The organism is Streptomyces sp. SCSIO 30461, from assembly GCF_037023745.1.
Classification (GTDB): domain Bacteria; phylum Actinomycetota; class Actinomycetes; order Streptomycetales; family Streptomycetaceae; genus Streptomyces.
In genome coordinates this window covers 288,358-519,043 of sequence record NZ_CP146101.1, presented here as the reverse complement: position 1 = coordinate 519,043, position 230,686 = coordinate 288,358, and the positions used below count along the sequence as shown (strand labels likewise).

General features: G+C 69.3%; 201 protein-coding genes, 13 tRNA genes, 1 other RNA gene, 12 pseudogenes and 1 riboswitch (2 of these 228 running past the window's edge). Of the genes and pseudogenes, 107 read left to right on the top strand and 120 right to left on the bottom strand.

What is annotated here, in order from left to right; genetic code table 11:
- Positions 1–126, bottom strand: partial view of a hypothetical protein gene (locus tag V1460_RS02465; protein WP_338671837.1) — the beginning only. 150 nt of this gene lie to the left of the window's left edge; 126 of the gene's 276 nt are visible here — the first part of the coding sequence; the start codon lies at positions 124–126; the stop codon falls past the left edge of the window.
- The gene (locus V1460_RS02460; protein WP_338671835.1) at positions 123–413 is read right to left on the bottom strand and encodes a hypothetical protein; all 291 of its coding nucleotides are present in this window, start codon (positions 411–413) and stop codon (positions 123–125) included. Before V1460_RS02460 ends, V1460_RS02465 begins: the two co-directional genes overlap by 4 nt.
- Before the next feature lie 90 nt (positions 414–503).
- Between V1460_RS02460 and V1460_RS02455 the strand changes: the two genes are divergently transcribed.
- Both V1460_RS02455 and V1460_RS02450 read left to right on the top strand, forming a co-directional pair.
- A complete protein-coding gene (locus V1460_RS02455) occupies positions 504–1,334 on the top strand; it encodes a helix-turn-helix transcriptional regulator (protein ID WP_338671833.1) in 831 nt (276 codons plus the stop codon).
- Positions 1,331–1,552 carry a DUF397 domain-containing protein gene (locus V1460_RS02450; RefSeq protein ID WP_338671832.1) on the top strand — a complete coding sequence of 74 codons (222 nt, stop codon included), beginning with the start codon at positions 1,331–1,333 and terminating at the stop codon, positions 1,550–1,552. Before V1460_RS02455 ends, V1460_RS02450 begins: the two co-directional genes overlap by 4 nt.
- 184 nt (positions 1,553–1,736) lie before the next feature.
- Here V1460_RS02450 and V1460_RS02445 read toward each other — a convergent pair whose 3' ends face one another.
- Positions 1,737–5,018 (bottom strand): BTAD domain-containing putative transcriptional regulator, encoded by a 3,282-nt coding sequence (locus V1460_RS02445; RefSeq protein ID WP_338671831.1) that lies wholly within the window; start codon positions 5,016–5,018, stop codon positions 1,737–1,739.
- A gap of 146 nt (positions 5,019–5,164) precedes the next feature.
- Positions 5,165–7,366 (bottom strand): asparagine synthase-related protein, encoded by a 2,202-nt coding sequence (locus tag V1460_RS02440; RefSeq protein WP_338671830.1) that lies wholly within the window; start codon positions 7,364–7,366, stop codon positions 5,165–5,167.
- A 784-nt stretch (positions 7,367–8,150) separates the two neighbouring features.
- Between V1460_RS02440 and V1460_RS02435 the strand changes: the two genes are divergently transcribed.
- The 4 genes from V1460_RS02435 (at position 8,151) to V1460_RS02420 (ending at position 13,501) form a co-directional block, all read left to right on the top strand.
- Positions 8,151–9,674, top strand: a complete 1,524-nt coding sequence (locus V1460_RS02435; RefSeq protein WP_338671829.1) for an MFS transporter — start codon at positions 8,151–8,153, stop codon at positions 9,672–9,674.
- Between the two features lie 99 nt (positions 9,675–9,773).
- Positions 9,774–10,991 carry an L-2-hydroxyglutarate oxidase gene (gene lhgO / locus V1460_RS02430; protein ID WP_338671828.1) on the top strand — a complete coding sequence of 406 codons (1,218 nt, stop codon included), beginning with the start codon at positions 9,774–9,776 and terminating at the stop codon, positions 10,989–10,991.
- 240 nt (positions 10,992–11,231) lie between these two features.
- On the top strand, positions 11,232–12,002 hold the full coding sequence (gene trmB, locus V1460_RS02425; RefSeq protein WP_338671827.1) for a tRNA (guanosine(46)-N7)-methyltransferase TrmB: 771 nt from the start codon (positions 11,232–11,234) through the stop codon (positions 12,000–12,002).
- A 167-nt stretch (positions 12,003–12,169) separates the two neighbouring features.
- Positions 12,170–13,501 carry a PrsW family intramembrane metalloprotease gene (locus V1460_RS02420; protein ID WP_338671825.1) on the top strand — a complete coding sequence of 444 codons (1,332 nt, stop codon included), beginning with the start codon at positions 12,170–12,172 and terminating at the stop codon, positions 13,499–13,501.
- A gap of 97 nt (positions 13,502–13,598) precedes the next feature.
- Here V1460_RS02420 and V1460_RS02415 read toward each other — a convergent pair whose 3' ends face one another.
- The 5 genes from V1460_RS02415 to V1460_RS02395 form a co-directional block, all read right to left on the bottom strand.
- A complete protein-coding gene (locus V1460_RS02415) occupies positions 13,599–14,693 on the bottom strand; it encodes a M23 family metallopeptidase (protein ID WP_407077383.1) in 1,095 nt (364 codons plus the stop codon).
- Positions 14,694–14,704: 11 nt separating this feature from the next.
- A riboswitch (cyclic di-AMP (ydaO/yuaA leader) is annotated at positions 14,705–14,840 on the bottom strand.
- A 283-nt stretch (positions 14,841–15,123) separates the two neighbouring features.
- Complete coding sequence (locus V1460_RS02410; RefSeq protein ID WP_338671823.1) at positions 15,124–16,269, bottom strand: PP2C family protein-serine/threonine phosphatase; 1,146 nt, start codon at positions 16,267–16,269, stop codon at positions 15,124–15,126.
- A 208-nt stretch (positions 16,270–16,477) separates the two neighbouring features.
- A tRNA-Met gene (locus V1460_RS02405) sits at positions 16,478–16,551 on the bottom strand.
- Between the two features lie 159 nt (positions 16,552–16,710).
- Complete coding sequence (locus tag V1460_RS02400) at positions 16,711–16,911, bottom strand: DUF5988 family protein (protein WP_338671822.1); 201 nt, start codon at positions 16,909–16,911, stop codon at positions 16,711–16,713.
- Between the two features lie 48 nt (positions 16,912–16,959).
- Positions 16,960–17,454, bottom strand: coding sequence for an FBP domain-containing protein (locus V1460_RS02395; RefSeq protein WP_338671821.1), 495 nt, complete (start codon positions 17,452–17,454; stop codon positions 16,960–16,962).
- Between the two features lie 99 nt (positions 17,455–17,553).
- On the opposite strand from V1460_RS02395, the gene V1460_RS02390 reads away from it, so the two are divergent.
- On the top strand, positions 17,554–18,141 hold the full coding sequence (locus V1460_RS02390) for a WHG domain-containing protein (protein ID WP_338671820.1): 588 nt from the start codon (positions 17,554–17,556) through the stop codon (positions 18,139–18,141).
- Between the two features lie 147 nt (positions 18,142–18,288).
- Here V1460_RS02390 and V1460_RS02385 read toward each other — a convergent pair whose 3' ends face one another.
- Together V1460_RS02385 and V1460_RS02380 are read right to left on the bottom strand one after the other, a co-directional pair.
- Positions 18,289–18,873 (bottom strand): HD domain-containing protein, encoded by a 585-nt coding sequence (locus tag V1460_RS02385; protein ID WP_338671819.1) that lies wholly within the window; start codon positions 18,871–18,873, stop codon positions 18,289–18,291.
- A 13-nt stretch (positions 18,874–18,886) separates the two neighbouring features.
- Entirely contained in the window at positions 18,887–19,996 is a 1,110-nt protein-coding gene (locus V1460_RS02380) for a helix-turn-helix transcriptional regulator (protein ID WP_338671818.1), read from the bottom strand.
- A 220-nt stretch (positions 19,997–20,216) separates the two neighbouring features.
- Between V1460_RS02380 and V1460_RS02375 the strand changes: the two genes are divergently transcribed.
- The gene (locus tag V1460_RS02375) at positions 20,217–20,531 is read left to right on the top strand and encodes a DUF6415 family natural product biosynthesis protein (protein WP_338671816.1); all 315 of its coding nucleotides are present in this window, start codon (positions 20,217–20,219) and stop codon (positions 20,529–20,531) included.
- Between the two features lie 371 nt (positions 20,532–20,902).
- A complete protein-coding gene (locus tag V1460_RS02370) occupies positions 20,903–21,349 on the top strand; it encodes a hypothetical protein (protein WP_338671815.1) in 447 nt (148 codons plus the stop codon).
- A 684-nt stretch (positions 21,350–22,033) separates the two neighbouring features.
- Here the strand turns inward: V1460_RS02370 and V1460_RS02365 are convergent.
- Together V1460_RS02365 and V1460_RS02360 are read right to left on the bottom strand one after the other, a co-directional pair.
- Positions 22,034–22,492 carry an NUDIX domain-containing protein gene (locus V1460_RS02365; protein ID WP_338671814.1) on the bottom strand — a complete coding sequence of 153 codons (459 nt, stop codon included), beginning with the start codon at positions 22,490–22,492 and terminating at the stop codon, positions 22,034–22,036.
- A gap of 193 nt (positions 22,493–22,685) precedes the next feature.
- Entirely contained in the window at positions 22,686–22,847 is a 162-nt protein-coding gene (locus V1460_RS02360; protein WP_338671813.1) for a hypothetical protein, read from the bottom strand.
- Positions 22,848–23,036: 189 nt separating this feature from the next.
- On the opposite strand from V1460_RS02360, the gene V1460_RS02355 reads away from it, so the two are divergent.
- From V1460_RS02355 to V1460_RS02345, 3 genes are all read left to right on the top strand, one after another.
- A complete protein-coding gene (locus tag V1460_RS02355; protein ID WP_338671812.1) occupies positions 23,037–24,284 on the top strand; it encodes a hypothetical protein in 1,248 nt (415 codons plus the stop codon).
- 12 nt (positions 24,285–24,296) lie between these two features.
- Positions 24,297–24,851: a GNAT family N-acetyltransferase gene (locus V1460_RS02350; RefSeq protein WP_338671811.1), complete on the top strand. Its 555-nt coding sequence runs from the start codon at positions 24,297–24,299 to the stop codon at positions 24,849–24,851.
- A 552-nt stretch (positions 24,852–25,403) separates the two neighbouring features.
- The gene (locus V1460_RS02345) at positions 25,404–25,538 is read left to right on the top strand and encodes a hypothetical protein (RefSeq protein WP_385002222.1); all 135 of its coding nucleotides are present in this window, start codon (positions 25,404–25,406) and stop codon (positions 25,536–25,538) included.
- A gap of 44 nt (positions 25,539–25,582) precedes the next feature.
- Here V1460_RS02345 and V1460_RS02340 read toward each other — a convergent pair whose 3' ends face one another.
- Both V1460_RS02340 and V1460_RS02335 read right to left on the bottom strand, forming a co-directional pair.
- Positions 25,583–26,131: a DUF4262 domain-containing protein gene (locus tag V1460_RS02340; RefSeq protein WP_338671810.1), complete on the bottom strand. Its 549-nt coding sequence runs from the start codon at positions 26,129–26,131 to the stop codon at positions 25,583–25,585.
- A gap of 181 nt (positions 26,132–26,312) precedes the next feature.
- Positions 26,313–26,783: pseudogene (locus V1460_RS02335) on the bottom strand (hypothetical protein); the annotation flags it as partial.
- Between the two features lie 139 nt (positions 26,784–26,922).
- Here V1460_RS02335 and V1460_RS02330 point away from each other — a divergent pair.
- On the top strand, positions 26,923–27,390 hold the full coding sequence (locus tag V1460_RS02330; RefSeq protein ID WP_338671809.1) for an NUDIX domain-containing protein: 468 nt from the start codon (positions 26,923–26,925) through the stop codon (positions 27,388–27,390).
- A 4-nt stretch (positions 27,391–27,394) separates the two neighbouring features.
- On the opposite strand, the gene V1460_RS02325 is transcribed toward V1460_RS02330, so the two are convergent.
- The 4 genes from V1460_RS02325 to V1460_RS02310 all read right to left on the bottom strand — a co-directional run bounded on the left by V1460_RS02325 (position 27,395) and on the right by V1460_RS02310 (position 31,003).
- Positions 27,395–27,676 carry a hypothetical protein gene (locus V1460_RS02325; protein WP_338671808.1) on the bottom strand — a complete coding sequence of 94 codons (282 nt, stop codon included), beginning with the start codon at positions 27,674–27,676 and terminating at the stop codon, positions 27,395–27,397.
- On the bottom strand, positions 27,666–28,901 hold the full coding sequence (locus V1460_RS02320) for an IS701 family transposase (protein ID WP_338671806.1): 1,236 nt from the start codon (positions 28,899–28,901) through the stop codon (positions 27,666–27,668). Before V1460_RS02320 ends, V1460_RS02325 begins: the two co-directional genes overlap by 11 nt.
- Positions 28,902–28,997: 96 nt before the next feature.
- Positions 28,998–30,236 carry an IS701 family transposase gene (locus V1460_RS02315; RefSeq protein WP_338671805.1) on the bottom strand — a complete coding sequence of 413 codons (1,239 nt, stop codon included), beginning with the start codon at positions 30,234–30,236 and terminating at the stop codon, positions 28,998–29,000.
- Between the two features lie 188 nt (positions 30,237–30,424).
- Positions 30,425–31,003, bottom strand: a complete 579-nt coding sequence (locus V1460_RS02310; protein WP_338671804.1) for an SMI1/KNR4 family protein — start codon at positions 31,001–31,003, stop codon at positions 30,425–30,427.
- A 436-nt stretch (positions 31,004–31,439) separates the two neighbouring features.
- On the opposite strand from V1460_RS02310, the pseudogene V1460_RS02305 reads away from it, so the two are divergent.
- Positions 31,440–32,342 (top strand): annotated as a pseudogene (locus tag V1460_RS02305) (site-specific integrase); the annotation flags it as partial.
- 87 nt (positions 32,343–32,429) lie between these two features.
- Here the strand turns inward: V1460_RS02305 and V1460_RS02300 are convergent.
- Positions 32,430–32,840, bottom strand: a complete 411-nt coding sequence (locus V1460_RS02300; RefSeq protein ID WP_338671803.1) for a hypothetical protein — start codon at positions 32,838–32,840, stop codon at positions 32,430–32,432.
- 330 nt (positions 32,841–33,170) lie between these two features.
- Between V1460_RS02300 and V1460_RS02295 the strand changes: the two genes are divergently transcribed.
- The 3 genes from V1460_RS02295 (at position 33,171) to V1460_RS02285 (ending at position 35,211) form a co-directional block, all read left to right on the top strand.
- Positions 33,171–33,791 carry a DUF433 domain-containing protein gene (locus V1460_RS02295; protein ID WP_338671802.1) on the top strand — a complete coding sequence of 207 codons (621 nt, stop codon included), beginning with the start codon at positions 33,171–33,173 and terminating at the stop codon, positions 33,789–33,791.
- The gene (locus tag V1460_RS02290) at positions 33,791–34,231 is read left to right on the top strand and encodes a DUF5615 family PIN-like protein (RefSeq protein WP_109294897.1); all 441 of its coding nucleotides are present in this window, start codon (positions 33,791–33,793) and stop codon (positions 34,229–34,231) included. The genes V1460_RS02295 and V1460_RS02290 overlap by 1 nt, the downstream gene beginning before the upstream one ends.
- A gap of 500 nt (positions 34,232–34,731) precedes the next feature.
- Positions 34,732–35,211, top strand: coding sequence for a diadenosine tetraphosphate hydrolase (locus V1460_RS02285; protein ID WP_338671801.1), 480 nt, complete (start codon positions 34,732–34,734; stop codon positions 35,209–35,211).
- Positions 35,212–35,274: 63 nt separating this feature from the next.
- Here the strand turns inward: V1460_RS02285 and V1460_RS02280 are convergent, their stop codons facing one another.
- From V1460_RS02280 to V1460_RS02270, 3 genes are read right to left on the bottom strand one after another with little or no spacing between them, the layout of a single operon-like run.
- On the bottom strand, positions 35,275–35,772 hold the full coding sequence (locus tag V1460_RS02280) for a hypothetical protein (RefSeq protein WP_338671800.1): 498 nt from the start codon (positions 35,770–35,772) through the stop codon (positions 35,275–35,277).
- A complete protein-coding gene (gene istB, locus V1460_RS02275) occupies positions 35,762–36,571 on the bottom strand; it encodes an IS21-like element helper ATPase IstB (protein ID WP_338671799.1) in 810 nt (269 codons plus the stop codon). The genes V1460_RS02280 and istB overlap by 11 nt, the downstream gene beginning before the upstream one ends.
- The gene (locus tag V1460_RS02270) at positions 36,568–37,908 is read right to left on the bottom strand and encodes a Mu transposase domain-containing protein (protein ID WP_338671798.1); all 1,341 of its coding nucleotides are present in this window, start codon (positions 37,906–37,908) and stop codon (positions 36,568–36,570) included. The genes istB and V1460_RS02270 overlap by 4 nt, the downstream gene beginning before the upstream one ends.
- Positions 37,909–38,148: 240 nt before the next feature.
- Here V1460_RS02270 and V1460_RS02265 point away from each other — a divergent pair, with 240 nt between their 5' ends.
- The gene (locus tag V1460_RS02265; protein ID WP_338671528.1) at positions 38,149–39,498 is read left to right on the top strand and encodes an ISL3 family transposase; all 1,350 of its coding nucleotides are present in this window, start codon (positions 38,149–38,151) and stop codon (positions 39,496–39,498) included.
- Between the two features lie 104 nt (positions 39,499–39,602).
- Here V1460_RS02265 and V1460_RS02260 read toward each other — a convergent pair whose 3' ends face one another.
- Positions 39,603–43,055, bottom strand: a complete 3,453-nt coding sequence (locus V1460_RS02260; RefSeq protein ID WP_338671797.1) for a hypothetical protein — start codon at positions 43,053–43,055, stop codon at positions 39,603–39,605.
- A 114-nt stretch (positions 43,056–43,169) separates the two neighbouring features.
- Positions 43,170–48,227, bottom strand: a complete 5,058-nt coding sequence (locus V1460_RS02255; protein ID WP_407077382.1) for a DUF3320 domain-containing protein — start codon at positions 48,225–48,227, stop codon at positions 43,170–43,172.
- A 528-nt stretch (positions 48,228–48,755) separates the two neighbouring features.
- Between V1460_RS02255 and V1460_RS02250 the strand changes: the two genes are divergently transcribed.
- On the top strand, positions 48,756–49,319 hold the full coding sequence (locus V1460_RS02250) for an HD domain-containing protein (RefSeq protein WP_338671795.1): 564 nt from the start codon (positions 48,756–48,758) through the stop codon (positions 49,317–49,319).
- Here the strand turns inward: V1460_RS02250 and V1460_RS02245 are convergent.
- A complete protein-coding gene (locus tag V1460_RS02245; protein ID WP_338671794.1) occupies positions 49,307–49,774 on the bottom strand; it encodes an NUDIX domain-containing protein in 468 nt (155 codons plus the stop codon). The genes V1460_RS02250 and V1460_RS02245 overlap by 13 nt on opposite strands.
- Entirely contained in the window at positions 49,761–50,534 is a 774-nt protein-coding gene (locus V1460_RS02240) for an XRE family transcriptional regulator (RefSeq protein ID WP_338671792.1), read from the bottom strand. The genes V1460_RS02245 and V1460_RS02240 overlap by 14 nt, the downstream gene beginning before the upstream one ends.
- A gap of 95 nt (positions 50,535–50,629) precedes the next feature.
- Here V1460_RS02240 and V1460_RS02235 point away from each other — a divergent pair, with 95 nt between their 5' ends.
- From V1460_RS02235 to V1460_RS02210, 6 genes are all read left to right on the top strand, one after another.
- Positions 50,630–51,322, top strand: a complete 693-nt coding sequence (locus V1460_RS02235) for a haloacid dehalogenase-like hydrolase (RefSeq protein ID WP_338671791.1) — start codon at positions 50,630–50,632, stop codon at positions 51,320–51,322.
- A 105-nt stretch (positions 51,323–51,427) separates the two neighbouring features.
- Positions 51,428–52,330 (top strand): radical SAM protein, encoded by a 903-nt coding sequence (locus V1460_RS02230; RefSeq protein WP_338671790.1) that lies wholly within the window; start codon positions 51,428–51,430, stop codon positions 52,328–52,330.
- On the top strand, positions 52,323–52,964 hold the full coding sequence (locus V1460_RS02225; RefSeq protein ID WP_338671788.1) for a hypothetical protein: 642 nt from the start codon (positions 52,323–52,325) through the stop codon (positions 52,962–52,964). Before V1460_RS02230 ends, V1460_RS02225 begins: the two co-directional genes overlap by 8 nt.
- Entirely contained in the window at positions 52,882–53,544 is a 663-nt protein-coding gene (locus V1460_RS02220) for a class I SAM-dependent methyltransferase (RefSeq protein WP_338671786.1), read from the top strand. Before V1460_RS02225 ends, V1460_RS02220 begins: the two co-directional genes overlap by 83 nt.
- 11 nt (positions 53,545–53,555) lie before the next feature.
- Positions 53,556–54,143: a class IV adenylate cyclase gene (locus tag V1460_RS02215; RefSeq protein ID WP_109294905.1), complete on the top strand. Its 588-nt coding sequence runs from the start codon at positions 53,556–53,558 to the stop codon at positions 54,141–54,143.
- 19 nt (positions 54,144–54,162) lie between these two features.
- The gene (locus tag V1460_RS02210; protein WP_338671785.1) at positions 54,163–54,534 is read left to right on the top strand and encodes a hypothetical protein; all 372 of its coding nucleotides are present in this window, start codon (positions 54,163–54,165) and stop codon (positions 54,532–54,534) included.
- 303 nt (positions 54,535–54,837) lie between these two features.
- On the opposite strand, the gene V1460_RS02205 is transcribed toward V1460_RS02210, so the two are convergent.
- From V1460_RS02205 to V1460_RS02185, 5 genes are all read right to left on the bottom strand, one after another.
- Complete coding sequence (locus V1460_RS02205; RefSeq protein ID WP_338671783.1) at positions 54,838–56,007, bottom strand: XRE family transcriptional regulator; 1,170 nt, start codon at positions 56,005–56,007, stop codon at positions 54,838–54,840.
- Positions 55,994–56,800 (bottom strand): hypothetical protein, encoded by an 807-nt coding sequence (locus V1460_RS02200; protein WP_338671781.1) that lies wholly within the window; start codon positions 56,798–56,800, stop codon positions 55,994–55,996. The genes V1460_RS02205 and V1460_RS02200 overlap by 14 nt, the downstream gene beginning before the upstream one ends.
- Before the next feature lie 205 nt (positions 56,801–57,005).
- Entirely contained in the window at positions 57,006–58,718 is a 1,713-nt protein-coding gene (locus V1460_RS02195; protein WP_338671780.1) for a relaxase/mobilization nuclease domain-containing protein, read from the bottom strand.
- Positions 58,715–59,254: a MobC family plasmid mobilization relaxosome protein gene (locus V1460_RS02190; RefSeq protein WP_338671779.1), complete on the bottom strand. Its 540-nt coding sequence runs from the start codon at positions 59,252–59,254 to the stop codon at positions 58,715–58,717. Before V1460_RS02190 ends, V1460_RS02195 begins: the two co-directional genes overlap by 4 nt.
- A gap of 323 nt (positions 59,255–59,577) precedes the next feature.
- Positions 59,578–60,432 carry a DUF2637 domain-containing protein gene (locus tag V1460_RS02185; protein WP_338671777.1) on the bottom strand — a complete coding sequence of 285 codons (855 nt, stop codon included), beginning with the start codon at positions 60,430–60,432 and terminating at the stop codon, positions 59,578–59,580.
- A gap of 305 nt (positions 60,433–60,737) precedes the next feature.
- On the opposite strand from V1460_RS02185, the gene V1460_RS02180 reads away from it, so the two are divergent.
- Positions 60,738–62,087: an IS110 family transposase gene (locus tag V1460_RS02180; RefSeq protein WP_338671540.1), complete on the top strand. Its 1,350-nt coding sequence runs from the start codon at positions 60,738–60,740 to the stop codon at positions 62,085–62,087.
- 440 nt (positions 62,088–62,527) lie between these two features.
- Here V1460_RS02180 and V1460_RS02175 read toward each other — a convergent pair whose 3' ends face one another.
- On the bottom strand, positions 62,528–63,832 hold the full coding sequence (locus V1460_RS02175; protein WP_338671776.1) for a DUF3631 domain-containing protein: 1,305 nt from the start codon (positions 63,830–63,832) through the stop codon (positions 62,528–62,530).
- Between the two features lie 233 nt (positions 63,833–64,065).
- Positions 64,066–64,281 carry a hypothetical protein gene (locus V1460_RS02170; protein ID WP_407077586.1) on the bottom strand — a complete coding sequence of 72 codons (216 nt, stop codon included), beginning with the start codon at positions 64,279–64,281 and terminating at the stop codon, positions 64,066–64,068.
- Positions 64,282–64,390: 109 nt separating this feature from the next.
- On the opposite strand from V1460_RS02170, the gene V1460_RS02165 reads away from it, so the two are divergent.
- Genes V1460_RS02165 through V1460_RS02155 form a run of 3 tightly spaced genes read left to right on the top strand, consistent with a single transcriptional unit; the run spans position 64,391 to position 68,000 of the window.
- Complete coding sequence (locus tag V1460_RS02165) at positions 64,391–65,074, top strand: helix-turn-helix transcriptional regulator (protein WP_338671772.1); 684 nt, start codon at positions 64,391–64,393, stop codon at positions 65,072–65,074.
- Complete coding sequence (gene xerC, locus V1460_RS02160) at positions 65,071–66,600, top strand: tyrosine-type recombinase/integrase (RefSeq protein ID WP_338671770.1); 1,530 nt, start codon at positions 65,071–65,073, stop codon at positions 66,598–66,600. Before V1460_RS02165 ends, xerC begins: the two co-directional genes overlap by 4 nt.
- 44 nt (positions 66,601–66,644) lie before the next feature.
- On the top strand, positions 66,645–68,000 hold the full coding sequence (locus tag V1460_RS02155) for a hypothetical protein (protein WP_338671769.1): 1,356 nt from the start codon (positions 66,645–66,647) through the stop codon (positions 67,998–68,000).
- A gap of 142 nt (positions 68,001–68,142) precedes the next feature.
- Here the strand turns inward: V1460_RS02155 and V1460_RS02150 are convergent.
- The 6 genes from V1460_RS02150 to V1460_RS02125 form a co-directional block, all read right to left on the bottom strand.
- Positions 68,143–68,215, bottom strand: a tRNA-Lys gene (locus V1460_RS02150).
- Between the two features lie 245 nt (positions 68,216–68,460).
- Positions 68,461–70,599 (bottom strand): DEAD/DEAH box helicase, encoded by a 2,139-nt coding sequence (locus V1460_RS02145; protein ID WP_338671768.1) that lies wholly within the window; start codon positions 70,597–70,599, stop codon positions 68,461–68,463.
- 236 nt (positions 70,600–70,835) lie between these two features.
- Positions 70,836–71,486 carry a hypothetical protein gene (locus V1460_RS02140; RefSeq protein WP_338671766.1) on the bottom strand — a complete coding sequence of 217 codons (651 nt, stop codon included), beginning with the start codon at positions 71,484–71,486 and terminating at the stop codon, positions 70,836–70,838.
- Between the two features lie 116 nt (positions 71,487–71,602).
- Positions 71,603–71,977: a fluoride efflux transporter CrcB gene (gene crcB, locus V1460_RS02135; protein ID WP_338671764.1), complete on the bottom strand. Its 375-nt coding sequence runs from the start codon at positions 71,975–71,977 to the stop codon at positions 71,603–71,605.
- Positions 71,974–72,486 carry a CrcB family protein gene (locus V1460_RS02130; RefSeq protein ID WP_338671763.1) on the bottom strand — a complete coding sequence of 171 codons (513 nt, stop codon included), beginning with the start codon at positions 72,484–72,486 and terminating at the stop codon, positions 71,974–71,976. The genes crcB and V1460_RS02130 overlap by 4 nt, the downstream gene beginning before the upstream one ends.
- Positions 72,483–72,578: a metallopeptidase family protein gene (locus V1460_RS02125; RefSeq protein WP_407077381.1), complete on the bottom strand. Its 96-nt coding sequence runs from the start codon at positions 72,576–72,578 to the stop codon at positions 72,483–72,485. Before V1460_RS02125 ends, V1460_RS02130 begins: the two co-directional genes overlap by 4 nt.
- Before the next feature lie 41 nt (positions 72,579–72,619).
- Here V1460_RS02125 and V1460_RS02120 point away from each other — a divergent pair, with 41 nt between their 5' ends.
- A complete protein-coding gene (locus V1460_RS02120) occupies positions 72,620–72,793 on the top strand; it encodes a hypothetical protein (RefSeq protein ID WP_338671762.1) in 174 nt (57 codons plus the stop codon).
- Between the two features lie 11 nt (positions 72,794–72,804).
- Positions 72,805–73,155, top strand: coding sequence for a metallopeptidase family protein (locus V1460_RS02115; protein ID WP_338671761.1), 351 nt, complete (start codon positions 72,805–72,807; stop codon positions 73,153–73,155).
- 13 nt (positions 73,156–73,168) lie between these two features.
- On the opposite strand, the pseudogene V1460_RS02110 reads toward V1460_RS02115, so the two are convergent.
- Positions 73,169–73,508, bottom strand: a pseudogene (locus tag V1460_RS02110) (metallopeptidase family protein).
- Between the two features lie 66 nt (positions 73,509–73,574).
- Here V1460_RS02110 and V1460_RS02105 point away from each other — a divergent pair.
- From V1460_RS02105 to V1460_RS02090, 4 genes are all read left to right on the top strand, one after another.
- Positions 73,575–75,176: a metallophosphoesterase gene (locus tag V1460_RS02105; RefSeq protein WP_338671760.1), complete on the top strand. Its 1,602-nt coding sequence runs from the start codon at positions 73,575–73,577 to the stop codon at positions 75,174–75,176.
- Between the two features lie 81 nt (positions 75,177–75,257).
- A tRNA-Glu gene (locus tag V1460_RS02100) sits at positions 75,258–75,330 on the top strand.
- 46 nt (positions 75,331–75,376) lie between these two features.
- Positions 75,377–75,451, top strand: a tRNA-Asp gene (locus V1460_RS02095).
- Between the two features lie 22 nt (positions 75,452–75,473).
- Positions 75,474–75,547, top strand: a tRNA-Phe gene (locus V1460_RS02090).
- Between the two features lie 237 nt (positions 75,548–75,784).
- Here the strand turns inward: V1460_RS02090 and V1460_RS02085 are convergent.
- The 3 genes and pseudogenes from V1460_RS02085 to V1460_RS02075 all read right to left on the bottom strand — a co-directional run.
- Positions 75,785–76,123 (bottom strand): annotated as a pseudogene (locus tag V1460_RS02085) (hypothetical protein); the annotation flags it as partial.
- Between the two features lie 678 nt (positions 76,124–76,801).
- Positions 76,802–77,656 carry a cytochrome c biogenesis CcdA family protein gene (locus V1460_RS02080; RefSeq protein ID WP_338671758.1) on the bottom strand — a complete coding sequence of 285 codons (855 nt, stop codon included), beginning with the start codon at positions 77,654–77,656 and terminating at the stop codon, positions 76,802–76,804.
- On the bottom strand, positions 77,653–78,486 hold the full coding sequence (locus tag V1460_RS02075; protein WP_338671756.1) for a DsbA family protein: 834 nt from the start codon (positions 78,484–78,486) through the stop codon (positions 77,653–77,655). The genes V1460_RS02080 and V1460_RS02075 overlap by 4 nt, the downstream gene beginning before the upstream one ends.
- 191 nt (positions 78,487–78,677) lie before the next feature.
- On the opposite strand from V1460_RS02075, the gene hrpA reads away from it, so the two are divergent.
- The 3 genes from hrpA (at position 78,678) to V1460_RS02060 (ending at position 83,575) form a co-directional block, all read left to right on the top strand.
- The gene (gene hrpA / locus V1460_RS02070; protein WP_338671755.1) at positions 78,678–82,676 is read left to right on the top strand and encodes an ATP-dependent RNA helicase HrpA; all 3,999 of its coding nucleotides are present in this window, start codon (positions 78,678–78,680) and stop codon (positions 82,674–82,676) included.
- 90 nt (positions 82,677–82,766) lie between these two features.
- Positions 82,767–82,841: transfer RNA gene (locus V1460_RS02065), tRNA-Asp, on the top strand.
- Positions 82,842–83,188: 347 nt separating this feature from the next.
- A complete protein-coding gene (locus tag V1460_RS02060) occupies positions 83,189–83,575 on the top strand; it encodes a DUF6274 family protein (protein ID WP_338671754.1) in 387 nt (128 codons plus the stop codon).
- Positions 83,576–83,815: 240 nt separating this feature from the next.
- Here V1460_RS02060 and bldC read toward each other — a convergent pair whose 3' ends face one another.
- Together bldC and V1460_RS02050 are read right to left on the bottom strand one after the other, a co-directional pair.
- On the bottom strand, positions 83,816–84,022 hold the full coding sequence (bldC, locus tag V1460_RS02055; RefSeq protein ID WP_003949541.1) for a developmental transcriptional regulator BldC: 207 nt from the start codon (positions 84,020–84,022) through the stop codon (positions 83,816–83,818).
- A gap of 533 nt (positions 84,023–84,555) precedes the next feature.
- Positions 84,556–85,401 (bottom strand): hypothetical protein, encoded by an 846-nt coding sequence (locus V1460_RS02050; RefSeq protein WP_338671753.1) that lies wholly within the window; start codon positions 85,399–85,401, stop codon positions 84,556–84,558.
- 206 nt (positions 85,402–85,607) lie between these two features.
- Here V1460_RS02050 and V1460_RS02045 point away from each other — a divergent pair, with 206 nt between their 5' ends.
- Both V1460_RS02045 and V1460_RS02040 read left to right on the top strand, forming a co-directional pair.
- Positions 85,608–86,699, top strand: coding sequence for a Glu/Leu/Phe/Val dehydrogenase dimerization domain-containing protein (locus V1460_RS02045; RefSeq protein WP_338671752.1), 1,092 nt, complete (start codon positions 85,608–85,610; stop codon positions 86,697–86,699).
- A gap of 402 nt (positions 86,700–87,101) precedes the next feature.
- Positions 87,102–87,368, top strand: a complete 267-nt coding sequence (locus V1460_RS02040) for a DUF3073 domain-containing protein (protein ID WP_338671750.1) — start codon at positions 87,102–87,104, stop codon at positions 87,366–87,368.
- 141 nt (positions 87,369–87,509) lie between these two features.
- Here the strand turns inward: V1460_RS02040 and purM are convergent, their stop codons facing one another.
- The 8 genes from purM to purS all read right to left on the bottom strand — a co-directional run bounded on the left by purM (position 87,510) and on the right by purS (position 96,376).
- Positions 87,510–88,574 (bottom strand): phosphoribosylformylglycinamidine cyclo-ligase, encoded by a 1,065-nt coding sequence (purM, locus tag V1460_RS02035; RefSeq protein WP_338671749.1) that lies wholly within the window; start codon positions 88,572–88,574, stop codon positions 87,510–87,512.
- A 133-nt stretch (positions 88,575–88,707) separates the two neighbouring features.
- Positions 88,708–90,225 (bottom strand): amidophosphoribosyltransferase, encoded by a 1,518-nt coding sequence (purF, locus tag V1460_RS02030; RefSeq protein ID WP_338671747.1) that lies wholly within the window; start codon positions 90,223–90,225, stop codon positions 88,708–88,710.
- A gap of 283 nt (positions 90,226–90,508) precedes the next feature.
- Positions 90,509–91,354 (bottom strand): META domain-containing protein, encoded by an 846-nt coding sequence (locus V1460_RS02025; protein WP_338671746.1) that lies wholly within the window; start codon positions 91,352–91,354, stop codon positions 90,509–90,511.
- A 35-nt stretch (positions 91,355–91,389) separates the two neighbouring features.
- Entirely contained in the window at positions 91,390–92,193 is an 804-nt protein-coding gene (locus V1460_RS02020; protein ID WP_338671745.1) for a sterol carrier family protein, read from the bottom strand.
- A gap of 209 nt (positions 92,194–92,402) precedes the next feature.
- Complete coding sequence (locus V1460_RS02015) at positions 92,403–92,972, bottom strand: GNAT family N-acetyltransferase (protein ID WP_338671744.1); 570 nt, start codon at positions 92,970–92,972, stop codon at positions 92,403–92,405.
- Positions 92,973–93,207: 235 nt separating this feature from the next.
- On the bottom strand, positions 93,208–95,457 hold the full coding sequence (purL, locus tag V1460_RS02010) for a phosphoribosylformylglycinamidine synthase subunit PurL (RefSeq protein WP_338671742.1): 2,250 nt from the start codon (positions 95,455–95,457) through the stop codon (positions 93,208–93,210).
- Entirely contained in the window at positions 95,454–96,134 is a 681-nt protein-coding gene (purQ, locus tag V1460_RS02005; RefSeq protein ID WP_338671741.1) for a phosphoribosylformylglycinamidine synthase subunit PurQ, read from the bottom strand. Before purQ ends, purL begins: the two co-directional genes overlap by 4 nt.
- A complete protein-coding gene (purS, locus tag V1460_RS02000) occupies positions 96,131–96,376 on the bottom strand; it encodes a phosphoribosylformylglycinamidine synthase subunit PurS (protein ID WP_338671740.1) in 246 nt (81 codons plus the stop codon). Before purS ends, purQ begins: the two co-directional genes overlap by 4 nt.
- A 514-nt stretch (positions 96,377–96,890) precedes the next feature.
- Here purS and V1460_RS01995 point away from each other — a divergent pair.
- From V1460_RS01995 to V1460_RS01970, 6 genes and pseudogenes are all read left to right on the top strand, one after another.
- On the top strand, positions 96,891–97,220 hold the full coding sequence (locus tag V1460_RS01995; protein WP_338671738.1) for an Lsr2 family protein: 330 nt from the start codon (positions 96,891–96,893) through the stop codon (positions 97,218–97,220).
- Between the two features lie 173 nt (positions 97,221–97,393).
- Positions 97,394–97,465 (top strand) — tRNA-Gly (locus V1460_RS01990).
- Between the two features lie 80 nt (positions 97,466–97,545).
- Positions 97,546–97,618 (top strand) — tRNA-Gly (locus V1460_RS01985).
- A 194-nt stretch (positions 97,619–97,812) separates the two neighbouring features.
- Positions 97,813–98,387, top strand: a pseudogene (locus tag V1460_RS01980) (ATP-binding cassette domain-containing protein); the annotation flags it as partial.
- Positions 98,388–98,907 (top strand): annotated as a pseudogene (locus V1460_RS01975) (DNA-binding response regulator); the annotation flags it as partial.
- A gap of 22 nt (positions 98,908–98,929) precedes the next feature.
- Positions 98,930–99,002, top strand: a tRNA-Gly gene (locus V1460_RS01970).
- 62 nt (positions 99,003–99,064) lie between these two features.
- On the opposite strand, the gene V1460_RS01965 is transcribed toward V1460_RS01970, so the two are convergent.
- From V1460_RS01965 to ffs, 6 genes are all read right to left on the bottom strand, one after another.
- Positions 99,065–99,982: a phosphoribosylaminoimidazolesuccinocarboxamide synthase gene (locus V1460_RS01965; RefSeq protein WP_338671736.1), complete on the bottom strand. Its 918-nt coding sequence runs from the start codon at positions 99,980–99,982 to the stop codon at positions 99,065–99,067.
- Positions 99,983–100,271: 289 nt separating this feature from the next.
- Positions 100,272–101,738 carry a N,N-dimethylformamidase beta subunit family domain-containing protein gene (locus V1460_RS01960; protein ID WP_338671735.1) on the bottom strand — a complete coding sequence of 489 codons (1,467 nt, stop codon included), beginning with the start codon at positions 101,736–101,738 and terminating at the stop codon, positions 100,272–100,274.
- A 211-nt stretch (positions 101,739–101,949) separates the two neighbouring features.
- Positions 101,950–103,821 (bottom strand): hypothetical protein, encoded by a 1,872-nt coding sequence (locus tag V1460_RS01955; RefSeq protein ID WP_338671733.1) that lies wholly within the window; start codon positions 103,819–103,821, stop codon positions 101,950–101,952.
- 263 nt (positions 103,822–104,084) lie between these two features.
- A complete protein-coding gene (gene purD / locus V1460_RS01950) occupies positions 104,085–105,335 on the bottom strand; it encodes a phosphoribosylamine--glycine ligase (protein ID WP_338671731.1) in 1,251 nt (416 codons plus the stop codon).
- Positions 105,336–105,396: 61 nt separating this feature from the next.
- Complete coding sequence (locus V1460_RS01945; protein ID WP_338671730.1) at positions 105,397–107,736, bottom strand: DNA polymerase III subunit gamma and tau; 2,340 nt, start codon at positions 107,734–107,736, stop codon at positions 105,397–105,399.
- 81 nt (positions 107,737–107,817) lie between these two features.
- Positions 107,818–107,912, bottom strand: an RNA gene (ffs, locus tag V1460_RS01940) — signal recognition particle sRNA small type.
- A gap of 73 nt (positions 107,913–107,985) precedes the next feature.
- Between ffs and V1460_RS01935 the strand changes: the two genes are divergently transcribed.
- Positions 107,986–108,073 (top strand) — tRNA-Ser (locus V1460_RS01935).
- Between the two features lie 88 nt (positions 108,074–108,161).
- Here the strand turns inward: V1460_RS01935 and V1460_RS01930 are convergent.
- Both V1460_RS01930 and V1460_RS01925 read right to left on the bottom strand, forming a co-directional pair.
- A complete protein-coding gene (locus V1460_RS01930) occupies positions 108,162–109,424 on the bottom strand; it encodes a hypothetical protein (protein WP_338671729.1) in 1,263 nt (420 codons plus the stop codon).
- 159 nt (positions 109,425–109,583) lie between these two features.
- On the bottom strand, positions 109,584–111,572 hold the full coding sequence (locus tag V1460_RS01925) for a SpoIIE family protein phosphatase (protein WP_338671728.1): 1,989 nt from the start codon (positions 111,570–111,572) through the stop codon (positions 109,584–109,586).
- A gap of 381 nt (positions 111,573–111,953) precedes the next feature.
- Between V1460_RS01925 and V1460_RS01920 the strand changes: the two genes are divergently transcribed.
- Entirely contained in the window at positions 111,954–112,157 is a 204-nt protein-coding gene (locus V1460_RS01920; RefSeq protein WP_338671726.1) for a hypothetical protein, read from the top strand.
- An 82-nt stretch (positions 112,158–112,239) separates the two neighbouring features.
- On the opposite strand, the gene V1460_RS01915 is transcribed toward V1460_RS01920, so the two are convergent.
- The 3 genes from V1460_RS01915 to V1460_RS01905 all read right to left on the bottom strand — a co-directional run bounded on the left by V1460_RS01915 (position 112,240) and on the right by V1460_RS01905 (position 115,005).
- Positions 112,240–114,006, bottom strand: a complete 1,767-nt coding sequence (locus V1460_RS01915) for a site-specific integrase (RefSeq protein ID WP_338671725.1) — start codon at positions 114,004–114,006, stop codon at positions 112,240–112,242.
- Positions 114,003–114,299 (bottom strand): helix-turn-helix domain-containing protein, encoded by a 297-nt coding sequence (locus V1460_RS01910; RefSeq protein WP_338671724.1) that lies wholly within the window; start codon positions 114,297–114,299, stop codon positions 114,003–114,005. The genes V1460_RS01915 and V1460_RS01910 overlap by 4 nt, the downstream gene beginning before the upstream one ends.
- Positions 114,300–114,465: 166 nt before the next feature.
- On the bottom strand, positions 114,466–115,005 hold the full coding sequence (locus tag V1460_RS01905) for a helix-turn-helix transcriptional regulator (RefSeq protein ID WP_338671722.1): 540 nt from the start codon (positions 115,003–115,005) through the stop codon (positions 114,466–114,468).
- A gap of 278 nt (positions 115,006–115,283) precedes the next feature.
- Between V1460_RS01905 and V1460_RS01900 the strand changes: the two genes are divergently transcribed.
- The 5 genes from V1460_RS01900 to V1460_RS01880 all read left to right on the top strand — a co-directional run bounded on the left by V1460_RS01900 (position 115,284) and on the right by V1460_RS01880 (position 121,287).
- Positions 115,284–116,804 (top strand): DnaB-like helicase N-terminal domain-containing protein, encoded by a 1,521-nt coding sequence (locus V1460_RS01900; protein ID WP_338671720.1) that lies wholly within the window; start codon positions 115,284–115,286, stop codon positions 116,802–116,804.
- A gap of 251 nt (positions 116,805–117,055) precedes the next feature.
- Entirely contained in the window at positions 117,056–118,387 is a 1,332-nt protein-coding gene (locus V1460_RS01895; protein WP_338677861.1) for a hypothetical protein, read from the top strand.
- A 328-nt stretch (positions 118,388–118,715) separates the two neighbouring features.
- Positions 118,716–119,057 carry a plasmid mobilization relaxosome protein MobC gene (locus tag V1460_RS01890; RefSeq protein WP_338671719.1) on the top strand — a complete coding sequence of 114 codons (342 nt, stop codon included), beginning with the start codon at positions 118,716–118,718 and terminating at the stop codon, positions 119,055–119,057.
- A complete protein-coding gene (locus V1460_RS01885) occupies positions 119,054–120,793 on the top strand; it encodes a relaxase/mobilization nuclease domain-containing protein (protein ID WP_338671718.1) in 1,740 nt (579 codons plus the stop codon). Before V1460_RS01890 ends, V1460_RS01885 begins: the two co-directional genes overlap by 4 nt.
- A gap of 107 nt (positions 120,794–120,900) precedes the next feature.
- Positions 120,901–121,287 carry a hypothetical protein gene (locus tag V1460_RS01880; RefSeq protein ID WP_338671717.1) on the top strand — a complete coding sequence of 129 codons (387 nt, stop codon included), beginning with the start codon at positions 120,901–120,903 and terminating at the stop codon, positions 121,285–121,287.
- Between the two features lie 250 nt (positions 121,288–121,537).
- Here V1460_RS01880 and V1460_RS01875 read toward each other — a convergent pair whose 3' ends face one another.
- Complete coding sequence (locus V1460_RS01875; RefSeq protein ID WP_338677860.1) at positions 121,538–122,359, bottom strand: DUF317 domain-containing protein; 822 nt, start codon at positions 122,357–122,359, stop codon at positions 121,538–121,540.
- A 141-nt stretch (positions 122,360–122,500) separates the two neighbouring features.
- Positions 122,501–122,846 (bottom strand): annotated as a pseudogene (locus V1460_RS01870) (DUF317 domain-containing protein).
- Positions 122,847–123,143: 297 nt separating this feature from the next.
- Between V1460_RS01870 and V1460_RS01865 the strand changes: the two are divergent.
- Positions 123,144–124,004 (top strand): abortive infection family protein, encoded by an 861-nt coding sequence (locus V1460_RS01865; protein ID WP_338671716.1) that lies wholly within the window; start codon positions 123,144–123,146, stop codon positions 124,002–124,004.
- A 329-nt stretch (positions 124,005–124,333) separates the two neighbouring features.
- Here V1460_RS01865 and V1460_RS01860 read toward each other — a convergent pair.
- The 3 genes and pseudogenes from V1460_RS01860 to V1460_RS01850 all read right to left on the bottom strand — a co-directional run bounded on the left by V1460_RS01860 (position 124,334) and on the right by V1460_RS01850 (position 127,213).
- Positions 124,334–124,743, bottom strand: a pseudogene (locus tag V1460_RS01860) (NUDIX hydrolase).
- 58 nt (positions 124,744–124,801) lie between these two features.
- Positions 124,802–125,758, bottom strand: a complete 957-nt coding sequence (locus V1460_RS01855; RefSeq protein ID WP_338671714.1) for an FAD-dependent oxidoreductase — start codon at positions 125,756–125,758, stop codon at positions 124,802–124,804.
- A 9-nt stretch (positions 125,759–125,767) separates the two neighbouring features.
- Positions 125,768–127,213: a carph-isopro domain-containing protein gene (locus tag V1460_RS01850; RefSeq protein ID WP_338677859.1), complete on the bottom strand. Its 1,446-nt coding sequence runs from the start codon at positions 127,211–127,213 to the stop codon at positions 125,768–125,770.
- Positions 127,214–127,418: 205 nt separating this feature from the next.
- On the opposite strand from V1460_RS01850, the gene V1460_RS01845 reads away from it, so the two are divergent.
- Genes V1460_RS01845 through V1460_RS01805 form a run of 9 tightly spaced genes read left to right on the top strand, consistent with a single transcriptional unit; the run spans position 127,419 to position 136,674 of the window.
- Positions 127,419–127,961 carry an ATP-binding protein gene (locus V1460_RS01845; protein WP_338671713.1) on the top strand — a complete coding sequence of 181 codons (543 nt, stop codon included), beginning with the start codon at positions 127,419–127,421 and terminating at the stop codon, positions 127,959–127,961.
- Between the two features lie 26 nt (positions 127,962–127,987).
- On the top strand, positions 127,988–129,298 hold the full coding sequence (locus V1460_RS01840) for a glycosyltransferase family 4 protein (protein WP_338671712.1): 1,311 nt from the start codon (positions 127,988–127,990) through the stop codon (positions 129,296–129,298).
- On the top strand, positions 129,295–130,293 hold the full coding sequence (locus V1460_RS01835; RefSeq protein ID WP_338671711.1) for a D-2-hydroxyacid dehydrogenase: 999 nt from the start codon (positions 129,295–129,297) through the stop codon (positions 130,291–130,293). Before V1460_RS01840 ends, V1460_RS01835 begins: the two co-directional genes overlap by 4 nt.
- 3 nt (positions 130,294–130,296) lie before the next feature.
- The gene (locus V1460_RS01830; protein ID WP_338671710.1) at positions 130,297–131,406 is read left to right on the top strand and encodes a GTP 3',8-cyclase MoaA; all 1,110 of its coding nucleotides are present in this window, start codon (positions 130,297–130,299) and stop codon (positions 131,404–131,406) included.
- Entirely contained in the window at positions 131,406–132,524 is a 1,119-nt protein-coding gene (locus V1460_RS01825) for a hypothetical protein (protein WP_338671709.1), read from the top strand. The genes V1460_RS01830 and V1460_RS01825 overlap by 1 nt, the downstream gene beginning before the upstream one ends.
- Before the next feature lie 16 nt (positions 132,525–132,540).
- The gene (locus V1460_RS01820) at positions 132,541–133,338 is read left to right on the top strand and encodes a radical SAM protein (protein ID WP_338671707.1); all 798 of its coding nucleotides are present in this window, start codon (positions 132,541–132,543) and stop codon (positions 133,336–133,338) included.
- Between the two features lie 23 nt (positions 133,339–133,361).
- Entirely contained in the window at positions 133,362–135,071 is a 1,710-nt protein-coding gene (locus V1460_RS01815; RefSeq protein ID WP_338671705.1) for a carbamoyltransferase C-terminal domain-containing protein, read from the top strand.
- Positions 135,072–135,076: 5 nt separating this feature from the next.
- Positions 135,077–135,691, top strand: a complete 615-nt coding sequence (locus V1460_RS01810) for an HD domain-containing protein (RefSeq protein ID WP_338671704.1) — start codon at positions 135,077–135,079, stop codon at positions 135,689–135,691.
- A complete protein-coding gene (locus V1460_RS01805) occupies positions 135,688–136,674 on the top strand; it encodes a glycosyltransferase (RefSeq protein ID WP_338671703.1) in 987 nt (328 codons plus the stop codon). The genes V1460_RS01810 and V1460_RS01805 overlap by 4 nt, the downstream gene beginning before the upstream one ends.
- Positions 136,675–136,681: 7 nt before the next feature.
- On the opposite strand, the gene gltX is transcribed toward V1460_RS01805, so the two are convergent.
- Both gltX and V1460_RS01795 read right to left on the bottom strand, forming a co-directional pair.
- Entirely contained in the window at positions 136,682–138,058 is a 1,377-nt protein-coding gene (gene gltX / locus V1460_RS01800; protein WP_338677858.1) for a glutamate--tRNA ligase, read from the bottom strand.
- 133 nt (positions 138,059–138,191) lie between these two features.
- Positions 138,192–138,896, bottom strand: a complete 705-nt coding sequence (locus tag V1460_RS01795) for a restriction endonuclease (RefSeq protein WP_338671702.1) — start codon at positions 138,894–138,896, stop codon at positions 138,192–138,194.
- Between the two features lie 256 nt (positions 138,897–139,152).
- Here V1460_RS01795 and V1460_RS01790 point away from each other — a divergent pair, with 256 nt between their 5' ends.
- Entirely contained in the window at positions 139,153–140,517 is a 1,365-nt protein-coding gene (locus V1460_RS01790; RefSeq protein WP_338671701.1) for a Shedu anti-phage system protein SduA domain-containing protein, read from the top strand.
- Positions 140,518–140,929: 412 nt separating this feature from the next.
- Positions 140,930–141,889 (top strand): phosphorothioated DNA-binding restriction endonuclease, encoded by a 960-nt coding sequence (locus V1460_RS01785; protein ID WP_338671700.1) that lies wholly within the window; start codon positions 140,930–140,932, stop codon positions 141,887–141,889.
- Here V1460_RS01785 and V1460_RS01780 read toward each other — a convergent pair.
- From V1460_RS01780 to V1460_RS01770, 3 genes are all read right to left on the bottom strand, one after another.
- Positions 141,864–142,292: a type II toxin-antitoxin system VapC family toxin gene (locus tag V1460_RS01780; protein ID WP_338671699.1), complete on the bottom strand. Its 429-nt coding sequence runs from the start codon at positions 142,290–142,292 to the stop codon at positions 141,864–141,866. The two genes, V1460_RS01785 and V1460_RS01780, sit on opposite strands and share 26 nt — an antisense overlap.
- Positions 142,289–142,564, bottom strand: a complete 276-nt coding sequence (locus tag V1460_RS01775; RefSeq protein WP_338671698.1) for a hypothetical protein — start codon at positions 142,562–142,564, stop codon at positions 142,289–142,291. Before V1460_RS01775 ends, V1460_RS01780 begins: the two co-directional genes overlap by 4 nt.
- Positions 142,565–143,061: 497 nt before the next feature.
- Complete coding sequence (locus tag V1460_RS01770; protein ID WP_338671697.1) at positions 143,062–144,321, bottom strand: hypothetical protein; 1,260 nt, start codon at positions 144,319–144,321, stop codon at positions 143,062–143,064.
- Between the two features lie 275 nt (positions 144,322–144,596).
- Between V1460_RS01770 and V1460_RS01765 the strand changes: the two genes are divergently transcribed.
- Complete coding sequence (locus V1460_RS01765) at positions 144,597–145,946, top strand: IS110 family transposase (RefSeq protein WP_338671540.1); 1,350 nt, start codon at positions 144,597–144,599, stop codon at positions 145,944–145,946.
- 629 nt (positions 145,947–146,575) lie between these two features.
- On the opposite strand, the pseudogene V1460_RS01760 reads toward V1460_RS01765, so the two are convergent.
- Positions 146,576–147,181 (bottom strand): annotated as a pseudogene (locus V1460_RS01760) (2OG-Fe(II) oxygenase); the annotation flags it as partial.
- Positions 147,182–147,410: 229 nt separating this feature from the next.
- Here V1460_RS01760 and V1460_RS01755 point away from each other — a divergent pair.
- The 3 genes from V1460_RS01755 (at position 147,411) to V1460_RS36205 (ending at position 149,771) form a co-directional block, all read left to right on the top strand.
- A complete protein-coding gene (locus V1460_RS01755; protein WP_338671696.1) occupies positions 147,411–148,139 on the top strand; it encodes a hypothetical protein in 729 nt (242 codons plus the stop codon).
- Positions 148,136–149,452, top strand: coding sequence for a helicase-associated domain-containing protein (locus V1460_RS01750; RefSeq protein WP_338671695.1), 1,317 nt, complete (start codon positions 148,136–148,138; stop codon positions 149,450–149,452). Before V1460_RS01755 ends, V1460_RS01750 begins: the two co-directional genes overlap by 4 nt.
- A gap of 115 nt (positions 149,453–149,567) precedes the next feature.
- Positions 149,568–149,771, top strand: coding sequence for a hypothetical protein (locus V1460_RS36205; protein ID WP_407077380.1), 204 nt, complete (start codon positions 149,568–149,570; stop codon positions 149,769–149,771).
- Between the two features lie 14 nt (positions 149,772–149,785).
- Here V1460_RS36205 and V1460_RS01740 read toward each other — a convergent pair whose 3' ends face one another.
- Both V1460_RS01740 and V1460_RS01735 read right to left on the bottom strand, forming a co-directional pair.
- Positions 149,786–150,190, bottom strand: coding sequence for a type II toxin-antitoxin system VapC family toxin (locus tag V1460_RS01740; protein ID WP_407077379.1), 405 nt, complete (start codon positions 150,188–150,190; stop codon positions 149,786–149,788).
- Complete coding sequence (locus V1460_RS01735) at positions 150,187–150,465, bottom strand: PhdYeFM domain-containing protein (RefSeq protein ID WP_338671694.1); 279 nt, start codon at positions 150,463–150,465, stop codon at positions 150,187–150,189. The genes V1460_RS01740 and V1460_RS01735 overlap by 4 nt, the downstream gene beginning before the upstream one ends.
- Before the next feature lie 339 nt (positions 150,466–150,804).
- Between V1460_RS01735 and V1460_RS01730 the strand changes: the two genes are divergently transcribed.
- Both V1460_RS01730 and V1460_RS01725 read left to right on the top strand, forming a co-directional pair.
- Positions 150,805–152,277 (top strand): ATP-binding protein, encoded by a 1,473-nt coding sequence (locus tag V1460_RS01730; RefSeq protein WP_338671693.1) that lies wholly within the window; start codon positions 150,805–150,807, stop codon positions 152,275–152,277.
- Positions 152,278–152,413: 136 nt separating this feature from the next.
- Positions 152,414–152,698 (top strand): annotated as a pseudogene (locus tag V1460_RS01725) (hypothetical protein); the annotation flags it as partial.
- A 21-nt stretch (positions 152,699–152,719) separates the two neighbouring features.
- Here V1460_RS01725 and V1460_RS01720 read toward each other — a convergent pair.
- The 9 genes from V1460_RS01720 to V1460_RS01680 all read right to left on the bottom strand — a co-directional run bounded on the left by V1460_RS01720 (position 152,720) and on the right by V1460_RS01680 (position 161,411).
- The gene (locus tag V1460_RS01720) at positions 152,720–152,944 is read right to left on the bottom strand and encodes a hypothetical protein (RefSeq protein ID WP_338678374.1); all 225 of its coding nucleotides are present in this window, start codon (positions 152,942–152,944) and stop codon (positions 152,720–152,722) included.
- A 124-nt stretch (positions 152,945–153,068) separates the two neighbouring features.
- The gene (locus tag V1460_RS01715; RefSeq protein WP_338671691.1) at positions 153,069–153,791 is read right to left on the bottom strand and encodes a hypothetical protein; all 723 of its coding nucleotides are present in this window, start codon (positions 153,789–153,791) and stop codon (positions 153,069–153,071) included.
- Between the two features lie 634 nt (positions 153,792–154,425).
- Positions 154,426–156,828 (bottom strand): excinuclease ABC subunit UvrA, encoded by a 2,403-nt coding sequence (locus V1460_RS01710; RefSeq protein WP_338671689.1) that lies wholly within the window; start codon positions 156,826–156,828, stop codon positions 154,426–154,428.
- A gap of 76 nt (positions 156,829–156,904) precedes the next feature.
- A complete protein-coding gene (locus V1460_RS01705; protein WP_338671688.1) occupies positions 156,905–157,315 on the bottom strand; it encodes a VOC family protein in 411 nt (136 codons plus the stop codon).
- A 10-nt stretch (positions 157,316–157,325) separates the two neighbouring features.
- Positions 157,326–157,847: a helix-turn-helix transcriptional regulator gene (locus V1460_RS01700; protein WP_338671687.1), complete on the bottom strand. Its 522-nt coding sequence runs from the start codon at positions 157,845–157,847 to the stop codon at positions 157,326–157,328.
- 80 nt (positions 157,848–157,927) lie between these two features.
- Complete coding sequence (locus V1460_RS01695) at positions 157,928–159,139, bottom strand: DUF6777 domain-containing protein (RefSeq protein WP_338671686.1); 1,212 nt, start codon at positions 159,137–159,139, stop codon at positions 157,928–157,930.
- Between the two features lie 642 nt (positions 159,140–159,781).
- Positions 159,782–160,759 (bottom strand): NAD(P)-dependent alcohol dehydrogenase, encoded by a 978-nt coding sequence (locus tag V1460_RS01690; protein WP_338671685.1) that lies wholly within the window; start codon positions 160,757–160,759, stop codon positions 159,782–159,784.
- Positions 160,756–160,959, bottom strand: a complete 204-nt coding sequence (locus V1460_RS01685) for a helix-turn-helix transcriptional regulator (RefSeq protein WP_338677855.1) — start codon at positions 160,957–160,959, stop codon at positions 160,756–160,758. The genes V1460_RS01690 and V1460_RS01685 overlap by 4 nt, the downstream gene beginning before the upstream one ends.
- 23 nt (positions 160,960–160,982) lie before the next feature.
- On the bottom strand, positions 160,983–161,411 hold the full coding sequence (locus V1460_RS01680; RefSeq protein ID WP_338671684.1) for a hypothetical protein: 429 nt from the start codon (positions 161,409–161,411) through the stop codon (positions 160,983–160,985).
- 617 nt (positions 161,412–162,028) lie between these two features.
- Here V1460_RS01680 and V1460_RS01675 point away from each other — a divergent pair.
- Positions 162,029–162,838 carry a CAP domain-containing protein gene (locus tag V1460_RS01675; RefSeq protein WP_338671683.1) on the top strand — a complete coding sequence of 270 codons (810 nt, stop codon included), beginning with the start codon at positions 162,029–162,031 and terminating at the stop codon, positions 162,836–162,838.
- Positions 162,839–162,905: 67 nt separating this feature from the next.
- On the opposite strand, the gene meaB is transcribed toward V1460_RS01675, so the two are convergent.
- Genes meaB through V1460_RS01660 form a run of 3 tightly spaced genes read right to left on the bottom strand, consistent with a single transcriptional unit; the run spans position 162,906 to position 168,047 of the window.
- Complete coding sequence (meaB, locus tag V1460_RS01670) at positions 162,906–163,910, bottom strand: methylmalonyl Co-A mutase-associated GTPase MeaB (protein ID WP_338671682.1); 1,005 nt, start codon at positions 163,908–163,910, stop codon at positions 162,906–162,908.
- Between the two features lie 13 nt (positions 163,911–163,923).
- The gene (gene scpA / locus V1460_RS01665; RefSeq protein WP_338671681.1) at positions 163,924–166,131 is read right to left on the bottom strand and encodes a methylmalonyl-CoA mutase; all 2,208 of its coding nucleotides are present in this window, start codon (positions 166,129–166,131) and stop codon (positions 163,924–163,926) included.
- A complete protein-coding gene (locus tag V1460_RS01660; protein WP_338671680.1) occupies positions 166,131–168,047 on the bottom strand; it encodes a methylmalonyl-CoA mutase subunit beta in 1,917 nt (638 codons plus the stop codon). The genes scpA and V1460_RS01660 overlap by 1 nt, the downstream gene beginning before the upstream one ends.
- Positions 168,048–168,352: 305 nt before the next feature.
- Here V1460_RS01660 and V1460_RS01655 point away from each other — a divergent pair, with 305 nt between their 5' ends.
- On the top strand, positions 168,353–169,204 hold the full coding sequence (locus V1460_RS01655) for a nitroreductase/quinone reductase family protein (RefSeq protein ID WP_338671679.1): 852 nt from the start codon (positions 168,353–168,355) through the stop codon (positions 169,202–169,204).
- A 22-nt stretch (positions 169,205–169,226) separates the two neighbouring features.
- Here the strand turns inward: V1460_RS01655 and V1460_RS01650 are convergent, their stop codons facing one another.
- Positions 169,227–169,634, bottom strand: coding sequence for a helix-turn-helix transcriptional regulator (locus tag V1460_RS01650; protein WP_338671678.1), 408 nt, complete (start codon positions 169,632–169,634; stop codon positions 169,227–169,229).
- Between the two features lie 71 nt (positions 169,635–169,705).
- Here V1460_RS01650 and V1460_RS01645 point away from each other — a divergent pair, with 71 nt between their 5' ends.
- The 5 genes from V1460_RS01645 to V1460_RS01625 all read left to right on the top strand — a co-directional run bounded on the left by V1460_RS01645 (position 169,706) and on the right by V1460_RS01625 (position 174,737).
- Positions 169,706–171,013 (top strand): YncE family protein, encoded by a 1,308-nt coding sequence (locus V1460_RS01645; protein ID WP_338671676.1) that lies wholly within the window; start codon positions 169,706–169,708, stop codon positions 171,011–171,013.
- Between the two features lie 110 nt (positions 171,014–171,123).
- Complete coding sequence (locus V1460_RS01640; protein ID WP_338671675.1) at positions 171,124–171,732, top strand: HhH-GPD-type base excision DNA repair protein; 609 nt, start codon at positions 171,124–171,126, stop codon at positions 171,730–171,732.
- Positions 171,733–171,892: 160 nt separating this feature from the next.
- Positions 171,893–173,428, top strand: a complete 1,536-nt coding sequence (locus V1460_RS01635) for a M28 family metallopeptidase (RefSeq protein WP_338677854.1) — start codon at positions 171,893–171,895, stop codon at positions 173,426–173,428.
- 224 nt (positions 173,429–173,652) lie between these two features.
- Positions 173,653–173,949 carry a type II toxin-antitoxin system VapB family antitoxin gene (locus tag V1460_RS01630; RefSeq protein ID WP_003999914.1) on the top strand — a complete coding sequence of 99 codons (297 nt, stop codon included), beginning with the start codon at positions 173,653–173,655 and terminating at the stop codon, positions 173,947–173,949.
- Positions 173,950–174,116: 167 nt separating this feature from the next.
- Positions 174,117–174,737: a LytR C-terminal domain-containing protein gene (locus V1460_RS01625; protein WP_338671674.1), complete on the top strand. Its 621-nt coding sequence runs from the start codon at positions 174,117–174,119 to the stop codon at positions 174,735–174,737.
- A gap of 164 nt (positions 174,738–174,901) precedes the next feature.
- Here the strand turns inward: V1460_RS01625 and upp are convergent, their stop codons facing one another.
- Positions 174,902–175,537: a uracil phosphoribosyltransferase gene (upp, locus tag V1460_RS01620; protein ID WP_338671673.1), complete on the bottom strand. Its 636-nt coding sequence runs from the start codon at positions 175,535–175,537 to the stop codon at positions 174,902–174,904.
- A gap of 97 nt (positions 175,538–175,634) precedes the next feature.
- Between upp and V1460_RS01615 the strand changes: the two genes are divergently transcribed.
- The 9 genes from V1460_RS01615 (at position 175,635) to V1460_RS01575 (ending at position 181,514) form a co-directional block, all read left to right on the top strand.
- Positions 175,635–175,898 carry a hypothetical protein gene (locus V1460_RS01615; protein ID WP_338671671.1) on the top strand — a complete coding sequence of 88 codons (264 nt, stop codon included), beginning with the start codon at positions 175,635–175,637 and terminating at the stop codon, positions 175,896–175,898.
- Positions 175,899–176,076: 178 nt separating this feature from the next.
- Entirely contained in the window at positions 176,077–176,610 is a 534-nt protein-coding gene (locus tag V1460_RS01610) for a hypothetical protein (protein ID WP_338671669.1), read from the top strand.
- A gap of 131 nt (positions 176,611–176,741) precedes the next feature.
- Complete coding sequence (tadA, locus tag V1460_RS01605) at positions 176,742–177,191, top strand: tRNA adenosine(34) deaminase TadA (RefSeq protein ID WP_338677853.1); 450 nt, start codon at positions 176,742–176,744, stop codon at positions 177,189–177,191.
- Between the two features lie 48 nt (positions 177,192–177,239).
- Positions 177,240–177,324: transfer RNA gene (locus tag V1460_RS01600), tRNA-Ser, on the top strand.
- Between the two features lie 405 nt (positions 177,325–177,729).
- The gene (locus V1460_RS01595; RefSeq protein WP_338671667.1) at positions 177,730–177,894 is read left to right on the top strand and encodes a hypothetical protein; all 165 of its coding nucleotides are present in this window, start codon (positions 177,730–177,732) and stop codon (positions 177,892–177,894) included.
- 23 nt (positions 177,895–177,917) lie between these two features.
- Positions 177,918–178,211, top strand: a complete 294-nt coding sequence (locus tag V1460_RS01590; protein WP_338671666.1) for a Dabb family protein — start codon at positions 177,918–177,920, stop codon at positions 178,209–178,211.
- Between the two features lie 277 nt (positions 178,212–178,488).
- The gene (locus tag V1460_RS01585) at positions 178,489–179,418 is read left to right on the top strand and encodes an RNA polymerase sigma factor SigF (protein WP_338671665.1); all 930 of its coding nucleotides are present in this window, start codon (positions 178,489–178,491) and stop codon (positions 179,416–179,418) included.
- Positions 179,419–179,653: 235 nt separating this feature from the next.
- Positions 179,654–180,646 (top strand): RNA polymerase sigma factor SigF, encoded by a 993-nt coding sequence (locus V1460_RS01580; RefSeq protein WP_338671664.1) that lies wholly within the window; start codon positions 179,654–179,656, stop codon positions 180,644–180,646.
- Between the two features lie 82 nt (positions 180,647–180,728).
- On the top strand, positions 180,729–181,514 hold the full coding sequence (locus V1460_RS01575) for a hypothetical protein (RefSeq protein ID WP_338671663.1): 786 nt from the start codon (positions 180,729–180,731) through the stop codon (positions 181,512–181,514).
- 36 nt (positions 181,515–181,550) lie between these two features.
- Here V1460_RS01575 and V1460_RS01570 read toward each other — a convergent pair whose 3' ends face one another.
- The gene (locus V1460_RS01570) at positions 181,551–181,778 is read right to left on the bottom strand and encodes a hypothetical protein (protein WP_338671662.1); all 228 of its coding nucleotides are present in this window, start codon (positions 181,776–181,778) and stop codon (positions 181,551–181,553) included.
- A gap of 203 nt (positions 181,779–181,981) precedes the next feature.
- On the opposite strand from V1460_RS01570, the gene V1460_RS01565 reads away from it, so the two are divergent.
- Positions 181,982–182,431: a MarR family winged helix-turn-helix transcriptional regulator gene (locus V1460_RS01565; protein ID WP_338671661.1), complete on the top strand. Its 450-nt coding sequence runs from the start codon at positions 181,982–181,984 to the stop codon at positions 182,429–182,431.
- Positions 182,432–182,541: 110 nt separating this feature from the next.
- Positions 182,542–185,049, top strand: coding sequence for an MFS transporter (locus V1460_RS01560; RefSeq protein WP_338671659.1), 2,508 nt, complete (start codon positions 182,542–182,544; stop codon positions 185,047–185,049).
- A 152-nt stretch (positions 185,050–185,201) separates the two neighbouring features.
- On the opposite strand, the gene V1460_RS01555 is transcribed toward V1460_RS01560, so the two are convergent.
- The 9 genes from V1460_RS01555 to V1460_RS01515 all read right to left on the bottom strand — a co-directional run bounded on the left by V1460_RS01555 (position 185,202) and on the right by V1460_RS01515 (position 196,523).
- Entirely contained in the window at positions 185,202–186,116 is a 915-nt protein-coding gene (locus tag V1460_RS01555) for a TetR/AcrR family transcriptional regulator (RefSeq protein WP_338671658.1), read from the bottom strand.
- 58 nt (positions 186,117–186,174) lie between these two features.
- On the bottom strand, positions 186,175–187,734 hold the full coding sequence (locus tag V1460_RS01550) for an MFS transporter (RefSeq protein WP_338671657.1): 1,560 nt from the start codon (positions 187,732–187,734) through the stop codon (positions 186,175–186,177).
- 71 nt (positions 187,735–187,805) lie between these two features.
- Entirely contained in the window at positions 187,806–190,097 is a 2,292-nt protein-coding gene (locus V1460_RS01545; protein ID WP_338671656.1) for a glycosyltransferase family 39 protein, read from the bottom strand.
- Complete coding sequence (locus V1460_RS01540; protein ID WP_338671655.1) at positions 190,094–191,632, bottom strand: bifunctional glycosyltransferase family 2/GtrA family protein; 1,539 nt, start codon at positions 191,630–191,632, stop codon at positions 190,094–190,096. The genes V1460_RS01545 and V1460_RS01540 overlap by 4 nt, the downstream gene beginning before the upstream one ends.
- A 190-nt stretch (positions 191,633–191,822) precedes the next feature.
- The gene (locus V1460_RS01535; RefSeq protein WP_407077585.1) at positions 191,823–193,328 is read right to left on the bottom strand and encodes an ATP-binding protein; all 1,506 of its coding nucleotides are present in this window, start codon (positions 193,326–193,328) and stop codon (positions 191,823–191,825) included.
- Positions 193,329–193,392: 64 nt separating this feature from the next.
- A complete protein-coding gene (locus V1460_RS01530) occupies positions 193,393–194,127 on the bottom strand; it encodes a response regulator transcription factor (RefSeq protein ID WP_338671653.1) in 735 nt (244 codons plus the stop codon).
- A 78-nt stretch (positions 194,128–194,205) separates the two neighbouring features.
- Positions 194,206–195,147, bottom strand: coding sequence for an amidohydrolase family protein (locus tag V1460_RS01525; protein WP_338671652.1), 942 nt, complete (start codon positions 195,145–195,147; stop codon positions 194,206–194,208).
- Positions 195,131–195,475 carry an antibiotic biosynthesis monooxygenase gene (locus V1460_RS01520; RefSeq protein WP_338671651.1) on the bottom strand — a complete coding sequence of 115 codons (345 nt, stop codon included), beginning with the start codon at positions 195,473–195,475 and terminating at the stop codon, positions 195,131–195,133. The genes V1460_RS01525 and V1460_RS01520 overlap by 17 nt, the downstream gene beginning before the upstream one ends.
- Positions 195,476–195,620: 145 nt before the next feature.
- On the bottom strand, positions 195,621–196,523 hold the full coding sequence (locus V1460_RS01515; RefSeq protein WP_407077378.1) for a DUF2797 domain-containing protein: 903 nt from the start codon (positions 196,521–196,523) through the stop codon (positions 195,621–195,623).
- 41 nt (positions 196,524–196,564) lie between these two features.
- On the opposite strand from V1460_RS01515, the gene V1460_RS01510 reads away from it, so the two are divergent.
- From V1460_RS01510 to V1460_RS01500, 3 genes are all read left to right on the top strand, one after another.
- Entirely contained in the window at positions 196,565–197,425 is an 861-nt protein-coding gene (locus V1460_RS01510) for a hypothetical protein (RefSeq protein ID WP_338671650.1), read from the top strand.
- Positions 197,426–198,672: 1,247 nt separating this feature from the next.
- Positions 198,673–198,972, top strand: a complete 300-nt coding sequence (locus V1460_RS01505) for a hypothetical protein (RefSeq protein WP_123975809.1) — start codon at positions 198,673–198,675, stop codon at positions 198,970–198,972.
- A 508-nt stretch (positions 198,973–199,480) separates the two neighbouring features.
- The gene (locus tag V1460_RS01500) at positions 199,481–199,975 is read left to right on the top strand and encodes a hypothetical protein (RefSeq protein ID WP_338671649.1); all 495 of its coding nucleotides are present in this window, start codon (positions 199,481–199,483) and stop codon (positions 199,973–199,975) included.
- An 83-nt stretch (positions 199,976–200,058) separates the two neighbouring features.
- On the opposite strand, the gene V1460_RS01495 is transcribed toward V1460_RS01500, so the two are convergent.
- Complete coding sequence (locus V1460_RS01495) at positions 200,059–200,439, bottom strand: hypothetical protein (protein WP_338671648.1); 381 nt, start codon at positions 200,437–200,439, stop codon at positions 200,059–200,061.
- Positions 200,440–200,729: 290 nt separating this feature from the next.
- Here V1460_RS01495 and V1460_RS01490 point away from each other — a divergent pair, with 290 nt between their 5' ends.
- Positions 200,730–200,873 (top strand): hypothetical protein, encoded by a 144-nt coding sequence (locus V1460_RS01490; protein WP_338671647.1) that lies wholly within the window; start codon positions 200,730–200,732, stop codon positions 200,871–200,873.
- 210 nt (positions 200,874–201,083) lie between these two features.
- Here the strand turns inward: V1460_RS01490 and V1460_RS01485 are convergent, their stop codons facing one another.
- Positions 201,084–202,379: an ISAs1 family transposase gene (locus V1460_RS01485; RefSeq protein ID WP_338671646.1), complete on the bottom strand. Its 1,296-nt coding sequence runs from the start codon at positions 202,377–202,379 to the stop codon at positions 201,084–201,086.
- 1,613 nt (positions 202,380–203,992) lie between these two features.
- Between V1460_RS01485 and V1460_RS01480 the strand changes: the two genes are divergently transcribed.
- On the top strand, positions 203,993–205,342 hold the full coding sequence (locus V1460_RS01480) for an ISL3 family transposase (RefSeq protein ID WP_338671528.1): 1,350 nt from the start codon (positions 203,993–203,995) through the stop codon (positions 205,340–205,342).
- A 475-nt stretch (positions 205,343–205,817) separates the two neighbouring features.
- Here V1460_RS01480 and V1460_RS01475 read toward each other — a convergent pair whose 3' ends face one another.
- From V1460_RS01475 to V1460_RS01460, 4 genes and pseudogenes are all read right to left on the bottom strand, one after another.
- A complete protein-coding gene (locus V1460_RS01475) occupies positions 205,818–206,450 on the bottom strand; it encodes an NAD(P)-binding domain-containing protein (RefSeq protein WP_338671644.1) in 633 nt (210 codons plus the stop codon).
- Positions 206,447–206,587 (bottom strand): hypothetical protein, encoded by a 141-nt coding sequence (locus tag V1460_RS01470; RefSeq protein WP_338671643.1) that lies wholly within the window; start codon positions 206,585–206,587, stop codon positions 206,447–206,449. The genes V1460_RS01475 and V1460_RS01470 overlap by 4 nt, the downstream gene beginning before the upstream one ends.
- A gap of 9 nt (positions 206,588–206,596) precedes the next feature.
- A complete protein-coding gene (locus V1460_RS01465) occupies positions 206,597–207,034 on the bottom strand; it encodes a guanylate kinase (protein ID WP_338671641.1) in 438 nt (145 codons plus the stop codon).
- Positions 207,035–207,349: 315 nt separating this feature from the next.
- Positions 207,350–207,763 (bottom strand): annotated as a pseudogene (locus tag V1460_RS01460) (hypothetical protein); the annotation flags it as partial.
- On the opposite strand from V1460_RS01460, the gene V1460_RS01455 reads away from it, so the two are divergent.
- On the top strand, positions 207,731–208,105 hold the full coding sequence (locus V1460_RS01455; RefSeq protein ID WP_338671638.1) for a tyrosine-type recombinase/integrase: 375 nt from the start codon (positions 207,731–207,733) through the stop codon (positions 208,103–208,105). The pseudogene V1460_RS01460 and the gene V1460_RS01455 sit on opposite strands and share 33 nt — an antisense overlap.
- 80 nt (positions 208,106–208,185) lie before the next feature.
- On the opposite strand, the gene V1460_RS01450 is transcribed toward V1460_RS01455, so the two are convergent.
- Positions 208,186–208,258 (bottom strand) — tRNA-Arg (locus V1460_RS01450).
- 219 nt (positions 208,259–208,477) lie between these two features.
- A tRNA-Ser gene (locus V1460_RS01445) sits at positions 208,478–208,568 on the bottom strand.
- A gap of 333 nt (positions 208,569–208,901) precedes the next feature.
- On the opposite strand from V1460_RS01445, the gene V1460_RS01440 reads away from it, so the two are divergent.
- Both V1460_RS01440 and V1460_RS01435 read left to right on the top strand, forming a co-directional pair.
- Positions 208,902–209,408, top strand: coding sequence for an SSI family serine proteinase inhibitor (locus tag V1460_RS01440; RefSeq protein WP_338671637.1), 507 nt, complete (start codon positions 208,902–208,904; stop codon positions 209,406–209,408).
- A gap of 218 nt (positions 209,409–209,626) precedes the next feature.
- Complete coding sequence (locus V1460_RS01435) at positions 209,627–213,313, top strand: PAS domain-containing protein (RefSeq protein ID WP_338671635.1); 3,687 nt, start codon at positions 209,627–209,629, stop codon at positions 213,311–213,313.
- 216 nt (positions 213,314–213,529) lie between these two features.
- Here the strand turns inward: V1460_RS01435 and V1460_RS01430 are convergent, their stop codons facing one another.
- From V1460_RS01430 to V1460_RS01395, 8 genes are all read right to left on the bottom strand, one after another.
- A complete protein-coding gene (locus V1460_RS01430) occupies positions 213,530–215,182 on the bottom strand; it encodes a long-chain fatty acid--CoA ligase (protein ID WP_338671634.1) in 1,653 nt (550 codons plus the stop codon).
- A 282-nt stretch (positions 215,183–215,464) separates the two neighbouring features.
- Complete coding sequence (locus V1460_RS01425) at positions 215,465–215,998, bottom strand: SigE family RNA polymerase sigma factor (protein ID WP_338671633.1); 534 nt, start codon at positions 215,996–215,998, stop codon at positions 215,465–215,467.
- Positions 215,999–216,199: 201 nt separating this feature from the next.
- The gene (locus V1460_RS01420) at positions 216,200–217,366 is read right to left on the bottom strand and encodes a lipid-transfer protein (protein WP_338671632.1); all 1,167 of its coding nucleotides are present in this window, start codon (positions 217,364–217,366) and stop codon (positions 216,200–216,202) included.
- Positions 217,363–217,836, bottom strand: coding sequence for a MaoC family dehydratase (locus tag V1460_RS01415; RefSeq protein WP_338671631.1), 474 nt, complete (start codon positions 217,834–217,836; stop codon positions 217,363–217,365). The genes V1460_RS01420 and V1460_RS01415 overlap by 4 nt, the downstream gene beginning before the upstream one ends.
- Positions 217,833–218,891, bottom strand: a complete 1,059-nt coding sequence (locus V1460_RS01410; protein WP_338671629.1) for an acyl-CoA dehydrogenase family protein — start codon at positions 218,889–218,891, stop codon at positions 217,833–217,835. The genes V1460_RS01415 and V1460_RS01410 overlap by 4 nt, the downstream gene beginning before the upstream one ends.
- Position 218,892: 1 nt before the next feature.
- Positions 218,893–219,870: an OB-fold domain-containing protein gene (locus V1460_RS01405; RefSeq protein WP_338677851.1), complete on the bottom strand. Its 978-nt coding sequence runs from the start codon at positions 219,868–219,870 to the stop codon at positions 218,893–218,895.
- 11 nt (positions 219,871–219,881) lie between these two features.
- Positions 219,882–221,126 (bottom strand): acyl-CoA dehydrogenase family protein, encoded by a 1,245-nt coding sequence (locus V1460_RS01400; protein WP_338671628.1) that lies wholly within the window; start codon positions 221,124–221,126, stop codon positions 219,882–219,884.
- 347 nt (positions 221,127–221,473) lie between these two features.
- Positions 221,474–221,785 carry a hypothetical protein gene (locus V1460_RS01395; protein ID WP_338671627.1) on the bottom strand — a complete coding sequence of 104 codons (312 nt, stop codon included), beginning with the start codon at positions 221,783–221,785 and terminating at the stop codon, positions 221,474–221,476.
- A 312-nt stretch (positions 221,786–222,097) separates the two neighbouring features.
- Here V1460_RS01395 and V1460_RS01390 point away from each other — a divergent pair, with 312 nt between their 5' ends.
- Positions 222,098–223,021 carry a bifunctional DNA primase/polymerase gene (locus V1460_RS01390; RefSeq protein WP_338671626.1) on the top strand — a complete coding sequence of 308 codons (924 nt, stop codon included), beginning with the start codon at positions 222,098–222,100 and terminating at the stop codon, positions 223,019–223,021.
- A gap of 201 nt (positions 223,022–223,222) precedes the next feature.
- Here the strand turns inward: V1460_RS01390 and V1460_RS01385 are convergent, their stop codons facing one another.
- The gene (locus tag V1460_RS01385; RefSeq protein WP_338671625.1) at positions 223,223–223,789 is read right to left on the bottom strand and encodes a lamin tail domain-containing protein; all 567 of its coding nucleotides are present in this window, start codon (positions 223,787–223,789) and stop codon (positions 223,223–223,225) included.
- Between the two features lie 716 nt (positions 223,790–224,505).
- Between V1460_RS01385 and V1460_RS01380 the strand changes: the two genes are divergently transcribed.
- From V1460_RS01380 to V1460_RS01370, 3 genes are all read left to right on the top strand, one after another.
- A complete protein-coding gene (locus V1460_RS01380; protein WP_338671624.1) occupies positions 224,506–224,889 on the top strand; it encodes a hypothetical protein in 384 nt (127 codons plus the stop codon).
- A 132-nt stretch (positions 224,890–225,021) separates the two neighbouring features.
- A complete protein-coding gene (locus tag V1460_RS01375; RefSeq protein WP_338671623.1) occupies positions 225,022–225,510 on the top strand; it encodes a hypothetical protein in 489 nt (162 codons plus the stop codon).
- Positions 225,511–225,553: 43 nt separating this feature from the next.
- Entirely contained in the window at positions 225,554–225,796 is a 243-nt protein-coding gene (locus V1460_RS01370) for a hypothetical protein (RefSeq protein ID WP_338671622.1), read from the top strand.
- Between the two features lie 186 nt (positions 225,797–225,982).
- On the opposite strand, the gene V1460_RS01365 is transcribed toward V1460_RS01370, so the two are convergent.
- Positions 225,983–226,591, bottom strand: coding sequence for a helix-turn-helix transcriptional regulator (locus V1460_RS01365; RefSeq protein ID WP_338671621.1), 609 nt, complete (start codon positions 226,589–226,591; stop codon positions 225,983–225,985).
- Between the two features lie 436 nt (positions 226,592–227,027).
- On the opposite strand from V1460_RS01365, the gene V1460_RS01360 reads away from it, so the two are divergent.
- The 6 genes and pseudogenes from V1460_RS01360 to V1460_RS01335 all read left to right on the top strand — a co-directional run.
- Complete coding sequence (locus tag V1460_RS01360; protein ID WP_338671620.1) at positions 227,028–227,270, top strand: hypothetical protein; 243 nt, start codon at positions 227,028–227,030, stop codon at positions 227,268–227,270.
- The gene (locus V1460_RS01355) at positions 227,267–227,476 is read left to right on the top strand and encodes a hypothetical protein (protein WP_338677850.1); all 210 of its coding nucleotides are present in this window, start codon (positions 227,267–227,269) and stop codon (positions 227,474–227,476) included. The genes V1460_RS01360 and V1460_RS01355 overlap by 4 nt, the downstream gene beginning before the upstream one ends.
- A pseudogene (locus V1460_RS01350) lies at positions 227,473–228,596 on the top strand (radical SAM protein). Before V1460_RS01355 ends, V1460_RS01350 begins: the two are co-directional and overlap by 4 nt.
- Positions 228,593–228,757 carry a hypothetical protein gene (locus tag V1460_RS01345; protein WP_338671619.1) on the top strand — a complete coding sequence of 55 codons (165 nt, stop codon included), beginning with the start codon at positions 228,593–228,595 and terminating at the stop codon, positions 228,755–228,757. Before V1460_RS01350 ends, V1460_RS01345 begins: the two are co-directional and overlap by 4 nt.
- Positions 228,758–228,844: 87 nt before the next feature.
- The gene (locus V1460_RS01340; protein ID WP_338671618.1) at positions 228,845–229,708 is read left to right on the top strand and encodes a GNAT family N-acetyltransferase; all 864 of its coding nucleotides are present in this window, start codon (positions 228,845–228,847) and stop codon (positions 229,706–229,708) included.
- Positions 229,709–230,388: 680 nt separating this feature from the next.
- Positions 230,389–230,686: the 5' portion of a GntR family transcriptional regulator gene (locus V1460_RS01335; protein ID WP_338671617.1), read on the top strand. The gene runs 170 nt beyond the window's last position; 298 of the gene's 468 nt are visible here — the first part of the coding sequence; its start codon is at positions 230,389–230,391; its stop codon lies off the right edge, out of view.

Below are 230,686 nucleotides of genomic sequence, written 5' to 3'. Positions count from 1 at the left end.
GTGCGTGCCAGAGTCGGCCCCGCACTCGGTTTCGTCGCCGGACACGCAGCGCGCTTCGTACTCCGGCTCTGCCGTCGCGTCCTGCTCGATGGTGAACGGGACGTAGCGGAACACGCGTCGGGTCATCGCGCCGCCCCCTGCCGGGGCTGGAGAGCGGCGGCGAGCGCGCGGGCGGTGGCCACGTTGCAGCGCCCCAAGTCGATCAACGCGAGCGGGGCAGGCCCGACGCACGAAGCGGCGTCGAGCCCGAGGGACGGCAACGTCACTCCCGCCGCCTTGAGCGCGTCGCGCAGTTCGTCGCGCGCCCGTTCGGCGTCTCTGACCTTGTCCGTGCCCGCCTGCTGCCTGCCTGCCTGCCGTTGCCATGCGTTCCACTCCGTACGTTCGCCCTGTCGCCCGCGGTGGGGATCCACTACGTTGCGTGTCTCAAGCGTTGCCCTGCATGACGAAGATCGACAGGTGTTCATGTCCCCAGTTGCCTTTGGGGAGATGGGAGAGAGACAGTGCCGGCACGTCCACGCGAACTGACACCCGATCGAAGCGCCCGACATCTGTTCGGGGCGAAGATGCGCGCCCACAGAGAGCGGGCGGGAATGAGCCTTGAGGGACTGTCAAACGTCGTGAGGATCAGCCGTAGTCACCTGTCCCGCATCGAGACGGCCGAAGCCATGCCGCCCCCGTCACTGCCGGCGATGCTGGACGCGGCCTTTGGAACAGACGGAATCTTTGAGGAGCTGTACCGGCTTGCAAGCAAGGAAATCCACCCGGACCAGTTCCAACGCCGGATGGAGCTTGAGGCACGGGCCGTGCTCATCGAGGAGTACAGCCCGCAGATCGTGCCTGGCCTCGTACAGACGGAGGACTACGCCCGTGCTCAGTTCGTCGTATCCAATCCCAAGGCGACACGGGACGAGATCGAGGAACTGGTCACGGCTCGCATGATCCGGCACGCCCGGTTGGAGGCTGACCCTCCGCCGGACCTCTCCTTGATCCTCGATGAGGCAGTGCTACGGCGCGCCTTCGGCGGACCGTCGGTCATGCACGCACAACTCGTCCGCCTCGCTGAGATGGCGCTCACACCAACGACCGTGATTCAGGTTCTCCCGTTCACACACGGGGGACATCCTTTGGTAGGGGGTTCCCTGACGCTGATGACCTTGGACGATGGCGCGCGGGTGGCCTACGAAGAGAGCATCACGACCGGGACGTTACTGGAAGACCTGAGCATCGTCGCGGAGCGTCAGCGGGCCTACGATCTGCTCAGGGCATGCGCCCTGTCGCCGGGTGACTCGGCGGCGTTCATCCGGTCCTTAATGGAGGCACTACCGACATGAGCACCACCCCTGATCTCTCCCGCGCGGAGTGGGTCAAGTCGAGCTACAGCGGTAACGGAGGCGGCAACTGTGTTGAGTGGGCACCGGCTTACATCAACTCAGGCATCATCCCCGTCCGTGACAGCAAGGACTCACACGGCCCGGCGCTCACTTTCGAGCCGTCGGCGTGGTCGTCGTTCGTCGATGCCGTCCAGCGTGACGAGTTCCGCACTGTGTGACCTTGACCCGACTCTGATTCACCGGCCCTCGCCACACGGCGGGGGCCGTTGCCGTGTCGGCACACGGCGCGGGCCGCGCGCCTACCCGGCTGACCTGCGATGCCTCACGCTCCGCAACGTTGGTCCTGACGAAACTTGACAGAGCCGCTTTCTGTGGGCCACTGCCCTCAAGCAGGAGCTCGGGTCAGGAGGGAACAGCGGCGTCCAGCGCCTCGATGGCCTCGGTGAGGCTGAGCTCGGCACCGGCGGTCTGCTCGGCAGCGAACTCCTCGTCACCGAGGCCCGCCCGTACCCGGGACTCGACCTCATCCGCCATCCGCAACTCGGCAACCGTCCTCGGGCACTCGCCCCGCCAGGCGCCTGCCGCCGCGACGAGCCGCACCGCGAGCCGGTCCTCCCCGAGCAGCGGCAGCACCGTCGCGGCGCTCTCCGCGATATGGGCCACGACGAGCTCCGAGCACTGGGCGTCCCTGCCCTTGCGCAGCGAGGCGGCGACCAACCGCGCGGCAATGGCCACGGCGTCCGCCCGGCCCTCCCGGACGATGACGCGCGACTCAAGCGCGTCGAGTACGGCCGCGAACTGCGAGGGCGGTGTGCCCCTTCCGCACGCGCCCTGGGCCGCGTCCACGTACTCCCGGGCACGCTCGATCGCACCGCGGTCCAGGGCGATGGCCGCGCGCAGGAAGTCGATGAAGCCCAGGGCGTCCTGGACGTTGTGGAGCACGGCCTCGTCCGCGGCCGCCGCCAGTCCCTTCTCCGCCGCGTCCGTGTCACCCTGCCGCATGTCGAGGTCAGCGAGCCTCGCGACCATGAACGGCGCCTTGGCGTGGGCGCCGACCTCACGCGCCAGCTGGAGCGCCTCGGTGAAGGCGGCCCGCGCGTCATCGAACCTGCCGCGCACCAAGCTCGCCTCCGCCACGGCACTCGCCACATGGGCTCGGATCCAGCGGTCCCCGACCCTTCGGCTGATCGCCTGCAGTTCGGCGAGGTCGGCGTCGACGGATGTGAAGCCTCCGCGCTGATCGATGGCCAGATGGGTACGGAACATCAGGACGACGGCGGTCTCCCACTCCCCACCGTGACGCCGACAGTTGAGGACGGCCGCGTCGAGCGCGGGCAGGGTCCCACCGGGGCCGGCGGTGAGGTAATCCAGGAACGGCCACATCAGACCGGGGAGGCGAGCGGCCGCGGGTCCGCCGTCGGCGAAAGCGGATCGTAGCCGACGCAGGATGCGCTGGGTTTCCGCGTCATCGCCGAGATCACTCTGCGAGCGCTCTTCGATGCCCAGGTAGAGCTGCTGCATGCGCAGTTCCATACGGGGCCAGTAGCGGGGGTCGTCGGGATCGTCGGGATCGCCGTCCGGGCCGGGCGCGAGGGCGACCACCCGGTCGACCCAGGCAAGCCCTTCGGAGCGGTAGTTGCGCAGCCACCAGAACCAGCCCATCGCCAGGGCGAGCCGGATCGCGTACGACTCGGCTCCGGAACCGGTGGCACGGTGCAGTGCGGCACGGATGTTGTCGAGGTCCGCCTCCAGTCGGCGGATCCACGGCAGCTGCTGTGCCGACCGCAGTTCCGGCTCGGCCCGCTCGGCGAGCGCCGTGAAGTGGACGGTATGGGCGCGCTCGGCGGCTGCGCGCAGCTCAGGTGTCTCGGCGGCGCGTTCGGCGGCGTACTCATGGATGGTCTCCAGCAGCCGAAAGCGCATCTCGCCGCTGCCGTCGGGAGTCACCGTGACCAGAGACTTGTCCACGAGTGCGCCGAGCAGCGCAGGGGCGTCCGGGGTTTCCGTGACCGCCTCGGCAGCGGCCAGGTCCCAACCGCCCGCGAACACGGAGACCTGCCGAAGCACCGCTCGCTCGCTCTCGTCCATCAACTCCCAGGACCAGTCGACCACGGCACGCAGGGTCTGCTGGCGGGGCATCACGGTCCGGCTGCCACTGGTCAGCAGCCGGAAGCGGTCGTCGAGGCGATCGGCGATCTGCCGTGGGGTGAGCAGCCGCAGCCGGGCGGCGGCCAGTTCGACAGCCAGCGGCAATCCGTCGAGACGGCGGCAGATCTCGCTCGCCGCCGCGGGGTCGTCCACCAACCGGAAGCGGGGGTTGGCGGCGGTGCCGCGGTCGGCGAGCAGACGCAGCGCCGATTCGTGGGACAGCGACTCCACAGGGCGTACGGCCTCGCCCGGAACGCCCAGCGGCTCTCGACTGGTGGCCAGGATACGCAGCCCTGGGCAGTGGGTGAGCAGGGTCTCGGCGAGCGCCGCGGCGGCGTCGATCACATGCTCGCAGTTGTCCAGGATGAGCAGCAGGCCGCGGTGTGCGAGGTGTTCGACCAACTGCGCGGTGGGGTCATCCTGGGGCGCCTGCCCCTCCCAGGTGATCAGGTGGGTCTCGCGCAGGCCCAAGGCGGAGAGCACGGCTCCGGGGACGGCGTCGGGGTGGTCGAGCGGGGCCAGTTCGGCGAGCCAGGCCGGGGGCTTCACGACCTCCGCCGCAGAGACGCTCATGGCTTCTGACGGGGCGGCGGCTTCCTCCGCGAGCCGGGTCTTGCCCGCACCGCCCGGACCGACGAGGGTGACGAGTCGCGAGCGGGTCAGTTCGGCACGGATCGCTTCGAGTTCGGCCTCACGGCCGACGAAGGAGGTGAGCCGGGGACGGAGGTTCCCTCCGGACTCGGGCCCCGGGGTCCCGGAGCGGCGGCCGGAGGGTGCCGGTGCTGTCGGCATCGCGGTCATCGGGGCGGTGCCTTCGAGCAGCTGTTCGTAGAGCTGGAGCAGCTCCGGTCCCGGGTCCGTGCCGAGGTCGTCGGACAGGGTGCGGCGGGCGTCCTCGTACGCGGTCAGGGCGTCGGCATGCCGTCCTTCGGCGCGCAGGGCGCGAAGGAGCTGGACACGGAACGGCTCATCGTACGGATGTGCCGACACCAGCTCCTCCAGCTCGGGTGACAGGCCTCGGGTGTCCCCACACCGCAACTCGGCCTCGACGCGTTGTCGTACGGCGGCGAGCCGCTGGGCCTCGGGGCGTACGCCCGCCCCCTTCCCCGGCAGGTCCGCCAGTGCGGGGCCCCGCCAGAGGGCGAGTGCCTCGCCGAGCGTGGCCGCCGCGGCTCCGGGCTCTCCCGCGTCGAGCTGCGCGGTGCCGGCGCGGACGAGGCGCTCGAAGACGTACAGGTCGATATCGCCTGGTTCCGCCGCCAGGCGGTAGCCGCCCGGGGTGGACTGCACTGCCTCCTTGCCGATGGCCCGTCTCAGCCGCCCGACGAGCGCTTGCAGCGCGGCTGGGGCGTCGTGAGGCGGCTCGCCGCGTCCGTCACCGTCCCATACGTCCCCGACGAGGTCCCCCACGGAAGCGGCCCGCCCACCCCGCAGGGCGAGCGCAGCGAGCAGCGCGCGAAGCTTCGGGCCGCCGAGGGTGAGAGTGCGACCGTCGGGACCGCGGGCTTCGGTGACGCCGAGAATGAGATACCGCACGCGGCCATTGTCCTGGAGGGTGCGCGGGGAGACCTCTTCCTTTTCGCTCGGCGGCCGCGTCGCCCGGTCACCCCCACGTCGCGCATCACGGGGTGCATGCCGCGGGGTGTACGCCGGCCGGGCACAGGCCTCACCGGGCACGGGCCTCACCGGGTGCGGGCACCACGGGTGACCTGCCCGCCCCGTGTACCGGAGGCGCCCAGGGCGTGGCCGCCCCGGGAGACGCCGCCGCCCACGGCCCGCCGGCGCGGGCCCTCCGTGTCCGTCCAGCAGGTGCCGCGCCGCGCCAGCAGACGGCGCAGCCACAGCTCGGTGGAGACCAGGTCGGCGAGACCGTCCAGGGGCACCGGCTCGCCTTCCGACGCCGCGCGCAGTGCCTTGCGGACCACCCGCGCCTCGACCAGGCCCGCGTCGGCGAGCAGCGGTGTGTCGAAAAGGGCCAGCAGTTCGGGCAGCGCGAGCCGCAGGCCGCTGCGGGTGGCGGTGTTCGCCGCCTCCGGGGAAGGAGCGCCCCAGCCGGGAGGAAGGTCGTGGACGCCCGCGCCGGCGAGGACGGACCGGAGCACCGCGGCCCGAGCTCCGGGCTGGACCCTCATCGCCTCGGGGAGGTCGCGGGCGGCCCGTACGACCTGGTTGTCCAGGAACGGGGCGTGCAGCCGCTGGCTGCGCACCTCCGCTGCCTGCTCCAGCACACGGTGGTCGATCGCGTGTCGGGCCAACGCGGCACGTGCCCGTGCCTCGCCGGGCCGCTGCACCGCCGTCGCGCGGGTCGCCGCCGTCTGGAGGCGAACCGATACTTCGGCGAGTGCCTCCCCGGTGAGCCAGCGCGCCGCCGGTCCCGGCCGGGACCAGGAGAGAGCGGCCAGAGAGGCTCCGAGCGGACCGTTCACCGAGGGTGCAGCGGCCCGGTTCGCCTGCGACAGGTGCGCCGCCGCAGACTCGAGACCGGCGCGGTAGGACGTACGGGCCAGCCGTCTGGCCGCCCGGTACACGGTGAGCGGAACGAGCAGCGCTCCGCCCGGTGTGCCCTGGGCCCGGGCCAGTGCCGATACGGGCTTGAGCAGGGGTCTGCGTCGGCGGTCCATCAGGAGGTCGGCGAGCCGGGCCGGATGGGCGTCCAGGACCTGGCGTGCGCCGAAGCCGGTGAACTGGTCGGCGCTGCCCGCCGCGAGTCGGCGTCGGTGCCGTTCCGCCAGTACGAGTGACGGTCCCGGTTCGTCGGTGAGCGGACCGGACTCCAGGTCGGCGTAGGGCAGCGCCTCCTCACCCGCGGCGACGACCACATGGTGCAGCCGGGGGTTCTCGGCGAGCAGCCGGGCCCGTTCGAGCTCGGCCTCCTGACCCGCCCCGGCGGCCAGGTCGTTGAACGTGACGGCGAGCAGCCGCTCGCCCGCGCCGGTGCCGTGGCCCAGTACCGTGCCCGGCGCTCCGGGCAGTCCCGCCGCGAGCAGCGCGAGGGTCGCGGATGCGCTGCCGCCCGACAGGTCCGCTCCGATCCCGGGTGCGGGTGCCCCGCGAGCCGCCCGCCGTTCTGCGGGGCCCATGCCGGGCACCGGCCCGGGGTCGGGCGGCAGGGTCATCGGCGCGTGCCGGGGAGCGGTGAGCCGGGCGCGCACGGCCTGCACAAGCGCGTCCCGCATCGCGTCCATGGCACGGCCGGCCTCCAGTTGGGGTGCGGCGATGGCGAGCGAGGCGACCCGTTCGTATCCGGTGATCTCGCGTGAACCCTCCCGAAGGATCAGCGCGTGTCCCGGCGGGACCCGTTTCACACCGACGTACGGCGTGGAGTCGCGAAGTGCCTCGGGAGTCTCGGGACAGGCGAGCAGCGCGGCGAGGTATCCGATGTCGAGCTGGGCCTCGATCAGGTCGGCGAGGGGCAGCCCCGCGGTGGCGTATGCGGTGCCGCCGGCCCAGGGGGTGTGGAACACGGGCCGCGCACCGGCCAGATCACTCGCAAGGGTGATGCGCCGACCGACCTGTGCCACCGCGGTGTAACTGCCGGGCCAGGAGGTGAGGTGTCTCAGCGCCCCGCCACGTGCCGCGAGCAGCCCCACCCGGAGCTCCTCGTCGCTGGCGCCGCAACAGCCGAACACGGCGAGGCGGTTGCCGTCGGCGGTGATCACACGCACCTCGTCGGGCCGCCAGTCGCCGACGGCCCAGAGGGGATCGGGGTCGCCCCACAGCAGCTGTGCGCCCACGGGGTGGACGGTGCGTTGCCCGTCGCCGTGGTGTCCGCCCGGGCCTGTTCCGCGGGCCGCACCGACTGCGTCGGCCGTACCGGGTGCGCCTGCCGTACCCGCCGTACCGAAGCTCGCGGCGATACTGCTCCACCCCACCAGCCACCGCATCGCGCCTCCACAGCCTGTGGGCCACCATCACGATCGGCATACGCCGAAACACAGCGACGTACGTCGACAGACGACGAAAGACATCGACAGACGCCGACAGACGCCGACAGACGACAGACGACAGACGACGACGTAGACATGCTGCCACGACAGACGGCGCGCAGGAGGTGCTGCGGGTCGCATACGCAGAAAGTGAACGCGCCCCCGGCATAGGCATCGTGGATGACACGCCGGAGGCAGGGCCGCAGGCGCTGCGGAGCGGCTGAGTAGGGGCGGCATTCGGCCAATCTCCGAAGATCCGGAAACCGAACGCCAGTACGGGGGTATGGGACCGGTACGCACGGTCCGGGAGACGTCCTCCGCCTCCCGGACCGGTCCGCCGCCTGCGGGGAATTGAGGCGACGGTGTCCCCCAGCCCACTGGATCCCTGTGCCAGTGGGCCGACCCACGCAGGACTCATCGAAGCGCCGCGGCCACTCCCGGACGAGAGCGCACGGACGGGCGCACGGCCACACGGCGGGAGCACGGTGCGGCGGACCGGCATGGCCGCGCCCGGCTCCGGAACTGAACCGCGCCTGAACCCGAACCCACAATAATCTCGCCATACGGAACACCACCCCTTAACGGTCAGGATTCGGCGAACTACGCTGTGTGGCACCGCTGTTCTCCGCAGGGGTGCATATTCCAGCGGTGGATGCCGCACCTCCCGGGGAGCACGCGGTACGAATGCCGTGCGCGCCCGGCCGGGCGCCCCGGCGGCCGTCTGTGTGTCGAGGGGTGGCGCATGTCCAGAGAGCAACGCGGGCCGAACGACAAACTCGGCACCGTTCTCGCCCTCGCGGGAATCAGCAACGCCGGCCTCGCCCGGCGCGTCAACGACCTCGGAGCCCAGCGCGGTCTGACCCTGCGCTACGACAAGACGTCGGTGGCCAGGTGGGTCTCCAAGGGCATGGTTCCCCAGGGCGCCGCGCCCCATCTCATCGCGGCGGCCATCGGGCAGAAACTCGGTCGGCCGGTTCCCCTGCACGAGATCGGCCTCGCCGACGCCGACCCGGCGCCCGAGGTCGGGCTCGCCTTCCCGCGTGACATCGGCGAGGCGGTGAAGGCGGCCACCGAGCTCTACCGGCTCGACCTGGCCGGACGGCGAGCCGGGGGCGGCGGGATCTGGCAGTCGCTGGCCGGCTCGTTCGCGGTGAGCGCGTACGCCACGCCCGCCTCCCGCTGGCTGATCACCCCGGCCGACCCGTCGGTGGAGCGGGAGGTGGGAGGCAGCCGGGCCGGGGAGCGGAGCGAGGAGCGCCTCGCGGACGGCGGGCCGGAAGGCATGCCCCCGGGGGCCTCTGGCGCGGCCGACGACAACCACGACGCCCGCGACGGCCAGGACGGGCACGTACGGGTGGGCCACGCCGATGTCGCCAAGCTGCGCGAGGCCGCGGAGGACGCACGCCGCTGGGACTCCAAGTACGGCGGGGGGGATTGGCGTTCCTCCATGGTGCCCGAGTGTCTGCGGGTCGACGCCGCGCCGCTGCTGCTGGGCTCGTACTCGGACGAGGTGGGCCGCGCCCTGTTCGGCGCGACCGCCGAGCTGACCCGGCTGGCCGGCTGGATGGCTTTCGACACGGGCCAGCAGGAGGCGGCACAGCGCTACTACATCCAGGCGCTGCGCCTGGCCAGAGCCGCAGCCGACGTCCCGCTCGGCGGATACGTGCTGGCGTCGATGTCCCTCCAGGCGACCTACCGGGGCTTCGCCGACGAGGGCGTCGACCTGGCCCAGGCCGCGGCGGAGCGCAACCGCGGCCTCGCCACCGCGCGGACGATGAGCTTCTTCCGCCTGGTGGAGGCCAGGGCGCACGCCAAGGCGAGCGACTCGACGGCTGCCGGTGCCGCGCTGAGGGCCGCGGAGAGCTGGCTGGAGCGTGCCCGTCCCGGTGATGGGGACCCGTCATGGCTCGGCTTCTATTCATACGACCGCTTCGCGGCCGACGCCGCCGAGTGCTACCGGGACCTGAAGGCGCCCCGCCAGGTGCGCCGCTTCACCGAGCAGGCGCTGTCCCGGCCGACGGACGAGTTCGTACGGTCGCACGGGCTGCGGCTGGTGGTGAGCGCCGTCGCGGAACTGGAGTCGGGCAATCTGGACGCGGCATGCGCGGCCGGCACGCGGGCGGTGGAGGTCGCGGGCCGCATCTCGTCGGCGCGGACGACCGAGTACGTGAGGGATCTGCTGCACCGGCTCGAGCCGTACGGAGACGAGCCGCGCGTCGCGGAGCTGAGGGAGCGGGCCCGGCCGCTGCTGGCGGCACCGGCGTGAGCACCGGGTCCGAGTGATCAACAGCACCTCGGGGAACCGCGCGACCTGGTTTGACCGCGCTGTCAGTGGGCCAGGGCATCATCTGGGTGGAGGTGTGGGATGACAGCGGCGAGTGAGCGTGGCCACGACTGCGATGTGCTGGTCGTCGGGGGTGGGATCGTCGGCCTGTCGACGGCGTATGCCCTGACGCGCTCGGCGCCCGGCACCTCGGTGGTCGTGCTGGAGAAGGAGACCGGCCCCGCCCGACACCAGACGGGGCGCAACAGTGGGGTGATCCACAGCGGAATCTACTACCGGCCCGGATCGCTGAAGGCACGTTTCGCCGTACGGGGCGCCGCGGAGATGGTGAAGTTCTGTGCTGAGCACGGGATCCCGCACGACGTCACCGGGAAGCTGATCGTCGCCGCGGACCGCGATGAGCTGCCCCGGCTGCACGCCCTGGTCCAGCGCGGCAGGGAGAACGGGATCCCGGTGCGCGAGCTGGGCCCCGCGCAGATGGCGGAGTACGAGCCACAGGTGCGCGGAGTCGCGGCGATCCATGTCGGCACGACGGGTGTGTGCGACTTCAGGGCGGTCGCGACGCGACTCGCGGAGCTGGCGGGCGACTCGGGCACGCGTATCCACTACGGAGAAGAGGTCCAGGCCGTCGACCGGCGGTCCTGGGGGGTGGCCGTGCGCACCTCGACCGGACGGATCGTCCGGGCAAAGGCGCTGGTGAACACGGCGGGGCTGCACTGCGACCAGGTGGCCCGGCTGACAGGCGACGATCCCGGGATGCGGATCGTGCCCTTCCGGGGCGAGTACTACGAGCTGACCCGTCCCGAGCTGGTGCGCGGACTGGTGTACCCGGTGCCGGACCCGGCGTTCCCGTTCCTCGGGGTCCACCTCACCCGGGGAATCGACGGCGGCGTGCATGTCGGGCCGAACGCGGTACCGGCTCTCGCCCGCGAGGGATACGACTGGGCCACCGTCCACCCTCGGGAGCTCGCCGGCACACTCGGCTGGCCCGGTTCCTGGCGGATAGCGCGCCGGCATTGGCGCTACGGCGCGGGCGAGCTGCACCGCTCGCTGTCGAAGCGCGCCTTCGCGGACGCGGTCGCCCGACTGCTTCCCGCGGTCACCCAGGACGATCTGCGGCCCGTCGCCGCGGGAGTGCGGGCGCAGGCGGTGCTGAGGGACGGCACTCTGGTGGACGACTTCCTCATCCGGCAGGCCCCGCGCACGGTGCACATCCTGAATGCCCCGTCGCCGGCGGCGACCGCGTCGCTGCCGATCGGCCTCGAGGTGGCACGCCGGGCACTGGCACTGCTGCCCTGAGGCGACATATGCCACATCAAGCCCAGACCACCGCACTCCGGGCAGCCGTACAATCGGGGCATTGTGTCTGAGCTCGAGAACGTCACCATGCAGAGTGCCCCCATGCGGAGCGTCCCCGCGCCAAGCACCCCTGCGCCAAGCACCCCCCTGCAAGGCACCCCCGCGCACAGTGGCTCCGCGCCGGATGGCGCCGACGGGTCCGATCGGGAGGACCAGGAGCAGCGGGCGGAGCGGGCCGATATGGCACGAATCGCCGCGTCCGCGACCGCGCCCCGCGCCAAGGGGGAGCCGCGGTTTCCGGGCGGTCCGGCCGCCGACCCTGCCGGATCGCACCACGAGCGGCGGATCCGCAGTTTCCAGCCTCGTCGCAGCCGGGTGACCGCGGGACAGGGCGACGCTCTGATGCGGCTCTGGCCCACCTGGGGTCTGGACATCGACGGCCTCCGGACCCTCGACCTCGGCGAGTTGTTCGACGGCCTGCCGGTGGTCCTGGAGATCGGCTTCGGGATGGGCGAGGCGACCGCCCGGATGGCGGCGGCCGACCCCGCCACCGGCATCCTCGGCGTCGACGTGCACACCCCGGGGCAGGGCAACCTGCTCGGTCTCGCCGAGCGCATGGGCCTGAGCAATGTCCGGGTGGCCAACGGCGACGCGATCATCCTGCTGCGCGAAATGCTCGCTCCCGGCGCGCTCGACGGGCTGCGGGTGTACTTCCCCGACCCCTGGCCCAAGAAGCGCCACCACAAGCGGCGGCTGATCCAGCCGGACTTCCTCACCCTCGCCGCGACCCGGATGAGGCCCGGTGCGGTGCTGCACTGCGCCACCGACTGGGAGCCGTACGCAGAGCAGATGCTCGAGGTGCTCTCGGCTCATCCGGAATTCGAGAACACCCAGGACGACGGCGGCTACGCGCCCCGGCCCTCCTTCCGTCCGCTGACCCGGTTCGAAGGCCAGGGCCTTGAGAAGGGGCATGTGGTGCACGACCTTCTGTTCCGCCGCAAGGCCGGGTGACCGACCCCCGGCACCAGGCACCACGCCCGCACCATGCACACGGCAGCGGCCCCACCCGCCCGCACCAGGCGCGCGGCGCCCGGCCGGGCCCGAACGTGCGCGGTAACACATCCGGAATTGCCGGATAACGCATCGCGGCTGTCGGTGGCGGTCGTTAGGGTCGTCAGGTGTCCGACCGGATCAGGCAGCCGTATCCCACGGCGCCCCACCCCGCCATCCCGGCGTGTGACGAGCAGCTGCTCTTCGACGCCGTGCCGGAGCCTGCGCGCTGGCGCTACAAACCGCGCCGGGCACTCTGGCGCAGCGCGGCGGTGCGCGCCTGGACCGTGATCACCCTGCTCGCCCTGTGCGGTCTGGTCATCCTGGCGCTGGTGCGCGAGCAGACCGGCACCGAGGGGTTCGCAGTGGGTCTCGCTCTCGCCCTGCTGCCGGTCCCGCTGCTGATGGCGGCGTTCCGGTGGCTGGACCGCGTGGAACCGGGGCCATGGCGGAATCTGCTCTTCGCCTTCGCCTGGGGGGCCTGCGCCGCCGCGCTCATCGCGATCATCGCCAACTCCTTCGCCACCCAGTGGATAGCGACCGCGACCGCCGATCCGAGATCGGCCGACACGATCGGTGCCACGATCATCGCGCCGGTGGTGGAGGAGAGCGCGAAGGCCGCGGCCGTGCTGCTCATCTTCCTGTTGCGCAGGAAGGACTTCACCGGGATCGTGGACGGGGTCGTGGTGGCCGGGTTCACCGCGACCGGCTTCGCGTTCACCGAGAACATCCTCTATCTCGGCAACGCCTTCCTGGAGGACCAGGAGTTCGGCCGCTCGGGCTTCGCTTCCGGGACAGCGGCGACGTTCGTCGTACGCATCCTGATGTCGCCGTTCGCCCATCCCCTGTTCACCGTGCTGACCGGCATCGGCTTCGGTGCCGCCGCACTCACCGCCCGCCGCCGGAGACTGCGCCGGACCGTGCTGCCGCTGCTCGGCCTGACCCTGGCGATAGGCGTGCACGCCCTGTGGAACGGCTCGGCGGTCTTCGGCCCCTGGGGCTTCTTCGCGGTGTACGGGCTCTTCATGGTCCCGGCCTTCGCACTGCTCACATGGCTCGCGGTCTGGAGCAGGCAGCGCGAACTGCACACGGTCGCGACCCAGCTTCCCCCGTACGCGGCGGCGGGCTGGATCTCCCCCGCCGAGCCGCTCGCCCTGTCCTCGATGCGGGCGCGCACGCTGGCCCGGGACGCGGCGGCGCGTGTTCATGGGAGCGCGGCGGCCCGTGCCGTGTCCGAGTACGAGGGGTTCGCCACCTCGCTGGCGTTCCTGCGCCACCGAGCGCACCAGGGCACGGCAGGACCGGACTTCACCGCACGCGAGCAGGAGCTGCTGCATCACCTGTGGCAGCGCAAGCATGTCGCGTCACCGGCCCTAACCTACGCGGCGCGAGCGACGGGGCGCGTCCGGATTCCTCCGCCGCACCGGGACTACGAGGGCTACAACCCCTATCGCGGGTGAATGGGCGAGGAAGCGGACGAAGCGCGTGCAGCACCGCACCCGTGGCGCCTGAGCCGCCGTCGGGCCAGGCACCCCGGGTGCGGTGCTGCACGGTGCTTCAGATGCTGAGGCCCTTGTCCCGCAGCCAGGCGGCCGGGTCCACGCCGGCACCGGACGGGGTGTGCACCTCAAGGTGCAGATGCGGCCCGGTGACATTGCCGGTCGCGCCGACGCGTCCGACGGTGTCGCCCGTCCCGACCTTCTGGCCCGCGCTGACACTCATCGACGACAGGTGGGCGTACCAGATCTCGGTGCCGTCCTCGAGCTCCAGCACCACGCGGTAGCCGTACGACCCGGACCAGCCCGCCGACTTGACCGTGCCGCCGTGCACGGCCTTCGCGGGGGTGCCGGTGGGCGCCGCGAAGTCGAGGCCGGTGTGCTGGCCGGACGACCACATGGAGCCGGACTCACCGTAGGTGGAGGTGATGGTGTACGAGGACGTCGGCAGCGCGTAGCGCCCGGCCAGCTCGGCGAGTCGGGCGGCCTCCGCAGCCGCTGCGGCCTCCGCAGCCTCCTCTTCCGCCTTGCGCTTGGCCTCGGCGGCTGCGGCCTCCGCGGCGGACTGCTGCCTCGTCGCCTCGGCAGCGGCCTGTTCGGCGGCGGCGTTCTCGGCTGCCGCCCTCGCTTCGGCCTCCACCCCGGCCTGCTGCTGCTCGGCCTGCTGGAGGATACGGGCGCGCAGCGCCTCGCCCGCGGTGGTCTGCTGGGCCCCGGTCTGCTCGGCTGTACCGGCGGTGGTGGCGACGGACATCGCCGAGAGCGGTGCGTCGGCCGCCCCGCCCGCGCCCTGCTCGTCGGAGTCGTCGGAGTCGTCGGAGGACTCCGACATCAGGGAGGCCACGCCCGGCAGCGACTGGGCGTCCGGAAGGTTGTCCTTGATGCTGTCGGGCAGGGATATGGAGACGGCCGGCTTGTCCTGCGCGGTGGCTATGCCGCCCGCGCCGACAGCGGCGATCACGCCCACACCGAGCACGGTGGAGCTCCGGGCGAGACCGCCGCCTCGCTGTTTGACGACACGGTGCCTGCCGCGGACCGGGCGGAGGGACTCCTCCGTCGGATTCCACTCCTCCGTCCCGTCGGAAGGAATCCACTCGGCGGCCGGGGCCCACTCGGTGGTGGGAATCCCCTGGAGGGCAGGCTCGTTGGACGCCACGGAGGCGTGCTCCTTTCCTTCCTTCTCGCCTACCGGGTTAGCTGACGGGTTCGGAGCAGGAAGGTCTCCTACAGGCACCCTGAAGTACCCGATTCACCCCAAATGGTGGTTCCCCGGTTCCCTTGCGGGATTCGGCGCATGCGCACGGTGCCGCCTCTTGCGACGACTGGGACGACCGTGCTGCGTTATCGAACGTTAATAGACGCCGACGCTCCATTCCAAGCCGTCCCCCTTGATCATTAACTATTTTCGGCCTGGACTTAACGCCCATCAGGTGAGCAAATAGGGCAAGTTGACCGCCCCTCACGACACATTGTTCACCGTTGAATATCTGATGATTCATCAAGCTCAGACGTTGGGAGCCGACTGACCAGGGCGGACCGGCCGGACCAACCGGAGCGACAAGGCGCCTCTGGGCCACCCACAGGCCTCAGGACGCAACCGGCACCGACCTGTTCCCTACCGGCTGATGCACACCCGGCCTGGCGACCGCCAGCAATGCCATGTCGTCCGCCAGGCCGCCACCCGTGTGCCGCCGCACATCGGCCACCACCGCGTCCAGCAGCTCGTCGGGCCCCGGGAAGACCAGACCCCCGAGCCGCGCCCGCGGATCATAGAAGGTGCCGTGCCGGTCGCGGGCCTCGGACAGCCCGTCCGTGTACAGGAGCAGCGTCGCTCCGGCCGGAAACGGCGCCTCGTCCACGTGGTCCGGCCAGTGGGCGAGATCCCCCATTCCGAGCGGCAGCGCGTTCTGGCTCGGCTCCAGCATGTAGAGCGCGCCGTCCGCGTACATGACGATCGGAGGCGGATGGCCCCGGTTGACCACCCGGACGCGACTCCCGTCGCGCGGGATCTCGGCCAGCACCGCCGTGGTGAACCCCTCCACCCGGTCGAGTCCGTGCGGGCGGCTGTCCCCCCGTGCCAGCGCCCGCTCCAGGCGCTGGGCGATCCCTTCCAAGGAGGGCTCCTCATCGGCCACCTCGCGGAACGCTCCGAGCAGCACCGCCACCGCCTCGACCGCGTCCAGCCCCTTTCCCCTGACGTCGCCGACGATCAGACGGACACCGAACGCGGTGTTCTGGACGGCGTACAGGTCACCGCCGATGAACGCGTCCGCCTGCGCCGCCTCGTACCGTGCGGCCACATTCAGCCCACCGATACGCTCGGCCGGTTCGGGCAGCACGGCGCGCTGGGCCGCCTCCGCGATGACACGGGCGGAGGCGAGCCGCTCACCACTGCGGCGGAGTACCCGGTTGATGTAGAGGGCGACGATCGACACCGTGAGCACGGTGAAAACCTCAGTCGCCGGCGGCACCTGGCCCAAGGTGCCGTTGTAGACGTTCAGCCCCAGCACGGTCAGCACACCGGCAGCCGTCGTCACCAGGGTGCCGCGCCATGTGTAGAACGGGGCGGCGAGCAGCGGGGCGGCGGCGAAGAACGGTGATGCGCGGTACGTCTCCGGGGTGAACAGGTCGAAGACCAAACCGGCGATGATCGTCAGCCAGGGCAGCAGCAGCACGAGGACACGGCCGCCGCTTCTCGGCCGGGGTCCCTCGCCGCCGTCGTACTGTGCCAAGACTGCTCTCCCGCCGATCCGCCCACGGCCGCGGACGGATCCGCGCACCACCAAGGCTGGCCTCAGCCGCGCCGCGGGGCGAGTCACCGTCGGCCAACCGGGCTAAGCGGCCGACCCTCACCAGCGGCCAAGCCGCCACAAGGCCCGACAACACACAGACAGAGGGCCCGGATCCAGCATGCTGCTGGATCCGGGCCCTCTGCTTCAGTAGCGGGGACAGGATTTGAACCTGCGACCTCTGGGTTATGAGCCCAGCGAGCTACCGAGCTGCTCCACCCCGCGTCGGTGAACACAACCTTACGCCATGCGGAGCAAGATCCACACCACTTTTCCGTGCGACCCGCGAGAAGGCCCCTCTCGTACCCCGTACGGCGCAGATCGCCTCCCGTACCAGCGCGGCGGGCTGTCCCACCGACCCGGCGGATCCGCACCCTCCGGCGACTACTCGGCGACTTCTGTCCGCTCCCACCACTCGTACACGGTCAGCCGCCCCTCGGCGCTGTCCTCGTGTCGCGTGGTGGCCTTGAAGTGCTCATAGCCGCCACGGTGCGGAATCTTCAGTTCGCGTCCTGGCGGCGTGATCGGCACGACCTTCCCCTGCAGGTCGTCCGGTCCGCCTTCCAGGCGTGCCTTGGTAGCCATACCTCCAGTCTTGCCACCACGACGGCGGGCCGCACGTCCGGGCGAAACTCACCCGCCGAGCGCGTCCAGGAAGCCGAAGAGATTGCTCCGAGTACGCTCGACCTGCTGCTCCACCGTGAGGGACTCCTTCATCCGGCCACCGGGCGCCGGGGCCTTGATCCCCCGCGAGTAGAGGGAACAGGCGAGGTCGGTGCACATGTACACCCCGACCGAGTTCCCTTCCCGGCCTTCGGGACCGGCCTTGCGGGCCGTCATCAGGGAGACGCCGTCCCCGGGGTGGGTGGTCAGGCAGAGAGAGCACATGCTGCGGTGCAGATAGCCGCGCTGCCGCGACGGGAAGCGCAGGGACACCCCGATGATCCGGCCGTCCCGCTCTGTGACGAGACAGCAGCGGTCGGGTGCCGCGGGATCTCGCCAGCCAAGGAAGTCCAGGTCGTCCCAGGGACGCTCGTAGAGGTCACGCGGCACGGCCAGACGTCTGGCCTCACCCTTCGAACAATTGACGAACGACGCCCTGATCTCCTGCTCGGTGAGTGCCTTCATGCCCACGACGCTAGGTTTTCCTAGAGGTATTAGGCAAACGATTAAGCTCTCTAGGTACCTGTGCTCGCGCCGTGGCGCGTACCGGAAGGAGGACAGCGCATGCCCCGTGCCGGACTCAACGCCGAGCGCGTCGTCGAGGCAGCAGCGGACCTCGCGGACGAGACCGGCCTCGACCGCCTCACCGTCTCCGCGCTGGCACGCCGCCTCGGTGTGAAGGACGCCAGCCTGTACTCCCATGTGACGAGTGCGGCAGACCTGCGCACCCGTGTCGCGCTGCTCGCCGCCCGTGAGTTCGGCGACCGCGTCACGACGGCCGTCGCGGGCCGCGCAGGCAGGGACGCCCTGACCGCCTTCGCCGCCGCGTACCGATCCTTCGCGCTGGACCATCCCGGCCGTTACGCGGCCGCCCAGATCCCGCTCACCCCCGAGGTCACCACCGGTTCCCTCGGGCACCTGCGGATGAGCCAAGCCACATACGCCATGTTGCGCGCGTACCACCTGACCGAACCCGATCTCACCGACGCCGTAAGGCTGTTGCGCGGTGCTTTCCACGGTTACTGCAGCATCGAGGCAGGCGGCGGCTTCCAGGACACCCGCGACGTCCAGGCGTCCTGGGAACGCAATATCGACGCGCTGCACTTCCTACTGGAGCGCTGGCCCTCGTCAGCCGCGGACGCCATCGGCTGAAGCCGACTGGCGCCCCGGACGGTGAAACCCGATCGGGTTGCGGAACCCGCCGTACGCACCGCATGGCGCAGGCAGTTCATCGCCGGCCGCTGAGCATGCGCCCCCTGTCTGGTCCTACGGGACCGGGCAGGGGGCGTTCTTCGCGTTTCAGGCCGAAGGCTGCTCACCCAACGCGGCGCGCAACCAGTCCAACGGCCCCCGCGTCAGGAGTTCGTCTGCCAGCCGCTGGCCCGTCTCCGTGACGATGCGACCACGGCTGTTGTCGATCCACCGCTGTGCGCTCTCGTAGCCCTGCGACCGGTACTCCAGGCCTTGGAGCATGCATTCAAGCTTGTCCGCGTCGCGCGCGCAGATGGCTTCGCGGGACTCCTTGGCTTCGTACTCCGCGACGAGATCGCGCACCATGACGGCCAGCTGCTCCGGCATGTCGGCCACCTGGTCCGCAGTCACAGCCTGTGGGTCAACCTCAGTCGAGTACTTCTTGCCGAGATAGTTCACGTCGCCGGTACGTGTCTCCTGCGAGTCGTGCCACACGGCGAGGAATGCCGCGCGGGCAGGATCGGCGCCTTCAAGCTGCGCGATGATCGAGGCGATCAGCGAGGTGCGCCAGGAGTGTTCAGCCACGGTCTCGGGGTCGCGTACCCCGGCCATCCACCAGCCTGTGCGGCGCGTCTGCTTGAGCGTGCCGGCCTCGTACAGGAAGTGCGCCACCCCGGCCAGGTCGTCAGCCACAGCTGGTCTCCTCTCACGCCTCGGAGAGGCGGATCGCGTACCGAATGTTCTCAAGCTCGCGGCGGGCTCTCGCCGACAGCACGCGGCTATCCAACATCACGGGGAGTCGATCACGTAAGGCGCGGCTTGCCCCGCTGGCGCGGAGGAGGCTCGGGCGAGCGGCGAGGAGCGCCCACAGGGTGTGGATGTTGAGATCAACGAATCCATGGTCGGGGTTGAGTCCGCGGACGAGGTGGCGCAGCAGCTTCTGTCCGGGCCAGATGCCCGGGTCTTCGGTGGCGATGAAGTCGTCCGACAGCTGCACGTGCGGGGACTCGCCCACCCAATACGCCCAGTAGTTGAGGTTCGCAGCCTCACTCGCGGCGTCTCCATCGAGTGTGTCGATGAAGTAGGCCATGCGGTCGCGGTCGCCTTGCCGGGCCGCGACGGCTGCAACGGAGCGGCCGTTGAGCCACCGGGTCAGCCAGTCGTCGGGGCGCTCTGTGCGTTGCTGGTGGGCAAGCCATTCTCCGGTGTCCGGAGCGGAGTCGTACCCGGCCAGGTAGAGGGCTTGTCGGCGGAGCAGGAAGTGTTCGGCTCTGCGCGCGCACTCGGCAGTGCGCCGCACTCGTGAGAAGAACTGCTTTCGGTCTGCCGCCGCGAGCTCAGGTCCCTTGGGCACGGGGCCTCGGCGCGGTCGGGCTGGCGCAGGCAAGTCTCGGAGCGGAGTGGGCGCCACGCCGTTCAGAGGCCAGGTGAGCACCTCCACGAGATCACGTTGCATGACCCATGCACCGAGCGGGTCTTGCTCCGCCGGGGTGTCGCCGCCCAGCGTGCTCGACAGCAGCACATCGGCCTCCATTGCCCGTTCGAGGGCGAGGAGGAGCGGAGGAGCGGCCCCGAGTTGGAGAAGTCGGTGCCGGTGGATGAGCATTTGTCCGACCGGTACGGCGGTGAGGGGGCGGCGACCGGACTCCCATCCGGCGATGGTGTCGGCGGCTACGCGCAGGCGTTCTGCCAGGGTCTCTTGGATGTAGCCGAGTTGCTCGCGTACCAGTCGTAGTACGTAGCCGGAGACGATGCCGCCTTGGCGTGCGGCCGTTCCCTGACCGTTGGTCGGGGTTGACCGGTTGCTACTGCCCATGGCTGCCCCTCTTGGCCTTCAGCAGCGGTGGAAACCCGTACTCGTTGTCACTACTTCCGCAGCGCACCGCTTCCTACGCTCGCCTCAGTGACAGTGAGCAACTCAGCGTAGTTGAGGGAGCCCTATCGTGAAGGCCAATGTGCGGAGTTCGACGCCAGCGATGCCTCCACTGCCGGCGACACCGCAAGGAACACCATCAGCTCCGCCCGACATCACCACCATGCGGGATGTCGCCCGCCAGGTGATGGCCGACGAGGAGACCACGTCTGCGGACCTCGTCCCCGCGATGTGCGGCTTCGTGTACCTGATGGTCCCCGAGATCCAAGAGCTGATCCGCCGTGCCCCGCTCGGCGACGTGCCCGCGCAGGTGGCGCAGGTCGCCGTGGACGGGGCGTGCCGGCGGGTGACCACACCGCCCGGGATCGGGCCCGCGGCTGTGCGCCGGCACGCGCGGAAGGTCGCCATGGCGGTGCTGGCGCTGTGCGACCACTACGAGAGCCTCAGCTCAGCCGCAGACGGCGCCAACACCCCTTGATCTCCCGCCTGTCGCCCACCGACGGCGGACGCGGCGACAGGCGGGCCATAGACCTCCGCCCCGGCCGGAATTCCCTGGCAGGACCACGGCCGAGACGGAGCCGGGCCCAACCCAACGAGCGGGCCCGCAGCAGGTGCACGACGACGAGGAGACGGACTCCTCGTTGACAGCACACCCGGAGGTCACCATGAGGTATCGCCTCGATGTGGTCAAGCTCGGCGGCGGCGAGGACGACGGCAAGGGCGGCAACCCGCCCACCGGCGACTCCGACGACGGCCGCCAGTACTGACCGGCTGATGCTCACCGCGTGACGCACCACCGGCCCGGCACCCTGTGGTGCCGGGCCACTCACAGAACGAGGGGACCAAAGCGTGGCAAGAACCATCGAGGGCACCGGCAGGGTGACCGTCCTTCCGCTGCTGCACCTCTGGCCCGACGGGTACTGCGTGCTCGCCTACACGGCCACCGGCGCCCTCGGGGACACCGCCGTCGTCGGCTATGTACCCGTCCCGGGAATCCCCGACGTGTCCCTGATGGACGTGGCCGCCCGACACGAGCCGCAGCGCCTGTACGGCTCGTCGAACGGTTCCGACTTCGCCGAGGCGCGCTGGCTCATCTGCACGGGCTGGTCCGGCCGCGGTATGCCCAAGCCGGGCACGCTCGAGTTGAAGGCCGCAGCCTGGCAGCTGGACGTCGACCGCACAGTCGAGCTCGGCAAGACCATGTACGGCTACGACCGGCTCCACGTCGGCCGGCTCACCCTCGACGACGCCGAGCAGCTGCACCAGGCGCAGGACCTCCTCGCCGCCCGCGCGTAGCCCCCCGACCGCCCCGGTCAGCCCTCCCCGTCCCAACGAAGGCTGGTCGGGGCTTCTTCATGCCTGCCATCAGACGCATGATCACTAACACTTCGGCTGAGCATTGGCTGAGCAGGAGCCCGATGTGCCCTACTTCAACGAGAGCAGCACCCGGCCGGGTGGTCCCTGACCAGGTGCTGAGCGAGTAGGCCGTGTGGGACTCGAACCCACAACCAACGGATTAAAAGTCGAGGAGCCCGAGTGATGTCGGCTGGGGCTCCGTTCCTGTCCATGCCGTTCCGGCTGGTCAGGCTGGGTGCCCCAGCCACCCGACCACCGACCCGTGATGCCCCGTCCGCAGGCGTCCGGGCTCACAGCGGGCTCACCCCACGCGTCGTTTCACCTGCGCTTATGGACTCTGAGCGGGCACCCTTGGACTAGGCCGGGGTGCGGCCGAGGTTCCTTCATGCGTCATGGCATAGGTCGTCTCGCAGCCACGTAGCCGGGGTTCAGACGGACGGGCATCCAGCCCCGCCGCGCCCCATTCGGTCAGGACGCGGGGAAGCGGCTGGAATGTCACTTGAGGGTGCTGACTGGCGAGGCCGTCTGCACTGTCTCGCAACTCGGCCAGTTTGGCGGCGAGCGTCACGGCGTCAGCGTCGCCGGACAGGTGCTCATTGGGGGCAAGCAACCGGGGGATGCCGGTCAGGCGGCGGGCATCTGTCCCAGGATCAGCGCCCGATGTGATTCTTGAATGCCGTCTGGCAGGTCGTCCGGGGAGAACCATCGTGCCTCCAGGATCTCGAACGAGTCGATCTTGAGATCACCGCCGGTCAATGCCGCTTCGTATGCGACTTCGATCCGCAGTTTGTAACCGCTCTTGAGGTGGACGAGCGGGCCGGCCTTCACGTCGAGGCCGGTTTCCTCGCGCACCTCGCGGACGACGGTTGAGCCGAATTCCTCGCCCTTGATGGCGTATCCGGTCGGCAGCCCCCATTGGCGGCCCTCCGGCCACATGCGATGGCGCAGGAGCAGGACTCGGCCTGCGTCGTCGCGGACGACGCCGGTCACGCCGACCATGAACTTCGCGTGAGCGATCCACAGGACCCGCCATTGCATCGGGCCTCGGATGATGCGCCACAGCCGTGCGATCAGTCGTTTCATGGTGTGTCTCTCTCGGGTGAATTGGGCCACGGGCACGGCCCGGGGCGGCCACTCTTTCGGCCGGTCCTGGGGACTGTCCAACGCCGCTGATCGGGCCTGTGACACGGCTACGGGCCGGGGGCGCCGACGACTGCGAGGGGGACGACCACGGCGACGCACAGGCAGACCCACAGCAGCACCGCTAACCGTTGTCTCACTGGCTGTCCGCCTTCTCACGGCAGCGGGGGCATCCGCACGGAGGATAGGCACTGGTCAGTAGGGGCTCGTCCTGATCGCCGAGCGGGACGGCCAGGCGGCCCCGCTCCCGTACGACTTGGCCGGTCTTTCTGTCGACGTCGTAGACACGAATCGTCATACCCACAGCACGGGTCCTTTCCGCAGCTCAGTACGGGCGTCGCATCGGTGCTGAACCAGTGCACAGTTTCGGAGCGCTCGACGGGCAAAGAGGGACCGGACGTTTGGGCGGACGTTTTCGCCTTCCGCCACGCGGCCAAATCACTACGGTGGGAACCAAAAGACAGCCGCACGGATGGCAGGCAGGGTCGTGAGCAGACTGGCGCAGTTACGGCGCGCGGCCGGATATACGCAAGAGTCGTTCGTGAAAGCCTTCGCCCAGGAGGCAGGGCGTTTGGGCGTCGCCGCGTCAGTCAGCGTGCGGCAGGCCCGACGGTGGGAGAGCGAGACGCCCCCACCCTTGCCCCATCCGAGTCAGCAGACCGTATTGGAAGCGCTGTTCGGCGTGCCCCTCGTCGAGATGGGGTTCGAGGTTCCGCAGCATCGCGTGACGGTCGCAGCGCCCATCAGCGACGCTGGAGAGGTGAAGAGGAGAACGTTCGTCGCTGACGCGGGCGCCCTCGCTGCCGCGACCCTGCTGCCTGCCGCGCCGGGGCCTCGCATCGGCACGGCCGATCTCGGGCGGCTGAGAGAGCGGCTCGACGGGCTCTACGAGACGGACCACACCGCGGGCAGTGTGCCGGCGAGCACGCAGGCCGAGTGCATCGAAGCGGAGATCACGCGCGCCCTGGGCAGCAGCTCGTACACCTCCCGTGTCGGCCGGGAGTTACAGACAATGCTCGCCGAGCTGCACGGACACCGGGCCTGGTACGGCTACGACGGCGGACGCATCGCGGAGGGCCGTGCCGCCTGTATGGAAGCGCTGACCACGGCGCAGCTCGTCGATGACGCACTGCTACAGGTCTCCGTGCTGGAGACCCTCGTACTCCTCGCGGTGAAGGCCGGCCGGTCATGGGAGGCCGCGAGCGCCGTGGAGAACGCCTACCGCCTCGCGACCCGGGCAGGGGCGGGTGCGACCGTTCACCTCGTGATCGCGCTCCGCGATGCCAACGTTGCCACGCACGCCGGAGACCTGTCGGGCGCCCGCCGCGCCCTGACTCGCGCAGTCAGCTACCAGGGGCGCGCGGACTCCGACGCGGACGTGCCCAACTGGGCAAAGTTCGTCGGTCCGTTCGAGGTCGACTACGCCACGGCGGACATGTACGTACGGGCAGATCAGCCCAAGCGCGCCGTGCCGTTTCTCCGCGCGGCCGTGCGCGGAATCGGCGGCGGGCTCGCCCGTAACAGCGCCTCGTACCGCGTCAAGCTCGCCGGTGTTCTCCTCGCCGCGGGGGAGGTCGACGAGGCGTGTGCCGAGGTGGGCCGCGTGCTGGATACCTGGGGCGGCATCGCGTCGCCCCGCCTGCTGGGCAAGGTGCACGATTTCCAGCGGGCGGCCGGGGAAGTCGATAGCCCAACCGCCCGCGAATGCGTGGCACGTATCCGCGAAACCGTGTGAGAGGGGCGCCGGATGAGTCCGCCAGCACAGGTCAGCATCGAGCAGTTCGACGGGCTGGCCGCCGCCAAGGCTGAGGGAGCGTTCCGTCTGGTCTACGCCGAGGCGTTCGCCGAGCCTCCCTACGACGAGACCGAGACCGACGTCGCTGCCGCGTTCCGTCGCTTCCGCTCGCAGACCCGCAAGGCCGCATTCCTCGGCGCCCTGGCAAGCACCTCGGACGGTGAGGCTGTCGGTATGGCCTACGGCTACCCCCTCGGGCCTCAGACGGGCTGGTGGGACCAACTGACCGTGCCCGTGTCCAACGAGATGCGCCACGAGGACGGCCGGCGGACGTTCGGCCTGATGGAACTCGCCGTACGCGCCGGATGGCGCAGGCAGGGCATCGCCCGCCGCCTGCACGATGCTCTGCTCGACGGCACCGAGGCGGAGCGGGTGCTGCTCAACGTCCACCCGGACAGCAAGGCGGCCATGGCTGCCTACCGAGCATGGGGGTATCGGAAGGTCGGCGATACACGGCCCTGGGCCGGCGCCGACCTGCACAGCGTGATGCTGCTGGACCTGCGCTGAATAGCCTCCCGCGCGCGGGAAAGGCATCGACCGGTCGTGAGCCCGAACCGGCAGCCTTTGCGCGCAATGGGACAGGTATCCGGTTAAGCACCCAGGTTCGAGCCGCTGTCAGTGCCTTGCGGTACTCGCGCGCGCCCGCGCACAAGGTGCGACCGGTCGCGATGCGAATGTGTCCGTGCCTCTGGGAGACGACGGGGACGCGGGGGACGCTGTTGCCGCTCTCCCCTCTCCTCCTCCCCTCTTCCTCTAAGTGAGACAGAGGAGTGAGGGTGTGGAGTCGTCCCCCACGTCCCCCGCACGGTCGGACGCAGCGTGCTCGACCGCGAAGTAAGGGGGACGACTGGCCGGGGGTCATGCGTCCCCGTCGTCCCCGGTGCGTCCCCTGCGGCTGCCCCGGGGCTAGGCACTGTTCTGGCGGTCTTCGGCGTCAGTAGGCTTGCGGTAGACGCCGAACCTGACGCCCCAGGTCGGCGAACGACGGGGAGGGCCAGCGCCAGCCAGCTGCCCGGGCTCACCGGCTTCGCACTCCACCTGCTCCGAGACCTCGACGCTGTGACCGCCGGCCTCACCCTGGACTGGAGCTCGGGCAGCATCAAGGGCGCCGTGAACCGCATCAAGAAGATCAAGAGACAGCTCTACGGACGAGCCGGATTCGAACTCCTACGCAAGATGATCTTGCTTCAGTAGCGCGTCGCCCTGGTGCCGACTCGCCGCTTCCCGGCCCCTTGAGATCAGAGTTCGGCCGTCCAGATCCCGACAGGATGGTCACTCGGAGGCAGCCACAACTGAGGCTGTGACTCGCGATGCCTCTCGTCAGCCTGCTCATCCCAGTGGAAACGGCCCTCGGCGTCAGGCCACGCGACTTGCAACACGGGGAGAGGCGGCCGCCGGTAGAAGCCGATGGCCTGTCCGAAGAAGGTCCGGTACCAGCCGCGATCAACCTGCCTGAGCGCGATTTGATACCCGTCGACAACATCAGGATGGCTCTGGCCGTCCGCCAGTACCTTGCCCGCTGCAGACTTCTCTCCGAGCGTGTTGAGCATTCGATGCATGGCATGGACTTCGAGCCCGAACATGGCGAGCTCAGGCCCGCCGTACGTGTGCGCAAGGCCGATCGTGTAGGCGAATCCAGGACCGATCTCGTCTTCGGGAACCATCACGACGTGCCATCCGTGCTGCTGCACATGCTCGATGACCGTCAGATCCATGCGGTCCGCCTCGTCCCGGTCGCCGTAGTCATGGCAGAGGACACAGCGGCACTGGAACGGATCGTCAGCCATGTGCGGAGAGTACGAGGTGAGCATTCACGTCGAGCAACCGGGGTTGCCCCCCTCTCAGTCGAACAGCGCCAATCACCTTCCGCGACGGCTCCCCAAGATCTGGGCCAGAACCGAGAGTGCACAGCAGATGTCGACCACTTTGGGAGGCACGAGAGTCTGGCGCTGTTCGATTGCCAGACGGCTAGAAGAGGCTGGCCGAGGTGCCCCGAGTGAGGTTCTCGAGAATCGTGCGCAGCCACGGGCTACGCACGGCTGGTAGCCGGACCAAGGTGTGCTGGAACGTATCCCGGTCGGCTCGGAACAGGTAGGTGGGGAGCAGCGGGAGCGGGTCGTCGCGGAGGACGTCTTGGGGTATGCGGCCTGATGCGGGGACCGGCAAGTAGGGCTGGGGGGAGGCCAGCCACAGCCATACCCCCAGCGGTAGGGGTACCAGGTATGCGGACGCAGTCGGGCTGGCGGGGGTCCAGGTCTGACCTGTCTGGGGATGGACCGGTACGAGGAGAATGTCGACCCCTGCGTCCGGGGAGGGCTGTCCCGGTCCAGCCAGGATGGCGCGCCGCTTCGGGGGGCATGCGGGCAGCAGGGCGTCGAGCGCGCGTTGGAACATGTCCGCGGTCAGACCGCCCGGGACCTTCACCGGCTGCCCTTGGGAGGTGTTTGTAAGCACTTCTTTGGGCTCCACCGCACGGACGGAATGTGGCTCCACGGCGTAAGAAGTTGATCTGGCTCCACTCTCCGGACGATGCTCGATTCTTTGGGCGTTGCACGGGGTCCGAGTGAGAGGTGCGCACATGAGTTTCCGGTTGGCGGCGTATGCCGTGTGCATCGAGGACGGACGGGTGCTGCTCGCCCGATACGTGCCACCGACTGGCGAGAGCGTCTGGACTCTGCCGGGCGGCAGGGTCGAGCACGGCGAAGATCCGTTTGATGCGGTGATCCGGGAGGTCGCCGAGGAGACGGGCTGCGTCGCGGTGGTCGATCGCCTGCTGGGCGTGGACTCACGGGTCATCCCTGCGGCCGAAGCCCGTGCGGGAGTTGAGCATCAGAATGTTGGCGTCTTCTACCGCGCCGACATCACCGGCGGTCGGCTCCGGCCGGAGCCGACCGGCGAGATCACCGAATCGGTCTGGACGGACCTCTCCGACGTCTCCGGCCTGCGCCGGTCATCGCTGGTCGACGTCGGCCTCTCCCTGGCCCAGGTACTTCCAGCGACAGGCCACGTCGCCCCTGTCCCGGTCGGCGGCCTCATCCAGCACTAGCCATTCAGTCGTAGATCGGGGTGCTCGCTGTAGTTCGGGGTGGGATTGGTGGTGGCCGGGCCGCCGTACTCTCGCTTGCCCGGGCTTGGTTGCGGCGCCGGTGGCAGGCCCGGGCGAGGGCCTGGTGGCAGCGTCGCCACCATGACCAGTGCAGGCCGCGCCGGATCCGCTCCGCCTCCGGAATCCGAGGAGTCATCAGCGCCACGAGGCGGGCGATCTCGAAGGCCGTCAGCGTGATCGGGACGATGCCCGCGAAGCCGACGGGGCTGGTGAGGTCAGCCCGCACCCCCTGTGTGGGCCTCGTCGGCTTCCTCGCCCTGGTCACCTCGTTGCTGGTCGGCGGCCTGCACCGCCAGGAACGCGGCGGCCAGCTGGGCCAGGCTCACATGCCGGTACCACCCGTGGAAGTGGCGTACCTCGTAGTCGGCCATGCCCGCCGCGGACTTCGCCAGTTTGATCGCATCCTCCACCCGCCAGCGGGCGCCGGGGACCAGCACCAGCTCCTCCACCGGTACCTCCTCCGGCCCCCAGCCCAGGTAGTAGTCCTTCTCCTGGGGACTCTCGGGGCGGCGCCGGGCCAGCAGCCAGCGAGCGAGGCCGCTTCCGGGCTCGGCGTCCGGGGCGGGGATCCTGCGCACCCACCACTGCCAGGTCCGCGACTCCAGCTGGGAGGGGCCGGCGGGCAGGTCGACCCACTCATCCTCGACTGCGTACCGCTCCACGAGTCGGGCCAGATGGCGCCAACCGGGGCGGGGCAGCACGCTCTGGTTGGCCTGGACATTGACCACGTACGGCAGTCCGTGCTCTTCAAGGGTGCGGCGGAAGGTGCCGTCGCGTCCGTAGACCTCGTCCGCGGCCACCCACACCCGCCCGGCCGGCAGGTCCGGCAGGATCCGGGCGATCATCCGCTCGGCCAGGCGTGGCTTGACCGCGAAGCCGACCTCGTCGGGAATTTTGGCCACGCGGCAGCGGGGCCGGTCCTCCGTCCACTCCCGCGGGAGGTACAGCTCCCGATCGATCAACGCCTGCCCCGCGCCGGTGGCCCACGCTGCCATCACCCCGATCTGACAGGGGAAGACCCCGCCCAGCGCACCGGAGTACTGCCTCGCCACCCCGGCCGAGGCCCGGCCCCGCTTGGCGAACCCGGTCTCGTCGACCACCAGCACCCCTGCCCCACCCGGACCGGCCCCGACCCCGCCGTCCTCCAGCCCCGCTACCACATAGCGGCGGGTGAAGTCCCGCAGCTGGTCCGCATCCCACACGGCACGGTCCAGCAGGTGCTGCTGTCCCCAGGGGGAGGGTTCACCGATGTACTCGGAGATCTGCCAGCCGTTCTTGCGCGACAGCGGGGCCAGCAGGCCACGGACGCACGCGGCGGCCCGGCCCCACAAATCCACGCGCGGGAAGATCCCGTTGACCTCTAGCAACAGGTCCTCAAGCCGATCGGCGACGCCTTCGGCGCACTCCCGGTCCGTGACGACCGGCGGGATGTCCAGTAACTCCGCCTTCATAAAGGGCAGTTACCCGCCACAGGGGATCGACGAACTACAGCGAGCACCCCGATCTACGACTGAATGGACTAGTACTCCAGCTGTAGATCGTGATCTTCATGTCTGGGATGCGGCTTGCCGCCGGTAGTGACTGGTGCGTGATCGTGCCTGGTGGCGGCGGCGCCAGTCGGACCAGGCAAGCCGGTGGGCCGCGTCGAGGACGGGCCGGACGACGAGCGCGATGAACAGGCGGCAGATCTCGTTGCAGGACAGCGGGATCAGGTCGTCCGGCGTGGGTCGGTGTGCGTGTTCGTCGGCGCGGACGACGGCGAGGAAGGCGTGGGCCAGCATCGCGAGGGTGACCCAGCGGGCCCACGAGGGGTAGCGGCGGACCTGGTGCTCATCCAGCCCGGCCAGTCCCTTCTCTGTTTGGAAGGTCTCCTCCACCCGCCATCTGGAACCTGCGACCTTGACCAGGGTGGCCAGGGATGCCGGCGTGGTGGAGTGACAGCGGTAGTAGGCGAGTTCACCGGTGCTGCGGTTGCGGCGGATCAGCAGCTGGTGGTGGCCCGGGGCTGCCTCGGCGAGGTCGATGACGGCCCAGTCGTAGAATCGCTGCCCCTTCGCGCCGTGTCCGGCCGAGAGCTTCTGCCAGGCCCGCTTCGGCACCTTCGCCGCCAGGGCATCGGCGCGGAACTTGCCTGCGCCGGTGGGCACTTCGGCCGAGCAGGCCACCGCGAGGACATAGCCGATGCCGCGTTCCTCCAGAGCCGTACGGAGTCTTGGGTTGCCGCCGTAGACCTCGTCCCCGGTGACCCAGCCGACGTGGTGTCCGGCGTCCAGGAACCGTTCGATCATCGTGCGGGCCAGTTCCGGCTTGGTCGCGAAGACGGTGTCCTGGCCGAGTCCGGCTGCCCGGCAGCGGTCCGGGTCGCACGTCCAGGAGCGCGGGATGTACAGCTCCCGGTCGACCGCCGCGTGCCCGCGCATCCCGGCGTAGACGAGGTAGACCGCAACCTGGGAGTTCTCGATCCGTCCAGCCGTTCCGGTGTACTGGCGCTGGACCCCAACCGTGTGGGTGCCCTTCTTCACGTCGCCGGTCTCGTCGACAACCAGGACCGCGGCCTCGTCATAGAGGTGCTCGACGACGTATTCGCGCACGTCGTCACGGATGCCGTCGGCATCCCAAACGGCTCGGCACAGCAGATGCTGCATGCCGTGCGGGCTGGCCTCCCCGGCCCACTCCGCGATCGTCCAGCAGTTCTTGCGCGGCAGGTCCGCCAGCAGGCCCAGCACCAACCGCCCGGCCCGCATCCGTGGTTCGACCCGGACGAACCGGCCCGCGATCCGGCCCATGGCCACCTCGAACGCATCCCGCCAACGGACGGGATCTATGCTGTGACCTGCGGCCACCGTCTCATCGTTACTCCACACAAGTCACGATGATCAACGGTGGCCGCACCCGTCTCCACACCGGCCCACCTTGGCTGAGGGCCCTGCTTAGCCCGTTTCACCGTAACGCTCAACAGCACAGGCCGATGGGCCTACGGTGCCGACAGGGCTGTGCGCTCGGCTTTCTCCAGCCAGTCGGTGTACCAGCGGGCGAACGTCACCGGCGTACCGTCGTCGTCGAGCAGCGGGGCGAGGTCGACGTCGTCCACCCGGCAATCGGACCAGATCGTGCCACGGTGGCTGCCGTTGATGATCAGCCATTCTCTCTGGGCGCAGCCCAGGTGGGAGATCACGATGGCGCCGGCGGTGCGCTCCGGGGCGAACATGATGGCCTCCCACCGCTCGTCCCAAGCCTCGATGGCGTCGTCGAAGTCCTCGATGTCGTCGAAGTCCTCTTCCTCGGGGCGTTGGGCAAGAAGGTCGTCGAGCAGTTTCGGGTCCGGGCCCTGGTCGGGAAACGGCGCGGCAAGTCTCGTCAGGTCGGCCAGGTCCGCGCCGTCGCCTTCCCAACGCCAGCGGCCTTGCACGCGCCGAACTGGGAACAGGCCGTACGCGGGGCCGGCGCCACCCGCACCGACGTGGAGCAGGAATGTCCGGTACTCCTCCGGCAGCCGCACGCCCGTCTGCGCCTCGAGTTCGGCAAGCTCACCCTGGGTAAGCGGGTCCTCCACGATCCACCTGTGCCCCAATGCCCCAAACACCTTGCTGCCGGAAGGCCCTGCACCCGCCGCCTCGAGCCGCTGACGCACGCCCACCACTGATCAGTCATGCGCAGACCGTACGTGCAGCCACCGACACCTGGGGCGCGGGCCCACTGCTACGGTCCCGACGGGCTCAAGACTGGCCCAACGCCCCAGACCCCTCAGCACAACACGCACATCGGCCAGCTGAGGCTCTCGATCACGCCCCCAGCAAGATCACGATCTACAGCTGGAGTACTAGGCAGCACGGGAGGGGCCACCCGAATCACTCGATCGAAGCGGGGCCAAATCACCTTGCTACAAGGGCGTGAATCACACCGCCTCACGCCCCCTCCAGCCAAGCCATGGAGCCAAAACACTTCCGTCGACTGGAGCCCAAAAACGTCCTTAGAAACAGGAGACCGGGAAGCGACCCAAGGCGCTCGTATGGACCGCCGAACGAATCGCCCAGTGGCGGCGAACGGGGGACAAGCCGTCGCCCGTCATGGTCTGGACTCCCGAGCAGACAGGCGCCTTCCTCGACCGCGCGTCGAAGCACCGCCTCTATGCCCTGTTTCACCTGATCGCGTTCCGCGGCCTGCGCCGTGGCGAGGCATGCGGACAGCAGTGGTCGGACACCGACCTCGGGGCCGGGCATCTCACGATCACCAAGCAGCTCGTACAGCGCGGCTGGAAGGTCGAGGAGTCCGCGCCCAAGACGGACAGCGGCGAGCGCGTCGTCGCCCTCGACTCCGAGACCGTGAAGGTGCTCAAGAAGCACCGCAAGCGCCAGATGCAGGAGCGCCTCACGTGGGGCGAGGCATACGTCGACACCGGTCGCGTGTTCGCGCAGGAGAACGGCGAGTGGCTCCACCCAGCGTGGGTGACAGACCAGTTCCGGCGGCTGGCCGCTGAGGCGGGCCTTCCTCCGATCCGGCTGCACGACCTGCGCCACGGCGCGGCGACGCTCGCGCTGGCGGCCGGCGCCGAGATGAAGGTCGTGCAGGAGATGCTCGGCCACTCCTCCATCACGATCACTTCGGACACGTACACCAGCGTCCTTCCCGAGGTGGCGCGAAAGGCCGCCGAGGCAGCCGTGAGGCTGGTGCCGAGGCAGGCCGCTCGTACCGCCGGGCTCACCTCGGGCTCACATCAGGCCAACGACCGCCCCCGGCACAGCAAAGTGCCCCACCCGAAGCACTCGGATGGGGCACTAAAGCGCAGGTCAGGGGATAGTTCCCGGTCCCCGCATGCGGTAGGCCGTGTGGGACTCGAACCCACAACCAACGGATTAAAAGTCCCGGCAGGTTCCTGCCGGGACTTCCGCTGACTACCCCTCTCGTCCAGAAGGGCCTGGTCAGAGAGACGCACTGTGGTGTCCCATCCAGATCCGGTGGCGTTATCCCAGTACGTCCGCTCACGCATCGCTCACGCATTCAGCCGCTGCGACCTCCACGTGACGGGCGGCCCGGAGGGTTGCGTCCGGGGCCCCCTCCCACGGCGCTCCCGACCACCACATCTCCCGATACGGATTCCGCGCAGCCTTACGAGGTTGACGTGCCCCCTGCCCCTTGGCGAGCCTTCGCGTCCCGTCGAACGCCCGAAGCTCTGCGTGCCACGCCTCCCTGCTGGCCTCCAGCACAGCCAACGCGCGAAGCAAGGCACGTTCATCTGTGCTGTAGGGACCCGCCTTGGCTTCGAGAAAGCTCAGCGACGCATGAAAGCCGATCGGCCGATACAACTGCACGCAAGATCGGAGCTGCGCCACACGGAGACCGTGAGGAAACGCCGCATCGCGGACCTTCCGCGCAATGTTGTTGAAGCTCACCTGGCGAGGGTAGCCAGACCTCTCGGCTTGCCTACGGAATTTTCGATCAGCTGCAGGTCGTCAGACAGCGCATCTAGACGTGGCCCCGCGTTATGAAGCTTCGATGATCACCAGACGGCCTTGAGTGATCCGCGTAGGCTGCTCCACGCGTCCTGCGGTACCCGGCCAGCGCTGCCATGGGCAGGCGACGGGGTCACCCATGAGGGCGTACCGAGCGCCTGATCCGACCGCTGGGTAGCGACGCCGAAGGCGAAGCTGGGATGCTTGTGCGGGAAAGCAGAGGATTCAGGAACCGGAGGGAGGCGTACCCCCATGGCCTACTCAACGCGCATGGCTGCCGCCCTGTCCGGTGCGACCATGGGTCAACTTCGGTCTTGGCGCCAAGACCGTGGCCATGGGCCGATCCTCCGCCCGGAGCTGGCAGCCAAGCCAGCCCTCTACTCATTCCGTGACGTGCTGGCTCTCCGCGCCTTCGCTCACCTCCGCCAGGACGTGTCACTCCAGAAGATCCGCAAAGCCCTGGTCACGCTGAAGAAGTTCGGCGAAGTCGAGCACCTGTCGAGTTACTCCCTTGTGGCCGACGGCGACTCGATCGTCCTTGTCGGCCATGAACACGAACACGCGACAGACCTGGTCAAGCATCCTGGCCAGCGAGTGATCGCCACCATGGCCGACATTCTCCAGGAGTTCGCCCCCCGACCTGGTGTGGTGGTCCCGCACCTCCTGCAGCCCAAACTGAACGTCAGCGTCGACCCCGAGACGCAGGGCGGGCAGCCGGTCATCACTGGAACCCGGGTCCCTTTCGATGCCGTAGCAGAACTGGTGGAGGACGGCGTCCTTCCCGAAAAGATCCGCGATTACTACCCAGGCGTGACACCAGACGCAGCCCGCGACGCCGTGTCGTTTGCCCTCTACGTTGACAGCTACAGCCTCGGACCACGCGCTGCCTGATGCGAATTCTCATCGACGAGAACGTCCCGGTGCAGATGCTCGAAATGCTCAGGCGGCTCCTCCCTGAGCACGAGGTTCGTCACGTCAGCGAAATCAAGTGGGCCGGCAAGAAGGACCTCGCGCTGCTCCCTGACGCCGCGCGCAGGGGGTTTCAAGCCTTCCTCACTAAGGACGGACGCCAGCTGGAGATCCCGTCGGAATCCGCTGCGATCAAGAAGTCTGGAATGCATCACATCAGGTTCAGCCACGGCCACAAGGGCATGGCAGGGCTGGGCCTGGCCATGGGGGCAGTGATCGCCGCCATGCCACTGATAGTCCGCGAGCTGGAGGAAACAGATGAGCAGCGGCTGGTGCACATCAAGGGCCTGAATCCAGCAACCAAGCATCGTTTCGACCTGGTTGACCCGGCAAAGTCGCCACCAAGTTATTGGCCCCGGTAAAGGTTGCGAAGCCCCATCGCTCCCCTGCGCATTACGAGGGCCTGCAAGATCGTGACGAATGGTGATCCGCGATCATGCTTAATCCGGTTTTCCCTGGTCAGAGGCTTGCCGGACTCGCCAGCGTGATGCTCGATCCATCTGGTGCTGAGCCGTCCGCTCACGCTGGACACTGCGCTGACCAGCCCCGAACCACCCATGGTGAACATCGCGCCCACGTTGCCCCGTGGAGATCGCCCTCCCCGCAGAGGGGACTACCCGTTCGCTCAGTCTCCCCGCACCCGCTCGGCCCGCTCTTTCTGCATCGCCTCCCCCAGCAACGACTCCTGCTGAGCGCGGCCGGCGGCCGCCACAGCGGTGAGAGCGGGCACACGGGTCGAGATGATGGGGATCTTTGAAAACGGCCGGGGCCGCTCCTCGCCCCACTTGCTTGGTCTTTGAACTGTGTGAGGAGAATGGGGATCGAAGAGCGGTCCTTGATCACCAGAATGTAGGTTTTGGCTATGACTGGTGACTGGCGGATGGACCGGATCGGGACTGCGCTGAGGGGCGAGAACCCGACCGTGATGCGACGGCTGACGTCAGGGTTCGCGGTGATCGGGGACGTTCAGTTCCTGCCCGGCTACTCGGTCCTGCTTGTGGACGAGCCGGATGTGCAGCGGCTGTCGGACCTGCCGAGGGCGAAGCGGCTGTCGTTCCTGTCTGACATGGACCAGCTCGGCGAAGCGGTCGAGCGTGCTTGTCGGCGGCTGGATCCGGCATTCCGCCGGGTGAACCTGGAGATCCTGGGGAACACGGACCCGTTCCTGCATGCGCATGTCTGGCCGCGGTTCGAGTGGGAGCCAGCCGATGTGGTGGGTGCTCCGGTGTGGCTCTATCCGCGTGAGCGGTGGAGCGACGAGCCGTTCAGGCTCGGTCCGCAGCATGACGTGCTGCGGGAGGCGATCGGCAGTGAGCTGGACCAACTGCGCTCGGTGGCCTGAGTGTTGTGGGCCCGCCGACCGTCAGGTCGGCGGGCCCGGTGATCGGTGACGGTCAGCCGTGGCTCACTGGAGGCGTCTGAGCGGGACGATGTCGGTGACGCGGTTGGTGATCGTGGGGCGGGCGGCTTCCTGAGTGGCGAGCAGGGCGACGATCGTGACGGGCTGGTCGCAGTGCGGGCAGTTCCGGACTGCTGTCGGGGCCAGTGGGTCAATGGGGCCGGGGGCTGCCGGCTGCGGGCCGGGCGGAAGGGGTCGGGGATGTTCGCCGAGGCGTCGTGCTCGTTCTTCGTCGCGGGTCCGGTTGCGTTGCCTTTCCGACTCGCGACGGCATTCGGGCGAGCAGTAGACCTGCCGGAGTCGGGGGTTGGCAGTGAAGACGCCGTCGCAGACCGGGCAGGTGTGTGCCGCCAGGCCGGCGGGAGCGCGTCGGTGGGCGGCGCTCTTGCAGCGGGGAGAGCAGTAGATCTGCCTCGGGCTCGGCATGAACTCGGCCTCGCAGACAGGGCAGTTGGCGGTTCTGGGGGTGAGCTGTTCGTCGTTGTGAGTGAGGTCAGGAGACACGGGCGTTGACTCCCTTGCGCATGGCGTCGGCCTGGTTCTGGTGGCCTCGGAGCCGGTAGGAGGGTCCGTCGATGCCGGCGACGGCAGCCCGGTGCAGGAGCCGGTCGAGCATGGCGGCAGCGACGGTGGCGTCGCCGAAGGCTCTGGCCCAGTCGGCGATTCCGACGTTGGTCGTCAGGATCGTGCTGGACTTGAGATACCTCTGGTTGATCACCTGGAACAGGGCCGAGGCGCCGTCCTCGGGCAGCGGCAGGTAGCCGAGCTCGTCGATGATCAAAAGCCTCGGACCTGCGAAGAAGCGCATGCAGGTCTTCCAGCGGCCTTCAAGGGCGGCCTTGTGGCACTTGGCGGCGAGTTCCGCGGCGGTGGTGAAGTAGACGCGGTGGCCGGCGTCGACGGCTGCTCGTCCGAGGGCGACCGACAGCATGGTCTTGCCCACTCCGGGAGGGCCGACGAACAGCACGTTGGAGGCGTCGTCGAGGAAGCGCAAGGTGGCCAGGTCGCGGATCAGCTTCTCGTCGACGCCGGGCTGGGCGGCGAAGTCGAAGTCGGCCAGGGTCCAGGGCTCGGGCAGGCAGGCGAACCGTTCCCGGGCGGCGAGCTTGCGGGCTTCGGTGGCCTCGACCTCGATCTCCAGGAGCCGTTCCAGGGCTGCGGTCAGTGACATCCGCTCGGTGCGGGCCTGGTCCAGGACCCTGTTCAACGCCTCAGCTGCGTCGTTGAGTTTGAGGTAGGACAGGTGGCCTCTGAGCTGCTGGAATCGGCGGGCTTCGCTCACCTGCATCGGTGACGTACTCACTCCGGGCTCTCCTCCTGCTTCGGTGAGGGGACACTCCGCAGCCGGTCGGCCACGGCGGCATAGTGGGTCAGGTCGATCACGACCCGTTCGGCTGAACTGCCGGCGGTCGGCCCTTCGCGCAGACGCTCGGCTTCGGCCAGGGCTGCGGCTGACGGCGGTTTGCGGACCTTGGTCTTGCAGGGAGCCCGGTCGGAGAAGGAGGACAGCACCGCCCTCTCCAGGGCGATGACATGTCCGTCGTCCCGGACGATCTGCCCGGCGCCTCGCGGGGCCCGGCGGTGGCAGGCCACGACGGCCCGGCCAGCGGTGACGATCCGCAGGTCGTCCTCGCCGAGCCGGTGCAGGACTTTGACCGTGACGCCGGGCAGGCCGGGCGGAACGGAGTAGAAGTTGCCGTCGAAGGCGACCAGGCTCTGCGGACTGACGGTCCGCTCGGCCTCCAGCTCGGCCGGGAACGGCCGCACCGGGATGTCGAGCAGGGGCTCGGCCGCGGCGAGCTCGCCGACGGTGGTGACCGCTCCGTCGATCCGCCGGCGACGGTCGTCCATCCGAATCGAGAGCTTGTCGACCCCGGACTGGGCCTGCACGACCGTGAGCCCGTCGGGAACCGTGCGCCACCAGCGCTGCGCGGCCGAGTGGTTGGCCTTCTCCACCACTCCCTTGCGGTTGCCGCGACGGGGCGGGCAGATGTCCACCCCAACCCCGTAGTACTTGGCGACGGCGGCGAACGCCGCGGTGACCTGGCCGCTGGAGGGATAGCAGACGGTGGCCATCCGGTCGAAGCGCCACCGGCGGGCAGTCCCGCCCAGCTTGCGCACGACATCGTCCAGGGCCTGGACCAGATGGGGGAAGTCCTCCGACTCCGCCAGCACCGCCCTCCACCGGCCCGAATGCGCGAGAGCCCCGACCAGCAGATGCGCATGCCCACCCACCCCCCACCCTTCGGGCGGATCGGGCAACTCCAGCCAGTCGAACTGGATCTCTTCACCCGGTGGATGCTCGATCAACGCGACGTTGCGGCCGGTCGAGGCATGACAGGGCTCGCAGTGCGGCCGGGCCCGATAGCGGCGAAGGGCGCGGGTGAACGTCGAGTACGCACCCTCATAGCCGAGCCCCACCACCTCGTCGAACAGCGTGGACGCCCACAGGTGCGGGTCGTCAGCGAGGCGCTGGCGGCAGTACGGAAGGAACGGCACGAACGCGTCAGGCGCCTGACGCCGCTGGCCGGCGGTCCGCTCACCGTTCAGATAGGCCCGGATCGTCTTGCGGTCCCGGCCCAGATGCCGGGCGATCGCTGAGATCGTCCATCCCTGCCGACGCAGTGCATGAGCATCCACGTCTTCCTCCCGCGTCAGCATCCAGGCCCCCGGACAGGCCGAACTTGCGCACGCAGGCTTTCCGGACTAACCGCCATATACGGGGTCTTCGAATTTAGTGGGGGGTGCGGCGGTGACGGGCGCGCTCGCCGGTCACGCTGTGTGAGGTGGTTGGGGTGCGGGCGCCCTGGACGCAAGGAGCCCGCGGGCCTTCGTGATCATGGTTGTTGTCTAGGCAACCGATCATGAAACCCCACGGGCTTGAACAGCGACGATACCGGCATCAACGAAGCGGCAACGCGACTTCTGGGGCTGGAGGGGGTGAGTGTGACGCAGGTCAAGGACGACGGGGCGGGCGGTTCGACGGTGTACGTGGTCACGAGCGAGGACTCCGCCCGGGCCTGCCCCTCGTGCGGGGTCTTCGCCACCCGGCTGAAGGACTACCGCACCACCCGGCCCCGGCACCTGCCCTGCGGTGGACGCCCTGTGAGTATCCGGTGGCGCAAGGCACGCTGGTACTGCGCCGAACCCGCGTGCGAGCGCGGCTCGTTCACCGAGGCGATCCACGCGGTGCCCGCCGGGATGCGCACCACCACCGCCCTGCGCCGGGCGGCGGGGGCCGCGGTCTGCGACGGATCCCGCACCGTCGTGCAGGCCGGCCGCGACCTGTCCTTGAGCTGGCCCATCGTGCAGCGATGCTTCGAGGACTACGCCGCGACGGTCCTGCCCGAGACGCCGCCCGCGACCGAGGCGGTCGGGATCGACGAGACCCGGCGGGGCAAGCCGGTCTGGGCCCAGAACCCGGCCACGCAGAAGTGGGAACTGGTCGCGGACGCCTGGCACATCGGCTTCGTCGACGTGATCGGCGGGCAAGGACTGTTCGGGCAGGTCGAAGGCCGCAACGCCACCTCGGTCGCCGACTGGCTCAGCTCCCAGCCCGCATCCTGGCGGGCACAGGTGCGCTACGTCGCCATCGACCTGTGTTCCACCTTCCGCGCCGCCGTCCACCGTGCCCTGCCGCACGCGACCGTGGTCGTCGACTGCTTCCACATCGTGCAACTCGCCCAGCGCCACCTCGCCGACCTGCGCCGACGCCTCACCTGGCGGCAGCACGGCCGCCGGGCCCGCAAGGGCGACGGCATCTACACCGTCCGCAAACTCCTGCGCCGCAACAAAGAAGACCTCACCGAAGACCAACGCCTCCTCCTGAAGACCGAGTTGGAGTACATGGGCACCTACGGCCGGCAGATCCACGCGGCCTGGCAGGCCAAGGAACTCCTGCGCGACCTCCTCGGCCTGGCCGTCAGCCGCACCCACCACGCCCCCGACCGCTCCGCGATCTCCGCCGCCCGCCACCGCTTCTTCACCCACGTCGCCGACCACGCCCACCTGCACGAACTCCTCACCCTCGCCGAGACCATCGAGCAGTGGTGGGACGGCATCGAGACCTACCTGACCACCGGCATCACCAACGCCGCCTCCGAAGGCAACAACCGCCTCATCAAGCTCGAAGCGCGTAACGCCTTCGGCTTCCGCAACCGCGCCAACCAGCGCCTACGCTCACGCTGTGCGACCACCCGCCGGAGCCGACGGCAGGCGCACCCCCACTAAATTCGAAGACCCCATATACGACGACACGCCGGGCAAGATCACACAATGGGTGGGGAGATCAACAGAGCAGGTTTGCCCCACCCCTTAGCAGCAAGTGGGGAGATTCAAGAAGCGCCATCAGAGAGGGTGGTGAAGTAGTCGATGAGTTCTTGGTGCCTCGCAGAAGCAGGGCCCCACCAAGTGTCGTACCACGCAGCTGTGGCGGCAATGTGAGCAGCAGGAACGCCGTGGTCAAGCAGCAGAGGGCCGAGGCTCTCCAGGATTTCGTTGCGCTGGCCGGAGAGGGCTTCGAGAAGCTGGTCGGCGGTGACTTCACCTTCGTGAAGCAATCGTTCAGCCAGGTCTCGGTCAGGGCCAACCAACTGGATGAGAGGGCTGGGCCCGATTCGGGGGAGGCCAGCACAACGGATGGCGAGCCGATATCGGTGTGTTTGGGAAAGAGTTGCCAGGTGAGCCTCGCAGCCACGGGGTTCGAGCGGAGTGAAGAAGCCCCGGTCGGTCATCTCGTCGAGCCGTTCGGTGAACCACGCCTCGAAGAGATCGGGATCGCTCTCGGCTAGGTGCCCGAGCAACTGACCGGCCCGCCATTGGCTGTGCTGGGGCAGGTCCTCCACCCTCATGTGCTGTACGGCCTCTCGCCAGGCCGGTCGCCATGCCTCGGGCAGCGAGGGGCCATGACGCTGGCCTATGGCGAAGCTAACGGCGGCGCTACTGGCGATCGCGGCGATCGGATGCAGCAGCAGCCGCTGCAGCACCTCTTCCGGCTCATCGTGTAGGAACAACGAGTCGAGTAGGCCGACGTCCTCCTTCCTCATCGCTGCGATCACGAACTCGGCGGACTCATCGATCTCCGCACGTCCGAGCACAACGCTGATAACACCGGAACGAAAGTCCGGATTATCCAGACACCTGGCGAGGATGTCCCTCGGGACCGTAGTCGGATCGGTCTTGAGCCACTGTCCCAGTGCGCTGCGAAGCAGGAGCGGGTTCCCGGCCGCCGCAGCGGCCTCATACCAGGCACTTGGGTCGCTCAGGAGTGGTGTCATCTGCTCAGCAACCCAGATCCCACCAGTCTGGTCACCGGCCAGCGCCGATTGCTCGGCCAGCTCACCGAATCGCGCCACTCCGTCGTACGGTCCTAGCTCTGCGATCTTCTGTGCGAGGGCCTCCACAGAGAGGGGCTGGTCCGGCTCAGCGGCGTCGGCAGCGTCGAGGTGACTCCACCACCCCCGACCTGCGAAGGCTTCCAGGTCCGGATCAACATTGAACGATGGAAGTTCACGCCCGGTGCCGTCGCGCTCGCGCAGTGAGTCGAGCATGCGTTGAGCTCGTAGAACCAAGCCGGGAGAGGCTTGGAGCAGGGGATACAGCGTGGCAAGGATGCGGCTGCCTCCTTCAACCCCCAAGCGCTTCTGCTCATCTGAGGGTCCCGCATGGCCAGTTGCGTGCCCCTCGCCGAGCCGCAGCCAGGTGAGCGCGAGGTCGAGCAGCGGAACAAGCGCGCTCGGAGGGCATCCGTAGGGGCTCTCCCACTCGTCCGCTGCGTCGAGAACTGCCGCAACCTGCTCCCACAAGGAAATGAGCTGGGCCAGATTCTCCGCCCTGTCGATGCCCCGGCTCATGGTAACGGTGTTCGGTGCGCCGGGATCAGTCCAGTTTCCCGACACTTCCACGGTAAAGATGCTCGCCAACATCTCGGTCGCCACGGCCCAATGCGACGCTTCGCGATGAGTACGCAGCCAGTCCAGTGCAGACCGCAGAAGGAGCCTGCGAATCTCGATCTCGGTGCCGAAGTCAGGGTCGATGATGCCGGCCAAGTCACTCAACACGCGCAACGGGTGCTGCGGAGTGGAGTGACGCGGACGGTGGTCACCCACAGCAAGGTCGAGAAGCCCGGCGACAGCCTCGGGCAGCAGAAACTGTTCTGCAGATTGGATCAGTTGTCGAACCGCAGCGTCACCAGCAAGGTCAACGGAAACTCCAGATAGCTGATGAACATCGCGCGGCCCGTCAAGAACGGCGTGGGCGGCCGCGACGGCAAATTCAGCTGCCCGTCGGTCCAGGTGGGCGAATTCCGACACCACGGCGAAAATATCGGTATCCCAATCAGTCGGCGCGGGCAGCGCACGGACCCAGGCTTCCGCCGCCGCGCGAGCAGCGGGGGAGTCAGAGACCCGAGCAGCAGACATCACCGCCAACGCGAGGTCTGAAGCCCGTTCGGGAAAGGCATCACAAACGGTGGACCATGGCCTGCCGGCAGGAGTGGTGAAGAACCACCGAGCTACGAGTGGCGCGCGCAGTGCTGGCTGCAAGCTCCAGACATCGCCAACGGTTTCCACGAGGCCGTTGCGCGCGAGGCGCTCCATCAGCCCGGACATGCTGGCTGGCGGCTCGCCGACGAGGGGCGCCAGTGCGTACAGCGTCTCAGTGGACGCACCTCCAAGGGCCGCTACGCAAGCCAGGGTGTCCACAGCCGTCTCAGACTCAGTGACGCGCCGGAGATGTCGTTCCACGTTCGCCAGGTGCGCCCTACCAGTTACAACCCTGTCGCCCTCCCCCGTGGCAAGCAACTCACAGAGCGTAAGGGCCCAGCCCGGTCTGCCGTCCGCTTGAGCGAGAACCACAGCACGTGCCCGGTGGCCGGTCACACCGACTGAGGTGACCAACCTGTTCATGTCGGCCCGCTCCAGCAAGTCGACGTCGACGCGGACGGCCCCCGGAAGAGCTGACATCACCTCGTCGGCCCTGTCAGGCCAGGTCGGCGCGACGATAACGAATGAGAGGTCTGCCTGACGGCGGGCCCGCCGGAGAACGCGGATGTCGTCGAGGCGAACATGGGCTTCGTCCACCACGACGGCATCAGGCCGGGCCTGCAACAGTTCGTCGATGAGTCGGTCGAGTTGCGTCTGCTCAAGGTAGACAACGCGGCGATCCAGCTCAGCGGTGAGCCGTGTCTTACCCACACCGGGGACACCGACCACAACAGTGTCGCGACCGGCATCAACCTCACTGTCGAGCATTGCAATGGTGCTCTCCCGGCCCACGAGCGGGGTCTGGTCTGTCACGTGGTCCGGTGCCTCGAGCGGACGGTCAAGCAGGGCACCCAAGTCCGCCGCGATGCGCAGAAGGTTCCATCGCCAAGCCGGCTCACGCACGAGGTGGTCAACGAACCATTCCTGGGCGTAGATATGCGCTGCTGGGAGGCTGCGCCTCTCACACAACCGGTCCATGGCCGCGCGTGTATTCGCGTCGACGGCTCGCGAGCAGGCCATCACAATCAGGTCGGCTCGCACACCCTCCTCGCGCATTCTTCGCAGACCCGTGCGCAGGTTTGCCACAGGGTCGCCAGTGGTGACGAGTAGGCGCCCTCGGGCGTCCACGTCGTCGGTGCCGAGGGGAAAGTAGATGTCGGCATCACGGCCGAAGTCATGGCCGCCCTCCACTGCAGCCAGTCCCGGGTACTGCGATTGCAGGAGAGCGCACGCACACCGCTCGAACTCCGTCGGGTGAATGACCTGTTCTCTGAGTGCCTGACGCACCCGCGCCACGAGATCCACGAATGTTTATACTACGCGCGGCTTTGCAGTAGTGTGCGTGATGATGTCCTTCTGCTGACACCAGTGCGCCTTGTTCACTTACGATCCGCCGCGATCCGGTCCGCGGCGGTTCCATCACCCGACCGCCGTGATATGACCGTCCGCCTCCCTCAACCTGCCTCGGCGGTGCAGCTCATCGACGTCGGAGTCCAGGAAGCTGCGGATGTCCCGACCCATACGACGCCAGCCAAAGAACTCGCCTGCGTGCCGGACCAGTTCGTCCCGTGACATGCCTGGGCACTCCGCGGCAAGTTCGTACAGCGCCAGCTGCCGCTCGGCCGGGGCGATGTGCGCGGCCTTGCGAGGGGTGTCGCCCTCTCCCGGAACGCGAGCGTCCAAGTCCTCTCGGCCGGCCACGTCCAGGAACTGCCCGTCGACGGTGACCTTCCCCGAACGGACGAGGCCGCGCACTACTTCCCGCACGTTGTCGCGGATCCTGTTGCCCGCCCGGGCAACGCCCCACGCCTCCCTGGCGCGCTGTACCAAGAGTTCCTCGTGAATGGGTCCCTCGATCCCGATGACCCTGGTCAGGACGTTGCGCAGCGCGGGCCGGGCTTCCGGGGTGTGCAGTTCGTACGGTGAGGACACGGTCATCTCGCACGTCTCGTACATGCAGCTCCACGGCCGGTCGGGCTCGGTGTCGACAGGAACGCGCTCATGGTCCGGGGGCGCCAGGGTCGTAGGCGTCGCTCCGTCCCCCGGTCCCGGAGCATCAGGCCAGTCCGAAGCGCCAGAGAACGGAGCGGTCGGCCTCGTGCGCGAGGTCTCCTCCGCCTCATCCTCGGCGGCCACCGTCGGATCTACCGAGGTGGAGTCGGAGTCCGACATCGGTCCCCGCTCGACCGCCAGCTCGACCGCCTCACGCAATCTCAGCTCGGCGGCAGCCCGGCCGCGATACCAGTCGGTGCCCCAGATGCGGTGCAGCCGCCAGCCCAGCCCGGCGAGCACTTCCTCCCGCAGCCGGTCGCGATCCCGAGCCGTCCTGGACGAGTGGTACATCGCACCGTCGCACTCGATACCGAGTGCGTAGGCACCGGGGAACTGCGGATGGCGCACGCCGATGTCGATGCGGTATCCGGCCACGCCAACCTGCGGCTGCACGCGGTAGCCCCAGTCGCGTAGCACCTGCAGGACCGACTCCTCGAAAGGGCTGTCCGGTTCGGCGTCAGCCTGTGTCACGGCCTGCGCGAGGACTGCCGGTCCGTTCTCGGCGTACTCCAGATACCGCTTCAGGTGCTGAACGCTCTCGTTGGCGCTGTCGGTCAGGCCGCTGCCCCGGAACGAGGCGACGACCTCCATGCGGAAGCGTGCCCGGGTCACGGCGACATTCAGGCGCCGCCAGCCGCCGCCCTTGTTGATGGGCCCGAAGTTCGTGCCGAATTTGCCGTGCTCGTCGGGTCCGTACCCGATCGACATGATCATGACGTCGCGCTCGTCGCCCTGGACGGACTCGAGGTTCTTGACGAAGAACCCGTCGAGCCGGTCCTCGGTGAAGCAGTGGTCCAGGTCGGGGCGGAGCAGCCGGGCCTGCTGGACAGCCTGGTCGATGGCCGCCGCCTGCGCCTGAGAGAGGGCGACAACACCCAGAGTGCGGCCAGGGCGGGTGTCGAAGTGATGGATCACCCGCCGGGCGACGAACTCCGCTTCCACGCGGTTGTCGCGTCGGCCGCCACGGTCGTACACACCCTGTGTGTGGAAGAAGTCGACGCCGATGTCGTTGCCGTGGTCCAGCGCTCCGGGGAAGGTCACCATGGAGTTGCCGTAGAAGGACCTGTTGCTGAACGTGATCAGTTCCTCGTGACGGCTGCGGTAGTGCCAGCGCAGGGACAGCTCGCGCAGGGCGCCCGCCTTGCATGCGTGCAGCAGCGACTCGAAGCTGTCCGGAACGTCCTCGTCGTACTGGTCGGAGTCGTCCTCGACGGCCGAGTCGAAGAAGGATGTGGGCGGCAGCTGCTTTTCGTCGCCGGCCACGATCAGAGAGTCTGCCCGGTATACGCAGTTGATCGCGTCGGCCGGGCGAACCTGTGATGCCTCGTCGAAGATCACCACGTCGAAGTGATAATCCGCGGGCAGGAACTGGCTTACCGTCAGAGGGCTCATCATGAAGCACGGCTTGATCAGCCGGACGACTTCGCGGGTCCGGCCGAGTAGTTCCCGCACTGGCATGTGGCGTCGCTTCAGCTCCGCTTGCTTCTTGATCACCAAGGCCGCCCCGCCGCTGAATCGGCGCGGCCGACGCTTGTTGCACGCTTCGATCACGGCACCGCTCGCGGCGGCGACCAGTCGGCGGTCGGCCTCCCGGAAGTCGGCCACCCGGGCGTCCAGGTCCGCGGAGCGGGTGGTGGCGAGACGGGTGTCCGTGGCCAGGAGGTCGTCGGCCCAGCACTTCAGCACGGCCTGCTCCAACACCGCAGGCAACTGTTCGGGCAGGACGCCTCGTTCGACGGCACGGGGGACGAGGTCATCGATACCGTGACGCGCCAGGACGTCGACTCCAGAGCGGTATGCCTGCCATTCCTCCGAGCCACGCGGGTCGGCCCGGAGTTCGTCGACGGCCAGCTGGGCCTGGTCGAAGGTACCGAACAGGGCGAAGGACAACTGAGCCTGGCGGGGCTCCTCGAAGAGATCGTGTAGCGCGGTCGATGACTCCGACCAGCGAGCGGCACGGCGCGCCACCGTGTCGCACCAGCTGGTCAGCGCGCTACGAATGCCACGGGCCAACAACCCCGGCAGCGGGTCGGGCTCGGTGCCGTCGGCCAGGCGGGCAGTGAGCGGGTCCCGGTGAGCCGTCCCGCGGGTGAGTTCCGCGATGCGGTCCGCAGCAGCCAGCGCTGCGTCCATGGCGGGCAGTTCGCTTTCGTCGCGGGGGACGTAGCCGCCCAGCGCCTCCTTGTGACGTGCCACCGACCGAGCGAACTCAGCCGCAGTGTTCTGCCAGGCCAGGGCGTCGTTGAGGCGGTGGGGCAGTGTCTTGTCCCAGGCACCGTCGCGCGTGAGCGCGGCCACCGCCGCGCGATCCTCCCGATACTGGCCAGCCAGACGCGCGAACACACCCCGATGCTGTTCAGTAAACCTCTCGGCCAGGGCGGGCAACTCTTCAGCTTCAAGCACCTGCTCACCAAAGACATCTCCCGCTGCAGCGCGGGCTGCCGCGCGGGCTGCAAGCGCGTCCCGCACCTCCTGAGCCGCTCGATGTGCCTCGCGCAGACCTTCCTCGTCGAACCATCGCGCAGGTGGCCGTTTCACCACGGAGGCCAGATCGGCGAGTTCCAGTAGGCCGAACGCTTCCTGGGAGGTTTCCGGCTTAGGCAGTCCGAACAGCTCGGCCAGCTGGGCGAGGCTTCCGGAGAAGTCGTCCGACAGTCCGCCGCCGACCGTGCCGACCGTGGCTGGGTCCCGGTCTGGCAGGCACGCTTCCAGGGTCCGTACGGTCTGCCGTACGTCGTGCACAGTACGCGGTTCGGGAGTCGTGACCGCAAACGGTCGACGCTCGGCAGCCGCGCGCAGGTCCGCGAGCGCGTCGGTGGCCTCCGCGAGGACTGTGGTGGGGACGGAGCTCCCCTTCAGCTTCAGCCAACGCCAGACGAACGCTTCGCCCTCCGCTGCCGGGCGCCAGGCCCGGCTGACGGTGCCGGCCGCTTCCATGAGCGCCTGCAGCTCCCCGGCGCCAAGCCGCCGGACCGTGGCGGTGCTCCTTGCGCCGAGGGTGAGCTGCGGGGTGTCGGCCTGCTCCAGGAGGACCAGGCGGCCCAGGACGTCGTGGAGGGTACGGCCGAGCGGTTCGCGGGTCTGGTTCATGGCCGCCGCGTAGGCCGACAGTTCCTCCCGCAGCCGGCGTGCCCTGTCCAGTTCGTGCTCAGCCGCTCCGGTGATCCGCACTTCGGTGGTCAGCACCCGCTCGAGCTCCGTCGCCACAGCCTTCTTGCTGGTGTCGCCGCTGTGCAGGGCCATCACGAAGTCGCCGAGGCCGACGCCTCGCAGCCTGTTGCGGACCACGTCGAGCGCTGCGGCCTTCTCACTGACGAAGAGGACGGACCGGCCGGCGTGCATGAGGGCGGCGATCATGTTGGTGATCGTCTGGCTCTTGCCCGTACCGGGCGGGCCGCTCATCACGAAGGGGCCGCCGTCCAACGCGGCCGCGATGCACTGCCGCTGTGAGGAATCCGCGTCCAGCACGAGTGGGGTTCGCTCAGGCAGCTGGATCTCGTCGATGCGGTCCAGCTCGGGCGGCTCGAAGCCGATCAGATCGTCGGGCAGCCCCGCGTCGGGTCCGAGGCCGACGGCCCGGACCAGCGGATGAGCGAGGATGCGCTCCTCGTTCTGCTGGAGGTCCTGGTACATGGCCTCCTTGTGCGAGGCGAAGAGGCCGAGTACCACCCGCTCGTCAACCGACCAGCCGTCCTGCGCACGCGCGACATCCCGGGCGGCGGCGAGAACCGCGCTCGGATCGGCCACGTCGCAGTCGGCGACGGAGCTCCAGTCGACTCCGAGCCGTTCCAGCTTGACCGCGAGCGCAGGGTTGTGGATCCGGTCCTGGTCCTCCGCCAGGTGCAGACGCGTCTGCCGTCGCCCGTCTCGGCGAAGCTCGACAGGTACAAGCAGCAGCGGAGCGGAACTCGTCTCCTCGGCACCCTCCTCCCGCCAGTCCAGCATGCCGACGCCGAGCCAGAGCACCCACAGACCGTAGTCGTTGTACATCTGGCCTGACTTCTGCCGCAGTTGGTAGAGCGACGCGTCCAGCCCCGCCTGCGTGCTCTTCTGTGTCACCAGGCCCGAGGCGGCACCGGGTCGGCCAGCCGCGGAGGGCGAGTCGTAGAACGCCAAGGTGCCCGGAGCCTCCGCCTCCCCCACCTCGCCGGCCGCGTTCCCCTCGGTTTCACCGCCCGAGATGGGGGCGAAGAACCAACCGCGGGCGAGCCCGGACAGCACAGTGAAGGGGTCGGGCGCCGTGATTTCAAGGGTTGCGGTCCGCGTATGCCTGAAGTTCAGCAGCCGGTTGCGCCCGCCGAGGTCGAGCAAGGAGCTGCGCCAGTCGCCCAGAACAGCCTTCAACCGATCGAGCGCAGGGTCACTGCCGCTTGCACTGCCACTGCTGCCCCAGTGCGCGGCTCGGGTCGTTCCTGAACTGGGCATGCAGACGTACCTCCGGCATGAACGCGCAGGAGGCAACGCACCTCGAAACCCCCCGAGTGCGACAATTATTCAGGCAGACAGGCCGACACACCAGTCTCAGCACCCCGCTCAGCGCTCACTCTCGTCGCTGCTCCGGCTGGGCACAGAAATCCCTTTGTCGGCCGAAGGCACGGTGAGCGTCGGCCCCCCGGGCACGGATCGTTCAAGCCGTGCCCTCAGGAGGCGAGCTCGTCATGTGGCTAGGCGTTCGTGCCGGTAAAGAGCAGCACCATGCGGCTGTCGCTTGTCAATGACATGCCCCTTCGGAAGTTCGCTGTCTGAGGTACCTACCGGATGCATGCTCCTGAGCGGTGCCGCGGTGCCGCGGTGCCGCGGTGCGGTTGGTGCTCCAGTCGGCGATGTGGGCGATCAGGTTCCGCGCCAGGGCGGTCGCGTCGAGTCCGTAGCCGGCGGCGCCGAGCCGTTTCGGACGTTCGAGATCCGAGGTGCTTGGAGAGTGACTGTCGGGCCACTGGGCATTACCAGGCCATGGATGAAGCTATGGTCGGCTGGGCGATTCAAGTAGCAGAAGCCGAACTCAGCACTGCGCTTCCACGTCGGTGGGCGCACACACAAGGAGTGGCTGAACGTGCGGCCGAGGTCGGGCCGGCCCTCGGCAAGAACACTGGCCTGCTCGTCGCTTCCGCCACACTGCACGACGTCGGGTACGCACCTCGACTGGCCGTGACCGGGTTCCACCCGCTGGACGGGGCTAGGTTTCTTCGTGACGAGCACGGGGCCGACGAGCGGCTCGTGCGGCTGGTCGCGAACCACTCTTTTGCCCTGTTGGAGGCCAAGGAGCGCGGGCTGCGGGATGAATTGGCGTCAGAGTTCCCGCTGCTGGACGACCCGCTGCTGGTGGACGCCCTCGTGTATTGCGACATGACGACGACACCCGATGGCGACCGGACTACCGCACAAAACCGGGTCACGGAGATCGTCGGCCGCTACGGAGACAACAGCGTGGTCGGGCGGTTCATCCGGCGGGCGGCGCCGGAGATCTTCTCCTCGGTCGAGAGGATCGAGGCCGCCTTAGCGGCTCAGCCAAGGTAGGGGTAGGTGCCGGCGAGGTAGTCGCCGATCTGCTGGCGCATGCTGGGGTGGATGTCGTACCGGTCCAGGGCAGTGGGCTGGACGAAGCGGACGCCGTCGGCCTCGTCGTTGACCGTGGGTGCTCCGCCGACGGGGCGGCCGATGTAGGTGTTCTCGTACTGCTGGCGGATCTCGCCGTCGGTGTAGGCGACGATGTGGTTCGGGTTGGTGTAGACGCCGAGAAAGCCTGTGATCTCCGCGATGATCCCGGTCTCCTCCAAGCACTCGCGGACGGCGCACTCGGCCGCGGTCTCGCCGATGTCCTGGGCCCCGCCGGGGAGCGCCCATTGGCCGGTGTCGCGGCGGCGCTGGAGGAGGATGGCGCCGGTCTCGTCAACGACGAGCAGGTTGCTGGCCGGAATGAGGGTGTTCGCCTTCGGGGCGGTGGGGTCGTTGTAGTACTCAGTCCTGCCCATGGTCGGCGGTCCTCTCCTGGTCGGGTGCCCATGGCCGCGCGGCGGCCCAGACGGCGTCGAAGCTCTGAGCGTAATTGTCGAACCACCCTGTGCCGTCCGTCCTCTTGAGGTGGAGGAGGGGGTTGGCGCTGGCCGGTTGTCCCCAGATGTGGGGGTTGACGAGCAGGTTGTCGTCGTAGCGGAACATGGACGTGTAGAGGGTGGTGTCATGGAGCCGTACGGCGCACCCGGCCTCGCCCAGCAGGGGCCGGTAGTACGTCAGCGAGGCGCGGATCTTGGCGGCGAGGGTGTCGCCGATTCCCTCCTCGCGGCCCCGGATGGCGACTGCCTGCCCGTCCGGGTCGCCGAAGCACAGGCGCACCCGCACTCCATCGGCGGCACGTTCGGAGAGCATCTTGGCGACGTGGGGATTGGACTGGGCGAAGAAGGTACCGGAGAAGACGAGGACGCCGATCTCGTGGCGAGCCTCTCGCAGCAGCGCGAGCCAGACGTCCCGGGGCACGCTGGCCCTGTTCTGGTAGGTGCCGACCAGCTCGGTGCCTAACCCGTCCTGCGGCCGGCCGGGGCGCTTGGACGGCTCGGGCCAGAGGAAGGTCTCTTCCACGCGCAGGTGTCGCGCGACGCGGAAGCGGTGCCGGGCATGGGGAACTCGCCCGCCTAGCCACCGGCTCACCGTTTTGGGATCTACTTCGCAGATTTCGGCCAGCGAGTCGGGCGAGACGCCGCGTTGGCCGAGCACGGTGCGCAGTCGGTCGTTCACAGCAGATATCGAATCGGCGCACCGCGTGATCGCGCAAGGACGTTTTGGGACGCGGTGGCTGAAGCGCAGCCCCGCCGACTGCCTACTCTGGCGGCATGGAGCTCTTCGTCCTGTGGGACATCGACCACACTCTCATCGAGAACGCGGGGGTGAGCAAGGAGATCTACGCCGCTGCCTTCTCAGAGCTCTCGGGACGCGAGCCCACGGAGGCGGCGCGTACTGAGGGGCGTACCGATCGACTGATCATGCGCGACATGTTCGTCCGCGAAGGGCTGCCCGTACCTGCCTGGCACTTCATCGAGACCGCGCTCGCCCAGGCGGGGGAAGCGCGCCTGGAGGAGCTGCGCAGGCGCGGGACTGCCCTGCCCGGTGTCCATGAGGCGCTGAAGGCCGCCTCCGCTCAGAGCGGTTGGGTCTCCTCCGTCCTCACCGGCAACATCGCCGCCAACGCCCGTGTGAAACTGTCGGCGTTCGGCCTCGAATCGCTGCTGGACCTGACAGTGGGCGCCTACGGAGCGGACGCCGAGCTCCGTCCCCATCTGGTCGCTGTCGCCCGCGAGCGCGCGCAGCGACTTCGCGGTGTTTCGGCCGACGTCCCCACCGTCCTTGTGGGGGACACCCCGCGCGACGTCGAAGCAGCTCTGACCACGGGCTCCGGGATCCTCGCCGTCGCCTCTGGCATCCACACGCCGGAGGAACTGACCGCGGCCGGCGCTGCTGACGTCCTGCCCGACCTGTCGGACACGAAGCGCGTCCTCAGCATGGTGGAGTCCTTCGCAGGTCACTGAAAACGTCCCAGGACGTCCTGGGACCGTCCCTGAACGCGGTGACGAGGTCCCCGGGCAGAAGGCCACGATCGGGCTCCCAACAGGCAGTCAGCCGAAGGAGCCGATGTGATCGGGGAAGTCACCGGGATCAGGAAGATCCGAATGCTGTACCTGCAGCTGCTCTACCGCTGCAACTTCACATGCCTGCACTGCTTCCACGGCGAGCGGCTCCAGTACGCGGACGCGTTCACCGCCGAGGAAGCCGCGAGCCTCCTCACTCTGATGCGGGACGAGTACGGCACGGAGGCCGTGACCCTGCTCGGCGGAGAGCCGTTCGTCCACCGGGACCTCGCGCAGGTCGTCCGCCACGCCAAGGAGGAGCTGGGCCAGCGCGTCGAGATCTGCACCAACGGGTACCGGATCGAGCGCCGCCTGACCGAGATCGCTCCGCACCTGGACCTGCTCAGGGTCTCGCTGGAGGGCGTCGGATCGACCAACGACGGCATCCGCAGGCAGGGCAGTTACCAAAGCGCCCTCGACTCGCTCACTCTGGCGCGGGACCTCGGCGTTTCGACGGGCGCGACCATGACCGTCACCTCGCGGAACATCGACGAGGTCATCCCTCTCGCAAGAGTCTTGGCGCAGCTAGGGGTCCGGCAACTCAAGCTCCACCACCTGCGGCCGGTCGGCAACGCCGCCGACCACCCTGAACTGCTGGTCACCGCCCCCTCCGCCTACGGCCGGCTACGCGAAGAGCTCGCGTCGGCCGACCTGCCCTTGGAGGTGATCGTCGACGAGGACCTCTCCGAGCACGGCGCCCCGCAGGTGTGCGCACCGTCCGACGGTCCTCGCGAGATCGACCGCATCGAGGCCGACCCGCGCGGTGCGCTGACCATGTCCTGCAAGGCCGTGGGCAAGGACTCGCACGCCTTCTGGTACGAGAAGGCGGCAGGACGCATCGTCCACAAGCCCTCGTCCGCCGACGAGCTCACTCTCGCGGTGCCGGACGTGGTGTACGGCCGTGCCTGATCACCCGCGTTTCGAGAGCCTGGAGGGATTACGCGGCACCGGTAAGTCCACCCTGGCGCCGATGCTCGCCGCCGCCCGACAAGCCGTCCTTGTCGCCACAGTCCCGTCCCTCTACCAGCCGCTCAGACATGCGGTGGACGGGCGGACGAGCGTCGAGGCGCGGATGTGCCTCTACCTTTCCGCTCTGTTCACCGCGGCCGAGGAGATCCAGCACCATCTCGACGCCGGCGTCCCGGTCGTCGTCGAGAGCTACTTCGCCCGGTGCCTCGCTACCCACCGGGCCCTGGGCTCCCGGCTCGGTATCACCCTACCGAGCTGGCTGCCGACACCCGTCACGTACCACCTCGTCTGCGACGACGACGAACGACAGCGTCGGCTCGCTGGACGGAACAAGCCGGCATCGCGATGGGACGCACTGATCGAGACCGTTACGGACCGGGTGACGGACGCCTACGCCTCGTTCCCGATGCATCGCGTCGACACCACGGGGCGCAGCCCCGCCGAGGTCCTCCGCGTGATCACGGACCCCGATACGTTAGGAGCGCACTCCCATGCAGACACAGAGCCTGTGGGAGCACACCCTCACCTTCTTCCCGCAGTTCCTCGCCACGTTGCGGGAACGTGTCGCCCCTGACTCCACCGTCGCGGTTGTCGGCGCGAGCGACGGCAAGTTCGTCTTGCCCCTCGCCGCCGCCGGCTACCACGTCGTCGCCGTCGAACGCGACGCGGTCGCCCTCCACGGGGGCGACGTCCACCTCCCGGGTGACAGCCAGGCACACGCGTTGGGCCTGATCGATCGACTGAAGCTCGAAGAACTCCACGAACGCGTACAGGTCGTTGAGGACGACTTCCTCGACGGCGAACCCCTGGGCCTGCAGTGCGAGGCGGTCTGGACGAGCTGCTCGTGGCACTACAGTGCCAACCACCACCGCCCGCTCGCCGAGTTCGTCGACCGCATGCAGCGCCTGGTCCGCCCGGGCGGTGTGTTCGGCGCGGAGTTCATGATGCCCGTCGAGAGACGCCACCACATGATCGAGCACTACACCTCTCCTGAGCGCCTTCGCCACCACTTCCTCGGCGACTGGGAGGTCCTGCTCACCCTGCGCACGACCGAGTTCACCGAGCGGCCCCACGTCGGCCAGCTGCACGACCACACCCACCGCATGGGCCTGCTCATTGCGGCCCGGACGTCCACCCTCACCGACCACTTCTGAGAGAAGGACCCATGAAGCACGAGTACGAGGCGAAGTTCCTGGCCGTCGACGCCGCCGGCCTCCAGGCCAAGCTGACTGCCCTCGGCGCCGTTCAGGCGTTCCCCCGCACGCTCCTCACCCGCAAGATCTTCGAGAACGACTCCCTGGATGGCGGGGCCTGGATTCGGCTGCGTGACGAGGGCACCCGTTCGACGCTCACGCTCAAGCAGGTCACCGACGCCACGACGATCGACGGCACCAAGGAGATCGAGACCGAGGTCACCGACCTGCACGCCATGGCCGACATCCTGCGCCGGGTCGGCCTCACCGAGGTGCGCTACCAGGAGAACTACCGGGAGGAGTGGCGCCTGGGCGAGGTCGCCTTCGACTTCGACACCTGGCCCGACCTCCCCACCTTCCTGGAGATCGAGGGACCCGACGAGGCGTCGGTGCGGCAAGCCGCCGCGCTGCTTGACCTCGACTACTCCGAAGCCCGCTTCGGCAGCGTCGATGAGATCTACAAGAGCGAGGCTGGCCGCGACATCCTCGCCGAACCCACCCTCCTGTTCTCCGACGCCGAGAAGCAGGAGGACGCTGCTACGACGGCCCAGACCCGTTAATCGCGGAGGCGGACGAGCAATGCTGACGGAAGTCGCCTTACAGCACAGGGTGATCCCCGGGATCGCCGAGTTCGCCCGCGGAGGACTGCCCACACCGGCGGCCACCGACGACGGCAACGAATGGGTCGACGGATTCTGCTGGCTCTACTGCGGGCAGCGATGGACGCGCGTCCTGTGGATCGGCCCCGCCAGAGTCGCCGGCGCCCAGGCACCCATGTACGCATGCGGCCCCTGCATCCGCGAGCTTCAGGAACGGGTCTGGCAGTCCATCCTCAGCAAGGACGAACCGGCTCTGCCTCATCGGTCGAGCGAGACCGCCGAAATGGAACCATCCCCCGCCCGGCGTACCGGCAGGCACCGAGGACAGAGCAGGTTCCTACGCCGAAGTTAAGCCCCCGCCCTGGCCACGGAAGTGCCTGCCGTCCCCCGCGGCATGAGCCCTGCGGCCAGGGCGGGCTTCACTCTGTACGAGTAGTCGGCAGGCGCTATCAATGTCGACGCCAGGGACGGTGCCCCCATTCCTCCCGTCGATACGGGCCTTGCCACCCGTCCTGGCCGTCCAGGAGCAGGCGTGACGCAGGAGAAAGATTTCCTGCTGGCGAGGTCGAGACGGGTAAGGCGCGCGAAGACGCCGCCGTGCGGGACTCCCACTGACATGGATATGCAGGGCCTCAACCCGCGGTGCATGGCTCAGCTACTGGACCAGGCGCAGCACGGGGCGCTGCTCCTGGACTCCGAGGAGTTCTCGCACACGCTTGGTAGTCCAGGCAAGTTCATGCGCCAATCGGGCAACGGACAGATCCGCTTCCTGGGAAGCCAGCTCGAACGCTTGCCGTAGAAGCGAGGGCTGTTCACCGGAGAAGTTGGACACGGACTCCGCCGCGAATCCGGGCTGGCCTTCCAGTGCGCGGAGGCGCTGGTACGTCCGACTGGTGGTGGCGTCTGAAGTCAGTCCCAGTTCGCGGCAGCGGTAGACGAGGGAGTGGATGGAAACCCCCCAGATCTGCCTGAGTTCTGCGAGCCGTGCAAAGTCCATTCGCTTGGGCAGCAAGGGCAAGATGCTGGCCCGGGGGGTCAGGAACTCCGCAGCGAAGGCATCAGCTTCCTTCTCCTGCCGACTGTCGCCGGTGGCGTCGCCGTGAAGAACGAGGTGACCGAGTTCGTGGGCTGCTGTGAACCGATGCCGGTAGACGTCATCCGCGCGGTTAGCGGTGAGGATAACGAGCGGCCGGGCAGCGCGGGTCGAGAATGCGTCCACGGTGGCGGCTGAGGGATCGCTCGCGGGGGGCATCACTACGACGATGCCGTGAGCTTCCATACGCCTCACCAGATGGGTCACGGGTCCGTCTCCCAACCCCCAGCGCCGCCGAAGCTCACGCGCGGCGGCGGCTGGGTCAGTGGGCAGCTCCGCCCCTGGGTGAACTTCTCCGCCGGCGAAGCCCGGCAGGTCCACGAGTGGCAGCTGGATCCGCTGCTCAAGGGCGTACGTGAGTTCCCAGACCTGCTCGGCGAAGGCCAGTGCCCGCTCCCGCTGAGACTTTGGCGTACTGCGCAAGCTCCGGAAGTGGGCCATCGAGGCGTCGAGCCGGTTGACCGGACGTCCGAGTAGGAAGAAGGTCGCGGGTACTCCGAGGGTCTCGGCGAGCCGGGGGATCAGGTCAGGGCGCGGCCGCGAAACCCCCGTCTCGTACTGGCCCACGGCGGCCGGAGTCACTCCGAGGCTCGCTGCCACGTCCTTCTTCGTCATCTCCGCCAGTCGCCGCGCTTGCGTCAACCGAGCGGGGTCGAAGCCGTCGGAGATGGCACGGGGCGTCGTTCCCCGCTCTTCCAGGCCCGGAATAAAGTCTTGCTTAGTGGGTCGCATCGTCTTCGCTGGTCTGGTCCTCGACTGGTTGTGCTTCGGTCTGCGGCGGGACGTCTCGCGCTCGGTCCGAGGTCGCACGCGAGGACAGCGTAAGCGTGGGCTCGCTTCCTTCGGCGAAGCTGGTGTGCTTCCGTTCTGATGCCGCAGTCTGCTCGGGGACGCTGGCCAACCGCGTGCCGTATGAGGTGACGGTTTGGGGCAAGGCAAGGGGCTCGGGAACGGTCGCCCACTCCAGACGACGGCTCTCCCCGAGTGCTGCGATGCCCCAGTGCGCCTCCAGGAGTTCGGAGGCGTTACAGGCGAAGGGCACCAGAATCAGACGGGTACCTTGAGGGAGGGCCGCCAGGCCACCTCGCGGTTCCACGGCGAGGGCGGTTCCTCCGAAGCCGAAGTCGAACGTGTCCTGCACGTGCTTCGGCTCAGGGGCGAAGGTGAAGAGTTCCTTCACCAGCTGGGACTCGCTGGGGATGCGCGCCTTGCGCACGTCCGCCTTGGTCTTCGAGTAGAGGAACGGATAGATCAGGCCGCGGCCGACGAGCATGAGCTCGAACGGGAACCCGAACGGCTTCACGGGAGTGGCTCCCGGGAGCTCCTTCAGCTCGTCTTGGACACGCTCGAACTGGTTCTGCCAGCGAGACGTCCCGTACGTGTGGTTGGTACGGGAGTTGGTCTGCTCATGCGCTGCCTGAGCGTTGGCCTGCATGTTCCGAAGCGCCTGTCCAAGGAACATGCGGACTGCCGGCGCCTGCTCGCCGAACACATCGGTCGCCCAAGGCGAAAGAGACACACTCATGCGGGCGACTCCTGGTGTCGGACTTCGCATCGGAGCATTCCATTACGCCGAGCACTTTAGTTGATGTCGAAGTTTTTGCACAACCGCTACTGCGTGTCCTGCGATTCGCACACAGACCCTCGTGGTCCTGGAACGGAGCAGACTCGGAGGTGGCCATGGCCGGACGTTCGAGATCCGGTCCCGAACGGTCCGGCCATGGGCAAGGTCAGCGCCGACGTGGGCCTTGTTGGCCAGTCGGCGTGGCTGGTGACGGGCTGTGCGAGGGATGCCTCGGCTGAGCGAACGGCGGCGTACCCGTGGTGGAGCGTCGGCGGGCGGCTTCGGCGCGGCGGTTGGGTGCGGGGTTGCGGCTGGTGTGCTGGATGCGGGTGATCAGGACGCGGGCGGGTTGGCGGGCGGTGGTCAGTTCGCGTTGGGCGGCGGCTTCCTTGAGGAGTTGGTGGGGTTTGTGGCCGCGGGCTTCGGCGTCGGCGAGGACGGTGGCGAGGGCCGGCCAGCTGGAGTCGGCGAGGATGCGGGTGGCGTGGTCGGGGACGGCGGCGCGTACGTCGTTGGCGAGGACGAGGCGGGTCTGCGCCCTGGGCTGGCGGTGTTCGAGTTCGGTGAGCGCGGGGGCGAGGGCGTCGTCGGCGGCGGCCTGGAGGTGTTGGACGGCTTGCCGGGCGGCGTCGGTTTGGTGGGCGTGGTTTTTCGCTTCGTGCCAGCGGGTGGCGATGATCGCGGCCCATACGAGGGCTGCGAGCAGGGCGGCGAGGGTACCGCCGTCGGGACCGGTTGCGGTGTGGGCGATGTCGCGGGCGGCCTTGCGCAGGGTCTGGGCGGCTCGGTCTTCGGCCCGGATCTGGGAGCGCTGGGCGCGCGCGAACGCCGTCGCAGCTCCTTGGAGTTCGGCGCGCAGGTTGTCTGGGGCTTTCTGGGCTGTGGCTTCGAGTAGTTCGCCAAGGGCGGTGATGTGCGCTTGGGCATGAGTGTCGTTGCCGAGGCCGGTGTGGAGCGTGTCGAGGGCGTCAGTGGCCTGGTCCCAGGGGGTAGCCGACCGGTTGCGGCGGGCCGTGGGGTGTTCCTCAGGGACGCTGTTTTCGAGGCGGGCTTTCAGTTTGGGCAGGGACAGGTCGGGGGCGATCTTCCCGCCGGGGTGGTAGATCTGCTCGCCGTCGTTGTTCAGGTCGCCAGGGCGGCCGACTGCGTAGCCGAGGAGATCCCCGGATGGCCCCCGGCGTGGCTTGACCAGGATGTCGCCTGCTTCGAGGTATGCGATGAGTTCCTCGGCGCTGGTGGCGTGCGGAATGGCAGCGCGGATGCGGTCCTGGAGCCACTCGCGGCTGGTCTGCTCCCAGCCGAGGCGATCGGCCTTGTGCATCTCGGCCTGGGTGGGTCGGCGGGTGCCGGTACGGTCGCCCTTCTTCAGCTGTCGAAGACCGTATTCCTTCTCGATCTCGCGGCAGGCGTCGCCGACGCGGACGCCGCTGTCGTGGAGCTTGGGGCGGCGTCCGTCCTCACGAACAGTGGTGGCGAGGATGTGGATGTGGTCGTCGGCATGGCGTACGGCGATCCAGCGGCACGCCAGGTCGTCGCCGTCGGGGGCAATGCCGGCGGCCTGGACGATGCGTTGGGCGATCTCGCCCCACTCGGCGTCGGAGAGCTGGCGGTCCTCTGGTGCGGCGCGGACGGGGCAGTGCCAGACGTGGTTGGTGACCTTCTTGCCGAACTCGCTGTTCCGCAGCCGGACCGGCTCGTCGAGGTGTCGGGCGAGGTCGGTAAGAGTGGCGTTCTCGTCGCGGCCGGGGTCGGGCATGCCGAGCATGGCGAAACCGGCAACAATGTGCGGGTCGAGGTGCTCGTCGTGCCGGCCCGGGCCGTAGAGGTAGGCGAGCAGGCCGCGAGTGTTGGATCCATTCGGCTTGATAGCGGCGATCATGCGGACATGTCCTTCGTGGTGTCGGCAGGTTCGCGCAGGGCCTCGGCGATCAGTTCCAGCAGGTGGTGGAGCTCGGCGAGATTCCGGCGGATGTCCGGTGGGGTGAGGTCGCTGTTGAGAGCGCGGGCGATCTGGTTGATGTTGACGCCGATGCGGTTGAGCTGGCGCAGTACTTGTGAGCGGAACTCGTGGAGGCGGCGGCGATCCTCGGACAGCGGGAGATTCGCAGTGAACCGCCCGTTCATGAAGGCCAGGACGACGTCCGCGGCGAAGCCGGATTCGCCCTTGTATCCGTGTTCGGCGGCGGCCTTCTGGAGGCGGGCGCGCTCGTCGCCGAGGAACCGCAGAGGACCGACGCGTTCCATGCGCTTGTCGCCGGTGAAACGGCGGATCGTGGGTTGAGCACGCGGGACGTCGTCTGAGGGAGCGGGATGCAGGACGGCTTGCTGCATGGCGTGGAGTTCGTCCGGCTCGGGACTGTCCTCGGCCCCGAGCTCCTGGTCCGGCGCCCCCTGGCGCTGGGCCGTCTCCGCCACCCCCGGGGCGGAGATCCCCGAAGACCGGCCGTGAGTCGGACTCGGGGTACTACTGGCTCCGCCAGGGGCAGTCCGTCCGAACGCCCGCCGCAGACGCCCCAGCAGCGTAGGGGACTGCGGCGAGACAGGTGGCTCAGCGGGGGTGTCGTCAGGCAGGTGCTGGCTTTGCTGCAAGGAAGATGCTCCAGGTACGACTCTGCGAACAGGGCTACGGCGTCTACGCGGTGCGGCCATCACGTTGTCCACAGGTGTGCAAATCTGCTGGGCGGTTGGCGGGTGCGCGGGTGACCGGAAGGGTTCCGGTCACCCGAACGGGTCCGGCGTCAGCGCTTGGAGACCTCGACGCCTGCGGCTTCGAGTTCCGGCCGAAGCAGCTCCATGACCTCGGTCTGCCGCTCACTGCCGATCGTCAGGTCTCGGTCCTTGACGGCCGCTCGGAGAAGGCCACGCGTGAGTTTGCCGTGCTGGTGACCGGTGGCCCGGCCGATGTCCGCCAGCTCCGCGATGGTCGCCTTGGGCGGACGGCCACCGGTCGGTTTGGCTTCTGGCACCTGGGACGTAGGTTCCGTCCGCTCGTCACCGAAGGCTTGCGGACCGTCAGCAGCGGCGTCCGGCTGACGGCTGACGCTGAAGTCATCGACCGGCTGTTTCCGCGCGTGTACGGAATCGGTGTCCGAGGGGTCGGCGGCTGGTGCGACGAGCTGGTGAATCTGTCGCATCAGGACGCCGAAGGCGACCATCGCGGCGGCTGGAGGAACGGCCGCGACCACGTAGTCGAGGAGCGGGACGCTGCGCGCGTTGTCCGTGCCGCTGACCCCGGCGACGTTCAACGCGATGGAGCCGACCGATCCGGCAGCGGTCACGGCGATCGCCCAGAGGTCGGTTGTGCGGCGCAGCGCTGCGCGCAGCATGAGTAGTTCGCCCGCGACGATGAACGCGTCCAGGGTGGCGGGCCAAGCCCACCGGCGGATCGGGGATGCGCCGAGCCCATGCTGGCCGGCGACGTCGGCGAGGTGCGCGTAGGAAAGCCAGAACGCTCCAGCTGTCAGGGCGACGATGACGATGCCGGCCGCGCCAAGCGCGAGCTGCTCGGCGTCAGCACGCTTCTTCGGCTGCCCTTCGCTACGGGCGTCGTCTCGTGGCTGCGGTGCTTGCGCGGCGAGGTGCGGGGCGGTCAAGCGGGAAGCTCCTGGGGGTAGTGGTGTGGGGCGTCTTTGCCGTCTCGGCCGTTGCACGTGCAGGTCAGCCCTTCTGGTCCCTGTCGGGGAACGCCTTGCCGGCGTGAAAACATGATCGCGGCGCCCGCTCGCCGACTCCGGTTGCTCGTTGGGACACCAAGCCCGTAGGTCAGTCTGGTGCAGGGGCCGCTGCGGGGCCTTGCCTTGTTGCCGTAGAGCACGCCGGTCAGATTTCGTCTTCCCCGTGGCCCCTTGGGGCGGGCGCCGCCTGTACGAACGGAACGAGGGGGAAGGGGCACGCGCCCGTGGCGGAGACGGATGCCGAGGAGAGCGAGCAGGGACCGGAGCTGGTGGAGCGGGTCGCGGCGATCGATATCGCCAAGGCATCCGGGATGGTGTGCACCCGGGTGCCGCACGAGGACAAGCCCGGCCGGAGAGTACAGCGTGTGTGGCACGTGGCCGCGACCAGCGGCGCCATCCTGGATCTCGCGGACCACCTGATATGCCAGGGCGTCACCCGGGTGGTCATGGAAGCGACCTCGACGTACTGGAAGCCGTTCTTCTTTCTCCTGGAGGCGCGGGGGCTTGAATGCTGGCTGGTCAACGCGCGTGACGTGAAGAACGTGCCTGGCCGCCCGAAGACCGACAGGCTCGATGCGGTGTGGCTGGCCAAGCTCGCCGAACGCGGCATGCTCAGAGCCTCGTTCGTGCCGCCAAAGCCGGTGCGGGAGCTGCGGGACCTGACCCGTTCCCGCGCGGTCCTCACCCACGAGCGCACCCGGCACAAGCAGCGCGCGGAGAAGCTCCTGGAGGACGCGCAGATCAAGCTGTCCTCGGTGATCTCCGACATCTTCGGCGTCTCCGGCCGCGCGATGCTCGAGGCGCTGATCGCGGGCGAACGCAGCCCCAGGGCCCTGGCCGACCTGGCACACGGCACCATCAAAGCCAGCCCCCAGGCCCTTCAAGAGGCACTGGCGGGCGGGTTCGAGGAACACCACGCGTTCATGCTGCGGATGCTGCTGGACACCGTCGACTACCTCACCATGCAGATCGACAAGCTCACCGCCCGCATCACCACCCGTCTCACCGAGCTGTCCACGACCCACGACGACAGGGACGGTGACAGGGACGACGACCGGCCCGGTCAGGGCATGCTGATGCCGCTGACCGACGTCGAGCGCCTGGACGAGATCCCCGGGGTGGGACCGGCCACCGCCCAGGTCATCCTCGCCGAGATCGGCACCGACATGAGCGTGTTCCCCACCGCCGACCACCTGGCCTCCTGGGCCCGCCTATCCCCACGCACCTTCCAGTCCGGCCCGAAGAACACCTCCGGACCCGCCGGCAAAGGCAACCCCTGGCTGCGCGGAGCACTCGGCGAAGCCGCCATCTCCGCCGCCCGCACCGACACCTTCCTCGGCGCCCGCTACCGCCGCATCGTCAAACGCCGAGGCCACCTCAAAGCACTGGTCGCCGTCGCCCGCTCCATCCTGGTCACGGTCTGGCACCTCCTGAACGACCCCACCGCCCGCTACCGCGACCTCGGCCCCGACTGGCACACCAAGAACCTCGATCCCGCCCGCAAGACCCGCGACCTCGTCCGCCAGCTCACCGCCCTCGGCCACGACGTCACCCTCACCCCGGCAGGCGCCTGACACACCACCGCACCGCCCCTCAACCCCGTCGGCACAGCCCCAGGGGCCACATCGCCATGCCCGTCGAACCCCCGAGTTTTCCGGTCAGCGCGGGACGGCAGCGATCCGAACGTGCCGTCTCGGCGGGCAGCGCCAGCGTCTTGTCCCGACTCGGGACAAGTAGTGGCAGCTCCCGGTCCGGGCTCTGTCCGGGGGCGGCTTGCCCCTGCCGGGACGGCTGCGTTACGGAAGCCGTCCCGGCGAGCAGGACTGTGACCTGCGGCGATACGGCGAGGACGCCTGGGACGGGGCAAGACGGATCTGGACGCTGTCTTTGGCTGGCTACACGTGCGGAGACGTTTGCGTTGCCGTCTTGCCCTCGGCTGCCGTCTTGCCGGTGTGTGCTCTGACCTGCGAGATCACGGCAGGGACGGCAAGTACGGCAAACCTGGGAGGTGGGGTCAGACTTCGCCGCGAGGAGCGTCGACCGGGTGGACGGTGGGGCAGTACCGCCGCCACGCGTCGAGGAACTTGTTGCGCGTGTAGCCCTTGCGCTGCGTCCGGTCGGCCATGCGCACGTTGCCGGGCCGGATGTCGTAGTCGCGCAGCATCGCGCTGAGTTCCCGGGATGTCAGGCCGTAGCGCCCTCGCTCTCCCCACGGGGCTTCGGCGTCGGCGTTCAGGTAGTGCAGGAGGTCCTCGGTGGAGAGGCTGTCCGCCTCCCGCTGGGCGAAGAAGACCCGCCGGATGTCGGCGAGGATGCGCGCCCCGCTGGGGTGGTCCTCCTCGGCCGCCACTTCGGCGGCGACCATCCGCGCGCACGCGATCCGCGCGATCCGTGGCCAGCGACCGCCGGCCAGGTCGGCGACGATCACCAGAGGCTCCCAGGTGTCGGCAGCCCGGTCCTCGACCGGCATCTCCGGCTCCAGGCTCGCGGCGTCCTCCAGCAGCGGGAGGGCCCAGGTACGGATGCGGTCGCGCAGCTCGCGCAGGGCCGGGATGTCCCGGCGGGAGCGGAAGGGCTTGACCTTCTCGCCCTCGGCCCGGCGCCGCATGCGGATCACCACCGACCGGTCCATGATCGTGTCCGGCAGATCCCCGATGCCCGCGATGGCCGCCATGGCGAAGGTGGCGAACTTGTGCGGGGTGTGGTCGTTGCCGACGACCCGTGTGACGTACCGGCCGCGCTGATGACCGGCGTTGAGAAGCCCGCGCGTCTCCTCGTTCTTCTCCGCGACCTTGGGGCCGAAGATGGTGTCGGCCTCGTCCACCAGCAGCGTCGGCGGCTCCTCCTCTTTGATCGAGCGGAAGATGGCCGCTGGTGTGGTGTTGATGGTGAGCATCGGCTCATGGACCGTCTCGGTCAGCACGTCCAGCAGCCGCGACTTCCCGCACCGCTTCGCCGGCCCCACCACCGCCAGCCGTGGGGCGTGCTGCCACGCGGGCTGGAGCTGCGTCGCCGCCACCCACAGGGTGATCGCGTCCAGCGCCTCGGATGAGGGCGGGATCACGAACTGGGCCATCTGAGAGCGCAGTTCGTCCAGCAGCTCCGAGCCCGGTGTCGGCTCCGCGTCGGGGATGGGCTCCAGGCCCCTCGCCGGATACGCCGCGCCGGCGCTGCCATCGGACGTACCGTCGATCAGGTCCGCTGCGGCACCGTCGGCCTGCGCGGGGCACAGGTGGGCCCCGGGCTGGCCGGGGACGGCTGTGGCGGGCCAGGCCGCCCGGGCAGAGGCGGAATAGGACTCGGGATTCTCGGGTTGCACTGGGCGGCTCCTCGTCTGGCGGTGTCGGGCTTGCACGCCCCTGCCGCCGGGTCGGTTCTCATGGGATTGCTGGGGAGTCTCAGGGCCTCCGGCGTTGCACCGCCGGAGGCTCTCCCCTTTCTCGCGGGAGTGTTGGCACCGCGAGCGACCACGGACAGTACGTCCACGCCGTGCCACAGTCCAGCGCTTCTGTGTCAGCCCAGCGCAGAACCGCCTGCTACCTTGCTTCGCCCTCACGCTGCCAGCCCCAACAGGTTCAGCAGATCCGCGGTCACCACGCGGTACGCCTTGCCCAGGCGCAGCACCTTGCACGGATACTCGCCCCGCTTGGCCAGCTCGTAGCCCTTGCTCCGCCCCAGACCCAGCGCGCGGTTGCCTGTGTCCAGGTCAACTGCGACAGGAAGGGCCAACAGCTCCTCGCGGCTCATCCCCTTCGACTCGTCGGCCATCGCGTCATCGCGCACGCAGCGCTCCTCTCGTCACAGCCCTCGGCGAACATGCGCATCACGTCCGGCTCCAGGCGTCTAGTAACCATCATGGGCGAGCTACTGTGTCTGCATGACACAACGCGGTTTGGATGATGAAGAGGACGACGACTTCCCGGAGTGGGTGGACCGGATCAAGGCCAACGTGGCCGGCGAAGTCCGGCGACGGAGGAAGGAGATGGGGTGGAGCGCACAGGAGCTGGCGGACCAGTGCGAGAGGCTCGGGCACCCGATCCCGCGCAACGTGATCGCCAACATGGAGTCCGGACGCCGGGCCAGCCTTCCGCTGGTGGACATCATGGTCCTCGCCGCCGCCCTGGAGACGTACCCGGTCTGCCTGATCTTCCCGGTCGGATACGTCGATCAGACCCAGGAACTCCCGTTCCAACGCCTCGTGCCCACCTGGGACGCCCTACGGCGCTTCACCGGCGAGCAGGAGGTGCCCGAATACGACGCGGGCTTGGTACCCGACTTCGAGCTTCACGCAAGCCTCGTGCGCACCGCGCTCGTCGCGCTCGAAGAGGAAGAACGGGCACGGTTCACCGCCAAGACGGCCACCAGCCGCGCCCAGCAGGAAGAAGCCGAGCGCAGGCGGACCGAATACGGCGACCAGGCCATCTCCGCCAAGTACAACCTCCGCCATCTCCGCCGGGACATCCGCGACGAGGGAGCCACCCCACCCGACCTGCCACCCGTACTGGGCGACGTCGACCCGCCCGCACCTGATACCGACACCACCCCGGAGGAACGCCTTTGAAGGGCTCCACCCACCGCCGCTGCTACTGCCGCGACCCCAGGACCGGCAAACCGCTCGGCAAGTCCTGCCCCAAGCTCACCAACCGTAAGCACGGCTCGTACTCCATACGCCAGGAACTCCCGCCCCGCGAGGACGGCACCCGCCGCTCCTTCAGCCGGGCTGGCTACGAAAGCCTCAAGGATGCGCAAGCCGACCTCGACCACGTCCGCGCGCTGATGAATCTCCCGGACGCCGAGGATCCGGACGACGTGGCACGACTCGTGTCCTTGCTTGAACAGGTCGCTGACGAGAAGACTCCCCTCCCCGACGTCGAGGAGACCCGCCGCCGCCTCAGGGCCGGTCTGGACCTCACAGGACGCCGGACCGTGGGCGAATGGCTTGACCAGTGGCTAGCGTCCAAGAAAACGCGCAAAACGACGACCAACGGCTACGCCTCCCATATCCGCGTCCATCTCAAGCCGCGCATCGGCCACATACGCCTCGACCGGCTCACCGTCGGCCACCTGGTGGAGATGTTCGACGCCATCGCCGACGCGAATGAGGTGGTCGAGGCCGAGAACCGTGCCCGTCTCGAACAGATCGCGCGGTGCAAGCCCAGCAAGCCAGGGCGCCCAGTCGCAGCCGAGCGGGCGCGGCTGGCCGTCGAGCGGGCGAAGCTCGCCGAGATGAAGCCGTTCCGGAAGCCGACAGGGCCGGCCACCCGGCAAAGCATCCGGCGGACGCTACGAGCGGCGCTGAACGCAGCGATCAGCCAGCAGCTCATCACGTTCAACCCGGCATCCCACGTCGAATTGGAGTCCGGCAAGCGGCCAAAGCCGCTGCTGTGGACCGAGCAGCGCGTCGCGCGATGGCGTGCCACCGGGGAGAAGCCCTCCGCCGTCATGGTGTGGACGCCGGAGCAGTTCGGCGCCTTCCTCGACGCGGCCGAGAGTGAGCGACTGTATGCGTTCTTCCATCTGTCGGGCACCCGCGGCCTTCGGCGGGGAGAAGCGGTCGGCCAGGACTGGGCCGACGTCGACCTGGACGCCGGGTTGATCACCCCAGCCAAGGAGATCGTGGTCGACGGCTGGGACCCCTACGAGTCCGCACCCAAGACCGACGGAAGCGCCACCACCATCGCCCTCGACAGCCTGAACGTGGCTGTCCTCCGCGAGCACCGCGAACGCCAGCTCAAGGAGAGGAAGAAATGGGGCACGGCGTGGAAGGACACCGGAAAGGTGTTCACCCAGGAGGACGGTTCCTGGCTCCACCCCGAAACCGTCTCGGAGACCTTCCGCCGCATCCTCGCGCGCACCGGCCTGCCGCCCATCACTCTTCGGGACCTGCGGCACGTCTCCGCGACCCTCACCCACGGCGGCGGGGGTGACCTCCACACGATCAAGGAGACGCTGCGCCACTCCACGATCACGTTGACCTCGGACACGTATACGAGCCTGCTCCCCGAGGTCGATAAAGCCGCAGCAGAAGCCGCGGCCAAGCTGGTACCTCGTGCCCGCAGGGCCGCCTCCGTAGGCCCTGCGACGTAGTAGCACCCGATGTGATCACGTTGACCTCGGACACGCACACGAGCATGCTCCCCGAGGTCGACCAGGCAGCCGCCGAAGCGGCGGCCCAGCTGGCGCCCCGCGCCCGCCAGGAGAAGACCGAGGAAACAACCAGGTTTCACCCTGCCGAAAAGCACCGCAAGATTGCTGTCGTGGAAAACGAGAGCAGGCTGTCCATAACGCTGATCACGATGGACCGCGCGGCGTCGTGCACGGTCTTCACCCGCTCGGATGGGAAGGAGGCCCGGCTTCCGCTGGACCCCTCCCCGTTCGAGGACACGAGCGTCGTGGCCAGACTGGACTTCAGCCCGGCTTTCGGGGCCCTCCTCGCTACCACCCTGACGGGCGACCAGATTCTCTTCGAGATGCCGCTGGAAGGGGCCGGTGATCAGCTGGCAGGACGGCTCGTCGTGTACCTCGACCAGAACCAGTGGAGCACGCTGAGCAACGCCTGCCACGACGAGCAGAAGAGCAGCGGGGAGAACCAGGCTGCTGGCCGAAAGCTCATGGAATGGGTTGAGCAACGCCGGATTGTCCTGCCTGCTTCTGCCGGCCACTACTACGAGACCGGCAAGCGGTTCAGCACGGACAAGCGCTACGACCTTGGGCTCACGGTCTTGCAGTACAGCCGGGGATGGCAGATGCGCGACCCCTTGCAGGTCCGGCGGAACGAGCTTCACGATGCCTTCTGCCACCGACTAGACCGACCCCGCAACGTACGCTCCGCTCCGGTCTTCACCCTCGACCCGGACGCCCTCTATTCGCCCACCCGGTGGACTGGCTCCGAGCTGCCGCGGACGTTGCCGAGCCAGTTGGCATTCCAGACCAAGGCATTGATCGCTGCCGCCTCTTCCATCGACACCATGCTCGACACCGAGCGGGTCGAGGAGGGGCCGGGCACCGGCTGGACGGCGGCGAGCCAACGGTTCAGTGACTGGCTGGACAAGCTGGATCAGGACTCGCAGCAGAAGCGGAGGGCCATCGACATCCACATCGTGAAGGATCTGCAGCAGGACCTTGCTGAGGAGGCGGCTGCGGCGGGGGTTTCGACAGAGCTGTTCCGGCAATGGGGCTTCAAGGGACTGGTGCGCGCCATCGGCGGGTCCCCGGCCGTCGGCCTCTTCCGGGAGATGCTCCACAGTCGGCACCTCAACAAGGGCACGACGTGGCGACCTAATGACCTGACGGACATGATCTACCTGTCCTGCGCAGCCGGGTACGCGGACTTCGTCGTCTGTGAGAAGCACATGCGCGATCCGTTGCAGCACGGCCTGAAGCGCATGGGGCGTTCGGCACAGGTCTACCGCCGGCTTGCCGACGCTGTAGCGGCCATCGAGGAGACTCTGGAAGCACCTTCCGTGCCCGTCGGCCCCGCGCAGTAGCGCTGGATGGGGCTCTGTCTCGGACCGTCCGCTCACGCATCGCTCACGCACGAGGCCGGGAACGACGGAGCGCCCCGACCGGCTGAGACCGATCGGGGCGCTCCGTAGCAGGTCAGAGAGGGTATCCCCTCCCTGCCAGCGGTAGGCCGTGTGGGACTCGAACCCACAACCAACGGATTAAAAGTCCGCTGCTCTGCCAATTGAGCTAACGGCCCTCGACGCGTCATCCATGAGCATAGCCGGACCGCGGCAAAGATCCGATCGGGTATCCGCTCCCGGGAGTCGCCGCAGGTGCCGGGGCGGGGGGAACAGCGGCCGGGTGGCTGAGAGCTCGTGCCGGTGACCCCTCGTCAGGGCCGCGTCCGCGCAACGCACGGACAAGGGTGCGAAACTACGGCGAAGGGCCCGGCGGCACCGTGTTCACGGTGCCGCCGGGCCCTCAGGCACATGGCCGCAGTTGTCAGCCGTTGCGCTTCCAGCGCGGCTTGTCCTCGCGGCGCCCGCCGCCGAACGAGCCGGAGCCGGAGCCGGAGCCGGAACCACGGTGGTGGTCGCGGTGGTCGTCACGGCGGCCGTACGGGCGGTCGTGGCCGGACGAGCGGAAGCCGCCGCCCGCGGGACGGTCGTCACGACGGTCGCGGTTGAACGGACGGTCGCCGCCCCGGTGGTCACGACGCTCGAAGGAGCGGCCGCCGCGGTCGTCACGGCGGAAGCCGCCGCCCGCGGGACGGTCGTCACGACGGTCGCGGTTGAACGGACGGTCGTTGTCCCGACGCTCGAACCGGTCGTTGTCACGGCGGAATCCACCGCGGTCGCCGTCACGGCGGTCGTCACGACGGTCACGGTTGAACGGACGGTCGTTGTCACGGCGGAATCCACCGCGGTCACCGTCACGACGGTCGTCACGACGGTCGCGGTTGAACGGACGGTCACCGTCACGGCGGTCACGGCGCTCGAAGTTGCCTCGGTCGTCGCGACGCTCACGGCGCTCGTAGGAGGGACGCTCGTCACGCGACTCGCGGAAGTCACGGGACTGGCGGGGCTCGCGCTCCTCGCGCTGCTCAGGCACCGAGGCCTGCGCGACCTCCGCCACGACCTCGGCCTGCGCCGCCTCCGTGACCTCGGCGACCGCCGCCTCCGGGTCCTCGCCACGCTCGCGTGCGGCTCGGGCCACCAGACGGTCGGCTTCCTCACGCAGCTCGCCCGCCCGCCGCTGGACGCGCTCCAGCTCCTTGGTGAGCCGGACGACCTCACGCTCAGCCTGCTTGGCGGAGTTGTTGGCGGAGTCCGCCTGGACCTCGGTCAGCGAGCGTGCGCCGGTGATCTCGGCGACCTCCGGGTCGAACGCACCGGCACCGCCGACGATGTGGCGCGAGGCGTCCACACCCGCGTCCTCCATCAGCCGGAAGATCTGCCGGCGCTGGTGCGGCAGCGCCAGCGAGACGACCGTGCCGGACTGACCGGCGCGGGCGGTACGGCCGGAGCGGTGCAGATAGTCCTTGTGGTCACCGGCCGGGTCCACGTTCAGCACCAGGTCGATGCCGTCGACGTGGATACCGCGGGCGGCGACATCGGTCGCGACCAGGACGTTGACGTAACCGTCCTTGAAGTCGGCCAGGGTGCGGGTACGCGCGCCCTGGGTCATGCCGCCGTGCAGAGCGTCGGCGCGCACGCCCGCCTCGACCAGCTGCTCGGCGACCCGGTCGGCACCGAGCTGGGTGCGGACGAAGATGATGGTGCGGCCCTTGCGGGCGGCGATCGCGGCGGTGACCGGCGCCTTGTCCTTCGGCTTCACGACGAGGACGTGGTGCGTCATGGTCGTGACGGCGCCCTGGGCGGCGTCGACCTCGTGGCTGACCGGGTCGACCAGGTAGCGGTCCACCAGGGTGCCGATCTCGTCCTCGAGCGTCGCGGAGAACAGCATCCGCTGGCCGCCGGTCGGGACCTGGTCGAGCAGCTCGGTCACCTCGGGCAAGAAGCCCAGGTCGGCCATCTGGTCGGCCTCGTCGAGCACGGCGACCTGGACCTGCTCCAGCGAGCACGCGCCGCGGTTGATGACATCCCGCAGCCGGCCCGGAGTGGCGACGAGGATGTCCACGCCGCGCTCGAGAGCGTAGATCTGGTTGCCCATGGACGTACCGCCGCAGACGACCTTCATCTTCAGGCCGAGAACGTCGCCGTACGGCTGGAGCGCGTCGGCGACCTGCATGGCGAGCTCACGGGTCGGTGTGAGGATGACGCCGCGGGGCTTCTTCTTGTCGGTGTGGCCGCCCGCCAGGGTGGCCAGCAGCGGCAGGCCGAAGGAGAGGGTCTTTCCGGAGCCGGTACGGCCACGGCCCAGGATGTCCTTGCCGGCCAGGGCGTCCGGGATGGTCGCGGCCTGAATCGGGAACGGGACGGTCACACCGTTCTGAGCGAGCTTGCGGACCACGCCGTCAGGCAGGCCCAGGTCGCCGAAGGTCACCTCGGGAGCATCGGCCTCGGCGTCTGCAGCCGCGTTGTCGGCGGCAGCGTCGCTCTCGTCCTGGTTCTCGATTGCCAGGTCGAGCTCAAGCTCGTTCTCGGGCAGGACGGCGCGGTCAGAACTGGAAATGGACATGCGAAATGCGAAACCTTCCGGAGTCTCGGCACGCGCCCAAACTCCGTGATTCGCAATTCGACCGCCTCAATGCGGTCAGCCACGGCAAGGGAGAGTACGCGCCACACGCGGCGCGCTTCTGTGGTGGCGCCGGGCAAATGGGATCAAACGATCTACCACCATACGCACCTCCCCCCTCCCAAGGCAAACCAGCAGGATGCGGCGCTCATCACACCCGCTGTCGCGGCTACCCCGCATCACTCGGCCGCGCCGCTCCCTCCCTCCGGATCCGCGTACGGATCCGCATAAGGCCCGTCCGACCAGGCGTCGGACGATTCACGCAGCTTGCCCAGCTGCGTCTCGGACGCCGGCGTCTCGGTCGGCGGTTCCGTCGGTGGCTGCTCCGTCGGGTCGGGGTCCGTATCGGGCGGAGTCGGTTCCGCGGGCGGAGTCGGCTCTCCCGCCGAGGGCGTCGGATCCGCCGGTGGGTCCGGCCGGACGGATGGCGCGCCGGTGGGCCCCTGCGGACCGGTCGGCCGGGACGGGACCGCACCGCTCCCGCTGCCGTCCCTGCCTCCGCCCGCAACGGGCGGACGCGTGGCAGGCGCCGTCGCTGACGCGCTCGGGCCCTCGTCAGCGACGGCGCCCGCCACGTCCCTGCTCTCGTGCCGGTGGCCCGCGCTCTCGGAGTGCGCGGTGCCGCCGCCCATGCCCGTACGGGAACGTCCGCCACCGGATCCGGCGCCCCCGCCGTCCGGTTCGGCATCGGCACCACGCGGCTGGGGCCCGTCCGACGGCGCGGCCGCTCCACCGCCATCACCCACGCTGACGCACCCCGCGGTGGTGGCCGCGGCGAGAGCGGTGACGAGCCATACGGCACAACGGCCAGGAGCGGACAACCGGCGCATGGGCGGCACCTCCGGGACATGAGAGCGCAGTCGCCCTGCCCAACTCCCTCCGCCCCATGGGAGACACGCCCCCCCACCGGGCCCGCCCCGCGCACCCGCCGCCCGACGCCCGCGGCCTACCGCCCCAGCCCACCTACCAAGCCCGCCCCCAGCGCCACCGCCCCCAGCCCGACCAGCAGCGACACACCCGCGTTCGCCGCCGCCCAGCGCGCTCGTCCGTGCTCGACCAGCCGGAGCGTCTCGTACGAGAAGGTCGAATACGTCGTCAGCACCCCGCAGAACCCGGTACCGAGCATCGCGTACAGACCGGACGAGCGCCCCTCGCCGGCCGACACCCCGGCCACCAGGCCCAGCACCAGGCTCCCGGCGATGTTCACCGCCAGCGTCCCCCAGGGGAACTCCGAGCCATACCACGCCTGCAGCGCACGATCCGTCAGATAGCGCAGTGGCGCCCCGAAGGCAGCGCCGACCACCACCAGCAGCCAGTTCACGGCGCCTCCGCCGCGATCCGCGCCCCCAGCGCCTTGCGCGTCAGCACGGCCGCCAGCCACACCGCGCCCAGCGCCCCGACCAGGGTGGCGAAGGTGTATCCGGCGGCCATGGCGAATTTCTGACGGTCCGCCAGTGTCGCGATGTCCAGGGCATAACTGGAGAACGTGGTGTAGCCGCCGAGCACCCCGACCCCCAGGAACGGCCTCGCCAGCGACCAGGTGATCACCTTGTGCTCGCTGACAAGCACCATCACTACGCCGATGAGCGCGCACCCCGACACATTCACGGTGAGCGTCGCCCAGGGGGACGCCCACGCGAGCGACACGCCGTAGCGGACGCACGCCCCGATGACCCCGCCCGCCGAAACGGCCGCAAGAACCTTCCATTTCCTCGCGCCGGCCGTCTCGGCACGCTGCTCAGGCCAGTGCAGATCGATATCGGGGTCGACCGGCTCGTCGGGCCCGGGATCGCGGCGCGGACCGGATCCGGGATCAGGTCCGGGGCTCATCCGTACCCCAGCGCGTGCAGCCGTTCGTCGTCGATACCGAAATGGTGGGCGGTCTCATGCACGCAGGAACACCCGTCAGACACCTCCACCATCAAGAGATGGGGGTCGGTCTGCGGGGATAGGGGAAGTCTGCATGTCACCACGGGAGCCATTCTCGCGCGCGATCTCTCCGCTGCGCGCGATCCCGTACCTGCGGATCTCGGACCTCACCGACACGTCCACGTCCGTCCCTCGCCAGGAGAAGGCCGGCCGCACCAAGGCGGAAGACCTGGGCCAGTGCCGCCCCGTGAATCGCCGCCGTCCGTGACAATGGGCCCTGTGCTGGAGATGTCGCGGGAAACATTCGAAGAACTGGTGAGCCAGGCCCTGGACACGATCCCCCCGGAGCTGACGCGGGTCATGGACAACGTGGCCGTGTTCGTGGAGGACGAACCCGACCCGTCCGACCCGGAGCTACTGGGGCTGTACGAGGGAACACCCCTCACAGAACGCGGGGAGTGGTACGCGGGCGTGCTCCCCGACCGCATTTCCATCTACATGGGCCCGACACTCCGCTACTGCGAGACCCCGGACGATGTCGTGCACGAAGTTGCCGTGACGGTCGTCCATGAGGTTGCCCATCACTTCGGCATCGATGACGAGCGGCTCCACGAGCTGGGCTGGGGCTAGGAACACGCTTCGGTCAGCAGAGCGGGTGAACCTGCTCCCGAAGAGGTGTACGGCGTACATCGTGCGCCACGGTGATCTCGGTCTCGGCCACCTCGTCCTCCCGCGACTCGCACATCCGCAGGGTCGGCCCCCGGTAGATGGAAATCCGGTCGGGGAGCACGCCCGCGTACCACTCGCCGCGAGTCGGTCAACGGGGTGCCCTCGTAGAGCCCGAGCAGCTCCGGGTCATCGGCGGGCGGTTCGTACCCGACGAACACCGCGACGTTGTCCATGAGCCGCGTCAGCTCCGGCGGAATCCGGTCCAGGGCCTGGCTCACCAGTTCTTCGAATGTTTCCCGCGTCATCTCCAGCACCCGGCCGCAGCCGGTGCGTGCGCGGCGCGCGGCATACCCGGCCCGGCACCTGGGCATACGGGACCAATGGCTCGCGCTAGTGAACGGCTCCGCGCCTTCCTCACCGGCATTCCGCGCCCGTACCCGCTCAGGAAGCACGGCGGGAAGCACCGCGGGACCCACCAGGGGAAGCGCCTCCGCACCGATCCACCCGGCCTCCTCGCCGCCGAGGCTGCGTCCCACTCGCATCGCCACCCCTGTGCCCGCGCCGTCGGCCTGATCGCGCTGGTCCTCGTCGGTGCCTGGCTGGGACTGCTGATCGTCGGGTCGGTCCGGACGCCCGTGGGCCCGATGGACACGACCATGACCCTGCGTCCGTCCCTGTCCGGCGGCACGAAGATCAACGTCTCACCGTTGGGGGCTCTGGAGTTGGACTCCCACTCGGCGCCCATCCGCCTCGATGTCGACGTGGACCGGCTGGACCCGGTGCGGTCCCAGGCCCTGGTCAAACACCCCGAGCGACTGTCGGGCCTCCAGCAGGAGGTCTCCCAGGACGTCAGGGACGGCACCCGTGAGCTGGCGTGGCGCTCCTGTGTCGCCGTCGTGTCCGGCGCCACCGCCCTCGGCCTGGCCGTGTACCGCCGCCCGCGCCGCGCGCTCGCGGCGGGCGGTCTCGCGCTGGCGCTGCTCGCGGCCTCCGGAATCGGCACGTACGCCACGTGGAATCCGAATTCGGTTCTCGAGCCGAAGTTCTCCGGGCTGCTGAGCAGCGCGCCGTCCGTGGTCGGCAACGCACGGTCGATCGTGACCGAGTTCGACGTCTACCAGAAGGAGTTGGCCCGGCTGGTCACCAACGTGACCAAGCTGTACGACGCGACCTCCACGCTGCCTGTCTACCAGCCGGACCCCGCCACGGTCCGGGTGCTGCATGTCTCCGACATCCACCTCAACCCCGCGGCCTGGCACATCATCGGTTCACTGGTGGAGCAGTACCGGATCGATGTGATCATCGACTCCGGCGACACGATGGACCACGGAAGCACCGCCGAGAACAGCTTCCTGGACGCGATTCCCGATCTCGGGGCGCCCTACGTCTGGGTACGCGGCAACCACGACTCGCCCGCCACCCAGCGCTATCTCCAAGGCCTGGAGAACGTGCATGTGCTCGACGAGGGCCGCGCGGTCACCGTCGGCGGGCTGCGCGTGGCCGGGACGGGCGACCCCCAGTTCACCCCGGACCGTACGACGGTGCCGGGCGGCGACCCCGCCGAGCGCATGGCCGGCATCCGCCTCGCATCCGCGCTGCGCGATCAGCGGCGGGCGGGCACACCCGTCGACATCGCGGTCGCCCACAACCCGGTCGCTGCACGCGAGACCGACGGCGTGGTGCCGCTCGCGCTAGCCGGCCACGTCCACCACCGCGAGAACGAACGGCTCCCCCTCGGCACCCGGCTCAAGATCGAGGGCTCCACGGGCGGTGGGGGTCTGCGCGCGGTCCAGAACGACGAGCCTGAGAAGGTGCGCGCATCCGTCCTCTACCTCGACCGCGCCACTCGCGGCCTCCAGGCCTGGGACGAGATCACTCTGGGCGGTCTCGGCCTGACGACAGCCGAGGTCAGCCGCCATCTGGCGACCACCGCACCCCCGGGATCCGGGCCCTCGGCACCCCCGAGCGCACCTGCACCGTAAACCGTTTTGGCGATAGCTCCCCGCATCCCATATGCTTCTCACGTCCCCGACACGCTGCGAAGCGCACACGGCGGGCCTTTAGCCCTCATCGTCTAGTGGCCCAGGACGCCGCCCTTTCAAGGCGGTAGCACGGGTTCGAATCCCGTTGGGGGCACGCACAACCGTGTGCGAGACTGGTTCTCGCACAATGCATGACCTCTGGTCCTGTGGAGCAGTTTGGAGTGCTCGCCACCCTGTCAAGGTGGAGGCCGCGGGTTCAAATCCCGTCAGGACCGCTGCGACTCGTCAGAGTCGCGTGGCTGGGTAGCTCAGTTGGTACGAGCGTCCGCCTGAAAAGCGGAAGGTCGCCGGTTCGACCCCGGCCCCAGCCACCGCAGCCCTCCACTGGGCAGACAGTCCCACCGAAGATCATTCGGTGGGGCTGTTCTCGTGTTGGTCTGCCGGAGGATGTGCGGTGGCACTCCGAGATCGAGCAGCAGCGAGACAGCCGAGCGCCGAAGGCCACGAAACCGGGCCTCCAAGCCGACCCGCTTCCACAGCGGGTACCAACTCCCCTGGGGTTGTCCGGCACCGGGCTCCTGTGGGGCACTGGATGATCTTCGCCGAGTTCACCGCCATGGAATGACGACGCAGCTTAAGGGCTTGCAGATCATTAAATACGTTGTCTTGATCTTGCCTTCGGGATCGCTGTTCTGGGCGAGGATCCGGGCCTGGAGGGGTCCGAGGGCAGCGGGTGGGGTGGTCGCCGTCGGGATGACGATGCCGTGCGCTTCGAGCAGTTTCCTGATCTTCAGCAGGGTGCGGTGCATGGCGGTGCGGCTGCTGTCGAAGAGTACGGCGAGGGGTTCCGCGGCCAGGGCGAGGTGGAGGTGGAGGTGGAGGTGGAGCACGGTGGCCAGGACCTGATCGGGGAAGGAGAGCCGGGGCGGGCGGCCACGCCGGTCGTCCTCGCACCGCTTCACTCGACGGGCCGCCCAGGAACACATGGGCCCCAGAAGCATCGCGACCACGGCATAAATAATGGCCTTGGACTGGCCAAGCGCCTGCCAGACCGACACGCCTACGGCGACAGCCGCAATCACACCTCCGACGCCCGCCGCATCGCTCGACCTCTTCCAGCCCGAACCTCTCCGCGGTGCCTTCACTGTGCGCACCCCCTGTCGCTGATGGCGCAATAGGTGCAGGCCCTTGGGCGATGGCCACTTTCTACAGCGAAACGCGAATCTCCCAGGATCGGAACCGAAAGAGATCTCTGGCATATGTCGCGAGCCTGACTGCCCGTAACTACCCAGCACCGCAACGCTGGTAAACCGGAAGGTTCACAGCGGATCGGGAGCGCGCCCCGTCCTGGTACCTGCGAGCGCACTGCCGGCCACCACCGCTCACCGCGGTCCGCGTCTCGCCGGAGAAAGCCTGCACGCGGTCAACTGGGCGTCGTCGAACCGGTCGACGACGGCAGCTGCCTTCTGTACCTGGCGGCGCCGAGACCCCCGTGACCTCGCATGGATGATCACCTCGGTCGACGCCGATCTCAGCCTCGCCGACGCACCGCCCGGACTCGCCGACGCCTTGCGGGCCCACGCCGCCCGCTGCCTCGACGCCGTACCCGACTCATGATCACGGCCTCAGGCACTCGGCCTGGTGGGTCGTGCGGCGGCTCGGCCGCGCCGCCAGGTCCGCATGGCGGGGACGGCCCCGGCGGCCATGGCCGCGACGGACACCAGGGCCCAGTCGGGGACCGCCCGCCCGACACCGACCACCCGATGCTCCAGCGCGTACGACATGTCGACCGGCAGCGGCCCGGACAGCGCGGTGGTCCCATCGAATACGAGGAAGAGGACACCCAAGGTGATGAAGAAAAGCCCGGACAGCACGGATGCAGTGTGCAACTCGAAGCGGCCGGCGGCGAGACGGACCACACGGCCACGCAGCCAGCCGCGCTTGCCGAGGCGGCAGCGCTCCCACAGCAGCGCGAGCACGAACAGGGGTACGGCCATGCCGAGGGCGTAGACGGCGAGCAGAAAGCCCCCGTAGGCGGGGCTGCCGGTCAGCGCGGCCACCGTCAGGACGCTCCCGAGGATCGGGCCCGCACAGAAGCCCGCGAGTCCGTAGACCAGGCCGAGCGCGTAGACGGACACGGCGGTCGTGGGTCGGATACGGCCGCCGGCCTCGGCGAGTCGGCGCGGCGCGAAGCCCCGGCCCAGGACCTGGGCCACGCCGAGCGCGATGATCAGCCAACCCCCGGTCGCGACCAGCAGGTCGCGGTGCCCGTAGAAGAGCCGCCCGGCGAACGAACCCGCGGCACCGAGCGGCACCAGTGTGGTCGCCAGCCCCGCGTAGAAGACGCCGGTACGGGCGACGAGCCGGGTCGTGGAGTCGATCGAGTACGCGAAGAACGCGGGAAGCAGGAGGGCGCTGCACGGACTGAGCAGCGCGAGCAGACCGCCGGCGAAGGCGGCGAGATAGCCGATGCCGGTCATCGAGCGGAGTCCTGCCGTGCGGCCCCCGGCGTCGTGGTCGGGCCCGGAGAGGCTGAGCGCGCCGCGAACGGGCTCGTGGCGGCAGGGCCGGGGCCGTCCGGGCCCGCCGCCATCCCTGGGTCGGCGGACTCCCGCGCCGTCTCGATCAGCTCCACGAAGGTGGCCTCCGACTGCGCCCCGGCGATCGGGCGCCCATTGACCAGGAACGACGGCGTGGAGGTCGCACCCAGCGCATAGGCCTCCTCCTCGTCCCTCGCCACCGCCTGCCGGGCCGTCCGGCTGTCCGCGTCGCCCGCGAAGCGGCCCAGATCCTCCACCCCCGCCTGCCGGGCGAGCTCCCGCAGCCGCTCGGTGCCGAAGCCCTTCTCGCTGCCGCCCGTGGCGTACACCGCGTCGTGGAACTGCCAGAACCGGCCCTGTCGCCCCGCCGCCCATGAGGCACGCGCCGCGGTCTGCGACTCATCGCCGAAGACCGGGAAGTTGCGCCACTCGATGCGCAGGATGCCCTCGTCGACATACCTCTTCACCAGGGCCGGCTGGGTGTCACGGGCGAACTTGGCGCAGTAGCCGCACTTGAAGTCGGCGTACTCGATCATCACGACTGGCGCGTCCGCCCGGCCGATCGCCATGGGGTCGCCGGGGGCGCGCCTGGCGAGCTTCTCCAGCTCCGGGTAGACCCCGGACTCGGGCGCGGTGGACTCGGCCGCGACGTCGCCTGAGCTCGCCGCCGGTTCGGAGCGGGTAGTGGCGGTGTACGAGACGACACCCAGCACCACCGCGATCGCGGCAACCCCGGCACCGAGCACGAAGGGCTTGAGGGAATCGGGCATGCGACGGAGTTCCTCCGTGTCCGGTCGAATTTGTCCGGTTAAGCCGATTTCATCCAGTTGCATCCGGATTGATGTGATCGTCATCGTACGGGGCCGAACCCGTCGGGCCCGGCAGCCACCCGGGCGACGCCGGGAATCAGTCGGAAATGGGTTCGCCACTCCGTTCGCACGGGTGCGATCCTGGATTCCGTATGTCTACTTCCTTTGCCGATCTCCAGACCCAGCTGGCCGAGATCTCGCTGCGTGACGCGCACCGGCTCGGGCGGCGCCTCGAAGGCACCCGCCGTATCCGCAAGCCCGAAGCCCGTCAGGCGGTGCTGGACGAGATCGCGGCGGAGGCCGCCACGGCCGCCGCCCGTTCCGCCGAGCGTGCGGCACGGGTACCCGGTGTGAGCTACCCCGAACAGCTCCCGGTGAGTCAGAAGAAGGACGAGATCCTCGAGGCGATACGGGACCACCAGGTCGTGATCGTCGCGGGTGAGACCGGTTCCGGGAAGACCACCCAGATCCCCAAGATCTGCCTGGAGCTCGGCCGTGGTGTGCGCGGCATGATCGGGCACACCCAGCCCCGCCGGATCGCGGCTCGTACGGTCGCCGAGCGGGTCGCCTACGAGCTGCGCAGCCCGCTCGGTGAAGCGGTGGGCTGGAAGGTCAGATTCACCGACCAGGTGAATCCGGACGCCACCTTCGTGAAGCTGATGACGGACGGCATCCTGCTTGCGGAGATCCAGACGGACCGCGAGCTGCGCGCCTACGACACGATCATCATCGATGAGGCCCATGAGCGGTCCCTCAACATCGACTTCCTGCTCGGCTATCTGGCCCAGCTGCTGCCGAAGCGCCCCGACCTCAAGGTGGTCATCACCTCGGCGACCATCGACCCCGAGCGCTTCTCGCGGCACTTCGGGGACGCCCCGATCGTGGAGGTCAGCGGGCGTACCTACCCGGTGGAGGTGCGCTACCGCCCGCTCCTCGAAGAGGACTCCGAGGATTCCGACCGGGACCAGATCACCGCGATCTGCGACGCGGTCGACGAACTCCAGAAGGAAGGGCCGGGCGACATCCTGGTCTTCCTGTCCGGCGAGCGGGAGATCCGCGACACCGCGGAAGCGCTGAACAAGAAGAACATGCGCTTCACCGAGGTGCTCCCGCTCTACGCCCGGCTCTCGCACGCCGAACAGCACCGCGTCTTCCAGCCGCACAGCGGTCGCCGTGTCGTCCTCGCCACGAACGTCGCGGAGACCTCACTGACGGTCCCCGGCATCAAGTACGTGATCGACCCGGGCACCGCGCGCATCTCCCGCTACAGCCATCGCACCAAGGTCCAGCGGCTGCCCATCGAGGCTGTCAGCCAGGCCAGCGCCAACCAGCGCAAGGGCCGCTGCGGCCGGACGTCCGACGGCGTCTGCATCCGCCTGTACAGCGAGGACGACTTTCTGTCCCGACCCGAGTTCACGGACGCCGAGATCCTCCGTACCAACCTGGCGTCCGTCATCCTCCAGATGACCGCGGCCGGGCTCGGCGACATCGAGAAGTTCCCCTTCATCGACCCTCCGGACCACCGCAACATCCGCGACGGTGTGCAGCTCCTCCAGGAGCTGGGCGCGCTGAACCCAGGGGAAAAGGACCCGAAGAAGCGGCTGACGCAGCTGGGCCGCAAGCTGGCGCAGCTGCCGGTCGACCCCCGGCTGGCCCGGATGGTCATCGAAGCCGACAAGAACGGCTGTGTCCGCGAGGTCATGGTCATCGCCGCCGCGCTGTCCATCCAGGACCCGCGCGAGCGGCCCTCGGACAAGCAGGCGCAGGCCGACCAGCAGCACGCCCGCTTCAAGGACGAGACCAGCGACTTCCTCGCCCTCCTCAACCTCTGGCGCTATGTGCGCGAGCAGCAGAAGGAGCGCGGTTCGTCCAGCTTCCGCAGGATGTGCAAGCAGGAATACCTGAACTTCCTGCGGATCCGCGAGTGGCAGGACATCTACGCCCAGCTGCGTACGGTCGCCAAGCAGATGGGCCTCCATCTGGATGAGCCTTCGGCGGGCAGTACCGCCCCGGACCAGGCCGTGCATGTCTCGCTGCTCGCCGGACTCCTCTCCCATGTCGGAATGAAGGACATCAAGGAGAGCACAGGTCGGGACGGCGGGAAGAGCACGGCGAAGAACGAGTACCTGGGAGCACGCGGCGCCAAGTTCGCCGTCTTCCCCGGTTCCGCGCTCTTCAGGAAACCGCCGCGTTTCGTGATGTCAGCCGAACTGGTCGAGACCTCGCGCCTGTGGGCCCGGGTCAATGCGAAGATCGAGCCCGAGTGGATCGAGCCGCTCGCCGGGCATCTGGTCAAGCGCACCTACAGCGAGCCGCACTGGGAGAAGGACCAGGCGGCGGTGATGGCCTACGAGAAGGTCACGCTGTACGGCGTGCCGATCGTCGCCCAGCGCAAGGTGAACTACGGCCGGATCGACCCGGAGACGAGCCGGGAGCTGTTCATCCGCCATGCCCTGGTCGAGGGCGACTGGCGTACGCACCACAAGTTCTACGCGGACAACCGCAAGCTCCTCACCGAGGTGGAGGAGCTCGAGCACCGGGCTCGCCGCCGGGACATCCTCGTGGACGACGAGACGCTGTTCGATTTCTACGACCAGCGGGTGCCCGAGCATGTGGTGTCCGGGGCCCACTTCGACTCCTGGTGGAAGCACAAGCGCCGTGAGCAACCGGAGCTGCTCGACTTCGAGCGCGAGATGCTCATCAACGAGAAGGCCGGGGCGGTCACCAAGGACGACTATCCGGACTCGTGGCGACAGGGAGCGCTGAAGTTCCGGGTCACCTACCGGTTCGAACCGGGAACGGATACCGGGCATCCGCAGCGGAGCGAGGGGAATGACGGCGTCACCGTCCACATCCCGCTCCAGGTGCTCAACCAGGTGACGGACGAGGGCTTCGACTGGCAGATCCCGGGACTGCGCGAGGAAGTCGTCACCGAACTGATCCGTTCGCTGCCCAAGCCGATCCGCCGCCACTACGTGCCCGCTCCGAACTACGCGAGGGCCTTCCTGGAGAAGGCCGTTCCCCTGCAGGAGCCGCTGCCGGTGACGATGGCACGGGAGCTCCAGCGCATGGTTGGCGTGCCGGTGACAGCCGACGACTTCGAGATCGCCAAGGTCCCGGACCATCTGAAGATCACCTTCCGGATCGTCGACGAACGCCGCCGCAGCCTCGCCGAGGACAAGGATCTGGAATCCCTGCGGCTGCGGCTCAAGCCCAAGGCCCGGCAGGCCCTCTCCCAGGCGGCGGCGGCCACGGCGGAGCGGTCCGGGGGCGCCTCGATCGAGCGCTCCGGTCTGAAGGACTGGACGATCGGGACCCTCCCGAAGATCTTCGAAACCCGCCGCGCCGGCCAGCCCGTCAAGGCATACCCGGCTCTGGTGGACTCCGGTGAGAGCGTCTCCGTGCGCCTCTTCGACACCGAGGCCGAGCAGAAGCAGGCGATGTGGCAGGGCACTCGCCGGCTGATCATGCTGAACATCCCGGTCAATCCGGCGAAGTTCGCGTCCGAGCGGCTGACGAACCAGCAGAAGCTCGCCCTCTCGCGCAATCCGCACGGCTCCATCCAGGCGCTGTTCGACGACTGCGCCGCGGCTGCCGCGGACCGGTTGATCGCCGAACACGGCGGTCCGGCCTGGGACGAGGAGGCGTTCCGCAAACTGTTCGACAAGGTGCGTGCCGACCTCGTGGACACCACTGTGCGGACCGTCGACCAGGTGGGGCAGATCCTGGCCGCCTGGCAGGCCTGTGAGCGCCGTCTCAAAGCCACCAACAGCCTGGTGCTGATCAACAACGTCCAGGACGTACGGGAGCAGCTGGCGGCCCTGATGCCCGCGGGCTTCGTCACCCGCACGGGGCTGCGGCGGCTGGGCGACCTGATGCGCTATCTGGTGGCGGTGGATCGCCGGCTCCAGCAGATGCCGACGTCCGTGCAGCGCGACACCACGCGGATGCAGAAGATCCGCGAGATGCGGGACGAGTACGCCTGGCTGCTGGAGCAGCTGCCCAAGGGGCGACCGGTACCCCAGGAAGTGCTGGACATCCGCTGGATGATCGAGGAGCTGCGGGTGAGCTACTTCGCGCATGCGCTCGGCACCGCGCACCCGGTCTCGGACAAACGGATCATCAAGGCGATCGACGCCGCTGCGCCGTGACATCGCCGTCGCCATCAGTGAGTTCGACCTGACCCTCTGACCTGCTGTACAGTCTCTCTCGCAGCCAAGGAACGAACGGCTGCGAAACCTGGTCCTGTGGAGCAGTTTGGAGTGCTCGCCACCCTGTCAAGGTGGAGGCCGCGGGTTCAAATCCCGTCAGGACCGCAGCAGCCGGAAGGCCCGCACCCCGTGGTGCGGGCCTTCCGGCGTCTCCGCACCACGGGTCGGCGCCTGTGTGCCGGAGTGGACATCCCCTGCGTCGCATCACACACCCCGGCGGCCCACCGGCGCGCCCTCGCCCCGGACCGGACACCCACCCGCCGCTCAGACGGCCTCCGGGCTTCTGCCGCTTCCGGGGTCTCCCACGGCCCTCCTCGACTCCCACTCGGGTTCTCTCGAATCCCGTCAGCCGCTCTCGGCCTCCCTGGCGCCTTCTGCCGTATTGACGGGGCCACTTGCCACCGGTACCCAGACATGACAGGGGCACGCGACCCGGACCGCGGAGGTGGCGCATGGCGGCATCCACAGTGAGGCATGAGACCCGGGCGCTGCTGCGCGCCCATCTGGCGGCCGTCTCCGGCTATCGGCACCTCACCCGGCACTGTCCGGTCTGCCACCGGCTGCTGCGCCTCGCGATGGAGCCGGCCGAACCCGCCGAGCCCGTGCGCGCCGTGGAGCCCGTGCGCGCCGTGGAGCCCGTGCGCGCCGTGGAGCCCGTGCGCGCCGTGGAGCCCGTGGAACCTGTTCGGACCGTTGAACCTGTTCGGGCCCCCGAGACCGCGCAGACCAGGGAGACCGCAGCAGAGCCGTCCACGGGGTCAAGCGCGGCGGCCGAACCGCCGGGGACCGGGGATGGCAGCGGCGAGGACGAGCGACACGGCGACCCCCATCCCATGTGACGGGAGTCACCGAGCGAGTTTCGCGAACGTGTGGACTTATACGCCCCCTACAACGGGCCAATTTAATATGTGCAATTGCACGTTCCACCGACGGGTTTCGCGCGCACAAAAAAGATCGCGCTGGACCCGGCGGAGTCCAGCGCGATCGACGACGAAGTCCTGTTGGGGCAGGTGCACGCCGTGTCGAGCTCGGTGCGGGCTGCGGGGTGGGGGCCCCGGCTATGCCCGGCTTTCGGGGTGTCAGGCCTCGCTGCGCTGCTGCGGAATACCCGCAAGCAGTGCGCGGACCTCTGCCTCGCGGTACCGGCGATGTCCACCAAGCGTGCGGATGGACGTGAGCTTGCCAGCCTTGGCCCAGCGTGTGACCGTCTTCGGGTCCACGCGGAACATCGTGGCGACCTCAGCCGGGGTCAGCAGCGGCTCGGCATCAGGGGTGCGAGCGGTCATGAGCGGCCTCCTCGGGAGAACCGAACCTTCTCGGTTCTTTCCTCTAAATTCTGCACCTTGACCCGCGTTGCCCGAAATGGCGGACGCGGGCCGAGTCGGTTATAGGACGAACGGCTTGTCCTCGGCACTACAACTACACCATCTGTCCAGCCACGTCGGCCAAACCGATGGAATTGCCCCCTCAGGTGTTCATCAGCGGCGGAAGCCGATGGACCCGCGCATAGCGGACAGTCACGTCACAGTGACGATCAGTCACAGAGCGATCAGGAGTCATCAGACCCCCCATAGCGTGCAATGCAGAGCAATCCACCTTTTTACGGGTGGAAGGAACCCTCCCCGGACTCCTTGTCCTATTTTGGCACGAGGGCGTGCGATGAACGCAAGGGACGGCTTAGTGCTGTCCGTCACCCTTGACGCTCTTCGCACCCTTGGGCGGCTTGACCCAAAGGTCCGGATAGGGGCTATGTCGATAGCTGCCCAGCCCGGGCCGCGACCACGCATGCCCACTCACGCCGACCCGGGATGCGGGTCCGTCAGTTCGCGAACTGCAGGTCCCGGACCGCCCGCCACCGCTCGGTGAGCCGCCCGTACGCCTCCCCGGCGCCTTCGCCGTCCCCGTCCCGCAGCGCGGCGATCCCCTCGGCAACGTCCGCCGCCGACCGGTCGTCGGCGAGCTGCTCCGGGGGCAGGGCGTGTACAAGACCGCCGTAGTCGAGTTCCACCAGTGAGCGCGGATGGAACTCCTCGAGCCAGCGCCCCACGTCAACCAGTCCCTCCGTGAGCGGCCCCTCGTCGATGGCCTCCCGCAGGGTCTTCAGCGCCCGTGCCAGCCTGCGTCGCGCCTGCACCATCGGTGTCCGGTAGCGCAGCGAAGGTGACTCCCCCGGCACCTCGCCCGGCTCGTACTCCCGCTCCTCGTCGGCGAACAAGGTGAACCAGCGCACCGGCACCTGCCACACCGCCGTCCTGATCCACGGCCTGGCGTCGGGGTGGCCCTCGCGCCAGGCCTCGTAGTCCGCCGCGGCCTGGCCCCGCAGCACCGGGGGCAGCACGGCGTCCAGCACCGGCGCGGGAAAAAGCTCCGGCAGATCCTTCAGCGCCAGCCAGCCGCGCAACCGGGTGCGCCAGGGGCAGACGCAGACCACCCCGTCCGCCTCCGTGACAAAGGCCTCCGGGCTCTCGTGCGCCGGGACCGGCATCGGCGGGGTGGGCAGCAAGTCGGCGAGCGAGCGGCGCAGTTCGTCCTGCGCCGTGGGGGTCCGCCCACGGCGGGCATAGCGTGCCCAGTGATCACGCTCGGGCTCGGGAAACGCCGCCAAGGGCTCGTACACCCGCAGGTAGGCGGCATAGGGAACGAGCACAGATGTGACGGCCGGCATGTCGCAGATCCTTCCACGCGCGCACTGGGGCGTACACGGGCGTACTCCGGGAGAGGGTGATCCTCGGCACTGGGTCGGATCTACGCACCCGTAGGACTTACTCTCTTGCCCAACCGGTCCCTCTCCCACTCATCCCCGGCCACAAGCACGGGGGGCGGCGCGGGAAGGACCCACCATCGCCGCTTCGTATCCTGGGAGTCACCACCGTGACCGATGTAACCGGCGCCCCTGTCGACGTACTGCACACCCTGTTCCGCTCGGACCAGGGCGGCCACGAGCAAGTCGTGCTGTGCCAGGACCGTGCCAGTGGCCTGAAGGCCGTGATCGCCATCCACTCCACCGCCCTGGGCCCGGCCCTCGGCGGCACGCGCTTCTACCCTTACGCCAGCGAGGACGAGGCCGTCGCCGACGCGCTGAACCTCTCACGCGGAATGTCGTACAAGAACGCCATGGCCGGGCTCGACCACGGCGGCGGCAAGGCCGTGATCATAGGCGACCCGGAGCGGATCAAGTCCGATGAGCTGCTGCTGGCGTACGGGCGCTTCGTCGCCTCGCTCGGCGGCCGCTACGTCACCGCCTGCGACGTCGGCACCTATGTCGCCGACATGGACGTCGTCGCGCGGACCAACCAGTGGACCACCGGCCGCTCCCCCGAGAACGGCGGCGCCGGCGACTCCTCTGTGCTCACCGCCTACGGCGTCTTCCAGGGCATGCGCGCCTCCGCGCAGCACCAGTGGGGCGACCCCGACCTGCGTGGGCGCAAGGTCGGTGTCGCGGGTGTCGGCAAGGTCGGCCACTACCTGGTCGGGCATCTGGTCCAGGACGGCGCCGATGTGGTCGTCACCGATGTGCGGGACGAGTCGCTGCGCCGGATCACCGAGATGTTCCCGCAGGTCACCGTTGCCAAGGACACCGAGGCGCTGATCCGCACCGAGGGCCTGGACATCTACGCCCCGTGTGCGCTCGGCGGTGCGCTCAACGACGAGTCCGTGCTCGCGCTCACCGCGAAGGTGGTCTGCGGCGCGGCCAACAACCAGCTCGCCCACCCGGGTGTCGAGAAGGACCTGGCCGATCGCCACATCCTCTACGCGCCCGACTACGTGGTGAACGCCGGCGGTGTCATCCAGGTCGCGGACGAGCTGCACGGCTTCGACTTCGACCGCTGCAAGGCCAAGGCCGCGAAGATCTTCGACACCACGCTGGCGATATTCGCACGTGCGAAGGTCGATGGCATTCCGCCGGCCGCTGCTGCGGACCGGATCGCCGAGCAGCGTATGGCGGAGGCGCGGCGCGCGTAGCGGGCTCGGCCCCGCCGTATCCGGGTCCAGGCCGGGACCATGGGCGTCCGGTCGGGCCGGCCGGACGATTCGTCCAGCGGTTCGACCCAGCGGTTTGACATGCCGCGAATCGGGCACACGGTGAGCCGCGGACACGGTCGCCGCCGATCGGCGAGACAAGACTCACGCCGGTCGGCGGGTCGACCGCCGAGAACAGGTTAAAATCACGGTTGACCAGCGAGTACGGGGCATCTCGCGGGTTCTGCCAGGTGGCGCATGATGCGGGCGGCGTACCGTATGGCCGCGGAAGCAGGTACCGTTGAAGCTCTACGGACCGGTCTCTCTGAGGAGAGCCCGTTCCGAATCATGAACGCGTGTCAAGACTCTGGGGCCGTCGAGCCCCGTCACCGAGGGGGTCGAGCCATGGGGCGCGGCCGGGCCAAGGCCAAGCAGACGAAGGTCGCCCGCCAGCTGAAGTACAACAGCGGCGGGACTGACCTGTCGCGTCTGGCCAACGAGCTGGGCGCATCGACTTCGAGTCCGATTTCGAGCCAGCCGCCGAACGGTGAGCCGTTCGAGGACGACGACGAAGACGACGACCCGTACGCCCGTTACGCGGAGCTGTACAACGATGACGAGGACGACGAGGACGAAGGGTCCGGTCCTTCATCGCAGCGCCGCGGCGCTTGACGCTCGCACTGAAACCCGGTCCGGGGCCTGACCCCGGACCGGGTTCTGTGCTGTTCCCGCTGCCCACGCTCGTCGCGGTGCCCGGCAGGCGTGTGGCGGTGCCCGGCAGGCGTGTGCCCGGCAGGCGTCACCGTGGTCGCGTCAGCTCGCGTAGTCGCCCACCAGCGCCGCGCCGGTGGTGTGCTCGCCACGGTCGGTGACCTCGCCTGCGACCCAGGCGTCCACACCGCGGTCGGCGAGGGTCGTCAGCGCCACGTCGACGGACTCCTCGGGCACGACGGCGATCATGCCGACGCCCATGTTCAGGGTCTTCTCCAGTTCGAGACGCTCCACCTGCCCTGCGGTGCCGACCAGCTCGAACACCGGAGCGGGCGTCCAGGTCGACCGGTCGAGCACCGCGTGCAGACCGTCCGGTACCACCCGGGCGAGATTGGCCGCGAGCCCGCCGCCCGTGACGTGGCTGAACGCGTGGACCTCGGTGGTACGGGTCAGTGCCAGGCAGTCCAGCGAGTAGATCTTGGTGGGCTCCAGCAGCTCCTCGCCGAGGGTGCGGCCGAACTCGGGCACCTCGCGGTCGAGCGACCAGCCCGCCCGGTCGAAGACCACATGCCGAACGAGCGAGTACCCGTTCGAGTGAAGGCCGGAGGCAGCCATGGCGATCACCGCGTCCCCCGTACGGATGCGATCCGCGCCGAGCAGCCGGTCCGCCTCCACGACACCCGTGCCCGCGCCCGCCACATCGAAGTCGTCCGGTCCGAGCAGACCGGGGTGCTCCGCGGTCTCGCCGCCGACCAGCGCGCAGCCGGCGAGCACACAGCCCTCGGCGATGCCCTTGACGATCGCGGCCACACGCTCCGGGTGGACCTTCCCGACGCAGATGTAGTCGGTCATGAACAACGGCTCGGCGCCGCAGACCACGATGTCGTCCATGACCATCGCGACCAGGTCGTGGCCGATGGTGTCGTACACACCCATCTGGCGGGCCAGGTCGACCTTGGTGCCGACGCCGTCGGTGGCCGAGGCCAGCAGCGGGCGCTCGTAACGCTTGAGGGCGGACGCGTCGAAGAGGCCGGCGAAGCCGCCGATGCCGCCGAGCACCTCGGGGCGCCGGGCCTTCTTGACCCACTCCTTCATCAGCTCGACGGCGCGGTCACCGGCTTCGATGTCGACGCCCGCGGCGGCGTAGGAAGCACCTGTCTCAGACATTGCCTGGGATCTTTCGGTCGGATCGGATGCCCGGTGAGCCCTCGTGGGGCCGGCCGGCCTGGTCGGGGGGACATGAAGGGCAACGGGCCCTGTGGGGCTGTCTCGGGGCCCTCAGGGGCTTCGTTCGGAGCCTTCAGGGACGGCGCAGGGCATCGGCGGCGTCGGCGCCGCCCGCCAGCTCGGTCTCCAGGAGCTGCTTGCCGAGGAGCTCGGGATCGGGCAGCTCCATCGGGTACTCGCCGTCGAAGCAGGCACGGCAGAGGTTCGGCTTGGCGATGGTGGTGGCTTCGATCATGCCGTCGATGGAGATGTACGACAGCGAGTCGGCACCGAGTGAGGCACCGATCTCCTCGATCGTCATCCCGTTGGCGATGAGCTCGGCGCGCGTCGCGAAGTCGATACCGAAGAAGCAGGGCCACTTGACCGGTGGCGAGGAGATCCGCACATGGACCTCGGCGGCGCCGGCCTCGCGGAGCATCCGGACGAGCGCGCGCTGGGTGTTGCCGCGGACGATCGAGTCGTCCACGACCACCAGGCGCTTGCCCTCGATGACTTCCTTCAGCGGGTTGAGCTTCAGCCGGATGCCGAGCTGGCGGATGGTCTGGGACGGCTGGATGAAGGTCCGGCCGACATAGGCGTTCTTGACAAGCCCCGCGCCGAACGGGATCCCGGAAGCCTCGGCGTACCCGATCGCGGCAGGGGTGCCGGACTCGGGTGTCGCTATCACCAGGTCGGCGTCGACGGGCGCCTCCTCGGCGAGACGGCGGCCCATCTCGACCCGGGACAGATAGACGTTGCGTCCGGCGATCTCGGTGTCGGGGCGGGCCAGGTAGACGTACTCGAAGACACAGCCCTTGGGCTTCGCTTCTGCGAATCGGGAGGTGCGAAGGCCCTGCTCGTCAATGGCGATCATCTCGCCCGGCTCGATCTCGCGGACGAAGCCGGCACCGCAGATGTCCAGGGCCGCGGTCTCGGACGCGACCACCCAGCCGCGCTCCAGGCGGCCGAGCACCAGCGGGCGGATGCCCTGCGGGTCGCGGGCGGCGTAGAGGGTGTGCTCGTCCATGAAGACGAGGGAGAAGGCGCCCCGGACCTCGGGGAGCACCTTGGCGGCTGCCTGCTCGATGGTGAGCGGCTTGCCGTCGTCGTCGGTCTGCCCGGCGAGCAGCGCGGTGACGAGGTCGGTGTCGTTGGTGGCGGCGACCTGAGTGGCACGGCCGTCCCTGCGGGGCAGGTCCGCGACCATCTCGGCGAGTTGCGCCGTGTTGACCAGGTTGCCGTTGTGACCGAGCGCGATCGAGCCGTTGGCAGTGGCCCGGAAGGTCGGCTGCGCGTTCTCCCACACGGAGGCACCGGTGGTCGAGTAGCGGGCGTGTCCGACGGCGATATGACCGCGGAGGGAGCCGAGGGAGGTCTCGTCGAAGACCTGGGACACGAGGCCCATGTCCTTGAAGACGAGGATCTGGGAGCCGTTGCTGACCGCGATACCCGCGGATTCCTGGCCCCGGTGTTGGAGGGCGTAGAGCCCGAAGTACGTGAGCTTGGCGACCTCTTCACCCGGAGCCCAGACACCGAAGACGCCGCATGCGTCCTGGGGGCCCTTCTCGCCGGGGAGCAGGTCGTGGTTGAGTCGTCCGTCACCACGTGGCACGGCACCGAGTGTAGGCGAGATCGACCACTGGTCCGAATTGGGTACAGGGCAAATGAGCCGCCGCTCCGCTCGGAGGTTCGCACGAAAGCCGCGCAATAGAGCCTTTGGGCGGTCCTACGGAGGCGTATGCGGGGCGCTGCGGCGTGCCGCATGTCACTCCGCTCGCCTCACCGTCTGCCGCTTCTTCGCCTGTCGTATGACCTGTCGTGCTGCTCGCAGTGACACCTGTACTGCTGCCTGGCGTACGGGAGACCGTGCTTGCGCACATGCCGCCCGCTCGTGGTCAGGGCGCGGTCGCCTCGGCCCCCTTGCCACTGCCGTCGTCTGCGCTGCCGGTCAGACTGAGGCGCCGATGGTCGAGCTCGTACGACACCGTCCCCCTGAGCACCTTGCTCAGCTCGCCCTCCAGCGTCATCTGCGGTGGCGCGCACATCCGGCGTGTGGTGGCGAGCCTGCCGAAGGTGATCGTGGATCCCGACTCGGAGACCTTCGCCGTACCGCTGAAGGTGTTGCAGCCGAGGTTGCCCCGTACCGAACCGTCCCTGCCCAGCTCGAGAAACGCCCGCTTCTCGGCCCCCACCGGCACCGAAGCGGCCCGGTCACCGGTGAGCAGGGCGGTGACGGTCCACTTGGTGCCGACGAGCGGGGCGGGCTGCTGCTCGGTGAGGGCGATGCTGTCACCACGTTCGGTGGTCAGCGTCAAGGACCCGTCCGAGCGCTTCGCGTCGAGTTTCCCGGAGAAGGCCTCGGTCATCGTGCGCTCGAACGCGTCGACGTCCTTGGCGCAGCCCATCTCGGTCCGCTCGACCTGGCCGACGGTGATCGTGCTGCCGTCCACGGTGGCATCGGCGCCGAAGTGGTTGCAGCCGAAGTTGCCCTCGGCTCGGCCCTTGGTGTCGATCAGGACGTGGGCGCCTTCGGGCGCGGCCGTCTTCCTGCCGTCGACGGTCACGCTGTCGACGGTCCAGTGCACACCGGTGACGGGGATCTCGGGCCGTACTTCGGATGCGCCTTCGCTGCCGGGCCCCTTTTCGGTGCCGCAGGCGGTCAGTGCGAGGAGGGCAGTCAGGGCCAGGGTCAGGGGCATGGTCTGCCCAGTGGTACCGGGAACGATCTGCTTGGTTCGCATGTCGGTCTGACGGTACCGCTGTGGCCACGGTTCCCTCAGGCAAGAAGGGGCAGCAGGCCGGAAATGTCGGCGCGTTCACCACTGGCGCTCACCCGAGCGGCGGCAAGCGCCTCGTCCCATCCGGTGCGTCCGGTCGCCAGCCCGACCCACGTGAGCGGGTCTGTCTCGACCACATTGGGCGGGGTTCCCCGAGTGTGCCGGGGGCCTTCGACGCACTGCACCACCGCGTACGGCGGGATGCGCACCTCGACAGAGCCGCCCGGGGCCTTCACGGCGAGGGTGTCCGCGAGCAGCCGTACACAGGCGGCGAGCGCCTGCCGTTCGAGGGGGATGTCACGTCCGGTCGCGGCGTTCAGATCATCGGTGTGGACGATCAGTTCCACGGCGCGCGTGACCAGGTGGTCGCCAAGGCGCATCGCGCCCCGGCGGGTGGCGAGCAGCCGGTCGCCACCGCCGGCCTGGAGCGTCTCCGTGAGCGCCCCTGCGGTCCTGCCGTACAACTCGTCCAGGGCAGCCGGGGTGGCGAGGGCTTCGGCCGCCTCGCGGGCCCCCCGGTCGATCGCGGCGGACTGCTCGACGGTGCGCAGCGGCCAGTCCAGCAGCGCGAAGTCCTGCTTCGGCGGCTCCGGGAGAGCGGCGGCGGCGGCCACCGACCCGGTGGCCTGCGCGATATGCACGGCGAGTTCGCGGACCGTCCAGGTGCCGAGCCTGGTGGGGGCGGCCAGTTCCTCGGGCGTCAGCGTACGTACCGCCTGCCGTACATGGTCGAGCTGCGCGAGCACCGCCGCGCTGATCTTGGCGTGGTCATAGCTTCGGGCGCGTTTCCTGGCTGGTGGCATGGCGTGAGGCTAGGAGCGTGGGTCGGTCACGAGCAAGCCGTCGAGGGTTGGTGGTCGGATCGGGGACGAACGCCCGGAAGGTCTTCCTCACCGCCACCGTGGGCGCGGTCTCGGCTTCACCACCGCCGCCGGATCCACCTCGAACAAGCCATCCCCACCGGATATACCAGGATCCTCCCATGCGGAAGACCACGAACAGGGGGTCAATCTCAATCGTCTGATCGACTGCCAAGATCCGCAGACAAAGCCGCGTAGATGTACTCGCTGCCCCAGCGATCCCCGTCGAGGTCGTTCTCGACCAGGTGCGCCTCCCGGCGCATCCCGAGACGCTCACAGACCCGCACAGACCCGGTGTTCTCCACATCCAGCCGTGCGTAGAGCCGGTGCACGCCCAGCGTGCCGAAGGCAAACCCGGCCAGCGCCGCGGCCGCCTCGGTCGCGTAGCCATGCCCCTGGTGACTTGGGTCGAGAGTCCAGCCGATCTCGGCCTGGGCGGCGCGGGCATCGGCCAGGGCAAGGCTCACCTCGCCAAGGACGCCGGGCTCATCACGTCGGCAGACAGCGAGCGCCAGCTTGTCCCCATCGGTACGCCAGGCCGTCTGCGCCGCGCGCTCGGCGGCAACCTGCTCGCTGCGCTCACGCGTGTGCACCGGCCGGTACAAGTAGCGCGCCACGCTCGGCAGGCTCTGGTAGGCGTACAGGTCGTCGGCGTCGCCTGGAGTGAACAGACGCAGCGACAACCGGGCCGTGGTCAACGGCAGCAGCGAAGCGACTTCCACGCGGACCCCCGGGACACGGATGTGGATCAAGTTCCGGACCGATTCTCACATCACGACTGCCCGGCGGCCACGCCTTTTCAAGAGCAGCGGTCGGCAGCCGCGCTTCACCACGAGTCGCGGCATTCCGGCGGGCACACATGACGAAGCCCCCGCGCGGACTGACCTCGTCCGGGCGGGGGCCGTGTCGTACTTGTGCATTGCTGTCGATCAGAACGATCAGAAGATCAGCGGGGCGTCAGGCGAACAGCCCCGGGACGGTCTCCTCGTGCGCCGTGCGCAGCTCGCTCAGCGGGATGCCGAACTCGCCCTGTACCTCCACAGCGTCCCCGTCGATCACACCGATCCGCATGGCGGGCAGACCCCGCGCCCCGCACATGTCGGTGAAGCGGAGCTCCTCGCTGCGCGGGACGGCCACGACCGCACGGCCCGCCGACTCGCTGAACAGGAAGGTGAAGGCGTCCAGTCCGTCGGGGACGATCAGGCGGGCACCCTTGCCGCCACGCAGGCAGGACTCGGTGACGGCCTGGATCAGACCGCCGTCCGAGAGGTCGTGCGCCGCGTCGACCATGCCGTCGCGTGACGCCGAGATCAGGATCTCGGCGAGCAGCCGCTCCCGGTCCAGGTCGACCTTCGGCGGCAGACCGCCGAGATGCCCGTGCACCACCTGCGACCAGGCTGAGCCGCCGAACTCCTCGCGGGTGTCGCCCAGCAGGTACAGCAGCTGCCCCTCCTCGGCGAACGCCATCGGCGTACGTCGCGTCACGTCGTCGATCACCCCCAGCACCGCCACGACCGGCGTCGGATGGATCGCCGTCTCGCCCGTCTGGTTGTAGAGCGAGACGTTGCCGCCGGTCACCGGGGTGCCGAGGATCTGGCAGGCGTCCGCGAGACCACGGGTGGCCTCGGCGAACTGCCACATCACGGCCGGATCCTCGGGCGAGCCGAAGTTGAGGCAGTCCGAGACGGCCAGCGGCTTGGCACCGGTCGCGGCGACATTGCGGTACGCCTCGGCCAGCGCGAGCTGCGCGCCCGCGTACGGGTCGAGCTTGGCGTACCGGCCGTTGCCGTCCGTCGCGACCGCGACACCGAGGTTGGTGTCCGGGTCGATCCGGACCATGCCCGAGTCCTCGGGCTGGGAGAGCACGGTGTTGCCCTGCACGAAGCGGTCGTACTGGTCCGTGATCCAGGACTTCGACGCCTGGTTCGGGGACCCGGTGAGCCTCAGGACCTGCTCGCGCAGTTCATCGCCGCCTCCGGGGCGCGGCAACCTGCCCGCATCGTCGGCCTGGAGCGCGTCCTGCCACTCGGGGCGTGCGTACGGGCGCTCGTACACCGGTCCCTCGTGGGCGACGGTGCGCGGCGGCACGTCCACGATCTGCTCGCCGTGCCAGAAGATCTCAAGGCGTTCGCCGTCGGTCACCTCACCGATCACGGTGGCGATGACGTCCCACTTCTCGCAGATCTCCATGAAGCGGTCGACGTACTGCGGTTCCACGATCGCGCACATCCGCTCCTGCGACTCGCTCATGAGGATCTCCTCGGGCGAGAGGGTCGCGTCGCGCAGCGGCACGGTGTCGAGTTCGACCCGCATGCCGCCCGAGCCGGCGCTCGCCAGCTCCGATGTGGCGCACGACAGGCCTGCGCCGCCGAGGTCCTGGATGCCGGCGACCAGCTTCTCCTCGAAGACCTCCAGGGTGCACTCGATGAGGAGCTTCTCCTGGAACGGGTCGCCGACCTGGACCGCCGGACGCTTGGCCGGCTTTGTGTCGTCGAAGGTCTCGGACGCGAGCACTGACACGCCGCCGATGCCGTCACCGCCGGTGCGGGCGCCGTAGAGGATCACCTTGTTCCCGGCTCCGGACGCCTTCGCGAGGTGGATGTCCTCGTGCTTCATCACGCCCACGCACAGGGCGTTGACCAGCGGGTTGCCCTGGTAGCAGGAGTCGAAGACGACCTCGCCGCCGATGTTCGGCAGGCCCAGGCAGTTTCCGTAGCCGCCGATGCCCGCGACGACGCCAGGCAGCACGCGCTTGGTGTCGGGGTGCTCGGCCGCGCCGAAGCGCAGCGGGTCCATCACCGCGACCGGACGGGCACCCATGGCGAGGATGTCGCGGACGATGCCGCCGACGCCCGTGGCCGCGCCCTGGTAGGGCTCGATGTAGCTGGGGTGGTTGTGCGACTCGACCTTGAAGGTGACCGCGTAGCCCTGGCCGACGTCCACGACGCCCGCGTTCTCACCGATACCGACGAGCAGGGCGTCGTTCTCGGGGGCCTTCTCGCCGAACTGGCGCAGATGGACCTTGCTGCTCTTGTACGAGCAGTGCTCGGACCACATGACCGAGTACATCGCGAGCTCGGCGCCCGTGGGACGGCGCCCGAGGATCTCGCGGATCCGCGCGTACTCGTCCTCCTTGAGGCCGAGCTCCTTCCAGGGCTGCTCGACCTCGGGTGTCTCGGTGGCGTGCTTGACGGTGTCGAGAGTCATGCGGCGACCAGCTTCTTGATGATCGAGGTGAAGAATCCGAGGCCGTCCGTGCCGCCGGTGCCGATCAGCGGCTCAACGGCGTGCTCGGGGTGGGGCATCAGGCCGACGACATTGCCCGCGGCGTTGGTGATACCCGCGATGCCGCGGAGCGAGCCGTTCGGGTTCAGGTCGAGGTAGCGGAACGCGACCCGGCCCTCGGCCTCCAGCTCGTCGAGCGTGCGCTCGTCGGCGACGTACCGGCCGTCCATGTTCTTCAGCGGGACGGAGATCTCCTGGCCCTGCGCGTAGTCGGCGGTCCAGGCGGTCTCCGCGTTCTCCACGCGCAGCCTCTGGTCGCGGCAGATGAAGTGCAGATGGTTGTTCCGCAGCATCGCGCCCGGCAGCAGATGGGCCTCGGTGAGGATCTGGAAGCCGTTGCAGATACCGAGGACCGGCAGACCGGCCCTCGCCTCCTCGATGAGGGTCTCCATCACCGGCGAGAAGCGGGAGATGGCGCCCGCCCGCAGGTAGTCGCCGTAGGAGAAGCCGCCGGCGAGCACGACCGCGTCGACCTGCTTGAGGTCCTTGTCGCGGTGCCACAGCGAGACGGGCTCGGCGCCCGCGATGTGGACGGCGCGCAGTGCGTCCTGGTCGTCCAGCGTGCCGGGGAAGGTGACGACTCCGATACGAGCGGTCACGACTCCACCTTCACGGCGAAGTCCTCGATGACGGTGTTGGCGAGGAACGTTTCGGCCATCTCGTGGATGCGGGCGAGGGCGGCGGCATCGACCGGCCCCTCCACCTCGAGCTCGAAGCGCTTCCCCTGACGTACGTCCGCGATCCCCTCGAAACCCAGGCGGGGCAGTGCGCGCTGCACCGCCTGGCCCTGCGGGTCGAGGATCTCCGGCTTGAGCATGACGTCGACTACGACGCGTGCCACTGGCACTCCCGGTGGTGTGGTGCTGAAGGCGGTTCCCTCAGCGTACCCGCCCAAAAAATCTACGCGCATAGATATACAGAGAAAGCACGGAGAGGAGGCGTGGAAGCCGGGGAGAAGGCCCGGAGAAGCACCGGAGAACGCACGGAGATGACACACAGAAGACCGGCGGGAAAACCGGAGAAAAGCCGTCCGTCCCTCATTATGGATGACACGCTCAAGCAATTGGCAGGGCTTCACAATGCACCACCGGCGACGGTAGAAAGGAATACGGCGGAAAGTAGCGTCGCTCCCCGCTCGCGCCGGAATTTTTTTGGTGTCGCCACACGTCAGAACGGAGCACGAACGGTCCGATTCGGCTCGACCGGCCGGTCCGTCCGGCTTGCCCGGCAGGCCCCGGCCGTTCAAGCCAACAGGACCACATCGGGCCAGGCCGTCGGCTTGGGCCGTAAGGTCGGCCATCCGGCCGACCTTACGGCCCGGACGAAGGCGAAACCGCAGGAAAGGACCCATATCCGTGGCTCAGCGCGTAGTAGTCACCCTCTCCGACGACATCGACGGCGGGACGGCGGCGGAAACGGTCCGGTTCGGCCTGGACGGGAAGTCGTACGAGATCGACCTCAATCCCGCCAACGCAAAGAAACTGCGCAAGGTTCTCGCTCCCTACGTGGCGGCGGGGCGCAAGGCGGCGAAGCGCCCGGGCAGAGCCCGCCAGGATTACCGGCACACCACGCTGGAGCCGGCCCCTGCGGCCGTTCGCGCCTGGGCCCAGTCCAACAAGATGGAGGTGCCGGCCAGGGGCCGCATCCCCAAGCGGGTGTACGAGGCGTTCCGCCAGGCGAGCTGACACGCACTCCGCCGTGCGAGCTTCACACGGAGCCGGCCACGGCATCCACGGCGCCTGCGGCATCCGGTCGAACGGCACCCGCGCCGAACCGAGTTGCACGGCACCCCCGCAGGTGGGCTAGAGTCTGAAGCACGCCGAGGGGCGAGGCCGACGGGCCGAACCTCACGGAGCGTGCGGGTGTAGTTCAGTAGCAGAACAGCCCTCTTCCAGAGGGAAGGCGCAGTGTGCAATTCCTGTCACCCGCTCCGCACTACGTAACGACCACTCCGGTGGATCGGGTACAGTAGTCGACGCACCGCCCGGTGAAAGCCGAAGCGGGAGCACTGCGGACGTGGCTCAGTTGGTAGAGCATCACCTTGCCAAGGTGAGGGTCGCGAGTTCGAATCTCGTCGTCCGCTCAGGTGGTGAAGGCCCCGGTCATCAGACCGGGGCCTTCACCGTATGTCCAGTCGACGTATGTCTGCTCCCGCGTACCCAGTCAGCGTATGCCTGCCCGGTCGACCTGCCGCCCCGCACTGACATTTGTCATAAACCCCGATGACAGCGCGCACTGCTTGCCGCCCGGCTCGGGCGGAATCCTTGAAATACGGCGATGACCGAGAATGTGATCGAGGTCCGTGAGCTGCGCCGCAGTTGCACCGGCGCGTTCGAGGCCGTGAGCGGGATCACCTTCTCCGTGGCACGCGGTGAGTTGTTCGCACTGCTCGGCACGAACGGCGCGGGCAAGACCTCCACCGTCGAGCCGCTGGAAGGGCTGGCCGCGCCGAGCGGGGGGATCGTGCGGGTGCTGGGCCGTGACCCGCACCGCGAGCGCGCAGCTGTGCGGCCCAGGACCGGGGTGATGCTCCAGGAGGCAGGACCGGGGTGATGCTTCAGGAGGGCGGCTCCCCCTCCGACCTGACGGTCAGCGAGACCGTGCGCATGTGGGCATGCTGCACCAGTGGGGCCCGACCGCCCGGGGAGGCCACAGAGCTCGTGGGCCTCGGCCATCGGTCGGGCATACGCGTCAAGCAGCTCTCCGGTGGGGAGCGCCGGCGCCTCGATCTGGCACTCGCCCTGCTGGGGCGGCCCGAGGTGCTGTTTCTCGGCGAGCCGACGACCGGGCTCGATGTGGAAGGCCGCCAGGACACCTGGCGGTTGGTGCGAGAGCTGCGGGGCGAAGGCACGGCCAGGGCGCACCGACCCGATGTCGCGGTGCCGGACCTCCAGATGCCCGGTACCGACTGTGTGAGGGTCGCCACAGAGCTGCGGACCGAGCTGCCGGAGTGCCGGAGTGCCGGAGTGCCGAAGTGCCGGAGTGCCGGAGTGCCGGACCATGATCGTCACCGGTCACGGCCGCCCAGGGTATCTGAAGCGCCCCCTGGCAGCCGGGGTGCGCGGCTTTGTCCCCGAGACAGTCAGCGCCCAGCGGCTCGCTGAGATCATCCGTACGGTGCAGGCGGGAAACCGCTATGTGGACCCCGAGTTGGCCGCCGACGCGATCTCCGCAGGGGACTCGCCGCTGACGATCCGCGAGGCCGAGGTCCTTGAGCCGGCCGCTGACGGCGCCCCCATCGCGGAGATCGCCGAGCGGGCAGCCCTGTCCCCCGGGACAGGGCGCGCCCATCTGTCGTCGGCGGCCTCGAAGCTGGGCGCGGGCAATCGGCACACGGCGGTGCGTCTCGCACGGGAGCGAGGTTGGGTATAGTGGCTTCCGCGCCACGGCGCATGCGGACGTAGCTCAGTTGGTAGAGCGCAACCTTGCCAAGGTTGAGGTCGCGAGTTCGAGCCTCGTCGTCCGCTCAGAGTCAAAGCCCCCGGCCTTTTCGGCCGGGGGCTTTGTCGTGTTCGCTCGAAGCGGGTGCCTACGACCAGGGGATGCCGGTCAGCAGCTCATAGGCTTCCGCGTACTTGGCGCGGGTCGCTGCCACCACCTCCGGGGGCAGCGGGGGAGGCGGCTGCTCGCTCTTGCGATCCCAGCCGGACGCGGGCGAGGTGAGCCAGTCCCGTACGTACTGCTTGTCGTACGACGGCTGGGCGCGCCCCGGCTGCCAGGCGTCGGCGGGCCAGTAGCGCGAGGAGTCCGGTGTCAGTACCTCGTCGGCGAGGACCAGTGCGGGCTTGCTGCCGCCGTCTCCCCTCGTGAAGCCGAACTCGAACTTGGTGTCGGCGAGGATGAGCCCTCGCTCACCCGCGATGTCCGCGGCCCGCCCGTAGACGGCGAGGGTCTTCTGGCGCAGCAGTGCTGCGGTCTCCACGCCGATCTGGTGGGCGACCTCCTCGTACGAGACGTTCTCGTCGTGGTCTCCGACGGCGGCCTTGGTGGCGGGGGTGAAGATCGGGGCGGGCAGCTCGGAACCGTCCACAAGGCCCTCGGGGAGACCGAGCCCGCAGACGGTGCGCGTGGCGTTGTACTCGACCAGACCGGAGCCGGCGAGATAGCCGCGGGCCACACACTCGACCGGGATCATCTCCAGGGCCTCGCAGACGAGGGTGCGCCCTTCCCAGTCGGCGGGTGCCCCGGCAGGGAGTTCGGTGGAGAGCACATGGTTGGGGACGAGATCTTCAAGGAGCTCGAACCACCAGAGGGAGAGCTGCGTGAGGATTCGCCCCTTGTCGGGGATCTCTGTCGGCAGCACCCAGTCGTACGCGGAGATCCGGTCGCTCGCGACCATCACCAGTTGGCCCGCTTCGGTCCGGTACAGATCACGCACCTTGCCGGTGTGGACGTGCGTCAGCCCCGGAACCTGGAGCGGCTCGGGCTTTTCTACGAATCCGGACACGGTTCCTCCGCGTGGTTACATCCAAGGGCTTCCCGATTGTCTCCCACCGCGCACATCCGCGTGCAGGCAGGGCAGGGCGGGCTGGGGTCGACCGGTCACCAGCACGATGGCCCGGACAGTGGCGCACGGTGAGCAGGTGTACGGCCGCCGTCCACTCGGGTACCGCCGCCACGGCCACGACGGTGAGTGTGCCGAGCGGGCCCGACCGGCCCGCCGTGCACGCTGGACGCCCCGGACTGCGCGGGGAACCACCCGGTGCAGTGCCACCCGTGAGCAACTCGTGGAGGCGTCAGTCCCGCTTGCAGATCCGGTCCAGCAGATTGGCGGTGGCCCGCTGGATCCTGGCGTCCACATGCCCCGGCCGGTCGAGCGCCGGTGACCAGGCGAAGGTGCCCGATGCGAACACCCAGGCGCCGGAGGGCGCGCGATAGAGGGAGGTCTCCTGGTGCCGGACGGCACCCTCACCGTCCTGGTAGGGCGAGTGGGCGAGCAGGATGCGGCCCTGGTGCTCCGGGAGCGTGGTGCGGGGGTAGTACCGGTCGGCCTCGCCCGCGACAAGACCGGCGATCTCGTCGCCCTCACCCGCCCCGGTCGCCTCCCACAGCCAGTGATCGGCGTTGCGCACGACCAGGGGGTGCGGTTCGGGGACCCGGCCCGCGTACTGGATGCCCAGCAACTGCTGCTCAGGCCGGCCCGCCTCGCGCCAGAGCGCCGGGCGCCCGGGGCCACGACGCTTGCGGCAGGTGAGCAGCCGGTCGGGGACCCCCGATGCCGACGGCCCCAGCTCAACCTGCCAGTACATGGTGTTGGCGGAGAGGAAGACCACGGATGTGCCGTGGCTGCGGGCTGACTCGACAGTGCGGCGCATGGGCGCCGACCAGTATTCGTCATGCCCGGGGAACACCAGCCCCCGGTAGCGGGTGGGGTCCACCCGGCCCGCGTGCAGATCGCGGGTGTCGGCGTAGGCCAGGTGGTAGCCGTAGCGCTCGGCCCAGCGGATGAAGTCGTACGCGTGTCCGACGTGGAGCGGCAGGCCCGCGCCCGCGTAGGGGCGGTCGAACGAGACCGTGATCGCGGCGTCCTCCTCGCCGAGCAGTCGGCCGTGTTCATCCCAGGCGTGGTAGAGGCTGGCGCCGGTCCTGCCGTCTTCCGGATAGAGGTTGTACGCCTGCCAGGTGACGTCCGGCAGCAGCAACAGCAGATCGGCCGGATGGTCGTCCCGCACGGTGAAGGGGATATGGGAGCGATGCCCGTCCACCGTGGTGAGGACGGCGACATACGCCCCGATCGACCAGTACGAGGGGACCTGGAGGCGCCAGGAGAGCCACCAGTGGTGGCAGGAAACGGTGCGCTCGGCGGTGAGCGGCGGGGGCTGGACGATGCCGGCGAGCCGCGGACTGGTGGTGATCTTGGCTGCGCCGTCCCCGCCGTAGTGGCCGATGCGATAGACGTCCACGGAGAACTGCTGCGGCGGGTTGACCGTCACATGGAAGTCGATGGCCTCACCAGGGGCGACCGCCCCGCTGGAGGCGAAGCCCTTGATCTGGCGGCGGACATCATCGGCGGTACGGGGTCGGCCCCGGGTGCTGTCGCCGCGGCCCGGATCGGGGTCCGCGTACCAGGGGACGACCTGGCCGGCGTCGTCGAAGTACTGCTCGCTGTTCCGCAGCCAGGGCAGTGGGCCCTGGCCGAAAGGATCGGAGACCGCATGTACGAGGGCGCCTGACTCCCAGCGCCGGATCTGCTCCGCCCCCATGTCGCGCCCCTCCTCCGGTCGCCCGGCCACTGTTCTGGTGGAAGGCTCCGGCCGCGGGCGTTGGTTGCTTCACGGCTTCTGTCGGCGCCCTACCCCAGCACATCACATAACGCACGCACCCCGTCACCGTTCGTCGCGAATTTCCGTGAACGGAATGCGCCATTCTGGCCGCGCCCCGGAGCAGTCCACCCGCTGAGCCCGAGCCTCGGCGTCACACCAGTCGGACCGGCTTCTCCGGACGCACGCCGACCACCGCGAACCAGTCGCGCAGTGGCTCGGGGTCTCCGTCCTCGACCAGGCTCAGCACCCGGCCACTCAGGTCGGCGCTGCGCTCGCCGCCGATGAGGAGGGCGGGACCGTCGAGCCAGTCGAGTCCCGGTGTGGCACCGGCCGTATCGACAGCCGCGCAGCAGACCATCGCGATGACATGGTCAGCGAGCAGTTCACGGGCGGTACGCGGCGGCTGGAGCGGGAAGAGCGGCAGCGGCTCCGTGACCCAGACATGCGGCACATCGCCGCCCAGCGCGTCCGCCCCACCGGCCGAACCGCCCATCGCGCCTCCGGTCGGAGCTGCTGGGCCGGCGACCCCCGCGGTCCGTTCGCGGCCCGCCTCCTCTCGGGCGACCTCGGCGCTGATCCCTGCGGCGAGGGCGCCGCCGGGGACCGAACCGCCCTCGGGGTCGTCCGCCGGCTCCCACTCCGGCTCCGGTGCCCCGGGCCACGCCGGACCGTCTGCGGGCGACACCGCGGTGGACGGCTCGTCAACGGTGAGGTAGTCCACCACCCGGGCGAGGTTCGGCCCCGAGGGTGCGGCGGCGGGTCGTATCCCCATCGAGTCGAGGACCCGGTGCAGCCTGGCCGCCTCCGTGCGCCACTTGCGGTCGACGACTTCCTCCGGATATGCCTGCCAGTCCACCGGCGCCCAGTCCGCTCCGCCCTCACCGGGACACCCGTGGAAGAGGCGGGCGGCCAGCAGGGAGGCGGCCTCGTCCACCGCGCCCGGCTCCTCCAGCAGATCGCATGCGGGCCGCTCGCCCAGTCGGGAGGCGAAGCCCTCCGCCAGCCGGTCGCGGCGGGACAGTTCGGTCAGTGCGGAGACAACACCGGCGTCGAGCCTGGACGGCCAGCGCCCCATCCGCCAGGCGGGCAGTGCCACCCGGGTCAGCAGCCGGTCCCAGCCCGCGTAGGCGAGGCCGACCTGCTCCTGCGCCACGATCCGAAGACCGTAATCCACAGCCTGTGCACGCTCGGACGCGGCGACGGCGACCGCCCGCTCCATCGCCGCGGCGTGCACACGGCAGCCGCGCAGCAGAATCCGCGCGATACGGCCCGCGAATCCGAGCGCGGTCCCGCGCACCGGCCCGAGTCCCGGCCGGGCGGCGGCTCCCACTGCCGCGTCGAGACCGCGGATGAAACGGCGGGCTGCGGCTATGTCGGGATGGGTGGAGGGACCGGTGCCCGCGACCACCGGGGCGAGCACGGCCCGCAGTTCGGCGACCCGCATCCACCAGAGGAAGGGCGAACCGATCACCAGCACAGGCGCGATCACCGTACGGTGGGGAACGCCCGATACGGCTTGGGACATGAACGTGCCCGCGCCCCTGCCGGCACGTGTGGTCGCGCTCGCACCGGCGCCTTTGCCCACGCCGTCACCCGTGTGGTTCGCCGGATGCGTCCGGTCCTCGAGCCAGCTGTCGCAGTCGGGGGTGATGGCTATCGACGACGGCACGGGCACGTCCAACCGGTCGGCGAGCTCCTCCACCAGCCGGTACAGATCCGGAGCCGACTGCTGCGACAGCTCCACCGTCGGACTGACAGCCGGCCTCGCCCGGGCGATCACCAGGGCGACGGCTGTCGCCAGCAGCAGCACCACGACCGCGGCCGATGTGACCGCCCAGCGCGCGGCGTCCCAGCCGCCGCCGCCCCCGATGGTGCCCGTGGACTCCCCGGCCAGCAGCACGACGGCGACTGCCGCGGGCAGCAACGCCAGGGCCAATGCCCTGCTGCGGACGCGCAGCACGGCAAGGGCCCGGGAACGGGCGGCCAACGCGCCCGCCTCCTCACCGATACCGGTTCCGGACACGGCCGGACTCACCCCCTCTGCCCCTCTGCCCTGCGGCGGTGTAGGTCACGAACCCACTCTGGCACTCGCCACCGACATCGCAATGCCGGTGGGCCAAGTGCCGGAACACCTGCGCCGCACCATAGTTGGGGCTTCGGCGGCAGTCATCCGGATGGCTCAGCCATCACTCGATGGAATGGCCTTGGGTAAAGGCGATGACGGGCCGACCTGTCGGCGGGAAGCCCGTCTCCCCGCCTCCGCCATCGCCCGGGAGCCTCGCGGGTTCACTCCCCGGCGGCCTCGCGGGCGATGTCCCCACGGTGTTGGGAGCCGTCGAGCCGGATACGGCCGACTGCCGCATAGGCACGTTCCCTGGCCCGCGCGAGGTCCTCACCGGTCGCCGTCACCGAGAGCACTCGGCCACCGGCGCTGACGATCGTCCCGCCGTCGTTCCTGGTGCCGGCGTGCAGTACGTAGGCGTACGGGGCGTCCTGCGCCGCCACCTCGTCCAGTCCCTCGATCGGGTCACCGGTGCGCGGTGTGCCGGGGTAGTTGTGCGAGGCCACGACCACGGTGACGGCTGCGTCATCGCGCCAGGTGAGCGGTGGCTCGTTCTCCAGGGTGCCCCGCGCCGCGCTCAGCAGCAGACCCCCGAGCGGGGTCTTGAGACGGGCCAGGACCACCTGTGTCTCGGGATCACCGAAACGGGCGTTGAACTCGATCACCCGTACGCCCCGGCTGGTGATCGCGAGACCCGCGTACAGCAGCCCGGAGAACGGGGTGCCGCGCCGACGCATCTCGTCCACCGTCGGCTGGAGCACGTTCTCCAGGACGTCATCGACCAGCTTCGGGTCGGCCCAGGGCAGCGGAGAGTACGCCCCCATGCCGCCGGTGTTCGGCCCCTGGTCGTCGTCCAGGGCCCGCTTGAAGTCCTGGGCGGGTTGAAGGGGCAGCACCGTATCGCCGTCCGTGACGGCGAAGAGGGAGACCTCGGGGCCGTCGAGGTACTCCTCGATGACCACCCGTCCACAGGCGAGCGCGTGCTCGTGCGCGGCGGCCAGGTCATCGGTCACCACGACGCCCTTGCCTGCCGCCAGCCCATCGTCCTTGACCACGTACGGAGGGCCGAAGGCGTCGAGCGCCTCGTCCACCTCATCGGGGGTGGTGCAGATGTACGAGCGGGCGGTGGGCACGTTCGCGGCGGCCATGACCTCCTTGGCGAAGGCCTTGGAGCCCTCGATCCGAGCGGCCTCCCCGGACGGGCCGAAGCAGGCGATCCCCGCGGCGCGAACAGCGTCGGCAACACCGGCGACGAGCGGCGCCTCGGGGCCGACGACCACGAGATCGGCCTCCAGAGAGGTGGCGAGTGCGGCCACGGCGTCGCCGTCGAGGGCGTCCACCGGGTGCAGTTCGGCGACCTCGGCGATCCCGGCGTTGCCGGGCGCGCAGTGCAGCGCGGTGACGTCGGGGTCGAGTGAGAGTGAGCGGCACAGGGCGTGTTCGCGGGCGCCGCCGCCGATGACGAGGACCTTCACGGCAGCCAGGGTAGCCCGCGGGCAGGGCTGGGTTTTGTTCGGGCCGCCGAAGCGGTATCCGCTATTCGTTTGTGTATTCCTCCACGACCGTGGCGCCGAGCTCTCGGACGATCAGCTCGTGACCGGAGAGTGCGGAGTCCACGAGGTCGGGGTCGTCCTCCTCGGGGATGTCGTCCTCCAGCGCCACGGGCTCCCGTTGTACGGAGCCGGACCCCGGGACCGCGGCGGTGTGCGGGCCACCCGGGCCGTCGACGGCGGTGGCGGACGGGGACGGCTGCGAGGCCGACGGCGCCGTGCGCTCAGTGCCCGGCCGGGCCGGTGCTGAAGCGGGCATGGCGGCCGATGCGGTGGCGGTGTGCGGAGCCGCGCCGTACGACGCGGGGGGCGCGGACGGCTGACCGGATCCGGGCCGACCGCCGTAGCCACCGCCACCGCCGGGGCCCGAGCCCGAGCCCGAGCCCTGGGACGGGCCGGCCCCACCGGACGGATCGATGATCGCCTCGATCTTCCACTGCACGCTGAACTGCTCGGCGAGCGCCTGGCGGAGCACCTCTTCGCTACCGCTGCTCGCGAAATTGTCCCGGGCGCCCGCGTTGATGAAGCCGAGTTGGAGCGTACTGCCGTCGAATCCCGCCACCTGGGCATTCTGGCTGAGCAGGATCCACGTGAAACGACGTCGGTTCTTCACGGCCTCCAGGATGGCGGGCCACATGTTCCGCACCTGGGCGGCGCCTTGCGCCGCCCCCGGTGACACCGTGCCGCTCGGCGGGCCCTGGGCAGGGGCGGGCGCGGGTGCCGGAGCGGCGGCAGGCGTCTGGGCGTGAGCGGGCCGCCCCTGGCCGGGCGCTGCGGCGGACGGCCAGGCCCCGGGCCGGACCCCGGACGCAGGCGCGGACGCCGAGCCGGCGGCACTGCCCGGCCAGGCACCTGGCCTGGGCGAGGCAAGCTCAGACGCCGCGGGCTCGGCTGCGGGCTGGGCCTGAGCGGCGGGCTCAGGCGCGGGCGGCATCGGCGCGGGCTCGACCGCCTCCGCTTCGTTCCGGCCGGGGACTGCGGAGGGCACGGACGGCGCGGCCAGTCCATGCTGCGGCTCCGGCACCGGCCCTCGTACCGCGGCACGCGCGGCGGCGGCCCCACCCCCTGGAGCCTGACCGGCACCGACCGGACCATGTGGGCCTGGCGGCATATGCGCGTCGGTGGCCGGTACGTATCCCATCGCGGGCTGACCGGCCCCGGGAAAGGAGACACCGCGCTCCAGCCGGTCGAGCCGAGCCTGGAACGAACGCTCGTCGTCAAAAGCGGCGGGCAGCAGGACCCGGGCGCAGATCAGCTCGAGCTGAAGCCTGGGCGAGGTCGCCCCACGCATCTCGGTGAGGCCGGCGTTGACAAGGTCCGCCGCCCTGCTGAGCTCGGCGGCACCGAATACCTGCGCCTGGGCCTGCATTCGTTCGATCACATCCGCGGGCGCGTCGATCAGGCCCTTCTCGGCCGCGTCCGGCACCGCGGCGAGGATCACCAGATCACGCAGCCGCTCCAGCAGATCGGCGACGAAACGGCGTGGATCGTTACCGCCCTCGATGACCCGGTCCACCACCTCGAACGCCGCGGCCCCGTCACCCGCCGCGAACGCGTCCACGACGGAGTCCAGCAGCGCCCCGTCGGTGTAGCCCAGGAGCGCGGTGGCCATGGCATACGTCACACCCTCGCCCGTGGCTCCGGCGAGCAGCTGGTCCATCACGGACATCGAGTCACGCACCGACCCGGCTCCGGCACGCACGACCAGCGGCAGCACCCCGTCCTCGACGGGAATGCCCTCCCGGCCGCACACCTCGTCCAGATACTCCCTGAGCGTCCCGGGCGGCACGAGCCGGAACGGATAGTGGTGCGTCCTGGACCGGATGGTCCCGATGACCTTCTCGGGTTCGGTGGTCGCGAAGATGAACTTGAGGTGCTCCGGAGGCTCCTCGACCACCTTCAGCAGCGCGTTGAACCCGGCCGACGTGACCATGTGGGCCTCGTCGATGATGTAGATCTTGTACCGGCTGGACGCAGGCCCGAAGAAAGCCTTTTCACGCAGCTCACGGGCGTCGTCCACACCACCGTGGGAAGCCGCGTCGATCTCGATGACATCGATCGACCCTGGCCCGTTCCGCGCGAGGTCCCGGCAGGACTGGCACTCCCCGCAGGGCGTCGGCGTCGGCCCCTGCTCGCAGTTCAGACAACGCGCGAGGATGCGGGCGCTCGTCGTCTTGCCGCACCCGCGCGGCCCGCTGAACAGGTACGCGTGATTGACCCGGTTGTTGCGCAGCGCCTGCTGCAACGGGTCGGTGACATGCTCCTGCCCGATGACCTCGGCGAAGGACTCGGGGCGGTAGCGGCGGTACAAGGCAAGGGACGACACGCCTACGAGGTTATCGGGGCCCACCGACATCCGGCCCCAGCGCATCGAACCCGCACAACCATCCGGCTCCACACCGGATACGCAAACGCCCCCCACGCACCCGCCAGAGCCGACCTACCCTTGCTGCCTTCCGGCCCTGGGGGAGTTCAGTCAGATAGCGCCACGTGAGGGGCTCCGCACAGAGTACCTGATGGCGGGGGCCCGGAACGAGTTCGCGAGCACTCCTCAGCGTCATGTAATGTTCTCGGCGGAGGATTCGCCTAGAGGCCTAGGGCGCACGCTTGGAAAGCGTGTTGGGGGCAACCCCTCACGAGTTCGAATCTCGTATCCTCCGCCACGGCTGACCAGCCGAAACGAAGGCTCCGACCGCACAGCAGTCGGAGCCTTCGTCGTTCGCTGGTTGCAGTTTTGGTTGCAGTTCCCGGCTACCGCTTGTTGAGGACGGCCCGGCACACATTGCAGTACATGGCGGCGTTCCGTCCGTAGCGCCGCATCAGCTGGCCGCAGCCGGCGCACAGCCCGAGCTCCCATGGCGGGCATCCCAGCGCGGCGGAGGCGGCGGCGCGTTCCACGGTGGTGATCCGCATCGGGTCGCGGGAGCGCTGGATCGGCATGCGGGGAAGCGTGAAGCCGCCGGTCGGCTGGTCGAGATCGCGGACGGGCCGGCCGTCGCTGACGAACCAGCCCTCCTCTCCAGCTCGGCAGGTGCGGTCGATCTCCTGCTCGGCGAAGGTGATCACGTCGTCCTCGTCTTCGGCCGGGGCCGTAGGGAGAGGCGTCCTCTCGCCGATGAGCTCCTGCCACAGCGCACGGTCGTAGGCCGAGACCCACATGTGCCGGCCGGCGCGGCCGCTTCCTCGGTTGGGCACGTAGACCGGGACGCTCTCGCCCGTGGCGCTCTGCAGGACCAGGTCCTCGATGTGGACGGGCTTCCGCCACGGGAGGCACAGCGCGGGCACGAACCAGTCCGCGTGAATCGCGCCACAGTGGCTGGCGCCCTCGCTGATGAGGCAGTGGCGCTCGCTGCTCGGTACGCACTTCCAGACTTCGAGGTGCCGGTACCCACCGCGGATCACCATCTCCTTGCCGTCGGCGATGTCCTTCCACGGCATGTCGTCGACCCGCGCCCACGGAGCGCGGTCGATCAAGGAGGCCGTCCGGTCCTTCGCCACCCAGAGAGGGGTGATGCCGTGCTCCACGGCGTTGACCGAGCGCCTGTGCACGCTGCTGGGGCTGAGGTGGTGGTACTGGATCTCCCAGCCGATCCTGAGACCGCCGGGACCGGTGACGACGGCGTCCGAGACGCTCCGCCGGTTGGCCACGGGAACCTCGGCTTCGGCGTCCAGTCCGTGCCTCCCGGCGGTCTCGACGATCCGTTCCTTGGTGGCCTTGTGCTGGGCGCTCTCCGCTGGCGTCGCCTTGTGCGTGATCGGTAGGTGTGAGGCGACGAGCGGTCGCCGGCCGCCCACGCGCCCTCGGCGGATGAACATCCAGGGCGACTTGCCGCCCGACTCCGACAGGCACTCGCGCTTTTCGTGGTGCGCGAGGCATTCGAGCATCTGCGGGTCGCGCTCGGAGACGCTGGCGGTGATCTCCTGGAGCAGATCGGGACGGTCCGGGTGACCGAGGTCGGGCAGGGACAGATTGATCGCTATGCCATATCCGGTGTGCCACACCCCATTAGCCATTCCTCCACCATAGGAACGACCACTGACACTCAACAGGGCGCATATGAACTCCAACGCCACCATTCAGCACGGCAGTTCGAGCCCACCTGTCCCTCGGTGCAACGCAGACGGCATTTTCGGCGAAATCCGAAAGAGCTGTGCTCGCAACGGTGACGTGTCCTATCCCCCCAAGGGCAGCTCGCACCACACAGCCTTGCCCCCGGCTGGGTCGCGACGGGACCCCCAAGACGAAACAATCGCGGCGATGACCGAGATGCCGCGACCGTCCTCGTCGGCGGGACCGGCTTGCCGTCGACGCGGCAGATGATCGTCCCCATCCGTCACCTCGATGATCAGCCGACGGTCAGTGCGGCGCAGACGCAGCCCCACGGGTGGGGTTCCATGTTGGAGAGCGTTCGCCACCAACTCACTTGCGGCCAGCACGCCGAGGTCGCACGTCTCGGCTGGCAGGTGCCAGGAGGCGAGCGTGTCCCGCGTAAATGTCCTAGCGCGCGGAGCTGCCTCGATGCCGCCGCCGACGAGATCCAGTGCGGCATTGGCGAAGAGCTCGGCGTCCGCGCCGGTGCGGGTGGGATGCTGGAGAGCCATCACGGCGATGTCGTCTTCGAGATATGCGTCGACATCCAGGGTGCGGAGCAGCGTGGCGCAGATGTCGGCAGGGGTGCCCTGGACACTAGCGAGTGTGCGCTCCAGCACGGCTACGCTTTCGTCGATGTCCATGCCTCGGCGTTCGACCAAGCCGTCGGTGTAGAGGACGGCGGTGGCGCCGGGTGGCAGGCCGATGGAGCCGGAGGCGTGCAGCCAGCCGCCGGTGCCGAGAGGGGGCCCGGTGGGGTTCTCGGCACGGCGGACAGTGCCGTCCCCGTGCCGTACGAGAATCGGCAAGTGACCGGCGGACGCGTAGACGAGCCGTTCTTCGCTCGGGTCGTGGACGGCGTAGACGCAGGTGGCGATCTGGCTGGCGGCGATCTCCGCGGCGAGGCCGTCGAGGAGCTGAAGGACCTCGTGCGGTGGCAGGTCCAGTCGGGCATAGGCCCGCACAGCGGCACGCAGCTGGCCCATGGCCGCAGCCGCGCGCACCCCGCGGCCCATAACGTCTCCGATGACAAAGGCCGTACGGCCGGCTCCCAGGGAGACGACGTCGTACCAGTCGCCACCGGCGTCGGAGTCTCCAGGCTGGTAGGTGGCGGCGATGCGCAGGTCGTCGGGCTGCTCCAGCTCCTGCGGGAGAAGGGACTGCTGAAGACTGACCGCCGTCTTGTGCCGATCCTTCTCAGCGAGGGCGAGCCGCTCGCGCAACACGGCGACGTCGTCGTCCAACCCGTAAGAGTTGTTCAGGGTTGTTCGGAACAACTCGGGGTTAGGGTCTCCTGCGGGCGATCTGGGATGTGGAAGCACGCTTCCCGCAATGACGCGTGGTTCGGAGGAATCGTGGCGCTCCGCGGTGACCCCCAGGTCGTCTGCGGCGTCCCGCACAGCCTCCCGTTCACGGTCCAAGGCGTCGTCGGTTCGCGCCAGGATCTCGTCGAACTGGTCAAGAGCGCTGTCCTCACCTGGTACGTCGTGAGCGATGGCGTCAGCGGGGATCGCGGGCAGGTCTCCTGCATTGCTGACCAGCGGCTGTTGGCCGATGTCCAGCAGATACGTCTCCAGCATCTGCACGCGCCGGGCAGCAAGGTCGGCGATGCGCTGGGCTTCGTCACGCTGCCTCACTGCCCGCTCAAGCTGGGCGCTCAGGCGCGCCGCTTGGTCTCGAGCGCGGTCAAGCTGCGGCTGCAGCGCACGCATCGGGTCCGGTGCGTGCACACCGACCCCGGTGAGTGCGTCGACACGTCGCGACAGCTCGACGACCTTGGCCTGTGCCTGGCCGAGGACGAGGACGAGCATCGAGGCGATCCGGAGCGCCTGTTGACGCCCCTGCTCGCTCGTCTCGTATGCCTGACGTGCCCGCACGAGGTCCCGGTAGACATGAATCGTGCGTTCCTTCTCCTCGATGAGCTCGCGCGGCGACACGACCACCTGACCGTCGACGCCGACCAGGGTCGGAGCGCTCTGCGCCTTGTCCCAGAGGGCGCGCGCCTCGCGTACGCGGCCCAGCGCCTGGTGGCCCGGCTCGTCGGGGAAGCACACATCCGCGACGGCCTCCACGACATCCCAGGTCAGGTCTTCTCCTGACAGATGAATACGCAGGCGGCGGAGGTCTGCGACTCTCCCGTTCGCGCCCGTTCGCGAAGTGCTCCGGGGTCAGCCGGCTGTGGATGTCCCGAACGCTCAGACCAGCCTCATCGATCCATGAACGGACCATCTGCACCAGCGCATTGGCTTCGGCGCTGGCTCCTTTGGGCGGCGCCCAGGGACGCCCCGGGCGCTTCTTCCGCTCCCCCATCGCTGCTCCCCGTGTTGTTCCGCGACAACCCACCGTTGTCGCCGGAACAACATCCAAACGGTACCGTCAACCACCGCGCAGCTGGATCGTGTAGGCACATCGACCCCCAACGCCCCTACACGAACCGAACTCGGAGACTTCCCGTGCACCTCACGCAGACTGGACTGCTCCTCGTCGCCTTGCTGATGATCACCCTTTTGGCGATGGGAGTAGGTGGCGCAGCAGTGGCGCTCGCGCGCTGGGAGGGGCTCACGGTGCCCGCCGCTATCAGTCGAGGGGGCATCGCCTTCGCCGGGACCATGGCCCTCGGAGCATCCTTGGTCGGTCTCTTCCTGATGCTCAAGTGAGGTGGGGGAGCAGCCGACCGGTGTCGCCCGCTCCCCCACGCTTGTGCCGACCTTCAACCCGAGGAACGCGTCACAGGGGCGTCTACCACTCGTCGGTGTCGCCGTACCTTCCTGGGTTCTGAGCGCGGTCCACAGCCTGTGCACACGCCTCAGCGAAGGCCGCCTCCACGGCCGCCTTGTCCATGCCCCGTACCTGAGCCTCGACCTCCTGGCCCGTGCCGGGTCGTCGGGCCGTGCGCCAGGCCGAGGCGCGGTCGGTGTAGCGGTCGGTCTCGAAGTCCCAGGCCGGTACCGACCACTGCTCCGGGATCCCGGTCGCCGCGCGTTCCCCACCGGGGAGGAACAGAGCTCGGGCGTGGAAGACCACGACCCGCTCCGGTACACGGTCGCGGATGGCACTCGCACCGCCAGGGCCCTGGTGTTCCCACCGCCAGCGGTCCCATTCCTCGACCTCGGCAGGGTGGTCGGGCCAGTCCTCGCTCCAGCATGCGACGACCTCGTCGGCGTGCTCGCGGTAGAGGAAGGGAACGCGCCGATCGCCGAGGCGGGCGACGTGAACCACCAGCTCGGCGGGGACCGGACTCCGGCCGGCCTCCGGAGTGGCACTTCCCGCGATCTGATCCGCGCCCCACAGGAGGCCGCCGACCTTGGCGGCGGTGTCCTTGAGGACGCGACTGGTCAGGTGCTGATAGCGGCGGCGCATCCGGGCGGACTTGCCGGGCTCCCAGCCCATGATGGAGTCGACGACCGCGTCGGAGACGCCGAGGATGAGCAAGACCGTCGCCGCAGTGTGGCGGGCATCGTGGAGGCGGGCATCGCGGACGCCAGCGGCCTTCAGCAGCTCCTTCCACTTGTGGTAGTCCGTGTTCGGGTTCAGGGGCTCGCCGGTGGGCGAGGTGAACACGTACCCCTTCTCCGTCCACAGGTCGCGGGCTCGGGCTCGCTCGCGGGCTTGCTCCTCACGGTGCTGCCGAAGGAGTTGAACAAGCTCGTCGGGAGCGCCGATGGGGCGCTGGCCAGCGCGGGACTTGGCGTTCTTCGTCTCCCGTCGAGTGTTGATCTTCTGAGGGCAGAAGCCGGGCTTCCGGCCACAGCGGTCGCCGCAGCCGTGCTTGTAGCGGGGCCGTAGCCGGCCACGCCGTACGCGGATGACGCCGAGCTCGAAGTCGACGTCGTCCCACTGCATACCTAGGACCTCGCCCTGGCGCAGGCCGAGGGCGAGCGCGATGACCCAGCGGGCGGTGTTGCGGTGCTTGCCCGCCTCGGCAAGAAGGCGCTGGACCTCCTCGACCGTGTACGGCTCGACCTCTTCCTCTTCCAGGCGGGGGGCCTTGGCGACCGTGGCGGGGTTGACTGTGAGGTGCGCACGGCGGACCGCTTCGTTGAGGGCAGTGCGTACCGTGCGGTGGACCTGGTGGGCAGTGCCGGCGGCACTGCCGGCGTCCTGCATCTTCTTGTAGAAGCGCTCCAGGTGCTCGGGCTCAAGCTTCTCCAGACGGTGAGCGCCGAGGCCGGGGATGAGGTGGTGGTTCACCGCGACGCGGTAGCCGTCGATGGTGTTCTCCGAGACGTGCGCGGCGGCGATGTTCTCCACCCAGTGCGTCAGCCATGTCTCCAACGTCCAGCTCTGGCCAGCCTTGCGGACCGTTCCCTTGTCGCGCTGCCGTTCCAGCTCGCGTACGAGCTTGGTGACCTCGGGACGGGTCTTACGGCTGACATGGCGCCGATCGGGATTGCCGTCGTCCTTCGTGCCGACCGTGACGTAGCCGTGCCAGCGGCCGTCCTTGCCTTGAAAGATCGACGAGGCGCCGTTGGGCTGGCGGGGCTTCGGTACAGAGGCTCGCGTCATGCGGCGGCCCCGAAGTCGGTGGTCGACAGGCGCCGGGCGAGGAAGTCGTTCACCGCCTCCGCTGGGATGCGGCGCAAGCTGCCGATCTTGACGGAGGCGATCTCGCCGGAGGAGACGTACTCGTACAGCTTGGTGCGGCCGATGCCGATCCGGCGGGCGGCCTCGGCGACGGTGAGAGCGACCAGGGTCGTGTCGCCGACGGATCGCCGCTCGGCCATGAGGGTGCGCAGGGCGTCTTCGGGGACGTCCAGGAGCTGGGCTATCTGGGAAATGGGCAGGGCGGGCTGCGGCAAGGGGTACTCCTCCCGCCGGCATCGCGGCGTCGCGGGAGCGGCAACTCCCGTCGGCCTGGCCGGTGGCGTCGTTCAGGGATGGATGGATGGATGATCGTCGGCGACGGAGGTCGCCGCGCGTGAGGTTTCTCGGCGTTCGTAGCGCCGGGAGAGGGGCAACGGCTGGCTACTCGCCGGCGGGTGGCTGCCCCTGGTTTCGCAGGTGGGCCCGGGACGGGTGCAGGCTTCTCATCGCGGCTCGTTCTTCGAGCCGGAGGAGTTCGTCGACCTGTCCTCTCTGCTCGGGCCCCTTGTCCCCGTATGCATTGAGTTCCATGTCGATCTCGTGCAGGTGCATCTGGTTCCGGTCGATCGCCGCTCGCAGTTGGCGGTACTCCAGCGTCATCTGGACGTACTCACGGGCGAGCTGGCGGATGCGGGGCGTGGCCAGCTCTCCTGGCGGGCCGGTCAGATCCTGCATGGTGAGGTCGAAGACCTTGCAGAAGCCGAGCGCCTCGTCGAGGTTGACCCTGCGACGGGGCTTGCCGCTCTCGATGCGCCAGATCGCCGACTGGTTGATCGGATGACCGGCGGCGGCCATCTCCTCGGCGAGCTTCACCGTGCTCCAACCGCGGACTTCGCGCTCCAGCTTGATGCGTGCGGCGACGTGATCCTCCGGCACCGGACGACCGGGGCCGGCGCGCTCCGCGCCTTCCTCACCGCTCATTCGCACCTCCCTTCACGCGACAGCCAGATCCACTGGGGCCAGCGTCCACAACTAAACATCATTGCGGAGTGAAATGCAAGGCGTTGCGCTTCCGAAAATCTCGGCTATGGTCATAGTCCGCCGTACAGCGGCGGACGGATCCGCACATGCAAGCGGCCCCGGTGCTACGAACACCGGGGCCGAAGTAGAGGCTCCACCGCACAACCATCCATCCCTGAACGATCGAAACCGGAGGCCGGGGTTGCCGCCCCGTAATGGCCTGCCGGGTGAGGAGCTCCGTGACCCAGGGTACGACCCTGCCATCCCAGACGCCATCCCGCTTCGACGAGGACTCCACCCAGACGGAGCCTCCGTTCAACCTGGACGCCGAACGCGCGGTCCTCGGCGCCTGCATGCACAAAGCCGACATCATCGACGCGGTCCGGCCGGTCCTGGGTGACGACGCCTTCTACCGGCCCGCGCACGAGACCATCTGGCGCGCGCTCCTCACCCAGCACCGCGAGGACAAGCCGACCGACCCGATCATCCTCACCGAACTGCTCCAACAGCAGGCCGAACTACAACGGGTCGGCGGTCCCGCCTACGTGTTCCAACTCGCCGACGCGCCCTACGGCACAGGCAGCGCGGCTCACCACGCGGAGATCGTCCGCGAGAAGGCCGACCTGCGCCGCCTGATGACCTCCGCCGTACGGACCCTCCAGCAGGCCCAAAAACCCGGCGCAGATCCCGAGGCGATCCGCAGCGAGGTCGAAGCCGAAGTACGCGCCGAACGCGAACGCGCACTCGCCTCCGGGCAGGGGCGGCTGTCCCGCTTCGCCACCGACGGATGGTCGTTCGTCAAAGAGAGCGGGGCGGACGCCGAGCCCCTGTGGGGCACCCGCGAGAAGACCGTCTGGGCCCCGGGCGAGAGCCTGATGATCGTCGGCGCTCCGGGCGTCGGCAAGACCACCCTGGCCCACCAGGTGATCTTCGCCCGCCTCGGGCTACAGGAGACCGTCCTGGAGATGCCCGTCGCCCCCAGCAGGCGCGTGCTCTACCTGGCCATGGACCGTCCCAAGCAGATCGCCAAGGCCATGGCCCGCCGCGTCTTCCCCACCGACGAGAAGATCCTGCGCGAACGACTCGTGGTCTGGGAAGGCCCGCTGCCCGCCACCCTCGACAAGGAGCCCGACCTCCTCACCGACCTCGCCGCCGCCCACCAGGCCGACACCATAGTGATCGACAGCCTCAAGGACGCGGTCAGCACGATGGTCGACGACAGCCTCGCGGTCGCCTTCCACAACGCCCGCATGCGCGCCCTGCGCAACGGCGTGGAGATCATGGAGCTGCACCACCAGCGTAAGGCCACCGCCGACGCGCCGCGCGGCCAGCGCCCCAGCCTGGACCAGGTCTACGGCTCCACCTGGATCACCGCCGGTGCGGGCAGCGTCCTGTTCGTCACCGGCCGGGCAGGCGATCCCGCGGTCACCCTGCACCACCTCAAGACGCCCACCGGCGAAGTCGGCCCCCTGGACGTCACCCACGACCACGTGCGCGGCACCACCACCGTCGACCCCACCAAGGACCCCGCCGTCGTGCTGCACAACGCCCCCAACGGGCTGACCGCACGCGACCTGGCGACCGTCCTCATCGGCGGCGGCGACCCCGAACGTGCCGACATCGAGAAGGCGCGACGCCACCTCAGCCGCCTCGTCGACAGCGGCCTGGCCACCAAGGCCGACGGCATCGCCGGAGGGGCCGGAGGCGGCCAGCAGGCCCGCTACTACGCCTCAGCCCGCCACCTCACCGCCGTCGGCTGAACCCTTCACCAGCCCCCGCAGAGCGTTCACGCGACCGTACACGCAGCCCCCGCGCCCACACACCGCCGTGAACCGCTCACAGCGCACACGCTCACCGCAAAACCGCAGGTAGAGCGATCACACGAGCGTCCACGCCGTACACGCACCCAAGCGATCACGCGCGGGGCCCCCTTTAGAAGGGGGCCCGCGTGTACGCCCCCTCCGTGAACGCAGTGATCGCCTCCTCAGCTTCCCTCGGAGTAGCCCCGTACATGCCCCCTGCGATGACCGACGTGCTCGCCACCGCTTCATTCCCGTTCGCTGATGGTCCGCTCCTGCCCGTGGCCGTCTTGGCCGTCGCCGCCAGCGCACTGCTTGCGGGCCTGAGGCCACGACGCAGCCAACACCGCACCCGCGTTCGCAAGCGGCGCCTCTCGGCCGCCGTCGTCACAGCGACCGTGGCGGCGCTCGTGTGTACCGCCTACAGCGCGGACACCAGCTGGCGGTTCGCCGCCCACTACCTCGACATGCGCAACACCGCCGAGCGCGCCGCGATGTTCGCCGCCGCCGAACTCGCCCTGTTCTCGATGGCGCTGATGGCCCGCCAAAACCTGCACGGGCCGCAGCAGGCAGCGGGCCTGCCCGGAGTCCTGGTCTGGGTGATCACCGCCATGCAGACCATCCCCGCCTACGCCGAGTCCGGGCCCGTCGGCGGCACCGTGCGCGCCTTCACCGGCCCGGTCATGGCGGCCGTGCTGTGGCACCTGGCCATGGGCATCGAACTCCGCCAGCGCACCCCCGACGCCGCCTCCCGCGGGCTAGCCGCCGTACTCACGCGACAGGCCCGCGAACGGATGCTCGCCCGCCTGGGGATCGTCGAACAGGACCAGGGCGCCGCCGAGATCATCCGAGACCGGGCTACGCGGCGGGCGGTCGCCCTGGCCGCCCGCCTCGGCGAGATGACGCCCGAGCAGCGCACCGGGCGGGCGGGCCGGCGCACCGTACGCCGCCTGTCCAAGGCCCTCGCCCGCTCTGGCATCGACGCCGACGCGCGCCGCAACGATCAGCTGCTGCGCCAGCTCGCCACCCGCCGCCAAGCTGCCGCCCTGGCCACCATCGACCTGCCCGAGCGCTGGACCCCGCCCGCCGGGCAGCCCGTCAGCCCGCCTGCAGCACAGCCCGACCGCTCCCGGGCAGACGCCGACGAGCGGGCGGACGGAGACGGGCGGGCAGAAGACCGCGCCCGCCCGCACCCATCAGATCCGGGTGACGAGGAACCCCACCCGGGCGCCCGCCCGCAATCCGCCCGCCGGGATCGGGCGGCCCGCCTACAAGAAGCGGATCCGCCGCCCACGGGCAGCGGCTCGCATACCCCACCGGTCAAGCGCCCTACGCCGAAGCCAAAGCGGGCCGGCGGCAAACCGCGCGCCACCGACGACATCCTTCGCGAATACGCCCACCGGCTCCTTGACGAGCACGGCCGCCTATCCCGCGACCTCCTGGAACAGGCCGTACGCGGCGACGGATACACCGTCGCCAGCGACGACGCTGGCGACATCGTCCGCGTGGTCAAGACCGAACTGAACGCCTCCCGCAACGGCTGACGACCACCTCGCTCAACCACTCGTCCCTCCAACAACCTCGACACGGAGAGCCATGCACGACCCGCGCTACGAACCCACCACACCCCAGCAGCAGCCGCCCAACACCCCAGCTACAAGCCCAGCAAGTTGTCCCGGGAGCAATGCTCCCGGGGTCCCTGCCCCAGGGGCGGCAGGGACGGTCCAGCGCCACGGGGCGCCGGACCGTCAGGCAGCGACCGAGGGCGGACCGCAGCCTGGAGGGGGACGGCCGTCCGAGTCCCTTTCGCGGCGGCGTCAGCGCGCCCGTCAGCCGAAGAAGCGCAAGCGCCTGAAGCAGCCCAGCTGCCGCATGAACGACGCCGAGTACAAGCGCTTCACCGACGCAGCCGCCCAGTGCCAGATGACCAACGCCGCCTTCCTCGCCTACGCCGTCGACAAGGCCGCCCGCGACCTGACCCACACCGCCACCGAAATCGCCACCGAACGCGAGGTCATCGACGAGCTGTTCGCTGCCCGTCGGCACCTGGGCCGAATCCACGGCCTGTTCAACCAGGTCGCCAAGGCCCTCAACTCCGGTGCCGACGCACCCCACCTGGACGCCGCGACCAAGGCCGTCCGGAACGCAGCCCGCCGGATGGAGGACGCCGCCGACGCTCTGCTCGCCCATCGTGACGGCGGCGCCGCCGAGTGATCCCCAGCATCCACAAGCGCGGCAGCGAGACGATCGGGCTGATCCGCTACCTGTACGGTCCCGGCACCCATGAGGAGCACACCGACCCGCATCTGGTGGCCGCCTTCGACCCGCTCACCCCCGACCCCGGCCGCGACCCGCAGACCACCTACGGGCAGCTGCAGCGGCTGCTCGACCAGCCCGTCAACGCCCTGCCCGCCGGCCGACGTCCCAAGAAGCACGTGTGGCACCTGTCCGTGCGGGCCAGCCCGGAGGATCCGGTCCTGCCCGACGAGGACTGGGCGGCCATCGCCCGGCGCATGGTCGCCGCCACCGGCATCGCTCCCGACGGCGACGATGCCGCATGCCGGTGGGCCGCCGTCCGGCACGCCGACGACCACATCCACATCATCGCCACCCTGGTCCGCGACGACGGCCGACGGCCCCGCCTGCACAACGAGGCCCGCCGCGCCCAAGCCGAGGCCCGCGCCATCGAGGCCGACTACGGCCTGCGTCGTGTCGCGTCCGGGGATGGCACCGCCGCCAAGCGCCCCACCAGCGCCGAACGCCACAAAGCCGAACGCCAAGGCAGAGAGCGACCGGCGCGCGAGGAACTGCGGGAGACCGTACGTCGCGCAGTGGCCGGCGCGACCAGCGAGGAGGAGTTCTTCGACGGGCTGGCCGCCGCCGGCCTGCTGATCCGTAAGCGGGTCGCCCCATCTGGCGACCTGCTCGGCTACAAGGTCGCGCTGCCCGACGACCGCAACAAGGACGATGAGCCGGTCTTCTACCCCGGCTCCAGACTCGCACCCGACCTGTCGCTGCCCCGCATCCGCGAACGCTGGACCCTTCCCGCAGAGGCTGCCGCCTCGGTGGATGGCGCCCGTCCGGAGGAGCCCGCCCTGCCGCGCGTGACAGGTCCCGCGTTCGCGCGGCGCCGCGCCACCGCCGCCACATGGCAGGCCCTGCTGATCATCGACCACGGCGACGACGGCACAGCAGCAGCCCACATCGCTGCCGCAGGGGAGGTCCTGGACGCGCTCGCCAAGACCTCCGCCGCCCACACCCGCGCTGAACTCCGCGAGGCGGCCTTCGTGTTCGAGCGGGCCAGCCGCTCCCACGTGAAGGCCGTACGCGGGCACGACCGCGCCCTGCGCCAGGCCGCCCGCGATCTCGTCCACAGCGGGCCCGCCCTGGGCCGCGGCGAAGATGGCGCCACCACCGCCATGCTCATCGACATGGCGTTCTTCCTCGCCATCGCCGCGGCGAACTGGCACGCCAAGAGGCACCACAGCCAGCAGGCCGCAGCAGCCTGGCAAGCCGCCGAACACCTCAGCGCCGCCTACCAGGCCGCCGCAGCCCACCCCATGGCCATCCTCCGTCAGCGAGGCCACCGTCTGACCCCGCGTGTTCGCCAGCGGCAAGCCGATCTTCTTCACCAGGTGCTGCCTGAGCTGGCCGAACGGATCCGGTCCGAGCCCGGCTGGCCCGCCCTGGCCGCCACTCTCGACGACGTCCAGAGAGCCGGCCATGACCCGGCCGCCCTGCTTGCCGAAGCCACCCGACGGCGCGAGCTCGACACCGCCACGTCCGTCAGCGACGTCCTCGTCTGGCGCCTGCGCCACAGCGCCCACTTGCCCGCCGGACCCGAAAGCCCCCAGGACACACCCGCGCGAGGCAGTCGGCGCACCGTGTCCCCGGCGCCCTCCACACAGCCGGCGCCCAACGCAGCGAACGACTCCAGCCGTCGGCGCTAACCGGCAAAGCGGGCGGAACATAGCCGACGATCGCCGGTTGGGCAAACCGGCGATCCTCCAGACCATTGATGCCTGCACCCACCCAAACTCCTGTGAGGAACACCCGTATGCCCAAGACCGAGACCCGACCCCGCCCCGATATCGTCGCCCTCCTCTGCGACGCCGATTTCAAGCGCCGACGTGACACCAACACATGGACCCACCGCGACGGACGCCCTTTCAGCAAGGAGGAACAGGCCCTCGCCTTCACCGCCACCCGAGTCGAACTCGAAGAGGTGAGCGAACAGCTCGCCCGGTACCAGGAGTACCTGCGCACGGTGGACGAAGCGCCGGAGGCACTGCAGCGCTTCCTCGCCCCGTTCATGGAGCAGCTCACCGAGAAGAACCTCGGCAACGCCGTCCAGCTCATGAACGAAGACGACCGGACCGAGTTCGATCGACTGCTCGGTCGCGTAATAGACCCAGTTCGTCCCTTCGCCCCGTACGCCTTCTGACGAGAGCCCGTCGCCAGGGGCCAGCGTGAGGATTCGACCGGCTCCTGGGATGGATGCCGGCATCTGACACTGAGGCTTACGGCGTCCGTGGCCACGCTAACTCGCTACGTCGAACAAGGCGCCGGCCAGGGGGAGGACCGCCCCAGCAATCGCGGGCCGTGACGCGCGGGAAGACGCCGGTACGAAGCACCACAGCACGAAGCCGGGCCTCCTCAACGAGGGAGGCCCGGCTTCGATGCGTGGGAAGCACTCAGCTGGCTGGAGCGCGCAGGAGCCGGTCGCGTGTGCTCTCCGGCAACACCCGACGCAGCACCGGCGCGCTGGAACTGAGCGAGCCGACGAACGCGGCGACCAGGTCGTGCGGCACGCTGGTGCTGAACGACGCGGCCCACAGATACCCTGTGCCAAGCACCGGCTCGGCCCATGCCTGCCATCCGGCCAGGGCCGCCTCGTCAGCCTCGGCCACCAGGGCGATCGGGTCGGCGTCCTGAATGAGGGGCGGCACCTCTCCGAGGCGGACGTGGGAGGCGAAGGTCGGGTCCATCGCCCCCGCGCCGGGCTCGTCGATGTCGCGCAGCCAACCGTGCGCCGCAACAGCGTCGAGGACGAGCCCCGGGCCGCCGAGTGGCACACCGGGCTGCTCGCGAGTGTCGAGCGCGACGAGGAAGTCGGCAAGGGCCTCCCCGGGGACATCGGGGGTGAAGTAGGCCGACCACTGGGCGAGTGGGCTACTCATGTCGGCGCGAGCGGATACCTGCCAGGCGATCGGCGAATTCCCCAGGTGGAACGGCTCATCTGGCAGGACCCACTGCGCCCACCGCAGGGAGTCGGGACTGATGTGCAGGACGGTGCTGCGCAAGACCTCGCGGTCCTCCAGCGCCTCGCTCAGCTCCCGTCGGCCGCGGACGATCGCCAGGCTCGTCCAACCCAGGCCGGCGAGTGTGTCGGCGACGACGTCGTACAGACGTCCGTCGTCACCGGCCAGGTGCCGGGGACCGACCCAGTAAGCGGGCGGGACCGGGGTCGGGGTGGTCGAACGGAACGGGAAGTCGGGGTGCAGGGGCGCCTCCAAGGGCTTGTGGGGTTCCACTTGCGCCAGCGGGTCGGCCTCGACGGCGGGCGCTCGTGGCAGATGGTCGAGCGGCGTGTCCGCATCGCGGCCTTCAGCGAGACGGGTAAGGCCGCCGGAGGAAGCCAACTCGAGCCTCCGGCGTCACACCAGCCAGGAGGTCTCCAGCACACGAGCGACAGTGGCGGCAACGACATCGGCTGGCGTCTCGGTGTCGAAGGAGATCTGGTAGCCCCGCACCTTCGCCTTGCCAGTAACGGCGATCTTCCATCCCTCCCCGTCGGCGCCAGGGGCGCCCGAGCGGAAACCATCCGAGGTAGAAGCGGCCGTCCTTCGAGTTGACGTGCACGTCCGCGCGGTCGTCTACGACCAGGTTGAAGTCCTGAGCGGAGAACTGATCCATCACAAGGGTGGGCTGGCCCGGGCCGAGCTGCCACTCGCGCAAGCGCAGGGCTTCGACGGTGGTCGAGAATCCGGGACTCGGGGACATCGCAGTCACGGGCAATCACCTCCATGACCTGGGGGTTTACGGAAGTCGTCTACGTTGACATGCCTTGCCTGTGTTGGCCAGTCATTCGTGGATCTTCGCTGTCTGCCCCCGGCGAACTCCAGTGTGGCCCACTCGTGTGGGATCTCAGGTTCCGTGGCCGAATCTCACGACCAACGGCCACCCAGTGGCCGATCAGCCGCAACCCGAGACTGGTTGGTCGGACAGGCGCGGCATGGATCAGACGTCACCTTGGGAAAAGACAGTGACGGTGTCAGGGTCTGCTCCTATCTTCAGACCATGACCGTCACCGCACGGCGGGAGCTGGTGAGCCCGGCGACCCGCAACGCCTTCCGCTCTCTGGCCACGGACCTGACCGTCCGGATTGTCGCCGAACTGTGGGAGGACCACGGGTTCGCGCCCATCCCGCCAGATGAGCTGAAGTACCAGGACTCAGGCCAGCGGCGGACTGAATTCATGCTCTACGCGGAGGGCGTGGACTGGTCGGATCCGAACCAGGTTCGACGTGTACTCCTGGTCTTCGAGGACTTCATCCGCGCGTACCGGAACCCGGACGATCAGGGAACTCCTAAGTGGCTTGACGACATCAGGGTCCGCTTGGAGCGGGACGGCTTCACTCTCGATAAGGAGGGGAGGATCTCCTGGTCCAACCCGCCAGTGCTGGTCCGCGACCTCAGCACCCTGACCGACGCCTCCGGCATCACGATCGAGTTGGAGCGCATTCGGAGGGACCTGACCACCGATCCCCATGGGGCCATCGGCGCGGCCAAGCAGCTCATCGAGGCAACGGCGAAGACCGCTCTTGGGGAGCTGAACATCAAGGTCGACCGGAACGCCGCGCTCCCAGCCCTGATCAGCACGGTCCAGAAGGCGCTGAAGCTCGACGCTGGCTCGGCTCCTGATGGGCCGGACGGCAGCAAGGCCGTGAAGAAAATCCTTTCGGGCTCGGTGAACATCGCAGTCGGCGTCGCCGAACTGCGCAACCAGGGCTTCGGCAGCGGTCACGGTCAGGCGAGCGCACCTTCTGGGCTTGGAGTGCGTCATGCTCGCCTGACGGTCAATGCTGCCGTGACCTGGTGCGAGCTGATCCTCGACACGCTCTCGGACCCCGCCGCACCGTGGCGCAAGGCTAAGGTCTGATCACTTCGCGAAGAGGGCCAGATTTCGGGGTGGAGCAGATCACGCCACCCCGCAGGCGTGACTTCAGCTCGCCAACTTGGACCTCCCGCCCACCGGTCCCGGCGGGCCGACTACACCCTGAGGAAATGCCATGGCCGTGAGACGGACCGGCTGTGCCATCAACTTGAGCCAGCGTAAGAGCTGCTGGTCAGCAAGGATGGCCCGTACCACGAGCCGCAAGATCCTACAACTCGCCCCTCGTCGTCCCGAGGGGCCCGTGCACGCGGCAACCGCATCCATTCCTTCATCGGCGCACACACCCGTCACCGGCCTCGCTCCCACCAGTGCCCTCAGGATGGCAGGGACGTGTCGAGGTACTCCTGCACGGGCTCGAACAGGCCGTACGGCACGTACTGAGGGATCTCGCCATGGGGCACCCAGGCAAGCTCAGCCAATTCCTCGGGGGCCGCTACGTGGGCCGTGCCACCTACCGCCTGGCACACGGTGTACGACAACAGCCGACCCGTCTTCGGGTGGACCTGCTCGCCGAGCAGCTTCATTGCCGACACTGTCAGGCCGGTTTCTTCCTCCGTCTCGCGCACGGCAGCCTCTTCACGAGTCTCACCAGGTTCGACCTTGCCAGCCGGAAACTGCCAGGAGAGGGGACCTTCGCTGACACGGCGACGCACCATCAGAACACGGCCCTCGTGAACGATGAGGCTGCGGCAACGCCCGGCTCTTTCTCCGCGTTCTGCTGCATCTTCCTGTTCCTCCACGGGCAGCACGGGGATGTGCGTGATGGGTGTCCTGCAAGGCCGTCACTTGGCGGAGAGCAGCTCCCGAGCTTCTTCGGCACACCCCCACGACAGCGTGACGCCAGCACCCCCGTGCCCGTAGTTGTGGACGACTACGGTGCCGCCCTCCTCATCTCGCTCCGCCTCCACACGAACCGTGGCACGGGTCGGTCGGGCACCGATCCGATGCTCCAGGACGCGGGCCTGAGCGAGGCGGGGTTCGACCTGGATGCAGCGGGCCAGGATGCCCGCCGCCGCCTTGTCGTCAGGGGCGAGGTCTCCTTCGCTGTCGATGGCTGTACCGCCCAGGACAACGGTGTCGCCGTGGGGGTAGAGGCACAGCAGGTCCGGGGAGAGGCCGGTGTCCTCGGAGAAGAACTCGGTCAACCCCGGGTTGGTGACGATGACGTGCTGTCCGCGGATGGGCCGAAGGTCAGGATCCGAGATCAGTTCCTGGGCGCCCAGGCCCGTGCAGTTGACGATCACCGGAGCAGGGCCGGCGTCCGCGAGGGAAGCCAGGCGTCGCCGCCCGACCGTTCCCCCAGCGGCATCGAGGCGACGCAGGAGGTAGTCGAGGTAGGTGGGCATGTCGATCAGCGGAACCGTGAACTGGTAGCCAGCCGAAAACCCGGCCGGCAGTTCGGTCAGGTCGCACGGCCGGAAGCCGGGCAGAGCGGTGGCCCAGTCCGGTGGGGCCTCGGCCGTACGGGATGCCTCGATGCCGCTGGTGAGCCGGACGCCCGTCGACGGATCCTCCGCCAGCTCGCGGAAGACCTCCAGAGACCGCTGCCCCCACTGGTCGACCTTGTCCTTCGGCTCGACCAGGTATGGCCCCCACATCGCCCCGGCCGCCAGCGACGTGACGCCCGGCACCTGCTCGGCGATCACGTGCACCGAAGCTCCGGCCTCGGCGAGAACGACGGCGGTGGTGAGCCCTGCCACTCCAGCCCCGACAACGACAACGCGCTCCCCTGCGGTCATGACCCGACCCTAACGGCCAGGTGGCTTCGACGGGGCGTGTTCGGCGAGGGCATGCTCCAGGGATGGCAGGAAGCTGCGCACGTGGGCGTTGCGCTGTCGGCGGCGCAGGTCTGCGGCGAGCTGGTGGAGCAGGGCCGCGCTGCGAGGCGAGCGCACGACGTCGAGGCGGTCAGCGACGATCTGGCCGACCTCGCAGGCGGCCTCCAGGTCTCCGTGGGCGCTGTGGCCTAGGGCCAGCCAGGCGCCTTCGAACATGGCCCTGCGTTGACTGGGGTCGCCTCGCGGGACGTCGTACGCCCCTGAGCGGAGCATCTCCGCACCCTGGGCGAGGAAGCGCCGTCCCTTCGTGCCGCCGTCCGCTTTCTGCTGGGCACAGCCCATCTGGATAAGACCGTAACCAGCCTGGCAGTCCAGGTGGTTGTCGGTGAGGAAATACATCCAGCGGGGCTCTTCTTGGCTGCCGTCCCGGCTGGCGATCAGCTCGCGGGCAGCCCCGCGGGTGTGGGTGAAGTCGTTGTCGCGGCCGGCGGCGGCGTACGCGTACGCGAGCCGGGACAGGACGGATGCCCGTACGGCTGGCGGGGCGGCGTCGCTGGCGCGGCGGGCGGCCTCGCCCAGGGCGATGGCGTCCGCAGGGTGGCCCCGGCTCGCCGCCTGGAAGGAGAGGTCGCCGAGGATGTGGGCGCACAGGGGCAGATCGTTGACCTGGTGCGCTGCCCGCAGTGCCGTGGCGAAGTAGCGCTGCGCCAGACCGTGATCGGCGGCGTCGAATGCCATCCAGCCAGCCAGCTGGCCGATCTCCGCGAGCGCGCGGATCAGGCGGCTCACGGCGGCGGGAGAGTGACCGCCTTCGCGAATCAACAGCCCGACGGCACGGAACTGGGCACCCACGTAGGGGAGATGACGCGCCCCTCCGTGCTCATCGTCGAGCGCGGAAAGCATGGGTAGGTGCTGTTCCACCTGGTCCACGAGCGGATCGGTACCCGGCGGCGACGCAATCCGGGGCGCGTACTGGCCGCGCCCTGCCGTGCCGTCCAGGTACTGGGCGACGACCGCGAGGAGCCCCGCGCCCGAGATCGCGAGGAATCGACGGCGGTCGACGAGCCCTCCCATCACCCAGTTCTCCACGATCGCCTCCATGCCCTGCACGGTCCAAGGCCGTGCGAGATCCGTATCGGCCGGCACGAGCGCCGAGGAGTCGCCCACGCGGCCCTGCCAGAGTTCGGCCACCGAGACAGATCTACCCAGTTCCTGGGAGAGCACGTAGGCGGCCATCATCGGTAACGGGGAGCGCGGCAAGGATCCGGCGTCCCTCCAGTGGTACGGCGCCGACTCGGCCACCGTCCCCGCTCCGAACACCCTGTTGAGTTTGCGAGCGAGCGCCTTCGGGCTCCACCCGAGCTCGTCGAGGCACCCCGCCAGGACGGCGTTGGGTTCCCCTGCCTGCGGTGCCACGTGCGACCACCCCTGCCCCAGTGGATCGTCCATCACTTCTCGCGCTTCCTCATGGTGACGCCCTCGGGCGGCTGATTCACCTCCTCCTCAAGGAAGTTGACCGAGTTGACCCGTTGATCGGGTCCTGCGCGACCAGCCTCCTCCGGTGTTCTTGGATCCGGGCGGCAGGCGCCGCCTTGGATGCCGACGGAGAAAGAGGTGGGCCTTGAGACACCACACGAGCACCTCCCGAGGCCGCCTGGGCAGTGCACTTGACCACGGCACCGGGCGTCCGGCCTGCGTCCCCGGACACGGGCACACCGACCGCGACGGCACGACCACGCTGATCACGGATCTGCCGTACGGGCCGAAGGCGGCCGAGGTGGCCCGGGAAGCCGTGTCGGTCGCACTGCACGGCAGCGAGGAGGACCTCCTCGACGACGCCCGCCTCATCGGGTCGGAACTCGCGACTAACGCGTTCGCTTCGGGCAGCCCGCCCCTGGTCCTGTGCGTCGACCGCAGGTGTCCGACCGCCGGCGGCCTGGAGGTCGAGATCACTGTCACCGACGGCGGCTGCTCTCACTCCCTACCCGCCTCTCTCCCGGCTTCTGAGGAGGAGGCCGAATCGGGACGGGGGCTGGTCATCGTCGGCGCCGTGGCGGACGCCTGGTCGCTGACGACCGGCGCCCACGGCACCCGCGCCTGGTGCCGGCTCACCCGCGGGGTCCGCTCTTCGACCGCCAGCACCTTAAGCCCACTCCCGCGATAACCCGTCTTCGAAGGAGGCACCACACGGTGCGCATCGACCATGCGACTCCACCACCCCCGCCCACGGCCATACCGGAGGCGGTCCGCCGGCCCCGTGTCGTCGTCGCCCTCCACGAGGGCTTCTACGGCGCGGCGTCGGGCACCGGCTTCAGCAACCGTGCCTTCCTCACGGCGCTGGCTCGCCAGCTGCCGCAGGGCCGCCTCTCCGTGATCACCTCACACGTTCCGGAGGGCGGGGGAGCCCACGACCGGCGGTGGGCCAGCGAGGTCCAGCAGATGCTGCGGCACGCCGAGGCCGACGTCATCACGATCCCGGAGGTCCAAGCGGCGCCGGACTCGATCCACGGCTCCGTGCAGCTGTGCGACTTGGCGGGCGAGGCGGCCGTACGCATCGCCGACCACGCGAGCCGGTGCCTTCTCATCGGCCTCGACATCCCGTTCCTCGGGCTGGCCCCCTACACGTCGCCGACCACGGACCTGCTGCTCATACCCCGCTCCACGACGGCGCTGACGCGGCCCAAGGACATGTCCCGAGTCCGCTGGGAGCGGGACGCCCTGCGGGCGGCGACCGTCCGAGGCGGGCGGATCGGCGCCATCTCCTCCCATATGCGGGGCCACCTCGTCGTCAGCTACGCCGTTCCTCGGGGAAGCATCGTGAGCGTCCCGAACGGGCTGATCCAGGAGGAGATGGCCCGGCCGACGAGCGCGCCGCCCCTGCCCTTCAAGGCTCGCGCCGGATTCCTTCTCGCCATGGGCCGTGCCGTGCCGACGAAGGGCTTCGACGACCTTCTGGAGGCGTTGCACCTCCTCAAGGAGCGCGGAGTCCGCGCCCCGCACCTGGTCCTGGCGGCCGTGACCTCGGACGAACACGAGCGCCCTACCTCGCACCAGGAGGACCTGGCGGCTCGCATCCGCGCGTACCGCCTAGACGCGACGCTGATCACGCGCTTCACCCCCACGATCCGCGCCTGGCTGCACAACCCAGCCCTGCGCGCCGTCGTCGTTCCTTCCCGAGAGGAGCCCTTCGGTCGCATCCCCCTGGAGGCGTTCGCAGCTGGAGCAGGCCCGGTGGTGGCAACCACGGCCGGCGGGCTGGCCCAGACCGTCGTCGAGGGCGAGACCGGCTTCACCGCCGCGCCACGCGACGCCAGGTCTCTGGCCTCCGCGCTCCACCGCGCCCTGACCGTCCTGCCCCGCGAACGCGACCGGCTCCGGAGCGCCGGGGCGGCCCTGGTGCGCTCGCGTCACGACTACGAGACCAGCATCGGTTCCGTCATCGAGCGCATCGCCCCTTGGGCTCTCGCGCAAGCGTCCAGCGCGGGGGGCCGAGCGGGATGAACCGGCCGACGGTGTTGATCAGCCTGGAGTCCCCGCACTCCTTTTGGCGGTTGTCCGCCGAACACGAGCGTTCCCTGCGTGCCGCCTTCCCCGGTGTCGAGTTCCGCACGGCGACCGAGGAGGCCGTGCCGCACCGCCTGGCTGAGGCGCACGTCTATTTCGGCTGGATGTTCAAGCCGTCGTGGCTGTTCGGGGCGCCTCACCTGAGGTGGATCGCCTCTCCGGCCGCCGGCACCGACCATCTGCCCGTCGCCGAGGCCCACTCGGTCGGGGTGGCTCTGACTCGCTCGTACGGGTTCCACGGCAGGCCCATGGCCGAGCACGCCATGGGGATGGTCCTGGGCTTCTCACGCGGGCTGTTCATGAGCCAGCTCGCCCAGCGGAACCGGACCTGGTGGAAGGACGACCTGGCCGAGGAGTTCTTCGACCTGGCAGGGGCGACGATCACCATCGTCGGCTGCGGCAGTATCGGCGGACACCTCGCTCGTGCGGCCCGCTCCTTCGGGATGGATGTCATCGGCGTACGGCGGACGCCGCCGATGGCCGCCGATGGCGGGATCACATGGATGCACACGTCGGCGGTGCACAAGGCGGTCGCCGTCGCCGACGTGGTGGTCGATCTGCTGCCCGCCAACCGGGCCACGGACCGGTTCTTCGACCACGACCTCTTCACGGCGTTCAAGCCGAAGTCCGTCTTCCTCAACCTCGGCCGCGCGGCGACCGTCGACCAGGCAGCCCTCCTGGCCACCCTCAACGCCGGCCACCTTCGCGGCGCCGCCCTGGACGTCTTCGACCCGAAACCGCTGCCCGCCCGCCATCCCCTGCGACTCCACCCCCGGGTCGTCCTCACCCCGAAGAGTTCCACGCTCAGCCGCACGTACATGAACGAGGCGGTCACGTTCTTCGCCGACAACCTGCGCCGCTACCTCACCGACCAGCCGCTCAACGGCCTGGCCGAGGTACCCGTTGCCCGCTCTCCCTTCGTAGGAGGCTGACCGATGCCCACCACGCGCCACCACGACCTCGCCGCCGCCTTCGCCGCGACCGGCCGCAACCACCCCTACCTGGCCTTCACCCTGAACTCGCTCTGCAACCTGGACTGCGTGTTCTGCAAGCCGCGTTGTATGCCGGACTACGGGCACAAAGAACGTCCGCTGACCGTCTCCGATTACGCGGCCATCGCCGCCGAGGCCGGCGCCTGGAAGATCAGGAAGGCGCACTGCTCCGGCGGGGAGCCGACCCTCCGGGCGGACATCCTCGACGTGATCGCGGGCCTGGCCGACGGCCTCGGGGCCGACGCCGCGATCGGCATGACCAGCCACGGCAACCTGCGCCGTGGTCTGAGCGTCCGGAAGCTCCACAGCGCCGGCCTGACGTACCTCAACCTCAGCCTGCACAGCCTCGACCCCGACCGGTCCGCCGAGATCATGGGCGGCGGCGACCCTCGCATCACCCGGCGCACCCTCGACACCGCCCTCGCTCTCGGCCTGCGCGTGAAGATCAACTGTGTTCTCCAGCGCACCTACCTGGATGACGCCTTCGCCGTGGCCGAGCTCGCCCGCGAACTGCCCATCGCCGTCCGGCTGATCGAACTCCAGAACATCGGCCCCGCCCAGGCGCTCTTCGACACCGAGTTCATCAACGAGGCCGAGGTCCGCGCCCGCCTCCACGAGTGGTTCGCGAACGCCGGCGAGGTCCGCAGGGACGAGCTCGGGGTCCGCAGCCCCGGGCAGTACCTCCGCCCGGACGGCTGGGCGGGCTCGATCGGCTTCATCTCCAACTCCAGCTGCGCCACCTGCTCCGACGCCAACCGCATCAAGATCACACCCACGGGCGTGGCCCGCCCCTGCATCCTCCACAACCGCGACATCCCTCTGAAGCCCCACCTGGCCGACGGCACCCTCGGCGACGCCTTCGCCCACCTCTTCCAGGCCATGCTCGACCGCAACACCAACGACGCCTGGCAGGGCTTCCACTACGTCGACTACGACCTGCGCTGGGATCGGATGGAACGCCCCGAAGGCACCCCAGTCCTGCCCCTGCTCCCCCTTCTCACCACGAACGAGGCGCAGCCCGCCTGCGCCCGCGCGTCCACCGGGGAGCGGTGATGTCGGTGGTCGAAGCGCCGCCCCTCTACTCGGGGCTCGGAGCGCTGTACGAACGCGAGCTGGACGCCCACGGAGTCGGCGCGGTGATGCTCACCCACAAGTGGCAGCCGGCCGACCTGCTGGCTCCCCACTCCGATATCGACGTACGGGTCCTCCTCCCCCAGGCCCCGGCGGACTGGGAGGAGTGGAACCACCGCCTGGCCGCCGCGCACACCGCCGCAGTCGGCCGGGACGTCTCCCATCGGCGTCTCCTGGAGCATCCGCCCGGCTTCGCGTTCACCGTGGCCGAGGCGGACGGGCGGCTCGTCTCCGCGCCCGAGCTCGCGACCTGGTCGTTGATCAGCGGGAGTACGCGGGACTTCCAGCGTTGGAAGTCCCGGGCCCAGATGGCGCCGTGGTGCGAGGTCGACGAGCGGTTCTACCGGGGCATCCTCCAGGGGCGGCTGGGCGGCCGGTACCAGCTGGCGACGGACAGTACAGACAACGTGGTGGAGGACATCGCCGCGTACCGGCGCCACTGCGTGGCCTGGCACTACCTCGCCCCGTGCTGGTTCGCCGCCGCCGCGCTCGCGACACGGACCCGCTGCCCCGGCAAGACGGCCGCACTCACACAGTGGCGGCCGGCCGGGCTGGACGGGTACGCCGAGCTGTTCCTCGGGGACGCTGGCAACCGACCCGATGCCCGTCCTCGAAGTCCGCGTCACCTGCTCCGCATGGCCCATGTCGCCCTGGAGGCGGCGATGCGCCGCGTTCCCGACGCGGCCAGCACTGCCAGCAAGCTCGAGGAGCAGGCCCGTACCGACTGGGTGATGACCGCCGGGATGCTCCGTGTCCGCGTCGCCCGCTGGCTGTACTACCTCGCCCCGCCGCCCGGCGTGGCAACCAACTACCTGATCCGGCGCGAGGCAAAGGAACTCCGAGCCGCCGCGCGGACCCTGAACGCGCTCGCAGCGGAGGAAGCCACTCCCGCCCAGCGGCTGGCTGCCCGGATGGCGACGCTGATCCCCACCGAACCGACCACCGCCGGCACCCTGCGCGCAACCCTCGCGCTCTGGCACCGGCAGAAGTCCACCGTCCAGGACTTCCTCAGCCTCACCCCTGCCGACGTCCACCCCTGACCCAAGGAGTCCAGCCATGCCCGCGCGTGCGCCCCTGCCCCGCGCCCTGAAAACGGCCAAGATCAAGATCACGACGAAGTGCAACCGGTCCTGCGACTTCTGCATCTTCGCCGACGGCGCCCAGGGCGAGAACATGTCCATGGAGCTGTTCTCCACCATCCTGACCCGGCTGGAGACCATCCCCTTCCAGCAGCTGCACATCAACGGCGGCGAGCCCACCGTCCACCGGGACTTCCCCGCCCTCAGCGAGACGGCCCGCACCCGCCTGCCGGACAAGGTCATGGTCCTGGGCACGAACGCCATCACCCTGGCCCGCAACAAACGGATCATGGAGGCCACTCTCCGCTCGTACGACCAGGTCCTCATCGGCTGCGACGACGAGCACGAGAACTACGACGAGGTACACGCCGTCGTCCCCCGCCTTCGCGAGGCCGGCAAGACCGTGGTCATCAACAGCGTTCTGGAAGGCATCAGTTCCACCCGTCTCGCGCAGCTCGCGAGGCTGTGCGACAGGTACGGCGCCATCCACGTCACCAACCACGTGCACCACGTCGACGTCGGCCAGCCGGCGAACGAACTGCGCGGCATGTGCGACCGCTACCTCGACCAGCACCTGATGATCGAGATGGACGGATCCTGCTACCGCTGCTTCAACGCCATGGCGAAGGACGACAGCGAATTCAGCATCTGGGACGAGGACTTCGCGGCCAAGGTATTCGCGCCCCGAAGCCACCACTTCCGGTTCTGCCTGCGCTGCCACGAGTACACCGACTCCGGCGCCGCCCTCCTCCCCGCCCCGGCCCTCACCGTCTGACCCCAAACCGGAGGTACACCACCATGCCCGCAGTCCTCGGACTGAACTTCCACCACGACACCAGCGCCGCCTTACTCGTCGACGGCCGCCTCTACGCGGCCGAAGAGGAACGCTGGAGCGGCGTCAAGCACAACCACCCCACCCGCAAGGGCACGCTCACCGCCCCGACCCGCGCGCTTCAGTGGTGCCTGGAGGCCGCCGGCCTCGAACCGCAGGACATCGACGCCGTCTGGGCCGCCTCCATGCGCCCCAACCCCGCCGCCGGCTGGTGGTTGGCCGAGGAGCGAGACGAACTCGCCGCCCTCCTGCCCGCCCCGCTCGGCGAACACCTCCGTCTTCTCTCCCACCACACGGCCCACGTGCTCTCCGGCTACCTGCTCTCCGGCCACGAGAACGCGGCGGGCCTCGTCATCGACGCCGGCGGCTCTTCTCTCGGCTCCGACTTCGGCCCTGGCCGGGAACGCATCACCGGGTACGACCTGCGACCCGATCGCATCGACCGCCTCCACCAGGGCATGCCGACCGTCGTCCCCAGCCCGGCCGGCCCCCGGCGCGTCCACTCCTCCCTCGGGCACTTCTACCGGAACCTCGCCCGGCGGGTGATCCCGCCCGGCGACGAGCCCGAGGGCAGCATGATGGCGCTCGCGGCCTTCGGCGATCCCCAGCGCTACGGAGCGCAGATCCGCGAGCTGGTCCGGCTCGGCGACGACGGCGGGGTCCGCATCAATCACCCCTGGGGCTCGGCGGACAGCAGCACACCGCTGCTGCTCGGCGGCCGTGCCTGGACCGCCGACAACGTCGCCGAGCAGCCGAAACACAAGCGGGCTGACCTGGCCGCCGCCGTCCAGGAGGTCTTCGCCGAATCCGTCGTCCACATCGCCCGCCACCTGCAACGGCTCACCAGAGCCTCGACGTTGGTGTTCTCCGGCGGGTGCGCCCTGAACTCCCACCTCAACGGCCATCTGGCAGCCGACAGCGGCTTCGATACCCTCTTCGTGGCACCGGCCCCGCACGACGCGGGCACGGCCGTGGGTGCCGCGCTCTACGGCTGGCACTACCAGCTCGGGCAGGAGCGCCTCCCGGTGCCGACCGACGCGGCCTGGGGCCCGCACCCGGGCGCGGTGCCGGCGGTGCCGACCGGATACCGCCCCCTGGCCGGCCTCGGGACCTCACTGGCACCTACGGTGGGCGCGCTGCTCGCCGAACACCGCATTGTCGGCTGGGTGCAGGGACAACTCGAATTCGGGCCGCGAGCCCTCGGCCATCGCTCGATCCTCGCCCACCCCGGCCACGCCGCCACGCGCGACCGGCTCAACGCCATCAAGAAGCGAGCCACGTACCGCCCCTTCGCGCCGGCTGTCCTCGCCGAGCACGCCACGGAGTGGCTCATGTCGGCGGGCGACCCCTTCATGAACCGTGTCGCCCGCGTCCGCCGATGCCGAGCGGACCGCATCGCCGCGGTCACCCACCACGACGGCACGGCCCGAGTCCAGTCCGTCGCCCCCGACCACCAGGGCCTGCACGAACTCCTGGAGCAGTTCCACGAGCGCACCGGACTGCCGCTGCTGTTGAACACCTCCTTCAACCGCAAGGGCACCCCGATCCTGCGGACCGCCGAGCAGGCCGTGGCAGCGGCGGCAGACCTCGGCCTCGACGCCCTGGCGGTCGGCGACACCCTGCTCCTCGCCGACCACGTGCCCGACCCCCGTGCCACGGCCCTCCGTACGAAGTGAGGCGGATGAACCCCATCGACCTGGACCACGTCCTGACCACCCTCGGCGCCGCCGCGTGGAGCACGGACGAGCAGTCCCGCGCCCGCGTCGCCGGCGCCCTCGCCCTCACCGTCTACGACAGCCGCACCCGCGACCAGGGCACCCCGTACCTGGAACACCCGCTGGCCGTCGTCACGCTCTTGCGCGCCGAGATCAGGGTCAGCCACCCCGAGGCCCTGCTCCTCGCCCTCCTCCACGACGCCCTGGAGGTGGCTCCCGAATCGGAGGCGCTGCTCGTCCAGCACCTCGGCGCCCCGTTCACCAACCGCCTGCGTGCGATGACGGCCGACCACCGCCTCGAAGAGCGCCCCAAGGCCGTCGGCGACGAAACCGGGTGGCGCTTCAAGCAGGCCGCGCTCCCGTCCGAGGACCTCCTCGTCCGGCTCGCCGACCGCCTCCACAACCTGCGCGATCTATCCGCCTCACCCAACGTCGACAGGCGCCGACGGTTCCTCCGGAGCCTGAAGGACTTCTACCTCCCGCTCGCCGAAGCCGCTCGCGGCCTCAGCCCCCAGCTGGAGGCCATGCGCGCGCTGCTCCACGCCGAGTACGTCCAACAGCAACAGGAGGTACGTCCGTGAAGCGGGTCGTCTACTCGATGGAGCCGGTCGGCCGGACCGGCGGCCGGGTCTACCTGCGGATGCTCCACGAGGCGACGGCCGACGACGTGGAGTGGCGCACGGTCCCGGACCTCAAGCGCACCTACCGCGTCCGCCGCTGGCGCAAGCTCCGCCACCTCGCCCGCCTGTCCCCGACCATCCGGGCACTCGACGGCACCAGCGGCACCTTCGTGTGGGACGACCTGAGCCTGCTGCTCTTCACGCCGGAAATGCGGGCCCGCACGGTGTTTCTCTTCCACCACTACGAGCCCTTGCAGCACGACTCCGCTCCCGTCGAGGCCATGCTCTGGGAGCACCTGTTCCGCGTACTGCCCCAGTGCGCCGCCGTGGTCTGCGTCGCCCCGTACTGGGCCGACTTCCTTCAGGCCCGAGGCGTCCGCAACGTCCGGGTGATCTACAACGCCTTCGACATGACGGAGGTCGAGCGGACCCGTGGCTTCGACCGGACCGAGTGCCGCGCAGAGTTCGGTCTGTCGCCGGACGTGATCGGGGTGTACGCGGGCAAGGCTGTGCACTGGAAGGGCACCGAGGAGGTCTCGGCGGCCCTGGCCGACGCGCCCGGGCTGCGGGTGATCACCAGCGGCAGCAACACCATCGGCTTCGACGGTGCCCACTTCGACGTCGACCGTGAGCAGTACCTGCGGCTGCTGTGCGCGTGCGATGTTGGCGTCTTCCTCCCCCAGATGCGGGAGGGCTGGAGCCGCTGCGCGGCCGAGGCCCTGCTGCTCGGCCTGCCCTGCCTGATCCGCCCGGTGGCCGGCCTGGGCGACCTCGCCGCGCTGACCAGCCAGCCGACCCCGGACCTCGGGCGCCTGCCAACACAGGTCCGTGAACGCGCTGCCGTGCGCCAGACCGAGGCCAAGGCCGCGTACGAGGCCCTGGCCCGGTTCGATCTGAACTACTTCGGCCACGCCTGGGGCGACCTTCTCACGAAGGTCGCCTGACCGACGGCTACGCCTGCGCGGCGGCCAGCTTCTTGGCCGCCGCGTCCAGACGGGCCAGCACACGGTCCCGTCCGAGCAGCTCCATGGACTCGAACAGCGGGAGTCCGATCGTCCGGCCGGTGACCGCGACGCGGATGGGCGCCTGGGCCTTGCCCAGCTTGAGGCCGTGCTTCTCGCCGACGGCGAGCAGAACGGCCTTCAGGTCGTCAGCCTTCCAGTCCGCGACGGTGGCCAGTTCGGCACGGGCGTCGGACAGGATGTCGCCAGCACCCGCCTTCATCGCCTTGTTCCACGACGCCTCGTCCTCGACCGGCTCGTCGAGGAACAGGAAGTCCACGTAGCTGGTGATCTCCGACAGCAGCGCCAGTCGGGTCTGAGCCAGCGGGGCCGCCACCTCGAAGAGGTCCTTGTCGAACGCCTCCGGGGCCCACGGCGCGTACGGGGCGACGAGCCACGGCGCGCAGGCGTTGGCGAACTGCTCCGGGGACAGCGCGCGGATGTAGTCGCCGTTGAACGCCGTCAGCTTCTTCACGTCGAAGAAGGCCGGCGCCGTGTTGACGTCCTCGATCCGGAAGAGCTGCTCCAGCTCCTCGTACGGGAGGATCTCCTGGTCGTCACCCGGGCCCCAGCCCAGGAGCATGAGGTAGTTCACCATCGCCTCGGGCAGGAAGCCCTCGGCGAGGTAGTCCTCCAGCGCGACCTTGTCACGGCGCTTGGACAGCTTCTGCCGCTTCTCGTTCACGATCACCGGCAGGTGCGCCCACACCGGCGGCTTCGCGCCGAGCGCCTCCCACAGCAGCTGCTGCTTCGGCGTGTTCGACAGGTGCTCCTCGCCACGGATGACCTGCGTGATGCCCTCGTCCAGGTCGTCGACGACGTTGGCGATCAGGAAGACCGGGGACCCGTCACCACGGGCGATCACGAAGTCCTCGATTGCGCTGTTCGGAAACGCCGGCTCCCCACGGACCAGGTCGACCACGACGGTCTCGCCCTCGTCCGGCGTCCGGAACCGCAGCGCCCGGCCTTCCTCGAAGGCCAGCCCCCGCTCCCGGCAGAACCCGTCGTACCCGAGGTGATCCGAACCCGTGCGCTCCTTCAGCTGCTCCCGGGTGCAGTCGCAGTAGTACGCCCGCCCGGCCGCGAAGAGGTGCTGGGCCGCTTCCCGGTGCCGGTCGGCGTTGTGCGACTGGAAGTACGGCCCCTCGAAGGCCGCGTCCTCGCCGTGGATGCCGATCGCCGCGAGCGCGTTGATGATCCCGTCGATCCACTCCGGCTTGTTCCGGGCCGCGTCGGTGTCCTCGATCCGCAGGACGAACGTGCCGCCGGACTGTCGCGCCACAGCCCAGTTGTAGAGAGCGGACCGTGCACCACCGACATGGAACATGCCGGTCGGGGACGGGGCGAAACGAACGCGAACCGGGGCAGTAGACATGCGCTCCAGAGTACCGACGCCGGACACCCGCCCCGGACCACTCCGCCTACCCCCGCACCATCGTCTTCCGGCCGTCCTCGCCCCTCTACTCGTACGTCTCCTTCCACCGCTCCCGGTGCCGCCGGTCTCCCTGCCCCAGGCCGTTCACCGCACCGAGCGACAGCAGCGAGGCACCGTTATTCCACAGCCCGAGGTGATCTCGATGGACGGCGAGTATGTCGTTCTCCGTGGCGAACTTCTCAGCCGGCCGGCTGAAGTGTGTCGTGGCCACGAAGATCGCCACGTCGACATTGAAGTGCACCCTGGCGCCGAGCAGATCCCGGACCTCCCGGCTGGGGATCTTGCTTTTGGGCGTGTATCGCTTGCACTGGATCACCATGCTTCGCCCGTCGGGAAGGGACCCCAGCACGTCGGCTCCGTTGTCGTGCGAGCCGCCGACCCTCCGCACATCGGTGCACCCGTCTCGCCGGCACAGTTCCACGACGAAGTCCTCGAACTCCGTCCCCGTCATCGCGTCGACCTCAGCCAGCGTGCGATGCCCAGCCTTCACGGCCTCGTCATGCCGCCACTGCCGATCACCGCCTCTGATGAACCGATCGGTGCGCCACAACCACAACCCAGCGCCGGAGACGCCACCGAGAACGAGCGCACCGACGAGATAGGGCCAGATGACGTTCCAGAAGGCCACCAGGAGGACGACGCTCACGCCCCCGGCGATGACGCCGCCGCGGAGCCGCTGCTCTCGCCGCTTCCGAGCTGCTGGTCCTCGCCGCTTCCGCGCTGCTGCCATGGCGCCCCCTCCCTTGTCCAAAGCAGCAGTTTCGGGAAGCGGGAGGCCGGCGAGAAGGGCGCAGTTCGGCCAGTGGCTGGTCTCGTTTGCCTGGGCCTTTGTCTGGAGGACGCCGACGGAGACACGACACATTCGAGTCGTACGTGTATCAGGCCGCCGAAGGGGAGCCACGTGGAGGTCGGCTGTCACACCCTCCCGATAGCCTCAATGAGAAGCTTTGACCAACGCTGGGTGGGGGTGACCGACCGTGGAGTCGGTGAGGGAAGCAGTCAAGAACTACTGGCTTCAGCGCCATTCCGACGACACTGGCACGCCACCTATGGTTCGTGCGACACGATGGGAAAACGTCATCCTTGCCGTGGCGGATGAACTTGCCGCGCGCGGCATTGACCGAGATTGGATCCACGTCGGGCGCGATGCAACCCTGCCGGGTGCATATGGAGTGGGCCGATCGGCGTGGGACCTTGCCGTGGTCAAGGATGGCGTTCCTTTCGCTGCGATTGCCGTAAAGGGCCTTGGCGGACCCTCGTACGGCAACAACTACAACAATCGGATCGCAGAACTAACGTCGATCGCTTTCGATGTGCGCAGACAATACGGAAGTCCGGAGTTGACCGGGTTCCAGCCTTACCTGGGGCTCTTCTTCGTTCTCCAGGAAGGAAAGGGTGCCAACCTTCCCGTCCGCAAGCCGCAGGGTGATTCTTACGTCAGGATCGGCGATGGGTTGTCGTACAAGGAGCGCCTGGGAGAGACCTTCTCACAGTTCCAGAAAGATGGCCTGTATGACGGAGTCTGCTACGTCTCTGTCGAACCTGAGCAGGGCGCAAGCGTAAACGAGCCTTACTCCGATATGTCCATCGAGACACTTATCGACACCCTCCTGGCGAGGGTGGAATCGCTTGTCGCGCTCAATGGGGCCGCTGGGCTCACGTCCGTCACTTTCGGCGAGATGCTGTCGAAGCGTATTGACATTGACGAGGTCCTGACCGGGCTAACCTCAACGCCCGCTGGTTTGTTTGCGGCCGAGGCGGCGGTTATTCGCAGGCGGCGAGCGCTACTGGGAGACCTGCGCAAACTCGCCATCGCTGAGGGAACCAACGAGACGGCAATGCACAAGGCCATGTCCGGTCAGCACTGGATCTTCGGCGGCCAGTACATCGGTGTCGCCGCAAGGCGGGATCTAATGAATCTACATCAGCACGATATCCCTCTGATTTCAGCCGACCGAAGTCTCAATATCATCGAACTCAAGGGCCCCGAGGCGCCACTGGTTCGACGACCGCGTGAAAACCACCTCATCCTCTCCGGTGCCGTCAACGAAGCCGTCGGCCAGTGCATGAACTACCTGCGCACCCTCGACGAAATGGGTGCGGCTCTCGGCACCCTCCACCGCAACGATTTGAATCTTGACTACGACTATCGACGCGCTCGCGCCACGGTCGTGATCGGCTACCCCGAGCGAACGGACGTTGCGACTCGCGAGCAGATCGACCAGACGATCAGGACCTACAACGCCCACCTGTCTCGGATCCAGGTCTTGACGTATGCCGACCTGCTGGATGCCGCCGAGCGGGCTCTCGCCTTCGAGGAGGACAGTCGGGTGAGCGGCGAAGAGGCGTAGCCCCGAACCGACACAGGCTTCTGCCCCGGGTCAGGGCGATCGTCTGGTTGCAGTTCTGGTTGCATTCACCCCTGTCCGGGCCCGTCCGGACGGGCCCGGCCTGAACGCTCCGCCGCAGGTCAGGACGGGTACGGCCCCCGCCGGACCCTCGTACGAACATTTGGAAAGCGTGTTGGGGGCAACCCCTCACGAGTTCGAATCTCGTATCCTCCGCAGCCGCCTGAACAGGCGTAACGAAGACCCCGGACCGCTCCAGCGGCCGGGGTCTTCGTCGTGTGCCCGGTCTCAGTTTTGGTCTCATTTATTTCGGACATTTGCCCACGAATCCCTATAGCGTCCTCGGCCGGGCGCCAGCACATGCCCGTGACGGGCCCAGGCTGACGTTCAGTGGGGCGCAACTACGATCGCCGGCATGGACTGGCTGGAGCGGACCGCGACATTGCGTCAGTGGACCAAGAACGGGGCACGCGCTCCCCACAAGCCGCTGCTCTTCCTGTACGCCCTCGGCCGGTTCCAGCAGGATGCAGACAGCGGGCTGTTCTACAGCGCGGTGGAGGAGGACCTGAAGCGGCTGCTGGCCGAGTACGGTCCGCCCAACAGGACGACGCCCGCCTACCCGTTCCACCATCTGGCCAGCGACGGGGTGTGGGAGGTGCGCACCGACCGCGGTTCCGGCAGTCCTGGGAGCGTGGTGCGGGAGCTGCGGGCAACCAGGGCTGTCGGGCGGCTGGCGCCGGAGCTGCGGGCGGCACTGCGGCGGGAGCCGTCGCTGCTGGGTCGGATGGCGCGCGTACTGCTCGACCACCACTTCCCACCCTCCGTGCACAGCGAGCTGTGCGAAGCGATCGGACTGGAGCTGGAGTCGACGGAGACCGGGCGGCTTCCGTCAGCGCGACGGCAGAGGGACCGGCGGATGCGGGAGCTGGTGCTGACGGCTTACGAGTACCAGTGCGCCTTCTGCGGCTACGACGGGCGGATCGGGGCAGTACCGGTCGGACTGGAGGCCGCGCACGTGCGTTGGTGGGCGTTCGGCGGACCCGACGAAATCGACAACGGCTTGTGCCTGTGTTCGCTGCACCACAAGCTCTTCGACAAGGGCGTCCTCGGTGTCGGCGACGGCCACCGAATCCTCGTCTCGCAGCGCTTCGTCGGGCGCAGCCCCGCTGCCCGCGAGCACGTCATAGCACTCGCGGGCCGTCCACTCATCGGCCCGCAGCTGGGCGTCCGCCCCGTGGCGGCGCACCACCGCTCTTGGCACACCAGCCAGGTCTTCCACGGCGCCCCGCGCCCGTACGCAGATCCTCCACAGAGTGGATCTGGCGAGGGCTCGCGCATCCGCCCGCCGGTCAACCCCCGTACTCCCACGGGTTGAGCAAGAGTGCGCCAGTCCGGGCCAGGTGCTTGATGTTGCGGCTCACCAGGGTCCACCCGTTCGCGAGGGCAGTGGCGGCGATCAGCGCATCCGGCGGATCGATGCTGGTTCCGGCGCTCTTCAGCGTCCGATGAAGGGCGAGGTACGCGAGGGCCTCCTGTTCCCCGATGGCCGCGATCCGGTCGCTGTAGTCAGAGCGGATACCGTCGAGCGCCCCCTCGAAAGCGGCACGCCGTACCAGGTCCGGTGTCTGAGCGATGCCGGCCTCGATCTCCGCGATCGTGATGACACTCAGGTAGAGGCCGGTAGACGGAACCGAACGGGCCCAGGCCACAACAGCCGGAGCCGGCTTCGGCCGGGTGGTGATCTCAGAGACGACGTTGGTGTCGAGCAGATAGATCACTCGCCGCCCGCCGCATCGTCGTAGGAACGCTGCCCGAACTCCAGGCCCTCGAACGGGGCCGACTCAAGCCGATCAAGAAATCCGTCACTACCGAGGGTGGCCCAGCGGTGAAGCATTTCCGGAAGGGCGTCGATGTCTGTGTCGGCGAGCTCGGCGTCGAAGTGCCCGAGCTGCCGCTCGGGCAAGGACTCCCGGATCTCCCGAATAGTCCGCAGCGGATGCGGATCTTCAGGCCGACGGGGCGGCAGCGGGAGGTTCGGGGCAGTACTCATGATCGGCTCCTCCACGAAGCGGTCCGCGGGCCCATACCTGAGGACAAGCCTAGGCTGACCAGCCGTCCCACAGGGTGGATCCCGTCGAACCCAGGCCGCCTGGTCTCAGTTCTGGTCTCATTCGCCTACGTCCGGGCCCGTCCGGACGAGTCCGCACCGAGCGCTCCGCCGCAGGTCAGGACACCCACGACCACAACCGGACGGGCGTACGAACATTTGGAAAGCGTGTTGGGGGCAACCCCTCACGAGTTCGAATCTCGTATCCTCCGCAGCCGCCTGACCAGGCGAAACGAGGAGCCGAGCCGCAATTGCGGCTCGGCTCCTCGTCATGCACTGGTTGCAGTTTTGGTTGCATTTATAGGCGACATTCGGAACATATCAACCGACAGGCAGGCGCACGTCCCGCGACTCCCGGCGGGCGGTCGGCACCGACTCGCACGGCAAAGGTCCTATGGAACTTGGCGGTGGACGTCCCGGCGATTGCCGACGGTCAGGACTCACACGGACTCGCTGAAAGTCCAGGGCGTCCCCGGCATCGGCGCCGCCTTGGGCGGGGAGTTCCTTGCGGCCTTCGCCGGCGTCGCGCCCGCGTCTCGTGTCTCGTGTCTCGGCCTCGTGTCGACTCCGGCCTCGCCGGAAAGGTCCCATGTCGAGGCCAGCCAGGCCAGGTCGGCTCCGGCCTGACGGCGGGTCGCCCGCTCGCGCGTGAACAGCTCCTCGGTCTTCGTCAGCACCAGCGTGTACGGGCGTCCTTGCCTCCTGGTCACATGGCTTACGGGCAGCTCGGCCGTGTCGATCCTGCTGTGCACGTGCCGCCGCCCGTCCTTCGCCAGCGGCCACTCCAGCGTCCGCCGCGACCGGGAGCCGAGAAACTCGCCCAGGCCGCCACACAACTCACAGCCACACCCGGTCCACGCCACCGACCAGTCGTCCGCGGCGCGTGGCGCCCGGCGCGCGAGCGTGCCGAGCCGGTCCCCGCACTCCCGTGCCACCGCCGCGAGGCCGGACGTCCGGGGCTCGCCCTCCGTCTGTTCCCGCACCGCGCGGCGCAGCATCGGCAGCAGGCACTCAAGGACCGTGTCCTGGTAGGAACGCAACGCTGCCATGATCCGGCCGCGCAGCTTCGCGTCAGCCGCTTCCAGGATGCGCAGTAGCGGCAGGCTCAGCCGCTCCAATCGCGCGCGGCGGATCTCGGCCGGCCCGGTTTCGATCCACAGCCGCAGCTCACCGTCCACCTGGGTCCAGGCCCCGGTCAACAGCAGCTGGGCCGCCGCCGGGCTCCGGGCGGAGCGCAGCGCCGCGCACAGCTGAGGAAGCCGCTCGGTCCAGTCGTACCGGTGCTCCTCGAAGCGGTTCCGCGCGCCGCCGAACCAGCCCTCGGTGACCTGGCCCAGCCACGGGACGCCGTACCGCTTCGCCACCGCGGCCAGGTCGTCCGCGTGTTCCGGAGTGAGCGCGTCGATCCGGAACGGCTCAAGGAGCATCGCGGCGGTCCCGGGCGCCTGAAGGCCCTCGGCCACCCGCAGCGCGCTCCCCAGCTGCCCGGGCTGTAGACCACTGCCCTTCCAGAACGGCGCGAGGGACTCGGCCGCGGCGCGTGCGCCGTCCCGGTCACCCGTGGTGATACGGGCCTGCAGTTCCTCGAGTGCCCACCGCGATCCGGCCTCGCCGCGCGCCGCGAAGGCCCGCTCCCGTGGCCACACCACGACCGCGGCCCGCCGGTACCAGCGGTCCAGTGTGTTGCCGTAGTTGCCCATGTAGCCCTCGTACTGGGAGTCATAGGGCTTCAGGTCAGCCCTTCTGGTCCCTGTCGGGGAACGCCTTGCCGGCGTGAAAACATGATCGCGGCGCCCGCTCGCCGACTCCGGTTGCTCGTTGGGACACCAAGCCCGTAGGTCAGTCTGGTGCAGGGGCCGCTGCGGGGCCTTGCCTTGTTGCCGTAGAGCACGCCGGTCAGATTTCGTCTTCCCCGTGGCCCCTTGGGGCGGGCGCCGCCTGTACGAACGGAACGAGGGGGAAGGGGCACGCGCCCGTGGCGGAGACGGATGCCGAGGAGAGCGAGCAGGGACCGGAGCTGGTGGAGCGGGTCGCGGCGATCGATATCGCCAAGGCATCCGGGATGGTGTGCACCCGGGTGCCGCACGAGGACAAGCCCGGCCGGAGAGTACAGCGTGTGTGGCACGTGGCCGCGACCAGCGGCGCCATCCTGGATCTCGCGGACCACCTGATATGCCAGGGCGTCACCCGGGTGGTCATGGAAGCGACCTCGACGTACTGGAAGCCGTTCTTCTTTCTCCTGGAGGCGCGGGGGCTTGAATGCTGGCTGGTCAACGCGCGTGACGTGAAGAACGTGCCTGGCCGCCCGAAGACCGACAGGCTCGATGCGGTGTGGCTGGCCAAGCTCGCCGAACGCGGCATGCTCAGAGCCTCGTTCGTGCCGCCAAAGCCGGTGCGGGAGCTGCGGGACCTGACCCGTTCCCGCGCGGTCCTCACCCACGAGCGCACCCGGCACAAGCAGCGCGCGGAGAAGCTCCTGGAGGACGCGCAGATCAAGCTGTCCTCGGTGATCTCCGACATCTTCGGCGTCTCCGGCCGCGCGATGCTCGAGGCGCTGATCGCGGGCGAACGCAGCCCCAGGGCCCTGGCCGACCTGGCACACGGCACCATCAAAGCCAGCCCCCAGGCCCTTCAAGAGGCACTGGCGGGCGGGTTCGAGGAACACCACGCGTTCATGCTGCGGATGCTGCTGGACACCGTCGACTACCTCACCATGCAGATCGACAAGCTCACCGCCCGCATCACCACCCGTCTCACCGAGCTGTCCACGACCCACGACGACAGGGACGGTGACAGGGACGACGACCGGCCCGGTCAGGGCATGCTGATGCCGCTGACCGACGTCGAGCGCCTGGACGAGATCCCCGGGGTGGGACCGGCCACCGCCCAGGTCATCCTCGCCGAGATCGGCACCGACATGAGCGTGTTCCCCACCGCCGACCACCTGGCCTCCTGGGCCCGCCTATCCCCACGCACCTTCCAGTCCGGCCCGAAGAACACCTCCGGACCCGCCGGCAAAGGCAACCCCTGGCTGCGCGGAGCACTCGGCGAAGCCGCCATCTCCGCCGCCCGCACCGACACCTTCCTCGGCGCCCGCTACCGCCGCATCGTCAAACGCCGAGGCCACCTCAAAGCACTGGTCGCCGTCGCCCGCTCCATCCTGGTCACGGTCTGGCACCTCCTGAACGACCCCACCGCCCGCTACCGCGACCTCGGCCCCGACTGGCACACCAAGAACCTCGATCCCGCCCGCAAGACCCGCGACCTCGTCCGCCAGCTCACCGCCCTCGGCCACGACGTCACCCTCACCCCGGCAGGCGCCTGACACACCACCGCACCGCCCCTCAACCCCGTCGGCACAGCCCCAGGGGCCACATCGCCATGCCCGTCGAACCCCCGAGTTTTCCGGTCAGCACTCGGGGTGCTGGCGCAGCTCTCGTAGTCGCGGACGTAGAGCGAGATCTCCTCGCCGTCGGCGCCGTCCGGACCGGTCCACCAGCCGAGGGTGATCTCGTCGTCGACCAGCTCGCCCAGCTCGTAGTCCTCGTCGGCACCCGCGCCGTCGACCGCAGCTGCTTCCTCCCCCTCTTCCTCTCCCTCCTCCTCGTCGTAGACGTAGTCGTCCCAGGGGTCGTATCCGGCCGGAGTGGCGTCCCAGGTCTCCTTTACCTCGGCGAGGGCCAGTACCGTCTCGCACCCCGCCTGGGCGGCCGCGGCGCGCAGCAGCGCGGCACGCTCCGCGTCGGCGCCCTTGAGCCGGTCCCAGCCGAGACCCCGCTGCGTGTATTCGTGATCGAGCAGGTAGACGAGACGACGGGGCGGATCGGGGTACGGGCCGCCGTAGCGCGGCCTGGCCGGTGCGTCGAAGTGCTGCTTCAGGCAGTGCGCCATGTCGTCGAGCGGACCGGACTCCTGCTCCGGGGCCCCTCGCTCGGCCAGCAGGTTGAACGTGAGGGTCACCCGGTAGCCGCTCCTGACCGGTGTCACCTCGTGCGGGCAGTCGGCGTAGAAGGCCACCAGGCTCAACTCCGTCCTCGACGCACGGTAGGTCCGGCTCTGCCCGGCGTGCCCGATGACCAGCTCGCCGCCGGTGTGGGCCGAGGGCAGTGACAGCACCAGCGAGCCCACCATGGCATCGTCCTTCTCCGAGTCCTGGTGAGGGAGGAAGAACTGCCCCTTGCCGTACACGAGGAGCGCGTGCGGCTCGGCCCTCAGCCGGGTCGACGCGGGCAGCCCGAGCTCGTCCCGGAAGTACTCCAGCGCGCCGTCGAGCAGCGTCGGCCAGGCCGGGCCGCCCAGCGTGACCTGGTCCGGCCGGATCTGCCACGTGTCGCGCACACTGCTGTCGCTCAGAGTGTCCTCCCCCCGGCCGAACAGCGCCGGACGCGCCACCGCGATCAGCTTCTTCACCTGCGGCGCGCGCAGCGGCAGACGCACCGGTCCGACCCCGGCCACCTCAAGGCCGACACCGTCCGCCGGTGCTTCGAGCCAGGCACTGAACTCCGCCCCCTTGGACCCGCCGAGCAGCACGCCCAGCCGCTCCCTCGCGCTCCTGGCCATCACTGCGCCCTCCCTGTTCCCGCGGCCGTGCCGCCTCGACCCGACTCTACGGAGCGGCGGGACCGCGGGTGGCCGTCTCACCCGTACGGGAACGCCTTGCCCCGCGCGGACGGGCGGGGCCGGGAAACGCCGACTCGGGCCTGCGTGCCCACGCACGTCCCCCATCCGGGGACAACGGGAACAGCCGACCCCCGCACCTGACGCCCCGGCGCTGCGGAACAATGGCCCCGTGAACGACGACGATGCTCAACTGCTGTCCCAGGTACGGTCGCTGCGGGAGAAGGGCAGCGGACCGAAGCAGATCGCACGGGCCCTCGGGCTGAAACCGGCCCGGGCCAGCGCGCTGGTGCGCCAGGTGGCCCACGAACAGCAGAGCACGGCCGCACCGGCCGCGCGCCCGGTGGTGGGCTGCTGGGTGGGCGCCGGCTGGAGCACGGACCTGGAGCTGTCCGCGGCCCCCGACTGGGCGCACGCAGACGACGAGGGCGCCGGGGATCCCGGGGTCGCCGGTTTCGCCCAGGTCCTGATCGCCCGCCAGGAGCGCGCCAGCCGGGTCACCGTCTGCGGGTTCCTCGTCGACGTCTACTGCCTCGGCGTCAAGGACACCGTCGGCCCGCAGGTGATGGGCGGAGGATCACTGGACGCCTACGTACGCGACTACTACCGGGCGTTCGACCGACCTCCGCTGCGGATCGGCCTGGAGCAGGCGCAGAGCATCGTGCACGGTGGGGTGGCCTACGCGCGCGCCCTCGGCTTCGAGCCCGCGCCGGACTTCGCGCAGGTCTCCGTACACCTCGGTGAGCCCGGCCCGGCGGCCCCGCAGGTCGGCTTCGGCCGCCAGGGCAAGCCGTTCTACATCAACGGCCCACGCGACGACGCCCGGAAGATCGTACGGACGCTGGAGCGCACCCGCGGCGCCGGCAACTACGACTACGTCGTGGGTACGGGGCCGCTGTGACCGGCGACCACGACGGGCGTCAGGTGCGCACGACCGAGCACGAGGCACAGGCCGATCTGCGGGCTGTGCTCCAGTTGTGCGCGGTGGGCCGACTGCGCTGCAGCGAGAAGACACTCCGGCCGTCCGCGGCGACGGTCAAGACGGTCGCGGAAGCGCTCAGCAGCGGCGACTTCTACGCCGAGGAACCCATCGCCTCCTTCGCCTGGCCGCTGCTGCTCCAGGCCGGCGGACTCGCCGAACTCGCTTCCGGCAAACTCGCACTGACCGCACGCGGCAGGGCGGCGCTGACCAAACCGGCCCACGACACGCTCGCCCTGCTGTGGCGGCGCTGGCTCAGCCACGGTGTGATCGACGAGTTCTCCCGCGTCGAAGCGATCAAGGGCCAACGCGCGGCGAACGTCCTCACCGCCGTCAAGCCGCGCCGGGCCCAGGTCGGCAAGGCCCTGGCCGCCTGCGCATCCGGTGAGTGGACCGATGTCGACACACTCTTCCGCACCATGCGCGAGGCTGGTCACGATCCCGGGATCGCCCGCACCGAGCGCGCCCTGTGGAAGCTCTACCTGGAGGACCCCGAGTACGGCAGCCTCGGCTACGACGGGTTCCACGACTGGGAACTCCTCCAGGGCCGCTACACCCTCGCCGTGCTCTTCGAGTACGCCGCCGTCCTCGGCCTGATCGATGTGGACTACCGGCCGCCAGTGGGCGCCCGCGACGACTACCGCGACAACTGGGGCGCCGACTGGACCGACTGCATCAGCCGCTACGACGGCCTCCTCGCCTTCCGCCTCAACCCGCTCGGCGCCTACACCACCGGGCAGGCCGCCACCTACCTCCCCGCCCCCGCACCGGCCGACACCGTCCCGAAGAGTTCTGGCGGTCTGAAGGTGCTCCCCAACCACGACGTGGTGGCCCTTGACGGACTCACCCCCGCCGAGACCCTCCTCCTCGACGCCTTCGCCGAGCGCACCGGCGACCGCGTGTGGGCCCTGACCTCCGCCTCGCTGCTCGCCGCCGTCGGCTCAGGCCGCGACCTCGCCGAACTCCGTCACCATCTGGAGGCCGGCGCCGCTCCGCTCCCGCAGACGGTCACCACCCTGCTGGCCGACGCCGCCCGCCGCGTCGGCCAGGTCCGTGACACCGGGCCGGTGCACCTCGTCGAGTGCGCGGACCCCGCCGTCGCGGCCCTCCTCGCCACCGACCGCCGCACCCGTACCCACTGCACCCGTCTCGGCGAACGACACCTCACCGTCCCCCTCGACAAGCTCCCCGCCTTCCGTAAGTCCGCCCTCGCACAGGGCTACCCCGTCGGCTGACACACGCCTTCGACGCCAGTCCGGCCATCACGTTCGAGTACGTCGCCACCTCTGGCAACCGGACCGCACGCGCCCTCAGCCACCTCGTGCTCGACCCGCTCTGACCCAAAGCGTGGTGACCGTCAACACCGATCTTCGCGAAGTGCTGGAGAGCCGGCGTCTTGCCCTGGCTCTCGCCCGGCTGCCAGCCGCGGCCGGGAACGGCGCATTCGATCTGGAACTGTTCGAGAACAAGGGGAGAGCTACCGCCGAGAAGACACAGCACCCGTCCAGCAAGCTGTCAGCCCGCTTGAATCGGCCTGGAGCGCATTCCCGGTGAAGGTCCCGCTGTGCTCACACGGGGATAACCGTGACGCCCTGTTCCAGTCCCTTGAAGTCGTCAGCGTTCCGTGTGAAGAGCGGGAGGCCCTGCGCGGCAGCGGTTGCGGCGATCATCAGGTCCATTCGGCGGGGACGGGGATCGCGTTTCGCCTTGACGGTGAGTGCGACGAGTGTGCCGAACCTGCGGGCTGCCTCCCGGTCGAAGGGAATGGCCGCGAACTCCGCTTCGACATCCGCCAGGCGCTGCGCCCGCGTCATCATCTCCACCGGATCCGTTGTCATCGCCACGCCCTGGGCCAGTTCCGCCAGGACGATCGAGGAAACAGCGGCCTCCAGGGGCAGGAAACCGAGATCGATCATGGGCAGATCGATGATGACGCAGGTGTCCAGCATTCCGTGCGACGGCCTGCCGGTCACGCGCGCTCCCACGGATTGTCGTCCTCGCCGACGCGGTCTTCGGTACCGAAGAAATCATCGGCCTCCGCACGCATCCGGGCGGCGTCGATGCTCGGCGCATGGCGCCACTTCCGTTGAAGTTCCTCCACCGGGACGAAGCGGCGTCTGGCACCGAGCGGGCGCACCTCGGCGATCTCGGTGCCGTTGCGGGTGATGTGATAGGTCTCGCCCGCTTCGACATCGTCAAGCACGGCCTTGGAGCGCGCGGCGAGTTCCCGCTGGGTGATGGTCTTCATGAAGCCAGCGTATCGCAGCGCAATGCACTGCGCTACACAATCGTTCGCGGCATCCCGAAAGCGTGTTGGGGGCAACCCCTCACGAGTTCGAATCTCGTATCCTCCGCAGCCGCCTGAACAGGCAAAAACGAAGACCCCGGACCGCTCCAGCGGCCGGGGTCTTCGGCATGCCTTGGTCTCAGTTTCGGTCTCATTTACTTGCGACATTCGCGGCATTTCTCGCGATACGCCAAGACACCCCTGGGGAGCGGCGAGCGTCGGGCCGACGGGCGCACACTGCGAGGGCGCCAGAACTAGGAGTATGTTTTATGTAGGCGTACTTCTATATCTGGAGCACTCGTGGACAAGCCTGCCGAGATGTTCGACCGGGACTACGAGTGGTCGGCGCTGAGCCGGTTCATCACCGATCCGCAGCCCGGCGCGACTCTGGGCGTGGTCTCCGGGCGCCGCCGCCAGGGCAAGACGTTCCTGCTGGATGCCGCCTGCCGAGCCGCTGGAGGGTTCTATTTCGGTGCGACCGAGGCCGCCGATGCCGAGTCGCTACGGCGGATCAGCGCGGCGCTGACCGCCCACGTCCGTCCTGCCAGCCCGTTCCACTTCGCCAACTGGGCAGAGGCCGTCGACGCGCTGCTCGCGCTCGGCGCCGAGCGGCCCGTCCCCGTGGTGATCGACGAGTTCCCGTACCTCGCCAAGGCGAACCCCGAGCTGCCCTCGATCATCCAGGAGGCGTTGCGGCCCCTGCGTGACCAGCGCACCGGCTCCCGTACCCGGCTGCTGCTGTGCGGCTCGGCGCTGTCCTTCATGGGCAGGCTGCTCTCGGGTAGCGCCCCACTGCGCGGACGGGCGGGGCTGGAGCTGGTCGTCCGCCCTCTGGACCACCGCCTCGCCGCGGAGTTCTGGGGCATCACCGACCCCCACTTGGCCATGAAGGTGAACGCGATCGTGGGCGGTACTCCTGCCTACCGGCGCGAATTCGCACGCGGCGACACGCCAAAGGGACCGGACGACTTCGACGACTGGGTCGTCCGCACCGTCCTCAACCCCGAGACCCCCCTCTTCCGCGAGGCCCGCTACCTGCTGGCCGAAGAACCCGACCTTCGCGACACCGCCTTGTACCTGTCCGTCCTGGCCGCCGTCGCCGACGGCAACGCCACCCGCGGGGGCATGGCCGGCTACCTGGAACGCAAGGCCACCGACATCGCCCACCCCATCAACGTCCTCGAAGACGCGGGCCTGCTCCACCGGGACGCCGATGCTTTCCGCGACAACCGGCCCACCTACCGCATCGCCGAACCGCTGATCGGCTTCTACCACGCGATCATGCGACCGGTCTGGGACCAGCTCGAACGCCCCGGCAGCGCGGCACGGGTCTGGCAAGCCAGCCGTCGCCGCTTCGTCAGCAACGTCCTCGGGCCCCACTTCGAGCAGGTCTGCCGGGACTGGGCCCTGCATCACGCCGACCCCGAACTGCTCGGCGGTCTGCCGGGCCGCGTCGGACACGGCGTCGTTCACGACCCCAAGGCCCGTACCGGCCACGAGGTCGATGTGGCGGTCATCGGAATCGCAGATGGCACCAAGCCACCACTGCTGGCCATCGGAGAGGCCAAGTGGAACGACACCATGGGCGCTGCCCACATCGAACGTCTCCGGCACATCCGCGACCTCATCACTCTGGCAGGCCGATACGACACCACGAATACACAGCTCTTGTGCTTCAGCGGAGCCGGATTCAACGACAAGGCGTACGCTGCGGCGGCGGCCGAGCCGGACATCCGGCTGATCGACCTGGCGACCCTCTACAACCAAGCCTGATGTACGCCCATGTGTCCGTAACCGTCGGGGCACTATGGTGAGCGCCACCCTGCCGTGGCGTAGCGCCACACCGCGTGCAGCCCCTTCGGCAGGGAGGTGAAGCGTTGTCTGTTGTGCGCTCTACAAAGGTTCCCGAATGACGCAGAGCACAACCGCCCCAGTCGGACGCTTCCACCAGGGACGCTTATCCGACGGACGGCCCCAAGCCCTGGATGCCTGGCGTGTCACCACCGACGACGCCGATGTGGCCGCCCGGGTTGCCGGACTACTGGGTGGCGAGCCTCAACCGAACGGGGGAGGAAGCGGCGGCCTTGCCTACGAAGTTCTGACGAGCCGCGAGAGCGTACGCGTTCTCCTGGACGGACCCGACGCGGTGGCGGCTCATATGGTCCTCTGGGGCAGTAAAGGCATCGTCCACGAGTGCGACGGCATGGAGTTCCTGTCACCGGAAGAGAAGCAGGGCCAGCCCTGCGGTTGCCCTCCGCTCCTTGCGGACAGGAAGCTGGCGGCCAGGAACGGTCGCGGCCCGACGCCCTCCGTCGACATCGCCTTCCAGCGCCTGGCCGACAAGCTTGCGGCGCGGTTTGGCCGCGGTCAGGACGTTCGCCGAGCGCTGACCCTCGATCTCCTCGACGCGGGAGAACTCGTCCAGGAGGCTGTTGTTCAACCAGCGTTGCCACAGTTGGGTGATGGTCAGGTGCGGTGGCCGGGTCAGCGCGGGCTGGTTCCGGTTGCTGTTCGACCGGTATCACTGCTTGCGCTTCCCGTTTCGTGCCGCTCGCGTGCTGCCCCTACAGGTGGGCAACATAGTCGTAGTTACCTGGGCCGCAGGTGCGTTCGAGGGTCTGGAGCACGTTGCGCGGGTTGTCGTAGGGGCCGGAGAAGTAGAACGGCTTGCCGTCCCGGCCGAAGCCGATGGCGGGCCGGTCGCAGGGCGGGGAGCCCAGGTGCACCGCGGCATCGGTGAAGCCGCTCGCGGGTTCGAAGCCGAGAGAGCGGGCGTAGACGACCGCGTCGTGCACGATCGTCTGTGCCTGCTCCACGCCGATGGGCAGCGGCCGATGGTCGAAGGCCGAGTAGTACGTCGGCACGTAAGTGGTCAGGGATCCGGACCCCATCACCTCGGGGTCGGTGACGTTCTTGACCCCCAGGCAGTACACGTCCACCAGGAACCCGGTGACGGTGACCCTGCTGGCACGTTCCTGGCGGGCCAGGAGAATCTGCGCGAAGCCTCCTCTGTCCGGTTCCGGTTCCTGGCCGAGAGGATCGACCTCCGCCCAAGCCGTGGCCCCGGCCATGTCCAGTCCCGCGCTCCAGCCCGCATTGACCCAGCAGCCCACCACCGGCCGCTCATCCGGCGTGATGTTCGCCTGTGCCGCGGCTGCGGCCTGTCTCACCAGCGCCGCGGCCTGGGCCGGGCGCAGCCCCAGCGCCCTCGCGATCTGCTTCGGAGCCCTGCCGCGCTCCCTCAACTCTGTTACCCGCGCGAGCAGTTCCTCGTCACATGTTGCCACCGTCACAGTCTGCCACTCCGAGGGTGCCCGCTGTACATCAGACGGTGCGTCGGCGGTGCCGCCATCCTGGGTTCGGTCATCACGGGACACGAACCGGAACGGGTAGGAATCCGACCGGGGTGCAGCACACGCCGAACGACGCGGGCATCCCGCCGGTCACCTCGTGGTCTCGGTTCTGGTCTCATTCACCACGTTCAGCTATGTCCGGACGCCACTGGACAGCCCGCTCCACGGCTGGTCAGGACACCCACGACCACCTCCGAACCCTCAAGCGAACATTTGGGAAACGTGTTCACCGTCTCCCGTATCCACGGTGTCATGCCCGCATAGCCTGGGCGGCGGCCGCGAGTCGCGTCCGCACGACGATCACCGGTCATGAACTGGCTTGAGCGGACCGCGAAGCTGAGGCAGTGGAGCAGAAGCGGGACCCGCGTCCCGCCGCCAACGCCTGATCACACAAGGCACCGGATCCTCCACGAGTGAGGCTCCAAAGGGGGTGCCACCCGACCCCGCCCACCCCCGCACTCCCATGGGTTGATCACCCTCGCCGACCCGGCGCACGAGGGCCGGGGGCCCGGGGCTGGACCGGACAGGCGGGGGCCCGGGGCTGGACCGGACAGGCCGGGGGCCCGGGTCACCCGCCCACGTACTCCGCGAGGTGCTCGCCGGTCAGCGTGGACCGGGCGGCGACCAGGTCGGCGGGGATGCCCTCGAAGACGATCCGGCCGCCGTCGTGGCCGGCGCCGGGGCCCAGGTCGATGATCCAGTCGGCGTGGGCCATGACCGCCTGGTGGTGCTCGATGACGATCACCGATTTGCCAGAGTCGACCAGCCGGTCCAGCAGGCCGAGCAGTTGCTCGACATCGGCGAGGTGCAGACCGGTGGTCGGTTCGTCGAGGACGTAGACACCGCTCTTGTCGGCCATGTGCGTGGCCAGCTTGAGCCGCTGCCGTTCGCCACCGGACAGCGTGGTCAGCGGCTGCCCCAGGCTCAGATAGCCGAGTCCGACGTCCACCAGCCGTTCGAGGATCTTGTGTGCGGCGGGGGTGCGCGCCTCACCGGCGCCGAAGAACTGCTCGGCGTCCGTCACCGACATCGCGAGCACCTCGCTGATGTCACGGCCGCCGAGGTGGTACTCGAGCACCGAGGGCTGGAACCGCTTCCCTTCACAGTCCTCGCAGGTGGTGGCGACCCCGGCCATCATCGCCAGATCGGTGTAGATCACGCCGGCACCGTTGCAGGTCGGGCAGGCGCCCTCCGAATTGGCGCTGAACAGCGCCGGCTTCACCCCGTTGACCTTGGCGAACGCCTTGCGGATGGGCTCCAGCAGACCGGTGTACGTCGCCGGGTTGCTGCGCCGCGACCCCCTGATCGGTGTCTGGTCGACCGCCACCACGCTCTCGTCCTCGACCTGTCGGGGCATCGAGCCGTGCACCAGCGAGCTCTTGCCCGAGCCGGCCACGCCCGTGAGCACGGTCAGCACTCCGAGCGGAATGTCGACATCGACGCTCTGGAGGTTGTTCGCCGTCGCGCCGCGGATCTCCAGCGCCCCGGTGGGCTTGCGCACCGACTCCTTGAGGGCGGCCCGGTCGTCGAGGTGGCGCCCGGTGATGCTGTCGCCGGCCCGCAGCCCCGCCACGCTGCCCTCGAAGCAGACAGTGCCACCGGCCGTACCGGCGCCGGGGCCGAGGTCCACCACATGGTCGGCGATCGCGATCACCTCGGGCTTGTGCTCCACGACGAGCACCGTGTTGCCCTTGTCCCGCAGCCGCAGCAGCAGGTTGTTCATCCGCTGGATGTCATGCGGGTGCAGACCCGTGGTGGGCTCGTCGAAGACGTATGTGACGTCCGTCAGCGAGGAGCCGAGGTGGCGGATCATCTTGACGCGCTGCGCCTCACCGCCGGACAGCGTGCCCGAGGAGCGGTCGAGGGACAGATAGCCGAGGCCGATCTCCACGAACGAGTCGAGTGTCCCGCGCAGGGCGGTGAGCAGCGGGGCGACCGAGGGCTCCGCGAGGCCGCGCACCCACTCGGCCAGATCCCTGATCTCCATCGCGCAGGCGTCCGCGATGGAGATCCCGGCGACCTTGGACGAGCGGGCTCCTTCGGTGAGCCTGGTGCCTTCGCACTCGGGGCAGGTGGTGAAAGTGACGGCCCGCTCCACGAACGCCCGGATGTGCGGCTGCATCGCCTCCTTGTCCTTGGACAGGAACGACTTCTGGATCTTCGGGATCAGCCCCTCATAGGTGAGGTTGACCCCGTTGACCTTGACCTTGGTCGGCTCGCGGTAGAGGAAGTCGTGCATTTCCTTCTTGGTGAACCTGCGGATCGGCTTGTTCGGGTCGAGGAAGCCCGACTCGGTGTAGATCCCGACCGTCCACACGTTGTCCGACTTCCAGCCGGGGATGGTGAACGCGCCTTCGGCGATCGACTTGGAATCGTCGTAGAGCTGTGTGAGGTCGATGTCGGAGACCTTCCCCCGGCCCTCGCAGCGGGTGCACATACCGCCGGTGCGGTTGAACGTCGCCTTCTCTGCCTTGGTCTTCGCGCCGCGCTCCACGGTGATCGCCCCACTGGCCCGGACCGAGGCGACGTTGAAGGAGTAGGCACTCGGCGGGCCGATGTGCGGATCGCCGAGCCGGCTGAAGAGGATCCGCAGCATCGCGTTGACGTCGGTGACGGTGCCGACGGTGGACCGCGGGTCCGCGCCCAGCCGCTGCTGGTCGACGGTGATCGCGGTGGTCAGCCCGTCGAGTACGTCGACCTCGGGCCGCGCCAGCGTCGGCATGAAGCCCTGCACGAAAGCGCTGTACGTCTCGTTGATCAGCCGTTGCGACTCCGCGGCGATCGTGTCGAACACCAGCGAGCTCTTGCCCGAGCCGGAGACCCCGGTGAACACCGTCAGACGGCGCTTCGGGATCTCGATGCTGACGTCCTTCAGGTTGTTCTCGCGTGCGCCGTGCACGCGGATCATGTCGTGGCTGTCGGCAGCGTGCGGGGCGTCCGCCGCGGAGGCATCGGCTTGGGCCTTGCTCATCGTGTCTGTCACTCCATCTGTGCGGCGGTGCGGTTCGGCCTGTCCGGCGGTACGGCTCAGCTGTCCGGCGTCGCGGTCAGCGCAGTTCCTGGATGCGGACCATGTTGCCCGCGGGGTCGCGTACGGCACAGTCCCGGATGCCGTACGGCTGCTCGGTCGGCTCCTGCACGATCTCGGCATCGCCGGCCGCCAGCCGGGCGAAGGTGCCTTCGAGGTCGGCGGTGGCAAGGAGGATGCCCGCGTAGGTTCCCTTGGCCATCATCTCGGTGATGGTGCGGCGCTCGTCGTCGGTGACCCCGGGGTCGGCGGCCGGCGGCGTGAGGACGATGGATGTGCCGGGCTGGCCGGCGGGGCCGACAGTGATCCAGCGCATCCCGCCGAAACCGACGTCCTTGCGGACCTCGAAGCCGAGCAGGTCGCGGTAGAAGCCCAGCGCCGCGTCCGCGTCGTCATGGGGGAGGAAGCTCGCGTGAATGGTGATGTCCATGGACCTCACGCTAGGCGCGGGGTCGGGGCGGGCGCTTCTCGATTCCTGACCGGTCTCTGATCGGCCGGGTGACCTGCTTCGCCACACAGGGTGGGATACCCGCCGTCCCGTCCGCGCCCTCCGCCCTGCCCGCCTCCACCGTCCCTCCCGAGCCCGCCGAGCCCGCCGAGCTGAGTGCGGCCTCACGCCGGTAGACGCTGGGCGGTACGCCGACGAGTTCCGTGAACCGGGTGCTGAAGGTGCCCAGGGACGAGCAGCCGACCGCGAAGCACACCTCGGTGACGCTGAGGTCACCGCGGCGCAGCAGCGACATCGCACGCTCGATACGGCGCGTCATGAGGTAGCTGTACGGTGACTCGCCGTACGCGAGTCTGAACTGGCGGCTCAGGTGTCCCGCCGACATGTTCACACCACGCGCCAGCGCTTCGACATCCAGCGGCTGCACGTACTCCCGGTCCATCCGGTCACGTACGCGGCGCAACAGCACGAGTTCCCTCCGGCGCTGCTCCGCGGGGGTGGGTCTACTGGTCATCTGTGCGATCGTGCCATGCCGTACGAGAGTGCGCGGGTGAACGGTTCCGAAACGGGTCGGGGACGGGCTCGGGAACGTACTCACGACGGATCGGCCTGCGGCTGCTCCGGCTGGCCCGGCACCACGAAGTCGGGGAGCCGGGGAAGCTCGGGCGACTGCGGCAGCGGCACCGGCAGTCGGTCCGCGGACTTCGGTTCCGGCTGCTGCTGGAGCTTCTGCGGCTGATCCTGGGGCTGATCCTGCTGTTGCCCGGGGGATTGCGGTTCCGGGGACTGCGGTTCCGGGGACCGCGGCTCGGGAGACTGCGGCTCGGGAGACTGCGGCTCGGGAGACTGCGGCTCAGGGGACTGCGGCTCCGGAGACTGCGGCTCGGGGTTCTGCTTCGGCTGCTCCTTGTCCGGCTTCTGCTCGGGCGTCCCCGGGGTCTCAGGAGTCTTACCTGGCTGGTCCGTGTGCTCGGTGTTCTGCTCTTCCGGGGACTTCGGTGCCTCCGGCTGCTTCTCCTCGTGGGGGGACTCCTCGTCCCGCAGAACGGGCGGCGACTCTCCCGTCGGCTGGCCCTTCGGCGCCGGTATCTCGCGGTCCTTGCCGGCCGACTGGTCTCCGCTTGGCCTCGCGATCCATCCCTTGTGCTCATGGTCGAAGAGCGTGACCGTCTTCATGGGTTTCTCGGCGGGCGTGACCACGACGAGGGTGGCCGGACGGAACGAGGCCCACTTCTGCCCGGTGTACGACTTCGCGCCCTTGACCGTGACCGGCGGTGTGAGCGGATTGCCACTGGCGCAGCGGACACGGGGGACACCGCGGTCGTCGATCAGGACGGCCGTACCCGCCTGGAGGGTGGCCTGGTAGCCGGTGGCTGCCTTGTCCGTGTAGCCGTGGTTGGTGACCCGCGTGTCCCAGCCCAGCCTGACCGGGGTCAGCGACCTCAGATACGCAGGGACGTCAGGGCGGTGGACACCCAGCACCCCGGCGAACGCCTTCTCCTTGTCCGGGTCCTGAGAGAGGTACGTGATCTGCTTCTCGACGTCGCAGCTCGCGGCGTTCTTCGTGCCTCCGTACAACCCCGGGTGCGCGCCGTCGACGACGCGGGTGGTGTCCCCCGCGACCGGGGGCGCGGCGTCCGCCGCCTTCGCCGCCTCTTCGGGGTGCGACACCGTGGACGGGGTGAACGGGTCCTTGCCGGATGCCGAGGTGGTCTCCAGGAAGATCTCGCCTTGGGCCTTGCCGCCACTACCGCCGCCACCGCCTTGCAGGGCGAAGGCGAGGATCACCGCGGTCACGAGGGCCACGACGGCGCCCAGGCTCGCCAGGGCGTTGCGCCCCCGGAACCGCAGCCACCGGGGCCGCGCCGCTGATACGCCCGATGAGCGCGAGGAACGCCTGGAAGCAGAGTCGGTCGGCGGCGCGACCGACGCCGCGCGGGGCGGGGAAGAAGCGTCGGGCAGGGAAGAAGCGTCGGGTGGGGCGGCGGGTGGGTTGGACGGCGCGGCGGGCGTACGGGGTGCGGCGGACGTCCCCGACCCGCCCTCGCGGTTCGGCTCCGAAACCGGCTTGCCCGGTTCGCTCGACGGCCGAACCGGCTTGCCCGGCTCGCTCGACGATCGCCCGGACAGCGGCCCTGACGGCGGTCCTGTGGGGCGCTCGGATGGGGGTGGCTGGGAACTCACGGCTCTCTCCCGTTCTTCTCCCCCTTTCCGGTGATCCCGGGCTTCCCGGTGATCCCGGATGACCCTTCCTTTCCATTAAGCGCCTGCTCCACCGACGAGTCACGCCCCTGCAGCTCGGGACTTGACAGGCCGCGGATGACAGCCGGCCCATGCCCGCTCCGCCTTCGGCGACCTCAACCCGGCAATCGACGGGCGGCACTCGACAGGAGGTACGTGACCGCCGTCGGCCTGGGGCAGCCGGGCACCCGCCCGGCTGCCCCAGGCTCACACGGAGATCACGGACTTGCCCTTGGCGTTGCCCCGCTCCAGCCGCCGGATCACCTCGGGGACCTCGCTCAGCGAGTGCGTCCGGTCGATGACCGGACGTACCTTGCCCGTCTCGATGAGATCGCGCAGGACCTCCAGATCCGCCGTCCGCTCCACCGACATCAGCCCGCGCAGCCGCTGCCCGGTGAACGGCGAGAGCAGTGCCGCCCGCAACACCCGGTCCGTACCGCCGAGCCAGCGACCGCCGCCCTCGCTCCCGACGATGACCAGGGTCCCCCGGGGAGCGAGCACGCGGCGCAGCAGAGCCAGGGACCGGTGGCCCGCCGTGTCCACGATCACGTCATAGCGCCCGGTCGAGGGCAGGTCCTCGCGGGTGTAGTCGATGACCTCGTCCGCGCCGATCGACCGGACCAGCTCGGTCTTCGCGGTGCTGCACACCCCGGTGACGGCCGCTCCGTACGCCTTCGCGAGCTGCACCGCGTACGTGCCCACGCCCCCTGCCGCGCCGATCACCAGCACCCGCTGCCCCGGTCGCACCCGTCCCGCGTCGCGCACGGCCTGGAGCGCGGTGACCCCGGAGATCGGGACGGCTGCCGACTCCTCGAAGCCGAGGTTCTCGGGTTTGGCCAGGAACCGGTCCTCGGGTGCCCGGACGTACTCGGCGAAGGCTCCTTCGCAGAAGCCGAACACCTCGTCGCCCGGACGGAAACGGGTCACCGCACCACCGACCGCCTCGACCACGCCCGCGACCTCGCGGCCCCTGACCCGTTCCTTCGGAGCGCGCAGCCCGTAGCCCATCAGGCGCACCAGATAGGGCCTCCCCCGCATCAGATGCCAGACACCCGCGTCGACGGCGGCGGCGCGTACCCGTATGAGCACGTCCTTCCCACCGATCGCGGGATCGGCAGGTTTGTCGACATCCCTGAGCTCCAGCACGTCGGCGGAGCCGTACATGTCCTGCACGATGGCTTTCACGGTGCCTCTCCCAGGCTGTCGGGGTACTGGAACACGTCGTCGAGCGGCACCCCGAAGACCCGGGCGATCTGGAAGGCCAGTTCGAGCGACGGCGAGTAGCGGCCCTTCTCGATGGCGAGGACGGTCTGGCGGGTCACGCCGATCCGTTCGGCGAGCTCCATCTGCGTCATCTCGCCGTGCGCGAAGCGCAGGGCACGGATCGAGTTGGTGACACGAGTCGGTTTCACCACGGCTGGAAGCCCCGTCGGTAGGCGGCGATCTTCGCCACCGAACCGAGGACGGCCGACAGCACGAAGGCCAGGTAGATCGTGTTGGCGATCCAGAAGTAGTCCACCTCGGCCATCGCCATGACCAGCGCCGCGATGGCCCCGATCACCAGCAACGACTGCCCCGTGTACTCCCCGAACCGGTGGATCTCCCGGTCTCGCTGGTCCTTCCCACGTCCGTCCCGGGGCGAGGTGAGTGCCGCCGCGACGCTGAGCGCGATGGAGGCGGCGATGGAGCCGCCGACGGTCCACAGCAGCGCCGGTACGTACGCCACGTCAGCGAGCGGCGTGCGCTCCGCCTGCCCCAGCACCACGGCGAGATAGACGCCGTACGCGACGATCGCGACCGCCCCCAGGATCCAGGCGCGTTTCTCCTCGATGGCCATGGCGATGCCCTCCCACCGTCGCGGTGTCAAAAAAACTTAACACTCAGAAGGTAAGCGGAAGGGAATGTCGAGTCAAGAATTATTTACACCGCCAATGGACACGACCCCCCGCCGGCAGTTCGCGACAGCAACACCACCCGAGCCCCGGAGCGCCCCCGCGGACGCTGTCACAGCGCCTCGGGTTCCCGCCCACGCCACCCCACTTCCGGCCCGGCGCGTGACATCACTCACGCACCCGCTCCCCACTAGGACGGTCGGTAGTAGATGACGTCAGGTGGACATAAGGATATTTGTCCGTCTTGACCCACCCCATCTCCGTGTCATCTTCGATGGCATTCGGTGGGCTCGGACCTTTCGCCCGTTTCGCGGGCGCATAGGCATTACTGACGGAGCAACAGGTCCGTCCGGAAGTCTCTCCGCGCGGTCCAGCACGCCCGTACGCCCCTGGCAAGAGCCGTCCAGTCCTACGATCCGGGGTAGTACCGACACTCGTTGCCCTGCGCTAGCGGCGCTTCTAACAATGGCGACCGCAAAGTCGCCCCCGCAGCTCAGGCACAGGTTCCGTGCCCGGGCTGGCCGCTCACGGGAACGCTCCGCGCACAAGAGTGAGGTCACACATGAGCAATCACCGCAGGAAGACGTACTACCGGAAGATAACGATCGCGGCTGTCGCAGTCGCGGCAGTGGGTGTGCCCTCAGCCGCCATGGCATGCATGGACGAGCAGGACGACCGGCCGACGAGCCGGGGAAGCCAGTGGCAGGGCGACGGCGACGACTGGAAGACCGCCGCTTCGGACCAGCGGTGGAACTGGGACGGCTCCCACGAGAAGTGGTGGCACAAGAAGAAGGACGCGGAGGGCCAGGAGAGCCAGGCGCCGACCGCCTCCTCCTCCGACCCGTCCGAGGCCTCCGAAGCCCCCGAGGCAGCCCCCACCCCGAAGCCCACCGCTTCGAAGCCCACTGCGAAGCCCGCCGCGAAGCCCAGCGCCACGAAGACGGCTTCCCCCAAGCCGGCCGGTACCACCGCCCCCGAGCCCGCCGCCCCGGCCTCCGGCGACGTCGCCAGCATCGTGGCCCTCGTCAACGCCGAGCGCAGCAAGGCCGGATGCTCCCCGGTGAAGCTGAACGCCAAGCTGAGCAAGGCCGCCCAGGCCCACAGCGAGGACATGGCCTCCCACAAGAACATGTCCCACACCGGCTCCGACGGCTCGAACCCCGGCACCCGGATCACCCGCGCCGGGTACGACTGGAGCACCTACGGCGAGAACGTCGCCTACGGGTACAGCTCCCCCGAGAGCGTCATGCAGGGCTGGATGGACAGCCCCGGCCACAAGGCCAACATCCTCAACTGCGAGTTCAAGGAGATCGGCGTCGGCCTCGCCCAGCCGAACGACTACTGGACGCAGAACTTCGGCACGGCCCGCTGACCATGTGACCTCAGCGTGCTAGGCCCCGGCACCTCTGACCGCCGGGGCCTTCGCCGTTCGAGAAGGATCAGCCGCCCGGCGGCCGGTCCTCCGACGAGTTCCCGAACGCCCGGAGGATCCGCTCCGCCGCCAGCGTCGCCGTCAGTTCCCCGTCGCGCAGCCGGCGCTCCAGTACGGGTGCGAGCGAACGCACCTCCGGGTGGGAGCGGAGCCGGCCCAGCAGCTCGTCCCGCACCATGCTCCAGGCCCACTCCACCTGCTGGTCGGCGCGCTTGGCGGCGAGCCTGCCGCCCGCGTCGAGCAGGGTCCGGTGCTGCTCCAGACGGTCCCAGACCGTGTCCAGGCCGGTCGACTCGCGGGCGCTGCAGCTCAGCACCGGAGGGGTCCAGGCGGCATCCGAGGGATGCATGAGGCGCAGCGCGCCCGCCAGTTCGCGGGCGGCGGCCCTGGCGTCGCGTTCATGGGGGCCGTCGGCCTTGTTGACCGCGATGACGTCGGCCAGTTCCAGAACGCCCTTCTTGATGCCCTGGAGCTGGTCGCCGGTACGCGCCAGGCTGAGCAGCAGGAACGAGTCGACCATGCCGGCGACCGTGGTCTCGGACTGGCCCACGCCCACGGTTTCCACCAGCACCACGTCGTAGCCCGCCGCCTCCATCACGACCATGGACTCCCTGGTCGCCTTGGCGACGCCGCCGAGCGTTCCCGCGCTCGGCGAGGGACGGACGAAGGCCGCCGGGTCCACCGCGAGGCGTTCCATACGGGTCTTGTCGCCGAGGATCGAGCCGCCGGTGCGGGTGGACGAGGGGTCCACGGCCAGCACCGCGACACGGTGGCCGAGACCGGTGAGCATGGTGCCGAATGCATCGATGAAGGTGGACTTGCCGACGCCGGGCACTCCGCTGATGCCGATCCGCCGTGCCGCACCGGCGTGCGGCAGCAGTTCGGTCAGCAGCCGCTGGGCGAGTGCACGGTGGTCGGCGCGGGTGGACTCGACGAGAGTGATGGCGCGGGCGATCCACGCCCGCTTCCCGTCGAGCACACCCTTCACATAGCTGTCGATGTCGATGGGCATACGCCGGCTGCCGCTACAGCTCGGGGTGGCCGAGCGCCGCGCCGAGCCGCCGCACCAGGTCGTGGGCAGCGTCCGGGATGACCGTGCCGGGCGGGAACACCGCCGTCGCGCCCATCTCCAGCAGCGCGGGCACGTCCTGCGGCGGGATCACCCCGCCCACGACGATCATGACGTCCTCGCGGCCCTCCTCCGCGAGCTGCTCGCGCAGCGCGGGGACGAGGGTCAGATGGCCTGCCGCCAGCGAGGAGACGCCCACCACGTGGACATCCGCCTCGACCGCCTGCCGGGCCACCTCCGCGGGCGTCTGGAACAGCGGACCGACGTCCACGTCGAAGCCCAGGTCGGCGAAGGCGGTCGCGATCACCTTCTGTCCGCGGTCGTGCCCGTCCTGCCCCATCTTGGCGACGAGGATGCGCGGGCGGCGGCCCTCCGCCTCCTCGAAGCGGTCGACCAGGGCGCGTGTGCGGTCCACCGAAGGGGACTCCCCTGCTTCATTGCGGTACACGCCGGAGATCGTACGGATCTGGCCGGCGTGCCGCCCGTACACCTTCTCCAGGGCGTCCGAGATCTCACCGACGGTCGCCTTCGCTCGGGCCGCGTTCACGGCCAGCTCCAGCAGATTGCCCTCCATACCCGGTCCTGAGCCCCGTCCCGCGGCCTCCGTCAGCGCGCGCAGGGCGTCCTGGCAGACGGCCTCGTCGCGCTCCTCGCGCAGCCGCCGCAGCTTGGCGATCTGCTGGGCGCGCACCGAGGAGTTGTCGACCTTGAGGACCTCGATCGCCTCGTCGTTCTCGACCCGGTACTTGTTGACACCGATCACCGGCTGACGGCCGGAGTCGATCCGCGCCTGGGTACGGGCCGCGGCCTCCTCCACACGCAGCTTCGGGATGCCCGCGTCGATGGCCTGGGCCATACCGCCGGCCGCCTCGACCTCCTGGATGTGCTGCCAGGCCTTGCGCGCCAGGTCGTACGTCAGCTTCTCGACATACGCACTGCCGCCCCAGGGGTCGATCACCCGGCAGGTGCCCGACTCCTGCTGGAGCACCAACTGGGTGTTGCGGGCGATACGGGCGGAGAAGTCGGTCGGCAGCGCGAGCGCCTCGTCCAGGGCGTTGGTGTGCAGCGACTGGGTGTGGCCCTGTGTGGCGGCCATGGCTTCCACACAGGTGCGCGTGACGTTGTTGAACACGTCCTGCGCGGTGAGCGACCAGCCGGAGGTCTGCGAATGGGTGCGCAGCGAGAGAGACTTGGCGTTCTTCGGGTCGAACTGCTTGACCAACCTGGCCCACAGCAGCCGGGCCGCGCGCATCTTCGCGATCTCCATGAAGAAGTTCATGCCGATCGCCCAGAAGAACGAGAGCCGCGGCGCGAACGCGTCCACGTCCAGACCAGCGTCCCGCCCTGCCCGCAGGTACTCCACACCGTCGGCGAGCGTGTACGCCAGCTCCAGATCAGCCGTCGCACCCGCCTCCTGGATGTGGTAGCCGGAGATGGAGATGGAGTTGTAGCGCGGCATCTTCTGCGAGGTGTACGCGAAGATGTCGGAGATGATCCGCATCGAGGGCCGGGGCGGATAGATGTACGTGTTGCGGACCATGAACTCCTTGAGGATGTCGTTCTGGATGGTCCCGGCCAGCTTCTCGGGAGGTACGCCCTGCTCCTCGGCGGCCACGATGTAGAGCGCGAGCACCGGCAGCACGGCACCGTTCATCGTCATCGACACGGTCATCTTGTCCAGCGGGATGCCGTCGAAGAGCTGCCGCATGTCGTAGATGGAGTCGATGGCGACACCGGCCATGCCGACGTCACCGGTCACCCGCGGGTGGTCGCTGTCGTAGCCGCGGTGAGTCGGCAGGTCGAAGGCGACCGACAGGCCCTTCTGTCCGGCGGCGAGGTTGCGGCGGTAGAACGCGTTGGACTCCTCGGCCGTGGAGAAGCCCGCGTACTGCCGGATCGTCCACGGCTGGTTGACGTACATCGTCGGGTAGGGGCCGCGCAGATACGGTGCCACGCCCGGGTACGTGCCGAGGAAGTCCAGGCCCTCCAGGTCTCGGCCGGTGTAGAGCGGCTTGACGCCGATGCCCTCCGGGGTCTCCCACAGCAGGTCGTCGGCGCTGCTGCCGGTCGACTCCTTCACGGCCGCGCGCCACTGCTCCTCGGTGGCGGCCGGGGACGGCGTCCCGGAGCCTGGACCGATCTCGGTGAAGTCAGGGATCTGCATTACGCCGCGACTCCCATGCGGTCGAGTACGGAGGACAGGACGCTCACGGCGTCGCAGCCCGCGAAGATGTAGTCGTCGACGTCGGTGTGGTCGCCGGGCCTGCCCGCGAGGAACACCCGCTCGGCGCCGGCCGACTTGAGGGCCTTGGCGACGTCCGCAGCCTGCTCCTCGTACAGCGCGTCGCTGGAGCAGAGGCAGGCGATGGCCGCACCGCTGCGGGCGAAGGCCTCCGCGACCGTTTCCGCGTCGACCGTCACGGGGTCGTGGACCGGCTCGACGCCGCCCGCCTGGAAGAGGTTCGATGCGAACGTGGCCCGCGCGGTGTGTGCCGCGGCCGTGCCGAGCGCGGCGATGAAGACCTTCGGCCGGGCGCCCGTGGCGGACAGCTGCGCGTCGGAACGGGCCCGCAGTGCCTCGTAGTCCTCGTCGCGGCGCACCTTCGGCAGGCCGCCGGACAGCGCGGATCCCGTCATGGGCACCGGCGCGGGCTCGCGCTTCACGGGCTTCTCCGCCAGATGCGGGAACTCGCTGACACCGGTGATGGGTTCGCGGCGGCGCGCCAGCTTCTTCTTGCGCTCCCGCCAGGTGGCCGCAAGCCGCTCGCCGACGAAGCCCGAGCGCAGCGCGGCGGCCATGCCCCCGGCACGCTCCAGCTCCTGGAAGAACGCCCAGGCGGCTTGGGCGAGTTCGCCGGTGAGCCGCTCCACGTACCAGGAGCCGCCGGCGGGGTCGGTGACCCGGCCCAGATGCGACTCCTCCAGCAGGATCGAGGAGGTGTTGCGGGCGATGCGGCGGGCGAACGCGTCGGGCAGGCCGAGCTCGTGGTCGAACGGCAGCACCGTCAAGGCGTCGGCCCCGCCGACACCGGCGCCGAGCGCGGCGATCGTGGTGCGCAGCATGTTCACATACGGGTCGCGCCGGGTCATCATCACCGGCGACGTGACGGCGTGCTGGCGCTGCGCGCCCGCGTCGCCCGCGGTGCCTACCCCGCACACCTCAGCCACTCGCGCCCAGAGCAGGCGGGCGGCCCGCAGCTTGGCCACGGTCAGAAACTGGTCGGCGGTGGCCGCGTAACGGAACTCCAGCTGCCGGCAGGCGGCGTCCGCGGCGAGCCCCGCCTCGGTGAGCAGCCGCAGATACGCCACCCCGGTCGCGAGAGAGATCCCGAGTTCCTGAGCGGCCGAGGCTCCGGCCTCGTGGTACGGCAGGACGTCCACGGTCAGCGCACGCAGCCCCGGATAGTCCTGGTCGCAGCGCTTCGCCAGTTCCACGGCGGCTGCGGTCTCGGCGCCGCCTGGCTGTCCGGTGCGGGCCTCGTACCCGAGCGGGTCGGCCCCGAGAGTGCCCCGCGCCGCCTCGCGAGCGACGCCCTTCTCCTCGTACAGCCGCAGCAACTCGCTTGCGGCCGCGCCGGTTTCGGCTCCCGCGTCGAGCGCGACCGGGGCCAGGTCGAGGTAGACCCCGTCCAGGGCCTGTGCCAGGCCGCTGACGGGCAGCCCGGAACCGCCCACGGTCAGCCAGAGCGAGGTGACGCCGTTCTCCAGGTCGGCGAGGATCGCCTCGTTGGCCCGGGCAGGGTCGGCGAGCCCGTGGCACTGGCGTACGTCCCAGCCGCCGGCCGGCCTGCTGCCGCGCACATACGGGGCGAAGCCCGGGTAGCCGCCGACCGTGTCCGCTGCGTGCGCTGCGGCCGGGGCATCCGACGAATCCGATGTGCCCGCCGAGTCGGCCGTATAGAGGGGACGGGCGACGAGCCCGTCCTCCAGCGCCGTCGAGAGTGCGTCCTCAGCCGCTGTGCCTGATACGTCCTTGCCCGATTTGCGCAGCACGCCCTCCACGAGGTGCTGCCACTGCTCATGGGTGGCGTCCGGGAATTCGGCGGCGAGCGAAAGCCCGTCATCGGGAACAAGGGTCATGCTCGGATGCTAGGTCAGGCCTGCGGATGAGCAGCAGAGGCGGCGTATGTGACCTTCCCCTCTGTGACCTCCTTCTCTCCCAGCGCAGCCGCCCGCATCGGCCGGAAATGGTGTTGCCGCGGCGTTTTCATCCCCGTAAGTTCGCTTTCGTGACTGCCGGGTCGGCCTTGGGCCACAAGCGAGTGGGGTACCCGGCCCTGGCGTGAGGCCGGGGCGGGCGAGAGGCCCGCCGCGCTCTTTCTTCATACCTCCCCTTTCCACCATGTTCTCCGTGCGAAGCGAGAAGAAAGAGACAAGTCCCGCGCATGCCAAATGACTTCAACCAGCAGGTCATCGACGAGTTCCGGGCGAACGGCGGAGTGGTCGGCGGCCCCTTCGAAGGCGGTCGGCTGCTCCTGCTCACCACCACCGGAGCCCGCACGGGCGTCCGGCACACCACCCCGCTCGGCTATCTGCCCGACGGCGACGGACGCGTCCTGGTCATCGCGTCGGCGGGCGGTGCGCCGCGCGACCCCCAGTGGTTCCGCAACCTGGTCACCCACCCGCGCGTTGCGGTCGAGGCCGGTGTGTTCCGGTACGAGGCAGAGGCCGAGGTCCTGACGGGCGACGAACGGGACCGCGCCTTCGCCCGCGCGGTCGAGAGCGACCCGGGCTGGTCCGACTACCAGTCCAGGACGGACCGGGTCATCCCGGTCGTCGCACTCCGGGAGATGCCGGGCCCGCCGGATATCGCCGCGCCGTCGTTCGGTGCCGCCGTGAAGGCGGTGCACGACGGCTTCCGCAGGGAGCTGTCGCTGATCCGCCGGGAGTTCGCCCGACCCTGGGATCCGGGAAGCACCTCGCTGGGCGCTCAGTTGCGGGTGAACTGCCTGACGGCCTGCCAGGGGCTGCACAACCATCACACCGGCGAGGACGCCGGACTGTTCCCGGCCCTCGCCGCGCGCCACCCTGAGCTGGCTCCCGTACTGGAGCGCTTGGGCCAGGAGCACCTGAAACTCGCGAAGCTGCTCGAGGAACTGCGTGCCGCCGTCACCGACGGGCACCCGGACCCGGTGCCGGTGCGTGCCGAGGTGGAGCGGCTCGCGGCGGCGATCGATGAGCACTTCCGCTACGAGGAGGAGCACCTGATCCCGGTGCTGGACGCGGCGTCACCCTGAGCGCCGCCTCCGCAGGGAGGGGTCAGCCCTCCCGGCGGAGGTCCCCGGCGGGAGCGCATTCGGGCCGCGTGACCAGGGCGAGCAGTCCCGGAAAGCGGGCGTCGAACTCCTCGCGGCGCAGCCGGTTGACCCGCTTGGAGCCCATGTCGCGCTGCTCGACGAGACCGGCTGGCGGCAGGACCCCGAAGTGGTGGCTGAGCGCGGCCTTGCCCACCGGCACATCGAAGCTGCCACAGGCACGTGTCCAGTCCTGCGAGTCGGCGAGCTCGCGCACGAGCTCGATCCGCACGGGGTCGGCCAGCGCACCCTCCCGACCGTGCTGCCGACCGCGCACGCCCTCGTGCACGAGGTCGGACGACTGCGCGCCGACGAGGCACGGCGGCGGCGCCCGGACAGGAGCGGCAGGAAGTCCTGTTCGACATCTGGTCATGCGTCCCGACCGGCCAGTAATTTACCGTCGGTAACGCTTGTCTCCTCCTGCCCCATGCCCCAGGAGCCCCCGTGAAGACAGCACTTCCCTCAGCGCTCGCCGTCATCGCCGCGTCGCTCGTGACCGCCGCCGCCCTCGCACCACCGGCCGCCGCGCGCCCGACAGCGGCCACCCAGGCAACGTCCACGCCGGAGACCCCGGCCGCCCCGGCGGCGCCCGAGGCGGGACTCCGCGAGGTACTCCTGGTCGGCAACAACTGGGAGGGCACGGCGGACGTGCTCGAATCCTCCGGATCCCTGGCGAAGATCGGCCGGATCAACGTCGTCCCCGACAAGGACGAACGGATGCTGGAGATCTACCTCAACCCCGTGAAGCTGGCGTACTTCCTCGGCATCCGGATATCCGTCGGCGAGGGCCACGACCAGCTCGTGGACGACATGTACTCCACCCCGGACGGCTCGGCCGTCGTCGTGTCCCGCCCGAGCTTCGCCGACGTGGTCTCGATCGACGTCACATCCGGCAGGATCAACTGGCGCTTCCCCGTGTCCGGCTTCCGCTCCGACCACATGGCGGTCTCCCCGGACGGACGGCGGGTCGCCGTGTCCGCGTCCACGTCGAACACGGTGCACGTCCTGGACATCGAGACCGGCCGCCGGACGGGCTCGTTCAAGACCGGCGACAAGCCGCACGAGAACGTCTTCACGGCGGACGGCAAGCAGATCTGGAACTCGGCGATCGGCGAGGTCAACACCGCCTTGGACGATCCGTTCTTCGACTGGACCAAGGGCGACCGCAAGATCACCGTCGTGGACGCGAACACGTACCGGACGCTGAAGGTCGTCGACATGCGGCAGCGGCTCGACACGTTCGGCCGCGAGGACCTGTCGGACGCGGTGCGCCCCGTGGCCTTCACCCCCGACGAGTCGAAGCTCTACTTCCAGGTGTCGTTCTTCAACGGCTTTCTGGAGTACGACGTGGCCGGCGACCGCATCCTGCGCGAGAAGACCCTCCCCAAGAACCCGGCCACCAGCGAGGACCGCACCACCTGGGTCAACGACTCCCGGCACCACGGCATCTCGATGAGCCCCGAAGGCGACAAACTCTGTGTCGCCGGCACGATGGACGACTACGCGACGATCGTGGACCGCGAGAGCCTCCGGGAGGGGCCGCTGGTCAGCGTGTCGAAGCCGTACTGGGCGACGGTCAGCGGCGACGGCAGGTCCTGCGTGGTCTCCGAGAGCGGCGCGGACGCGGTCACGGCGATCGACTTCGCGACCGGCCGCGAGGTGGCGTCGGTCGCGGTGGGAGACCATCCGCAGCGGGTGCGGCTGGGGCACGTACCCGCGAGGTGGACGGGGTCCTCGGCCTTCACCGGGTAGCGACGCGGGCGGGTTCCGCCGGGTGCCCGCACCACGCGGAACCCGCCCCCCACTCCCGGCCCGGGGGTATCAGACGTGCACGGCCCTCCAGCCGGAGGGATCATCGGGGAATGAGCCCCACGCACCCCACCCGCCCCGAGCAACCCGCGATCCACCTGGCGCAGCAGCCCGACGCCGACGAGCTGCTCTCCCGCAGTCCGCTCGCGCTGCTGGTCGGGATGCTGCTCGACCAGCAGGTGCCCATGGAGTGGGCCTTCTCGGGCCCGCACACCATCGCCCAGCGCCTCGGGCGGGACGATCTGGACGCGCACGAGATCGCCGCCTACGACCCGGAGGCCTTTGCCGCACTGCTGTCCGACAAGCCGGCGGTGCACCGCTACCCCGGCTCCATGGCCAAGCGGATCCAGCAGCTGTGCCGGTACCTCGTGGACGAGTACGACGGCGATCCGTCGGGACTGTGGCGGGACGCGGGGACGGGGCGGGACCTGCTCGCGGGGCTCGAGGCGCTGCCCGGTTTCGGGAAGCAGAAGTCGCAGATCTTCCTGGCGCTGCTCGGCAAGCAGTGCGGGGTACGACCGAAGGGCTGGCGCGAGGCTGCGGGATCGTACGGGGACGAGGGGTCCTACCGGTCCGCAGCCGACATCACCGGCCCCGAGAGCCTGACCAAGGTCAGATCGTACAAACAAGAGATGAAACGTGCCGCGAAGGCAGCCAAATAACCCTTCAATACGCTCTTAGACGTACAAGGTGATGTCAACATTGCTAAATATGACGTGAGTTGTGGCACAGTTGTTCACAGAGCACTCAGAGATCGCTAACTTCCCCTCAACCTCGTTCGCACCGGGAAGGATCTCTGTGAACTCATCGCATCGCAGAGCAGTGGCCACCCTGGCCGCAGCCGCAATCGCGACCCCGCTCCTGCTGGCATCCGCCTCCCCCGCATCCGCCGATCGGCATGACCCTGCCAAGGCGGCGGCAAAGGAAGCAGCCCAGCTCTCCAGGAAGCTGGTCCGTGCGTCATCGGCCAAGGACGCCGCCGCGCACCTGCGGAAGTTCCAGCAGATAGCCGACAGTGCCGGAGGCAACCGCGCCGCCGGCACGCTGGGGCACGACGCCTCAGCCGCGTACGTCTACCAGCTGCTGAAGAAGGCCGGGTACAACGTCGAGTACCAGACCTTCGAGTTCACCTTCACCCAGACCCAGGCGGAACGGCTCGCCGTGGTCACGCCCGCCCCACGCGACGTCGCGATACACGCGATGTCGTACACCAAGTCGACTCCGGTCGGCGGAGTGAAGGCGGAGCTGGCCGCCGCTCCGGTGGACGCCGACGGCACCAACGGCTGTGAGGCTTCGGACTTCGCATCCGGGACCTTCACCGGCAAGGTCGCCCTGATCAAGCGGGGCGGCTGCACCTTCGCCGCCAAGCAGGAGAACGCCGCAGCGGCGGGCGCGATCGGCGCCGTCATCTACAACAACACCGAAGGGGCGCTCTCGGGCACCCTGGGCTCCGTGGAAGCCGGCAGGATCCCGACCGGCGGCATCACCCTCGCCGAGGGCGAGAAGCTCGCCGCCGACCTGGCCGCGGGGCCGGTGTCGATCGACTTCGAGATCCGCCAGCTCCAGCAGAAGCGCACCACCAGAAACGTCATCGCCGAGACCAAGCACGGCAACGCCGCCAACACGGTGATGCTGGGTTCCCACCTCGACAGCGTCGTGGACGGCCCCGGCATCAACGACAACGGCTCCGGCTCCGCCGGTCTGCTGGAAGTCGCCCTGGAGCTCGCCAAGCACAAAAAGCGGCCCGCCAACAAGGTGCGCTTCGCCTGGTGGTCCGCCGAGGAGTTCGGGCTGCTCGGCTCCGAGCACTACGTCGCGAACCTCAGCGACCTGGGCAAGAAGGAAATCAAGCTCTACCTGAACTTCGACATGATCGCCTCGCCGAACTACGGGCTCTTCGTCTACGACGGCGACGACTCCGACGGCGTCGGCTCCCCCGCGGGCCCGGCGGGCTCCGCGCAGTTGGAGCGGGACATCAACGAGTTCATGGACAAGCAGGGCCTGCCTCGTGAGGGCACGGACTTCACCGGGCGCTCCGACTACGGGCCGTTCGTCGAGGCGGGTATCGCGTCCGGTGGCACCTTCACCGGCGCCGAGGGCATCAAGACCGAGGCGCAGGCGGCGAAGTTCGGCGGCACGGCGGGGGTCGCGTACGACTCCTGCTACCACGCCAAGTGCGACGACATCAAGAACATCAACATGAAGGCGTTCGACGCCAACATCGACGTCATCGCCAACGCGGTCGGCACCTACGCCATCGACCTGAGCTCGCTCCGCAAGCCGGTCACCACCGTTCCGACAGAGGGCGGCACGGGCAGCGGCGGCGGCCTGCACGACGGTCACGGCGTGACGGAGTAACGCACTCCGCCACCGGCTCCACAGAAGCCAGGCCGCTCCGGGACACGGCCCCGGAGCGGCCTCGCCGTGCGAGCGGGTCGTACGGGCGGGCCGTACATTCGCCCGCGACCCGCCCTCGCCATACGCCGTTCGGACGGAATCCTGACCATTTTTGACCGTTTAGCCGCCACCGCACCGGCGCCGCTTGGCTGCGCCGACCGCCGCTTGCCCGGTAGGCTTTCCGTGTGATCTTCAAGCGCATCGGTAACGGGCGGCCGTATCCCGACCACGGCCGGGAAAGCACCCGGCAGTGGGCGGATGTCGCGCCGCGCCCGGTCCGCCTCGATCAGCTCGTGACCACCAAGGGGCAGCTGGATCTCGAAACGCTGCTCGCGGAGGACTCCACGTTCTACGGCGATCTCTTCGCCCACGTCGTGAAGTGGCAGGGCGATCTGTATCTGGAGGACGGACTGCACCGCGCCGTACGCGCGGCGCTCCAGCAGCGCCAGGTGCTGCACGCTCGTGTGCTCGAACTGGACTGACGTCCCCGGACGCACGCGACCGGGACCGGGGGCAGGGCGAGCCCAGGCGGCGGACCAGGACGGCGGACCCTGGCCACGACCCGTATGGATGGAGTTTCCGACCCATACGGGCGCCGTCCGATGATCGTTTAGTAGCTCATGCCCCTGGACCGCACTACGCTGCGCTCATGAGCATGCTCACTCCCCCAGGCATGGGTGGAAAGTACCGCATCACGGGCAACGCCTATCCGCGTATGCGCCGCCCCCGACGCCGCAGGTACGTGTTCGGGGCGCTGGCCGCGGTCGCCGTCATCGGTGTGGGCGGCTGGGGGACCATGCAGCTCATCGACGTCTTCAGTGGCGGCGGAGGCGCGAAACCCGCGACCCGGGCGCAGGCGGCCGCCTGCGCAGCCCAGGCGTCCCCCGCGGCGGCACCGCTGCTGCCGAAACCGGCCCAGGTCACGGTCAACGTCTACAACGCCACCCCGCGTGCAGGCCTCGCCAAGACCACAGCCGACGAACTCCGCAGGCGCGGCTTCGCCGTCGGCAAGGTGGGCAACGCCCCGCCGGTCTACGACAAGAAGGTGCCCGGCGCCGCGATGCTGCTCGGTGCCTCCACGGCACACGACGGAGCTCTGCGGGTACTGGCCACCCAGCTCACGGGGGCCGAACTCAGGGTCGACGCCCGCAAGACAGCGGACATCGATCTGATCATCGGCACGGCCTTCAAGTCGCTCACCGCAAAACCCGCGGCGGACAAGGCGCTGGCGGCCATGGCGGCGCCACCGAAGCCCGACGGGCACTGCTGAACCGCAGGGCGGCGCACTCCTGAACGCGCGGCGGTACCGCCGAGCCACTGAGCGGCGCGGTGGTCGTCGACCACGCACCGCTCAGTCGTACCCGGCCGAAACCGGAGCCCGATACCCGAGACCCGAGCCGGTTGCCCGAGGCCCGGCCGGACACCGGAGCCGAGCTACTCCGCCGCGCCGTACATCCGGTCACCCGCGTCACCGAGGCCCGGGACGATGTAGCCGTGCTCGTTCAGCCGCTCGTCCACTGAAGCCGTGACGACCGTGACCGGCGTGCCCGCCAGTTCGCGCTCCATGACCTCGACGCCCTCCGGCGCCGCCAGCAGCACGACCGCGGTGACATCGTCCGCGCCGCGCTTGATCAGCTCCTGGATCGCCGCGACCAGGGTGCCGCCGGTTGCCAGCATCGGGTCGAGCACGTACACCTGACGGCCGGAGAGATCCTCGGGCATACGGGTCGCGTACGTGGACGCCTCCAGGGTCTCCTCGTTGCGAATCATCCCGAGGAAGCCCACTTCGGCGGTCGGCAGCAGCCGCACCATGCCGTCCAGCATGCCGAGCCCGGCCCGCAGGATCGGCACCACCAGGGGCCGCGGGCGGGACAGCTTGACGCCCGTGGTCCGCGACACCGGGGTCTGGATGTCGATCTGCTCGGTGCGCACATCCCGGGTGGCCTCGTACGCGAGCAGAGTCACCAGCTCGTCGGCAAGGCGCCGGAAGGTCGGGGAGTCGGTGCGCTCGTCGCGCAGGGTGGTGAGCTTGTGCGCCACCAGGGGGTGGTCGACAACGTGGATCCGCATGGACCCAACAGTAACCGGGACCGGACAGCCTCTGGCATCAACGGTCACCTCGGGGGAAGGTGGGACGTACCCTTCCAGCGCTGAGGTGGTGTGGCCGATGCCGGACCGGGAACAGGTCGACGTACAGCACGAACAGTACGGACAGCAGTTCGGGGAGCACCGTGAACGCGGGCAGCGCGGACGGCAGACCGACCGATCCGAACCATCCGAGCAGGAGAGCGACGCGGACCGCAGGCGGCGACGCGCCCAGTTCCTACGCGAACTGAACGAGGCCAAGGCCCTGCGTGAACGCGTCCAGCCGCGCCGTGCCAGGGCTGCCCGGATGCGCCGGGTCATGCGTATGCGCAGCTTCCGATGGTGACCGCGATGGGTCCCGAGCACACCCCGAGTGGACTCTTTAGCCGACTTTTTGACTGAACGCGTGCACGACTCAAGGCCGGAAGACCTCTCGCCAGGCCGCTGTTTCTGTCACGATTCCGAAGGGCGGGGCGTCAAGCGCACCGCCGGTCGTCACAACTCTGATCAGTGGGAGAGTCACGGTGTACTTCGCCGCACTGCTCGCGCGCACCGAAGACGGGTGGGAAGCGAGCGACACAGAGCTCGACGATGTAGAGACCTTGTCGGATCTGACCGACTTGGCTCACGAAGCCTCCGTGGACGAGGACACGGTGCTCGTCTTCATCGAACAAGAGGACGCGTGGTTCGGCCTCGTCCGTGTGGAGGGCGAGGACGACCCTCGCATCTTCGTCTCGGACGCGGCAGCCGCCGCCCGCTCGTCGTACGGGGAGATCCTCACCAAGGAACTGCTGGGCGGGTCGGCGGACGACGATGACGACCTGGACTCGCTGGACCTCGACGGCACAGAGGAAGGCGAGCCCGTGCGGGCCGACAACGACGAGGAGGACGAGACCTCGGCCTCGGCGGAGTCCGTGCCGCCCGGTCCGGCGGGGGATCGCGAGATCCTCGCCGATCTCGGGATGACGGTGCGGGACCTGCTCGCCCTGGAGTCGGACGCCCTGGGCGAGATCGCGGACGCGCTGGGCGCCGCCGAGATGCTGGAAACCGTTCGCTAGTGACCGGTGGCGTACCAGAGTCCGTTCCGCCGGACGCCCCTCTGGCACTGCCGACGGTGCCAGAGCTGCCTGACCCCCTGCCCGGTACGGACCCAGTGCCCGACCCCGTACGCGCGCCGTGGGAGACGTATATGCGGCTCGCCGTGGCGGAAGCGGCCCGTGCGGCACTGGGCGGCGACGTGCCGGTGGGCGCCGTCGTGCTCGGGCCGGGCGGCGCGGTGCTCTCGACCGCCCACAACGAGCGCGAGCTGACCGGCGACCCGACCGCGCACGCGGAGGTCCTCGCTCTGCGCAGGGCCGCGGCCAAGCTCGGTGAGTGGCGGCTGACCGGCTGCACGCTCGTGGTGACCCTGGAGCCCTGCACGATGTGCGCGGGCGCTCTGGTGCTGTCGCGGGTGGACCGGGTGGTCTACGGCGCCCGGGACGACAAGGCAGGCGCGGCCGGCTCCGTATGGGACCTGGTGCGTGACCGGCGGCTGAACCACCGCCCGGAAGTGATCCTGGGCGTGCTCGAGGACGAGTGCTCCGAGCAGGTCTCGGCGTTCTTCAGGAGCCCGGGGAGCGCTCCCGGGGCCCTCTGATCGATATCGATTTCAGAGCACGGCCCACCTTGGGCTAAGCTCTCTCCCGGTAGCGTGTCCGAGCGGCCGAAGGAGCTCGCCTCGAAAGCGAGTGTGGCGCAAGTCACCGAGGGTTCAAATCCCTCCGCTACCGCTGGTAGACGAAGGGCCCGGTCCGATGGACCGGGCCCTTCCTCACTTCGGTTGCCGTTCGCCCGCCTCTGCTTTTCCGGGGAGGAGAGAGGAGAGGAGGCCGGAGGGAGCGGACTTTCGGGGGACTGCCCGCTCCCCCCGATGAGAACCGGCCGCCCGGACCCGGGCCGCTCTCGGGGGGATTCTCGCGGCGCGGGACCCCGCTGTGGGGGTCGGCTCCTTGCCCTCGGGGCCCCTGCCGGATCCCGTCGGGTACCTCCATGCTGCGCCCGCCGGGGGCCTTACCGGGACTGGCGAAGGGCCCTGATCCCCGGGACCTTCGTCCATAAGGGGTCGGTGAAGGGGCCTCGGTTAGACTCACCCGACTTCGCAACTTCACAGCGGACCGCAGGGGAGGCAGGGACCGATGGTGCAAACGAAGAAGATCGCGCTCTACATAGTCGTCGTCTTCGTCCTGTACACGATCATCAACTCTCCCGAGCGCGCCGCTGACCTGGTCCAGATAGGGTTCGAAGGGATTTCGAGCGCCGCTCAAGGTGTCGGCGACTTCATGACGGAACTCGTCAACTAGGTCATGCCCGGAGGAACGCCCCCATGATCCGCCATCTGGTCCTGTTCAAGCTCAACGAGGGCGTCGACCGCGACGAGCCCCGCGTGACCGCCGGTGCGCGAGCCTTCGAGGAGCTCGGCGGCCTCGTCCCGGAGCTGGAGTTCTGGGAGTGCGCCTGGAACATCACCGACCGGCCCATCGCCTACGACTTCGCGATCAACTCGGCGGTCGCCGACCGGGACGCACTGAAGCGCTACATCGAGCATCCGGCCCATCAGGCGGCGGCGGGGCAGTGGCGGGAGTTCGCCACTTGGGTGATCGCCGACTACGAGTTCTGAGCCGCCGTCCGGCGCCACGACTCCCTGCCCTCCACCGCCGCGGTGGGGGGCTTCCTTTGTGCTGCCGCGCTTCTGCCGTGGCGCTTCCGCACTCCTTCGCGCTCCTGTGCGCCCCGCCTTCGCCCCGGGCCCCGTCGCTCTGTCCAACTTGCCCCACAACACGGAGTTATGCGGTGCTTGCACACAGTGGACATGTCTTGTGATGCTATGACCGCTTTTGACGGATGAGTTGCCCGAGATCGATCCGCTGTTCGAACGAAGAAGGGGTGGCGAGACCGTGTCGGCCAATACTGCGCCTCAAGTGCCGCCCCAGAGCGAGAGCTCCGCTGACAGCGCGAGCAGTACGAGCACCACACAGACCGCGAGTACCGAGAGCACCGAGAGCACCGGGGGCCCGGGAAACGGCGGGGCCGAGGCCGCCGCCAGACCCGGCAAGCCCCAGAGCCGGGGCGCTGACACCAGGGCCCTCACCCAGTTGCTGTTCGCCCAGCTCAAGAACCTGGAGCTGGGCAGCCCCGAGCACTCGCGGGTGCGCGCAGCCCTGATCGAGGCGAACCTGCCCCTGGTGCGGTATGCCGCCGCCCGCTTCCGCAGCCGCAACGAACCGATGGAAGATGTGGTCCAGGTCGGCACCATCGGCCTGATCAACGCCATCGACCGGTTCGACCCCGACCGCGGAGTCCAGTTCCCCACCTTCGCCATGCCCACGGTCGTCGGCGAGATCAAACGATACTTCCGGGACAACGTACGGACCGTCCATGTACCTCGCCGGCTGCACGAGCTGTGGGTCCAGGTCAACGGCGCCACCGAGGACCTGACGACGGCTCATGGGCGCTCCCCCACGACCGCCGAGATCGCCGAGCGGCTGAAAATCTCCGAGGACGAGGTGCTCGCCTGCATCGAGGCAGGGCGGTCGTACCACGCGACCTCACTGGAAGCCGCTCAGGAGGGCGACGGGCTGCCCGGGCTCCTGGACCGCCTCGGTTACGAGGACCCGGCGCTGGCCGGCGTCGAGCACCGCGACCTCGTACGCCATCTGCTCGTACAACTGCCCGAGCGGGAGCAGCGGATCCTTCTGCTGCGCTACTACAGCAATCTGACGCAGTCCCAGATCAGCGCCGAGCTCGGGGTGTCGCAGATGCATGTGTCCCGATTGCTCGCCCGAAGTTTCGCCCGTTTGAGATCCGCAAACAGGATCGAGGCGTAACTGAAAGGGGTAGAACCCTTTCAGCCCACTTTGTGGGCCACAAAAGCCGCAGACCCCCTTTTTCCTGGCCGGATTTGATGGCGCGTTGTCGACAAGTCACTACAGCGTGTTGCCGACATGTGACATTCTGCGGGAACCGCGTTTGCCGCGGCCCCGCCTCCGGTATTCAGGTGGAGGCTGCGTTCCACCGATGGTCGCGGCCCCACGCGACCGTCCGCGACCTCCAGGGGGTGGCATGTCCGTAGAACAGGGCAGCTCGAAGGTGCTCACCCGCGCGTTGAGCGCTCCCTCGCCCGACGTCCTCCAGGTGCCGGCCTCGGCCGCCCCGGTGGCTTCGGTCGTTCCACTGGCTCCGGCATCCCCGGAAGCTCCCGACTCCTCGGCCGCTCCGGTGGTCTCCGTCGTTCCGGTGGCCGCCGTCGCCCCGGCGCCCCAGGAGGCCCCCGAGCCGACCGTCGTGCCGGAAGCGCTCGACACCCGCACTCTCTCCCGCTCCCTCTTCCTGCGGCTGGCCACACTGGACCAGGACAGCCCGGAGCGTACGTATGTACGTGACACCCTCATCGAGCTCAACCTGCCTCTGGTGCGCTACGCGGCGGCCCGCTTCCGCAGCCGCAACGAACCGATGGAGGACATCGTCCAGGTCGGCACCATCGGCCTGATCAAGGCCATCGACCGCTTCGACTGCGAACGGGGCGTGGAGTTCCCGACATTCGCGATGCCCACCGTGGTCGGTGAGATCAAGCGCTTCTTCCGGGACACGAGTTGGTCGGTTCGGGTGCCGCGCCGACTCCAGGAGCTGCGGCTGGCCCTGACGAAGGCGAGTGACGAGCTCTCCCAGAAGCTGGACCGCTCGCCGACCGTGCCCGAGCTCGCGGCGGTGCTCGGAGTCTCGGAGGAGGACGTGGTCGACGGCCTCGCCGTCGGCAACGCGTACACCGCCTCCTCGCTCGACTCCCCGTCTCCCGAGGACGACGGCGGCGAGGGCTCCCTGGCGGACCGTCTGGGCTACGAGGACAGCGCGCTGGAGGGCGTCGAGTACCGCGAGTCCCTCAAGCCACTGCTCGCCAAACTCCCGCCGCGTGAGCGTCAGATCATCATGCTGCGCTTCTTCGCGAACATGACGCAGTCCCAGATCGGCGAGGAGGTCGGCATCTCACAGATGCATGTCTCGCGACTGCTGACGCGGACTCTGGCCCAGCTGCGTGAAGGACTCATCAGCGACTGAATCTCGCGGGTCCGGGTTCCTGTCACGAGGTCCCCGGACCTTCGGGGTTCCTCAATGACGGTCCGTCAGACACACTGGCGCGATGCGACGACGGCGACAGGGGCGACGGCAGGGGCGACCGGTCGGATACAGGCTGGCGGGACTGACACTCTGCCTCGGTGGCGCGCTCGCCGCCTGCGGGGGCGGCGGACAGGGCGGGGGCTACGCCGCCGTCGGAGCCGCGGGAGCCGACTCCGGACCGCACGGAGCGGTGCGGCCGTCCGGGAGCGTGGCGCTCGTACCGCTGGACGGGGCGCCAACGCCCGGCGCGGGGGGCGAGAGCGACACTGCGGCCGAGGCGCAGACCCCGGGCCCTTCCGCGAGTCGTGGCGCCCTTACAGAGCCGGGCGGCCCGGTCCGCTCCGGGACCGCCGCCGACGCGCCGCCGGGAAGGCCAGGCAGGCCCGCATCACCGTCCGGTGCGCCTACGATCACGCCCGCGCCCACTGACACCGGCGACTCGGAGCCGGGCGGCTCACCGTCCGATCCCGGCGGCTCCGATCCCGCTCCCGCCCCGTCACCGGGACCGGCGGTGCTGAGCGTCGGCGCCCCCGAGCGGGACGGCACGGACCGGCGCTGGTGCGAGAAGGTCACGCTGACGTTCCGGAACAGCGGCGACTCACCCGCAGGCTCGGGCACCATCACCCTCGGCACGCACATCATCGGTGGACTGGGCATCGACTGGGCGACGATCAGGTCCTCGCACCCGGTGCCGGCTCCGATCGCAGCGAAGGCCACCAGGACGCAGACGTACACGGTCTGCGTGGATTCCTGGCGGGTGCCGCTCGGCATGCACATCGAGACACGGGATGTGCGCCTCGACGGTTAGCGGATCGCTTTCGGATCAGTCCGGAATCAGTCCGAATCAGCCCAGGGCGAGCCAGGCCGCGGCGCCGAGGATCACGACGACCGCAAGGACGCCGACGATCAGACCGACCCGCGAACCGGACGATCCGGTGGCCGCGGTTCCCGTCGAGCGACCGCCGCCGCCCGGCTGGGCGCCCTCGTCGACGAAGGCGCGGAACATCTGGGTGCTGCCCGCCGGGTCGTAGTTGCCCTCGGGACCCTGGGGGGCTTGGGGGTTGTGTGCCATGGTCCAGGACCCTAGCGAACCCGGTCGGCCCACCCAAGCCCAGGCCCACCAGTCGGTCACATCGATCGCGACGATCCCAGCGGTCTCGCATTTGCAAATCCTTTGGTGTTCCTTTACCCCTCAAGCCCCATTTTCGTTTGCCTGCAGCAACCAATGGCTTTTATGGTTGCCCTAAGCAACAAGATCCGGAGGGGGTGTCAGCCATGGCCGATCGCAGCCAGTACGAGGAGCTGGCGCGGCAGATCAGCGCCGTCGGCGCCGTGAAGCGCGGGCTCGCCCGTCTTCTGCCCGTCGAGTGCCCCGGAGGCTCGGCTGCCGTGTTGGCCCTCCTCGGCAGGTACGGCGAGATGCGGATGAGCAGACTCGCCGAACTTCTTGCCGTGAACATGTCCGTCACCAGCCGGCATGTGGCCCATGTGGCCGACCGCGGCTGGATCGAGCGGGCGCCCGATCCGGACGACCGGCGCTCCCGCATCCTCCGGCTGACCCCCGAGGGCCGGAGCATGCTCGACGAGCTCAGCCGCCGGACCACGGATCTGTTCGAGCACTGCCTCAGGGACTGGTCCGACGACGACATCGGACAGCTGAACACGCTGCTGGCCCGGCTCCGTGACTCACTCGGAGACCGCCGCAGCGCCACTCGGCCCCTGTGACCCGTACGCCCAGCGCGTACGGCGACCGACTGACGACCCACCGACCATCCGACTGACTGACGCACGCACTCGCTCACTCACGTCACGGACAAGGAAGCCAAAGGACGTTCATGGCTACGACCACACCCACCGGTGTACGGGGCGGCCACCACGCCAAGACCGCGACCGGAGCCGGGACCGCTCACGGGGACGGCAGCGGAGCCCCGATGACGCACCGGCAGATCATGGAGGCGCTGTCCGGACTGCTGCTCGGCATGTTCGTCGCGATCCTGTCCTCGACGATCGTCTCCAACGCCCTGCCGCAGATCATCACCGACCTCGACGGCGGCCAGTCGGCCTACACCTGGGTGGTCACGGCCGCGCTGCTGTCGATGACGGCCACCACTCCTCTCTGGGGCAAGCTCGCCGACCTCTTCTCCAAGAAGCTGCTGGTGCAGATCGCCCTGGTGATCTACGTGGGTGGCTCGGTCGTGGCCGGACTCTCCCAGAACACCGGCATGCTGATCGCCTGCCGGGTGGTCCAGGGCATCGGCGTCGGCGGTCTCACCGCTCTCGCCCAGGTCATCATGGCCGCGATGATCGCCCCGCGTGAGCGCGGCCGCTACAGCGGCTACCTCGGGGCGACGTTCGCTGTCGCAACCGTCGGCGGTCCGCTGCTGGGCGGTGTCATCACCGACACCGAGTGGCTCGGCTGGCGCTGGTGCTTCTACGTCGGCGTGCCCTTCGCGCTGATCGCCCTGGTCGTGCTGCAGAAGACCCTGAAGCTGCCTGTGGTGAAGCGCGACGTCAAGATCGACTGGGCAGGTGCCCTCTTCATCAGCGCCGCCGTCTCGCTGTTGCTGATCTGGGTGACCTTCGCGGGCGACAAGTACGACTGGGTGTCCTGGCAGACCTACGCCATGACCGGCGGTGCCGTGGCGCTTGGCGTCATCTTCCTGATCATCGAGGCCAAGGCCGGCGACCCGATCATCCCGCTGCGGCTGTTCCGGAATCGGACCATCACCCTGGCGTCGCTGGCCTCGCTCTTCGTCGGTGTGGCGATGTTCGCGGGCACGGTCTTCTTCAGCCAGTACTTCCAGCTGGCCCGGGGCGAGTCGCCGACGATGTCCGGCGTCATGACCATCCCGATGATCGGCGGTCTGTTCATCTCGTCCACGGTCAGCGGAATGATCATCACCAAGACCGGTCGTTGGAAGGCCTGGCTGGTCAGCGGTGGTGTGCTGGTGACCGGTGGACTCGGGCTGCTGGGCATGATCCGGTACGACACCGACTACTGGCGGATCGCCGTCTTCATGGCCGTCTTGGGCCTCGGTCTCGGCATGATGATGCAGAACCTCGTGCTGGCCACCCAGAACCAGGTGGCTCCGCGGGACCTCGGCGCCGCGTCGTCCGTGGTCACCTTCTTCCGCTCGCTGGGCGGTGCGGTCGGTGTCTCGGCACTCGGCGCGGTGCTCGCCAACCGGGTCACCCACTATGTGGAGGACGGTTTCGCCGCCCTCGGTCCGCGCGGCGCGGCTCTCGGCCACGGCGGCACGGGTGGCGGAGGAATCCCCGACCTGGACGCCCTCCCTGCGCCGGTGCGCACCATCGTCGAGGACGCGTACGGGCACGGCGTCGCCGATGTCTTCCTCTGGTCCGCTCCCTTCGCGCTGCTGGCTCTCCTGGTGACCCTGTTCATCAAGGAGGTGGCGCTGAAGTCCTCCGCTGTGGCGCCCGATGCCGCGGACAGCGAGACCGACGGCCCAATGGACGAGCCTGCGGCGACAGCGGCCGCGACTGCCGCAGGCGCCCCGGTCGTGATACCGGCCCAGGCAGTGGACTCCGGCCTCGCCGGCGCCGGGATCGCCGTGCACGGAGTCGTGCGGGGCGATGACGGCACCTCGCTCGGCGGCGCCGCCGTCACTCTGATCTCACTGGGCGGGCGACAACTCGGCCGCTCGGTGAGCCACCCGGACGGGTCGTACGCACTCGACGCACCGACGCACGGCACCTACGTGCTGATCGCGGCGGCGGACGGCTTCCAGCCGGAAGCCAGCACCGTGGTCGTCGGCGACGAACCGCTCGCCGTGGACATCGTCCTCAGCGGTACGAGCGGGCTGACGGGCACCGTCGTAGCCGCCGATGACCGCGCGCCGATCGAGGGGGCCATGGTGATCGTCACCGACGTCCGCGGGGACGTACTCGCCACCGGCACATCGGCGTCCGACGGCGCCTTCGCCTTCGCCTTCGCGGAGCTGATCCCGGGTCCGGTGACGGTCGCCGTGAACGCGGCCGGATTCCGGCCGCTGGCTCTCCCCGTGGAGATCGCCACCCAGGGCCCGACCCGTGTCGAGGCGGCCCTCCAGCCCGGCGCCGTGATCCAGGGCGTGGTCCGCGCCGGTGGCGAACCCGGCGCACGTGGGCCGCTGGGCGGAGCGCGGGTGACCCTCGTGGACGCCGCCGGGAACGTCGCCGGCGTGACGACCACAGGTGACGACGGGATGTACGTCTTCTCCGACCTGGACGCGGGCGTGTACACGCTCATCGCCACGGGCTACCCGCCGGTGGCCGGCGCCCTCACGGTCACCGCCCAGGGGGTCGACGGCCACGACATCGAACTCGCCCACCCGGGCGAGTGACCAGACCCCCGTGCGGCGCTCAAGCGGAGGCGCCGCACGGGGCCGGGGCGGCGGACGGGGACAGTCCGCCGCCCCGGGCATTCGCGCTCCGGCCGTGCAGGGGGAGCGGGACGGCGGGGGGCGGCCGCTCCGAACGGGAAGCAGAGGCCCCGTCAGGCCGCCTCGCCGGACTCCGCGGACGCGCCGGGCTCACCGGGCTCACCGGACTCCGCGAACTCACCGGACTCGTCCGACTCCGCGTCGGCGTCGGAGTCCGCCTCCGCGTGCCGGGCGGTCATCGTCTCGATCCCGGCGATCATCAGATCAAGGGCGACCTCGAAGTCCCGTTCGAGCAGTTCCTCGGCGGTCCCGGAGCCCCGAGCCTCCACGATCTCGTCCACGTTCTCCATCACGTGTTCAAAGCCCGCCGCCTCACGGGTCGCCCCCATGGCCTCGACGTAGTACTCCTCGAGCGTCATCCCCGCATCCGCACAGCGCTTCTTGAGGTGGCCCTCCACCGTGCCCAGCCCGTAGACGAACTGGAAGACCGCGCCCAGCGCCGCCCCCTGCCACCTCGCCGGCAGCCCCGTACTGCGGACGATGTGCTGCGCCCTCCCGACGAACTCCAGTGAGTGCGGGCCGACGTTCAGATAGGTGCCGATGAGCGGGGACACCCAGGGGTGGGCGACCAGCAGACCGCGGTATCCGTGCGCGAGCGCGCGCAGCTCGTCGCGCCAGTCGGGACCGGCGCCGACGCCACTGCCACCCGGCTCCGGGGTATCGCCTGCTTCCGCCGCCCGCGACAGATCCAGCTCGCCGAACACCGCGTCGAGAGCGAGCTCCAGGAGATCGTCCTTGGTGTCGACGTACCAGTAGAGCGACATCGCCGTGACACCGAGTTCCCCGGCGAGCCGCCGCATGGACAGCTTGGCGAGCCCCTCGGCGTCGAGCAGCCGCACCGTCACCTCGGTGATCCTGTCCCGGTCGAGACCGGAGGGCTGGTCGGCCTTTCGGCCCTTGGGAGCCTTGCCCCCGAGCCACACACTCATCCGCGCCGGGCGCTTCGTGCGGTCGGCGTCCGACACCATGGCGTACCCTCCAGCCTTCCGGTCCGTCAGGACTCATCCGGTCCAGACCCTGCCGATGCTATGCCGCGGCCACCGGTTCGTCCCCGGCCACCTGAGCGGCGGGCCCGGTACGCTCCGCCCTGCGCAGCAGCACCGCGGCCACCACACCACCGGCCAGCACGGCCACCGCGCCGACCAGTTGGCTGGTCTGGAGACTGGTGGCGAAGGCGTCGGCGATCTGGGCACGCTCCGCCGGGCCATCAGCCGCCGCGAGCGCCGCGGGCAGCGACGCCGCCGACACGGCGACGAGCGTGGCGAACCGCGAGTTCAGCACGGCGCCGAGCACCGCGACCCCGAGTCCGTTTCCGAACTCGGCCAGAGTGCCGTTGACACCCGCGCCCACACCGGCCTTCTCGACAGGAATCGCGCTCATGATCGCGGCGGCCATCGCGGGCTGCGAGAGCGCGAGACCAGCGCCCATCAGGACCAACCCGAGCAGCATTCCGCCGTAGCTGCCGTCCGTACCGCCGCCGAGCACCGCGACCGCCGCGAGACCGCCCGACACCAGGGTCATACCGACCAGCACCGTGAGCGGGGTGCCCATCCTCACCATGACCCGAGGGCCGATACCGGTGAGGTTGAGCAGCACCACGGTGAGGGCGAACGGCGCCATGCGCAGACCCGCGTCCAGGGGCTCGTAGCCCAGCACGAACTGAAGGTGCTGGGTGAGCAGGAAGATGGATCCGCCCATGCCGAACACCACGAGCAGTGCACCGGCCACCGCGCCCGTGAAGCGCTGGTTGCGGAAGAAGTGCATGTCCAGCATGGGATGCGGGATGCGCAGCTCCCACAGCACGAACGCACCGAGCGCTCCGAGCCCGAGCGGCGCCGCGACCAGCACCCGCGCGGAGGTCCAACCGTCCACCGGGCCGCTGATGATCGCGTACACGACCGCGGACATACCGACGGTCGAGAGCAGTGCGCCCAGCAGGTCGGGGCGGTCGCCCCGCGGGTCCTTCGACTCCGGCACGAGCTTGACGACCGCGGCCAGTCCGATCAGCGCGACCGGGAGATTGATCAGGAAGACCATCCCCCACCAGTAGTGGTCGAGGATGATTCCGCCGATCAGCGGACCCGCGGCGAAGCCGAGCGCGCCGACGGTGGCCCACAGCGCGATGGCCTTGACCCGCTCCTGCTCGTCGAAGACCTGAGTGACGACGGCGAGGGTGGTGGTCATCAGCAGCGCGCCGCCGACACCCATGCCCGCCCGTGCGGCGATCAACTGGCCGGGATCCTGGGCGAGCCCGGCAGCCAGTGAGCCGAGGCCGAAGAGCGCGAGCCCGGCGACGAGCATCTTCTTGCGGCCGTAGCGGTCCGCGGAGCTGCCCGCGGTGAGCAGCAGTCCCGACTGGACCAGCGAGTAGGCGTTGATCATCCACTGGATGTCGGCGGTGGTTGCGTCGAGTTCCGTGGTGAGGGACGGGATCGCGACGCTGAGAACGGTGTTGTCGAGCAGCACGGTGAGCTGAGCGAGGCAGATGACGCCCAGGATCAGCCAGCGCTGCGGATGGCGTGGGCCGGTGGTTTCGGTCTCGGACGTCGCTGATGGGTTACCGGATTCGGCGGCCGTCGCCGTCATCGCACGCTCCTATACGGTGTACGGGGTTTGGTTCCCGTACACCGTATAGGGGATTCTCGTACGCTGTATAGCTATTTTCTGGCGGTCAGGTCGTAGAGGGTGGTGTCGCCCACCGTGACCTGGGAGAAGTTCTCCTGGACCCAGGTGGAGACCTCGCTGCTGCTGCCGCTTTCTCCGCCCCGGCCCCCGTCGCCCATACCGCCGCTGCCCGCGATGAAGTAGTGGATCTTCCCGGCGGCGACGTACTGCTTGAACTGCGCGAGGGTCGGCGACGGGTCGGTGCCGTTGAAGCCACCGATCGGCATCACCGCCTCCTCGGCGGCGAGCTGGTAGCTGGCCGCGTTCTGGGCGCCGACAGTGGCCGCTGCCCAGGTGTACGCGGAGGCGTTCTCCTTCAGCTTGGCGGTGGTGGCCGCGTCGACCTGGGCGCCGTTGAGCAGACCGCCCATCCCGCCACCGCGACCGCCGCCCTGGTTCTGGCCCTGGGCACCCTGGCCCTGGCCGCCTGGCCGGCCCATGCCACCGCCCTGGCTCATGCCACCACCGGGCATACCGCCGCCCTGACCACGCAACTGGCCCTGCCCCTGACCGGGCACCATCCCCTGGCCGCCCTGGTGCCGGCCGCCCGGCTGCATCATCCCGCCGCCACCGGGCCCACCGGTCTGGCCGCCGGGCCCGCGGCCGCCGCCACCGCCCGGACCACGCTGCCCGGACGCCGGTCCGGCCGTCACGATCGATCCCTGGTGACCGGAGTCCAGGGTGGCGAGCGTGTACGCGAAAGGCCCGGCGAGCGCGGTCGCCAAGGCGAGCCCCGCGGCGCCCAGCGTCAGACGCCGTCCGACGGAGGTGGCGAACAGCAGCCCAACCGCCGCGGCGACCCCGCCGATCAGCACCAGCACGCCAAGCCAGGGCACGAAGTCGGGCGCCCGCTCAAGCAGCACATACGCCCACACCGCCGTGACCGCCGTGGTACCAGCGAGAGCCGCCCGCGCGGCCGGCCGGCCGCGCTCCTCCCACAGCAGCGTCGCCCCCATACCGACGAGTGCGGCGATGTACGGAGCAAGCGCCACCGTGTAGTAGTCGTGGTAGATCCCCGCCATGAAACTGAAGACGGCGACGGTCGTCACCAGGCAACCGCCCCAGACCAGGAACGCGGCCCATGCCGTGTCCGTCCGCTGCGCCCGGCCGCGCCAGGTGAGCACCAGCCCGGCGACCAGAAGGATCAGGGCGGCGGGCAGCAGCCAGGAGATCTGGCCGCCGCTGCCGTCACCGAACATCCGACCGATGCCGGTCTCGCCCCAGCCACCACCACCGGGTCCACCGCGCGTTCCACCGCCGCCCACGCTGCCCGGCTCGTCGCCACTGATCCGGCCGAAGCCGTTGTAGCCGAAGGTCAGCTCCAGAAAGCTGTTGGACTGCGAGCCGCCGATGTACGGACGCGAGCCCGTCGGCCACAGCTCGACGATCGCGACCCACCAGCCGCCCGAGACGATCAGCGCCCCACCCGCGAGTGCGAGCTGGCTCAGCCGCCGCCGCAGGGTCGTCGGGGCGCACACCCCGTACACCGCCGCGAGGGACGGAACGACGAGGAAGGCCTGGAGGGTCTTGGTGAGAAACGCGAAGCCCACCGCGACACCGGCCCACAGCAGCCACTTCGTCCTGGCGTCCTCCAGAGCGCGCAGCACACAGTAGACCGCCACCGTCGTCAGCAGAACGAGCAGCGCGTCGGGGTTGTTGAAGCGGAACATCAGCGCGGCGACCGGGGTGAGCGCCAGCACACCGCCCGCGATCATTCCCGCGGCCGCGCTGAACCGCCTGCGGACGGCGGCGTACAGGACGCCGACCGCCGCCACGCCCATCAGGACCTCGGGCACCAGGATCTGCCAGGAGCCGAGGCCGAACAGGCGCACGGACAGGGCCATCGGCCAGAGCGCGGCCGGGGGCTTGTCGACGGTGATGGAGTTCCCGGCGTCGGAGGATCCGAAGAAGAACGCCTTCCAGCTCTCGCTGCCCGCCTGCACGGCCGCGGAGTAGAAGGAGTTGGCGTAGCCGGAGGAGCTGAGGTTGTAGAAGTACAGCACCGCGGTGAGCAGCAGCAGGCCGAGTAGCGCGGGACGCACCCAACTGGCGTCGCCGGGCCGGCCCTGCCGGAGGCGGGCGAGCCGGCCGGCGGTGCCGGAGCCCGCCGCGGTAGGCGTCGCGACCGGCTCAGGCGCGGAGGCGTCCGCCGTGTACGCGGCGGGCGCCTCCGCGGCGGCTGCGGCGTTCCGCTTCCGAAAGGCCCAGCCCGGAGGCAGCGGCGAGTCGGCATCGGACGTGCTGTGCTCGCGCGGGCCGTCGTAGCCCTGTGATGCCGTTGTCATCCGTGCTGCCTCGTGTTCGTCGTCGGTGGCCGGCCGTGGTCACCGTTGCCCTGGTCGTACTGGTCGTACCGCCCCTGATGTCCGTACCGGCCGTGCTCGCCGTATCCGCCCCGGGGGTGGCCGTACTGCCCGTGCCGCTCGCCGAACCAGCCCGGCTGCGCCGCGGTGTTGCGGCCGTGATCGGCGTACGCGGCGTGATCGGCGTGATCGGAGTTCCCGCTCATCGCCGGCGACGGCTCGGCCCGAGGCTCGACCACGGGTGCGGACACCGCTTCACCCTCTGCCTCCGTGCTGTCACGGCGGTCCGGGAACACCCACGCCCGCAGCAGCACGAACCGCACCACCGTCGCCGCGAGGTTGGCGACGACCAGGACCGCGAGCTCCGTGCTGTGGGAGGCGTCACCGACGGCCGCGTCGAGAAGGGCGAGCGAACCGCTCGTCAAGGCGAGGCCGATCCCGAAGACCACCAGCCCCTGCACCTGGTGCCGCAGTGCCCGCTCCCTGCCCCGTACACCGAAGGTGAGCCGCCGGTTTGCCGCAGTGTTGGCGATGGCGGAGACCAACAGCGCTCCGGTGTTCGCGAGTTGCGGTCCGAAACCCAACCGGAAGAGGGAGTAGAGGAGCAGATAGAACAGCGTCGACAGCGCCCCGACCACGCAGAAGCCCACCAGTTGCCGGGCGAGCCCGCGCGGCACTCCGCTGATCTCCCGGTCCCTCGGGTCGTCGCCGAACGGCCGGGCGAGGCGGTCGAGCGGCAGGGCGCCGGATGCCAGGGCCCTGCCCACCCGCCAGACGCCCTTGAGGTCCTCGACCGCCGTGCTGACGATGTGCACCGTGGAATCGGGGTCGTCCACCCAGTCCACCGGCACCTCGTGGATGCGCAGCCCCGCCCGCTCGGCAAGCACGAGCAGTTCGGTGTCGAAGAACCAGCCGGTGTCCTCGACCATCGGCAGCAGCCGCTCGGCCACATCGCGCCGGATGGCTTTGAAACCGCACTGGGCATCGGAGAAGTGCGCCTGGAGCGATCCGCGCAGGATGAGGTTGTAGGACCGCGAGATGAACTCCCGCTTCGGCCCCCGGACCACCCGCGACGACCGCGCCAGCCGCGAGCCGATCGCCAGGTCCGAGTGGCCCGAGATCAGCGGCGCGACAAGCGGCAGCAGGGCGTTGAGGTCGGTGGACAGGTCCACATCCATATACGCGAGCACGGGCGCGTCGGACGCGCCCCAGACGGTCCGCAGAGCCCGCCCGCGCCCCTTCTCCTCCAGCCGGAAGGCCCGCACTTCGGGAATCGCCGCGTCGAGCGCCGCCGAGATCTCGGGCGTACGGTCGGTGCTCGCGTTGTCGGCGACGGTGATCCTGAACCCGTACGGGAACGTGCCTGCCAGATGGTCGTGGAGCCGCCGCACACAGGGCTCCAGGTCCTTCTCTTCGTTGTAGACGGGGATCACGACGTCCAGTACGGGAGTGCCGGCTGCCCCGACGGGCAGATGCTCCCGTGCCGGCAGGGTGCCCAGCGCAATGTCGGTTCGCATGGCCATGACTCTCGCCAAAGCGCCTGTCACGGCTGTGTGGTGTGCCTGTGGGACGACTATGAGTGGTCCGGGCGACCTGTGAGTCGTGCCGGACGGCGAAGCGCGGGTGGCGAGAAGGGAAAGCGGACCGAGAGCCCGAACGCAGCGCGGGCCGCGCGGGCTCACAGGAACCGCGCGCGGCCCGCTGAGGCTACGCAGGCGTCGGCGGCGGCGACTGCTCGCACGGCAGTCGGACCGTGAACACCGTGCTCCCCGGCACGCTCTCCACCGAGACCGTGCCACGGTGCGCGGACACCACGGCCTGCACGATCGCGAGACCCAGTCCGGTGGAGGTCGGACCGTCCGCCGCCCGTGACCGGGAGACGTCGCCGCGGGCGAAGCGCTCGAAGACATGGGGGAGCAGCTTGTCCGGGATTCCGGGCCCGTCGTCCCAAACCTCCAGGGCGACCGCCCGTCCCCCGCCGAGCGGGCGTACGCAGGCGGTGACCGTGGTGCCCGGTGGGGTGTGGGTACGCGCGTTGGCCAGCAGATTGACCAGCACCTGGTGCAGTCTGGCGCCGTCGCCGGAGACCTTCACCGGCTCATCGGGCAGCGCAAGCCGCCAGTTGTGGTCCCGGCCGGCCGCCCGGGCGTCGCTCACCGCGTCCACGACGAGCATGGTGAGGTCGGTCTCCTCGTACGAGAGCGGGCGCCCGGCGTCCAACCTGGCCAGCAGCAGCAGATCCTCCACCAGACCGGTCATCCGCTCGGCCTCGGACTCGATCCGCCGCAGCGCCTGCCGGGTGTCGGGACCGGTCTCCTCGCGGCTGCGGCGCGGGAGTTCGGCATAGCCGCGGATCGAGGCCAGCGGGGTGCGCAGTTCATGGCTGGCGTCCGCGACGAACTGCCGCACACGGGTCTCGCTCACCTGGCGGGCGTCCAGGGCGGAATGGACATGGTCGAGCATCCGGTTGAGTGCGGCGCCGACCTGCCCGACCTCGGTACGCGGATCGGCTTCCGCGTCCGGGACACGCTCGTGCAGTGCCACCTCACCCTTGTGCAGGGGAAGTTCGGAGACACGGGTGGCGGTGGCTGCGACCCGGCGCAGCGGCCTGAGTGCGACGCCCACCAGGGAACTGCCCGCCAGGGCCGCGGCGATGAGGCCGGCTCCGGTCACACACAACTCGACGACGATGAGCGTGCTGACGGTGCTCTGCGCATCGGCGAGCGGTACGCCCACCAGGAAGTCGCCGCGCTCGCCCTCGCCGTACTCCACGAGGTAGTCGCCGAGCCCCGGGATCTCCACGGTGTGCGATTCACGGTCGCGGGGAACTCCCGCCAGCGCGGCGAGTTCGGCGGCCGACAGCTCACGGTCGTCGAGTTTCGGTCGGCCGGCGTTCTGCTTCTGGACCGAGACCACACCGTCGACGATCTGGCCTTTGCTGTCCACCTGCGCCCCGATGGCGCCGATCGGCGCTCCACCGCTGGTCACAAAGTTGAGCGGCTTCCCGAGCGGCGGCGCCCCGCCCCGCGCGCCCTGCGGGGGACCGCCCGCGCGCAGCGCGAAGTCGTGCACCTGCCGGTCCCGCTGCTGGTACAGATGGCTACGCAGGGCGACGGTGGTGACCGTGCCGATCACCGCGGTCGCGACCGCGATCAACGCGAGTGCTGACACGACCAGCCGGGTCCGCAGGGTCCACCGTCCAGGCCTGCGCATGCGGATCATGCGGTACCGCTCCTCATTCCTTCGCTTCCGGCTTGCTTCACTCCGAGCCGGGGGTTCACTCTCCCGGTTTGATCAGGTAGCCCGCGCCCCGCCGGGTGTGGATCATCGGTGTACGACCGGCGTCGATCTTGCGCCGGAGGTAGGAGATGTAGAGCTCGACGACATTGGCCTGCCCACCGAAGTCGTACGACCACACCCGGTCGAGGATCTGCGCCTTGCTGAGCACCCGGCGCGGATTGCGCATGAGATAGCGCAGCAGCTCGAACTCGGTGGCGGTGAGGTGGATGCCCACGCCGTCCCTGGTCACCTCGTGGCTGTCCTCGTCGAGGACGAGATCGCCGACCACGAGCATCGACTCGCTGCGCGCGGTGGCCGCCCCCGACCGCCGGATCAGCCCGCGCAGCCGCGCCACGACCTCCTCCAGGCTGAACGGCTTGGTGACATAGTCGTCACCGCCCGCGGTCAGACCCGCGATCCGGTCCTCGACGGCGTCCTTCGCCGTGAGGAACAGCACGGGCACTTCGGGCAGCTCCCGGCGCAGCTTGCCGAGCACGGCAAGCCCGTCCATGTCCGGGAGCATCATGTCCAGGACCACGGCGTCGGGCCGGAAGGAACGCGCCGTGGTCATCGCACTCGCGCCGTCGCCGGCGCTGCACACCTCCCACCCTTCGTAGCGCAGGGCCATGGAGAGCAGCTCGGTGAGCGAGGTCTCGTCGTCCACGACGAGCACCCGGACGGGGCCACCGTCCGGCCTGCGCATTTCGGCACGTCCCTGAGAGGTCGTCGTCATGAGCACACCTTGCGGCAGAGCGGTAAGAGCTACCTTTCCGTTTCCTGTGATTTTCCTAAGAACGTCACAGCGGGGTAATCAATGGAACAGCCGTGCTCCATTCTCGTAGCAGACCGCTCGCAGCCAGTCGTCGCCGAGCCCCAGCCGTCCCGCCAGCCGCTCCAGCGCCTCCAGCTGGTGCAGATACGGATACGGGATGTTGGGGAAGTCCGAACCGAGCAGCACCCGCTCCCCCAGATCCGCGAGCCGCCCGCGCTCGTCGACCGGAAACGGCCTGAGGCGCTCGCTGAAGTCCGTGAACGCCATCGTCGTGTCGAGACGGACCTGTCCGTAGCGCTCCGCCAGGTCCAGGAAGTCGGTGTACTCGGGCATCCCCATGTGCGCCACGATCAGCGGCAGCCCCGGATGGCGCCCGAGCAGCCGCCCGATCGGCTCGGGCCCCGTGTACTTGCCGGGAGCCGGACCGGACCCGCAGTGCATCACCACCGGGATCCGTGCCTCGGCGAGCAGCCCCCACACCGGATCGAGCAGCGGATCGTTGGCGTCGTAATCCCCCACCTGGAGATGGGACTTGAAGACCCGCGCTCCGCTCACGACCGCCTCACGGACATAGCGCTCCACTCCCGGCTCGGGATAGAGCGTCGCCGTGTGCAGGCAGCCAGGGGTGCGGGCGGCGAAGTCCGCGGCCCAGCCGTTGAGCCACTCGGCCATGCCGGGTTTGTGCGGATAGAGCATCGAGGTGAATGCCCGCACCCCGAACCCCCTCAGCAAGGCGACCCGCCGGTCCTCCTCCTCGCGATAGGTGATGGACCATTCAAGGCCGGTCAGTGGTCCGGCGGAGTCGAAGTACGCCCACACCTTGTCCAGCACCCGCTTGGGCATGAAGTGCGTGTGGACGTCCACGAGCCCGGGCAGCCCGAGCCGCTCCCGGAAGTCCCGAACGGCCGCGGTCTCGTCCTCGAATCCTCCGGAGTCCCTGCCGCCCCCGACTCCCCCGACACCGCTATTCGGCGCGCACATGGCCGTAACTCCGTTCCACCCGACCGACATGGACGCTGTACCGCTCGTACCACTCCGCACGGCCCCGCCGCTGCGCGCTCTGGTGCTCCAGGTCCATCCGCCAGGCGGCGATGGCCTCCTCGTCCCGGAAGTACCCGACGGTGATCCCGAGACCGCCCGGCGTGCGGGCGGACTCGTACCCGAGGAAGCCCGGCACCCCGGCGACGAGTTCCTCCATGCGCCGGGCTGTCTCGGTGTACGCGTCGTGATCGCCATCAGGCCGCAGCCGGGAGGTGAACACGACGGTGTAGTAGGGCGGTTCGATCCCCGCCACGAGGTGATCGCTCATGCCGACCACCCTCCGACGTGCGTCGACGCGGTGTCCAGGCTCCCAGCCCAAAGGGATCCGAGTCTTTACCGAGCCCGCTGCCGATGCGGCCGGTGGACCGAAGCGGCCGGTGGACCGAAGCAGTCGGTGCACAGACACGGCGGGCTCAGAAAAGCCCGTCCTGCACCCCCCGCGGCAGTTCCTCCAGCGGGACGGTGACGGCGTCGCGCGGATCGGCCGCCACCAGCTCCCACCCGGCCATCACCCGGGTGTCCACCACGATGATCCGCCCGTCGGCACCGGCCAGATGCAGATCGGGCCCGGCTGCGGCCACCAGCCGCCCGGCGACCGTCCCGCCCTCCACCAACTCCCGTACGGCGGCCGAAGCCACCGGGGCACCGTCGAGCCCGAAAACGGCCACCTGGTCGGCCGGCCGGAACGGCACTCGCTCCAGCGCCTCGGGCAGTGCATCGAGGACGACGGCACGCGCGTGCAGCGCATCGAGCTCCGCCGCCCGCTCCCGCACCGTGGACGGCAGGAGGGCACGCACCGCACGCTTCTGCGCGTACGGAATCCGGTCCGGCACCCCGAGCGCCGCCCGCAGCAGTTCCTCCGTACGCCGCGCCGCCATCAGCGGCCCCCGCCCCAGCCAGCCGAACACCACCGCCCCCTGCTCCAACAGCCGCGCGCTGCCCCGCTCCTCCGCGGTGATCCCCACCTTCACCAGACCTGGCCCGAACCACGCCAGATACACGCGGTACGGCCGCGGATCGTCGGCGATCGTGTCGGCGGCCACCGAGTGCGCCCGGTCCAGCCGCGCGCACTCCGGGCACAACCCTCCCGTGCTGCGTCCCGGCACCACGGCCCCGAGCGGACAGGCGTTCCCCCGAGCTCCCTGGCACTCCCGCGCCCCGACGGCCCGGAACCCGAGCTCCCGCCCGTACCCGAGGCCGCCGTCACGCCGCTCGGCACCCCGCCCCCACCGCAGCACGGGCACGGCCGCCTCCCAGTCCCAGCCCATCCCGCGGAACCGCCACCGGCCGCCTGTGTCACCACCCATGCGGTCCATCCTCCACCCCTCGGAGGCGCCGTGCTCCTACGCTTGCGGGCGTGCGTCACATCGAGAAGCGGGCCGAAGGGGCGGGACCTTTCACCACCAGACTGACCTGGCGCCCCGCGGCCGGCGGGATCGCGGTGTGGGAGTCACGCGCGGCACGCAAACGCGGCACGCTGAGGGTCAGGGCCGCCGAAGAAGCACCGGAAACCCGGCAGCCGGCCGACGCAGCCTCCATCGGCAGGCTGGGGACCCTGAACACCGTGGCGGCGGTGACCTTCACCATCGGCGGCGCGCTGTTCGCCGCAGGCGCTGCGATCGCCATCGCCGGCGCCGCCGCCCTTACCAGCGCGCTGGTCTACTTCGCGGGCGGCCTGTCCTTCAACGCGGGCGGCTACGCCTCCCTGCTCCAGACGATCAACGCACCCACCCTGGGCACCACGGCCGACACGGCGGACACACTGGAGACCCGCCGCTGGCGCTGGTGGAGCTACGAGCCGATGCGGATCGACTGGCTCAGCACGTTCGTCCTGTTCGCCGGGACCCTGGTGTTCGGCCTCAACCTCCTCGACTCGTTCCTGCAGGGGCTCTCCACCCAACAGGCCAACCGGCTCATCTGGACCCCCGACATGGTGGGCTGCCTGCTCTTCCTGATCTCGGGGCACCTCGCGCTGGAAGAGGTGTGCCATGGCCACCCGGACCTCCGGCCGCACGACCTCGGCTGGTGGATCGTGGCGGTCAACCAGGCCGGTTCGGTGCTCTTCATGATCTCGGCCCTGGCCGACTTCAACATTCCGAGTACCGGCAGCCTGGTAAACGCCTCGATCGCCAACTGGGGAACCCTCACCGGCGCTCTGTGCTTCTCCGTCGGCGGCGTGCTCCAGTTGTTCGAGCGCCCTCAGCCGGCGGACCGCTGAGCCACCGGTTGCCGCGGAGGCCACGGATGCCGCGACTGCGGTACGCCACCGCCGTGCCGCCGCCCGCCAGCACCCCCGCGAGCGCCAGCGCGTTCACATACGCGCCGACGACCTCAGCGGTGCGCGGCGACAGGACCAGCACGATGACGATCACCGTGATGAGTCCACTGAACCGACCGGGATGTGAATCCTGGGCACAAGCCACCACACTCGACATGGAATCTCCTGGGGGTGCGGGCAGTTGAGGCACCATCATGACCTCCGGCCGGGGACACCACGCAAAGACAATCCAGAGCAACGCCGTAATGTTTGCAAATGTAACCCAACAGGCGGAAGGGTTGAGAAATCGCAAGGAAGGGCCACACGGACCGAATCTTCACTGGAAGCTTTCGCAAAGATCGCCACAGTCGGCAAGAGAGGAGCGGCCGGGCAGACCCTTGCCGGGCACGCGGCACCCGGCAAGGGTCGATACCGCCGAGGCACTCCAGGCCCGACCGGAAGGCGGTCAGGCCGTGGGCATAGGGACACGGCTGGCGGAGCGCCTCGCGGCCACGCCGACCGCGTGAACCCCGCGACGGCTCCCCGGGATTGCCGCCCCTCTCACCTGATATGCGCCGCAGTCGTCTACGTCTGCTCAGCATGACCATGAGGGACTGCTGCATGATCGGGTGACAGCGTGACCTGCCGTCCGAGTGCGTGGCGGCGCTCCGTGCTCGGCGTGCTCAGCAAATCGCCGACCGAAAGGGCGCGGGGGCAACTGGAAGGGCACGGGCCATGAGCCTCGCCTTTCCCCTGCCGAGCCGCACAACCTGAACCGTTCCTTCGAGACGCCGCGCACCCGCCGATGTCCGCAAAAGCTTTCACGACCTGCGCCTCGCTCCTCCACGAACAGGGCGCCGACTCCCGCATGACCATGGAAGTCCTCGGCCGGCTCGATCCGCGTGGCCATGGACATCCACACCTTCGTCCGGCTCGACTCCCAGCGATCCGCCTTCGACCGTGTCTGGGACGCACTGACGGGCGATGGCACAGATCCGGACAATGACGACGGCGTGGCCGGTGCCCTCGTAGTCGTCCAGAAGCCTCCGGCCCGTGGACCAGCCGAGAAGCGCAAGATCCACCGCTGTCCGAAAGGTGATCACTCGTTTGCGGGACTTCGGCATACAGGGCCGATTCGGTGACGAGCCTTCCATCGGTTGCCGGTGACAGCCGAGCAATCCAACCCCCCTACACGAAGGAAGTCGACAATGAGCTTCATCCAGACCGGCAAGATCGACCTGAGGTCCGACAACCCGATCGAGACGAGCGGGGGCAACACCTCGACCTTCACGCGGGTCACGTTTCCGACCCCGTTCCCTGCCGGTTCCAACGTCGTCGTCCTCCCGCTGACCCAGACCTTCAACGGCCCGGAGACCCCGGGGATCCGCGTCCATGACGTCACGAACACGGGCTTCCTGATCCGCCTCAACGAGGTGTACGCCGGCGCCACCAAGAGCGACGGAAAGCACACCACCGAAACCATCGGATGGCTGGCCGCGACCGTCTGACGCACACGCTCCGGCCGGGCTCAGGAATACCTGCTCCTTCAAGCAGCGCCCCGCAAGAGCACTCCACGCACTCTGAGGCGGCTGTCGTCAAGCACTGCCGTCAAGGCAAAAGCCAGAGGCCCTGTGGATCACTCCACAGGGCCTCTGGTCTGTTGTGCACTCGTCAGGATTCGAACCTGCAACCTTCTGAATCCGTAGCTCTGGAGAGATCGGTCATCGCAGGTCATTCGGGCCACAGACAGGGTCACAAGGGCCGATGGTGGGTGCTGGCGATTGCTGGGGTTGCTGTACTTCGCTGCTGTACCGCACTGCTCCGATCAAACGCTCACCGATCTCTCTCTGAAGGCCGTCGCCCCCTCGCCGAGCTCCATACGGCCTGACTCCGCCATCCTGCGCTGGACCACAAACCCGGCGTGGGTCACAGATTGGACACCCCTCTTGCACACCCTGCACACACAGCGCGGTTGGGCACTACGGTCGCTCCACCCGAAACACTCTGGGGGACGAAATGACCAACCCATACGCGACTCCCATACCGCCTGCACCACGCCCGCCCGACACCCGTCCGCTCCACAAGCGCGTGCTCGTGTGGGTTGGCGGCACGGCCCTGTTGATCACGGGCACGCTCATCGGCTCGGCCGGGGACGACGGGCAACAGTCCATCGCGACCAAGGTCAAACCCGCGACGACCGTTACCGCGACCGTCACAGCCACGCCCGAGCCCGGCCCGACCATCACCGAGACCGTCAAGGCCAAGGCGAAACCCGGCCCCACGGTCACCGTCACCAAGACCGCAACGGCCAAAACCGCCGACAGCGGCAGAGGAAACAGCAGCGGTCAGGACAGCATCGGCACGTGCTCCATCGTCTCCAACTCGGGAAACTGCTACTCGGCAGGGCAGTTCTGCCGGAACAGCGACCACGGCGCCATCACCACCACCGCGGGCGGCACGAAGATCAAGTGCACGTACAGCTCGAACGCATGGCGCTGGACCTACATCTGACGGGCCGATGCAGCCGCTCATCAGGCCGCTTCCGACAAGGTGCGGTGCGCCGCCTCAAGGTTGGCAGCCAACACGCTTTCCGACTAGACAGCTTTCGGGGCGGCATCGTCGCGTCCGGCGCGGAACTCGTCCAATAGGTCGAAGAACATGTCCAGGGGTTGGATGCCCGCAGCTTCTGCTGCCCGTTCGATCTCGACAGCCCAGCCGACCGCGCTTGAGTACTCCATGCCGAGCCGCGGCCAAAGCCACTCGCTGAACGGTCCGAAGTGCTCGAAGTCCGTCACTGCTGGCGCTCCATGGATCTCGCAGGCGACGCTGTACCCGTACAGGATCGACTGGAGATGCAAGATGGAACGGCCTCGTACGTACATGCCTGGCCGTAGGCGAACGTCGTCGAGAAAGTCGTGTACGCCGTCCAGTTCGTGGAGCGGTCTCGGCATGGGGAGCTTTGCACTGCTAGTCACGCCGGTACCTCCAGCATTCGTTGGCCATCATGGCTCCTGACGTAGGGCCTTGCTTCGTCCCAACACCGCCTGGCTCGACCACCCCGACAACATCGTGGCCACCCTCACGGACTCCTGATCCCACGAACCTCCGCCTACGGCCCGTCATCACCGGTACGGGCCGCTCCTTCGGGGTGCTTGCTGCGCTGGCTGTTCGCCGTGTCGCTGTTGCGCGCTGGCAGGCAGGGGCAGCTGGGAGCGGTGGCGGCCTTTGGCCGCCAGCGCGCGCGGTCCGTCGTAGGCGGGCCGCCTTGATCCGGGTGACCATGGACGTCTACACCTTCGTCCGGCTCGACTCCCAGCGATCCGCCTTCGATCGCGTCGGCGACGCGCTGAGGGGTGACGGCAATGATCCGGACGATGACGACGGCCCAGCCGGTGTCCTCGTAGCCTAAGGCTGTCCCGTAGTCCGCGGTGGATCAGCGCGCGGCGTCAGACGTACGGGGTCTCCCCCGGCCCTTGGGGCCGAGGGGACGCGGCGCAAGACGGAGGAAAACCCTCATGCTGGGCGTATTCGGGCAATTCGACAACGCAGCATGGGGCACCATCCGGCGAAGCCAGGGGGAGTGCAGGGCCCCGGCGAGTGCCTGGATCGTCCGGTTTGATCATGTGATGCCGTAGAGGGCTAGGAGGCGGGGGCGCTCGGTGTGGGCTCGTCGTCCGGCGGCGATGTTGACGTAGCCGGCGAGCTTGAGCGCGCTGCGGATCAGGTCGCGGAGGGCAGCGAGTACGGCGGGCGCGTTGTGGGTCCTGACCTGGGACTTGTCCTCGTTGAAGGTGACATCTCGACACCAGTGGACGGTATTTTCCACGGTCCAGTGCCCGCGAGCCCAGGACGCGATCTCGGCTGCGTTCGCTTCCTCGGCGGGCAGGTCGGTGATGGCGTAGACGGTCTCGCTGGACCATTTTTTCGCCCCGTAGAGACGGCGACGGCGCTGGATCCGCAGGACCTGGGCCGCGTGCGGGAAGAGCAGGCCCTCGACGGTGACGACCTGCACGAGCCGCTGCTCGTGACGGCCGTGGCCCCGGGCGTCGTCGCGATGGATCACGGGGATCTCCTTCCAGGGCAGGGCGTGGAGTTGACGGGCCTGGCCGCGCTGGTTGTTCTTGATGGTCAGCAGGTAGTGAGCGCCGCGTTCGCGCAGGTAGATGGCGTGGTCGCGTTGGGCGTGGAGGGCATCGGCGGTAACGACCACCCCCGCGAGATCCGCGTCGTCGATTCTGTCGAGGAGAGGTGCGAACTCGGGGATTTCGTTGGTCTTCGCGCCGATCTCGCGGGAGGCGAGAGTGACACCGTCGCCGTGACGGACGGCGGACAGGACGAAGACCCGGCTGCAGTCCGGGCGCCTCGCGCCGCGCAGGCACTTGCCGTCCACCGCGATCGCCCGCCGCCGGAGCCGTACCGGCTCGGCGCGGGCGGCCGCCCGGTGGGCCCGGCGCTGTTCACGCTCAGCCCCACCGTCGGGCATTACCGGCTCCGGCCGGTGAGGCTGTGCGGACAGCAGAGGCCGAAGGTAGTCGTAGCTGGCCGCGCCGATCTCACCGGGATCGAGCCGCCCCAGGACGCTGCGCAGGGTCTTCTCGCTCGGCACCCGGTAGCGGCCAAGGAGTGGGTGGTAGGGCAAGCCGAAGGCGGCCAGTTCCTCCGACGTCGCACGTCGGCACCACTCCGCCGCCGCGGTGATCGAGTCGTGGCCGGACGGGGTCATCGCGCAGACCACCAGGGCCAGCAGCGAGGAGAGCCGGTACCGCACTCCGCAAGCCCCTCTCGGATCAGTGACCGATTCGAACTCGGCTACCAGGCAGCGGACTTGCTCCTTGGCGGCGCTCTCGCCGAGGGCTTCCAGGCGGGGCGCATGAGGCACGGGGGCAGCGACAGGGAATGATGGAGGAACGAACACGGCACCTTCGTGGATCTTGCAGCGTAGAGAACTACATGATCCACAGGTGCCGTGTTCACCTGCTTCCCGGGGCCACCACCGAGATCAACACCCCAGGCCGGGACGATCCAGGCACTCGCCGGGGCCCTGGCCCTGAGGGGGAGTGCCGTAGCTGTCGTCGCGCGCCCGCCGGGGATTACGGGACATCCCCCCTTGGCCGTCTTAGCCGTCTGATCCGCTCCGGAATACGGTTGCCGTCAAACACTGCCGTCAAGGCATAAAGCAGCGGCCCTGTGGATCACTCCACAGGGCCTCTGACGTGCTGTGCACTCGGCAGGATTCGAACCTGCAACCTTCTGATCCGTAGGCGCGTGCACCCCCGGATGCAGGGCCCGGGACCGAGCGTATCCCGGGCCGTGGTCCAACAGTCGGCAGCGCCGTCCTTCCGTGGGGGTGCGCCGATGCGCGTGCACGTTGATGTCAGCTGTTGATGTCAGCGCACGGATGGGCAGGCGCTCGCGTTTCCGGCTCGGGATGGCTCGCCACAACGAGGCGCGTTAGTCCACCCCTTATCCGCACAACGCGGACACCACAGGGCCAGCAGCCTGACCCCCTCAAGCCAATCATCATCGGAACCATAAATTCCTGATGGGTGAATTCAGTGAAGGAACGAGCAAGTTATCCCACTTGCGCCCATTAACCCCCTTCACGTGTCCGAAAAATGAGATCGGCAGCATAGGATTATTTGGCTCGCCAGGTCCCGCAACGAGATCCCCATAAACTCCGAAGGGCTACCGACCCGCGAGCTCAATCTCAGCAAACTCTCGACCATCAAACAGGCGAAAGCGAGGGCCGCCCGTGCGCCTCAAGTCTCGAATTGCGACCGTCACACTCACCGCTGCACTCTCTGCCGTATTCAGCATATCGACCGCATCCGCAAGTGACACCGTTGGCTGGGCACCCGTTGCCACCAACAGCAATTGGAGCTGTACGGGATACCAGGACATGCTCTTCGCTCCTGGCATGAAACTGAAGTCATGCATCATTCGGAATGCGAATCAGGATGCACAGGGAGTTCTGGTGATCCAGAACACTTCCGGGCGAGCCTACGACATCAACAATTCTGACGAAAACAGCAGGGTTTGGTTCGAATCGGACAATGGGGGGGATGTCTGGTGCGCATTCACTACCATTAACGATGGATTCACGCGCGGCTGCTTCGGGAAGACCGTCCACGTGGGCTGCAGGACGACATCGACAGCCAGCGTTCGTCTCGCAATTCGAGACCCCAGGGATGGATTCAAGACTGCCGCAACAGTGGTAAAGAGTGGCGTACCTTCCGGGTGCTAATCTCCTTTTTAAGGAAACCGTGCCTTGGGGAGCTTTTCTGAGGAACGCTCCCCAAGGCGCATCTCTGGCCCTCGGGGATGGCTTCGAGATTACTGAATGTGGCAGGTTCGGCGAGCCGCCGTTGGCGGGTCTTCGAATTTAGTGGGGGGTGCGGCGGTGACGGGCGCGCTCGCCGGTCACGCTGTGTGAGGTGGTTGGGGTGCGGGCGCCCTGGACGCAAGGAGCCCGCGGGCCTTCGTGATCATGGTTGTTGTCTAGGCAACCGATCATGAAACCCCACGGGCTTGAACAGCGACGATACCGGCATCAACGAAGCGGCAACGCGACTTCTGGGGCTGGAGGGGGTGAGTGTGACGCAGGTCAAGGACGACGGGGCGGGCGGTTCGACGGTGTACGTGGTCACGAGCGAGGACTCCGCCCGGGCCTGCCCCTCGTGCGGGGTCTTCGCCACCCGGCTGAAGGACTACCGCACCACCCGGCCCCGGCACCTGCCCTGCGGTGGACGCCCTGTGAGTATCCGGTGGCGCAAGGCACGCTGGTACTGCGCCGAACCCGCGTGCGAGCGCGGCTCGTTCACCGAGGCGATCCACGCGGTGCCCGCCGGGATGCGCACCACCACCGCCCTGCGCCGGGCGGCGGGGGCCGCGGTCTGCGACGGATCCCGCACCGTCGTGCAGGCCGGCCGCGACCTGTCCTTGAGCTGGCCCATCGTGCAGCGATGCTTCGAGGACTACGCCGCGACGGTCCTGCCCGAGACGCCGCCCGCGACCGAGGCGGTCGGGATCGACGAGACCCGGCGGGGCAAGCCGGTCTGGGCCCAGAACCCGGCCACGCAGAAGTGGGAACTGGTCGCGGACGCCTGGCACATCGGCTTCGTCGACGTGATCGGCGGGCAAGGACTGTTCGGGCAGGTCGAAGGCCGCAACGCCACCTCGGTCGCCGACTGGCTCAGCTCCCAGCCCGCATCCTGGCGGGCACAGGTGCGCTACGTCGCCATCGACCTGTGTTCCACCTTCCGCGCCGCCGTCCACCGTGCCCTGCCGCACGCGACCGTGGTCGTCGACTGCTTCCACATCGTGCAACTCGCCCAGCGCCACCTCGCCGACCTGCGCCGACGCCTCACCTGGCGGCAGCACGGCCGCCGGGCCCGCAAGGGCGACGGCATCTACACCGTCCGCAAACTCCTGCGCCGCAACAAAGAAGACCTCACCGAAGACCAACGCCTCCTCCTGAAGACCGAGTTGGAGTACATGGGCACCTACGGCCGGCAGATCCACGCGGCCTGGCAGGCCAAGGAACTCCTGCGCGACCTCCTCGGCCTGGCCGTCAGCCGCACCCACCACGCCCCCGACCGCTCCGCGATCTCCGCCGCCCGCCACCGCTTCTTCACCCACGTCGCCGACCACGCCCACCTGCACGAACTCCTCACCCTCGCCGAGACCATCGAGCAGTGGTGGGACGGCATCGAGACCTACCTGACCACCGGCATCACCAACGCCGCCTCCGAAGGCAACAACCGCCTCATCAAGCTCGAAGCGCGTAACGCCTTCGGCTTCCGCAACCGCGCCAACCAGCGCCTACGCTCACGCTGTGCGACCACCCGCCGGAGCCGACGGCAGGCGCACCCCCACTAAATTCGAAGACCCCCGTTGGCTGACTCTGCTCGGGGTTCACAGTGGAGGTTTCGTCATGCCCCGCCCCGCCTGCTCCGAAAGGGCCCCACCGCGGACGGTGGGGCCCTTCGACGTCGTGCCCGGTGAGGCACTGGCGGAGGATACGAGATTCGAACTCGTGAGGGGTTGCCCCCAACACGCTTTCGGAGTCTGTTTATGCAGGCCAGGGCCGCATTCGCAAGCGTCCGCCTGTGTTCACATGCGTTCCCGGGCCCTCGAAAATCCGCTGTACGTGCGGCCGTGAACACCGCCGTACGGAGCTGAATGAGACGGAAACTGAGACGGAAGCCCTTGGCGTAGCGTCGCCGTGTGCCTGGTCTAGGTCGGCCCCCTGTCTGGGCCCATATGGAGTTCCTCCAGTACGAGCGCGAGATCCGGCGACGTGTCCTTGAGCCCTGCCCACCTCTCCATCACGGTGGCTGCGGCGTTGGCCAGATCAGAGGGGAGTCCTGCCTCGCTCCTCGGCGATGTCGAGTAGCTCTGCCCCCACTCCGTGGTCACTGGCGAGGGCGTAGGCGACGGCGGCCAGTGCGCGGCTGGTCTTCTGGTAGGTGCTGTACGACAGCTTGAGGGCGGATGCCTTCCCGATGCCACCGGACAGGGCGCGCGCCTGGACGGCGCTCCCCTCGAAGAGCCGGGCGACCGGGGGCAGCGCGTCGGCGGGGCCGGAGAGGTAGAGGCGAGGGCGCTTGGAGTCCGACGGGGGAGACCCGATCACGGCTCCGTCTACGGCGGTCGCTCCGGATTGCTGCACGATGGCGCTGATGTTGGCCATTGTCGCGGGGGAGACCGCGTTCCCGTCGACGTAGATCCGGGCGTACGAGCACGCCGCGATGTCCCGCGCCACGTCTTCGGCAACGGCGGGCGGGCACAGGTTCAGGATGATGTCGGCCCGCTCGGCCATCTCGCTCAGTGCTCGTACCGGTGTGAGTCCGTACCTCTCGGCCCGTGTCTTGCTGCTTGCACTGCGACCGACCGGGCACCACAGAACCTCAGCACCGGAGCGCCGCGCCTGAGCGGCGACGGCGACTCCCATGCTGCCCGGGTGCAGGATGCCTAGCGCCGTCATCCGACAAGCTCCCGGATGTTCCGGCTCTCGGCCGCGGCGGTCGCTGCGAGGGCGTCGATGATGGCGCTGGCGGACTCGGCGGGGTTGAGCTGGTCGGTCCGCAGGATGAGGGTCCAAGGCGCGGTTTCGTTGTCCAACAGGTCCTCTCAGGTCTCGTGCCAGACCTTCAACCGAGCCTCGACGTCCTTGTCTCCGCGGCCGACGGAGCGCGACGCCGTGACATCCAGCGGGCACCACAGGAGCACACGAATCCAGTGCAAGGGGAAGGCTGCCACCGCGCTGGCCCCTGCGACCTGCCCCATGTGCAGAACCGGGATGCGGTCGGCGTCGACCAAGGCCGCGACGCCCTGCCGGTCGATCGCGTACTCAGCGTCGTAGCGGGCGTTGCGGTAGAGGAGTTCTCCCGCCCGCGACAGCTCTTCGATGCGGTCTGCGGTCGTGATCCGGTATCCGGTCGTGCGCCCGGGGCCGGCCTTGAGCCGCTCGAAGAGTGCGAACTCCGGTCGGAGCTGTGTCAGTGCACTGGTGATGGTGTCCTTGCCGGAGCCGGGCGGCCCGTAGAGGATCACGCCGGACGACGTCACAGCCCACCGCCGCACAGCACGTCGCGCGCTTCGTCCACCATGGGCGACGGCAGCGCCAAGACGGTTGTCGACGACGAAGTGCGGACCCTGCGGACGGAACTTCAGATCGAGCCCCAGGCAGGGCTTCGGCGTAGTCGCGTGACGTCCGGTTCGTGATCATGCGAGGCCGAGGAGTGCGAGGGGTCGGCGAGGGTCGCGGGCGTTGCGGCGGAGGCCGGCGGCGATGTTCTTGACTCCGCTCAGGCGGAGGGCTCCGATGGCGAGGTTGCGCCAGGTGGCCATCGCGCGGGGCGCGTTGCCGGTCCGCAGCTGGGAGGCGTCTTCGGCGAAGGTGGGGTCGCGGACGTGGTGCAGGGCCTCGATCTTCCAGTGGTCGCTGACGAGTTCGGCGAGCTGGGCCGCGGTGGCCTGCTCGGCGGTCAGGCTGGTGACGGCGTAGACCGTCTTGACGGTGGTCCTGCCGGTCTTGCGGTCGGTGCGCCGACGCTTGATCTGGACGGCTTGGCGGCCCCGGGGAAGGGAAGGCTGTTCACGGTGGCGACCTTGATCCGGCGGATCTCCGAGCGGCCGTAGCCGATGCCCCGGGTACGTCCCTGAAGCGGGATGTCCTTCCAGGGAAGGGACTTGAGCTGGCGGCGCAGCTTCTTCTGGTTGCCCTTGACGATCACGACGCCCCCGTAGCCGAAGGAGCGGAAGGTGGCTGGCAAGAAGTGGAAGCCGCTCGATCACCAGCCGACCGGCCTCATCTTCACCACGTCGACTGGCCGGGCCACGGACCCCCGGAGCCTGAACAGGGTGCTGACGATCCTCTGCACCAACACGATGGTACGACGGGTCCGGGTGCACGACCTACACCACACGTGCGCCTCGCTTCACCTTGCACAGGGTGTGGATGCTCGGACCATCATGGAGACGCTCGGGCACAGCACGATCACGATGACGCTCGACACCTACGCCCACGTCATGCAGACGACGCTCAAGGCGGCAGCCGATCGGATGGATGACGCGCTAAGTCTTGACGAGGCCAGCGAGGAAGGGTGCGAAGAACCCGAGGAGCCGACAGCTGCCTGATCCGTCCGGCCGCACGCGTTGATGTCACCCGCTGATGTCAAAGGCCCCCTGGGCGATATCCAGGGGGCCTCTGGCCTGTGTGCACTCGGCAGGATTCGAACCTGCAACCTTCTGATCCGTAGTCAGATGCTCTATCCGTTAAGCTACGAGTGCTTGGCTTCCCGGGCTTTTCTGCCTGGTCGGCGTTGCGGGAACAACATTACATGACCTGCGCCGTCAGACGAAATCCATTAGCCGCACCCCACCTGACCTGCACATATGCCCGGACGTGCTTATCCGTGCACCATCGGGCTCGACCAGGGACGAGCCCGATCGGGCGTCCCCGGAAACGACCGAAGCCCCGACCATGAGGCCGGGGCTTCGGTGTTGGTGCGGAGGCGGAGGGATTTGAACCCTCGATGGGCTTTAAGACCCAAACCGCATTAGCAGTGCGGCGCCATAGACCGGACTAGGCGACGCCTCCAGCACACCCGCGCGAGCGCGAGTGGTGTGTGCAGATGATGACACAGCCGGGTGGCCCGTCACCAATCGCTCCCCACGGTACTAGTCACGCGGGCCCCGGAGCAAAGAACATTCCCGGCGCGTGCCGGTCGACGAGCAGGCCGACCGGGACGACCCTCGGGAGGACGGGCAGAGCGGACGGGATGGACGAGGCGGACCGCGCGAGCGGCTCTGCCGCGGAACGCGGGAGCCGCCCACTCGGGTGAGTCCGGTTTGCGCAACGCGCGGGCGCGCGGAGCGTTAGAGATGCCGGGGCGGTCGGCCGCCCCTCAACCATGACCATCCAGGAGCATCCATGCTGCGCCGTCTCGCTATGACCGCCACGGCATCCGTGGCCACTCTCCTCGCCGTCGCCCCCGGTGCGCCCGCATCCGCTGACCCGGCCGCGGGGCCGGCGCCGGCCCCGGCGCCCGCCGCATCGCCGGCCGAGACGCAGGGACTCCCGCTCCCGCTACTCCAACCGGAGGAGCCCACCGACCGGCTCATCGTGACCACCGCGCAGACGGGCAACCCGAGGGCTGACGGCACCTATGAGCTGAACTGCGGACCGGCCGGCGGTTCGCACCCCGCGGCGAAGGCGGCCTGCGCCCGGCTGGAGCGGCTGGGTGAGGGCGGGAAGGACCCCTTCGCGCCGGTCGGCGAGGACCGGATGTGCGCGCAGCAGTACGGGGGCCCGGCGACCGCCCGCGTCAAGGGAACGTGGCGGGGCAAGCCGGTGGATGCCACCTTCGCCCGTCGCAACGGCTGCGAGATCGGCCGGTGGCGGGCGATGGAGCCGGTACTGCCGACCGCCAGGTCGTAGCGGCCGGGCGAGGCGGGGCGCCCGACCGGCATCGTGCCCGTAGCAGAGGGAGCGCCGCGGCGGCCCCGTACACAGAACCTCAGTGAGAGCTCCCCCTCATCCACCGCCGAACGGCCACCCCCTGCCTTTAGACTCCCTTCAGTGGCAGGCCGCGGTCCGAGAGGGAAGATGGGGCCGGCCATCCGAAGAACGTAGTAGGTCAGGGAGGAAGCGTCGTCGTGAGCAGCAGGCCATCCCGAGGCGCTGCTCGCCTCGCAGCCATACTCGACGCCCTTCCGGACGGGCTCGTACTCGTCAACTGCAACGGCACGGTGGTCAACGCCAACACCATCGCCCTTGAGATGTTCGAGACACCGGGTACGGCACTGGTGGGGCGAGGGCTGCTCGATCTCCTTCCGTCCTTCGATTCCAAGCTGATCCCGGGCTCGATGCGGCGGCCCGAATCCGCCGACGCGCGGGGCAGGACCAAGCCGACCCGGATGACCGCGCGACGCACCGACGGCGGCGAGTTCCCCGTCGAGGTGACCAGCGCCAGTCTGGAGGACGGCCGACAGGCGTACGCGGCGGCCGGCGGCGGCAACAGCAACGGCTTCCCCGGCGGCGCGGGCGGCTACACCGGCGACGAGCTGCTCATGCTCGTCGTCCGCGATCTTTCCGGCACTGTCGACACCGAGGTCGAACTCGCCCGCTCGCAGCGCCAGACCGAGATGATCCTGCGAGCCGCCGCCGAAGGCGTCGTCGGCACGGACACCGACGGCCGCGTGGTGCTCGTGAACCCGGCAGCGGCGCAGATCCTCGGCTATCGCGCAAGCGACCTCGGCGGCCGGGAGCTGCACACGCTGATCCTGCACTCGCGGCCGGACGGCGAGCCGTTCCCGTACGAGGACTCACCGCTCGCCGACACCCTCAAGTCGGGCCGCAAGCACCGTGTGCGTGGACAGGTGCTGTACGCCAAGAGCGGCGAGAAGATCCCGGTCGACCTGACGACGGCCCCGGTACGGGACGGGGAGCTGCTGGTCGGCGCGGTGATGACGTTCACCGACCGGCGGCCTTACGAGGAACTGCTGACCAGCCACACCGCGGAGATCGCCGAACGCGACGAGCGGCACACCACCGAGATCAGCGCGCTGGCCGAGAAGCACACCGCCGAGCTGACTGCGCTGGCCGAGCAGCACACCGCTGAGCTCGCGGACCGGACCGAGCGGTACGCGGCCGAGGCCGAGGAGCGCGCGGAGCGGGAGAGCGCGGCGAACGCCCGGCTGAATCAGCTGACCGCCGTGCTCGGCGACTCGCTGCGCGGACCGCTGGAGGAACTACGCGGCGAGCTCGGCAAGCTGGCGGCCGACCCGGCGGGCCAGCTCTGGCCCGAAGCGAACCAGATACTGCACCACCTGGCGGCCGGCTACGCCCGGATGACCACCCTGGTCGACAACGTGCTGGGTTTCCAGCGCCTGGACTCGGGCGCGGAGCCGCTCCAGCGGGCCAAGGTCCTGCTCGACGGGGTGGTCGCGGCCGGTGTGGAAGGCGCTGTGGAGCTGATCGGCCAGGGACGGGCCCAGTTCGCCGTGCACGCCCCGCGGATCGAAGCCGAGGTGGACGCGACCCGGCTGGCGACCGCGCTGGCCCATCTGATCGCGGATGTCGCCGGGGTCGACTCGACCGGGCGCGCCCGGGTCGTGGCGTCGGCCGGCGGCGGCTACGTCGACTCCACGATCGTGGTGGCGGCGGCGCAGCGCGGGGATGTCGTACGGATCGAGGTACGCGGCCCCTACCCAGGGGGCGACCCGGTGCATGAGCCGATCGTGCGCGGGGTCGTGCTGGCCCATGGCGGTCTGCTCCAGACGCACGAGGTGCCGGGGATGAGCGGCAGCGCGTACGTGCTCGAAGTGCCGCTCGGTGAGGGCGCCGGGATCGTGGCCGCGGCTCCGGAGGCTCCCGCCGAGCTCGTACCGGCCGGGCCCGCTGCCGAGACCTCCGGTGGCGGTGGTGGTCGCAGGCGGGCGCGCCGGGCGAGCACGGACGCGTTCCTTGAGAACCCCATAGCAGCGGAGGCAACCGAAACACCTGCATCCGAGCCATCGGACGAGCCCTCCGCCGTCGTCGCTGTCGCCGGCACCGGGCGCCGGCGCGGGCGGCCCAGCCCCGCCGAGGCCACCGCGGAAGGCGACACGGCCCGCCCTGCGCTGGGCCCGGTGGTCCCGCCTCAGGGCGTCGGCCCCGTGGTCCACACTGCGCCCCAGCCGACGGGCCGCCGCGCGCGCCGGGTCGCCGCGGCACAAGCGGCGCTGCCCGCGCTGCCTCCGGCGTCCGGACCCGCGCCCGCGTCCGCGCCCGCTCTCGAACCGGCTCCCGGCCCCTCTCCTGCTCCCGGCCCCTCTCCCGCTCCCTCTCCTGCTCCCGTTGAAGACTCGGTGGCCGAGGTCGGCGCGGCGGCGTTGGAACCCGTCGGCCGACGTGCGCGCCGCGCACTGAGCGCCGCACCGGCACAGGCGCAGGCGCCCGAGGAGTCCCGAAGCGCGTTCGCCCTGCCGCCCGCCGAGGCAGACCGCGTGGTCGCCGCTGATTCGGGAACGGAGCACGCGGACCGCGACGACCGCGAGAACCGCGACGACCGCGAGGTCCATAAGGGTCGTCAGGATGCCGACGACTCCACGCACGGCGATCACACACCTCCGCAGGCGCACCCCGTGAGCCCCGAAGCCCCGGCGGCGAACGGCGCGCTGCCACAGCCCGCTCCCCAGCGGACCGCGCAGCCGCTGCCCGCCGAGGCACCCCCGCTGCCCGCAGATGCCTCTCAGGGCAGGTCGTTCAACGTGCGCACGCTGGGCCAGGGCGTGCCGTTCGCCCAGCAGGCCGCGCAATCCCAGGCGCAGATCCAGACGCAGGCTCAGGGCCAAACCCAGGGCCAGGGCCGCTCGCTCGGCGGCAACCAGCCGCTGGCCGCACGCCGCCGCAAGCTGTCCACCCGGCCCGACGACGACGCCACCGAGACGGGCTCCCGCCCGCTCCCCCAGCCCCCCGCCGTCCCCCAGCAGCGGATCCCCGCCACGCCTCCCGAGGGCCGCGCCTACGCGATCGGCGCCCCGGATGAGGGCGCGGAGGGCCCCGAACTGCTCGACGGCCCGGGTGGCGCGATCGAGATCGCGAACCAGCCCGCGCCCCTCCCCGTGGACGACGAACTGCCTCCGGAACCGCTGGACAATCCGCGCAGGCTGCTGGTCTGGCCGGCTCCGGATGTCGCCACCCAACAGGCTCTGACGGACCGCGGCTACCGTCCGGTGATCGTGCACTCGCGCGACGAGGTGGACGCGCAGATCGCCGCGTTCCCAGCGGCTCTGTTCGTCGACCCGCTGACGGGCCCGATCACCCGCACCGCTCTCCAGTCGTTGCGGCAGGCGGCCGTGGGGGCCGAGGTTCCCGTGCTGCTCGCGGCCGGTCTCGGCCAGGCCACCCGAGAGGCGGCGTACGGAGCCGACCCCGCCATACTCCTCAAGGCCCTCGCACCGCGCGACAGCGAGCAGCACCCGTCCCGTGTGCTGCTCATCGAGGAGAACGAGGACATCGCCACCGCGCTGACGGCGACCCTCGAACGCCGCGGCATGCAGGTGGCCCACGCCCTGGGCGACACCGACGCCGTCACCCTGGCCCAGCAGATGCGTCCGAACCTGGTGGTGATGGACCTGATGCAGATCCGTCGGCGCCGCGCCGGAGTCATCGACTGGCTCCGCGCGAACGGCCATCTGAACCGCACCCCGCTGGTCGTCTACACCTCGGCGGGCCTGGACCAGGCCGAACTCCCGAAGCTGTCGGCGGGCGAGACCGTGCTCTTCCTCGCGGAACGCTCCACGAGCACGGAGGTGCAGGGCCGCATCGTGGACCTGCTGGCGAAGATCGGTACGAACTGAAGCGGTCGAACCGCTCCGGTCGGGCCGAGGCACTCGGACCGAGGCGGTCGTCCCCCCGCTCTGCGACCGGCGCTCAGGGGTAAGACGGACGGCGACCCTCCGAGCCGCCACCTGCCTCCTCTCCCCTCTCGGCACGCCCGCCTTCTCTCCTGCGGCGAACGGAACGAGCCCCTGGCGGACACGCCAGGGGCTCATCGTCCTGCGAGCAGCTCCAGCTCAGTCGACCCGGGTTACGTCGAGCTGGCCCAACCTATGTGCTTCGCGAATCTTCTTCTTGTCGAACTTCCCGACGCTCGTCTTCGGCACCTCCGCGATGATCGCCCAGCGCTCAGGCAGCTGCCATTTCGCGATCCGCCCGGCCAGGAACTCACGGAGCGACACGTAGTCGGCCGTCGAACCCTCCTTGAGCACGATGGTGGCCAGCGGGCGCTCCCCCCACTTCTCGTCCGGGACAGCGACGACCGCCGCCTCGGCCACCTCGGGGTGGGCCATCAGCGCGTTCTCGAGTTCGACGGAGGAGATCCACTCACCGCCGGACTTGATGACGTCCTTGGCCCGGTCGGTGAGCGTCAGGAAGCCCCGGGGGCAGATGACGCCGACGTCACCGGTCCTCAGCCAACCGTCCTCGCTGAACTTGTCCTCCGGCCTGTGCGGTTCACCTTCCGAGCCGCTGTAGTACGCGCCTGCGATCCACGGTCCGCGTACCTCGAGCTCACCCGCCGATTCCCCGTCCCAGGGCAGGAACTCCCCGCCGGGACCGCGCAGCCGGGCCTCCACACCGGCCGGGAAGCGGCCCTGGGTGAGGCGGTAGCCGAACTCCGCGTCCGTACCGCCGGCATCGGCGGGCGGGCGGGCGATGGTGCCGAGCGGGGAAGTCTCCGTCATGCCCCAGGCGTGGCACACGCGCATGCCGAGCTTGTCGAACGCCTCCATCAGGGACGGCGGGCAGGCGGAACCACCGATGGTGACCTGTCCCAGACAGCTCACATCGCGGGGCTTGGCGGTCAGTTCGGCGAGCAGGCCCTGCCAGATGGTGGGCACGGCCGCGGCATGCGTCGGGCGCTCGGTCTCGATCATCTCGGCGAGCGGTCCGGGCTGGAGGAAGCGGTCCGGCATCAGCATGTTGACGCCAGTCATCAGCACGGCGTGCGGCAGGCCCCAGGCGTTGACATGGAACTGCGGCACCACGACCAAGCTGGTGTCACTGTCGGTGAGACCCATCGACTGGGCCATGTTGACCTGCATCGAGTGCAGATAGATGGAGCGGTGCGAGTAGACGACGCCCTTGGGGTCGCCCGTGGTGCCCGAGGTGTAGCACATGGCCGCTGCCGACCGCTCGTCCAGCTCGGGCCAGTCGTACGAGGTCGGCTTCCCTGCGATCAGTTCCTCGTACTCGTGCACCTGGGCGGTCGCCCCATCCAGCAGCGAGCGGTCACCGGGACCCGACACCACGACATGCTCGACCGTCGGCAGATGCGGCAGCAGCGGGGCGAGCAGTGGCAGCAGGGAGCCGTTGACGATCACGACCCGGTCCGCCGCGTGGTTGACGATGAACACCAACTGCTCGACCGGCAGCCGCAGATTGAGGGTGTGCAGGACGGCGCCCATGCAGGGCACGGCGAAGTACGCCTCGACATGCTCGGCGTTGTTCCACATCAAAGTGGCGACGCGCTGGTCCCCGTCGACCCCGAGTTCGTCCCGCAGGGCGTGCGCCAGCTGAGCGGTCCGTTCGCCGAGCTCCCGGTAGCTGCGCCGGTGCGGTTCGCTCTCCCCTGTCCACGTGGTGACCTGTGAGGTGCCGTGGATCGTCATCCCGTGCTTCAGGATGCGGGTCACGGTCAGTGGTACGTCCTGCATGGTGCTCAGCACGGCGTCCTCCCGGTGGGCGCGCAGCTCTCGGCTCTCGACCGGGGACGGGGTGCGTCCCGGCCCTGGCAGTACCCCTGGCAGTAAGGGGTGTGGAGATTCTGCGCACATACCGCATGGTATGTCACTACCTCCCGGTAGCCCATTTTCCGTTCCGGCCCCGTCGGCCCTCGCCCGGGACGGACCGCGGCCCACCCCGGAAGCATTCCGCAGGGCGGGCCGTCCACACATGTACGACCCCGGCGCCGGACCACGGGCTTCGGGGCCGCTACCGCGAACCGTCGCTCACCGCACCGGCGCGAGCTCCGGGTCGTCGCGCAGCTTTCCGAGAGCACGCGAGACGGCACTCTTGACCGTGCCGACCGAGACACCGAGCACCTCCGCCGTCTGGGCCTCGCTGAGGTCCTCGTAGTACCGCAGCACGACCATCGCGCGCTGGCGGTCCGGGAGTCGCATCACCGCGCGCCACATCGCGTCGTGCAGGACCTGGCGCTCGGCGGGGTCCGGCTCGGGGACGGCATGGGGTTCGGGAAGATCGTCGCAGGCGAACTCGTCGACCTTGCGCTTGCGCCACTGCGACGTGCGCGTGTTGACGAGCGCGCGCCGCACATAGCCGTCGAGCGCCCGGTGGTCCTCTATGCGGTCCCAGGCCACATACGTCTTGGTGAGCGCGGTCTGAAGGAGGTCCTCGGCGTCGCACGGGTTGGCCGTGAGGGAGCGGGCGGTCCGCAGCAGTACGGGCCCCCGCGCCCGTACGTACGACGAGAAGGACGGATACGTCGCCGCCCTGGAAGCGGTCGCGCAGACTGGCGTGGTCATGGCTCCACGCTATGAGCGGGCCGTATGCCGCCGGATCGACCCAGGGTGCCGAAAGCGAGTCCCTCTCAGGTTGTAGGGGCGACGTAAGCTCAACCTCCCCAAGGTGGAGGGCGCCAGGCCCCTGGGTAGGGGGTCGAGGGGCCCCGTCGCGGCCCCACAGCACCGCGACCGCCTTCCGCACACCCGTTGAACAAGGCCGTTTCAGCCGTCACTCCCCAGGATGAGTCCGGAGGTCGGCACTCCGGTTCCCGCTGTGACCAGGGCCGTCACGGCGCCCGCCACCTGGTTCACCGAAGTGCCGCGAATCTGGCGGACGGCTTCCGCGATTCCGTTCATCCCGTGCAGATACGCCTCGCCGAGCTGCCCGCCGTGGGTATTGAGAGGAAGCCCGGCGGCCGCGACGAAGTCGGCCGCCTCACCCGGCTTGCAGAAGCCGAACTCCTCCAACTGCATCAAGACAAAAGGAGTGAAATGGTCATAGAGAATCGCGACGTCCACATCGGCCGGCGCGAGTCCGGAGGTCCGCCACAGCTGCCGGGCCACGACACCCATCTCCGGCAGGCCGGTGAGATCGTCACGGTAGTAGCTGGTCATCTGCTCCTGTGCACGCCCTGCCCCTTGCGCCGCCGCGACGATCACCGCCGGTGGCCGCCGCAGCTCCCGCGCCCGCTCCACCGATGTCACCACGATCGCCTGACCACCGTCCGTCTCCTGGCAGCAGTCGAGGAGACGCAGGGGCTCGACTATCCACCGAGAGGCGGCATGGTCCGCGAGCGTGATCGGTCTCCCGTGGAAGTACGCGGCGGGGTTGCGTGCCGCGTGACGCCGGCCGGTCACGGCGACATGGCCGAACGCCTCGGGGGTCAGCCCGTACGCGTGCAGATAGCGCTGCGCCGTCATCGCCACCCACGAGGCGGGGGTGAGCAGTCCGAACGGCAGGTACCAGCCGAGCGCCGCGCCCTCGGCCGATGGCTCCCGGCGCTGTACACCGGAGCCGAACCTGCGGCCCGACCGCTCGTTGAACGCCCGGTAGCAGACCACGACTTCGGCGACCCCGGCCGCGATGGCGAGGGCCGCCTGCTGGACGGTGGCGCAGGCCGCGCCACCACCGTAGTGGACCCGGGAGAAGAAGGAGAGTTCGCCGATGCCCGTCGCTTGGGCCACGGTGATCTCCGGACTGGTGTCCATGGTGAAACTGACCATCCCGTCGACATCGGCGGGGGACAGCCCGGCGTCGTCGAGTGCCGCCCGTACCGCCTCCGCGGCGAGGGTGAGCTCGCTGCGGCCGGAGTCCTTGGAGAATTCGGTGGCTCCGACACCGGCCACCGCCGCTCGCCCACCGAGGAGATCGGCCTTGCGCACACTCACGACCCCACCTCCGCCACGGGGTTCAAGGGCAGTTGGACGGTGACCGCGCCGGTGACGTGGCGGCCGATGCCGTTCGCACCGACAACCCGCACCTGAACCGTGCCCGACCCGACGTCCGTCTCGGTGATCGTGCCGGTCAAGGTCATCACGTCGCCCGGGTAGTTGGGGGCTCCGAGCCGGATCGCCACCTTGCGGAGCACGGCGGTGGGACCGAAGTGGTCCGTGACGTACCTTCCGACGAGCCCGTTGGTCGTCAGGATGTTCATGAAGATGTCCGGCGAGCCCTTCGCCCTGGCGAGTTCGGCGTCATGGTGCACATCCTGGTAGTCGCGGGACGCGATCGCTCCGGCGACGATCAGGGTGCGGGTGAGCGGGACGGCCAGCGGGGGCAGTTCATCGCCCACGCACGGCGCACCGCCAGGTCTGTCGTCCGGCCCCCCACTCGATGCACCGTTCCGTATCCCACTCATCGGACCGCCTCCTTCGGGTTCGCCAGCAGCAACCCCAGTTCTTCGAGAAGTTGGGCTCCGCAGCCCAGATACGCGTCGAGCTGCCGCCCCCACAGGAAGTGCCGATGGACCGGATGGTCGAGGTCGGCACCCATACCACCGTGCAGATGCTGTCCCGTGTGGACGACCCGCTTGCCCGCTTCGGAGGCCCACCACCCCGCGATCAGCGCCTGCTCGTCGTACGTCAGCCCCTCGTCGCACCGCCAGGCCGCCTCGTACACGGTGACCCGGATCGCCTCGGTGTCCATGTATGCATCCGCCGCACGGAGTTGGACGGCCTGCTTGGTGGCAAGAGGACGGCCGAACTGCTCCCGTACCGACGTGTAGGCGACGGCATGGGCGAGTGAGCCCGCGCAGACACCCGCCTGGAGCCCGGCGAAGGCGACGCGGGCGAGACCGAGCACGTCCTGGTAGGCCTGGCCATCGGAGTCCTCGTGCCCGACGCGCTCCGCCGGGGTGCCGTCGAGCGTGAGCCGGGCCGCGGCCCAGGGCGCCGTGGTCTCCACCGCCGTGATCCGCGCCTCCGCCGCCCGTACCAGCCACAGCACTCGCTCGACGTCCGGGACGAGCACATGCGTGGCGTCCCGCAGCCAGGGCACCCAGCCCACCGTGCCGCTGAGACGCCCGTCGCCCGTGGCGCGCACGGTCGCGCGGTCCGTTCCGCGCGGTGGGAACGCGCCGACGGCCACCGCGCTCCCGGCCCTCAACGCCGGCAGCAGACGAGCTCGCTGCTCGGGCGTGCCGTGTCGGGACAGCGCGAGCACCCCGTAGACACAGCTCGCCGCCAACGGCACCTGAGCGGTGGTCCGGCCCTGCTCCTCCAGCATCAGTACGAGTCCGAGCAGCCCTATCTCGTCCAGGGCCCCGGGCAGCCCCGCGGCGCACAGCGCCTTCCACAGCTCCGCGTCCGTACCGGTCCCCGCCGTGGCCGGCCGATCGTGGGTGGACCGGTCGGCGAAGATCCGCGCGGACAGCTCACGGGCCGCCTGCTGCTCCTCGGTGGGTGTGAAGTCCATGTCAGACCACCCCTGCCGCTGTGGCCGCGTCGACCAGCGGACGGAAGACCGGCAGCTCCTGGGCTTCGTCCGCCTTGATGAAGTCCAGCCTCACCCGCATCCCGATCCGGACCTCGTCGCAGGGGACCCCGACCACGTTGCCGACCATCCGGACGCCTTCCGCCAGCTCGATCAGTCCGACGGCATACGGAGGATCGAAGGCGGGGAACGGCGGATGGTGCATCACCACATACGAGTAGACGGTGCCACCGCCGCTCGCCTCGACCGCCTCCCAGCGCGGCGAGCCGCAACCGCCGCAGCCCGGCAGCCAGGGGAAGCGGAGCTCGGCGCAGTCCGCGCAGCGCTGGATCAACAGCCGGTGCTCTTCGACGCCGTCCCAGAACCCGGCGTTGTCGCGGTTGATCACGGGCGAGGGGCGGCGGCTCGGATGGGACTCGTTCTGCCGCCGGGATGCACTGCCGGCTTTGGGCGGTGCGTACTTGAGGACCCGGAAGCGGTGCGTACCGACGGGTTCGCCGTCCACCCGGATGTCCATGCGCGTGGTGATGAAATGGCCCGCGCCCAGCTTGGTCGTCTTGCGTGGCGACACCGACTCGATGACCGAGTCGAAGGTGATCCGGTCGCCAGGACGCAGCGGACGCAGGTACTCCTGCTCGCAGTCGGTCGCGACGATCGAGGTGCAGCCGACGCTGTCGAGCAGCGCGGAGAGTTCGTCGTAGGCCCCCGAGCGCTCCGCGTACCCCGAGAGCCCGCCCATCGTCCAGGCTTGGAGCATCGTGGGTGGCGCGATCCCGTCCGGACCGGTGTAGGCCGGATTGGTGTCGCCCATCGCCTCACACCAGTGCCTGATCATCGGCTCGTTGACCGGGTCCTTCCCGATGCCGGGGGCGGCTGTGGGGCGGCCCTCGTAGGTCTTCAGGCGCTCGTACAGCTCCTCGTCACCGATCGGATCCACGTCGTCGACCGCTTCCGTACCCACCGCTTCCCCACTCACCGCTTCCCCCTCCGCATACCGAGCCGCATCGTGGCCACCAGTTCCCGCTGCACCTCGCTCACCCCGCCCCCGAAGGTGTTGATCTGCGCGGCCCTGTTCATCCGCTCCAGCTCACCGGCGCCATGGCCCCCGCCGCTGTCCCCGCCGTCCCTGCCGTCACCGCCGAAACCGGCATCCCCGCCGAAAGCCCCCGGGGACCCGGTCCGCACCAGTGCGGCGTCCCCCACGACCTCCTGGCACATCCGGTACACCTCGACGGCCGACTCCGTACCGGCGAATTTCACGCCACTGGCGTCACCAGGAGCCAGCCGGTCCGCTCCCACATCCGCCACCAGACGCCAGTTGAGCAAGCGGGTCGCCGCGATCCTCGCGTGCACCTCGGCGATCCTGCTGCGCACCCACGGACGGTCCACCGGTCGCTCGCCCGTCAGCGGATCGGGGCGGCGGGCGTGGTCGAGGGCCGCGGCAGCGAAGTCCTCGGCCTGCATACCGACGGCGGCGAGGGCCACTCGCTCATGGTTGAGCTGGTTGGTGATCAGCGCCCAGCCGTGGTTCTCCTCGCCGACCAGATTGGCGGCCGGGACCCGGATCCCGTCGTAGTGGGTGGCCGTGGTGGTCAGCCCGCCGACCGTGTGGATCGGGGTCCATGAGAACCCGGAAGCGTCCGTCGGCACCAGGATGATCGAAATGCCCTGGTGCTTGGGAGCGTCCGGTTCCGTGCGGCAGGCAAGCCAGATCCAGTCGGCGTTCTGGGCGTTGGAGGTGAAGACCTTCTGTCCGTCGATCAGCCAGTGGCCGCCCGTCGCATCGTCCGGTCCCGCACCGCGTACGGCCCGGGTGCGCAGGGCGGCGAGATCGGTACCCGCGTCGGGCTCGCTGTACCCGATCGCGAACACCACGTCACCGCTGAGGATGCGCGGGAGGAAGAAGGACTTTTGCTGCTCCGTGCCGTACTTCATCAGGGTCGGACCGACTGTGTTCAGTGTGACCATGGAGACCGGGGCTCCAGCGCGATAGGCCTCGTCGAAGAACACGAACTGCTCGTCGGCTCCGCGCCCTTGCCCTCCGTAGACGACCGGCCAGCCGAGGCCGAGCAGTCCGTCGGCGCCGATCCGCCTCAGCAGTCGGCGCTGTTCGGACGGGTCATCCGGGTGCGGTGGTCCGTCGGGCATCAGCTCGCGGAAATACGCGCGGAGTTCAGCGCGCAGCACCTGCTGGCGTGCGGTCGGTGCGAGGTGCACGGCGGCGGCCTCCCGAAGGGTTGCGTCTCGCTCTTCTGACTGACCGTCAGGTTGACTCCGGGGGATTCGGGCTGTCAAGCCAACGACCGGCGGCCTGTGCACCGATGCCATCGCACCGCCGCACAGGCCGCCGTCACCCTTCAGTCGATTCCCGTCAGCCGAACCCCCTCATGCTCCGAGCCCCCACGTGTCGACCCCCCGCACATATCGATCTTCCTCACATGCCGTGCCCCCTCCATCAGGAATCCCCCCACCACGCCCCGGTCGATCCCCACCCCCTCCGATGACACCCCGAGCCCCCTCGGAAAGCCCCCGGCCGCCCCCAAGCCGCACCCCCTCGGGCCGGATCACCAGAGCCTGCTGAAGAACACCGCGATGTTGTCCGTGGACTGATCGATGGCGGTGAAGCCCGAGCCGTTCACACTCGCCGTGCGGTTCTGGTTGGACGCCCCGGCCCCCGTGGCCACCTGCTGGGTGGTCGTCGAGTTCCCGTGGTTGTCGCCACCGACGCCACTGCCCACGACCCCGGCCACCGCCGCGTTCGACCCGTTGTTCGCGAAGGCACCGTTGTCCGCGTGGGCCGCACCGGTGAACAGCGTGGCAGCGAGGGGCAGTGCGGCGAGGATGGCGCCGGTACGAGCGGTGCGGGTGCTTGCCATGTCATTTCCTCCAGGACCGGAAGTGCGGAAGACGGAAGTCATAAGCCGAAGTGCGTCCGAGACCAGGCGAGTTGGCTGATCACCCAGGTCGCGTCTCGGTCGCGGTTTGCCGTTGTGCACGACGTTGCGAATCCAGAGTTGCCCAGCGAATCCCCTGCGAACCACCCCGGAGTGCCCGATTCCCCCTCAAGCGTGAGGACAAGTCGATAAACCCCCTTTACCCGAAGAAGCGTTCCAGCGCCCTTTCGGCCAATCCGCACCGGGCCACCCTCACCCTTCCTTTATTCGAACTGCAGTACGAACATAGAAGTCATGGCCACCACCGCCCGCCGCAATGTCACCTTGGCCCTCACCCACGCGCTCTCCGCCGCCGAGCGCGGGCACGCCGTGATTCCCCTGTCTCCCGGCAAGCTCCCCGCAATCCCGTCGCCCCATCGCCACGACCCGGTCCGGGCCTCGCACCCGTGCCACGGCGAGTGCGGACGTCCGGGGCACGGCGTACACGACGCCGCGACCGACCCCGCCGCCATACGGGCGCTCTTCGCCGCCGCGCCTTGGGCCACGGGCTACGGAATCGCCTGCGGACGAGCACCGCACCACCTGATCGGGATCGACCTCGACACCAAGTCCGCGGCCACCGGCACAGGCGCGGCGCACGATGCCGAGGCGGTGGTCGCGCTGCGGCAGTCGGCGCTCCAACACCTGTTCACGATCCCGGACACGGCGACCGTGCTCACACCCAGCGGAGGCCGTCATCTCTGGCTGACGGGGCCGCCCGATGTCGTCGTACCGAACTCCGCCGGACGACTCGCACCCGGGATCGACATCCGGGGTAGCGGCGGCTATCTCGTCGGTCCGGGTTCGGTGTCCGCTCACGGCGCCTACCGGTTCGCGCCCGGAACGCCCTGGCCGGCCCCCGCGCCCTGCCCCCGCGCACTGCTGCGCCTGCTGGCCGCCTCGGTCCACCGCCCCGGCCGGCGCCCGCCCGGCGCGGTACCGCCCGGCAGCGACCGACCACCCAGAGGCGAGGGGCTGGTCCAGTTCGTCGGAGCGGCCCATGAGGGCCAGCGCAACACTCGGCTGTTCTGGGCGGCCTGCCGCGCGTACGAGAACGGCATCGGCGACGACCTGGCGGACGCCCTCGTCGGCGCGGCGGTCCGCGCGGGGCTGAGCGAGCGTGAGGCCCGGGCGACGATCGCCTCGGCGGGACGGCTGCTCGCCGGTCGCCACGCATGACAGGGACCGTCGCCCGCCCGGGCACCCTCAGGCAGGCCCCGGGCACTGGCGCACGGAAAAGGGGCGCCCTGTTCGAGGGCGCCCCTTGCCGTGGCCGACGTGACCGTCGGTCTCAGCGGATCAGATCAGCGGAATCGGACCTGCGTACGGCAAACCAGCAGTTCAGCGCTTCAGGAATCCGACGGCTCGGAAATCCGATGTTCAGCGGCCACGGCCCCGGCCCCAGGACTCCTGGTCGATGACACGGCCGCGGTCGTTGCGGAGCGTGGCGGTGTCGCGCGCGTTCCAGACCTGGCGGCTACGGTCCTGGTAGACATCGCGGTGGCTGTCGAAGCCCCGCCCGGTGTGGACCTTGACGCTCGAACCTCCAGCGAGACGCAGGTTGCGGAACCGGTAGGTGTTGCCGTCCCGGTCGGAGATCGTGTAGCCGCGCAGGTTCACCGGCGCCCGGCCGATGTTCCTCACCTCGACCCACTCGGAGTTCAGGGCACGGTTGGAACGGTTGTCACGACCGAATCCGTCGTGCCGGACCTCGCCGATGACGATCGGGGAACGGCGGTCGTCGTGGCCCCGGCCACGGTCGTGACCCCGGCCGTTGTTGTGCCCACCGTGGCCGCGGTCGTACTGCCGGGCGAGGTCGACAAGGTCGCCAACACGGCCGCCGCGGTGGTGCACATCGGCCGCCGCGGGCAGAGCCGCCGCGGCGACGAGCGCGCCGGACGCGAGGACGGTGGCGACGATACGACGGGTGGTGCGAGAAGCAGACATGAGGGGCCCTCTCAAGAACGTGCCCGCAAAGCCCCGTTCAGGGCTGTTGAGGGGGATCAGGATCCCGGCTGGTGCCGAGGGCCCAAACTCTGGCCGACGAGCGGTGACAACTTCCACCAAATCGACCCTCATGACGAAAACCGGACATCTCCGTAACTCTCGCCTGCATCCGGCACCGATTTCGAACGGCCCATTACCGCGGGTTCACTGTGCACTACATCGACCCGTTGATCAATCAACAACAAGCGGTTGCCAAAAGCTGCCGAGTCACCCAAATGGCTTATTCCACGCCACCTCTGAACGACCTGGATTTTTGTAACAGCCACCGACGCCACTTACTCGTACACACGTCTCGATCACCGTGCTGACGTGCGGTTTCACCTCACCCGTTCGCCAACGCGGATCCTGGTGCGTCCTTGTTGTCCGCCATCCCTGTCATCGGCACACCCAGTCGGATCCTGAAGCCGCCTCCCCCGTACGGCGGCGATTCGCCCACGCCCGCGGGCAGCGCCGGATGTCAGAGACCCGCCCTGCATTGCGGCCATGGGTGGCTGTCTGTATGACCTCGGCGCGCAGGAGTGGTCCGGCGATCAGGAAGGCGGACGGGCCGAGGTCGCGTCGGCTCTGGACGATGAGCCGGCACGACGGGGGCTGCCGCGGTACGCGCCCCGCCCGGACGGGAGCCCCTGGGCTTCGAGGAGAAGCTCAGCCCACCCATGGACGGATTCAACGCGCTGTGTGCGCAGCACCTGCCGTCCCGGGAGAGACACATGGTCGGCGACTGGACGTTGCTGATGCCGCTCTCCCTCGATCCGGAGATCGTGCTGCCGATCGCGAACGACATGGACGGCAGGACCCTGATCGTGGGAGCACCCCGGATACCGGCGTGCATGGAACGGCTGGCGTCCGCCATAGCCCTGCCACCGGACATCCCGGTGCCGGGCACTCACCTGGCTCTGACGGCCTGGCGCACGGACGGCGCGGCCGGGAGTCTGGCCGCCGCCAAGCCAGGCCATGGGGTGCGGACCTGGACGCGGCATTCCATGTCGCGCTGCGTCGGCGAGCCGCTCAGTACACCCTGCGCCATGGCTGCCCGATGACCTACTCCTGAGCGGGCGGTGCGAGCACCTCAGAAGTTGCTCAGGAATGCCCGGTTCCTCTGTGGCGTGGTCAGCCGTGGGCTCTATTTTCGCTCCTGACACACCGACTTGGGCATGCAGGGGGAGCTTCACATGGGAACGTCCGCCGGGACCGCTTCACGCCTGACCGCCGCGGGCCTGCTGATCGCCGCGTTGGCAGGGGGCGCGGTCGGCTGTACCGACAACGACGGCAGAGCGGCGGAACCGCCTACGGCGAGCGCGCCCCCGAAGAGCGACGCGGCCGCGTCGCAAGCGGCTGACTCGACCGGCGAGACCATCACGGAGGCACCCGCGCCCTTCAGCGGCAGGGCCGTCATCCAGGTCGCCTCGCGCGCCGGCAATGCCGTCCTGCCGCTGAAGCCGACAGATGCCGGCAGGATCGGCGTCCACATCAGTTGCCGGGGCAAGGGTCCCCTCACCGTCTCCGTCGCACCCATCGGCCTCAGCTTCGGACTGTCCTGCGGCGACAAGGTGACCGGCCAGTACAACGAGTTCCACACGAACGAGGCGAGCGCCAAGGAGGGCGCAATCCGGATCACAGCTCCGACCACGGCCCGCTGGGCGCTGACCGTCGAACAGTGATGTACCGGCACAGCCCGGCCCCCGCACCGGTACAGTCACGCGCATGACCGGACGGCTCCCCGGTCCCGTCCTCGACACCGACGAGACCGGCGCAGAGATCACCCGCACCGACTGCAAGCGCTGCGGCACCGAGGTGTTCGGCATCGACGGCCGCTACGCATGCCCCGTCTGCGGCTGGGTCAACCACTGGTCCGAAGGCCACCGGCCCCTCCCGGTGGCCCACGAGGACTCGGACTACCCCGGCAGGGCCGCCCTCGACCCGTCTCCGGAGCAACCCGGGCGGTAGATCCCGTCCGGTTGCCCCGTCCTCATCGCGGTGCACGCAGCAGCACCGCCGGCCACGGGGACCACCGGGCCCTCATGGTCGCCGTACCGAGAGCGCCTGACCGGCGCGGGATGCCGACTGGCGAACCGCCTTCGGAGGGGCCGGACCCGTACGCGCCCGACCCCGTTCCCGTCCGCGCGTACGGGCTCAGCAGAAGCCGTTGAGGCCCCACCACTCACCATCGGTCCGCTCACCGCTCGCCAGCAGGCCGTTACCCAGCCCCCGGTAGGTGACCAGCCAGCCGAAGTGGCCCCGGAAGCCGTCGATCACGTATTTGTCGTTGGTCACGGCGGCGAGATCGGGACGCCCGTCGCCGGAGAAGTCGCCTACCGCGATGAGGTTGGCCATGGCGTTCCAGCCGCCAGAGCCGATCAACTTACGGGCGCCGAGCGCACCGGACGAGGTGACGCTGAGGACGCGGAGGAATTCACGGCGGATCATCTCGTCGGGGTCTCCCGCGCTCGGGTAGCTGGACTCCTGCCCTGCGACGTCCCGGCCTTCGGCGCTTGGCGGTCGAAGGAGGTCGTCCAACTCGTGGAGGCTGACTTCAAGGGCGGCGGCCAAGCCTGGTCTCTGGAGCGGCTGCGGTGCGATCTTGCCGCTCTCCCAGCGTCCGACCGTTGTGCGGTCCACGCCAAGTAACTCGGCCAACTTCTCCTGACTGTAACCCAGGGTCCTGCGCCGCTCCGCCAGTCCCATGACGATCCCTTCCCGTGCCTTCTGGCCCCTCGGCTCGCGCGCACGGATCTGCGTCAAGCCTGCCGCATGGATGCCGTGGAGACCTTCGACTCCCGGCGCTTTCCTGGATGTTGCCCCGGACGAGCATCGGGATCACAGAGGAGTTCGGTCATGGTGACGAGAGACGAGACTCTGGCGGGCGAGCCGGACGGTAATGCACGGACGCAGAGCCCGAACACTGAACAGAGAGTCCTCATGTCACTCGGGGTCTCCCGTGACTCCGGCCGGACATGGGGGCCTCTCGCGGAGGTACGCGCGAGCGACGACCCGGTGTTCCCGGATGATCCCGGCCGCTTCCCACCGGCAAGTGCCCGCGGTGCACGGGCCGCCCCCAGCGCTCCGGGGCGCCCTCTCGGGCGAAGTCGTGATGCGGTGCACGCGCTGGCGCAGGGTGCCGCTGCTCCTGGTGCGGGAAGCGCGGGAGAGATGGGCTGCGGAATGTGTCGACAGGGCTGTGCAGCGCCAGTTGGCCACGCACAGCGATGGTGAGCACTTCGGCCTTCTCGATGACCTCGGCGAGTACGGGACCGCATTGTGGCTCCGCTGGCGAGGAGCGACCGAGGTGGAGCTGATCGTGTTCGCGGATTGCCCGGTGGTCAGCCCGGGGCCTGGCAGAGAGGGCTGCTGCCTGTTCGCCGACCACGCCGACCAACACACCTGGCAGGACGCCGTGGCGGAGATCCCGTGCACCAGATGATCGCCAATCCGACCACCCTGACCTGGCGCCCCCGGCCCCGTCCCCCGCGCAACGAGAGCTGTGCGGACTGCGGAGGAAGCGGCGCCGACTCGTCCGGCAAGAGCTGCGGCACCTGCAACGGACTCGGCGAGATCTACTGCCGTGTCGGCTACCAGGGCGCACGCTTGCCGTCGCCTTCGATGATCCGGAAGGACAGCAGCTCATGATCCACGCTCTGATCGCATCCCCGTTCCTCGACGGGCACCTGCTCCTCAGGCCCGGAGCGCGAGCCGGGGCACGCATCCCCGCCGACCACTACGAGGGCATCCGACACGCTGCCGCCCGTGGTGAGGCGCTGCCTGCCTGGGCGGCACGCATCGCCGCCGACGTGTGGGGCCTCGACCTGAGCGGCCGACCCGCCCAGAGCACGGTGCTGGTTCGCGAACCGTCCCCGTACGGCTACTGCCGCGCCTCCTGGGAGATCAACCTCGGCTGCAACTTCGGCTGCAAGCACTGCTACCTCGGCGAGCGGCCCTTCTCCGGGCTCGGCTGGGAGGACAAGGTGCGGCTGCTGGACATCATGCGCGAGGCAGGAGTCCTCTGGCTCCAGATCAACGGTGGCGAGCCCACCATGGACCCGCACTTCCAGGGTGCTTACCGGTACGCCTGGCAGGCCGGGATGATGCTCACCATCTCCACCAACGGCTCGCTGCTCTGGCGGCCCGACCTCCTCAAGCTCTTCCACGACTGCCCGCCCTACCGGCTGGTCGTCAGCATGTACGGGGCGAGCGAGGAGTCCTTCGACACGCTCACCCAGCGCCGTGGCTCGTGGAAGGCGTTCCGGCGCGGCATGGACGCCGCCCGCGAGGCGGGCCTGCCGCTGCGCATCAACGTCGTGGTGACCGAGGACAACGCCTCCGAGGCCGACGAAATGGCCGCCCTCGCCAACGAGTGGAACGTCGAGAACCACGCGTACACGAATATGACGCCCACGATCTACGGCGGCGGCGAACCGCTCCTTGCCCAGTCCGCCGCCCACCTGCGGCAGCGCAAGCCGTTCGCCGGCTGCAACGCGGGACACACCTTCTTCCACGCCGACCCGCAGCCAAGGTCTCGATCTGCAAGGTCGGCCGCGACGACCAGATCGACCTCATGACCGAAGGCATCGACGGCCTCACCCGGCTCGGCGCCATCGCCGACCGCCTCATGCTTCGCACCGGTGGGTGCGAGGGCTGCGCCCTGTCCGGCACCTGCCGGGTCTGCCGCCCCCTGGCCAAGCACTACCAGGAAGCCAAGGCGCCGCTGCACAGCTACTGCCAACACGGAGACAAGGAGAAAGCGTCATGACCCCGCCCGTACTGGTGAACCTTCTGCCCGGTCCGCCGACCTCGGCCCGTCGTGCGGCGCCACCCGTCGCCGCCCACTCGGTAACCGCCGTGCTGGATCTGGACGACATCGTGGAGAGCGCGGAGTGCTCCTGCGACGCCGGTGACGACAACCCCCACTGACCGACGCATCCGGTCGGTTCCGCTCAGGCCCTGGCGCGTTCGCGTCGGGGCCTGAGCCCTGCCCGGCCGACCGCTAGGGTGCCGCTCATGTTCTTCCGCTGGGACTGGCTCCGGCCCGTACTGACCGCGCCGGTCGTGCCAACCCTCGGTCCCGTCCACCCCGATGCACTGACAGTCGACGTCTTCGAGGACATCCTGCGAGCGGCCGTCACCGGGGATTTCCTCACCTACGACAAGGACCACCGCTGGGGCGGTGAGAAGGAGGAGGCGGTTCTGCGCGGCGATGTGGTGCACCAACACGATCACACCCTCATTCCCACCCTGAACCGGCGCGGACGCGGCACCGTCAAGGTCTTCGCCTACGGGCGCCATGACAGCACTGTGGACGAGGCGGCCGAACTGGCCGTGAAGCTCGCCGCCGTGCACGACGTGGTCAATGCGCGGGTCGTGCGCCCCCTCGGTCCCGAGATCGACCGCCCGCGGGGCAACCGCATCCATCTGAAGGACTTCACCACCCACTGCCCCGACCCCGGCGGGCCGGTGCGCGCCATCACCGACTGGCCGACCGCCGTGCAGGAGACCTTCGCTCCCTTCGCCACCGCCATGGCCGCTGATGGACTGGCCTTCCTCCACACCCGGATGCAAGCCCGGCAGTGCGGCCCCGTCCTCGCGGCAGCCTTCGAAGACCGCATTGTGGGCGCGATCGGCCCCATGGAAGTACGCCCCGACGCCATCGGGCGCCCCCAACTCCTGCCCCAGTACTTCGCCGTACTGCCCGAATCCCGAGGACTGGGCCTGGGCCGTGCCCTGTGGCGAGCCGCCATGCACTGGGGCCAATCCCACGGCGCCTTCTACCAACTCCTTCAGACCGAAATCGGCGGCCCTTCCGACAACCTGTGCCAAGCCGAAGGACTCACCTCTCTCGGCTTCACGCACACCACACAGGCGTAGCAGCGGGGCTCTCGCACTCCATCCACCGCGCGCTATGACCGTTCCCTCTGGCAGGCGCGCTGATCCACGCGGCCTGCCGGAGTGGCTTTGGCCGGTGTCCTGTTCGGATTGGGGTCGGGCATGTTCAGGGGGCCGTACGCTGCCCGGCAACTCGGGCAGGCTTGAGAGGTGGCGCCTTCGCGTTGTCGGGGACCTGGCCCACACATGGCCCACAGCGATGATCGTGACCTGCGCTTTCTCGTCTTCCGCGAGCCGGATCTTGGTCCATGCCTGGTCCACAGACACTGATCAACGACGTGACAGAGGCGGATCACGGTGAGACAAGCCCATGGGAAAGGGGCGCCCCGGAACCGGGGCACCCCTTCTGACCAGCATCTACGCTGACCTGCGTGCGGTGGGTGTGGGATTTGAACCCACGGTGACATCGCTGCCACGACGGTTTTCAAGACCAGCCGGTTCTGAGCGGCGAAATAGGCTTTGACCTGCGCCCCAGGTGTCCCGGTGCGCGTCGTCCGACCAAAGTTGGCCGGAGGATGGCCGCGAGGTCGAGCGATGCGTGTCGCCGCACCCTCGCTGGAGCGGCACGCTGCTACGCCGGGGCCCCTGCTCTGGCTGTCACCCTTTGTAGAAGGCCATGGGAGTCTTGACGACAGACGACGGCAGATGGAGAGGGAGAGCGAGTGTCGCAGCAGACCAGCCCTCGGGGAACCTTTGTGAAGATCGCGGGTGCCGTTAAGGCAGAGATCGAGGCAGAGCCTGAGATGACGGAACTGCCGACTCTGGCGACGCTCATGGAGCGGTACGGGGTCTCCCGCGGCGTGGTGCTCCGGGCCTTCAACGTGCTCAGGGAGGAGGGGGTGGCCGAACCGGTGCCCGGGGGCCCGTGGCGCGTGATCAGAGAAGGACACAGCATCGACCGCCGCCCGCTGGCTGAGCAGCTTGCCGAGGTGATCACGACGGACGGCATCGCTGTAGGGG

Coding starts and splice junctions, on each gene's coding strand:
- V1460_RS02025 (WP_338671746.1), bottom strand. CDS start 91,354: ATGCGAACCAAGCAGATCGTTCCCGGTACCACTGGGCAGACCATGCCC.
- V1460_RS01375 (WP_338671623.1), top strand. CDS start 225,022: ATGGGAACGTCCGCCGGGACCGCTTCACGCCTGACCGCCGCGGGCCTG.
- V1460_RS01825 (WP_338671709.1), top strand. CDS start 131,406: ATGTCGGTGGTCGAAGCGCCGCCCCTCTACTCGGGGCTCGGAGCGCTG.
- V1460_RS02195 (WP_338671780.1), bottom strand. CDS start 58,718: ATGATCGCCGCTATCAAGCCGAATGGATCCAACACTCGCGGCCTGCTC.
- V1460_RS01810 (WP_338671704.1), top strand. CDS start 135,077: ATGAACCCCATCGACCTGGACCACGTCCTGACCACCCTCGGCGCCGCC.
- V1460_RS01710 (WP_338671689.1), bottom strand. CDS start 156,828: ATGAGCAAGGCCCAAGCCGATGCCTCCGCGGCGGACGCCCCGCACGCT.
- V1460_RS02060 (WP_338671754.1), top strand. CDS start 83,189: ATGGCGGCATCCACAGTGAGGCATGAGACCCGGGCGCTGCTGCGCGCC.
- V1460_RS01815 (WP_338671705.1), top strand. CDS start 133,362: ATGCCCGCAGTCCTCGGACTGAACTTCCACCACGACACCAGCGCCGCC.
- V1460_RS01785 (WP_338671700.1), top strand. CDS start 140,930: ATGGACTGGCTGGAGCGGACCGCGACATTGCGTCAGTGGACCAAGAAC.
- V1460_RS01650 (WP_338671678.1), bottom strand. CDS start 169,634: ATGACCAGATGTCGAACAGGACTTCCTGCCGCTCCTGTCCGGGCGCCG.
- V1460_RS02220 (WP_338671786.1), top strand. CDS start 52,882: ATGCAGACACAGAGCCTGTGGGAGCACACCCTCACCTTCTTCCCGCAG.
- hrpA (WP_338671755.1), top strand. CDS start 78,678: ATGTCTACTTCCTTTGCCGATCTCCAGACCCAGCTGGCCGAGATCTCG.
- V1460_RS01425 (WP_338671633.1), bottom strand. CDS start 215,998: ATGACCACGCCAGTCTGCGCGACCGCTTCCAGGGCGGCGACGTATCCG.
- V1460_RS01575 (WP_338671663.1), top strand. CDS start 180,729: ATGCGACGACGGCGACAGGGGCGACGGCAGGGGCGACCGGTCGGATAC.
- V1460_RS01775 (WP_338671698.1), bottom strand. CDS start 142,564: ATGAGTACTGCCCCGAACCTCCCGCTGCCGCCCCGTCGGCCTGAAGAT.
- V1460_RS01560 (WP_338671659.1), top strand. CDS start 182,542: ATGGCTACGACCACACCCACCGGTGTACGGGGCGGCCACCACGCCAAG.
- V1460_RS01595 (WP_338671667.1), top strand. CDS start 177,730: ATGGTGCAAACGAAGAAGATCGCGCTCTACATAGTCGTCGTCTTCGTC.
- V1460_RS02450 (WP_338671832.1), top strand. CDS start 1,331: ATGAGCACCACCCCTGATCTCTCCCGCGCGGAGTGGGTCAAGTCGAGC.
- V1460_RS02200 (WP_338671781.1), bottom strand. CDS start 56,800: ATGAGTGTGTCTCTTTCGCCTTGGGCGACCGATGTGTTCGGCGAGCAG.
- V1460_RS01735 (WP_338671694.1), bottom strand. CDS start 150,465: ATGAAGACCATCACCCAGCGGGAACTCGCCGCGCGCTCCAAGGCCGTG.
- V1460_RS02205 (WP_338671783.1), bottom strand. CDS start 56,007: ATGCGACCCACTAAGCAAGACTTTATTCCGGGCCTGGAAGAGCGGGGA.
- V1460_RS02440 (WP_338671830.1), bottom strand. CDS start 7,366: ATGCGGTGGCTGGTGGGGTGGAGCAGTATCGCCGCGAGCTTCGGTACG.
- V1460_RS01660 (WP_338671680.1), bottom strand. CDS start 168,047: ATGACCCTTGTTCCCGATGACGGGCTTTCGCTCGCCGCCGAATTCCCG.
- trmB (WP_338671827.1), top strand. CDS start 11,232: ATGGCACGAATCGCCGCGTCCGCGACCGCGCCCCGCGCCAAGGGGGAG.
- V1460_RS01960 (WP_338671735.1), bottom strand. CDS start 101,738: ATGGGGGCGGAGCAGATCCGGCGCTGGGAGTCAGGCGCCCTCGTACAT.
- V1460_RS01830 (WP_338671710.1), top strand. CDS start 130,297: ATGCCCACCACGCGCCACCACGACCTCGCCGCCGCCTTCGCCGCGACC.
- V1460_RS01380 (WP_338671624.1), top strand. CDS start 224,506: ATGGACGGATTCAACGCGCTGTGTGCGCAGCACCTGCCGTCCCGGGAG.
- V1460_RS02020 (WP_338671745.1), bottom strand. CDS start 92,193: ATGCCACCAGCCAGGAAACGCGCCCGAAGCTATGACCACGCCAAGATC.
- purL (WP_338671742.1), bottom strand. CDS start 95,457: ATGACTCTCGACACCGTCAAGCACGCCACCGAGACACCCGAGGTCGAG.
- V1460_RS01680 (WP_338671684.1), bottom strand. CDS start 161,411: ATGGCCATCGAGGAGAAACGCGCCTGGATCCTGGGGGCGGTCGCGATC.
- V1460_RS01795 (WP_338671702.1), bottom strand. CDS start 138,896: ATGGCAGCAGCGCGGAAGCGGCGAGGACCAGCAGCTCGGAAGCGGCGA.
- V1460_RS01890 (WP_338671719.1), top strand. CDS start 118,716: ATGAACGACGCCGAGTACAAGCGCTTCACCGACGCAGCCGCCCAGTGC.
- V1460_RS02340 (WP_338671810.1), bottom strand. CDS start 26,131: ATGGCTGACGATCCGTTCCAGTGCCGCTGTGTCCTCTGCCATGACTAC.
- V1460_RS02245 (WP_338671794.1), bottom strand. CDS start 49,774: ATGGGCAGGACTGAGTACTACAACGACCCCACCGCCCCGAAGGCGAAC.
- V1460_RS01550 (WP_338671657.1), bottom strand. CDS start 187,734: ATGACGGCGACGGCCGCCGAATCCGGTAACCCATCAGCGACGTCCGAG.
- gltX (WP_338677858.1), bottom strand. CDS start 138,058: ATGTTCCATGTCGGTGGTGCACGGTCCGCTCTCTACAACTGGGCTGTG.
- V1460_RS01390 (WP_338671626.1), top strand. CDS start 222,098: ATGGCCACCACCGCCCGCCGCAATGTCACCTTGGCCCTCACCCACGCG.
- V1460_RS01820 (WP_338671707.1), top strand. CDS start 132,541: ATGCCCGCGCGTGCGCCCCTGCCCCGCGCCCTGAAAACGGCCAAGATC.
- V1460_RS01590 (WP_338671666.1), top strand. CDS start 177,918: ATGATCCGCCATCTGGTCCTGTTCAAGCTCAACGAGGGCGTCGACCGC.
- purM (WP_338671749.1), bottom strand. CDS start 88,574: ATGTCTGAGACAGGTGCTTCCTACGCCGCCGCGGGCGTCGACATCGAA.
- V1460_RS01865 (WP_338671716.1), top strand. CDS start 123,144: ATGACCGTCACCGCACGGCGGGAGCTGGTGAGCCCGGCGACCCGCAAC.
- V1460_RS02130 (WP_338671763.1), bottom strand. CDS start 72,486: ATGAGCCCCGGACCTGATCCCGGATCCGGTCCGCGCCGCGATCCCGGG.
- V1460_RS02140 (WP_338671766.1), bottom strand. CDS start 71,486: ATGCGCCGGTTGTCCGCTCCTGGCCGTTGTGCCGTATGGCTCGTCACC.
- V1460_RS01580 (WP_338671664.1), top strand. CDS start 179,654: ATGTCCGTAGAACAGGGCAGCTCGAAGGTGCTCACCCGCGCGTTGAGC.
- V1460_RS01655 (WP_338671679.1), top strand. CDS start 168,353: ATGCCAAATGACTTCAACCAGCAGGTCATCGACGAGTTCCGGGCGAAC.
- V1460_RS02210 (WP_338671785.1), top strand. CDS start 54,163: ATGCTGACGGAAGTCGCCTTACAGCACAGGGTGATCCCCGGGATCGCC.
- V1460_RS01705 (WP_338671688.1), bottom strand. CDS start 157,315: ATGGACATCACCATTCACGCGAGCTTCCTCCCCCATGACGACGCGGAC.
- V1460_RS01915 (WP_338671725.1), bottom strand. CDS start 114,006: ATGACGCGAGCCTCTGTACCGAAGCCCCGCCAGCCCAACGGCGCCTCG.
- V1460_RS02155 (WP_338671769.1), top strand. CDS start 66,645: ATGCTCCCCGAGGTCGACCAGGCAGCCGCCGAAGCGGCGGCCCAGCTG.
- V1460_RS01410 (WP_338671629.1), bottom strand. CDS start 218,891: ATGGACTTCACACCCACCGAGGAGCAGCAGGCGGCCCGTGAGCTGTCC.
- V1460_RS02330 (WP_338671809.1), top strand. CDS start 26,923: ATGAGTTTCCGGTTGGCGGCGTATGCCGTGTGCATCGAGGACGGACGG.
- V1460_RS01475 (WP_338671644.1), bottom strand. CDS start 206,450: ATGACGGCGCTAGGCATCCTGCACCCGGGCAGCATGGGAGTCGCCGTC.
- V1460_RS01345 (WP_338671619.1), top strand. CDS start 228,593: ATGACCCCGCCCGTACTGGTGAACCTTCTGCCCGGTCCGCCGACCTCG.
- scpA (WP_338671681.1), bottom strand. CDS start 166,131: ATGCAGATCCCTGACTTCACCGAGATCGGTCCAGGCTCCGGGACGCCG.
- V1460_RS01835 (WP_338671711.1), top strand. CDS start 129,295: ATGAACCGGCCGACGGTGTTGATCAGCCTGGAGTCCCCGCACTCCTTT.
- V1460_RS02290 (WP_109294897.1), top strand. CDS start 33,791: ATGCGAATTCTCATCGACGAGAACGTCCCGGTGCAGATGCTCGAAATG.
- V1460_RS02235 (WP_338671791.1), top strand. CDS start 50,630: ATGGAGCTCTTCGTCCTGTGGGACATCGACCACACTCTCATCGAGAAC.
- V1460_RS01895 (WP_338677861.1), top strand. CDS start 117,056: ATGCCCCCTGCGATGACCGACGTGCTCGCCACCGCTTCATTCCCGTTC.
- V1460_RS01535 (WP_407077585.1), bottom strand. CDS start 193,328: ATGCGCAGGCCTGGACGGTGGACCCTGCGGACCCGGCTGGTCGTGTCA.
- V1460_RS01340 (WP_338671618.1), top strand. CDS start 228,845: ATGTTCTTCCGCTGGGACTGGCTCCGGCCCGTACTGACCGCGCCGGTC.
- V1460_RS02120 (WP_338671762.1), top strand. CDS start 72,620: ATGTCACCACGGGAGCCATTCTCGCGCGCGATCTCTCCGCTGCGCGCG.
- V1460_RS01905 (WP_338671722.1), bottom strand. CDS start 115,005: ATGAGCGGTGAGGAAGGCGCGGAGCGCGCCGGCCCCGGTCGTCCGGTG.
- V1460_RS02215 (WP_109294905.1), top strand. CDS start 53,556: ATGAAGCACGAGTACGAGGCGAAGTTCCTGGCCGTCGACGCCGCCGGC.
- V1460_RS01770 (WP_338671697.1), bottom strand. CDS start 144,321: ATGGGCAACTACGGCAACACACTGGACCGCTGGTACCGGCGGGCCGCG.
- V1460_RS02255 (WP_407077382.1), bottom strand. CDS start 48,227: ATGCCCAGTTCAGGAACGACCCGAGCCGCGCACTGGGGCAGCAGTGGC.
- V1460_RS01505 (WP_123975809.1), top strand. CDS start 198,673: ATGAGCTTCATCCAGACCGGCAAGATCGACCTGAGGTCCGACAACCCG.
- V1460_RS02390 (WP_338671820.1), top strand. CDS start 17,554: ATGCCCCGTGCCGGACTCAACGCCGAGCGCGTCGTCGAGGCAGCAGCG.
- V1460_RS02395 (WP_338671821.1), bottom strand. CDS start 17,454: ATGAAGGCACTCACCGAGCAGGAGATCAGGGCGTCGTTCGTCAATTGT.
- V1460_RS01530 (WP_338671653.1), bottom strand. CDS start 194,127: ATGACGACGACCTCTCAGGGACGTGCCGAAATGCGCAGGCCGGACGGT.
- V1460_RS02105 (WP_338671760.1), top strand. CDS start 73,575: ATGGCTCGCGCTAGTGAACGGCTCCGCGCCTTCCTCACCGGCATTCCG.
- V1460_RS02040 (WP_338671750.1), top strand. CDS start 87,102: ATGGGGCGCGGCCGGGCCAAGGCCAAGCAGACGAAGGTCGCCCGCCAG.
- V1460_RS01385 (WP_338671625.1), bottom strand. CDS start 223,789: ATGTCTGCTTCTCGCACCACCCGTCGTATCGTCGCCACCGTCCTCGCG.
- V1460_RS02295 (WP_338671802.1), top strand. CDS start 33,171: ATGGCTGCCGCCCTGTCCGGTGCGACCATGGGTCAACTTCGGTCTTGG.
- V1460_RS02050 (WP_338671753.1), bottom strand. CDS start 85,401: ATGCCGGCCGTCACATCTGTGCTCGTTCCCTATGCCGCCTACCTGCGG.
- V1460_RS01525 (WP_338671652.1), bottom strand. CDS start 195,147: ATGTGCGCGCCGAATAGCGGTGTCGGGGGAGTCGGGGGCGGCAGGGAC.
- V1460_RS01415 (WP_338671631.1), bottom strand. CDS start 217,836: ATGAGTGGGATACGGAACGGTGCATCGAGTGGGGGGCCGGACGACAGA.
- V1460_RS02315 (WP_338671805.1), bottom strand. CDS start 30,236: ATGGGCCGGATCGCGGGCCGGTTCGTCCGGGTCGAACCACGGATGCGG.
- V1460_RS01555 (WP_338671658.1), bottom strand. CDS start 186,116: ATGGTGTCGGACGCCGACCGCACGAAGCGCCCGGCGCGGATGAGTGTG.
- V1460_RS01395 (WP_338671627.1), bottom strand. CDS start 221,785: ATGGCAAGCACCCGCACCGCTCGTACCGGCGCCATCCTCGCCGCACTG.
- V1460_RS02075 (WP_338671756.1), bottom strand. CDS start 78,486: ATGCCCGATTCCCTCAAGCCCTTCGTGCTCGGTGCCGGGGTTGCCGCG.
- V1460_RS02145 (WP_338671768.1), bottom strand. CDS start 70,599: ATGTCCATTTCCAGTTCTGACCGCGCCGTCCTGCCCGAGAACGAGCTT.
- lhgO (WP_338671828.1), top strand. CDS start 9,774: ATGACAGCGGCGAGTGAGCGTGGCCACGACTGCGATGTGCTGGTCGTC.
- V1460_RS01700 (WP_338671687.1), bottom strand. CDS start 157,847: ATGACCAGTAGACCCACCCCCGCGGAGCAGCGCCGGAGGGAACTCGTG.
- V1460_RS02400 (WP_338671822.1), bottom strand. CDS start 16,911: ATGGCTACCAAGGCACGCCTGGAAGGCGGACCGGACGACCTGCAGGGG.
- V1460_RS02350 (WP_338671811.1), top strand. CDS start 24,297: ATGAGTCCGCCAGCACAGGTCAGCATCGAGCAGTTCGACGGGCTGGCC.
- V1460_RS01570 (WP_338671662.1), bottom strand. CDS start 181,778: ATGGCACACAACCCCCAAGCCCCCCAGGGTCCCGAGGGCAACTACGAC.
- V1460_RS01565 (WP_338671661.1), top strand. CDS start 181,982: ATGGCCGATCGCAGCCAGTACGAGGAGCTGGCGCGGCAGATCAGCGCC.
- V1460_RS01855 (WP_338671714.1), bottom strand. CDS start 125,758: ATGACCGCAGGGGAGCGCGTTGTCGTTGTCGGGGCTGGAGTGGCAGGG.
- V1460_RS02170 (WP_407077586.1), bottom strand. CDS start 64,281: ATGGCCGACGAGTCGAAGGGGATGAGCCGCGAGGAGCTGTTGGCCCTT.
- V1460_RS01500 (WP_338671649.1), top strand. CDS start 199,481: ATGACCAACCCATACGCGACTCCCATACCGCCTGCACCACGCCCGCCC.
- V1460_RS02285 (WP_338671801.1), top strand. CDS start 34,732: ATGACTGGTGACTGGCGGATGGACCGGATCGGGACTGCGCTGAGGGGC.
- meaB (WP_338671682.1), bottom strand. CDS start 163,910: ATGCCCATCGACATCGACAGCTATGTGAAGGGTGTGCTCGACGGGAAG.
- V1460_RS01355 (WP_338677850.1), top strand. CDS start 227,267: ATGATCGCCAATCCGACCACCCTGACCTGGCGCCCCCGGCCCCGTCCC.
- V1460_RS01440 (WP_338671637.1), top strand. CDS start 208,902: ATGCTGCGCCGTCTCGCTATGACCGCCACGGCATCCGTGGCCACTCTC.
- V1460_RS02435 (WP_338671829.1), top strand. CDS start 8,151: ATGTCCAGAGAGCAACGCGGGCCGAACGACAAACTCGGCACCGTTCTC.
- V1460_RS01880 (WP_338671717.1), top strand. CDS start 120,901: ATGCCCAAGACCGAGACCCGACCCCGCCCCGATATCGTCGCCCTCCTC.
- V1460_RS02375 (WP_338671816.1), top strand. CDS start 20,217: ATGCGGGATGTCGCCCGCCAGGTGATGGCCGACGAGGAGACCACGTCT.
- V1460_RS02165 (WP_338671772.1), top strand. CDS start 64,391: ATGACACAACGCGGTTTGGATGATGAAGAGGACGACGACTTCCCGGAG.
- V1460_RS01545 (WP_338671656.1), bottom strand. CDS start 190,097: ATGACAACGGCATCACAGGGCTACGACGGCCCGCGCGAGCACAGCACG.
- bldC (WP_003949541.1), bottom strand. CDS start 84,022: ATGACCGCTCGCACCCCTGATGCCGAGCCGCTGCTGACCCCGGCTGAG.
- upp (WP_338671673.1), bottom strand. CDS start 175,537: ATGCGGATCCACGTTGTCGACCACCCCCTGGTGGCGCACAAGCTCACC.
- V1460_RS02360 (WP_338671813.1), bottom strand. CDS start 22,847: ATGACGATTCGTGTCTACGACGTCGACAGAAAGACCGGCCAAGTCGTA.
- V1460_RS02125 (WP_407077381.1), bottom strand. CDS start 72,578: ATGGTGGAGGTGTCTGACGGGTGTTCCTGCGTGCATGAGACCGCCCAC.
- V1460_RS01675 (WP_338671683.1), top strand. CDS start 162,029: ATGAGCAATCACCGCAGGAAGACGTACTACCGGAAGATAACGATCGCG.
- V1460_RS01370 (WP_338671622.1), top strand. CDS start 225,554: ATGACCGGACGGCTCCCCGGTCCCGTCCTCGACACCGACGAGACCGGC.
- V1460_RS02320 (WP_338671806.1), bottom strand. CDS start 28,901: ATGAAGGCGGAGTTACTGGACATCCCGCCGGTCGTCACGGACCGGGAG.
- tadA (WP_338677853.1), top strand. CDS start 176,742: ATGCGGCTCGCCGTGGCGGAAGCGGCCCGTGCGGCACTGGGCGGCGAC.
- V1460_RS02380 (WP_338671818.1), bottom strand. CDS start 19,996: ATGGGCAGTAGCAACCGGTCAACCCCGACCAACGGTCAGGGAACGGCC.
- V1460_RS01930 (WP_338671729.1), bottom strand. CDS start 109,424: ATGGCTAATGGGGTGTGGCACACCGGATATGGCATAGCGATCAATCTG.
- V1460_RS01615 (WP_338671671.1), top strand. CDS start 175,635: ATGCCGGACCGGGAACAGGTCGACGTACAGCACGAACAGTACGGACAG.
- V1460_RS01515 (WP_407077378.1), bottom strand. CDS start 196,523: ATGGACCGCATGGGTGGTGACACAGGCGGCCGGTGGCGGTTCCGCGGG.
- V1460_RS01625 (WP_338671674.1), top strand. CDS start 174,117: ATGAGCATGCTCACTCCCCCAGGCATGGGTGGAAAGTACCGCATCACG.
- V1460_RS02250 (WP_338671795.1), top strand. CDS start 48,756: ATGGATGAAGCTATGGTCGGCTGGGCGATTCAAGTAGCAGAAGCCGAA.
- V1460_RS02080 (WP_338671758.1), bottom strand. CDS start 77,656: ATGACCGGCATCGGCTATCTCGCCGCCTTCGCCGGCGGTCTGCTCGCG.
- V1460_RS01520 (WP_338671651.1), bottom strand. CDS start 195,475: ATGAGCGATCACCTCGTGGCGGGGATCGAACCGCCCTACTACACCGTC.
- V1460_RS02365 (WP_338671814.1), bottom strand. CDS start 22,492: ATGAAACGACTGATCGCACGGCTGTGGCGCATCATCCGAGGCCCGATG.
- V1460_RS01540 (WP_338671655.1), bottom strand. CDS start 191,632: ATGCGAACCGACATTGCGCTGGGCACCCTGCCGGCACGGGAGCATCTG.
- V1460_RS01640 (WP_338671675.1), top strand. CDS start 171,124: ATGAGCCCCACGCACCCCACCCGCCCCGAGCAACCCGCGATCCACCTG.